Annotated in this window: 185 protein-coding genes, 1 tRNA gene and 5 pseudogenes (1 of these 191 running past the window's edge); 94 read left to right on the top strand and 97 right to left on the bottom strand. The window is 39.3% G+C overall.

The genetic code is table 11. The features are described 5' to 3' along the window. Window positions 1-875, bottom strand: the 5' portion of a protein-coding gene (gene nadB, locus PHO71_RS01175; RefSeq protein ID WP_300197674.1) for an L-aspartate oxidase. 697 nt of this gene lie to the left of the window's left edge; the window shows 875 of its 1,572 coding nt (coding positions 1-875); it begins with the start codon at window positions 873-875; its stop codon lies off the left edge, out of view. Window positions 876-981: 106 nt separating this feature from the next. Here nadB and PHO71_RS01170 point away from each other — a divergent pair, with 106 nt between their 5' ends. Together PHO71_RS01170 and lpdA are read left to right on the top strand one after the other, a co-directional pair. Then, window positions 982-1,377, top strand: coding sequence for a PH domain-containing protein (locus PHO71_RS01170; protein ID WP_300197671.1), 396 nt, complete (start codon window positions 982-984; stop codon window positions 1,375-1,377). A 161-nt stretch (window positions 1,378-1,538) separates the two neighbouring features. Continuing rightward, a complete protein-coding gene (gene lpdA / locus PHO71_RS01165) occupies window positions 1,539-2,882 on the top strand; it encodes a dihydrolipoyl dehydrogenase (protein WP_300197669.1) in 1,344 nt (447 codons plus the stop codon). A gap of 83 nt (window positions 2,883-2,965) precedes the next feature. Here the strand turns inward: lpdA and PHO71_RS01160 are convergent, their stop codons facing one another. Beyond that, window positions 2,966-4,927 (bottom strand): PAS domain-containing hybrid sensor histidine kinase/response regulator, encoded by a 1,962-nt coding sequence (locus PHO71_RS01160; RefSeq protein WP_300197666.1) that lies wholly within the window; start codon window positions 4,925-4,927, stop codon window positions 2,966-2,968. Between the two features lie 163 nt (window positions 4,928-5,090). Between PHO71_RS01160 and dacB the strand changes: the two genes are divergently transcribed. The 5 genes from dacB (at window position 5,091) to PHO71_RS01135 (ending at window position 10,349) form a co-directional block, all read left to right on the top strand. After that, entirely contained in the window at window positions 5,091-6,491 is a 1,401-nt protein-coding gene (gene dacB / locus PHO71_RS01155) for a D-alanyl-D-alanine carboxypeptidase/D-alanyl-D-alanine-endopeptidase (protein WP_300197664.1), read from the top strand. 142 nt (window positions 6,492-6,633) lie between these two features. Beyond that, window positions 6,634-7,881: a hypothetical protein gene (locus PHO71_RS01150; RefSeq protein WP_300197661.1), complete on the top strand. Its 1,248-nt coding sequence runs from the start codon at window positions 6,634-6,636 to the stop codon at window positions 7,879-7,881. Window positions 7,882-7,898: 17 nt separating this feature from the next. Next, window positions 7,899-9,188 (top strand): hypothetical protein, encoded by a 1,290-nt coding sequence (locus PHO71_RS01145; protein WP_300197659.1) that lies wholly within the window; start codon window positions 7,899-7,901, stop codon window positions 9,186-9,188. Continuing rightward, the gene (locus PHO71_RS01140) at window positions 9,185-9,793 is read left to right on the top strand and encodes an RNA polymerase sigma factor (RefSeq protein WP_300197656.1); all 609 of its coding nucleotides are present in this window, start codon (window positions 9,185-9,187) and stop codon (window positions 9,791-9,793) included. Before PHO71_RS01145 ends, PHO71_RS01140 begins: the two co-directional genes overlap by 4 nt. After that, window positions 9,780-10,349: a hypothetical protein gene (locus tag PHO71_RS01135; RefSeq protein ID WP_300197653.1), complete on the top strand. Its 570-nt coding sequence runs from the start codon at window positions 9,780-9,782 to the stop codon at window positions 10,347-10,349. The genes PHO71_RS01140 and PHO71_RS01135 overlap by 14 nt, the downstream gene beginning before the upstream one ends. 464 nt (window positions 10,350-10,813) lie before the next feature. Here the strand turns inward: PHO71_RS01135 and PHO71_RS01130 are convergent, their stop codons facing one another. The 6 genes from PHO71_RS01130 to PHO71_RS01105 form a co-directional block, all read right to left on the bottom strand. Further along, window positions 10,814-12,313 (bottom strand): acetyl-CoA hydrolase/transferase family protein, encoded by a 1,500-nt coding sequence (locus PHO71_RS01130; RefSeq protein WP_300197650.1) that lies wholly within the window; start codon window positions 12,311-12,313, stop codon window positions 10,814-10,816. Window positions 12,314-12,371: 58 nt separating this feature from the next. Continuing rightward, window positions 12,372-12,821 carry a ferrichrome ABC transporter substrate-binding protein gene (locus PHO71_RS01125; protein WP_300197647.1) on the bottom strand — a complete coding sequence of 150 codons (450 nt, stop codon included), beginning with the start codon at window positions 12,819-12,821 and terminating at the stop codon, window positions 12,372-12,374. A 389-nt stretch (window positions 12,822-13,210) separates the two neighbouring features. Next, window positions 13,211-13,678 carry a DUF4252 domain-containing protein gene (locus tag PHO71_RS01120; protein WP_300197644.1) on the bottom strand — a complete coding sequence of 156 codons (468 nt, stop codon included), beginning with the start codon at window positions 13,676-13,678 and terminating at the stop codon, window positions 13,211-13,213. 1 nt (window position 13,679) lies between these two features. Next, the gene (locus PHO71_RS01115) at window positions 13,680-14,102 is read right to left on the bottom strand and encodes a hypothetical protein (RefSeq protein ID WP_300197642.1); all 423 of its coding nucleotides are present in this window, start codon (window positions 14,100-14,102) and stop codon (window positions 13,680-13,682) included. Continuing rightward, a complete protein-coding gene (locus PHO71_RS01110; RefSeq protein WP_300197639.1) occupies window positions 14,095-14,607 on the bottom strand; it encodes an RNA polymerase sigma factor in 513 nt (170 codons plus the stop codon). Before PHO71_RS01110 ends, PHO71_RS01115 begins: the two co-directional genes overlap by 8 nt. Continuing rightward, the gene (locus tag PHO71_RS01105) at window positions 14,597-15,052 is read right to left on the bottom strand and encodes a DUF4252 domain-containing protein (protein WP_300197636.1); all 456 of its coding nucleotides are present in this window, start codon (window positions 15,050-15,052) and stop codon (window positions 14,597-14,599) included. The genes PHO71_RS01110 and PHO71_RS01105 overlap by 11 nt, the downstream gene beginning before the upstream one ends. A gap of 279 nt (window positions 15,053-15,331) precedes the next feature. Here PHO71_RS01105 and miaB point away from each other — a divergent pair, with 279 nt between their 5' ends. The 9 genes from miaB (at window position 15,332) to folK (ending at window position 22,913) form a co-directional block, all read left to right on the top strand. Beyond that, window positions 15,332-16,702: a tRNA (N6-isopentenyl adenosine(37)-C2)-methylthiotransferase MiaB gene (miaB, locus tag PHO71_RS01100; RefSeq protein WP_300197633.1), complete on the top strand. Its 1,371-nt coding sequence runs from the start codon at window positions 15,332-15,334 to the stop codon at window positions 16,700-16,702. A gap of 577 nt (window positions 16,703-17,279) precedes the next feature. Further along, a complete protein-coding gene (locus PHO71_RS01095) occupies window positions 17,280-18,179 on the top strand; it encodes a class I SAM-dependent methyltransferase (protein WP_300197630.1) in 900 nt (299 codons plus the stop codon). Between the two features lie 3 nt (window positions 18,180-18,182). Then, entirely contained in the window at window positions 18,183-19,064 is an 882-nt protein-coding gene (locus PHO71_RS01090) for an ABC transporter permease (RefSeq protein WP_300197627.1), read from the top strand. A 44-nt stretch (window positions 19,065-19,108) separates the two neighbouring features. After that, the gene (locus PHO71_RS01085; protein ID WP_300197624.1) at window positions 19,109-19,381 is read left to right on the top strand and encodes a DUF3098 domain-containing protein; all 273 of its coding nucleotides are present in this window, start codon (window positions 19,109-19,111) and stop codon (window positions 19,379-19,381) included. A 4-nt stretch (window positions 19,382-19,385) separates the two neighbouring features. Continuing rightward, the gene (locus tag PHO71_RS01080) at window positions 19,386-20,240 is read left to right on the top strand and encodes an undecaprenyl-diphosphate phosphatase (protein WP_300197621.1); all 855 of its coding nucleotides are present in this window, start codon (window positions 19,386-19,388) and stop codon (window positions 20,238-20,240) included. A gap of 10 nt (window positions 20,241-20,250) precedes the next feature. After that, window positions 20,251-20,973 (top strand): tRNA pseudouridine(55) synthase TruB, encoded by a 723-nt coding sequence (truB, locus tag PHO71_RS01075; RefSeq protein ID WP_300197618.1) that lies wholly within the window; start codon window positions 20,251-20,253, stop codon window positions 20,971-20,973. A gap of 17 nt (window positions 20,974-20,990) precedes the next feature. Beyond that, window positions 20,991-22,049 carry a tRNA preQ1(34) S-adenosylmethionine ribosyltransferase-isomerase QueA gene (queA, locus tag PHO71_RS01070; protein ID WP_300197616.1) on the top strand — a complete coding sequence of 353 codons (1,059 nt, stop codon included), beginning with the start codon at window positions 20,991-20,993 and terminating at the stop codon, window positions 22,047-22,049. A 17-nt stretch (window positions 22,050-22,066) separates the two neighbouring features. Further along, on the top strand, window positions 22,067-22,429 hold the full coding sequence (locus tag PHO71_RS01065; protein WP_300197613.1) for a hypothetical protein: 363 nt from the start codon (window positions 22,067-22,069) through the stop codon (window positions 22,427-22,429). A 7-nt stretch (window positions 22,430-22,436) separates the two neighbouring features. Beyond that, on the top strand, window positions 22,437-22,913 hold the full coding sequence (folK, locus tag PHO71_RS01060; RefSeq protein ID WP_300197610.1) for a 2-amino-4-hydroxy-6-hydroxymethyldihydropteridine diphosphokinase: 477 nt from the start codon (window positions 22,437-22,439) through the stop codon (window positions 22,911-22,913). A gap of 71 nt (window positions 22,914-22,984) precedes the next feature. Here the strand turns inward: folK and PHO71_RS01055 are convergent, their stop codons facing one another. Next, window positions 22,985-23,194: a hypothetical protein gene (locus PHO71_RS01055; protein ID WP_300197607.1), complete on the bottom strand. Its 210-nt coding sequence runs from the start codon at window positions 23,192-23,194 to the stop codon at window positions 22,985-22,987. A 353-nt stretch (window positions 23,195-23,547) separates the two neighbouring features. Between PHO71_RS01055 and metK the strand changes: the two genes are divergently transcribed. The 10 genes from metK (at window position 23,548) to PHO71_RS01005 (ending at window position 31,390) form a co-directional block, all read left to right on the top strand. Beyond that, window positions 23,548-24,840 carry a methionine adenosyltransferase gene (metK, locus tag PHO71_RS01050; RefSeq protein ID WP_300197604.1) on the top strand — a complete coding sequence of 431 codons (1,293 nt, stop codon included), beginning with the start codon at window positions 23,548-23,550 and terminating at the stop codon, window positions 24,838-24,840. A gap of 126 nt (window positions 24,841-24,966) precedes the next feature. After that, entirely contained in the window at window positions 24,967-25,554 is a 588-nt protein-coding gene (locus PHO71_RS01045) for a TIGR00730 family Rossman fold protein (RefSeq protein ID WP_300197601.1), read from the top strand. 170 nt (window positions 25,555-25,724) lie between these two features. Continuing rightward, window positions 25,725-26,459 carry a DUF4271 domain-containing protein gene (locus tag PHO71_RS01040; protein ID WP_300197961.1) on the top strand — a complete coding sequence of 245 codons (735 nt, stop codon included), beginning with the start codon at window positions 25,725-25,727 and terminating at the stop codon, window positions 26,457-26,459. A gap of 4 nt (window positions 26,460-26,463) precedes the next feature. Continuing rightward, the gene (locus tag PHO71_RS01035) at window positions 26,464-27,210 is read left to right on the top strand and encodes a uroporphyrinogen-III synthase (protein ID WP_300197598.1); all 747 of its coding nucleotides are present in this window, start codon (window positions 26,464-26,466) and stop codon (window positions 27,208-27,210) included. Between the two features lie 6 nt (window positions 27,211-27,216). Then, complete coding sequence (gene rnpA, locus PHO71_RS01030) at window positions 27,217-27,606, top strand: ribonuclease P protein component (protein ID WP_300197595.1); 390 nt, start codon at window positions 27,217-27,219, stop codon at window positions 27,604-27,606. Between the two features lie 44 nt (window positions 27,607-27,650). Further along, window positions 27,651-27,878, top strand: coding sequence for a membrane protein insertion efficiency factor YidD (gene yidD / locus PHO71_RS01025; RefSeq protein ID WP_300197959.1), 228 nt, complete (start codon window positions 27,651-27,653; stop codon window positions 27,876-27,878). Window positions 27,879-27,901: 23 nt separating this feature from the next. Next, on the top strand, window positions 27,902-28,693 hold the full coding sequence (locus PHO71_RS01020) for a TatD family hydrolase (protein ID WP_300197592.1): 792 nt from the start codon (window positions 27,902-27,904) through the stop codon (window positions 28,691-28,693). 84 nt (window positions 28,694-28,777) lie between these two features. Further along, on the top strand, window positions 28,778-30,070 hold the full coding sequence (tyrS, locus tag PHO71_RS01015; RefSeq protein ID WP_300197589.1) for a tyrosine--tRNA ligase: 1,293 nt from the start codon (window positions 28,778-28,780) through the stop codon (window positions 30,068-30,070). A 99-nt stretch (window positions 30,071-30,169) separates the two neighbouring features. Further along, window positions 30,170-30,240: transfer RNA gene (locus PHO71_RS01010), tRNA-Gln, on the top strand. 91 nt (window positions 30,241-30,331) lie between these two features. After that, on the top strand, window positions 30,332-31,390 hold the full coding sequence (locus PHO71_RS01005; protein ID WP_300197586.1) for an endonuclease/exonuclease/phosphatase family protein: 1,059 nt from the start codon (window positions 30,332-30,334) through the stop codon (window positions 31,388-31,390). A gap of 392 nt (window positions 31,391-31,782) precedes the next feature. Here the strand turns inward: PHO71_RS01005 and PHO71_RS01000 are convergent, their stop codons facing one another. Continuing rightward, entirely contained in the window at window positions 31,783-32,850 is a 1,068-nt protein-coding gene (locus PHO71_RS01000) for a leucine-rich repeat domain-containing protein (RefSeq protein WP_300197583.1), read from the bottom strand. A gap of 314 nt (window positions 32,851-33,164) precedes the next feature. On the opposite strand from PHO71_RS01000, the gene kduI reads away from it, so the two are divergent. From kduI to PHO71_RS00985, 3 genes are all read left to right on the top strand, one after another. Continuing rightward, window positions 33,165-34,007 (top strand): 5-dehydro-4-deoxy-D-glucuronate isomerase, encoded by an 843-nt coding sequence (kduI, locus tag PHO71_RS00995; protein ID WP_300197580.1) that lies wholly within the window; start codon window positions 33,165-33,167, stop codon window positions 34,005-34,007. A gap of 38 nt (window positions 34,008-34,045) precedes the next feature. Then, window positions 34,046-34,849, top strand: coding sequence for a gluconate 5-dehydrogenase (locus PHO71_RS00990; RefSeq protein WP_300197577.1), 804 nt, complete (start codon window positions 34,046-34,048; stop codon window positions 34,847-34,849). Between the two features lie 123 nt (window positions 34,850-34,972). After that, window positions 34,973-36,220, top strand: a complete 1,248-nt coding sequence (locus tag PHO71_RS00985; RefSeq protein WP_300197574.1) for a DUF4861 domain-containing protein — start codon at window positions 34,973-34,975, stop codon at window positions 36,218-36,220. A gap of 8 nt (window positions 36,221-36,228) precedes the next feature. Here the strand turns inward: PHO71_RS00985 and queG are convergent, their stop codons facing one another. The 13 genes from queG to polA form a co-directional block, all read right to left on the bottom strand. Next, window positions 36,229-37,224, bottom strand: coding sequence for a tRNA epoxyqueuosine(34) reductase QueG (gene queG / locus PHO71_RS00980; protein WP_300197571.1), 996 nt, complete (start codon window positions 37,222-37,224; stop codon window positions 36,229-36,231). Between the two features lie 61 nt (window positions 37,225-37,285). Further along, window positions 37,286-37,900 (bottom strand): polysaccharide deacetylase family protein, encoded by a 615-nt coding sequence (locus tag PHO71_RS00975; RefSeq protein WP_300197567.1) that lies wholly within the window; start codon window positions 37,898-37,900, stop codon window positions 37,286-37,288. Between the two features lie 98 nt (window positions 37,901-37,998). Then, the gene (locus tag PHO71_RS00970; RefSeq protein ID WP_300197564.1) at window positions 37,999-41,415 is read right to left on the bottom strand and encodes a DUF2723 domain-containing protein; all 3,417 of its coding nucleotides are present in this window, start codon (window positions 41,413-41,415) and stop codon (window positions 37,999-38,001) included. Window positions 41,416-41,707: 292 nt separating this feature from the next. After that, window positions 41,708-42,499 carry a metal ABC transporter ATP-binding protein gene (locus PHO71_RS00965; protein ID WP_300197562.1) on the bottom strand — a complete coding sequence of 264 codons (792 nt, stop codon included), beginning with the start codon at window positions 42,497-42,499 and terminating at the stop codon, window positions 41,708-41,710. A 2-nt stretch (window positions 42,500-42,501) separates the two neighbouring features. Beyond that, a complete protein-coding gene (locus PHO71_RS00960) occupies window positions 42,502-43,419 on the bottom strand; it encodes a zinc ABC transporter substrate-binding protein (protein ID WP_300197560.1) in 918 nt (305 codons plus the stop codon). A 6-nt stretch (window positions 43,420-43,425) separates the two neighbouring features. After that, window positions 43,426-44,148: a tRNA (5-methylaminomethyl-2-thiouridine)(34)-methyltransferase MnmD gene (mnmD, locus tag PHO71_RS00955; RefSeq protein ID WP_300197557.1), complete on the bottom strand. Its 723-nt coding sequence runs from the start codon at window positions 44,146-44,148 to the stop codon at window positions 43,426-43,428. A 57-nt stretch (window positions 44,149-44,205) separates the two neighbouring features. Further along, a complete protein-coding gene (locus tag PHO71_RS00950) occupies window positions 44,206-44,685 on the bottom strand; it encodes a YqaA family protein (RefSeq protein WP_300197554.1) in 480 nt (159 codons plus the stop codon). Further along, entirely contained in the window at window positions 44,670-45,680 is a 1,011-nt protein-coding gene (locus tag PHO71_RS00945) for a hypothetical protein (protein ID WP_300197551.1), read from the bottom strand. The genes PHO71_RS00950 and PHO71_RS00945 overlap by 16 nt, the downstream gene beginning before the upstream one ends. Before the next feature lie 165 nt (window positions 45,681-45,845). After that, window positions 45,846-47,120, bottom strand: coding sequence for a phosphoribosylamine--glycine ligase (purD, locus tag PHO71_RS00940; protein WP_300197548.1), 1,275 nt, complete (start codon window positions 47,118-47,120; stop codon window positions 45,846-45,848). Between the two features lie 12 nt (window positions 47,121-47,132). Continuing rightward, a complete protein-coding gene (locus PHO71_RS00935; RefSeq protein WP_300197545.1) occupies window positions 47,133-49,271 on the bottom strand; it encodes a DPP IV N-terminal domain-containing protein in 2,139 nt (712 codons plus the stop codon). Window positions 49,272-49,705: 434 nt separating this feature from the next. After that, a complete protein-coding gene (locus PHO71_RS00930; protein ID WP_300197542.1) occupies window positions 49,706-51,367 on the bottom strand; it encodes a THUMP domain-containing protein in 1,662 nt (553 codons plus the stop codon). Between the two features lie 15 nt (window positions 51,368-51,382). Then, a complete protein-coding gene (gene epsC / locus PHO71_RS00925; protein ID WP_300197956.1) occupies window positions 51,383-52,285 on the bottom strand; it encodes a serine O-acetyltransferase EpsC in 903 nt (300 codons plus the stop codon). Between the two features lie 605 nt (window positions 52,286-52,890). Beyond that, on the bottom strand, window positions 52,891-55,731 hold the full coding sequence (gene polA / locus PHO71_RS00920; protein WP_300197539.1) for a DNA polymerase I: 2,841 nt from the start codon (window positions 55,729-55,731) through the stop codon (window positions 52,891-52,893). Window positions 55,732-55,818: 87 nt separating this feature from the next. Here polA and PHO71_RS00915 point away from each other — a divergent pair, with 87 nt between their 5' ends. Then, window positions 55,819-56,793, top strand: a complete 975-nt coding sequence (locus tag PHO71_RS00915; protein WP_300197536.1) for a polyprenyl synthetase family protein — start codon at window positions 55,819-55,821, stop codon at window positions 56,791-56,793. Here PHO71_RS00915 and PHO71_RS00910 read toward each other — a convergent pair whose 3' ends face one another. The 7 genes from PHO71_RS00910 to mnmG form a co-directional block, all read right to left on the bottom strand. Further along, on the bottom strand, window positions 56,794-57,474 hold the full coding sequence (locus PHO71_RS00910; RefSeq protein ID WP_300197533.1) for a DUF1266 domain-containing protein: 681 nt from the start codon (window positions 57,472-57,474) through the stop codon (window positions 56,794-56,796). A 402-nt stretch (window positions 57,475-57,876) separates the two neighbouring features. After that, the gene (deoC, locus tag PHO71_RS00905) at window positions 57,877-58,779 is read right to left on the bottom strand and encodes a deoxyribose-phosphate aldolase (protein WP_300197530.1); all 903 of its coding nucleotides are present in this window, start codon (window positions 58,777-58,779) and stop codon (window positions 57,877-57,879) included. Then, complete coding sequence (locus PHO71_RS00900; protein ID WP_300197527.1) at window positions 58,766-59,104, bottom strand: nucleotide pyrophosphohydrolase; 339 nt, start codon at window positions 59,102-59,104, stop codon at window positions 58,766-58,768. The genes deoC and PHO71_RS00900 overlap by 14 nt, the downstream gene beginning before the upstream one ends. A 67-nt stretch (window positions 59,105-59,171) precedes the next feature. Beyond that, window positions 59,172-59,624: a D-aminoacyl-tRNA deacylase gene (dtd, locus tag PHO71_RS00895; RefSeq protein WP_300197525.1), complete on the bottom strand. Its 453-nt coding sequence runs from the start codon at window positions 59,622-59,624 to the stop codon at window positions 59,172-59,174. A 349-nt stretch (window positions 59,625-59,973) separates the two neighbouring features. Beyond that, window positions 59,974-61,806: an excinuclease ABC subunit UvrC gene (uvrC, locus tag PHO71_RS00890; RefSeq protein WP_300197522.1), complete on the bottom strand. Its 1,833-nt coding sequence runs from the start codon at window positions 61,804-61,806 to the stop codon at window positions 59,974-59,976. 371 nt (window positions 61,807-62,177) lie between these two features. Beyond that, window positions 62,178-62,708, bottom strand: coding sequence for an adenine phosphoribosyltransferase (locus tag PHO71_RS00885; protein ID WP_300197520.1), 531 nt, complete (start codon window positions 62,706-62,708; stop codon window positions 62,178-62,180). A 50-nt stretch (window positions 62,709-62,758) separates the two neighbouring features. Beyond that, window positions 62,759-64,645 carry a tRNA uridine-5-carboxymethylaminomethyl(34) synthesis enzyme MnmG gene (gene mnmG, locus PHO71_RS00880; protein ID WP_300197517.1) on the bottom strand — a complete coding sequence of 629 codons (1,887 nt, stop codon included), beginning with the start codon at window positions 64,643-64,645 and terminating at the stop codon, window positions 62,759-62,761. 345 nt (window positions 64,646-64,990) lie between these two features. Here mnmG and PHO71_RS00875 point away from each other — a divergent pair, with 345 nt between their 5' ends. Beyond that, complete coding sequence (locus PHO71_RS00875) at window positions 64,991-65,140, top strand: hypothetical protein (RefSeq protein ID WP_300197515.1); 150 nt, start codon at window positions 64,991-64,993, stop codon at window positions 65,138-65,140. Between the two features lie 988 nt (window positions 65,141-66,128). On the opposite strand, the gene ybeY is transcribed toward PHO71_RS00875, so the two are convergent. Both ybeY and PHO71_RS00865 read right to left on the bottom strand, forming a co-directional pair. Further along, window positions 66,129-66,542 carry an rRNA maturation RNase YbeY gene (ybeY, locus tag PHO71_RS00870; protein ID WP_300197512.1) on the bottom strand — a complete coding sequence of 138 codons (414 nt, stop codon included), beginning with the start codon at window positions 66,540-66,542 and terminating at the stop codon, window positions 66,129-66,131. A 14-nt stretch (window positions 66,543-66,556) separates the two neighbouring features. Further along, window positions 66,557-67,789: a nucleoside recognition domain-containing protein gene (locus PHO71_RS00865; protein WP_300197509.1), complete on the bottom strand. Its 1,233-nt coding sequence runs from the start codon at window positions 67,787-67,789 to the stop codon at window positions 66,557-66,559. 438 nt (window positions 67,790-68,227) lie between these two features. Here PHO71_RS00865 and PHO71_RS00860 point away from each other — a divergent pair, with 438 nt between their 5' ends. Next, entirely contained in the window at window positions 68,228-70,270 is a 2,043-nt protein-coding gene (locus PHO71_RS00860; protein ID WP_300197506.1) for a discoidin domain-containing protein, read from the top strand. Here PHO71_RS00860 and PHO71_RS00855 read toward each other — a convergent pair. Next, a complete protein-coding gene (locus tag PHO71_RS00855) occupies window positions 70,231-70,455 on the bottom strand; it encodes a hypothetical protein (protein WP_300197504.1) in 225 nt (74 codons plus the stop codon). The two genes, PHO71_RS00860 and PHO71_RS00855, sit on opposite strands and share 40 nt — an antisense overlap. A gap of 18 nt (window positions 70,456-70,473) precedes the next feature. Between PHO71_RS00855 and ruvB the strand changes: the two genes are divergently transcribed. The 7 genes from ruvB to PHO71_RS00820 all read left to right on the top strand — a co-directional run bounded on the left by ruvB (window position 70,474) and on the right by PHO71_RS00820 (window position 83,918). Continuing rightward, window positions 70,474-71,505, top strand: coding sequence for a Holliday junction branch migration DNA helicase RuvB (ruvB, locus tag PHO71_RS00850; protein ID WP_300197501.1), 1,032 nt, complete (start codon window positions 70,474-70,476; stop codon window positions 71,503-71,505). Window positions 71,506-71,542: 37 nt separating this feature from the next. Then, window positions 71,543-72,325 carry a dienelactone hydrolase family protein gene (locus tag PHO71_RS00845; RefSeq protein WP_300197498.1) on the top strand — a complete coding sequence of 261 codons (783 nt, stop codon included), beginning with the start codon at window positions 71,543-71,545 and terminating at the stop codon, window positions 72,323-72,325. Between the two features lie 31 nt (window positions 72,326-72,356). Further along, window positions 72,357-73,802: an oligosaccharide flippase family protein gene (locus tag PHO71_RS00840; RefSeq protein WP_300197495.1), complete on the top strand. Its 1,446-nt coding sequence runs from the start codon at window positions 72,357-72,359 to the stop codon at window positions 73,800-73,802. A gap of 2 nt (window positions 73,803-73,804) precedes the next feature. Continuing rightward, a complete protein-coding gene (locus PHO71_RS00835; protein WP_300197492.1) occupies window positions 73,805-75,160 on the top strand; it encodes a TIGR00341 family protein in 1,356 nt (451 codons plus the stop codon). An 18-nt stretch (window positions 75,161-75,178) separates the two neighbouring features. Next, window positions 75,179-77,320 (top strand): S46 family peptidase, encoded by a 2,142-nt coding sequence (locus PHO71_RS00830; RefSeq protein ID WP_300197489.1) that lies wholly within the window; start codon window positions 75,179-75,181, stop codon window positions 77,318-77,320. 179 nt (window positions 77,321-77,499) lie between these two features. Next, window positions 77,500-81,759, top strand: a complete 4,260-nt coding sequence (locus tag PHO71_RS00825) for a glycoside hydrolase family 2 TIM barrel-domain containing protein (protein WP_300197486.1) — start codon at window positions 77,500-77,502, stop codon at window positions 81,757-81,759. A gap of 275 nt (window positions 81,760-82,034) precedes the next feature. Next, window positions 82,035-83,918, top strand: a complete 1,884-nt coding sequence (locus tag PHO71_RS00820; protein ID WP_300197483.1) for a hypothetical protein — start codon at window positions 82,035-82,037, stop codon at window positions 83,916-83,918. 348 nt (window positions 83,919-84,266) lie between these two features. Here the strand turns inward: PHO71_RS00820 and PHO71_RS00815 are convergent, their stop codons facing one another. Further along, window positions 84,267-85,388 carry a glycoside hydrolase family 43 protein gene (locus PHO71_RS00815; protein ID WP_300197954.1) on the bottom strand — a complete coding sequence of 374 codons (1,122 nt, stop codon included), beginning with the start codon at window positions 85,386-85,388 and terminating at the stop codon, window positions 84,267-84,269. Between the two features lie 350 nt (window positions 85,389-85,738). Between PHO71_RS00815 and PHO71_RS00810 the strand changes: the two genes are divergently transcribed. Then, window positions 85,739-87,058: a Gfo/Idh/MocA family oxidoreductase gene (locus PHO71_RS00810; RefSeq protein ID WP_300197480.1), complete on the top strand. Its 1,320-nt coding sequence runs from the start codon at window positions 85,739-85,741 to the stop codon at window positions 87,056-87,058. An 86-nt stretch (window positions 87,059-87,144) separates the two neighbouring features. On the opposite strand, the gene PHO71_RS00805 is transcribed toward PHO71_RS00810, so the two are convergent. The 3 genes from PHO71_RS00805 to PHO71_RS00795 all read right to left on the bottom strand — a co-directional run bounded on the left by PHO71_RS00805 (window position 87,145) and on the right by PHO71_RS00795 (window position 92,733). Continuing rightward, window positions 87,145-89,097, bottom strand: coding sequence for a glycoside hydrolase family 97 protein (locus PHO71_RS00805; protein ID WP_300197478.1), 1,953 nt, complete (start codon window positions 89,095-89,097; stop codon window positions 87,145-87,147). Window positions 89,098-89,460: 363 nt separating this feature from the next. Continuing rightward, window positions 89,461-91,461, bottom strand: coding sequence for a beta-L-arabinofuranosidase domain-containing protein (locus tag PHO71_RS00800; RefSeq protein WP_300197951.1), 2,001 nt, complete (start codon window positions 91,459-91,461; stop codon window positions 89,461-89,463). Window positions 91,462-91,545: 84 nt separating this feature from the next. Further along, window positions 91,546-92,733 (bottom strand): glycoside hydrolase family 76 protein, encoded by a 1,188-nt coding sequence (locus tag PHO71_RS00795; protein ID WP_300197475.1) that lies wholly within the window; start codon window positions 92,731-92,733, stop codon window positions 91,546-91,548. 276 nt (window positions 92,734-93,009) lie between these two features. Between PHO71_RS00795 and PHO71_RS00790 the strand changes: the two genes are divergently transcribed. Next, entirely contained in the window at window positions 93,010-97,101 is a 4,092-nt protein-coding gene (locus tag PHO71_RS00790) for a hybrid sensor histidine kinase/response regulator transcription factor (RefSeq protein ID WP_300197473.1), read from the top strand. A 699-nt stretch (window positions 97,102-97,800) separates the two neighbouring features. Here the strand turns inward: PHO71_RS00790 and PHO71_RS00785 are convergent. The 6 genes and pseudogenes from PHO71_RS00785 to PHO71_RS00760 all read right to left on the bottom strand — a co-directional run. Continuing rightward, window positions 97,801-97,983, bottom strand: a pseudogene (locus PHO71_RS00785) (hypothetical protein); the annotation flags it as partial. Between the two features lie 296 nt (window positions 97,984-98,279). Next, window positions 98,280-100,208 (bottom strand): DEAD/DEAH box helicase, encoded by a 1,929-nt coding sequence (locus tag PHO71_RS00780; RefSeq protein ID WP_300197470.1) that lies wholly within the window; start codon window positions 100,206-100,208, stop codon window positions 98,280-98,282. 109 nt (window positions 100,209-100,317) lie between these two features. Then, a complete protein-coding gene (locus tag PHO71_RS00775) occupies window positions 100,318-101,388 on the bottom strand; it encodes a tyrosine-protein phosphatase (RefSeq protein ID WP_300197467.1) in 1,071 nt (356 codons plus the stop codon). 250 nt (window positions 101,389-101,638) lie between these two features. Next, window positions 101,639-102,559, bottom strand: coding sequence for a carbohydrate kinase (locus tag PHO71_RS00770; protein WP_300197464.1), 921 nt, complete (start codon window positions 102,557-102,559; stop codon window positions 101,639-101,641). Then, window positions 102,547-103,152 (bottom strand): SIS domain-containing protein, encoded by a 606-nt coding sequence (locus tag PHO71_RS00765; protein ID WP_300197461.1) that lies wholly within the window; start codon window positions 103,150-103,152, stop codon window positions 102,547-102,549. The genes PHO71_RS00770 and PHO71_RS00765 overlap by 13 nt, the downstream gene beginning before the upstream one ends. A 53-nt stretch (window positions 103,153-103,205) precedes the next feature. Beyond that, the gene (locus PHO71_RS00760; protein ID WP_300197458.1) at window positions 103,206-103,739 is read right to left on the bottom strand and encodes a TIGR00730 family Rossman fold protein; all 534 of its coding nucleotides are present in this window, start codon (window positions 103,737-103,739) and stop codon (window positions 103,206-103,208) included. A gap of 105 nt (window positions 103,740-103,844) precedes the next feature. Here PHO71_RS00760 and PHO71_RS00755 point away from each other — a divergent pair, with 105 nt between their 5' ends. Then, the gene (locus PHO71_RS00755) at window positions 103,845-105,065 is read left to right on the top strand and encodes a pitrilysin family protein (protein ID WP_300197455.1); all 1,221 of its coding nucleotides are present in this window, start codon (window positions 103,845-103,847) and stop codon (window positions 105,063-105,065) included. 402 nt (window positions 105,066-105,467) lie between these two features. On the opposite strand, the gene PHO71_RS00750 is transcribed toward PHO71_RS00755, so the two are convergent. Genes PHO71_RS00750 through dapB form a run of 5 tightly spaced genes read right to left on the bottom strand, consistent with a single transcriptional unit; the run spans window position 105,468 to window position 111,460 of the window. After that, entirely contained in the window at window positions 105,468-106,091 is a 624-nt protein-coding gene (locus PHO71_RS00750; protein ID WP_300197452.1) for a WbqC family protein, read from the bottom strand. A 1-nt stretch (window position 106,092) separates the two neighbouring features. Then, entirely contained in the window at window positions 106,093-108,201 is a 2,109-nt protein-coding gene (locus tag PHO71_RS00745; protein ID WP_300197450.1) for a C10 family peptidase, read from the bottom strand. Between the two features lie 36 nt (window positions 108,202-108,237). Further along, window positions 108,238-109,179 carry a signal peptidase I gene (lepB, locus tag PHO71_RS00740; protein WP_300197447.1) on the bottom strand — a complete coding sequence of 314 codons (942 nt, stop codon included), beginning with the start codon at window positions 109,177-109,179 and terminating at the stop codon, window positions 108,238-108,240. Continuing rightward, on the bottom strand, window positions 109,167-110,660 hold the full coding sequence (lepB, locus tag PHO71_RS00735) for a signal peptidase I (protein WP_300197444.1): 1,494 nt from the start codon (window positions 110,658-110,660) through the stop codon (window positions 109,167-109,169). The genes lepB (PHO71_RS00740) and lepB (PHO71_RS00735) overlap by 13 nt, the downstream gene beginning before the upstream one ends. Window positions 110,661-110,695: 35 nt before the next feature. Further along, window positions 110,696-111,460 carry a 4-hydroxy-tetrahydrodipicolinate reductase gene (dapB, locus tag PHO71_RS00730; RefSeq protein ID WP_300197441.1) on the bottom strand — a complete coding sequence of 255 codons (765 nt, stop codon included), beginning with the start codon at window positions 111,458-111,460 and terminating at the stop codon, window positions 110,696-110,698. An 83-nt stretch (window positions 111,461-111,543) separates the two neighbouring features. Here dapB and PHO71_RS00725 point away from each other — a divergent pair, with 83 nt between their 5' ends. Both PHO71_RS00725 and PHO71_RS00720 read left to right on the top strand, forming a co-directional pair. Then, window positions 111,544-112,827 carry a DUF2851 family protein gene (locus PHO71_RS00725; protein WP_300197438.1) on the top strand — a complete coding sequence of 428 codons (1,284 nt, stop codon included), beginning with the start codon at window positions 111,544-111,546 and terminating at the stop codon, window positions 112,825-112,827. Window positions 112,828-112,904: 77 nt separating this feature from the next. Then, window positions 112,905-113,468 (top strand): DUF4348 domain-containing protein, encoded by a 564-nt coding sequence (locus PHO71_RS00720; protein WP_300197435.1) that lies wholly within the window; start codon window positions 112,905-112,907, stop codon window positions 113,466-113,468. 385 nt (window positions 113,469-113,853) lie between these two features. Here PHO71_RS00720 and PHO71_RS00715 read toward each other — a convergent pair whose 3' ends face one another. Continuing rightward, window positions 113,854-114,567, bottom strand: coding sequence for a helix-turn-helix domain-containing protein (locus PHO71_RS00715; RefSeq protein WP_300197432.1), 714 nt, complete (start codon window positions 114,565-114,567; stop codon window positions 113,854-113,856). Between the two features lie 534 nt (window positions 114,568-115,101). Between PHO71_RS00715 and PHO71_RS00710 the strand changes: the two genes are divergently transcribed. The 4 genes and pseudogenes from PHO71_RS00710 (at window position 115,102) to PHO71_RS00695 (ending at window position 116,084) form a co-directional block, all read left to right on the top strand. Further along, complete coding sequence (locus PHO71_RS00710; protein WP_300197429.1) at window positions 115,102-115,305, top strand: hypothetical protein; 204 nt, start codon at window positions 115,102-115,104, stop codon at window positions 115,303-115,305. A gap of 123 nt (window positions 115,306-115,428) precedes the next feature. Further along, window positions 115,429-115,674, top strand: a complete 246-nt coding sequence (locus PHO71_RS00705) for a hypothetical protein (RefSeq protein WP_300197973.1) — start codon at window positions 115,429-115,431, stop codon at window positions 115,672-115,674. A gap of 1 nt (window position 115,675) precedes the next feature. Further along, window positions 115,676-115,990, top strand: a pseudogene (locus tag PHO71_RS00700) (N-acetylmuramoyl-L-alanine amidase); the annotation flags it as partial. A gap of 7 nt (window positions 115,991-115,997) precedes the next feature. After that, entirely contained in the window at window positions 115,998-116,084 is an 87-nt protein-coding gene (locus tag PHO71_RS00695; RefSeq protein ID WP_300197949.1) for a smalltalk protein, read from the top strand. A gap of 521 nt (window positions 116,085-116,605) precedes the next feature. On the opposite strand, the gene PHO71_RS00690 is transcribed toward PHO71_RS00695, so the two are convergent. The 9 genes from PHO71_RS00690 to PHO71_RS00650 all read right to left on the bottom strand — a co-directional run bounded on the left by PHO71_RS00690 (window position 116,606) and on the right by PHO71_RS00650 (window position 123,645). Further along, window positions 116,606-118,618 (bottom strand): hypothetical protein, encoded by a 2,013-nt coding sequence (locus PHO71_RS00690; RefSeq protein WP_300197426.1) that lies wholly within the window; start codon window positions 118,616-118,618, stop codon window positions 116,606-116,608. 6 nt (window positions 118,619-118,624) lie between these two features. Further along, entirely contained in the window at window positions 118,625-119,110 is a 486-nt protein-coding gene (locus tag PHO71_RS00685) for a hypothetical protein (protein ID WP_300197423.1), read from the bottom strand. A 44-nt stretch (window positions 119,111-119,154) separates the two neighbouring features. Beyond that, window positions 119,155-119,289 carry a hypothetical protein gene (locus PHO71_RS00680; RefSeq protein WP_300197420.1) on the bottom strand — a complete coding sequence of 45 codons (135 nt, stop codon included), beginning with the start codon at window positions 119,287-119,289 and terminating at the stop codon, window positions 119,155-119,157. A gap of 493 nt (window positions 119,290-119,782) precedes the next feature. Then, window positions 119,783-119,989 carry a RagB/SusD family nutrient uptake outer membrane protein gene (locus PHO71_RS00675; RefSeq protein ID WP_300197417.1) on the bottom strand — a complete coding sequence of 69 codons (207 nt, stop codon included), beginning with the start codon at window positions 119,987-119,989 and terminating at the stop codon, window positions 119,783-119,785. Between the two features lie 134 nt (window positions 119,990-120,123). Beyond that, complete coding sequence (locus PHO71_RS00670) at window positions 120,124-120,381, bottom strand: hypothetical protein (protein ID WP_300197414.1); 258 nt, start codon at window positions 120,379-120,381, stop codon at window positions 120,124-120,126. Window positions 120,382-120,501: 120 nt separating this feature from the next. Then, window positions 120,502-120,654 (bottom strand): hypothetical protein, encoded by a 153-nt coding sequence (locus tag PHO71_RS00665; protein WP_300197411.1) that lies wholly within the window; start codon window positions 120,652-120,654, stop codon window positions 120,502-120,504. A 72-nt stretch (window positions 120,655-120,726) separates the two neighbouring features. Continuing rightward, complete coding sequence (locus PHO71_RS00660; protein WP_300197408.1) at window positions 120,727-121,953, bottom strand: DcaP family trimeric outer membrane transporter; 1,227 nt, start codon at window positions 121,951-121,953, stop codon at window positions 120,727-120,729. 177 nt (window positions 121,954-122,130) lie between these two features. After that, window positions 122,131-122,583 (bottom strand): hypothetical protein, encoded by a 453-nt coding sequence (locus PHO71_RS00655; protein WP_300197405.1) that lies wholly within the window; start codon window positions 122,581-122,583, stop codon window positions 122,131-122,133. A 111-nt stretch (window positions 122,584-122,694) separates the two neighbouring features. Beyond that, a complete protein-coding gene (locus PHO71_RS00650) occupies window positions 122,695-123,645 on the bottom strand; it encodes a tRNA-dihydrouridine synthase family protein (protein WP_300197402.1) in 951 nt (316 codons plus the stop codon). Between the two features lie 179 nt (window positions 123,646-123,824). Between PHO71_RS00650 and PHO71_RS00645 the strand changes: the two genes are divergently transcribed. Beyond that, entirely contained in the window at window positions 123,825-124,466 is a 642-nt protein-coding gene (locus PHO71_RS00645; RefSeq protein ID WP_300197398.1) for a carbohydrate-binding family 9-like protein, read from the top strand. Window positions 124,467-124,575: 109 nt separating this feature from the next. On the opposite strand, the gene lpxA is transcribed toward PHO71_RS00645, so the two are convergent. The 5 genes from lpxA to PHO71_RS00620 all read right to left on the bottom strand — a co-directional run bounded on the left by lpxA (window position 124,576) and on the right by PHO71_RS00620 (window position 134,461). Then, window positions 124,576-125,346 carry an acyl-ACP--UDP-N-acetylglucosamine O-acyltransferase gene (lpxA, locus tag PHO71_RS00640; protein ID WP_300197395.1) on the bottom strand — a complete coding sequence of 257 codons (771 nt, stop codon included), beginning with the start codon at window positions 125,344-125,346 and terminating at the stop codon, window positions 124,576-124,578. 18 nt (window positions 125,347-125,364) lie between these two features. Continuing rightward, window positions 125,365-126,756: a TolC family protein gene (locus PHO71_RS00635; protein ID WP_300197392.1), complete on the bottom strand. Its 1,392-nt coding sequence runs from the start codon at window positions 126,754-126,756 to the stop codon at window positions 125,365-125,367. 11 nt (window positions 126,757-126,767) lie between these two features. After that, a complete protein-coding gene (locus PHO71_RS00630; RefSeq protein WP_300197390.1) occupies window positions 126,768-129,989 on the bottom strand; it encodes an efflux RND transporter permease subunit in 3,222 nt (1,073 codons plus the stop codon). 15 nt (window positions 129,990-130,004) lie between these two features. Then, window positions 130,005-131,171, bottom strand: a complete 1,167-nt coding sequence (locus tag PHO71_RS00625) for an efflux RND transporter periplasmic adaptor subunit (protein WP_300197387.1) — start codon at window positions 131,169-131,171, stop codon at window positions 130,005-130,007. Between the two features lie 182 nt (window positions 131,172-131,353). After that, window positions 131,354-134,461, bottom strand: a complete 3,108-nt coding sequence (locus PHO71_RS00620; RefSeq protein WP_300197385.1) for a glycoside hydrolase family 2 TIM barrel-domain containing protein — start codon at window positions 134,459-134,461, stop codon at window positions 131,354-131,356. 453 nt (window positions 134,462-134,914) lie between these two features. Here PHO71_RS00620 and PHO71_RS00615 point away from each other — a divergent pair, with 453 nt between their 5' ends. Both PHO71_RS00615 and PHO71_RS00610 read left to right on the top strand, forming a co-directional pair. Continuing rightward, entirely contained in the window at window positions 134,915-136,813 is a 1,899-nt protein-coding gene (locus tag PHO71_RS00615; RefSeq protein ID WP_300197382.1) for an Ig-like domain-containing protein, read from the top strand. Further along, window positions 136,767-137,642: a DUF3108 domain-containing protein gene (locus tag PHO71_RS00610; protein ID WP_300197379.1), complete on the top strand. Its 876-nt coding sequence runs from the start codon at window positions 136,767-136,769 to the stop codon at window positions 137,640-137,642. Before PHO71_RS00615 ends, PHO71_RS00610 begins: the two co-directional genes overlap by 47 nt. Window positions 137,643-137,645: 3 nt before the next feature. On the opposite strand, the gene PHO71_RS00605 is transcribed toward PHO71_RS00610, so the two are convergent. Beyond that, on the bottom strand, window positions 137,646-138,050 hold the full coding sequence (locus PHO71_RS00605) for a PaaI family thioesterase (protein ID WP_300197375.1): 405 nt from the start codon (window positions 138,048-138,050) through the stop codon (window positions 137,646-137,648). Window positions 138,051-138,343: 293 nt separating this feature from the next. Here PHO71_RS00605 and PHO71_RS00600 point away from each other — a divergent pair, with 293 nt between their 5' ends. Beyond that, on the top strand, window positions 138,344-139,909 hold the full coding sequence (locus tag PHO71_RS00600; protein WP_300197372.1) for a DUF6377 domain-containing protein: 1,566 nt from the start codon (window positions 138,344-138,346) through the stop codon (window positions 139,907-139,909). 77 nt (window positions 139,910-139,986) lie between these two features. Here PHO71_RS00600 and PHO71_RS00595 read toward each other — a convergent pair whose 3' ends face one another. The 7 genes from PHO71_RS00595 to PHO71_RS00565 form a co-directional block, all read right to left on the bottom strand. After that, window positions 139,987-140,748, bottom strand: coding sequence for a DUF1080 domain-containing protein (locus tag PHO71_RS00595; protein ID WP_367279871.1), 762 nt, complete (start codon window positions 140,746-140,748; stop codon window positions 139,987-139,989). Window positions 140,749-140,778: 30 nt separating this feature from the next. Continuing rightward, window positions 140,779-141,657 carry a DUF1080 domain-containing protein gene (locus PHO71_RS00590; RefSeq protein ID WP_300197369.1) on the bottom strand — a complete coding sequence of 293 codons (879 nt, stop codon included), beginning with the start codon at window positions 141,655-141,657 and terminating at the stop codon, window positions 140,779-140,781. Between the two features lie 112 nt (window positions 141,658-141,769). Next, window positions 141,770-143,248 (bottom strand): Gfo/Idh/MocA family oxidoreductase, encoded by a 1,479-nt coding sequence (locus tag PHO71_RS00585; protein WP_300197366.1) that lies wholly within the window; start codon window positions 143,246-143,248, stop codon window positions 141,770-141,772. A 35-nt stretch (window positions 143,249-143,283) separates the two neighbouring features. Continuing rightward, window positions 143,284-144,363, bottom strand: a complete 1,080-nt coding sequence (locus tag PHO71_RS00580; protein WP_300197363.1) for a Gfo/Idh/MocA family oxidoreductase — start codon at window positions 144,361-144,363, stop codon at window positions 143,284-143,286. A gap of 717 nt (window positions 144,364-145,080) precedes the next feature. After that, the gene (gene cysS / locus PHO71_RS00575) at window positions 145,081-146,562 is read right to left on the bottom strand and encodes a cysteine--tRNA ligase (protein ID WP_300197360.1); all 1,482 of its coding nucleotides are present in this window, start codon (window positions 146,560-146,562) and stop codon (window positions 145,081-145,083) included. A 146-nt stretch (window positions 146,563-146,708) separates the two neighbouring features. Next, the gene (locus PHO71_RS00570) at window positions 146,709-147,515 is read right to left on the bottom strand and encodes a Cof-type HAD-IIB family hydrolase (protein WP_300197357.1); all 807 of its coding nucleotides are present in this window, start codon (window positions 147,513-147,515) and stop codon (window positions 146,709-146,711) included. A 173-nt stretch (window positions 147,516-147,688) separates the two neighbouring features. Beyond that, window positions 147,689-150,721 (bottom strand): DEAD/DEAH box helicase, encoded by a 3,033-nt coding sequence (locus tag PHO71_RS00565; protein WP_300197355.1) that lies wholly within the window; start codon window positions 150,719-150,721, stop codon window positions 147,689-147,691. 52 nt (window positions 150,722-150,773) lie between these two features. Between PHO71_RS00565 and mnmA the strand changes: the two genes are divergently transcribed. Next, window positions 150,774-151,895 carry a tRNA 2-thiouridine(34) synthase MnmA gene (mnmA, locus tag PHO71_RS00560; protein WP_300197352.1) on the top strand — a complete coding sequence of 374 codons (1,122 nt, stop codon included), beginning with the start codon at window positions 150,774-150,776 and terminating at the stop codon, window positions 151,893-151,895. A 615-nt stretch (window positions 151,896-152,510) separates the two neighbouring features. On the opposite strand, the gene PHO71_RS00555 is transcribed toward mnmA, so the two are convergent. After that, window positions 152,511-154,022, bottom strand: a complete 1,512-nt coding sequence (locus PHO71_RS00555; RefSeq protein WP_300197349.1) for a GH3 auxin-responsive promoter family protein — start codon at window positions 154,020-154,022, stop codon at window positions 152,511-152,513. A 135-nt stretch (window positions 154,023-154,157) separates the two neighbouring features. Between PHO71_RS00555 and PHO71_RS00550 the strand changes: the two genes are divergently transcribed. Beyond that, entirely contained in the window at window positions 154,158-155,168 is a 1,011-nt protein-coding gene (locus PHO71_RS00550; RefSeq protein WP_300197346.1) for an ATP-dependent 6-phosphofructokinase, read from the top strand. Here PHO71_RS00550 and rnc read toward each other — a convergent pair. Genes rnc through PHO71_RS00535 form a run of 3 tightly spaced genes read right to left on the bottom strand, consistent with a single transcriptional unit; the run spans window position 155,110 to window position 157,563 of the window. Next, entirely contained in the window at window positions 155,110-156,081 is a 972-nt protein-coding gene (gene rnc / locus PHO71_RS00545) for a ribonuclease III (RefSeq protein ID WP_300197343.1), read from the bottom strand. The two genes, PHO71_RS00550 and rnc, sit on opposite strands and share 59 nt — an antisense overlap. Continuing rightward, on the bottom strand, window positions 156,047-157,309 hold the full coding sequence (gene fabF / locus PHO71_RS00540; RefSeq protein WP_300197340.1) for a beta-ketoacyl-ACP synthase II: 1,263 nt from the start codon (window positions 157,307-157,309) through the stop codon (window positions 156,047-156,049). The genes rnc and fabF overlap by 35 nt, the downstream gene beginning before the upstream one ends. A gap of 17 nt (window positions 157,310-157,326) precedes the next feature. Further along, a complete protein-coding gene (locus tag PHO71_RS00535) occupies window positions 157,327-157,563 on the bottom strand; it encodes an acyl carrier protein (RefSeq protein ID WP_025074670.1) in 237 nt (78 codons plus the stop codon). Between the two features lie 149 nt (window positions 157,564-157,712). Between PHO71_RS00535 and purN the strand changes: the two genes are divergently transcribed. Further along, window positions 157,713-158,285 carry a phosphoribosylglycinamide formyltransferase gene (purN, locus tag PHO71_RS00530; protein ID WP_300197335.1) on the top strand — a complete coding sequence of 191 codons (573 nt, stop codon included), beginning with the start codon at window positions 157,713-157,715 and terminating at the stop codon, window positions 158,283-158,285. A gap of 112 nt (window positions 158,286-158,397) precedes the next feature. On the opposite strand, the gene pdxB is transcribed toward purN, so the two are convergent. Next, window positions 158,398-159,450: a 4-phosphoerythronate dehydrogenase PdxB gene (pdxB, locus tag PHO71_RS00525; RefSeq protein ID WP_300197332.1), complete on the bottom strand. Its 1,053-nt coding sequence runs from the start codon at window positions 159,448-159,450 to the stop codon at window positions 158,398-158,400. A 117-nt stretch (window positions 159,451-159,567) separates the two neighbouring features. Between pdxB and PHO71_RS00520 the strand changes: the two genes are divergently transcribed. From PHO71_RS00520 to PHO71_RS00505, 4 genes are read left to right on the top strand one after another with little or no spacing between them, the layout of a single operon-like run. Continuing rightward, a complete protein-coding gene (locus PHO71_RS00520; RefSeq protein ID WP_300197329.1) occupies window positions 159,568-160,173 on the top strand; it encodes a DUF4254 domain-containing protein in 606 nt (201 codons plus the stop codon). A gap of 3 nt (window positions 160,174-160,176) precedes the next feature. Beyond that, window positions 160,177-161,208, top strand: a complete 1,032-nt coding sequence (locus tag PHO71_RS00515) for a glycosyltransferase family 9 protein (protein WP_300197327.1) — start codon at window positions 160,177-160,179, stop codon at window positions 161,206-161,208. A 35-nt stretch (window positions 161,209-161,243) separates the two neighbouring features. After that, on the top strand, window positions 161,244-162,215 hold the full coding sequence (locus PHO71_RS00510) for a glycosyl transferase family 90 (protein WP_300197325.1): 972 nt from the start codon (window positions 161,244-161,246) through the stop codon (window positions 162,213-162,215). Between the two features lie 50 nt (window positions 162,216-162,265). Then, the gene (locus PHO71_RS00505; protein WP_300197323.1) at window positions 162,266-163,189 is read left to right on the top strand and encodes a lipopolysaccharide kinase InaA family protein; all 924 of its coding nucleotides are present in this window, start codon (window positions 162,266-162,268) and stop codon (window positions 163,187-163,189) included. Here the strand turns inward: PHO71_RS00505 and PHO71_RS00500 are convergent. From PHO71_RS00500 to PHO71_RS00475, 6 genes are read right to left on the bottom strand one after another with little or no spacing between them, the layout of a single operon-like run. Continuing rightward, on the bottom strand, window positions 163,181-163,924 hold the full coding sequence (locus PHO71_RS00500; protein WP_300197320.1) for a glycosyltransferase family 25 protein: 744 nt from the start codon (window positions 163,922-163,924) through the stop codon (window positions 163,181-163,183). The two genes, PHO71_RS00505 and PHO71_RS00500, sit on opposite strands and share 9 nt — an antisense overlap. Then, window positions 163,921-165,057 (bottom strand): glycosyltransferase family 1 protein, encoded by a 1,137-nt coding sequence (locus PHO71_RS00495; protein WP_300197317.1) that lies wholly within the window; start codon window positions 165,055-165,057, stop codon window positions 163,921-163,923. Before PHO71_RS00495 ends, PHO71_RS00500 begins: the two co-directional genes overlap by 4 nt. A 34-nt stretch (window positions 165,058-165,091) precedes the next feature. Continuing rightward, a complete protein-coding gene (locus tag PHO71_RS00490; RefSeq protein WP_300197314.1) occupies window positions 165,092-165,904 on the bottom strand; it encodes a phosphorylcholine transferase LicD in 813 nt (270 codons plus the stop codon). A gap of 20 nt (window positions 165,905-165,924) precedes the next feature. After that, window positions 165,925-166,656 carry a phosphocholine cytidylyltransferase family protein gene (locus tag PHO71_RS00485; RefSeq protein ID WP_300197311.1) on the bottom strand — a complete coding sequence of 244 codons (732 nt, stop codon included), beginning with the start codon at window positions 166,654-166,656 and terminating at the stop codon, window positions 165,925-165,927. Continuing rightward, window positions 166,653-167,702, bottom strand: coding sequence for a histidinol-phosphate transaminase (locus PHO71_RS00480; protein ID WP_300197308.1), 1,050 nt, complete (start codon window positions 167,700-167,702; stop codon window positions 166,653-166,655). The genes PHO71_RS00485 and PHO71_RS00480 overlap by 4 nt, the downstream gene beginning before the upstream one ends. A 2-nt stretch (window positions 167,703-167,704) precedes the next feature. Further along, window positions 167,705-168,514: a glycosyltransferase family 2 protein gene (locus PHO71_RS00475; RefSeq protein ID WP_300197305.1), complete on the bottom strand. Its 810-nt coding sequence runs from the start codon at window positions 168,512-168,514 to the stop codon at window positions 167,705-167,707. Between the two features lie 197 nt (window positions 168,515-168,711). Between PHO71_RS00475 and PHO71_RS00470 the strand changes: the two genes are divergently transcribed. The 3 genes from PHO71_RS00470 (at window position 168,712) to PHO71_RS00460 (ending at window position 172,791) form a co-directional block, all read left to right on the top strand. Further along, the gene (locus tag PHO71_RS00470; RefSeq protein ID WP_300197302.1) at window positions 168,712-169,695 is read left to right on the top strand and encodes a glycosyltransferase; all 984 of its coding nucleotides are present in this window, start codon (window positions 168,712-168,714) and stop codon (window positions 169,693-169,695) included. A 607-nt stretch (window positions 169,696-170,302) separates the two neighbouring features. Further along, window positions 170,303-171,145 (top strand): hypothetical protein, encoded by an 843-nt coding sequence (locus PHO71_RS00465; protein WP_300197299.1) that lies wholly within the window; start codon window positions 170,303-170,305, stop codon window positions 171,143-171,145. 500 nt (window positions 171,146-171,645) lie between these two features. Then, on the top strand, window positions 171,646-172,791 hold the full coding sequence (locus PHO71_RS00460; protein ID WP_367279870.1) for a glycosyltransferase family 4 protein: 1,146 nt from the start codon (window positions 171,646-171,648) through the stop codon (window positions 172,789-172,791). Window positions 172,792-172,897: 106 nt separating this feature from the next. Here PHO71_RS00460 and PHO71_RS00455 read toward each other — a convergent pair whose 3' ends face one another. The 3 genes from PHO71_RS00455 to PHO71_RS00445 form a co-directional block, all read right to left on the bottom strand. Beyond that, window positions 172,898-173,962 carry a hypothetical protein gene (locus tag PHO71_RS00455; protein ID WP_300197296.1) on the bottom strand — a complete coding sequence of 355 codons (1,065 nt, stop codon included), beginning with the start codon at window positions 173,960-173,962 and terminating at the stop codon, window positions 172,898-172,900. Window positions 173,963-173,970: 8 nt separating this feature from the next. Beyond that, window positions 173,971-175,401 (bottom strand): MBOAT family protein, encoded by a 1,431-nt coding sequence (locus PHO71_RS00450; RefSeq protein WP_300197293.1) that lies wholly within the window; start codon window positions 175,399-175,401, stop codon window positions 173,971-173,973. A 147-nt stretch (window positions 175,402-175,548) separates the two neighbouring features. Beyond that, complete coding sequence (locus PHO71_RS00445; protein WP_300197290.1) at window positions 175,549-177,867, bottom strand: glycosyltransferase; 2,319 nt, start codon at window positions 177,865-177,867, stop codon at window positions 175,549-175,551. Between the two features lie 222 nt (window positions 177,868-178,089). Between PHO71_RS00445 and PHO71_RS00440 the strand changes: the two genes are divergently transcribed. Further along, complete coding sequence (locus PHO71_RS00440) at window positions 178,090-179,070, top strand: glycosyltransferase family 2 protein (RefSeq protein WP_300197287.1); 981 nt, start codon at window positions 178,090-178,092, stop codon at window positions 179,068-179,070. A gap of 137 nt (window positions 179,071-179,207) precedes the next feature. Here PHO71_RS00440 and PHO71_RS00435 read toward each other — a convergent pair whose 3' ends face one another. The 5 genes from PHO71_RS00435 to PHO71_RS00415 are packed head-to-tail and all read right to left on the bottom strand — an operon-like array spanning window position 179,208 to window position 183,933. After that, window positions 179,208-180,167, bottom strand: a complete 960-nt coding sequence (locus PHO71_RS00435; RefSeq protein WP_300197284.1) for a glycosyltransferase — start codon at window positions 180,165-180,167, stop codon at window positions 179,208-179,210. Continuing rightward, window positions 180,167-181,162, bottom strand: a complete 996-nt coding sequence (locus tag PHO71_RS00430; protein ID WP_300197281.1) for an NAD(P)-dependent oxidoreductase — start codon at window positions 181,160-181,162, stop codon at window positions 180,167-180,169. Before PHO71_RS00430 ends, PHO71_RS00435 begins: the two co-directional genes overlap by 1 nt. Window positions 181,163-181,175: 13 nt before the next feature. Continuing rightward, entirely contained in the window at window positions 181,176-182,126 is a 951-nt protein-coding gene (locus tag PHO71_RS00425) for a hypothetical protein (protein ID WP_300197278.1), read from the bottom strand. Beyond that, window positions 182,123-182,815, bottom strand: coding sequence for a WbqC family protein (locus PHO71_RS00420; RefSeq protein ID WP_300197275.1), 693 nt, complete (start codon window positions 182,813-182,815; stop codon window positions 182,123-182,125). Before PHO71_RS00420 ends, PHO71_RS00425 begins: the two co-directional genes overlap by 4 nt. A 5-nt stretch (window positions 182,816-182,820) precedes the next feature. Next, window positions 182,821-183,933, bottom strand: a complete 1,113-nt coding sequence (locus PHO71_RS00415) for a DegT/DnrJ/EryC1/StrS aminotransferase family protein (RefSeq protein ID WP_300197272.1) — start codon at window positions 183,931-183,933, stop codon at window positions 182,821-182,823. Window positions 183,934-184,103: 170 nt separating this feature from the next. Between PHO71_RS00415 and PHO71_RS00410 the strand changes: the two genes are divergently transcribed. The 7 genes and pseudogenes from PHO71_RS00410 to PHO71_RS00385 all read left to right on the top strand — a co-directional run bounded on the left by PHO71_RS00410 (window position 184,104) and on the right by PHO71_RS00385 (window position 192,064). Next, window positions 184,104-184,982: a beta-1,6-N-acetylglucosaminyltransferase gene (locus tag PHO71_RS00410; RefSeq protein WP_300197269.1), complete on the top strand. Its 879-nt coding sequence runs from the start codon at window positions 184,104-184,106 to the stop codon at window positions 184,980-184,982. Between the two features lie 62 nt (window positions 184,983-185,044). Further along, window positions 185,045-185,965: an acyltransferase family protein gene (locus tag PHO71_RS26140; protein WP_367279869.1), complete on the top strand. Its 921-nt coding sequence runs from the start codon at window positions 185,045-185,047 to the stop codon at window positions 185,963-185,965. Between the two features lie 305 nt (window positions 185,966-186,270). Beyond that, the gene (locus PHO71_RS00405) at window positions 186,271-186,879 is read left to right on the top strand and encodes an HU family DNA-binding protein (RefSeq protein ID WP_300197266.1); all 609 of its coding nucleotides are present in this window, start codon (window positions 186,271-186,273) and stop codon (window positions 186,877-186,879) included. A gap of 452 nt (window positions 186,880-187,331) precedes the next feature. Next, a pseudogene (locus PHO71_RS00400) lies at window positions 187,332-187,484 on the top strand (IS5/IS1182 family transposase); the annotation flags it as partial. Between the two features lie 3 nt (window positions 187,485-187,487). Next, complete coding sequence (locus PHO71_RS00395; RefSeq protein ID WP_367279873.1) at window positions 187,488-189,167, top strand: VapE domain-containing protein; 1,680 nt, start codon at window positions 187,488-187,490, stop codon at window positions 189,165-189,167. 112 nt (window positions 189,168-189,279) lie between these two features. Beyond that, entirely contained in the window at window positions 189,280-190,119 is an 840-nt protein-coding gene (locus PHO71_RS00390) for a DUF6492 family protein (RefSeq protein ID WP_300197263.1), read from the top strand. 109 nt (window positions 190,120-190,228) lie between these two features. Next, on the top strand, window positions 190,229-192,064 hold the full coding sequence (locus tag PHO71_RS00385; RefSeq protein WP_300197260.1) for an ABC transporter ATP-binding protein: 1,836 nt from the start codon (window positions 190,229-190,231) through the stop codon (window positions 192,062-192,064). Between the two features lie 2 nt (window positions 192,065-192,066). On the opposite strand, the gene PHO71_RS00380 is transcribed toward PHO71_RS00385, so the two are convergent. Further along, window positions 192,067-192,702: a ribonuclease H family protein gene (locus PHO71_RS00380; protein WP_300197257.1), complete on the bottom strand. Its 636-nt coding sequence runs from the start codon at window positions 192,700-192,702 to the stop codon at window positions 192,067-192,069. Window positions 192,703-192,847: 145 nt separating this feature from the next. Between PHO71_RS00380 and PHO71_RS00375 the strand changes: the two genes are divergently transcribed. The 9 genes from PHO71_RS00375 to PHO71_RS00335 all read left to right on the top strand — a co-directional run bounded on the left by PHO71_RS00375 (window position 192,848) and on the right by PHO71_RS00335 (window position 203,507). Continuing rightward, a complete protein-coding gene (locus PHO71_RS00375; protein WP_300197254.1) occupies window positions 192,848-193,450 on the top strand; it encodes a nitroreductase family protein in 603 nt (200 codons plus the stop codon). Between the two features lie 142 nt (window positions 193,451-193,592). Then, complete coding sequence (locus PHO71_RS00370; protein ID WP_300197251.1) at window positions 193,593-194,120, top strand: shikimate kinase; 528 nt, start codon at window positions 193,593-193,595, stop codon at window positions 194,118-194,120. 157 nt (window positions 194,121-194,277) lie between these two features. Then, complete coding sequence (locus tag PHO71_RS00365) at window positions 194,278-196,773, top strand: hypothetical protein (RefSeq protein ID WP_300197248.1); 2,496 nt, start codon at window positions 194,278-194,280, stop codon at window positions 196,771-196,773. An 8-nt stretch (window positions 196,774-196,781) separates the two neighbouring features. Then, entirely contained in the window at window positions 196,782-198,548 is a 1,767-nt protein-coding gene (locus tag PHO71_RS00360; RefSeq protein ID WP_300197245.1) for an HSP90 family protein, read from the top strand. A gap of 11 nt (window positions 198,549-198,559) precedes the next feature. After that, on the top strand, window positions 198,560-199,630 hold the full coding sequence (locus PHO71_RS00355; RefSeq protein WP_300197241.1) for a hypothetical protein: 1,071 nt from the start codon (window positions 198,560-198,562) through the stop codon (window positions 199,628-199,630). A gap of 70 nt (window positions 199,631-199,700) precedes the next feature. Then, window positions 199,701-201,593, top strand: a complete 1,893-nt coding sequence (gene speA / locus PHO71_RS00350; RefSeq protein ID WP_300197239.1) for a biosynthetic arginine decarboxylase — start codon at window positions 199,701-199,703, stop codon at window positions 201,591-201,593. 103 nt (window positions 201,594-201,696) lie between these two features. Next, window positions 201,697-202,470: an acetylglutamate kinase gene (gene argB, locus PHO71_RS00345; RefSeq protein WP_300197236.1), complete on the top strand. Its 774-nt coding sequence runs from the start codon at window positions 201,697-201,699 to the stop codon at window positions 202,468-202,470. A 61-nt stretch (window positions 202,471-202,531) separates the two neighbouring features. Then, window positions 202,532-203,041: a sigma-70 family RNA polymerase sigma factor gene (locus PHO71_RS00340; RefSeq protein WP_300197233.1), complete on the top strand. Its 510-nt coding sequence runs from the start codon at window positions 202,532-202,534 to the stop codon at window positions 203,039-203,041. Beyond that, window positions 203,031-203,507 (top strand): hypothetical protein, encoded by a 477-nt coding sequence (locus tag PHO71_RS00335; RefSeq protein WP_300197230.1) that lies wholly within the window; start codon window positions 203,031-203,033, stop codon window positions 203,505-203,507. Before PHO71_RS00340 ends, PHO71_RS00335 begins: the two co-directional genes overlap by 11 nt. A gap of 375 nt (window positions 203,508-203,882) precedes the next feature. Here PHO71_RS00335 and PHO71_RS00330 read toward each other — a convergent pair whose 3' ends face one another. Then, complete coding sequence (locus PHO71_RS00330; protein WP_300197227.1) at window positions 203,883-204,065, bottom strand: DNA-binding protein; 183 nt, start codon at window positions 204,063-204,065, stop codon at window positions 203,883-203,885. Between the two features lie 234 nt (window positions 204,066-204,299). On the opposite strand from PHO71_RS00330, the gene PHO71_RS00325 reads away from it, so the two are divergent. Both PHO71_RS00325 and PHO71_RS00320 read left to right on the top strand, forming a co-directional pair. Continuing rightward, window positions 204,300-204,998, top strand: coding sequence for a SprT family zinc-dependent metalloprotease (locus PHO71_RS00325; protein WP_300197938.1), 699 nt, complete (start codon window positions 204,300-204,302; stop codon window positions 204,996-204,998). A gap of 150 nt (window positions 204,999-205,148) precedes the next feature. Beyond that, window positions 205,149-206,051, top strand: coding sequence for a HEPN domain-containing protein (locus PHO71_RS00320; protein ID WP_300197224.1), 903 nt, complete (start codon window positions 205,149-205,151; stop codon window positions 206,049-206,051). Between the two features lie 116 nt (window positions 206,052-206,167). On the opposite strand, the gene PHO71_RS00315 is transcribed toward PHO71_RS00320, so the two are convergent. Beyond that, window positions 206,168-206,563 carry a hypothetical protein gene (locus PHO71_RS00315; RefSeq protein ID WP_300197222.1) on the bottom strand — a complete coding sequence of 132 codons (396 nt, stop codon included), beginning with the start codon at window positions 206,561-206,563 and terminating at the stop codon, window positions 206,168-206,170. A 172-nt stretch (window positions 206,564-206,735) separates the two neighbouring features. Between PHO71_RS00315 and rimP the strand changes: the two genes are divergently transcribed. The 10 genes from rimP (at window position 206,736) to PHO71_RS00265 (ending at window position 218,507) form a co-directional block, all read left to right on the top strand. Further along, complete coding sequence (rimP, locus tag PHO71_RS00310; protein WP_300197219.1) at window positions 206,736-207,203, top strand: ribosome assembly cofactor RimP; 468 nt, start codon at window positions 206,736-206,738, stop codon at window positions 207,201-207,203. Window positions 207,204-207,205: 2 nt separating this feature from the next. After that, complete coding sequence (gene nusA, locus PHO71_RS00305; RefSeq protein WP_300197215.1) at window positions 207,206-208,480, top strand: transcription termination factor NusA; 1,275 nt, start codon at window positions 207,206-207,208, stop codon at window positions 208,478-208,480. A gap of 111 nt (window positions 208,481-208,591) precedes the next feature. Continuing rightward, complete coding sequence (gene infB / locus PHO71_RS00300) at window positions 208,592-211,708, top strand: translation initiation factor IF-2 (RefSeq protein WP_300197212.1); 3,117 nt, start codon at window positions 208,592-208,594, stop codon at window positions 211,706-211,708. 112 nt (window positions 211,709-211,820) lie between these two features. Beyond that, window positions 211,821-212,348 carry a CvpA family protein gene (locus tag PHO71_RS00295; protein WP_300197209.1) on the top strand — a complete coding sequence of 176 codons (528 nt, stop codon included), beginning with the start codon at window positions 211,821-211,823 and terminating at the stop codon, window positions 212,346-212,348. After that, window positions 212,329-213,831, top strand: a complete 1,503-nt coding sequence (sufB, locus tag PHO71_RS00290) for a Fe-S cluster assembly protein SufB (protein WP_300197206.1) — start codon at window positions 212,329-212,331, stop codon at window positions 213,829-213,831. The genes PHO71_RS00295 and sufB overlap by 20 nt, the downstream gene beginning before the upstream one ends. A 14-nt stretch (window positions 213,832-213,845) precedes the next feature. After that, window positions 213,846-214,598 carry a Fe-S cluster assembly ATPase SufC gene (sufC, locus tag PHO71_RS00285; protein WP_300197203.1) on the top strand — a complete coding sequence of 251 codons (753 nt, stop codon included), beginning with the start codon at window positions 213,846-213,848 and terminating at the stop codon, window positions 214,596-214,598. A 54-nt stretch (window positions 214,599-214,652) separates the two neighbouring features. Next, complete coding sequence (locus PHO71_RS00280; RefSeq protein WP_367279868.1) at window positions 214,653-215,093, top strand: GxxExxY protein; 441 nt, start codon at window positions 214,653-214,655, stop codon at window positions 215,091-215,093. Between the two features lie 12 nt (window positions 215,094-215,105). Next, window positions 215,106-216,449 carry a Fe-S cluster assembly protein SufD gene (gene sufD, locus PHO71_RS00275; protein ID WP_300197201.1) on the top strand — a complete coding sequence of 448 codons (1,344 nt, stop codon included), beginning with the start codon at window positions 215,106-215,108 and terminating at the stop codon, window positions 216,447-216,449. A gap of 38 nt (window positions 216,450-216,487) precedes the next feature. Continuing rightward, window positions 216,488-217,699, top strand: coding sequence for an aminotransferase class V-fold PLP-dependent enzyme (locus PHO71_RS00270; RefSeq protein WP_300197198.1), 1,212 nt, complete (start codon window positions 216,488-216,490; stop codon window positions 217,697-217,699). A gap of 484 nt (window positions 217,700-218,183) precedes the next feature. Continuing rightward, window positions 218,184-218,507, top strand: coding sequence for a heavy metal-binding domain-containing protein (locus tag PHO71_RS00265; RefSeq protein WP_300197195.1), 324 nt, complete (start codon window positions 218,184-218,186; stop codon window positions 218,505-218,507). A gap of 172 nt (window positions 218,508-218,679) precedes the next feature. Here PHO71_RS00265 and PHO71_RS00260 read toward each other — a convergent pair whose 3' ends face one another. Then, window positions 218,680-220,869, bottom strand: a complete 2,190-nt coding sequence (locus PHO71_RS00260; protein ID WP_300197192.1) for an alpha-galactosidase — start codon at window positions 220,867-220,869, stop codon at window positions 218,680-218,682. A gap of 117 nt (window positions 220,870-220,986) precedes the next feature. After that, window positions 220,987-221,243 (bottom strand): annotated as a pseudogene (locus tag PHO71_RS26135) (hypothetical protein); the annotation flags it as partial. A 555-nt stretch (window positions 221,244-221,798) separates the two neighbouring features. Here PHO71_RS26135 and PHO71_RS00255 point away from each other — a divergent pair. The 3 genes and pseudogenes from PHO71_RS00255 (at window position 221,799) to PHO71_RS00245 (ending at window position 226,764) form a co-directional block, all read left to right on the top strand. After that, on the top strand, window positions 221,799-224,003 hold the full coding sequence (locus PHO71_RS00255; RefSeq protein WP_300197190.1) for a sodium-translocating pyrophosphatase: 2,205 nt from the start codon (window positions 221,799-221,801) through the stop codon (window positions 224,001-224,003). Between the two features lie 446 nt (window positions 224,004-224,449). Then, window positions 224,450-225,052 (top strand): ribonuclease HII, encoded by a 603-nt coding sequence (locus PHO71_RS00250; protein ID WP_300197187.1) that lies wholly within the window; start codon window positions 224,450-224,452, stop codon window positions 225,050-225,052. Window positions 225,053-225,225: 173 nt separating this feature from the next. Further along, window positions 225,226-226,764 (top strand): annotated as a pseudogene (locus tag PHO71_RS00245) (DUF5723 family protein). 180 nt (window positions 226,765-226,944) lie between these two features. On the opposite strand, the gene PHO71_RS00240 reads toward PHO71_RS00245, so the two are convergent. Both PHO71_RS00240 and PHO71_RS00235 read right to left on the bottom strand, forming a co-directional pair. Then, complete coding sequence (locus PHO71_RS00240) at window positions 226,945-227,874, bottom strand: magnesium transporter CorA family protein (RefSeq protein ID WP_300197184.1); 930 nt, start codon at window positions 227,872-227,874, stop codon at window positions 226,945-226,947. A gap of 213 nt (window positions 227,875-228,087) precedes the next feature. After that, the gene (locus PHO71_RS00235) at window positions 228,088-230,544 is read right to left on the bottom strand and encodes a thioredoxin-like domain-containing protein (RefSeq protein WP_300197182.1); all 2,457 of its coding nucleotides are present in this window, start codon (window positions 230,542-230,544) and stop codon (window positions 228,088-228,090) included. Between the last annotated feature and the right edge of the window lie 142 nt (window positions 230,545-230,686).

Raw genomic sequence — 230,686 nt, 5'->3', positions numbered from 1 at the left:
ACGATATCACGCGGAGCCAATGACAAGCGCGAATCATATTTTTGCATAAATTCCTTGCCATCTTGTGTACGAAGTACGGCGCCGTATCCGCGCATTGCTTCTGTGATCAGGAAGCTCGGACGGTCTCCCGGATGGAAAAGAGCTGTGGGGTGGAATTGAATAAATTCCATGTCATTTACCGCACCTTTAGCACGGTATACCATAGCAATTCCGTCACCTGTTGCCACCAGCGGATTAGTCGTATTACGGTAAACAGCTTCACATCCACCGGTTGCCATCACTGTTATTTTAGATAGGAATGTATCTACCTCTCCGGTAGCTTCGTCCAGCACATAAGCACCGTAGCATTTGATGCCGGGAGTATAACGGGTTACAATAATTCCTAAATGGTGTTGAGTGATGATTTCTACAGCATAGAAGTTCTCGAATACAGTGATATTCGGGTGGTTCTTTACCGTTTCTATCAGACTATCTTGTATTTCTGCACCTGTATTGTCTTTATGGTGGAGGATACGGAATTCTGAATGACCTCCTTCTTTGTGTAAGTCGAACTCCCCATTGTCTTTTTTATCAAAATTTACTCCCCATTTGATTAGCTCATTGATTTGTTCGGGAGCGTTACGTACTACCTTTTCTACTGCCGTACGGTCACTGATCCAGTCGCCAGCGATCATCGTGTCTTCAATGTGCTTTTCGAAATTATCCACTGTAAGGTCTGTTACAGATGCAATGCCGCCTTGAGCAAAAAACGTATTGGCTTCTTCCAATCCGGCTTTACAGATAAGAGCGACTTTACCTTTGTGAGCAACTTTCAGCGCATAACTCATACCGGCAATTCCAGAGCCGATGACGAGGATATCGAATTTTCTTACCATAATTTTGTTATTTATCACCGCAAAGCTACAAAATAACTCACTTCGTTGTACTTTTCGTTGTCACTAATTCATAAAATTGCTACCTTGCACGCAAAAATCTGACAAAATGAATCGAATTTTTCATGCCCGTATTGCTTGGTATCAGTATTTCTTGTTGGCCGTACTCACTGTCAATGCCGTAGGTGCTTTGTGGTGTAAGTATATCTTGCCGGCAGTGTTATTTATGCTTATGTTGATTATCGTTATTGAGCAAATTATTCATACTCTTTATACTGTGACTTCGGATGGTACACTAGAAATATCCCGTGGTCGTTTTATCCGCAAGAAAGTAATACCTATAGCTGAAATTACAATAATTAAGAAGTGTCATTCTATGAAAGTCGGTTGTTTTTCAGTGACTAATTATATATTGATAGAATATGGAAAAGAAAAGTTTGCATCCGTGATGCCTATTAAAGAATGTGAATTTATTCAATTGATTGAGAAAAGAAGGAATAAATGAATGAGCTGATTCAAACGAAGTGATTCTATGATTATTATCCCTTAAAGTATGTTCTGAAACTATATATTCATCATGCTGAACATATATATCCAATATGCAGAGTAAATATAGGGAGCAAATGCAATGTAGGCTACTAACTGAATTTATATAAATTATTTACTATGAAATACCAAGTAATCATTATCGGAGGCGGTCCTGCAGGATATACAGCTGCCGAAGTTGCCGGAAAAGCCGGTTTGAGCGTATTGCTTATCGAGAAAAATAGTTTGGGCGGTGTTTGCTTGAATGAAGGTTGTATTCCTACTAAAACATTGCTTTATTCTGCTAAAATATATGATAATGCCCGTCATGCTTCTAAGTATGCTGTGAACGTGGCAGAGGCGTCTTTTGACTTATCCAAGATTATTTGCAGAAAGAGCAAAGTCGTTCGCAAATTGGTATTGGGAGTGAAGGCAAAGCTGGCTACAAATAATGTCACTATCCTTTCAGGAGAAGCGAGAATCATTGATAAAAATACTGTCCGCTGTGGAGATGAAACGTATGAGGGAGAGAATCTGATACTTTGTACAGGTTCTGAAACATTCATTCCTCCTATTAAGGGGATAGAGACAGTGAATTACTGGACACATCGGGACGCATTGGATAATAAAGAAATACTTTCTTCTTTGGTCATAGTTGGCGGTGGAGTCATCGGAATGGAATTCGCTTCTTTCTTTAATAGTTTAGGTGTACAAGTCACTGTAGTTGAAATGATGGACGAGATTCTGGGGGGCATGGATAAAGAGTTGTCCGCTTTATTGCGTACAGAATATGCAAAACGGGGCGTAAAGTTTTTGCTTAGTACGAAAGTCGTTTCTTTATCACAGGATGGAGATTTAGCCGTTGTATGTTATGAGAATGCTGAAGGAAGTGAAAGTGTTGTTGCTGATAAAATTCTGATGAGTGTTGGTCGCCGTCCTGTGACAAAAGGCTTTGGATTGGAGAATTTAGAAATAGAGAGAACAGAGCGGGGTAATATAAAAGTAAATGCTCAAATGCAGACATCCATACCGAGTGTTTATGCCTGTGGTGATTTGACCGGTTTTTCTTTGTTAGCTCATACTGCCGTTCGTGAAGCGGAAGTTGCTGTACATACTATTTTAGGGAAAGCCGATGTTATGAGTTATCGTGCTATTCCTGGTGTGGTTTATACGAATCCGGAGATTGCAGGAGTTGGCGAAACAGAAGAATCAGCTTCAACAAAAGCAATCAATTACCGCATAGTAAAGCTACCTATGGCTTATTCGGGTCGTTTCGTAGCAGAGAATGAGGGTGTGAATGGAGTTTGCAAAATACTACTAGATGAATGTGACCGGATCATAGGAGCACACGTATTGGGAAATCCGGCTTCTGAGATTATTGCACTTGCCGGAACTACGATTGAACTCGGGCTCACTGCAGAGCAATGGAAAAAGATTGTCTTTCCTCATCCTACAGTATGTGAGATATTTAGAGAAGCATTGTAGTATAAAAAGGTGTGTCAGAATCATTTTGACACACCTCCGCATATTCTGTATATAAGTTATGCCATTAAATAAGTATTTAATACTTATGACATTTTATTATTCTTTGATTTGCTTTTTTTATCAAGACTTGAAAGTAATTCAAACAATGCGTGTCGTTTGACCGGTTTTGTCATAAAGAAATTGCAACCGGCATTCAATGCAGCGTCTTTATCCGAATCGAAAGCATTTGCTGTAAGAGCTATTATCGGTGTCTGGCAGTCAAATTTACGAATGTGTGAGGCGGCTTCCAGTCCATTCATTATGGGCATTCTCAGGTCCATCAAGATAACATCGAAGGTTTGACTCCCGGCGTATTCTACAGCTTCTGCTCCATTCAAAGCCCGAGTTAATAGATTCTTTTTTAGTATATTTTTTATTAGAAGATAGTTACTGTCATTATCTTCGGCTATAAGGATACGCAACTCTTTCATCTGGGTAGGAAGAATATTAGACGGAGTTCGTCTTACAATTTTCCGAATTGTTTTTTCCTCTGTTTGCTGTGACTTCTCAACAAATTCCACATCCGTATATCCTAGATACCAAAATTCTGATCCTACATTTTCGGTAGATTCGAAACCTACTTCTCCTTTTGTAGCTTCTGCGATAGCTTTACAAATAGACAGTCCCAACCCTGTACCTTGAGCAAAATTGTCCAACTTTTCAAATCGACCGAAAATATGATGTTTCTTTTGTTCCGGGATACCTATGCCGGTATCTTTTACATATAGTCTGACTTGTCCCGGCTTACATTCATATCCCATCACAATCTCTCCATGTGGAGTATATTTAATGGCATTTGACATAAAGTTCGTAAATATCTGTATGAAGCGATGTTTATCGAAATAAGCGGTGCATTTAGCGTAAGGATCAATGAGTTTAAGTGTGACATTGGTGTCTTTTAACCGTTGTTTGAAAGACTGAAACAGTTCTTCGCAGAGTTGGCTTAAGTCTAACTCTTGCCGATGGATGTCAATAGACCCTGCTTCAATTTTAGATAGATCGAGAATATCTCCGATTAGTTTCAGGAGAATATCACTGTTAGTTTCAATCAGTTGTTTATATTCATCCTTCTCTTCTTGGTCATTAGTTTCTGAAAGGAGCTGTGAGAATCCAACAATTGCATTAAGCGGAGTTCTAATCTCATGGCTCATGTTCGCAAGAAAAGTAGACTTCAGTTTATCCGCTTCCTCTGCTTTATTCTTTGCCAAGATTAGATTTTGCTGATATTTGATTTCTTCTGTTCTATCTTGTTGTATAAAAGTAATTACCGTGATACTGCCGTTCTCATCTTCTCTGGCACTAAAAGTAAAGTTATAATAGCAATAATCATGATTTTCGTCATTTAAGACTTTCAAAACAATGTTGTTATTCGGCAGCTTTCGTTTGTGAATGATATTATCTAATAAAGCTAAAAACTTCTCACGGTCGTCAGGGTAAACTCGTTCGTAGATAGAATTGAGTGACTGCTTTTCAATATTTTCAATATTCTCAATCTGATGATTGAATTTATAAAATATTTCTTCTTTTACCTGATAGTTCCATGATACCAGCTTACCTGTATGGAGAGCTAATGATAAATCTTCCTGCGCAGATTTAATTTTTTTATAACTGTTAATGATTTCCCGTTCCTGTGCCTTCTTTTCGGTGACATCTTCACAGGTCAAAATATATCCTTTCCGTTGCCCTTCCGGGTCTTTCATGATGGTCACTTTGGTGACAAAGTATTTCCTGATTCCTCTTATTGGAGTATCGAAAAATTGTTCTCCGCAAAGATCGAAGTCATAATCTGTTTCAAAAGAAACATTCAGCCCCTTTTTTAGCAGCTCTTTGTCATTATCCATGATATTGGGATCATTGAAAATGTTGATGTCATAAACTTCTTTCATGGATACACCAAACATCTTTAATGCAATGCTATTGGCATATTTAAGAAATCCATCTTTATCATACACTACTACTCCCAGGGGGATATATTCGGGAATAAACGACAGAAGTTCCTGTTGCATATTTATTACTAATAATGTTTTTAAATAACGTATCAAATAGGTATTAAAAACATCAGCATTTAAGTATTTTTGGATTCGCTCTGATGTTGTTATTGCTTGCTTAGGGGCAAATATACAACTTTTTTTTATATTTGTAGATTCAAAGTCCATAAATCAGTTTTGTATGAAGAGTATTCTTTTATCAGTTTTCCTTTCTGTATGTTTACTTCCATTGTGGGGACAAAGAGATTTTTCTCAGATTGATTCAATCATTAAGAAAATGCTTCCGGAAGCTTCCGAAGTTGGGATATCAGTTTATGACCTGACAGCCGGGACACCATTGTATAATTACCGTGCCAACAAACTCTCCCGTCCTGCTTCTACTATGAAGTTGCTGACAGCTATAACTGCTCTCTCCCGTCCCGAAGCTGACAATCCTTTTTGCACAGAAGTGTGGTATGATGGCGTGATAGAGCATGATACTTTGCAAGGAAATCTATATGTTGTAGGGGGCTTTGATCCTGAATTTGATGAACAAGCAATGGATTCGTTAATAGAAGAAATTATCACCTACCCTTTTTCTGTCATTAACGGACGGGTATATGGAGATGTCTCGATGAAAGATTCTCTTTATTGGGGAAATGGATGGGCTTGGGATGATAATCCGGAAGCTTATCAACCCTATCTCTCACCTTTGATGTTTTGCAAAGGGATTGTTGAAGTGACAGCTGCTCCCGGTGCTCAGCAGGGAGATTCGGCAAAAGTTTCTTGTACTCCGCTTTCTTCTTATTATAAAGTGTTGAATGAGGCAAAAACGCGGACACCATCTGCCGGAAAATTTTCTGTATCAAGAGATTGGTTCACTAATGGGAATAATGTTATTATAAAAGGAAATGTAAGTGCAGTTGGTAAGCAATGGATAAATATCTATGATTCAAAATGTTATTTCATGCATACTTTTCTTGAACGGCTTCAGGAACGTGGAATTATAGCTCCTCAATCTTATGATTTTACGGAACTTCCTCTGGGTGAGGTGCAACAGATGGCATGTTGGGAGACTCCTGTGCAAGATGTATTGAATCAATTAATGAAGGAGAGTGATAATCTGAATGCGGAAGCACTACTTTGCCGGTTGGGTATGCAGGCTGCCAAAAAGAAGTATGTGGCAGCCAATGATGGTATTGAAGAGATAAGACTGTTGATTCAGCAATTGGGGTACGAACCGGAAGATTATAAGATTGTGGATGGATGCGGTTTATCAAATTATAACTACCTCTCTCCTGCCCTACTTGTCGATTTTTTGAAATTTGCCTATTCTCAGACCGATGTTTTCCGGAAGTTATATAAAGCACTTCCTGTAGCCGGGATTGACGGAACATTGCAAAACCGGATGAAAGGGAGCGTTGCTTATAAGAATGTACACGCAAAAACCGGGTCTTTTACAGCGATCAATGCATTGGCCGGATATTTAAAGATGAAGAACGGACATGAAGTTGCTTTTGCCATTATGAATCAGAATGTGCTTTCTGCCGCTACAGCAAGAGCATTTCAAGATAAGGTATGCGAAATTATAATCGGTCGCTGATGATTGAAATTGGTGTGATTTTTCTTTTTTACACTTTTTTTTAAGAAAATCAAGTATTGTTTGAACGTTTATCTTTCTTGCGTGTATGCATTGTCAGAACGGTTCTATTTTTAAAACAATGTTGAATAAAGAAAAAGAGTAAATGATGAAAACTATCAAATATCTGTTGTTTATCTTATTTTGTTGTTGTGGCACATTATCATATTCCCAAGTAACATCTGCCTGTAACAACTCCATTTTATCTCCTGATTCAATCGTTTCAATGATACGTGCTACACGTGATTTGGTGGATCAATATAAGCAGAAAGTAAAAGAAAACCCTAAAGATGAAAGAGCATGGATACAATATTCGGGAGGACTTCAGATTCTTAAAGGAGCTTCATTGCTCCAATCCATGAAACCGTCAGTAAAGTATCCCACCCCCAGTATAGATATACAGAAGGAAGTGGATGAAATGCTGGAGGGTATGAAGCAAAATATACCTAATACTGCTACTTATGAAATAACACGAAACTCCTATATGAAACCGGGGGAAAAGAGAATGCCACTTAATGAAATAATGAAAAAATGGCCTGATGCTGTTTTACACTATCCTACTTATTTTGCAGCATCATTATCGAATAAAGAACGATTGAAAGATATTTGTGTGCGTTGGTATCAGTCCGGTAAGTTTCCTTCCCAGCAATTGAACTTTGCCTACAATGAATTGGCTTCGGCTGAGAAAGATGCCATTATCTTCATGGGTGGTTGTTTTGATTTGTTTGGAATGAGAATGCTTCAAAATGCAAAAGATATGTTTAAGGATAAGAAGATTATTATGTATCCTTTCTTGACCGATTCGATGTCTATAGATAAAGTAACTGAAGAATTGAAGATACCTAAATATAGAAAGGAGAAAAATGATACGATTTCATTCTCTTCTCCTGAAGATTTTGTGAAAAGCTATTCCAGTGACCTTAAAGGCGTGGTTGGGCATATTGCTAAATACACCAAGCGACCTGTATATTTTACTATCACAATGGACGAACTTGCAAAAAGTGCGATTAAAGATAGCTTGCACCCTGAAGGTCTATTGATGAGATATAGATCTAAATCCTATGATAATCTGGCAGTCATGCGACGCAACTTTGAGACTGTATATTTAATGGATTATTTACGTCAGTCTTTTTATCCTGATACATTGGCTGCTACTGCTTTTGATCCGAAAGCGAATGAGGTGCTTGCTCTTTATTATATACCCGCTTTTAAAGCTTTGCTGCAATTCTACAAAGAGTCGGAAGATCAGAATCATTACGACAAGCTGTATTCACTATTACGAACGATCATCGACAATGCCAAGTCTTGTAGCAAAGAGGTTCGTGAGCAGTATCTCAAAAGTATTAATATCTGATTAAGCTGACAGGAAGTATGAAACGATTTATATACTTATTATTCTTTTTCATCACTCCGGCACAAGAGGCGACTGCTCAAGATAAGGAGCCTTTGGAAATATCGTTGATCGGAAGATATCCCGTTCCTTTGGGATTGTCTTGGTATCAGGCTCAGAAAGATGCTTGGGAGGTGGAGTTGAAGAAAGATAAAAGGAATGAAAAGGCATGGGATAACTATGTATATGCTTGTTTTGCGATGTGGCAAACCGGAGAATACATTATACCATTTTTACAGGCGGATGGAGATACTCTGCAAAAAACGAACTATCAGAAGGAATTCCGTTCAGTCGTTAAAAAAATGAAGAAGTATATTCCTGATACTCGTATATACTATCGTTATTTGTTGGTGCAGACAACCGATTTTCAGGAACAGGAACGCATTTATCGGCAGATAATTTCTTTAAAGCGGACTTGTGAACGGGATTATCTGGATGATATGCGGCATTTTTATGATACTCATCAGTTCGAAAAGCTTAAAGAGATAGCTTGTGAATGGTATGAAAGTGGTTTGTATTCTTCCGATCTCCTTTCTTATTGCTACAATGAGTTGGCTGGTTTGGGTAAGAACGCAGTGCTCGTTGTTCAGCCAACTGCGAATTTATTTTATTATTATTTGCTTCAATATAGTTTAGGATTGTTCAAGGATATAGAAATCATATCCTCTGTCGATCTAAGTAATCCCGTGCAAGGAAGGTGGTTCTGGGAGAAGGTGGGAGTAGACCCGAAAATCTTCTCAGAGAGTAAAAAGGAGGCGCCCGGAGCGGAATATTTTCTGGAAAGAGAAAAGCGTCCCGTTTATTTTAGCCAGTTTATGTATGATAAGTATTTGTTAGAAGCATTGAAGGACAAACTGTACCCGGAAGGACTGGTCTTAAAGTATTCATTAAAACCGTATAATAATATGGCGGTTGCAAGAAAGAATTATGAGCAGGTATATTTATTGGACTATTTGCGCCGTCCCTGGTCGGACTATCATCCGGGCATTACGTATTCTATGACTCCCAATTGGAATTACATTATCTCTTTTGCTCCGTTGCTGCAATTCTATCGTACGAGTGGAGACAAAAACCAATATATGAAATTGAAGAGTCTGTTGCAGGGTATTTTGGACCGTACTCACTCCTTTAAGCCAATAACTGCTGATGAGAAGTTGTCAGAAGCTATCATGGCTCGTCAATTGGAGATGAAAGAGAAAGGAGAAGCTGTTGTTAAAATAGTTGATAGAAAGGATGAATTTCAGAAACTAATAGATGGGATTGAACCATGACGTTATTCAGAACTTTCAAACGCAACGAGACAGATGAACAACTCATGGAGCGATTTGCCACCCAAAAGAGTGAAAAAGCTTTTGAGGAGCTTTATGGGCGATATGCTCCCCGGTTGAAGGGATTTTTCATGCGTATGTTCTCCGGCAATGCATCCTTGGCAGATGACTTCCTTCAGGAGTTGTTTCTTCGTATTTATGAAGCAAGAGGCAGTTATCAACAAGGAAAATGTTTTTCTACATGGGTATTTTCTATGGGATACAACCTTTGTAAGAATGAGTACCGTCATCGTGAGATAGTAGAAGAATATATGTCTCAACAGTCTCTTGTGGAAGAAAAAGATTATTGCGTTTCTCCTGAGTTTGAGGCTGTTTATGACCGGCAGGTGTTTAATGAACAATTGAAAAAAATCCTCATAAGTCTGACGGACGAACAGCGGGCGGCATATACTCTTCGATACGAAGAAGAACTTTCAGTGCAGCAGATAGCACAGATTCTGCATTGTCCTGAAGGAACAGTGAAATCCCGCTTATTCTATACATTAAAAATATTACAGCATTCATTATCTAACTATAACCCCCAAACAACTGATTATGAAAAAGGATGATTTAGAAAGATTAGAAGAGTTGCAGGAGATACAGCAGCTAATCCGTTGTATGAAAAAGCAATACGAGCAGGAAAAGGTGGAGCATACTCCTCCACCTTTTTCTTTCGTCATGCAGACTGTCCGAAAGGAGCAATGTTATAAAAAGAGGTTGCGCATTTCTCCTTGGTGGCTGACTGCTGCCTGTCTGTTAGGTTGGATACTCGGTTATGGCTTTTCCGGTGGAAGTGAACCACAACCGGATAGCAAACTGGCTGTCACCGATACAGTAATTGTCGTACACGAGCGGGTAGATACCATCTATCGGGAAGTGAAAACGCAGTCTCCGGAATTTCTGATTGCTAGTCAAAATGCATTAAAACCCGTATCTTCGAAGAAGCCTGTTACTCAGAGTGACAAAGCAACGAAGCAAACAATGCCTGCTATAGTGATACCTGATTTTTTGCAGCAAGAAATGAGTATGCCAGACCCGGAAAGCGATTGTTATGCAGCCAATGGAATGACTGTTGCTGAGGATAATTATCCGATTCATTTGCTGATGACTGCGCAGTCTGAATAAAGTAAATGTAGTCTGATAAATCCAGAGGATTAAGAACAAAATATTTGATATATGGTACAACCATCGGTTTTGTAGGGTGAAACTAATAGTTTGACAGGTGTTTTTTTGACTATCTTTGATGTTTAAACCTAAATTGTAGATTATAAATTCCTCCTCAACTAACCTGATGATACATTTCGTATTCTGAGAGAACTCATGCAAAAGCTAGTTATTATTATAAATTTGCGATGATGGGTGATAGAACCGGTGAATATTAAAAAGTTTATAGATCATCACTCAAATGTCAATGAAAAAAGAGTTTTAGAAGATCGGTAATAGGTTGGTAAATAAAATGAATTTATTTCTCTGGCAAGCACTCTTTTTGTGTTCAATCCGTCCGGCTATAAAAAAAGAAGGCGCTACAAGTCAGTTTCTACTGCTCCTAGCCACCTTCAAGTAATTATGTATATTGATTATACTTCTTATTATTTGCTATAGACTGCCCAATCTGTATTCTTCATATCGCCACTTTTTACAAGTTCGGCGTGCATACCCAACGCAGCTTGAATAGCGTGCGGAGTCTGTGCTTTGGCACCGGCTAGTTTGAGGTAATCCCAAAGCAATTGTTTGTAGTCAGGATGCGCACAGTTTTCAATGATAGCTTGTGCACGTTCTTTTGGACTTTTTCCACGTAGATCGGCAACTCCTTGCTCAGTGATAATGATATTTACAGAGTGTTCACTGTGGTCCATGTGAGAAACCATTGGAACAATTGCACTAATTTTTCCTTCTTTAGCTACTGACGGACAGGTGAAGATAGAAATATAAGCGTTGCGGGTAAAGTCTCCCGAGCCACCAATACCATTCATCATCTTCGTTCCTCCGATATGAGTAGAATTCACGTTACCGTAGAGGTCTACTTCGATAGCCGTATTGATGGAAACAATACCGAGGCGACGAACTACTTCGGGGCTGTTTGAAATTTCCGACGGGCGAAGAACCAGCTTGTCACGGAAGAAATCCATATCGTTGTAAATACCCTCCAGACAGTCATTGGTAACAGTTAGTGAGCAAGCGCTACCAAACTTGATGCGTCCTTCACGGATCAAACCAATTACAGAGTTCTGTATTACTTCAGTGTACATTTCGAAGGGTGGAATCGTTTTGTCACGTCCCAATGCGCCAAGTACAGCATTGGCAATATTTCCCACACCTGACTGTAAAGGCAGGAAGTTTGCAGGAATAATACCGCGTTTCATATCGGCTGCAAGGAAATCGGCAACATTCTGGCCGATCTTGTCAGTCAATGGATCAGCGTCAGCAAAGGAGCGAGCTTCATCCGGCTTATTTGTTTCTACTACACCTACAATCTTTTTAGGATCTACCTGAATATAAGGCAGTCCGATACGGTCACTCGGTTTGTAGATAGGAATTTCACGACGGTAAGGTGGATCAAGTGGCTCATATACGTCATGCAGACCCATACCTGTTTTGCTATGTGTACTGTTTAGCTCTACAATAATCTGGTCTGCCAGGCGGCAAATAGTAGGAGAAATACCACCGGCAGCCGTAAGATAAATCTTTCCATCCGGAGTTAGTTCACAGGCTTCGATGATGGCAACATTTAATTTGCCCATGAAACCGTAACGTACCTCTTGTGCCATTTGTGACAAATGGATATCGTTGTAAGCAATCTCTCCGTTATTCACAGCTTTGCGGAAGTCGGCATTCGTAGTGTAAGGAGCACGGTAACGAATTGCTTTAGCACGTGCCATTACTCCGTCGCAAGATTCTCCCGTAGAGGCTCCGGTGAAGATACCTACTTGAAAAGGATTTCCCTTTGCATGTTCTGCTTCCGCAATTTTAGCAAGTTCGGCTGTAACAGCCTTGGCGGTTCCTGCGGGAGTAAATCCACTTAAACCGATGTTGTAGCCATGTTTGATCAGGCTCGCAGCTTCTGCTGCTGAAATACGATTGAATGACATAATATAGTATAAATTCGTGTTAGATTACAATTAACTTTTATTGGTTTTCACTTTCTCATTAATACTTACGTTGTAATATTTCTCCCCAGATGATAGCACGGCGTGCTTCTTCTGCGGAATGGATGGTAAAATCCTCTTTGCTGTCCGAAAGTTCCTGAGAAACGGGAGATGAAGAAGTATGCGGGATATCCGATTGAGATTCGGCATTTTGTTTTACGACGTTATTTCCAGAGCCGGATTGCAACATATGCTTTTTCTGATTCTTTTGTTTTTGTGAAGAAGAAGTTGATTCTTTCATTTCTGTTGCTGATTGGAAAATGTCTTTTGGCGAAAATATTTTGCCCCACACCTCAGGGATGGGAACAGCATCGGGAACTGTTTCGACAGTAGGTTGCTTGGGAGTACTGGGACGTTGGTCTTCTGTACTTGCAGCTGCTTTTTTCAACGATCTGACTATCGATATAATAATAACACCTCCTAACAAGAGAAATTTAAAAATATCTTCCATAATGTTGCTATTCTAAATAGTTGTTCGCCAAAGGTAAATATAAAATCTGATTCAGGCTAACACTTTGGTATGAAAAAAGGGCAGCTTCACAGCTCCCCTTAATTTTTTTAACCTAAACCTTAACTATGAAAAAATCTAATGTTTCTTTCATTGCACAAATGTGAAAATTAAAATTAAAATTACCAAGTAATAACGCGGAAAATGTTTATTCTATTAACGTTAATTAATCTTTCATTTGCTGAATAACAAGTTTTTGTGCTATTTAAAACAGAAAACAAGAATAAACAGATAATTCTTTGTACGATGCTTATGAGCTTATTACATTTAAGCCATAATCATATTTTTAGATATGATATTTTGCGGATTCGTGTAATTTGCATCTAAAATTCCTACTTTTGGGGCATGGTATTGGTAATTTCCTGTATTTCTTTTAGAGTGAAATTACCCAAGAGCTGCATGACTGTGAAATCATTTTCGGCTGAGTCTACTATCATCACCATTTCGCTTATAAAGTTCCCTTTCTGTTTGACGTAAAAGTTTACTTTAGTCATTCCATCTTTTATTCTCATTAACTCATCATAGTCTTTCTTCATCAATGCGGAAAATTCATTTTTCATGTTTTCTTGTATCTTTTTGTCTTCTGCAGTGATAATGTGCAAAGATTCTATTTTATTTTTCATATTCTTCAGGTTCAACTTTGGAGTATCGACAGAAGGCATCATTTGGAACATTTTCTTTGAGATAAAGACTGATGTTACATTATCCTTATCAGCATACTTGTCGAACAACGTATTTTGGGCGAAACAGAAGTTTACGCAAAACAGAAAAAGGATGGTATATAAATATCTCTTGGTCATATTATTCATTGTTTAATTGTTTATTAAATATTTTATTCATTTTATAAATCTCTCCACTGGTTTTATTGACTTTTGTAATTCCCTTGTTCAGATTTGCCGACATAAGTGCTAATGCATTCTGAGCAGCCATAGCCGCTTCTTGTGGGTCGGTGTATGTATCAACAGGGTGTACGGCAAAAGCGTCTGTCTCTGTGAAAACAAATAGTACGGCACCGAGTATGGCAGCAGCTATTCCTCCCATCCAATAGAACATTTTCCGTCTGGGTAATAATTGTCTATTAGTGCTACTTCTATTGCCTGTCCTCATTTCCTCTTTAGCCAAGAGGTCAATCTTCTGTTCCAGTCTTTCCGATAAGCCGCTTGGTAGTGATGATTCTTCCCGAAGCGCTTTATTTATTAGTTCTTCTATTCTTTTCTCATCCATAACTGTTTGATTTATCAAATTTTTCTCGTATAAATTTTCGTGCCCGAAAGAGCAACGTGCGTATATTTGAAGGGCTCAATCCCGTTATCTGTTCAATTTCCTCGTAAGAGTGATCTTCTATGCTAAATAACCGCAACACTTGTCGCTGGTTAGTTGGCAACAATTCAATTAGTCTTTGGATATGCCGTATGTCATCTCTTTCCTCTTGTTCCTTTTCCGGTGAGGAATCAGATGCTATTATAATTCTTTCCAGCGTCTCCGCTCCTTCGTTATGCCGTGCCTTTGGCGAGCGAAGAAAGTCCAGGCTAAGATTTTTGACTAAAGTAACAGAAAATGCTTCCGGGTTCAATATATTATCCAATTCATTTCGCATATTCCACAGTTTACAGTACGTTTCCTGAAGGATATCTTCCGCATCCGCTTGGTTCTCTACTAAAGCATAGGCAATTCGGAAAAGCTTGTCATGAAACGGAAGAAACCGCTGTTTGAACACCTCAACGTTCATTACTTTTATGCTCACTGATTACTTGCTCCATATTTTTCGGGTCAATATTGCCCTTGATGCGTATGAGCGCATAGTCGTCTCCGGTGGTAAGAACCACCAGTTCCCGAATCTTATTTTTCTTTATTTTAACGAGTATTTTCGTATGAGTGTCATTCTTGTTGGATTTGACCATTGTTTCGTAATCCGCATCTTTCAGGTTCTTGATGGCGGTTTTCAGACGCTCTTTCACATTCTGTCCGCAATCATTGAATTTTAGAATTTCTATCCCGTCTACTCCCATCGTTTCGGTGAATAAACCGGCAAGTTTCATTGTCATTTTATTGATATTTAAAGAGGTGATGTCACTCTCGCTACGGAAGTTGTTGAATAACTGATCCATCTTTTGCTGTCCATAGCTCAGTTGAGTGATAAGGGTAATGGTAACTATCAAAAGTATTTTTCTCATTTTACTTAGTATTTTATGTTAATATCCTAAATTTCTTGATAGCCCTCCTTTGAGCGCCTTATTTGAAGGGCTTTCAGTAAGGAGACGAGATGGGGAGAAGGTTTGTTACAAAATAAATGAAAAAATATGAGTTATCTCCATTATGAGGAAGATAAATAGGAGTTCCTTGCTTCGATTTACTATGAATTTTGGTGTATAAGTCTTGAATTTCAGTTCATTTTTACTATGAATTGAAAGCGAAGCCCTATCTTTGCAGCTAAATTTAAATAAGAATAGCATATGAATGAACTGACGGGAGCGGACTTTAAATCCGCAACTGCTGATGACAACAAGAAGTTGTTTATCGAAACTTACGGCTGCCAGATGAATGTAGCTGACAGTGAGGTGATAGCCTCCGTAATGCAAATGGCGGGTTATTCTGTAGCCCAAGCGCTCGAAGAAGCTGATGCTGTGTTTATGAACACTTGCTCCATTCGTGACAATGCGGAACAGAAGATACTCAATCGTTTGGAATTTTTCCACTCGTTGAAAAAAAAGAAGAAACACCTCATTGTGGGTGTGTTAGGCTGTATGGCGGAGCGAGTGAAAGATGATCTGATAACAAATCACCATGTAGATCTGGTAGTCGGTCCCGATGCCTATCTTACTCTCCCTGATTTGATAGCTGCTGTTGAAGCGGGTGAAAAGGCTATTAATGTTGAGTTATCTACTACTGAAACTTATCGGGATGTGATTCCTTCCCGTATTTGTGGAAATCATATCTCAGGATTTGTTTCTATTATGCGTGGGTGTAATAACTTCTGTACTTATTGCATTGTGCCTTATACACGTGGGCGTGAGCGTAGTCGTGATGTGGAAAGTATCTTAAATGAAGTAACTGATCTGGTGGCGAAAGGTTATAAGGAAGTTACCTTGCTTGGACAAAATGTAAACTCTTACCAATTTGAAAAATCTTCGGGCGAAATTGTGACGTTTCCTATGTTGCTCCGTACTGTAGCCGAAGCAGCTCCGGGAGTTCGCGTTCGTTTCACTACTTCTCATCCGAAGGATATGAGTGACGAAACATTGGAAATAATCGCCCAAATGCCGAATGTCTGCAAACATATCCATTTGCCGGTACAGAGCGGAAGTTCACGTATCTTGAATTTGATGAACCGTAAATATACCCGCGAGTGGTATTTGGAACGGGTGGCGGCTATCAAACGTATCATTCCTGAATGTGGGCTGACCACAGATATTTTTTCCGGTTTTCATTCCGAAACAGAAGAGGATCATCAATTATCTCTTTCTCTAATGGAAGAGTGTGGATATGATGCTGCTTTTATGTTTAAGTATTCCGAACGTCCCGGTACGTATGCTTCCAAGCATCTCGAAGATAATGTCCCCGAAGATGTGAAGGTTCGCCGGTTGAACGAAATTATTGCTCTGCAAAACCGTTTGTCGGCAGAGGCCAACCAGCGGTGTGTAGGAAAGACTTTTGAAGTGTTGGTAGAAGGTGTATCCAAACGTTCGCGAGATCAACTTTTTGGTCGTACTGAGCAGAATCGTGTGGTCGTATTTGACAGAGGTACACATCGTGTCGGTGATTTTGTGAAAGTACGGATCATGGAGGCGAGTTCGGCTACGCTAAAAGGCGAAGAGATATTGTAGAACTTTTCAGGCTTGCTTTCGCAAGTGCCTTTCAAGGGTTCCGGTAGGCTATTATAACCTCTGTTGTCAGGTATTAATAGTCTACTTCTCAGCTATTAATACTTTACTTCTCAACTATTAATAGTCTACATCTTAACTATTAATACCTATGAAATGTGTTTCTATACACTCAATAATCATCTGCAAAAGTTAAGTAATTCAGCAAGTAGTATGTCGAAATTAGTTGTCGATCTGCTTTCTGTTGTGTAGAGTCTGACCAAACACTTTTTCTTCGTTTTAATATCAATAGAAAGTAGATTCTGAACATAGTGAAGGATGACAGGGACTCTTGTATATTATCAATATAATTAGGGTGCATTACTTAAAGAGTAATTGAGAATTAGTGTTTTTTTGATTTGTTTCTTCCGGGTCAATCTTAAATTCGGTATAGGGCTTCTTTTCATTCCACTTACTCTCTGTTCTATTAAAAGTCCTTAAAGAAAGGTTATTACATCACTTTTTATTTGTTTCTTTGCACCAAATTAGGGTATAGTGTTGTCTTACGATTCGGGGCGGCACTTAATTTTGTGCAAAATTAATGGAGAAACTCACTATAAATGCTTGTCCGCTGTGTGGCAGTACGCACTTGAAACGCGTGATGACTTGTACAGATTTTTATGCTTCGGGCGAACAGTTTGAACTGCATTCGTGTGAAGATTGCGGGTTCACTTTCACGCAAGACGCTCCGGTAGAAGCCGAAATTGGCAAGTATTATGAAACTCCCGATTATATCTCTCATACTGATACGCGTAAAGGCGCAATGAATACCGTTTACCATTATGTACGTTCTTATATGCTAGGTCGCAAAGCGCGTCTGGTGGCTAAGGAAGCGCATCGAAAGACGGGGCGTTTGCTTGATATTGGTACGGGAACCGGTTATTTTGCAGATACGATGTCCCGGCGTGGATGGCAAGTGGAAGCGGTGGAAAAAAGTTCTCAGGCACGAGCTTTTGCATTAGAACATTTTGGATTGGAAGTAAAACCTGAGTCCGCTTTGAAAGAATTTGAACCGGGTAGTTTTGATGTGGTTACCCTTTGGCATGTCATGGAGCACTTGGAGGCACTTAATGAAACATGGGAGTTGCTCCATGAGTTGCTGACGGAAAAAGGTCTGCTGATTGTAGCAGTACCCAATTGTTCTTCTTACGATGCCGAGCATTATGGTGAATATTGGGCAGCTTATGATGTTCCACGCCACCTTTGGCACTTTACTCCTGCTACCATCCAACAGTTGGCTTCGCGGCATGGTTTTATCATGGCGGCACGTCATCCGATGCCGTTTGATGCGTTCTATGTATCTATGCTGAGTGAAAAACACCGTGGCAGCTCCTCCGGTTTCCTGAAGGGGATGTATGTGGGAAGCCTGGCTTGGTTAAATTCAATGGCGCGAAAAGAAAGAAGCAGTTCCATGATTTATGTATTTCGGAAAAAAAGATAACGAATGGGAAATAAAAACAGACATAAATCGACATCGCTTTTTGATATGCAGTTTATTACGTCGAGTATCAGTACGACGCTGGTATTGCTGCTGTTGGGATTAGTTGTGTTTTTTGTGCTGACAGCGCATAATCTTTCTGTGTATGTACGCGAGAATATAAGTTTCTCAATTCTTATCAGTGACGATATGAAGGAAAAGGATATTCTGAAACTTCAGAAGAAGCTGAACAAGGAAGATTTTGTGAAGGAGTCCGAATATATTTCAAAGAAACAGGCATTGAAGGAGCAGACCGAAGCAATGGGAACTGACCCTGAAGAGTTTCTAGGTTATAATCCTTTTACGGCTTCTATCGAGATAAAGCTTCACTCCGAATATGCAAACTCGGATAGCATTGCGAAGATCGAAAAGATAATTAAAAAGAATTCCAATATACAAGATGTGCTTTACCGGAAAGAGCTGATTGACTCCGTTAATGAGAATATCCGGAACATCAGTCTCGTGTTGTTGGCATTGGCTGTTGTACTTACGTTCATTTCATTTGCATTGATAAACAATACAATCAGGCTTGCGATTTATTCCAAGCGTTTCCTCATACATACGATGAAGTTGGTTGGGGCCAGTTGGGGATTTATCCGGCGGCCATTCCTGCGAAAAAATGTATGGAGCGGTGTATTTGCAGCTATCATTGCCGATGCCATGCTCATGGGTACTGCCTGTTGGGCGGTGATGTACGAGCCTGAACTGATTCAGATCATTACACCCGAAGTAATGCTGATTGTTTGCGGAAGTGTACTTGCATTTGGAATTATAATAACTTGGTTGTGTGCTTGCATCTCTATCAATAAATATTTGAGGATGAAAGCGAATACGTTGTATTATATTTAACAAGTATCGATTCTTGGATTTTTAATTTATAATGAAATAAGACTATGGCTGACAAGCAAAAATTTGCTTTTGATAAGGTAAACTTTATCTTACTGGCAATAGGGATGGCGGTTGTTATTATCGGATTTCTATTGATGACAGGACCTTCGTCGTCCGAAACGGTTTTTGAACCGGATATTTTTAGTGTACGTAGAATTAAAGTGGCTCCTGTAGTTTGCTTGTTTGGTTTTTTATGGATGATTTACGCCGTGTTGCGCAAGCCAAAAACAAAAGAAGAAATAGAACACAAGGAGGAAATAAAAGACGAAGTAGAATAGTAGAATGGGAGATCTGACAACATTAGAGGCAATTATTATTGCCATTGTAGAGGGATTGACGGAGTTTTTACCTGTCTCTTCTACAGGACACATGATTATTACGCAAAACATACTGGGAGTAGAAAGTACTGAGTTTGTTAAAGCATTTACTGTTATTATTCAATTTGGAGCGATTCTTTCCGTAGTATGTTTATACTGGAAACGTTTTTTCCGTTTGAATCATACTCCTGCACCCGAAGGAGCTTCGGTTTTGAAACGCTTTCTTCATAAATTTGATTTCTATTGGAAGTTGTTCGTTGCCTTTATTCCGGCTGCCATACTTGGATTCCTTTTTAGTGACCAAATTGATGCAATGCTGGAAAGTGTAACAGTAGTAGCTGTAATGCTTGTTGTAGGAGGCATATTTATGCTTTTCTGTGATAAGATATTCTCTCATGGAAGCGAAGACACAGTATTAACTGATAAAAAAGCCTTTAATATCGGTTTGTTTCAGTGTATTGCCATGATACCCGGAGTATCCCGTTCTATGGCTACAATCGTAGGTGGTATGGCACAAAAAATGACACGGAAAGCAGCTGCTGAGTTTTCTTTCTTTCTGGCTGTCCCTACTATGCTTGCTGCTACAGGATATAAGATGCTCAAACTCTTCCTTGATGGAGGTAAGGAGATTCTCTTGGACAATATGGGTTCGTTGATTATTGGAAATGTTGTAGCATTTCTTGTGGCATTACTTGCTATTAAGTTCTTCATACGCTTTGTAACAAAGTACGGCTTCCGGGCTTTTGGCTGGTATCGTATTATCGTCGGAGGAATAATTCTGATAATGTTACTGACTGGGCATGAACTGAAGATAATGTAATGCGTTTATTATGAGATTTAAAAAAGGAGAAGTATTATTTTTCAATAAACCTCTCGGCTGGACTTCATTTAAAGTTGTCGGTCATATCCGATACCATATCTGTCGCCGGATGGGAGTAAAGAAACTGAAAGTCGGTCATGCCGGAACACTCGATCCTCTTGCAACGGGAGTGATGATTGTTTGTACCGGAAAGGCTACGAAACGGATAGAAGAGTTTCAATATCATACAAAAGAGTATATTGCTACGCTCCGGTTGGGAGCTACTACTCCGTCGTATGACTTGGAGCATGAGATAGATGCCACTTACCCTACGGCGCATATCACACGGGAGAAAGTGGAGGAAGTATTGACGCATTTTATCGGTGCTATTGAGCAGATACCCCCTGCCTTTTCCGCCTGTATGGTAGATGGTAAACGTGCTTATGAGTTGGCACGTAAAGGAGAAGAAGTGGAGTTGAAGCCAAAACAATTGGTGATTGACGAGATAGAACTGCTGGAATGCCGTTTAGATGATTCTGAACCAATGATTCAGATTCGAGTGGTATGTAGTAAAGGTACTTATATCCGTGCTTTGGCACGTGATATCGGTGAGGCGCTCCAAAGCGGAGCCCATTTGACAGGATTGATCCGTACTCGTGTCGGTGATGTCCGGTTGGAAGACTGTCTGGACCCGGAACACTTTAAAGAGTGGATTGACCAGCAGGAAATAGAAAATGAAGAAGAAAATAATTAACGTAATAAAGAATAGATATGAAACTATCACAATTCAAATTTAAGTTACCCGAGGATAAAATCGCTTTGCATCCTATGAAGTATAGAGATGAGTCGCGCTTGATGGTGTTACACCGTCGTACTGGTGAGATTGAACACAAAATGTTCAAGGATGTTCTGAACTATTTCGATGATAAAGACGTATTTATATTCAACGACACAAAGGTATTTCCTGCCCGTTTGTATGGTAACAAGGAGAAGACAGGTGCTCGTATCGAAGTATTCTTGTTACGTGAGCTGAATGAAGATCTTCGCTTGTGGGATGTATTGGTAGATCCTGCACGTAAAATCCGTATTGGTAACAAACTGTATTTCGGCGAAGATGATTCTATGGTAGCCGAAGTAATTGATAATACAACTTCACGCGGTCGTACGCTCCGCTTCCTTTATGACGGACCTCACGATGAGTTCAAAAAAGCATTGTATGCATTGGGTGAAACTCCTCTGCCCCACTCCATTATCAACCGTCCGGTAGAACCGGAAGATGCGGAACGGTTCCAGTCTATTTTTGCCAAAAATGAAGGTGCGGTAACTGCTCCAACAGCCAGCTTGCACTTTAGCCGTGAGTTGTTAAAGCGATTGGAAATAAAAGGTGTTGATTTTGCTTACATTACCTTGCATGCAGGGTTGGGCAATTTCCGTGATATTGACGTGGAAGACCTGACAAAGCATAAGATGGACTCTGAACAAATGCTTGTTGATGAAAAGGCAGTAAATGCAGTGAATTGCGCCAAAGATAACGGTAAGAATGTATGTGCCGTAGGTACAACAGTGATGCGTGCCATTGAAAGTGCAGTGAGCACAGACGGGCATCTGAAAGAATTTGAAGGCTGGACAAATAAGTTTATCTTCCCTCCATATGATTTCACTGTAGCTAACTCGATGATTTCTAATTTCCATATGCCGCTTTCTACTTTGCTGATGATTGTAGCTGCTTTTGGAGGCTATGATCAGGTAATGGACGCTTATCATCTGGCATTGAAGGAAGGATACCGTTTTGGTACATATGGTGATGCCATGTTGATTTTGGATAAATAAAGAACAAGAATTATACGATGAAAATTTGTCCTGAATGTCGCGAAGAAGTAGAAGATAACTTCGATATCTGCTGGAATTGCAATTATAGCTTTCCGGATGGGATGGTTTTGGATATGGCCGGCGATAATGAAGAAAGACAGTTTGTTGATAATGGCGAACGTTCAATTGATTGTTTGCGTTGTCATGTCAAAATGCGTTATTCAGGTGAGTATAAATTTCATGAAGGTATGAACTCCGGTTTGTTTGGAAACTTTTTCGAACTATTTCAGAATCGTGAAGCATTTCACTTGTACGTCTGTCCTCAGTGTGGTAAAGTAGAATTTTTCATGCCTATGGATAAGGAGTACTTTGTAGAGCCATTTCGTACTGAAAAAAGGTAAGTACGCGATGTCGATGGTTTATCTGGGACTTGGCACAAACTTGGGAGATAAAGAACAAAATCTCAGGGCTGCCGTACAAAAAATAGAAGAGCGGATAGGGAAGGTGATTTCCCTGTCTGCTTTTTATATTACTGCTCCTTGGGGATTTGCTTCTGATAATAGTTTCCTGAATGCAGCCGCCTGTGTGAATACAGATTTATCTCCCTTGGATGTATTACAAGAGACGCAAAGAATAGAATCTGAATTGGGGCGTACACATAAATCCGTTCATGGTGCTTACAGTGACAGAGTAATTGATATAGACCTGTTGCTTTATAATGATCTGATTCTTTCTGTTACCTCTTCTTCAGGTGCGGAATTGAATCTCCCCCACCCTTTAATGGCGAAACGTGATTTCGTAATCCGTCCTTTAGCAGAAATTGCACCTGAACTGATACATCCGGTTTTGGGAAAGACTATAAAAGAACTTTTACAAGAGCTTTAAAAGTATATTAAGTATATGCTATAAATAGTGACTGTATTCAATTGGTAACTTATATTAACCGGATGCCGTCACTATTTATCTTTATAGCTTTTATTCTTTTTCATTTTGCCTGCAATGAATCGTGGCAAGTATGCGATGCACCCAATCAGCACTGCGTACAACAAGTGAATGTCTTGAAATTCAATGTGCCTAAAATGGCAGACAATCGCATAGATGGCGATAGTAAATCCGATATAGAGTGCCAGAACAAATATCGTTTTTAATTTTTCATTGATGATCATGTAGAGTCTTAACTTTTTTGTTTTCTATAAAACAGATAATAATTGCTCCAATCAATTCTCCTGTAAAACTACGGATGAATATTGTGATAAAATTCAAGTGTATATTTCATATTCATTCTTGAATTTTATGTTAAACAATGCCCAAAGGTAAGAATAATATTCGAATAATACTTATCTTTGTACCCGATAATGAAAGTGTGGATAGATTTGAGCAGCTTGCAACCACGGAAAAAAATGCTAAAACACATTTTGTTGATGCCTATCTCTTTCCGGCACAACTTTGCAGCAGGCTCCTTTCTCTCCTTCCCTTTCTAATTTTTAATTCTCAATTTTTAATTCTTAATTTAAGAAAGATGGGATATTTATTTACATCCGAATCGGTGTCAGAAGGACACCCCGACAAGGTAGCCGATCAAATATCGGATGCCGTACTTGACAAACTGTTGGCTTACGACCCCAGTTCGAAAGTAGCTTGCGAAACACTGGTAACTACCGGACAAGTGGTACTAGCGGGTGAGGTGAAAACAAAGGCGTACGTTGATCTTCAACTCATCGCACGTGAAGTAATTAAGAAAATCGGTTATACCAAAGGAGAGTACATGTTCGAAAGTAATTCCTGCGGTGTACTTTCCGCTATTCATGAGCAAAGCCCCGATATCAATCGTGGTGTAGAACGTCAAGACCCTATGGAACAGGGGGCAGGCGACCAGGGAATGATGTTTGGCTATGCAACGAATGAAACGGAAAATTATATGCCGCTTTCTCTTGATTTGGCACACCGTATTCTACAAGTACTAGCTGATATCCGTCGTGAAGGCAACGTAATGACTTACCTTCGTCCCGATGCTAAAAGCCAGGTGACCATTGAATATGATGATAATGGAACACCTGTACGCATCGATACAATTGTAGTTTCTACACAGCACGATGACTTTATTCAGCCCGCTGATGATTCCGATGCCGCTCAACTGAAGGCTGACGAAGAAATGCTGGAGATTATTCGTAAAGACGTGATCGAAATCCTGATGCCGCGTGTCATTGCTTCGATTCATCATGATAAAGTGTTGGCACTGTTTAATGACCGTATTATCTATCATGTAAATCCGACAGGTAAGTTCGTGATCGGCGGACCGCACGGAGATACAGGTCTGACAGGACGTAAGATTATTGTAGATACATACGGTGGTAAAGGTGCTCATGGCGGTGGAGCTTTCTCCGGGAAAGATCCTAGCAAGGTAGACCGCAGCGCTGCTTATGCAGCCCGTCACATTGCAAAAAACATGGTTGCCGCAGGTGTAGCAGACGAAATGTTGGTGCAGGTTTCCTATGCTATCGGTGTAGCACGCCCGATCAATATTTATGTGAATACTTACGGACGTGGTCACGTGAGCATGACCGACGGTGAAATAGCACGCGTTATCGACCAACTGTTCGATCTTCGTCCGAAAGCAATTGAGGAACGTTTGAAACTTCGTAATCCGATTTATCAGGAGACTGCCGCTTATGGTCACATGGGACGTGAACCTCAAGTGGTATCAAAGACTTTCTTCTCTCGTTACGAAGGTGACAAGACCATAGAAGTAGAACTGTTTACGTGGGAAAAACTCGATTACGTAGATAAGATTAAGGCAGCTTTCGGTCTGTAAGCCGGATAAAACCCAATAGGAAGGTCGCCCATTTTCGGTCTGCGCATGATTTTTGCAGTCACGAGAGGGCGACCTTTATTATTTTTTCCTAATTTTGCACTCACAACCGTAAACCCGTAAATAGTAATGAATCAGATACATTCCGTATGCGTGTACAGCGCTTCCAGTACAAAGATAGATCCTGTATATTTTGAAGCAGCCGAACAACTTGGGCGTTTGTTTGCCGAACGTCATATTCGTTTAGTCAATGGTGCGGGGAGTATCGGATTGATGCGTTCTGTAGCAGATGCAGTACTTAGTAATGGCGGAGAGGTGACTGGTGTCATTCCTCATTTCATGGTAGAACAAAACTGGCAACATACGGGACTTACGGAATTGATAGAAGTTGCTTCTATGCACGAGCGTAAGCAGAAGATGGCAGATCTGAGTGATGCAGTCATTGCCATGCCCGGAGGTTGCGGGACGTTGGAAGAACTGCTCGAAGTAATTACCTGGAAACAGCTTGGACTGTATTTGAATCCGATTGTGATTCTAAATGTCAATGGATTCTTCGATCCTTTGCTTGGTATGCTTGGTAGAGCGATTGACGAGAACTTCATGCGTCGCCGGCATGGTGATATTTGGAAAGTAGCCAATACCCCCGCAGAAGCGATAGAACTTCTTTATACCACTCCTGTCTGGGATACCTCTATTCGTAAATTTGCAGCGATATGAGGCCCGGAACATTAATACATTCTACAGATACAATCATACATTTGCCAAACGATTCGCTACAAGCGGATACGACGGCTACTATGTTGCTGAGAGATACTACATCTGTCGCGCAGGCAGATACACTGCCTCTTTTCTATCAGGAGCAATTTGTGTCCGCAGATAGCTTACAACTGACAGAATACCATTCTGCGCAAGAATATGCTCCCGGTTTTGAAGGAGAGCCCCTATCCTATTCTCCTCGTACGGACGATGCAATCGCTTTGACGTTGCTGGCGTGTTTCTTTCTCTCTTCCATAGCATTGGCTAGAGGAAAGAAATTCCTCACGCAGCAGGTAAAGGACTTTATGCTAAATCGTGAACGGACCAGTATTTTTGACAGCTCTACGGCAGCTGATGTGCGTTATCTCATTGTACTTACTGTTCAAACCTGCGTACTTTCAGGTATTATATTTTTCAATTATTTTCATGATGTTCGCCCTGTATTGATGGAGCGGATTCCCCCACTGTTTCTCTTAGGAATTTATACTGGTTTTTGTCTGGTTTACTTTTTCCTTAAATGGATTATTTATATGTTTTTGGGATGGGTGTTTTTTGATAAAAATAAAACAAATATATGGCTTGAATCGTACTCAACACTCATCTATTATGTGGGATTTGCGCTTTTCCCTTTTGTTCTTTTTCTTATTTATTTCGATTTAAATCAGGCTAATCTGGTTATAATCGGGCTAGCTATTCTAATTTTTACTAAAATATTGATGTTTTATAAATGGGTAAAGCTTTTTTTTCATCAATTAGATACTCTTTTCTTATTAATTTTGTACTTTTGCGCTCTTGAATTAGTACCTTGTCTGCTACTCTATCAGGGACTAGTTCAAATTAACAACATATTGCTAATAAAATTTTAGGACGTTGAAAATTAAAAAAGTACTAGTGTCGCAGCCTAAGCCTGCGTCAGAGAAGTCTCCCTATTACGACATTGCTGAAAAGTATGGCGTAAAAATAGATTTCCGACCTTTTATCAAGGTGGAAAGCCTTTCGGCGAAGGAATTCCGGCAACAGAAGATTTCGATTCTTGACTATACTGCCGTAATATTTTCTTCCCGTCATGCAATTGATCACTTTTTCCATTTGTGCACGGAACTTCGTGTCACAATTCCGGAAACTATGAAATATTTTTGTGTGACTGAAGCCGTTGCACTGTATATCCAGAAATATGTTCAGTATCGTAAGCGTAAGATTTTCTTTGGTGCTACCGGAAAGATTGAGGACCTTCTTCCTTCTATCCTGAAACATAAGACCGAAAAATATCTCGTACCTATGTCTGATGTACACAATGATGATGTGAAGAATCTGTTGGATAAGAACAATATTCAGCATGCAGAAGTTGTGATGTATCGCACAGTCAGCAATGACTTTACACAAGAGGAGGAATTCGACTATGATATGTTAGTATTCTTTAGTCCTGCCGGAGTAACTTCATTAAAAAAGAACTTTCCGGATTTTGACCAGAAAGAGATTAAAATCGGTACTTTCGGTTCCACTACTGCACAAGCAGTACGCGATGCCGGACTTCGCTTGGACCTTGAAGCTCCTACGGTGAAAGCTCCGTCAATGACTGCTGCACTTGATATGTTTATCAAGGAAAATAATAAATAATTCAGAGTGAGTATATATACTTTGCGTAAAGCCGAAAGGCTGAATAGTAAAATTTTGGTCGGAAAGATGTTTGAAGGCGGGGTTTCAAAGTCTTTTTCCATCTTTCCGATACGCATTGTATATATGCCTGTCGAAAAGGGGGAAGCTTCGGCTTCCATTCTTATCAGCGTCTCAAAGCGGAGGTTCAAGCGGGCGGTGAAACGTAACCGTGTGAAACGTCAGATTCGTGAGGCTTACCGAAAAAACAAACATCTGTTGCTGGACGAACTACAAAGTCGTGGACAGCAACTTGCCATTGCTTTTATCTATTTGTCAGATGAGATTATTGCTACTTCCGAGCTGGAAGAGAAAATGAGAACTGGGCTTTTGCGTCTGTCAGAAAAGCTGTCTTTATGAAATCTCTTGTTCACCGGATATCGGTCGTCTGGGAGATTATAAAAATGCTTCTTGGAAAAGTATTTTCATTTTTATTATTACTTCCCATCTACTTCTATCGAGTTTGCATTTCGCCTTTAACTCCTCCTTCTTGTCGGTTTACCCCCACGTGCTCAGCTTATGCAGTCGAAGCGATTAAGAAATATGGTCCCGTCAAAGGACTCTATCTGGCTGTCCGTCGTATTTTGCGATGTCATCCCTGGGGTGGTTCCGGCTATGATCCGGTGCCTTGATTGATTTTAAAAAGAATTGGAATATGGAAAAGACAGCCAAAGAGAATACCCATAACATTCTGGATATTCATACACATAATCCAGAGAGTGATGAACGTTCGATTTATAATTATCCTTTATTATCGATTTCTCCGTTATATATGCCACCTACTCCTAATGCAAAGGCCGAAATAACAAAAAACTTCACTTTGCACGGACTAATATCGGCAAAGCCTTCGGACGAAGGACTATTGCACGGGCCGACTCTCATTAATGAAGGTTCGCTGAAGAAAAATCGTTTTTATTCTATGGGTATTCATCCGTGGGAGTTAAGCTATGAGAATATAGAAAAACAGTGGGAGCGTATGAGTCAATTGCACACTTCTAAGCAAATAATCGCTATCGGTGAGACTGGATTGGATAAGCTGACACAGGCTCCGATGGATTTGCAACTTGTTGCTTTTAGAGCACACGTAGAGGCTGCTGAAAAATTCAAATTACCATTGATTATTCATTGTGTAAAAGCAATGGAGGAATTGCTTGCCGTAAAAAAAGAGTTTCGCACAAACCAACCTTGGATTTGGCATGGATTTCGGGGAAAACCGGAACAGGCGAAGCAGTTGCTGAAGTTGGGCTTTTATCTCTCTTTCGGGGAATACTATCCGGATGAAAGTATGGTCGCAGTACCCCTTGAGCGTTTGTTTCTGGAAACAGATAATAGTAGGCTTGATATTGAGATACTTCTCCAACGGGCAGCGAAGATACGTGGGGTAGAAGTAGAAGCTTTACGGGAGACGATTCAGGAAAATGTACAAAATGTCTTTTTTAAGGTGTAAGAGTTGTATCTTCGGAGAAAGAGTCGTACTTTTGCCGTGCATGGAAAAGAAAAACAATAAAAACCTAATAAAAAGAGTAATACGATGAATTTTGTAGAAGAATTAAGATGGCGCGGTATGTTGAATGACATGATGCCGGGAACAGAAGAGTTGTTGAACAAAGAGCAAGTTACGGCTTATTTGGGAATCGATCCGACTGCTGATTCGTTGCATATCGGACACCTTTGTGGTGTGATGATGCTCCGTCATCTTCAACGTTGCGGTCACAAGCCATTGGCGCTTGTGGGTGGTGCTACAGGTATGATTGGTGACCCTTCCGGTAAATCGGCAGAGCGTAACTTGCTGGACGAAGCAACGCTGTATCATAACCAGGAGTGCATCAAGAAGCAACTTGATAAATTTCTTGATTTTGAATCGGATGTTCCGAATCGTGCCGAGTTGGTGAACAACTACGAGTGGATGAAGAACTTTACTTTTTTGGATTTTGCCCGTGAGGTAGGTAAGCATATTACCGTGAACTATATGATGGCAAAAGATTCAGTAAAAAGACGTTTGAATGGCGAGGCACGTGATGGTTTGTCATTTACGGAATTTACTTACCAGTTGTTGCAGGGCTATGATTTCCTTCATCTGTATGAAACAAAAGGGTGTAAACTTCAGATGGGTGGTTCTGATCAATGGGGTAACATTACTACCGGGGCCGAGTTGATTCGTCGTACCAATGGAGGAGAGGTGTTTGCATTGACTTGTCCGTTGATCACAAAAGCTGATGGTGGTAAGTTCGGTAAGACGGAATCCGGTAATATCTGGTTGGATGCCCGCTATACTTCACCTTATAAGTTCTATCAGTTCTGGTTGAATGTAAGTGATTCTGATGCAGAACGTTATATTAAGATCTTTACTTCTATCGGCAAGGAGGAAATAGATGCGTTGATTGCAGAGCATCGTGAGAATCCACATTTGCGTGTACTTCAGAAGCGTTTGGCAAAAGAAGTAACAATCATGGTTCATTCTGAGGGTGACTATAATGCGGCAGTAGATGCATCTAATATATTGTTTGGTAATGCTACTTCCGATGCTTTGCGCAAACTGGATGAAGATACTTTGCTGGCAGTGTTCGAGGGAGTTCCTCAATTTGAAATTTCTCGTGATGCGCTGGTAGAAGGAGTGAAGGCTGTTGATCTATTTGTGGATAATGCGCCTGTATTTGCTTCAAAAGGTGAAATGCGTAAGTTGGTTCAGGGTGGAGGCGTTTCGTTGAATAAAGAGAAGCTGGCAGCTTTTGATCAGACTATTACGACGGCTGACCTGCTGGATGAGAAATATTTGCTTGTTCAACGTGGCAAAAAGAACTATTATTTGCTGATCGCAAAATAAGAAAAAGAGGGTTTCTGATAAAAAAAATATCGAAATATTTGGAGATTTAGTTGGATAACCCTATCTTTGCACCGCTTTTTAACAGAAAGCACCCGAGTTTGTCCTATGGTGTAATGGTAGCACAACAGTTTTTGGTTCTGTTTGTCTAAGTTCGAATCTTGGTAGGACAACTGCTAATTAAAGAGAAGCCCTGGAAGGTAATACTTTCGGGGCTTTTTCATTTCAGTATGTAGCTTAGTGTATAAAAAAGGAAAACATGGCATGAAAAAGAGTTTACTATTATTATTCTGTTTGTTAGGTTTGACTAGTGTTTGTATTGCAAAAGCGAAAAAGACATTTACTGTTTTGCAGTTGAACTTGTGGCATGAAGGGTCTAAAGTGCCTAATGGTTATCAGGGAATTGTTGATGTGTTAGATCAGGTGGATGCTGACGTGGTTTTCTTGTGCGAAATCAGAGACTTTAACGGAAATAAGTTTATGCCCCGTGTATTAAAGGATCTGGAAGCAAGAGGAAAGCATTATTATGGTGAAACGTTGGGAATGGTAGTGGGTGTTCTGAGTAAGTTTAAACCGGATAGTATAATGAGATGCTGCATTGTGCCTGGCGATGAGGTTCGTGCGATGCTGAAAATGGTGACTACTATAGATGGGCAACCTATATCTTTCTACTCATGTCATTTAGATTACTTGCATTATGAATGTTATATGCCTCGTGGTTATGATGGCAATACCTGGAAAAAAATGGATAAGCCAATAACAGACGAGAATGAAGTTCTCAAAGCAAACCGAATGGCTTATAGAGATGAAACGATTCATTCTTTTGTTCAAGAAGTTATGAGTGATATCACTCAAGGCCGTCCGGTTATTATGGGAGGTGACTTTAATGAACCTTCTCATTTGGACTGGCAAGCAGATACAAAGGATTTGTGGGATCATAATGGAGCAATTATCCATTGGGATTGTTCTATGATGCTTCATAAAGTGGGATTTAAGGATACTTACCGTGAGAAATATCCCAATCCTGTTCAATATCCCGGCTTTACATTCCCCGCGGGAAATAAACTGGCTGAACAGGCTAAATTGGAAATACTGGCATGGGCTCCGGATGCCGATGAAAGAGATCGCATTGATTTTATTTATTATTATCCCTTTGGTTCAAAGCTTTCTATGAAAGATTGTGTGTTGGTAGGTCCTTCGGAAACTGTGATTCATGGAAAGATAGCAGAGAACGATTCTAAAGATAAGTTTTTGACCCCTTCTTGTATTTGGCCGACTGACCATAAAGGGAATCTTGCTACGTTTAAAATCCGAGGGAAATAATTATTATAAAATGTGTTTTGTCCGGATTGTTGATTGATTTTCTTTCTTTTTATATTCTTAATTATGCTTCTTTTTATTTTGTAAGATCATCTATAGTCTACATTAAATTTTGTTTTATAAGTAACTCATCAACTATTTATAATAAACAGTTGATGAGTTTATGCATAAACGGTATCAGTGTTTATTAATAAACTATTTTAGCTGAGTTTCTAAGGAATATTGATTATATAAACAAAGTGAGGAAAAATCAATTCTGATTTTTCCTCACTGGTTTTCGTTACATATATATTACTATGTGGTATTATGTCCTTATTTTTATATCTATCATACTGTATTTTTTCTATTTTTCCCTTCAAAGATACAAAATAAAAAGGCAAATGTCAATAGCTGAACTACTGTATCTTATTTATAAATTCTTTCCATCCGGGGGCAGTTTTATAATTTTCTACTGTGCCATTGGGTACTTGGATGCTTTTTACGTTATCCGGGAAACCATACCAAGCTATGTCACTAGCAAGTTCTGCAACAGGGGGAGAGGCGGGTTCAACTATTACATTCTCAATCGCGGTATTATTGAAAGCGGAAAAAGCGATGCGGTTTACACGAGCGGGGATAGTGATAGACTTAACTTTGCGGTTTCCTCCTAATAGGCCTTGTCCAAGACTGCGGATATTTTGGGGAATAGTGAAGGTAGAGAGTTCGGGACATCCTTCAAAGCAGTAAGCTTGAATATAAGAATAAGGATTTTCCTGAGTCACAGTGCCATGGGTTTTCACTTCTTGCAGGTTGGGACAATAATAAAATACACGAGAAGCTATGAATGATATATTATTTGGCAGACTTAAAATGGTGGCACTACATTCACGGAAAGCTTCTATCTCAATACTTTTAACGCTAGTAGGAATTTCGATCGTTTCCAATTTAGAAGTATTAAGGAAAGCTTGCACTCCTATTGTCTCCAAAGTCGTGGGAAAGGTAATGGTTTGAATGCCAGAGTATCCAAATGTGCCTTCGGGAAGTTCCTTGACTTTTGTTTTACTTAAATCTGCAGAAGCTAATTTCTCGCATTTGTAGAAAGCATATTTCCCGATTTCTTTTAAACTTGAAGGAAAATTGATTTCTTCTAATGTAGAGAAAATAAAAGCATTTTCTTCGATTGTCTGCAAGCCTTCATTAAGAGTAACTTTACGAATGTTTTTTCCGTAAAATACTCCCTTACTAATCCGTTTTACGTTTGTTGGTAGAACTATCTCTTCATATGCCTCAGTAATACCGGTCAATACGCCATCGGTGATCTGCAAACGAGGATCTGGCTCAACTGTAGGTTCGGACGGTGAGTCGGTGGGAGGTTCCGGATTGGGCAATAGACTATTGTCTTCGTGTGAAGAACATGAAAAAAGAGTGAGGGTAATCACCGCTATTGCGAAAACGATTTTTGTGTATAAGTAGGTTGTCTTCATTGAAAAAGGATTTTAAAGTGGGTCGTTAATTTCCCTTTATTAAACGTGAATAAAACAACTAATGTTCAATGCTTATGCTTATTTATGGAATATAATCTAAGAATTGATTTAATGGTTTTAGCCGGGGAACGTGTTGCGATCGTATTATAGTTCGTTAAAAAGATCTATGGTGCATCAATTCTGAACATTTTTGATGGATAATTAGAACAAAATTGTAATGCAAAGACGTTTTCTTTTGCTATTTTTGCATCGTGCACGTAAACGAAGTGCGTCTCAGACAGAGAATTTATTCAATAACTATAAATAAACAAGGTATGAAAACGAACTATGAAATTCGCTATGCTGCGCATCCGGAGGATGCAAAAAGTTATGATACTACAAGAATCCGTCGCGATTTCTTAATCGAAAAGATATTTACCCCCAATGAAGTGAATATGGTGTATTCTATGTACGACCGTATGGTAGTGGGAGGTGCACTGCCGGTAGGAGAGGTGCTGACTCTTGAAGCAATTGACCCTTTGAAAGCTCCGTTTTTTCTGACTCGTCGTGAAATGGGCATTTTTAATGTTGGGGGACCAGGTGTTGTAAAAGTTGGCGATGCTATTTTTGAGCTTGATTATAAAGAAGCCCTTTACCTGGGTTCAGGTGACCGTGGGGTGACTTTTGAAAGTAAGGATGCTTCCCGTCCTGCTAAGTTCTACTTTAACTCTCTGACGGCACACCGTAATTATCCGGATCGCAAAGTGACAAAAGCTGATGCGGTAGTAGCCGAAATGGGTTCATTGGAAAGCTCTAATCATCGTAATATTAATAAGATGCTGGTGAATCAGGTACTTCCTACTTGCCAGTTACAGATGGGTATGACGGAATTGGCACCGGGTAGTGTTTGGAATACAATGCCGGCTCATGTACATAGCCGTCGGATGGAAGCTTATTTCTACTTTGAGATTCCGGAAGATCATGCTATTTGTCATTTCATGGGTGAGGTAGGCGAAACACGCCACGTATGGATGAAAGGTGATCAGGCTGTTCTTTCTCCCGAATGGTCTATTCACTCGGCGGCTGCTACCCATAATTATACTTTTATCTGGGGAATGGGTGGAGAGAATCTTGATTATGGAGATCAGGACTTCTCATTGATTACGGATTTAAAATAATAATTTAAATAATTCTCTTAATTTAATAACAAAAGATTATGAATCAGTATTTGAATTTTTCTTTGGAAGGTAAAGTAGCTCTTGTTACAGGTGCTTCATATGGTATTGGTTTTGCTATTGCTTCAGCTTATGCAGAACAAGGTGCTACTATCTGTTTCAATGATATCAACCAGGAATTAGTAGATAAAGGAATGGCTGCTTATGCCGAAAAGGGAATTAAGGCTCACGGTTATGTATGCGATGTAACAGACGAACCGGCTGTTCAAGCTATGGTTGCCTCGATTGAAAAAGAAGTTGGCAGCGTTGATATCCTTGTAAATAATGCAGGTATTATCCGCCGTGTTCCTATGCACGAGATGGAAGCTGCTGATTTCCGCCGTGTGATTGATATTGACTTGAATGCTCCTTTCATTCTGTCTAAGGCTGTACTGCCTGCAATGATGAAAAAGGGTCATGGTAAGATTATCAATATTTGCTCTATGATGTCAGAGTTGGGTCGTGAAACAGTATCTGCTTATGCCGCTGCCAAAGGTGGCTTGAAGATGCTGACTCGTAACATTTGTTCTGAATATGGTGAATATAATATTCAGTGTAATGGTATCGGTCCGGGTTATATTGCTACTCCGCAGACTGCTCCTTTGCGCGAAAAACAACCGGATGGTAGCTGTCATCCGTTTGATTCATTTATTTGTGCCAAGACTCCTGCCGGTCGCTGGTTAGATCCTCAGGAGCTTACAGGTCCTGCGGTATTCCTGGCTTCAGAAGCCTCTAATGCCGTCAATGGACACATCCTCTATGTAGACGGAGGTATCCTGGCTTATATCGGCAAACAACCAAAATAGTTTTTTAATAGATGATTGATGATGGATAATTGTGGCTGTGCAGCTATGAATATCCATTATCAATTTCTTTATTTTTTAGTCTAATCTTCATTATCTATTGATTCATTATAAATCTAAATGAAAGTGAGAAAAATATTTGTTCTGATAACTGTTGCCATGATGTGTCTTGTTTCCTCTTGCGTAGATGGTAAGCAGATAATGACAGTCACAGTGACGAATTCTTTGGCGCTCGAACGTACCGGAGAGATGGTTGAGGTTCCAATGAGTGATGTAGTTGCCAAGTTGAAATTGGCAGATACAGCGCAGATTGTAGTACTTGACATAGATGGGCAGCAAGTTCCTTACCAAGTAACTTATGATGAGAAGGTTGTTTTTCCTGCTACGGTGAAAGGGAATGGGACGGCTACTTATACCATTCAGGAAGGTATGCCGGAACCTTATAATGTGATAGCTTGTGGCAAATATTATCCGGAACGCTTGGATGATGTAGCTTGGGAGAATGATCTGGTTGCTTTCCGTGCTTATGGTCCGGCTTTGCAGAAACGTGGCGAACGTGGATTCGGTTTTGATGTATTTACTAAGTATAATACAACGCAACCGGTTGTGGAAGCTCGTTACGCTGAGGAAGTAAACAAGGAGAAACGGGCGAAAATAGCTGAACTGAAGAAGACTGATCCTGAGGCTGCCGGCGAATTGGAACGTGCTATTTCATATCATATCGATCATGGTAATGGAATGGATTGTTATAATGTCGGTCCTACATTGGGAGGTGGTACGTCTGCATTGATGGTGGGTGATACCATTATTTATCCTTATTGCTATCGTACACAGGAAATTCTGGATAATGGTCCCTTACGTTTTACTGTAAAATTAGAGTATAATCCGTTGGTGGTGGGTGGTGATTCAAATGTAGTGGAGACCCGCGTTATTGCATTGGATGCCGGTTCTTATCTGAATAAAACTGTGGTATCTTATACCAATCTTAAAGAGTCAGTACCTGTGGTGACGGGAATTGTTCTTCATGAGCCGGACGGGACAATAAAGACTGATGTTGCTAATGGTTATATGACTTATGTAGACCCAACAGGAAATCCGGAGGCCGGAAATGGTAAAATGTTTATGGGGGCTGCTTTCCCGACTCAGATAAATGAAGCTAAAGCTGTGCTTTTCTCTGAAAAGGAGAAAAAGGAGGAACGTATGGGTGCTGACGGTCATTTATTGGCGGTGACTGATTATCAACCGGGTTCTGCATATACTTATTACTGGGGTTCTGCGTGGGATAAGGCAGCTATTAAAACGGTTGATGCCTGGAATGAATATATGTTTCAGTATGTGCAGAAATTACGGACTCCACTTACTGTAGCATATTAAGCGGTTGTTTATTCAGACTCAGCCGATTCGTTAATCGAACGAATATTTCTCATTAGTCCCTGATATTTCACCCTCTTCACGGCACTTCCCTTGAAGAGGGTTTTATATTGCTCTTCTGTCAGACTGTGCCAATTGCTTTTTTTCATTTCCAGTAATGAGTCAGAAGGGCGGAATTCTTCTGTTTTGCAAGGGGTGGAATAGCGATTCCACGGACAGACACGCTGGCATTCATCGCATCCGTATATCTTTTTGCCCATTTTTTGCCCTATATCGAGCGTAAGGTTCCCACGGTGCTCAATGGTAAGGTAAGAGAGACATCTTTCGGAATTGAGCCGGTAAGGGGCTTCTAATGCTTTCGTCGGACAGGTGTTGATGCAACGTGTACATATACCGCAACGGTTTTTTTGTGGAATATCGTAATTATCGGCTGCTATATTGATGATTATCTCTCCTAAAAAGAAGCAGGAGCCGGCATGAGGAATGATTAGTTGCGTGTTTTTTCCTATCCATCCGAGTCCGGTGCGCCAAGCCCAGTATCGTTCAAGTATAGGAGCGGTGTCGCAAAAGATGCGACCGCTGACGGGTAGGGGGGGACTAGGGGTGGTTGTTAGGTTTATTTCCGGTGAAGTGGTGAAGCTAATATATTTCTCCTTGATAAATTCCAATAGAGCATTTAGCTTTGCTTTAATGACATCATGATAATCTTTTCCGTAGGCATACCAGGCTATCTGATATTCTTCTTCCGGAAGTTTGGTCTCCGGATAATAGTTTAGTGCAACACTGATCACTGTACGTGCTCCTTCTACCAATAAACGTGGGTCAAGGCGTTTATCTTCATAATTCTGCATATAAGTCATTTCTGCCTGACAGCCGTCTGACAGCCATTGCTGAAAGGAAGCAGTTGTTGTGTCATTGACAGCCTCGGCAGGTGCCAGCCCACAAGCGGAAAAGCCGAGGCGGGTGGCTTCGGCTTTTATTTGTTCGGAGGAGAGGGTTGTATCCATATAAAAATACTGGTCTCGTTAAACATTTCTTGTAGCAAATCTGACTTCGGCATTTTGCAGGTTATAATACTTTAAACTCATATCCTTCTGCTTTCAGAAACTCGATTGATCGGGGAAGAGCGTATTGTAGATTTCCGTTATTCCAGGATTTCAGGGAGTCGTGAAAAGTAATGATAGAGCCGTTTCGTACATAACGTTTTACGTTGTTCAGGACTTGTTCGGGACGCATTCTTTTACTGTAATCACGTGTTACAAGGTCCCACATAATAATTCGATAATGATGTCGCAGTGTGTAATACTGTCGGAATCCCATATGACCGTGTGGGGGCCGAAATAGTTCGGAATGAATCATTTCGTCTACTAGTTTCGTGTTTGCGAGGTATTCCGGGTTGGAATATTCGAATCCGCGGATGTGGTTGAAAGTGTGGTTGCCAATGCAATGTCCTTTTTCTACCACCATGCGGTATTCATCCGGGTGTTTGCGGATGTTGTCGCCTACCATGAAGAAAGTGGCTTTAATATCATGTTTTTCCAGTAGCTCCAGCACCCAGGGAGTTACTTCCGGGATAGGTCCGTCATCGAAGGTCAGATAAACTGCCCGTTCGTTTGGGTTCATACGGAAGATGGCTTGTGGATACAACGCTCGGAAAAGCCAAGGTGGTTGTTCTATAAACATAAAAAGAATGAAGAATTAAGAATGAATGAAGAGTGAAGAATAAGGAATTATCTGTGGATAAGTACACAGCCAATTCTTCATTCTTCACTCTTTATTAATTATTGTTTTCCTTTCATTAGGGTTACATACTCGTTGTAAAGCTTTTCGAGTTGTTCCGAATAATGTTTTGCGAGTTTTTCTGATTTGTATTTTTCCAACAGGCGAACTTCAGCGTCAAGTAAGCTTGCATTATACATAAAGTTTTCGCTTGCGATAGCCAGTTGGCTGTCAGTCAGGCTTAGATACCAGATCATATATTCGAGTGACTTGTTGGCAAGAGCATCCATTATTTTATCTGCTTTTTCATTCTGTCCCAATTGGTAGTATGATTCAGCCATTTGGAAAGCTCCGTTTCTCCAGTCATATGGTACGTTGTATGCAGGTATCATCTTTTCAGCATAGTCCAGTGCGGCAAGAGCCTTGTCTTTTTTGCCTTCTTTGATGAGTTGGCCTACAAGCTGGGTGAAGATACGACGGTGTGTGTCACACATACGCATTACATTTTCGTCAATGTAAATACCCGGTTTGTCGATGCCTCCGAACTTGAATTTGTTCATCAGGTTGTCATACATCTTATCACTGTCTATTTTACTCTCCAGATTTTCCGTATCGAATGGAGTAAAGCGGTAGGCAAGTCCTTCCTGTACAAAATGGTTGGCCATGTTCAGATGGTTTTCACTACCTACGGTGATTGCCATATAAATAGGGCGTTCCCAATTAGCGTTAGCCAACATTTCGAGCATCATCAGTTCACTCTTGTAGAGCGCGCGTTTGGGGCTACCGTTAGCGTCTCTCAGCAGAATGGTCATGTATTCGGGGATAGAGTCGCCCAGAGCTTCCGGTATCTTCATGCCGGAGCGGCGGACAGCTTCTTTGTCGATTTTCATGACAATACTGTCTGTAGGTACAAGAGGTAGTTCAATTCCTTCTCCCGTCTTTTTAAGCAATTCCCTAAGTTGGTCGTTCTTGCCGAGCATCCAGCGGTTGATGATTTCTTTCAGTTCATAAGGATTTTCACCAAAGATGGAGTGAACGAGTGACAAAACGGTGGTGTCTCCTTTGGCAGCCAATTCATTTGCTTGTTTGAAGTAGTTGTCAATAAGCGTTTTTACTTCCGGACGGATGGAGATATATTCATTCTGACCTTCTACATATTCCAGACGGTCCCAGGTAATAGGGAGTGAGGGTGAATTGTAAGCCGGGCGTTTCATCTGGTCGATGTACCAATCAGTCTGCAAATAGCTTAGGTTACAAGTCCGGGTGTCGGTGCGGAATTCTTCTGTCTCCTGATTGTACCACAGAGGGAAGGTATCATTATCACCATTGGTAAAGATGATTGGATTTCCTTCTTCTTGAAGGGTCATCAGGTAGTTTTGACCGAAATCACGGGCAACGAAACGTCCGCTGCGATCGTGGTCATCCCAAGTTTGTCCTGCCATTTGAATGGGAACGATTAAGCAAACTACGGAAGCCAAAATGGCTGCCGGAAGTTCTTGCATTTTGCAGTATTCCCGAAGCATACGGATGATGCCTGCTACTCCCATGCCTATCCAAATGGCAAAGGCATAGAAAGAACCTGCATATGCATAGTCACGTTCACGAGGCTGTGCAGGTGTCTGGTTAAGGTAGAGCACGATGGCGATGCCTGTCATAAAGAACAGGAAGAAGACTACCCAGAATTGCTGGATACCGCGTTCGCTATGGTAGGCCTGCCAGAAGAGTCCGATTAAACCGAGTATCAATGGTAGACAGTAAAAGACATTATGTCCTTTGTTATCTTTCAAATCTTGTGGAAGCAATTCTTGATCGCCTACTAGCAGGTTGTCAATGAACGGTATACCTGTAATCCAGTTTCCATGTTCGATTTCTCCACTGCTTTGAATATCGTTCTGACGTCCGGCGAAGTTCCACATGAAATAACGCCAGTACATGAAGTTCAATTGGTAAGAGAAGAAGAATTTGATGTTATCCCATTGTGTAGGCATATTTACCATCACCATTTCACCACATTGGTCGTAAGGGACGTCATAGCCTTTTATATCTACCCATTGTTTGTAGAGTCCGGTATGTGAGGCACTGTACATACGGGGGAAAAGCATATTCTGTGCATATTCGTATTCGATTCGTCCGGGAAGTTCGATATAAGAATCTTTTTCATCCGGTGAAGTTTTTTCTTTACGAATATATTTTGTTCCGGTTTCTGATTGGCGTGGTACGCAATAGTTGTCTTTTATGTCAAGCGCCACTTTTGATGAATAGGCGGGACCATAGAATAGGGGACGTGTTCCATATTGTTCACGGCCGAGATATTCACCTAGCGTAAAGATGTCTTCCGGTGAGTTCTGGTCCATCGGAGTATTGGCGGTAGAACGGATTACAATGAGTGCATATGACGAATATCCGATGACAATCATCATGGTGCATAGCAGAGCTGTATTCATGGTGCGTGCGGAAATGCGCCATTTTTCTTTTATCTTTTCCTGTACTTGCGGGGCAAGGTAAAGAGCTAATACGGCGATAACTAAAATACCGATGAGTATGCTGCTGGCTCCGTGTCCGTAGAACGGAATACCCAATAGGGCAATAGTCAGGATGAAGGAGATAGCCATACGTAGCTTGCTCTTTTCGGTATAGCTTTCGTATATACCCCAGATGAGAGAAGCTGCAAGGATAATGATGTAAACAACTACACCTGTGTTGAAAGGCATTCCCAGTCCATTGACAAACATTAGTTCAAACCAACCGCCTACTTTCACGATACCCGGTACGATACCGTACAATACGGCTGCTACCAATACGCCTGATCCGATGAGGGCAAGCAGTGAACCTTTGGCAGTAGCATTCGGGGTTTTCTTGTAGTAGTATACCAATATGATGGCTGGCAGGCAGAGTAAGTTCAACAGGTGAACACCGATACTTAATCCGGTCAGATAGGCGATCAGGATAAGCCAACGGTCGCTGTGAGGTTGGTTAGCTACATCTTCCCACTTTAAAATAAGCCAGAATACGACGGCGGTGAACAGAGAGGAGAAAGCATATACTTCGCCTTCTACTGCTGAGAACCAGAAGGTATCGCTGAACGTATAGACCAATGCGCCTACCAGTCCGCTACCCATAACTGTTATGAGTTGTCCTTTGGTAATGTTGTTTTCGTCGGTGATGACTAACTTGCGAACTAGATGGGTGATACTCCAGAAAAGGAATAGAATACAGGCACCACTCATCAGGGCACTCATATAGTTTACCATTTTCGCTACTGTGGTTACGTCGGAAGCAAATTGAGTAAACAAATTTGCCATCAACATGAAGAAAGGTGCGCCGGGCGGGTGTCCGACTTCAAGTTTGTAGCCGGTAGTTATAAACTCGGGGCAATCCCAGAAACTGGCAGTCGGCTCTATTGTCAGGCAATAGACCGTTGCTGCAATGATGAATGTAAGCCAACCCATTAGGTTGTTTACGGTTCTGTACTGTTTCATTAGCACTTATCGTAGTTTATTCGTTAAAAACAGATTAGACGGGCGCAAAGATAATGATTTACGGGCACAAAGTAGAAGAAAGTAAGAAATATTAAGTAACAGAGGGATGATTTCATAGTTTGTAGGCTATTAATAGTCTACTTGTCAAGTATTAATAGCTGGGATGATAGGTATTAATAGTCTGGAAATTGGGTATTAATACCTGAGAAACAGATTGCAGAAAGCTTGCTGTGAGGGGCTTATGACTTTTATTTCTTTTTGGTAATCTTATGTTTCTTAGTGATGAAATATCTTAGTGGTGATGGTGTTCACCAAGAATACGGTGTGGCAAGGTTCCGTGTCCAAGTAATTCAATTGGACAGTTAAAGTTCTTTTCCAGCCATTCGGTGGTGACACCTGTATCCGGGTGGTAATCTAACGTTTCATTGACGCAGGCGATAGACTTTACTTGTTGTAATACGGTTCCTATATCATGGCTGACGAGAATTATGGCACAATCTTTATTGATTTCAGCTAACAGTTCATAAAGGCGAGCTTCGAAGCGCTTGTCAATGTAAGTGCTGGGCTCGTCGAGGATCAGGGCAGAAGGATCGGAAATGATAGCACGCCCGAGTAAAGCGCGTTGTAACTGTCCACCGCTTAATTGTCCTATAGAACGATGTTCGAGTCCTTCAAGTCCCATGCGGGTGATCACTTGCTTCCCCTTTTCTCTTTGTTCTGCTGTGAAACGTGATGTTAGCGATTTCTGTATGCTCAGTCCGGACAGGATAACTTCTTCTACCGAGATCGGAAATTTCCGGTCGATAGTGTTATACTGAGGGAGATAACCTAGAGAAAGAGTGGAGTTATTGGAACTTGAAGATTGTGATTCTCGAAAGGTTTCCTCCGGAGAATGAAAGATAATTTCTCCTTTAGTCGGTTTCAACAAACCGAGGATGCATTTGATAAGCGTTGTCTTGCCACCTCCATTTGGACCGATCATACCCAGAAAGTCCCGTTGGTAGATGTTGAGATTGATGTCACGGAGGACAGTACGGCCTTCATATCCGGCGGAGAGGTTCTTTATTTCGATAATCGGTTTCATACTCATTTTTCTTCAACTGGCATAAGTGCATTGGCTACATTCAACATTTCTGCTTCCCAATCATAGCTCAATGGATTGATAGGGACTACACGTGTTCCGGTTTGCTGGGCTATTGTCTCTGCATTTCTTTTGTCAAACTCGGGTTGTACGAAGATGACTTGTACGTTTTCCTCTTTGCACAGGTCAATCAGTTCTTTCAAATGAGCGGGAGAAGGTTCTTTGCCTCCTTCTTCAATCGAGATCTGATGGAGTCCGTAGTCGCGTGCGAAATAGGAGAGTGCCGGGTGGTAAATCATAAATGCTTTAGAGGCTTCGGGGTTGGATAGTTGTTCGCATATCACGCTGTCTACATACTGTATACGCTGACAGAGTGAGTCGTAGCGTGCCATATAGTAGGGCTCATTTGCTTTGTCGAGTGCACTGAGCGCTTTATAAGTATTTCCCGCAATGATTAAAGCATTGGTGGCGGAATTCCAGATATGAGGCTCTACGGAATGGATATGCCCATCGTGCAGACTGTGTCCATGCTCAGGTAATTCGTTATTCAGAATCAGGTCTACTCCTTGCGAAGTGTCGAACATTTGAATATGAGGAGTATTGTTCATCAAACGGTCCATCCATGTCTGTTCGAAGCCAATGTAGCCGATACGGAAATATGCTTTGCTGTCTCCTAGTGATACGAGCTGTTGGGGAACCGGATCGTAAGTTTCGGGGCTGGAACCTTTGGGTACCATGCTGACTACTTTGAATTTATCACCGGCTATTGCTTCTGTAAAATAGCGTTGTGGTTCTAAGGTAACGGTGATAACGGGCTTTTCTGTTTCTTTGTTTGTTTTGGATGAACATCCTGTACAGCCTGCCAAAAAAAGGCAGGAACTGAGTAGCAGGAGAGTGCATTTATCTTTTAGTTGTTTCTTCATAATTGTCTATCTTTTCTTTGTTTCTTTTAATTGTTGTACTTGTTTCCAGGCACGTAATATTTCCCGTTTACCTCCCGGAGGGCCGGGCAGGCGTTCTACGATAAATCCTGCGGTTTGTAACATTCGCCGGATGACGCCTTTGGCACAGTATGTGGTCAGAATTCCTTCTTTGTTTAATAAAACATACAATCGGTTGAATAGTTCTTGTGACCACATTTCCGGTTGTTTTTCGGGGGCGAAGGCATCGAAATAGATGACATCGGGCTTTAGTGAGGAATGGAGAATCCATTCATTCAAGTCTGTCTGTACTTTTCGAAGGGTGAAATGTGAGGTGAGAGGTACATCTTCTTCCCAAGGGGATGTATGGAGCTGTTCAAATAGTTGGACGGATGATTGTTGCCTTTCGTTTATGGTTAGTTGTTCGTCTGCTCCGATATAACCAAGCTGTTTTATCATGGACCATTCTAAAGGGTAAAGCTCTAATCCTGTATAATGTATGTTCCGATAGCTTTTTTCTGCTTCTTGGAGTGTTAGCCAGGCGTTGAGACCAGTACCAAAGCCAATTTCCAGGATCCTTGGGGAAGGAGTGCCGGATGCTTTGAGTCCCATATTGATGAAAATGTGTTCCGATTCAGTACGTGCTCCCTTAGTTGAATGATAGTGTTCATTCAATTCTGGTACAAACAGGGTGGCGCTTCCGTCATCAGTCTTTTCAATCACTCTTTTCATCTAGTTGGTATATACTGTTTTATAATTACTGTTATTTCTCTTTCAACTTTATTCAATTTATCCTGCCACTGCATCCCATGCACTTTCAAGTACATATAGAAGCAGGATGTAACGGAGTAATTTTCCGACAAACATGGAGGTTATAGTGAGCCATATATTGCTTCGCATAAATCCCAGCGCAATGGCTATTACTTCGCCAATAGCAGGGAGAAAAGCAAAGAATGCCATCAGTGCTCCCTTTCCTTGGAGGAAGACTGTCATCTTATCTATTTTTTCTTTTTTTACTTTAAAATATTTCTCTATCCAGCTTATCTTACCCAAACGTCCCATATAATAACAGGTCATTCCTCCAACTGTATTGCCCAAGGTCGCGGCGATTATGCAGGCAGTAGGGTTTAGTCCCAGCTTTACTAATGTGACAAGTACAAGCTCGGAACTGAAAGGTATAATGCTTCCTGCCAGCATAGCCGAAATAAATAATCCCGGCAATCCCCAATCAATGAGAAGCTGTGTGACTGAATTTATAAAAGTGTCCATATATTAAAACCGAATAAGAGGATGAGGCTGATCATGGTTATTATGAAAAACACATTCGATGTTTTGCTGTTGGTCAGTGCAAATAGGTGGCCGATCAAGATACTGCTAGTTATCATCAGGAGTGGTAGTAGATTGTTGCATTGTATTGGCTGCAAAGCTATCAGCAAGAAGAGGAAAGCAGTTAGCTCAATGAGAAACTGTAGATAGGCGCGTGTACGTATCTTGTCCTCGAAACCTGCAACAATGCAGTGAGCAGTGCTCACGATGAACAACACTAGTAAAAAGCCGAGTGTCGTGAATTCCCAAGGTTGCAAGACTTCTAAATTGAAGATGTTGCCAAACGTAGCCAATTCGTAAAAAGGTAGATAGAACATCTCCATTTGATCGTAGAAGAAGGCGTGTCCGAATAGTATCCAATAGGGGAGTATCCAGCCTAATATCGCACCACAGAAACTACGTGGGGTGAGCGATTGGAAACGATGAGCCCCGAGTAGCCACAGTACAGATAGGACGGTGAGTTGTGGGAAAAAGATGCTTCCTACTCCTATAAAGAAGAAGGAATAGAACAGATTGTCTGATGCTTGGGATTGTTGATAACTCTTGAATAAAAAGTAGATCGAGATCAGGAAAGCAAGGGCAGCGATGTCTCCTGCATATAGCAGATGCATTTCGGGGCAGACGGTGATTAACAAAAAGTAAATTACAGTCTGTACGGAGGCCCGCATACGGATGATGGTGAAACGGTTGTTTAGTTCGATCAGGAAATAACCGATAACTGCGTATACCAAATAACTGATGATGCGATTAACCCATGCAGGGAGCAAAAGAGAATGGACAGACTGCCAGATTGTGGAGCCTCCTTCTTTATCTAATGATGGGGTGAGGTCGGGCAATAGAAACAAAGTCAGCACCCAGCAAAGAGTGCAGATTAAGACGACCAATGGTAAAGTCCAACGTCCTGCTGTTACCTGACTTTGTAATCTTTTATTTCTCATTCATTAAAGTTTAGCAAGCGATTTATGGCCTGTTCAATCTCTGTTCTTTATTCGTTTGGCGTGCCTATATGAACACCGTGTCGGGCATATAAATCCACCGTACTGGAGCCTATATACCCACCTTTATGGGTATATAGGCTATCAAGCAGTTCCTTATACTCTGTTTTAGAGGTCAAATCCGATATCACGGCGGAAATACTTCTTATCGAAGTTGATCATGTCTGCTACCTTATAGCTCTGAGCCAGTGCTTCCTCTTTAGTTGCACCATAAGAGCAAACGGCAATGACACGTCCACCGTTCGTTACTACCTGGCCGTCTTTCATTGCTGTTCCGGCATGGAAAATGATACTGTTTGTTGCAGCAGCTTCTTGCAGTCCGCTGATAGTGAAACCTTTCTCGTAAGCTTCGGGATATCCTCCGCTGACAAGGATTACACAGCCGGCAGAACGTGGGTCCATTACCAATTGCTTTTGGTTTAGATTGCCTGCAGCTGTGCCTTCCAACAATTCTACGAAGTCGCTTTGTATACGGAGCATTACACTTTCTGTTTCCGGATCGCCCATACGGACGTTATATTCTATCACCATGGGTTCTCCTTTGACTCTGATTAATCCGAGGAAGATGAAGCCTTTGTAAGTGATATTCTCTTCTTTTAGTCCGTTGATAGTAGGTTCGATGATGCGTGTACGCACTTTTTCCATATATACTTCGTCTGCAAACGGAACAGGAGTTACACTACCCATACCGCCGGTGTTCAGACCTTTGTCGCCTTCGCCAATACGTTTGTAGTCTTTGGCAACGGGAAGCACTTTATAGTTTTCTCCATCAGTCAGAACGAATACGGAGCATTCGATACCGCTCAGGAACTCTTCGATAACAACCGTTGCCGAAGCAGAGCCGAACATACCACCAAGCATTTCTTTCAGTTCTTTCTTGGCTTCGTCCAATGTTGGCAGTATGAGTACACCTTTTCCGGCACAGAGACCGTCTGCTTTCAGTACATAAGGAGCTTCCAACGTTTCGAGAAAGGATAATCCTTCTTCGAGATTATCTGCTGTGATACTTTTATAGCGTGCTGTCGGGATCTGATGGCGCATCATGAAGCCTTTGGCAAATTCTTTGCTTCCTTCCAGTTGTGCTCCCTTGGCAGAAGGACCGATAACAGCAATATGTTTCAGTTGAGGATGATTTTGGAAATGATCGTAGATTCCTTCTACCAATGGATCTTCCGGGCCTACTACTATCATATCGATGTTTTCTTTCAGTGCGAAAGTGCTGATTGCATCAAAATCTGTAGCTTTGATGTTTACGTTTTCGCCTACAGCAGTGGTTCCTGCATTTCCGGGTGCGATATACAACTTTTCGACTTTCGGACTTTGGGCAATTTTCCATGCTAGTGCATGTTCACGGCCACCCGAGCCTAATAATAATATCTTCATAATCAGTAGGTATTATAAATGTTCTTCAAAATATCTGGTAATTTTCTCGTGTAAATGTATGCGGTCGCGACCTGAAACATTGTGCTTGTGGCACGGATAGATGAACAAATCGGGATAGGTGCGGGCATCTACACAGGCTTTCATAAACGAAAGTGTATGCTGTGGCACACAAGTATCATCGTGATCGTCATGAATGATAAGAAGGTGTCCTTTCAGTTGTTCTGCAAGGTTTTTAAGATTACACTCTTTGTATCCTTCCGGATTGCTTTGAGGTGTGTCCATATAGCGTTCACCATACATTATTTCGTAATATCCCCAATCGATAACGGGGCCTCCGGCTACGCCTACTTTGAATATCTCCGGATAGCGAAGTAGGAGAGCGGTCGTCATATGTCCTCCGAAGCTCCATCCATGTACGCCGATGCGGTTATCGTCTACATAGGGAAGAGATTTCAGGTACTCGATTCCTTTTACCTGGTCTTTGCCTTCTTCAATTCCCAGATGACGGAAAGTCGCATTTTCGAATTCCAGTCCCCGGTTTGAACTTCCCCGGTTGTCGATAGTAAACATGATGTAACCTTTGTTTGCCATGTAGATATCCCATCCACGGGCACCATTCAACCATCCACCGGTGACGCATTGTGCGTGAGGACCGCCATAGACGTAAACGATGACGGGATATTTCTTGTTCGGATCGAAATCCGCAGGCTTCATTAATCGATAGTGAAGATCGGTAGTACCATCGGCTGCTTTGATTGTTCCGGTTTCGAGGGTAGGCATCTGATAACCTTCGTACGGATTTTTGGATCGAAGCAGGTTAGTGCTTTTGAAATTTTTGGTATCGACTATATCGATATTGCGCGCTTCATCTTTGGCAGAAGATATATCGATGAGGTAAGTGCCTGAAGCATTGAGCAGTCCGTTACGCTGACTTTCTTTGCAAGTATCGAATGGTTGATTTATTTTTCCATTGCTGACATTAACAGTGAAATGTCCGCTTTTCAATCCTTCTATGGCTGTGAATATCACTTCTTTCTTTTTTGTATTGAAGCCCGCCAGATCACTTACTAGCCAGTTTCCTTTAGTGAGTTGTTTCAGTAGTTTGCCCTCAGTATTGTACAGATAAAGATGATTAAAACCATCTCTTTGGCTTTGATAAATGAATTTGCTATCGTCCCAGGGTAGAAAAGTGATTGGATGTTGTGGCTCTACATATTTCGGGTGAGTTTCTTCAAACAGAACCTTTACCAAATCTCCCGTTTCTGCATTGTATTGACAAAGTTTGGCGTGATTCTGGTCACGGTTCAATTCGATAAGATAAATACTTTTTTCATCGGGCGACCAACTGATATTCGTGAAATACCGGTCGGTAGGATCACCTGCGTTCAAATAGATACTTTTCTTGGTTTCCGGATTATAGATACCTATTTTTACCTGGTGACTTGTCATTCCTGCCATCGGATAACGGATATTATTTACTTCTGCCACACGTGCTGTGATGTCTACAAGGGGATATTGTGTGACCATGCTTTCATCCATATGGTAGAAAGCAAGCAGGTTTCCTTTCGGACTCCAGAATGTACCTTTTTCGATACCGAACTCATTGCGGTGTACTGATTGCCCACAAACGATTCCTTCGGGTTCATTGGTTACTGCCTGGTCGTTCACGTATAAATTGTTTCCGATGGTGTAAGCCACTTTTTCGCCGGCTATACAATAATCTAGATTGCTTGCTTTTTCTTTCAGCTTGAGCGTATTTACAATCTGGTTAGTTTTAAAATTGTATACGATATATTTCCCCGGTAAAGTCAGAAGTATATGTGACTTGCCTGCCCACGGGAAACTGACAGAATATAAGTGAGATAGCTTTCCTAAATTATTCTCTTCGAGGCTCTTGTTGATTTGCTCACGAGTGACAAGCATTACTTCTTTTCCCGTCTGGGGCTGAATTGTATAAATCGTATCAATGCCGGGTTTGATACATTCATCTCCCCACCATTGCAGACCGTATAAGTTGTCCGCATATCGATACGTTTCGCCGCCCGGAATTAAATCTTCCAGCGTCAGCATCTTCATTTCTTGTGCCATAACATTGATTACCATTGGCAGTGCCATCAAAAATAAGATGGTTCTTTTCCCAATTTTATTCATTGTCTTTTTCTTTCTTTTTTTAAATCCTTTTATTTCTACTCTTCTGCCAGAGAAGCTGTCTTTTAATTGAGCAGCTGCACTTTATTTGGCAAAAGCAGAGAATAATTCATCATATTATTTTTTGTAACTATCTCTGTAGGATGATATGTCTCCTTCGGAATATTCAATTTGTAGTTTCGATTCTTCCGGCTCCAGTTTAACCGTTATCTGTTAAGATGATTGTTATTTGAGCATGAAGTCACAATTTGTGATCTTATATTATTTATCACTTCTGGCTGTCCGTAAAGTGATTGTATACTATCATTTTACTCTGTTATTCTGAACTTGTGGAAGAATCTGCTCTTGACTGTTTCAAAGAAAAGATTCTTCACTACGTTATAAATAACAGAATGATAGGGTTTACAGACTTATCGGATCGCCTTATTTTATTTCTACTAATCTTCTTCCTTCTTCTCAATCCTAGGCTCTCTGTTTCCTCTAAACTCCCTTGGCGCTCTCGGATCTCTATCCCTTCTTTCACGAAACTCTCCCCGTGGTTTTCTATCTTTGTCGTCCTGTTGTCTGAAACCACCTTCTCGCCTTGGCCTGGATTCACCCTCACTACGTGGTTTGAAATCTCCTTCACGTCTTGGTCTGGATTCACCCTCTCTACGTGGTTTGAAATCTCCTTCGCGTCTTGGCCTGGATTCACCCTCTCTGCGTGGTTTGAAATCTCCTTCACGTCTTGGCCTGGATTCACCCTCACTACGTGGTTTAAAATCCCCTTCGCGTCTTGGCCTGGATTCACCCTCACGCGATTTGAATTCTCCTTCACGTCTCGGCCTCGAATCCCCTTCTCTACGTGGCTTATATTCCCTTTCTCTAGGTTTGAATTCTTTGAATCTTGGAGTATAACTGTCTTCACCTTCTTTCTTTTCTTCTCCTTCTACCCCTTCTTGGGTTTCCTGGCTCTTAAACTCTTTATATTTACCGTCAAAGATTTCATATTTCCGAAATTCGCATTCCAATGCACCATTGAATAAGGGCACTTTCTGACTTGCTTTCAGACCTATCTGGTCGAAGCATTCTTCACGGTAGGAGAGTACCCATGCCTCATTCCCAACAAAAGCATGTTTCAGTCGTTCACCAATCATCTGATACAATCCAAGCAAGTCATTGGTAGAAATACGCTCTCCATAAGGAGGATTTGTGATGATGATTGACTTCTCTTTTGGTTGCTCAAATTGTTGGAACGGCTGTAACTTCAGCACTACATCTTTGGATACACCCGCAGCTTTTATATTGTGAGTTGCAATCTCATTAGCCTTCGGACTATTGTCATAACCGTAGATCTTATAATCGAATTCACGTTCCTGACTGTCATCGTTGTAAATTTCATCGAACATATCTGCATCAAAGTCTACCCATTTCTCGAAAGCGAATCCTTTACGGAAGACTCCCGGAGCAATGTTTCTTGCAATCAGTGCTGCTTCGATTGGAATAGTACCCGAACCACACATCGGATCGATTAGGTCGCATTCACCACGCCATCCGGTCATCAGAACCATACCTGCTGCCAATACTTCGTTCAATGGAGCTTCTACAGCTTCCTGACGGTATCCGCGTCGGTGAAGTGATTCACCTGATGAGTCTAATGACAACGTACAAGTAGTCTGTGCAATATGAATATTCAAAAGTACATCCGGATTGTTGATACGCACCGAAGGACGTTTTCCCGTTTTCTCACGGAAATAATCCACAATGGCATCTTTTACTTTGTATGAAACGAACTTTGAATGGCGAAACTCTTCACTGAACACTACTGAATCTATAGCAAAAGTCTTGTCGGGATCCAGATATTCCTCCCAAGGAATCTCTTGTATCTGACTGTATACCTCATCGGCGTCCTTAGCAGCGAAATGCTTGATTGGTTTCAGGATTCGGATGGCAGTACGAAGGCAGAAATTTGCCTTATACATCATACGTTTGTCTCCTGTGAATGCAACCATCCGGCGTCCTATCTGAATGTCGTTGGCTCCTAATGTTGTCAGTTCTTCTGCAAGTATTTCTTCCAATCCCTGGAAAGTCTTTGCAATGATCTCGAATTGTTCGCTCATATATTGTAATTTGATTTATTTCTTTGCTTTAGTCTGTACTATTTTTGCACCTGCCGGAACATTCTCTGTAACCCAGATATTACCTCCTACAGTGGCATCTTTTCCTATGGTGATTCTTCCCAAGATAGTGGCATTGGAATAAACAATGACATTATCCTCCAATATTGGGTGACGGGGAATTCCTTTGATCGGTTTTCCGTCCGCATCCAATGGAAAACTTTTGGCTCCTAAGGTTACACCTTGATACAGTTTGACATTATTTCCGATAATACTTGTGGCACCAATTACGACACCTGTTCCGTGGTCAATTGTGAAATGACTGCCTATCTTGGCGCCCGGATGGATGTCTATACCTGTTTCGCTATGAGCCATTTCTGTGATGATGCGGGGAATCAACGGAACGCCCAGCTCCAATAATTCATGTGCAATGCGGTAATTACTGATTGCTTTAATGGCAGGATAGCAACAGATTACTTCACCATAGCTTTCAGCCGCAGGGTCACCATTGTAAGCAGCTTCCACATCCGTTGCCAAAATCTTTCTCATGACGGGTAATTTACTGATAAACTTAGCAGCCAAACGGGCAGCTTCCTCTCTCTTTGAGTCGGAACACGTATTGCACTTACCTTCGGCCGTTCCAAAACACAGTCCCGCCAAGATTTGCTCTGAAAGCAGATCGAATAACTTTTCAATATTCACACCGATGTGATAATTGACTGTACGACTGTTGATTGTGGAATTACCGTAATATCCTGGAAAAAGGATGGAGCGTGAAAGTTCGATAATCTCATACAAGACTTTAGCAGAGGGGAGAGGCTCGCCATCTTTATGTTGATGAAACAGTCCTTTGTAAGATTCGCTTTCCGATAGCTCATCGACTGCCTGTGTCAAAATGTGGGTAAAGTTCAGTGGACTCATTAGGTCAGTGCTCATTTTTTATATGATAAGGGTACAAAGGTATTAAAAAAATGATTAATATCATTGATATTCAGAATAAATTAAATCCATTTCATCAGTCATTTAATTTCCTGTTACTTAGTACTTAACTCTCTTAAAATGTGAAAACGCCATTTCTTCAGCAGAAACGGCGTCCTCTATTTGTTAGAATATTAGAATGAGAGAGTTTTGTTATATATAGATTTGTTTAGGTCTATCTTACTCTTATTCAGAGGAAAAAATACAAAGTGTATATTGTAGCTCCAGATTAGATATTTAGTGGTACAATCCTTTCTTTTGTTTACTAATCTATCTGTTTTACTGCTGCAAAGGTATATATAAATTTGATATAGCAGTATTTGTGGAATAAAATATTGTCAAATTGTAATGAAAGGTCGATTGTGATAACTTGCTTTTTGCTAAAATAGATAGTAAAAAAATATCCGGCAGTAACTTGCCGGATATAGAATATAGCATTAAGTTGCATAAATATTCATTTCTCTTGCTTTCTGAGTATCGAGTTAAATAATGTTATTGCTTGTTCTAGCCTTACTTTTACTTCTTGGATCTGCTTTCAATACGGGGTTTTAATGAGCTTCGAGCCAATTTTTTCCCCATCCGCAGTCTGCTTTTAAAGGTACATGCATGCGATAAGCATTTTCCATTTCTTCGATAACGATTTCTTCTACCCGTTCCTTTTCATTCATGGGGACGCTGAAGTTCAATTCATCATGTACTTGTAGAATCATCTTTGCCTGTAATGCTTCTGCCCGGAATCGTTCGTAAATACGCGCCATAGCTACTTTTATAATATCGGCAGCACTACCCTGAATAGGTGCGTTGATAGCATTGCGTTCTGCATAACCGCGGACGACAGCATTACGTGAATTGATCTCCGGCAAGAAACGTTTTCGATGGAAGATTGTTTCCACATAACCTTTTTCACGAGCTACTTGTATGCTTTTATCCATGTAAGTCTTCACTCCCGAATATGTCTCGAAATAGCCATCGATTAGTTCTTTAGCTTCTTTGCGGTCTACATTCATTCGTTCGGCAAGGCCAAATACGGATATGCCATAAATAATACCGAAATTGGCAGTCTTAGCTTTGCGGCGCATATCGGAATCTACATCTTTCAAGTCAATTTTATAAATCTTGGCGGCTGTAGCAGCATGAATATCATAATTACTAAGAAAAGCATCAATCATGTTCTTGTCTTCACTCAGGTGTGCCATGATACGTAACTCAATTTGTGAGTAGTCAGCAGAAAAGAAGAGACTTCCTTCGTCAGGAATGAATGCTTTACGGATTTCTTTTCCATTTTCATCGCGGATCGGGATGTTTTGTAGATTCGGATTACTTGAACTGAGGCGTCCGGTAGAAGTGACAGTTTGGTTGAAAGATGTATGTACTCGTCCCGTGCGAGGATTGATAAGCTGGGGGAGAGCATCTATATATGTTCCCAATAACTTCTTCAACCCACGGTGTTCAAGAATCTTTTCTACTATCGGATGTTTGTGGCGCAGACTTTCTAATACTTCTTCCGAAGTTATGTATTGACCCGTCTTGGTTTTCTTGGCTTTCTCTATAATCTTTAATTTGTCAAACAATACTTCTCCGACTTGCTTTGGAGAAGCAATGTTGAATGATTCTTCTGCCAGTTGATAAATTTCTTGCTCAATCTTTTGCATTTGAACTGTGAAATGGGCGGACGACTGTTTCAGTGCTTCTGTATCCAGCAGTACTCCATTGCGTTCAATATTGACTAGTACAGGTACGAGAGGCATTTCAATATCATAGAATAAACGTTCGGCATCATTTGCTTTCAATTCTTTTTCCAAAATGTTCTTTAGCTTCAATGTCACATCTGCATCTTCGCAGGCATAACGGTAAACTTCCTTAGGATCCAGATCGCGCATATTTTTCTGATTCTTTCCTCTGGGACCAATGAGCTCATCAATATGGATAGTCTGATAATGGAGATAAATTTCTGCCAGGTAATCCATCCCGTGTCGCAGTTCCGGTTGAAGAACATAATGGGCGATCATTGTATCGAAGAGTGGGCCTTTTACTTCTACTCCATAATTTTGAAGAACGATCATGTCATACTTAATATTCTGTCCAATTTTCAATGAATTTTCATTTTCGTAAACCGAGCGAAACTCATTGACTATTTTTAACGCTTCTTCACGTTCTGAAGGAACCGGTACATAAAATGCTTGATTTTCTTCGATGGAGAAACTTATTCCAACCAATTCGGCATCCATCGGTTCGGTTCCTGTGGTTTCTGTATCTAACGAGAGAATTTTGGATGTAAGTAACTTTTGAATGATTTTGCCTCTTTTCTCTTCTGTATCAATGAGTTGATATTCGCAATCTAGTGTTTCTAACGTGTCTAGATTTGTTTTTTTTGAGTCGTCTGTCCCTTTGCCCGCAAAATTTGCAAACAAATCGCCTTGTACAAGTCCTTCTTCATCCGGAAAAAGAGGGAGAGGAGAGAGGGCTCTTTTGCTTGCCGTTTTATTTCCATTGGAAGATTCATTTCCAAAGTTCTCTTTTTTTAGAACACGGTCGATGAGTGTTCTAAATTCCAGTTCTTCAAAAATCTGACGAAGCGAACTCTCATCTGCATTTTCGCGAATAAGAGAATCCATCTCAAGTTGGATAGGAACATCAATTTTGATAGTCGCCAAAAACTTTGAGAAAGTAATTAGTTCCCGATTGGTTTCTACTTTTGTTTTTACTGCTCCTTTCAGTTGGTCAGTATTCTCCAATAGATTTTCGATACTACCAAATTCGGCAATTAGTTTTTGAGCAGTTTTTTCTCCGACTCCTGGGCATCCCGGAATATTATCCGATGAGTCACCCATCAAACCGAGCATATCAATTACCTGGGCGGGAGATTGAATGTCGAACTTAGCTTTTACTTCTTCGCTGCCCATAACCTCGAAACCACCAGTGTGTTTAGGACGATACATGAATACGTGGTCGGTCACTAACTGACCATAATCCTTATCTGGAGTCATCATATAGGTGGTGATACCTTGTTTCCCGGCTTCGGTGGCAAGGGTTCCGATCACGTCGTCGGCTTCATAACCTGCAACTTCGAGGATAGGTATGTGATAAGCACGAATAATATCTTTTATAATAGGTACGGAGAGTCTTATGGCTTCCGGGGTCTCCTCGCGTTGTGCCTTGTATTGCTCGAAGGCTTCGTGACGGAAAGTGGGGCCGGAAGGATCAAAGGCTACTCCTATATGACTAGGATTCTCTTTTTTCAGTACTTCCTCAAGGGTATTGACAAATCCGAGGATAGCTGAAGTATTGAATCCTTTGGAATTGATCCTAGGGTTTTTAATAAAGGCATAATATGCTCGATATATCAGTGCATAAGCGTCTAAAAGAAATAATTTATTGTCTGACTCCATAGATTTAATTAATTTTTCATGGTAAAAGTACAAAAAAATACCGTATTAAGCGTTTTATTATTACATTTGTGCTCAAATTGTGTGTGAATGGATAGTATCACTAACATCAAAAAACCAATTACGAATGAACTTGAGGATTTCAGAAACCTTTTTAATGGTTCTCTCTCAAGTTCAAATGCATTGCTCGATAGTGTAATAGCTTATATACGTCAGAGGAATGGTAAGATGATGCGTCCAATTCTAGTCCTTTTAGTTGCACGTCTTTATGGTGAAATACGTCCCGGTACTCTTCATGCAGCTGTGTCTTTAGAACTTCTTCATACAGCTAGTCTGGTGCACGATGATGTAGTAGATGAAAGTACTGAGCGCCGGGGGCAGCTTTCGGTAAATGCTGTATTTAATAATAAAGTGTCGGTATTGACAGGAGACTATCTGTTGGCTACCAGTCTGGTTCATGCCGGACTTACGAAAAGTCATGATATCATTCAAGTTGTATCTTCACTGGGGCAGGACCTTGCTGAAGGAGAATTGCTTCAGTTGTCTAATGTCAGTAATCTCAGCTTCTCTGAAAAGGTTTATTTTGATGTAATCCGTAAGAAGACGGCAGCTCTTTTCGCTGCTTGTACAAAAGCGGCGGCTTATTCGGTAGAAGTAGGGGAGAAGGAGACTGAATTCGCTCGTTTATTAGGCGAATATATCGGTATATGTTTCCAGATTAAAGACGATATTTTTGATTACTTTGATAGTAAAGAGATAGGTAAACCGACGGGGAATGATATGCTTGAAGGGAAACTTACTTTGCCTGCTCTGTATGTGTTAAATGAAACTCAAGATACACGGATACGTGAGATAGCATTCAAAGTGAAAGAAGGAACGGCCAGCATGGAAGAAATTGCTTCTTTAATTGCATTTACCAAGGAAAACGGGGGAATTGAATATGCCGTTGAGACAATGAACAATTATAAGCAGAAAGCTCTTAAATTGTTGTCCTCATTGCCCGATTCCGGAGTGCGGACTGCTTTGGCAGCTTATCTGGATTATGTGGTTGATCGTGAGAAATGATTATTTCCTGTATTTTTTCAATAGTGAATAACACAAAATTAATTGTTCCCAGTCCTCTATTCTATCAGATTTTATAGCTCTTCCTATAAGGCAGCTTTTATCTACCTCTTCTGGTGTGTGAAGAATATCATTGCACAATGTATTTGCTTGTTCGATGTATTCCCATGCCTCTTCTCTGGAGATATATCCGCTCTCGTGTGCTGCACGGGCGATGGTGACTAATAAGCCCATGTCGCATCCGATAATTCCTCTTTCCAGGTCATTTAACCATATGATCGGATCTCTTCTTTCCTCTGCATATTTTACGAAGTTATATAGGTTTTTTCCCTGTTGAACGAATCGTTCTACTCCAAAAAAGCGATCGCGAATAATCTTTTCGAACTCATTCAGATTGTCTGTTGATAGTAGAAAGGGGGTTTGTATTGCATAAGATATTCTATCACCTTCATTAATTAGAAATTCAAGTAGGCTGTAAGTGGAGTTTGAGTCGATACAATTGAATTTATTGGCGAGTAGCTTGATGACTTCTTGTTGGGGAACTCCTGTTTCTATGCTGTTAAGGCAAAAGTTTTCGAGTATGGCTTGCATATAGCCGATACGTAATCCTTGTTTTCTCTTTGCATTGAGAATCAGATTTAAGGGATTATAGTTAAATCGTAAGGTTTTTAAATGCATTTTCATCAATATACTTCTTATTATAATAGGGTATAGATTTTACTGAAAAGCGTGAGAACTGTCACTTGATATCTTTCCTGGGGCTTCGGCAAGCCGTTATGACGATACAAGCAACAGTCCCACGCTCCGTTCGATATATAACAAAAATGTATACGTGAAGGTGCGTGAGACCCGTTTGCTTATTACCGTTCATAACTTAGGATTTTGCCGAATTCCAGGAGTAGGTAATAAATAAAACGTTCTCTAATTCAAATAGTTATCTATTTATGCAGTAACTAAATGTATTACAAAGATAGTAAAAAAAACAAATAAGTTTATTAGTAACTTTATTTTTTATTAATAAAAAATACCGCACAGCTTTCGTCATGAATACGAAAGAGTGCGGTAGTTCTATTTTTAATGTAGTTTTTAGAAGAATTTAATCTCTTCTCCTTTAATGTCCGAAAGCAGAAGATTGGCTAATCGGCTTGTTCCTAAACGGAAAAGATGGTTATTCAACCATTCTTCGCCAAGTATTTCTTTGACGATAGTGTAATAAATGAGTGCATCGTTTACAGTATTGATACCTCCAGCAGGTTTAAATCCGATCTTATTACCCGTTTTCTGATAGTATTCTTTAATAGCTTCGCACATCACATAAGCAGCTTCCGGGGTAGCAGCAGGTTGTTGTTTCCCAGTTGATGTCTTGATGAAATCTGCACCTGAATACATGGATAGGATAGAAGCTTTTTTGATATTAGATGCGTTTTTCAATGCACCTGTTTCGAGAATTACTTTAAGGTGATGCTCTTTGCAAGTCTCTTTTAGTTCTTGGATTTCTTCGCACATTGTTTCGTAGTCGCCACTTAGGAATTCGCCTATAGAAATTACGATGTCAATTTCATCTGCACCGTCGGCAATAGCTAATGCAGTTTCTGCAATTTTCACTTCAATAAAAGTCTGAGAGGAAGGGAATCCCCCTGATACACAGGCTATACTGACACTATCTACTTCCAATGTGTTTTTGACGATACCCGCAAAATTGGGATATACACAGATTGCTGCCACATTCTTTAGATCAGGAAACTCATTATCAAACTGATTGACTTTTTCAGTAAAGTGCATGACGCTTTCGTCGCTGTCTGTACTGTTTAGTGTGGTCAGATCAATACAGTTGAACAGAAGTTTTTTGACCTCTTCAGTGTTGTTTTCCGGCACTTTTTTTTCAATCAAATTAGCTACACGAGCTTGTATATCTGCATCGTTCAGGTTTGTATTGTATTTCGCCAGAGCGGTTTCATACTTGCTAGGTTGTGAGTTATTCTCTTCCATGATCATTCAGTTTTGGATTATTAATATGTCTTTTATTGTCTCTCTTTGTTTTCTTTTCAAGGCTTTTCCGAAAGGCATCTGTGATATCGACGCCAGTTTGATTGGCAATACACAATAGCACCCATAAAACATCGGCTATTTCCTCATCAATGTTGTCTTTTTCGCCTTTTTTGAAGGATTGATCACCATATTTTCGAGCCATGACGCGTGCCAGTTCTCCTACCTCTTCGGTCAGAACTGCCATATTGGTTAATTCGCTAAAGTAGCGGACGCCATATGTTTTTATCCATTGGTCTACTTGTTTTTGAGCTTCTTCAAGGGTCATAATGTAGTGGTTTATATAGTTGAATCATTGATAGAGAGAAATGAGCTCTTTCTATTAATAGTTGATTCTATTCTTTATTTTTGGTATCCATACATATAGTAACAGGACCATTATTTAAAAGTTCAACTTTCATATCAGCCCCAAAAGTACCTGTGCCAATCTCTTTTCCTAAAGCATTGCTCAGATCTTTGCAGAACTGTTCGTAGAGTGGGATAGAGATCTCAGGTTTGGCAGCTTTGATATACGAAGGACGGTTTCCTTTTTTGGTAGAAGCGTGTAAAGTAAACTGGCTGATAACTAAAATTTCACCTCTATCTTCGAGAATAGATCTGTTCATGATGCCATTTTCATCGTCAAAGATACGCAGATTGACTATCTTTTTGCAGAGCCAGTCAATGTCTTCCTGGCCGTCAGCTTCTTCAATCCCAACTAAAATCAGCATTCCTTTGCCGATAGATGACTTGCAATCTCCATCAATGGTTACTGAGGCATGACTGACACGTTGAATTACTATTCTCATTGATACTTTTTGTTAGGTTTACGAAAGGCAAATTTACAAATTTCGAAAGATAAAATGATGGAATTAGAAAAATAATATTTTCAAGCTACCAGTTTGATATAAGAATTTGATAGACGAAATCGAATTGAAATTGGTATATATATGGATAAGAGATATTATAAACTAATTTTAAGGTGTAAGTGTGTTGTCATAATTAGTGTATGCAATAAATTTGGGAATAATGAATTTTGGGCGCAGATTGCACGATTTAAGGGCTTTTTGATGAACTAAAACATTCTGTTTCGTGTAATCCACGTCTAATGATGTAAAGTTATATGATCAACTAGCGCTTTCTGATCAAGAGTTGAAGCTACAACTCTTGGTTTAATCCCTCTTTTACAATTCTGGCTTTTGCTTCGCCAATGATGTCGGAAATATCCTCAAAAGATGCTTCTTTTATTCGTTTTACGCTCTTGAACTCTTTCAATAAAATTGTTTTTGTTTTATCACCAATGCCTTTGATGGTGTCTAAAACTGATGCTACCTGGCGTTTGCTCCGTTTATCCCGGTGGAAAGTAATTGCAAAGCGGTGTACTTCATCCTGTATCTGAGTGAGCAGGCGGAATAGGGGACTCTGCTGCTTAATTCCAATGGTCTGTGGTGGAAAACCAAACAGCAATTCTGAAGTGCGGTGGCGATTGTCTTTGGCTAATCCTGCAATAGGTATATCGAGTTTTAATTCCTCCTCTATAACCTCTCTGACTACTTCCATTTGCCCTTTACCACCATCGGTGATAATCAGGTCGGGAAGTGGAGACTGTTCATCGATAGCGCGTTGATAACGTCTTCTGACCACTTCCTTCATTGAAGCATAATCATCCGGTCCTACAACTGTTTTTATATTATATTTCCGGTAATCCTTCTTTGACGGTTTGGCTTTCTTAAATACAACACACGCTGCAACAGCATCTGAGCCTTGAATATTGGAGTTATCGAAGCATTCAATCTGCAACGGCAATCTGTCTAAGTGGAGTTCTTGCTGTATTTCTTTCATCAAACGCATACTTCGCTGTTCCGGATTCAACTTCTCTGCCTGCTTCATGCGGTCGGCTTTGTATTGTTTTACGTTCAAAATAGAAAGTTCCAATAACTTTTTCTTGTCTCCACGCTGAGGAATGGTGAAAACGACATTATTGAGCTCTATATCCAGTTCAAACGGAATAATAATTTCCCGTGATTGGCTCTTATAACGTTCCCGCATTTCAACGATTCCAAGGGTTAATAACTCCTCTTTTGTTTCATTCAGTTTCTTCTTATATTCGAAGGTGAAAGCTTGATTGATGGCACCATTGGTGATATGCAGATAGTTGATAAAAGCAGAGCTGGATCCGTCTTCTTCAATAGAAAAGACATCTATATTATGTAAAACAGAACTTACTACCTCCGATTTCGACCGGTAGTTTTCTATCAATAAATATTTCTCTTTCATCTTTTGTGCCTCTTCAAACTTCATTTCTCCTGCCAATTCTTGCATTTTTTCCAGGAGTATACGGCTAATATCTTGGGTGTTTCCTTTCAATATTTCTTTTATTTCATCGATGTTTTTTAAATAATCTTCTTGTGATTGTAATCCGACGCAGGGTCCTGCACAGTTCTTGATATGATATTCCAAACAGACATTAAATTTTCCCGCCCTGATGTTTTCTGGAGTAAGATTTAAATTGCAGGTTCTCAATGGGTATAAGTGCTTTATCAGATCGAGTAAAGCATACATGGAAGGTATATGGCTATATGGACCATAATAAGAAGATCCATTTCTGATAATCTTTCTTGTTCTGAAAATCCGAGGGAAATATTCATTTTGCACGCAGATAGAAGGATAGGTCTTATCATCCTTCAAAAGTACATTGTAACGAGGCTTGTATTTCTTTATCAGATTATTTTCCAGTAGTAACGCATCTTCCTCCGAATTGACCACGATATAGCGAATATCAGCAATTTTGCTGACCAACACCCGCGTCTTTCCCGGCTCATGCTCTTTACTAAAGTAAGAATATACCCTTTTCTTTAAGTTTTTAGCTTTTCCAACGTATATAATTGTACCTTCAGTATTTAGATATTGATAAATACCTGGCTTTTCAGGGAGATTTGCTACAATACCTTTTAGGTACTCGTTGGTTGAATTTGCTGTATCTGTACTCATAATCGTTAGGAATGAAACATATGAAATAAGAAGAAGAGTAAATGTGCTGAAAGTTTTTTTATGCTAATATTAAGATGCGGATAACGTAGATGACGCGGATCTTTGTTATTAACTTTATTATTCAATATCCTGTCATTCGCGTTATCTGTGTCTGAGCATACTCTGATTGCCTATATTTACTGTGGCTCATTTTCTGAAGATAAGTAGTACATTAAATTATTTATGCTTATACTTTCTCTCATACAAAAGGTAGCTAAGTAACTCTTCTTTGTTTAATAACAACAGTGAGAAGATACTTCACTGCGTTTTGGATGACAAATACTCTTCCATATTATAAACTAATTATGATGTACTACTTCTAAATAATCAGTTTATAAAGACAATACCGATTCAATTTCTACATCATCTCCAAATATCGATTTCCCGTTTAAATCTTTCAACTCAATGATGAAGTTTACGTATACTTTTTTAGGCTTTAGCCGTTTTACGAGTGCACAAGCTGCTTTCATGGTTCCTCCTGTTGCCAGTAGGTCGTCATGTAGGAGTATTACATCGTTTTCGTTAATCGCATCTTTATGAATTTGTACAGTGTCTTTGCCATATTCTTTATCATAGCTTTCTTCAAGCGTTTCTGCAGGAAGTTTTCCCGGCTTACGAATGGGGACAAATCCTGCATTTAAACGAGTGGCCAGTATGGGCCCCATAATGAAACCTCTTGATTCTATACCTACTACTTTAGTGATGCCTTTATCCTTATACATATCAAACATGATATTGGATAATTCTTGCAAACACCAAGGATCTTTAAACAGGGTTGTTACATCGTAGAATAAGATTCCCGGTATAGGAAAATTCGGTATTTCACGAATGCTTTTGATTAATGTTTCTCTGCTCATAATCATTATTTTATATTGTTTCTTTAAATTTTTTGTTTCACGTGAAACGTCATTCCTTATCGTCCTGAAAGTACTAGTAATACGTTGATGTCGCTTGGTGATACTCCCGGAATTCTGGTTGCTTGGGCAATTGTTTCCGGATCAATTTTAGCTAGCTTTTGGCGGGCTTCTGTTGAAAGGGACTGAATGGAAGCATAATCAAACTTTCCTTTAATCTTAATACTTTCCAGACGAGCAAGTTTTTCGGCAATCATACGTTCTCTATCAATATAACCTTGATATTTAATTCGTATTTCTGCTGCTTCTATAATCTCTTCTTTACAATCTAATTGTCGAGCGGTTGCTTTATCTATCTCTCTTTGAAATGCAGGGATAGATTCCATAATATTTCCAATGGTAACCTGAGGACGATTCAGTATTTCGATTAATTTGCATCCTTGGCGTAAGGGGGTAGTTCCTATTTTATCCAATGATTCATTGATTAATGCTGGTTTCATCGAATAATTTTGTGCAAAAGAAACGATTTGTTCAACTGCTTCTTTTTTACTTTTGAGTAGTTGATAACGGTCTTCCTTTGCCAATCCAAGTTTGTATGCCCGTTCGGTAAGTCTCATATCCGCATCATCCATACGAAGAAGAATTCGATATTCAGCCCGTGAAGTGAACATTCGGTACGGTTCGTCTACACCTTTGGTTACAAGATCGTCGATCAATACCCCAATATATGCTTCGTCGCGTGCTAGTGTGAAAGATTCTCCACTATGGCAGTTGATATGTGCATTGATTCCAGCAATCGTTCCCTGTCCTCCTGCTTCTTCATATCCGGTAGTTCCGTTCACTTGCCCGGCAAAGAACAAATTTTTAATTATTTTCGATTCCAACGTATGTTTTAGTTGAGTGGGGTCGAAATAATCGTATTCGATAGCATATCCCGGACGGTAGATAACCAAATCTTTGAATGCCGGGATTTTCTTTAAAGCTGCTATTTGAATCTCCATTGGGAGCGAAGAAGAAAATCCGTTGAGATATAACTCTTGAGTTGTTTCTCCTTCTGGCTCTAAAAATAACTGGTGTTGATTTTTGTCGGGGAAAGTAACGATCTTGGTCTCTATACTCGGACAATAACGTGGACCGATACTTTGAATTTGTCCATTGAATAGGGGAGAATCCGGTAATCCTTCATGCAGAATCCGGTGTACTTCTTCATTAGTATAGCACGTCCAGCATTGCAATTGCTTTAAATGGTGAACACTAGTATTCATGAAAGAAAACTTATGAAAGTCGCATTCACCATCTTGTGTTTCCATCTGATCGAAATGAACACTGCGTGCATCGATACGTACTGGGGTTCCCGTTTTCATTCTGTCATAAGTGATACCATGACGAGCGATAGATTCCGTCAGTCGGTAGGAAGCTGGTTCTGCCATTCTTCCGCCAGGAAGTTGATGGCGACCTACGTGCATGAGTCCGTTAAGGAAAGTTCCCGCTGTCAGTACTATACATTTTGCTTTAAATGTCACGCCCCAAGCTGTAACTAATCCAACGGCTTCTCCGTTTTCAACGAGAAGTTCGCAAACTGTATCTTGCCAAATATGAAGGTTTGGAGTGTTCTCGAGTTTCTCTCGCCAGGACCAAATGAATTTGGCCCGGTCACACTGTGCACGCGGACTCCACATAGCTGGTCCTTTCGAACGATTCAAGATTCGAAACTGAATAGCTGTTTCGTCAGTAACCAGTCCCATTTGCCCGCCAAGTGCATCTATTTCACGTACTATTTGCCCTTTGGCTATTCCACCTACTGCCGGGTTGCAACTCATCTGGGCTATTTTATTCATGTCCATTGTGATGAGACAAGTCTTAGAACCAAGATTTGCTGCGGCTGCAGCTGCTTCACAACCCGCATGGCCGGCACCAATTACAATAACGTCGTACTTAAAATCCATTCTATCTTATTTTTTCTAACGATGCAAAGTTACGGAAAAGTTGCGAGAGTTGTATCTGCTGCCTCTTTTTGCTTCCTAAAATTACAGGTAAGAATCCTAAAGAATAAAAAAACGTTGTAATTTTATGTATTTAGGATGATTGGAATAGTTACAAACAAGAAAGTCAGCAGGGGGGTGATATAAAAACAAGCTCAAAGGTGTTTATATAATGCTCACCTCTATTACTTTTTTGTTAGAAGTAAAGTTAGAAAATGCTTTATGTAATTTATTATCATTATACGAGCCCATGAGCGAAAGTTTGAATTTGTTGCTCTGGGTGGTTCCTATGTAGTATTGGCGACGGTAATGTACGTTATACTTATCTCTCGTGATGGTGTGAATCTTTATTTTTATCAGTGGGTATGCGAACATGAAGTTACATTGTCGGATGATGTAAAACCAAGCTTTTACGAACAATTCTGGTTGATGTGTGAAAACTTTCTGGAGGATTGGTGACTGAAGAAGACATAAATTTCGTATTCTTCTTCAAGGATGAAAAATCCTTTTACTTCTCTTGATATACATCAAAAAAACAGATGGAAAAGAGTTTTTTTGTATATAAACTCTTGCACTTTTCTAAATCCATTATAACTTTGCAGCGTAGTTGTGAAACTACTTAAGTTTTGTTTTAAATAATAAATAATTTTGGTATTAGAATGAGATTATAAATATTAGAATATAAGGTATAAGTTTTAGAATAAGGTAAAAAACGTATTAGATATTAGTTTAAATTAAGGATTGGATTAAGATTAGTTTTTAGGAAGTAAGTTAGTTTTTATTAGGTAGTAGAGTAAAAGAGTCGTTTTTCAGGTAACAAGAAAACAAAGATGAAAAATAAAGAATCCCATTTATGGGGGATTCTTTAAAAGTGGGGCGGAGTTATTCGCTCTTTTTTTGTAGCTTTCCTTTTGCGATGAAATGTTATCTCATAGTTAATGCCCCATCCTTTTGTAATCTTTTCTTTTATAGTGTGTGTTTCTTACTAACTGTATATGGATCGAAAAACTGTACTATTTTATAGTCTGACTATGTTTTGGTGTCTTATATGATTACTATTAACTGGTTTGTTCAATAAGATAGCATTTTTACGAGATTTGCTTTTGCATTAAAATATATGTAGAATGTTGGTTTCATGTGGTGAAACTAATGTTTTTTTATGCTTGACATAAAGGGGAGAGATAATACTACCAGAGTCTATTATCAGAGTCTGTCACTTAAAATAAGACTCTGGCTGATAATAATCAATGTCAATAAGTTTTTTGAAATATATGCAGGCTTGTCCCAAAGTGTTTATTTTCTTATTTGGGCGTTCTAAAATAAGAAGATACGTATTCCGCAAGTTTACAGGACTTTATAATAACTAGACTTCTGTAATATTGTGGAATCTGTGTCTAAATGATATAAATACTTGTTTGATTATGTTAGAATCGATGACTGGCTTAGTCTATCTCATAGCTAATGCCTTATTCTCTGCTTCCTCCATAATTTCTCTTTCTCCCGGACCTTTGTCGTTGATTCCACAAAGGTGGAGAATGCCGTGAATGATTACTCGATGTAACTCGTCGTCATAAGAAGTTTTGAACTGTTCTGCATTGGTTCTTATAGTATCCAGACTAATGAATAGATCACCGGATAAGCGGTTGCCTTCACAATAGTCGAAAGTAATAATATCTGTGAAATAGTCATGTTGCAGATATTGCCGATTTACCTCTAGAATCTTTTCATCCGAACAGAAGATATAAGCTATCTCACCTAGCCGTTTTTCATAAGAAGCAGCTACCTTTTTGATCCATTCTGTTGTTTCCCGTTTTTTGATATCAGGCATTTTAATGCCTTCTGATTGATAAGTTACAGCCATCGTAAAAATCTGATTTAAAAAAAGAATAAATAACTGATTAATATAGCGGCTATAATCCCGGAAAAGTCTGCAATTAAGCCGCAAGTAACTGCATTTCGGGTTTTGCTAATTCCTACGCTGCCGAAGTAGACTGCGAGGATATAAAATGTTGTATCCGAAGCTCCTCGTACTACACAGCTCATTCTACCGACAAATGAATCAGGACCGGTTTCTTTCATGGTGTCGATCATTAATCCATTTGCACCACTACCACTGAGTGATTTCATTAATGCAGTAGGAAGAGCTCCAACAAAACTTGTATCAATTCCGCATAAGGCAACCAAGGATCCGATACCTCCTACCAGATAGTCCATCGCCCCTGAAGTACGGAATATTGCAATGCCAACGAGAAACGCAACCAAGTAAGGAATGATACGTACAGCTGTAGTGAATCCCTCTTTGGCACCTTCAACAAAAGAATCATATACATTGATTTTTTTTCTGATTCCTGTCAGGATGAATACAATGATAACGCTGAATAAGATGATATTGGCGATCAATGTGGAATAAGTTCCCATTTCTTCACGTGAGATGTTAAGAAACAGATAAATCAGTCCTGAGAAAAAAAGACAGATAATTCCCATTAATATCAAAATCGGTTTATTGATTAGATTTATCTTTTGAGCGATGCTGACTGCAATAACTCCTACTAGAGTAGAAATGAATGTACTCAACAAAATAGGAATAAATACATCTGTTGGTTGTGCAGCTCCCATCTGCGCGCGGTAGACCATAATACTGATCGGGATAATGATGAGTCCGGATGTGTTGATAACCAGAAACATAATCATTGGATTAGAAGCTGTGTCTTTTCGCGGGTTCAGTTCTTGTAGCTCTTTCATGGCTTTCAGTCCCATCGGCGTGGCAGCGTTGTCCAGTCCCAGCATATTGGCGGACATATTCATAAAGATAGATCCCAGAACAGGATGTCCCTTGGGAATCTCCGGGAATAGCCGGCAGAGCACCGGACTTAGGAAACGTGCCAGCGAATTTATCAGGCCACTGTTCTCTCCGATCTTCATAATGCCGAGCCAAAGAGCCAATACTCCGGTCAGCCCTAATGAAATCTCGAAGGCCGTTTTCGAGGAGTCGAACGTGGAGTTCATGATGGCGGTGAATATTTCCGTATCTCCCAAGAAAATGACTTTTACGAGGGCGATTACAAAGGCTATGACAAAAAAGGCTATCCAAATATAATTTAGAACCATAATCTTTACTTGTATGTGATAGACGGATGCAAAAGTAGTTATAAGGTTTCAAATAAACTAGAAAGGAAGATGCTTTAGTAGGCGATTTATGATTAGCTTACCGAAGGGGCATTGGGAAATGGCATTTAGTTCTTATACCTGTAATGCGTTTACAATAGCATGCATAAGTCAAGAGAATTGTTAATTTTGTATGACGTTAAAAATTAGCTTTGATTTTATGCATAAGCAAAGTAACGTCTTAAATTTTAGATTATAAATGTGTATACAGGAATCGATATCCATTTGAAAAACGGCCGGTCTCCAGTTGATTCTCTGTTTTTTAGTTCTGGCGTTTGAAATAGCCTTTATTTTTTGGATGTTCTTAATCTTTTCTTTATGTTTGCAAAAACATACTTTAAAATACGGATAAAACCAATTGTTAACTATTAAAAAAAGAACATGAAAATTACTATGAAGAGAGATGGCTTTCCGAAAGCCATTCTAGAGCGATCGTTGAAAGCTATAGAGATTGGAGCGATATGCTTTGTGTTAGTTATGTCATCGGGAGGTTGCTCCAAAGAAGATGATGGTAAAAACGAAGGGGAGCCTCCAATAAATGGAGCGAGTATACGCATAGGAAATACGAATCGTAATATGCCTGCTTCGGGTACCATTTATGCTCAGTACGGTGACTCTCCTGTAGGATCGGACATTGGCAAACTGGTAGACAATAAGGTGAATACATATTATCAGACAGAACATAGCAATTTCTATGTGATGTATGAAGCCGACAAGAGTTTACTCATCAACTGCTACACGGTGTGTGCAGGCAGCGGTTCGTCTGCCAATGATCCGAAAGCGTGGGCGCTCAAAGGCTCTAACGACAATGCCACATGGATTGCACTTGACGAACAAACCGGACAGATATTTGGTAATAGACAAGAAGTGAAAGAATTCTTGTTTGAGAACGAGGCGAAATATCGCTATTATAAACTGGAGATAACTGGAAATAATGGTGGCGGTGCAACGCAAATAGCCGAATGGACCTTAAAATACAAAAATGTCTCCTTGCATCCGGAGGAACCGCATTCGGTGAAAATTGATGAATTTTTCACCAATATGCCTACTGTAGGTACGCTTACTGCACAATACTCAGATTATCCGGAAGGTCAGTGGGTGCGTAATATAGCCGATGGAGACAACCGAACCCACTATACAACTAAGCATACTCATTTCTATCTGTTGTGGGAAGGTGAGAGAAGCACGGTTGTCAAATACTATTCAATGACATCTTCGGAAGATGATCCTAAGAATACACCTTCTGCATGGAAACTATACGGTTCGAACGACAAAACTAGTTGGAACATGATTGACCAACGGATGGACCAGAACTTCGGTGACAGGCTTAAGGATAAAATTTACGTATTCAACAACAACGAGGCTTACCAATACTACAAATTAGAAATAGAAGCAAACAATGGAGGAGATTGTACTCAAATAGCTGAATGGACATTAAAAGACGTGCCCGACATTACCGACCTGATGGGATTGGCAGGTGGATACTCGGGAAGCAATCTGACCCCGATGGGTGGACACTATGCTAACCGACATGTTACTACTGAGGAAGACCGTCGATGGTTACTCAATCCGGAGAACGAGTCAGATGAAGTTTATGCATGGGACGGACATTGGAAAGAATTCCCTGTTACTCTTTACCCTTACGGAAAGCCTCTCCCGGCTGATGCCAACCAACATGGCATTGGTAATTGTTCGCTTATAGCTGCACTTGCTTCGATGGCTTATATCTATCCCGACTTCGTACAAAGTCTGATTCAGGACAATGGTAACAATACCTACACCGTATCTATGTTTGATCCGCAAGGTAAGCCAATCAATGTTTGTTTATCTTCAAAGTTCCTGGCAGGTCAAAACGGAGAGATGTTCTGCTGTACCGGTAAGGATAACAAAGCCACATGGGCTACCGTACTTGAAAAAGCGATTATGAAGTGGAACTATATCTTTGAAGTAAATAAGAATACGGGAGGTATAGGAAGCGAGCACGTACCACCGTTGTTTACGGGAGACGGTGACAGCTTTGGTTTTGCTCCTGGAAAACTAACTCCGTGGCAGTTGCAACGCGCTGTGATGACTTCTCTTATGGAAGGAAAAATCGTGGTAGGCGGATTCAATAAGGGAGATCTGGTGGCTCCCGATGGAAGTGGAAAGACCGTCACCGGACACGCATGGACACTGATGTTCTCTGCTGATCCTACTGCGCTGTTCGGTATGCGTAACCCTTGGGGGTTCTGCTACGATGCCAACGGCAAACGTGACGGTGTGCTGAATGTCTTTGAAGGCCAGATGCCTTCCACTATTGACCTGCGTATCATCAACCCGGGTATTGCCGCAAACTCTAAGGAAGGTGGAATATTTGAGCCTTATTACCCGCCCAATTATGCCCCTCAGGAGCAGAGAATCACTCCGGTTTCTCCGATAAAGTAATCTCCTTTTTCGAGATAGGCTTTGTCTGCATGATAGCAAGGCTTTCCTCTGTATGCCGGCGAGACTTCGTCGGCAAAGGTTACCTGACAAAACGGTTTGGAATATCCACCGGACCGTTTTGTCAGGTAACCTCTTTTTTCTTCTCTCTTGTGCGATATGTAAACACAAATTTCTATCTTTGTCATCTATATTGAGACATAGGAATGGAACAGGAAAATTTTGATATACGCGATCATAAACTCAACGCGCGTGAACGTGACTTTGAAAATGCGCTTCGTCCGCTGAGTTTCGAGGACTTCAGCGGACAGGATAAAGTGGTGGACAACCTGCGCATTTTCGTGAAAGCGGCACGCTTGCGCGCGGAAGCCTTAGATCACGTCCTATTGCATGGACCTCCCGGACTGGGAAAAACAACCCTCTCCAATATCATTGCTAACGAGCTGGGAGTAGGCTTTAAAGTCACTTCCGGACCGGTGCTCGACAAACCGGGAGATTTGGCGGGAGTGCTCACCAGCCTTGAACCCAACGACGTGTTGTTCATTGACGAAATTCACCGGCTTTCGCCTGTGGTCGAGGAGTATCTGTACTCTGCCATGGAAGATTACCGTATCGATATCATGATCGACAAAGGTCCTTCGGCACGTAGCATTCAGATTGATCTGAATCCTTTTACCTTGGTTGGGGCAACTACTCGCAGCGGACTATTAACCGCACCGCTCCGTGCCCGTTTCGGTATCAATCTTCATTTGGAATATTATGACGATGATGTTTTGAGAAATATTATACGTCGCTCTGCTTCTATCCTGAATGTACCTTGTTCGGTACCTGCTGCATCCGAGATTGCTTCCCGGAGTCGTGGAACACCTCGTATTGCCAATGCTTTACTTCGTCGGGTACGTGACTTTGCCCAGGTTAAAGGTTCCGGATCTATCGATACTGAGATTGCCCAGTATGCGTTGGAAGCACTGAATATTGATAAGTATGGATTGGACGAGGTCGATAATAAGATACTTTGTACAATTATCGATAAGTTTAAAGGAGGTCCGGTCGGTCTAACTACCATTGCTACGGCTTTAGGTGAAGATGCAGGCACCATTGAAGAAGTATATGAACCATTTCTGATAAAAGAAGGTTTTATGAAACGGACTCCCCGTGGGCGTGAAGTAACGGAACTGGCTTATAAACATTTGGGAAGAAGTCTTTATAACAGCCAGAAAGCGCTGTTTAATGATTGATATTGACTATTTGAGAACATTTTAAATTGTATGTATTATGAAACAATGGAGTGCTTTCATCGTTTTCCTTTTTTCGAGTATCTTTTTATCAGCTCAACAGAGCTATGGAAAAGAAGTCTATGCGAAAGAAGTATTTGTCTCCACCCAAGGAGATTCCTTACCTTATCGTTTACTTCGTCCCGAACCGGTGAAACCCGGCAAAAAATATCCGTTAGTGCTGTTTCTTCATGGAGCAGGCGAAAGAGGACATGATAATGAAAGACAATTGATTCATGGAGGACAGATGTTTTTAAATCCGGTGAATAGGGACAAATATCCAGCTTTCGTACTAATTCCACAATGTCCGGAGGGTAAGTATTGGGGGTATATTGAGCGTCCTAAATCTTTTATTCCTTCCAATATGCCCGTTGAACAACAGATGAATCCCATATTTCGGGCGGTTAAAGAATTACTCGATTCTTATCTTTCCATGCCGGAAATTGATAAAAAGAGAATTTATATCGTAGGTCTTTCGATGGGGGCAATGGGAACATTTGATATGGTTTCCCGCTATCCGGAGATATTTACTGCCGCTATTCCTATTTGTGGCACTGTAAATCCCGACCGTTTATCGGCAGCAAAGGATATCAAGTTCCGCATTTTCCATGGAGATGCAGATGACGTGGTGACTGTGGAAGGTTCTCGCGGTGCATATAAGGCATTGAAAGCTGTTGGAGCCGATGTCGAATATATTGAGTTTCCCGGTTGCGGTCATAACAGTTGGGATTCGGCATTCAATTATCCCGGATTTATGGAGTGGCTGTTTAAACAAAAGAAATAACATTGATTCTTGATACTAATCACAAGTAAACATGGCTGGACTTAAATCATTGGTAAAAGATACTGCACTTTATGGAGTCAGTAGTATCATTGGCCGATTTCTAAATTATTTATTAGTTCCTATCTATGCGACGGCAATGTCCGCTGCTTCGGGTGGATATGGAATCATCACGGTGGTATATGCTTGGACAGCCCTCTTGATGGTCATTCTTACCTACGGTATGGAGACAACTTTCTTCCGCTTTGTAAATAAAGAGACGGAGGTACCTGAGAAAGTGTATTCTACTGTACTGATTATGGTGGGAAGTACCTCTTTGCTTTTTGTCGTATGTTGTATGTTGTTTCTTCACCCCATAGCAGTGATGATGGGATTTGGCGATCATCCCTGGTATGTTGGCATGATGTTGCTGGTAGTGGCAATGGATGCTTTTCAGTGTATACCTTTTGCCTACCTTCGATATAAAAAACGCCCGATTAAGTTTGTAACCTTAAAGATGTTTTTTATCGTCCTCAACATCTTATTAAATCTGACGTATTATGTCATTATGGGAGGTAGCGATGTGTTTTATGCTTTCCTCTTCAATTTGATATGTACTACCATAGTAATGGTGCTGCTTATTCCTGATTTGAGATTCAGGGGAGGATTCGATAAAGCTTTGGCTAAGAAAATGCTGAACTATTCATATCCGATTTTGATATTAGGGGTAGCAGGCATACTGAACCAGGTAGCTGATAAAATCATGTTTGGGTACATCTATCCTGATCATGATAAGGCAGAGTCACAATTGGCCGTATATAGTGCATGTAGTAAAATTGCAATGATTATGGCGATGCTTACTCAAGCTTTCCGTTATGCTTATGAACCTTTTGTGTTTGGTGCGAGTCGGGATAAAGATAATAAAGAGGTCTATGCTAAAGCCATGAAATATTTTATTATTTTTACGTTACTTGCATTTCTGACTGTTATGTTCTATCTCGATATATTGAAGTTTATCTTGGAACCTGATTATTGGGGAGGTTTAAGAGTTGTACCTATTGTGATGGTTGCTGAGATTTTTATGGGTATTTACTTTAACCTCTCTTTCTGGTATAAGTTAATTGACCAAACAAAATGGGGAGCTTATTTCTCATTTACAGGATGTGCAGTGCTAGTACTTATCAATATTCTATTTATACCGGAATATGGCTATATGGCTTGCGCATGGGGTGGTTTTGCCGGTTATGCGGTTGCCATGCTTCTCTCTTATTTTGTAGGACAGAAGAAATATCCGATTAATTATGACCTGCGTGCAATAGGCTTGTATGTGGGTTTGGCGATGATATTGTATGCTATTGGTGAATGGGTATCTATCTCTAATTTAGTACTTCGTCTGACTTTCCGTACTCTACTTTTGTTATTGTTTATAGCATATATCATCAAAACAGATTTGCCATTGAGCCAGATTCCTGTTATTAATCGATTTATAAAGAAAAAATAGTCATGAAAACGGACGGACGGAATAAGTTTGCTGTTAAGTCGTTCTTAAAAAATTATCTCGACTTAAAAAAGGATAAAGATAACGAGTTAGCAACTGTGGATTCAATTCGTAAAGGAGTAGAATTCAAAGGAGCTAATCTATGGATTCTTATTTTTGCCATATTCATGGCATCATTGGGGTTGAATGTCAATTCTACTGCGGTGATTATTGGAGCCATGTTGATATCTCCTTTGATGGGACCTATTATGGGAGTGGGGTTATCTGTCGGTTTGAATGATTTTGAATTGATGAAACGCTCTCTGAAGAGCTTCCTGATTACAACTACATTCAGTGTAACAACAGCTACGGTTTTTTTCTTACTGGCTCCTATTGCCGGTTCGCAATCGGAATTACTAGCACGTACCTCACCTACGATATATGACGTATTTATCGCTCTTTTCGGTGGACTGGCGGGCGTAGTGGCTCTTTCCACTAAAGAAAAAGGAAATGTGATTCCGGGAGTTGCTATTGCTACAGCATTGATGCCGCCTCTTTGTACGGCTGGTTATGGGCTGGCTACGGGAAATCTGATTTATTTTCTGGGTGCTTTTTATCTTTATTTTATCAATTCGGTATTTATCAGTCTTGCCACATTCATTGGAGTACGTTTAATGCATTTTCAACGGAAAGAGTTTGTAGACAAGACCCGCGAAAAAACAGTCCGTAAGTATATCGTACTCATTGTTATTCTGACCATGTGTCCGGCAGTATACCTGACGTTTGGTATTATCAAGAGTACTCTTTACGAAGCTGCTGCCAATCGTTTTATCAACGAGCAGTTGAATTTTGATAATACTCAGGTACTTGACAAGAAAATTAGTTATGAACATAAAGAGATTCGTGTTGTTTTAATTGGCCCTGAAATACCGGATGCTTCCATTTCTATTGCCCGTAGTAAGCTGGAAGCGTATCAGTTGAAAAACTCGAAACTGATCGTATTGCAAGGTATGAATAATGAAGCGATAGATGTTTCTTCTATTCGTGCCATGGTGATGGAGGATTTTTATAAGAATAGCGAGCAACGCCTTCAGGAACAGCAGAAAAAGATTGCTCAATTGGAAACAAGCCTCGAACAGTATAAAGAGTACGATGCGATGAGTCGTACCTTGGTTCCGGAATTGAAGGTGCTTTACCCTTCTGTAACTACGCTTTCTATCGCTCATTCACTTGAAACGCGTGTGGATTCAATGAAGACGGATACGGTGACGTTAGCTATCTTGAAGTTCTCCAAACATCCGTCGGAAGCAGAAAAAGATAAGATCAGTGCATGGCTGAAAGCTAGGGTAAAAGCGAAAAAGCTGAGGCTAATAACAGAATAATGAATAAAAGATAATAGCATGAAACTTAAATTATTCGCAATTGTCATTCTTTCTGTATGTTTGCAGCAGGTGTCTGCTGACGAAGGAATGTGGTTATTGGGAAATCTTAATAAAAACAAGTCGGTAAGACGAGTGATGAAAGAACTTGGATTGAAAATGCCTGTGAATAAGTTATACGATCCCAAAAAGCCTTGTCTGACGGATGCGGTTGTTAGTTTTGGAGGTTTTTGTTCGGGAGTGGTAGTCTCCGAAGACGGACTTGTTTTCACCAATCACCATTGTGGATTTAGTAGTATTCAGCAACATTCTTCTGTAGAACACGATTATCTGAAAGATGGCTTTGTGGCGCATAATTTTCAGGAAGAACTGCCTAATCCGGAACTTTATGTACGTTTTTTGCTTCGTACGGAGGATGTTACGAAACGGGTGCTTTCCGCTGCTAAGTATGCGCAGACAGAGAGTGAACGCAAGACAGTTGTCGATTCTGTAATGAATGTAATCGGGGAAGAAGTATCGAAGAAAGACTCTACTCTGACGGGTACTGTAGATGCTTATTATGCAGGAAATGAGTTCTGGCTTTCTGTTTACCGCGATTTCAACGATGTTCGTCTGGTTTTTGCTCCTCCTTCGTCTGTGGGTAAGTTTGGATGGGACACCGACAATTGGATGTGGCCACGTCATACGGGTGATTTCAGTGTTTTCCGCATCTATGCAAATGAAAATAATGGTCCGGCAGATTATTCCCCGGAAAATGTTCCATATCGTCCGGAATATGTTGCTCCGATTTCTTTGGATGGATATAAAGAAGGTTCTTTCTGTATGACGCTCGGTTATCCGGGAAGTACGGAACGCTATCTTTCTTCCTATGGCATTGAAGAGATGATGAATGGCATCAATCAGGCAATGATTGATGTGCGTGGAATAAAACAGGCTGTCTGGAAACGGGAGATGGACCGTCGGCCTGATATCCGTATCAAATATGCTTCAAAATATGACGAAAGTTCTAATTATTGGAAGAATAGTATCGGAACTAATAAAGCTATACGCCATTTGAAAGTTTTAGAGAAGAAGCGGGAAGCGGAAGCGGCCCTCCGTGATTGGATTCAGGTACATCCGAAAGAAAGGGAACAATTGCTTCGTTTGTTTTCTAATCTGGAACTGAATTACAATCAGCGTCGTGAAACGAACCGTGCTTTGGCTTATTTCGGTGAATCATTTATTAATGGTCCTGAGCTAGTTCAGTTGGCATTGGAAATATTGAATTTTGATTTTGAGGCGGAAGAGAAGCAAGTAGCCACGCGACTTAAGAAATTATTAGAGAAATATGAAAATTTAGACCTTTCTATCGATAAAGAAGTTTTTGCGACTATGCTTGAGGAATATAAAACGAAAGTCGATAAGAAATATTTGCCGGCTATGTATGAACAGATAGATACTTTGTATCATGGAAATGTCCAGGCTTATGTAGACTCTCTGTATGCAACCTCTCAGATCACCTCTCCTAAAGGCTTGGAACGTTTTTTGCAACGGGATTCTACGTATAATCTGATTGATGATCCTGCTATTGTTATGAGCCTTGATCTAATTGTGAAGTATTATGATATGAATCAGAGTATTTCGGAAGCATCCGAGCAGATAGAGCAAAGCGAACGACTGTTTAATGCCGCCATGCGTCGTATGTATGCTGACCGTAATTTCTATCCGGATGCGAATTCTACGATGAGACTTAGTTTTGGTACTGTGGGTGGTTATTCTCCTTTTGATGGTGCTGTCTATGATTATTATACCACAGTGAAAGGTATCTTTGAAAAGGTGAGAGAACATTCCGGAGATATTGATTTTGCCATTCAGCCGGAGTTGCTGACCCTGTTTTCTTCCGGTGATTTCGGACGTTATGCCAATGACAAAGGAAATATGAGTGTCTGTTTTATTTCGAATAATGATATTACAGGTGGAAATTCAGGTAGTGCCATGTTCAATGATAAAGGTGAATTGCTGGGGCTTGCTTTTGATGGTAACTGGGAGGCTATGAGCAGCGATATTGTATTTGAGCCGGAATTACAACGTTGCATAGGCGTTGATATACGTTATGTACTCTTTATTATTGAGAAATACGGCAAAGCAGCTAATCTGATTCAAGAACTGAAAATAGGGCGTTGAAAAGGCGGCTATTGCTAATGAAAGTGATGTAAGGACGGATTTGTCGGGTAAGTGTACAATATTGTCGTGGATTTATTCTGAATTATTTATAAATGTATGCTATCTTTGTGAACGATACAATAGTTTTTGATGCTATTTATCAATGAAGAACATTGAATAATTTATTAGTAATCCGATTTATGAGAAACCAATTACTTCTCCGTGCAATCCCTGCACTTATGTTGATGCCTGTGATTGCCACAGCACAAACGACAGAACGACCGGAATGGAACGACGAAACTGTTTCCGGGGTAAATAAAGAGTTAGCTTGTCAGATAGCCATTCCTTTTGCGAATGAACAACAGGCTATGGATTTAGTTATTGAAGATTCTCCTTATTACAAAACTCTGAACGGTACATGGAAGTTTCATTGGGTAGCTGACCCTAAAGACAGGCCCCAGGATTTTTGTATGCCGGAGTATGATGTCACTCAATGGGATGATATTAAAGTTCCTGCAACCTGGCAGATTGAAGCGGTACGCCACAATAAAAACTGGGATAAGCCGTTATACTGTAATGTCATTTATCCTTTCTGCGAATGGGGTAAGGTGGAATGGCCTAATGTGATTCAGCCTCGTCCGGCTGATTATACTTTTGCTACAATGCCTAATCCGGTAGGTAGTTATCGTCGTGAATTTACGATACCTGATTCTTGGAAAGGACGTGATGTCTTTATCCGTTTTAATGGAGTGGAAGCAGGGTTTTATATTTGGGTAAATGGAAAAAAAGTAGGATATTCTGAAGATAGCTATTTGCCTGCGGAGTTTAATCTGACTCCCTATCTGAAAGCAGGAAAGAATGTACTGGCTGTTGAAGTCTATCGCTTTACGGATGGTAGTTTCTTGGAGTGTCAGGACTTCTGGCGTTTCAGTGGTATCTTTAGAGATGTCTTCTTGTGGTCAGCTCCAGATACGCAAATCAGGGATTTCTTTTTCACTACGGATCTGGATAAAGAATATAAAAATGCCTCTGTCTCTTTGGACGTAGAAGTTACGGGTAAAAAGAGTAATGGCGATATTCTTGTTAAACTAACAGACTTAGATGGTAAAGAGATTGCAAAACAAGTTGCGTCTGCTCAAATTGGGAAAAATCATATTGAGTTTGATGTGATGAATCCTCTTAAATGGACTGCGGAGACTCCTAATCTGTATAATTTGACGATTTCATTGAATCAAAAGGGTAAGACAACGGACATCCGTAATGTGAAAGTCGGTTTCCGTAAAATAGAATTTGCTGGTGATGGTCAGATGCTGATCAATGGAAAATCAACGTTATTTAAGGGTGTTAATAGGCATGACCATAGTCTTGAAAACGGTCGTACTGTTTCTAAAGAAGAAATGGAAAAAGATGTGAAGTTGATGAAATCATTTAATGTCAATGCGGTGCGTACTTCCCATTATCCAAACAATCCTTATTTTTATGATTTGTGCGATAAATATGGTCTTTATGTTCTTGCGGAAGCGAATGTGGAATGTCATGGTTTGGGGGCCTTGTCTAATGAACCTTCATGGGAAAAGTCCTTTACGGAACGTAGTGAAAATATGGTGCGACGTTACAGAAATCATGCTTCTATTGTAATGTGGTCATTGGGAAATGAGTCTGGAAATGGAATCAACTTTAAACCGGCAGAGGCTGCTGTAAAGGCATTGGATAAAACACGTCCGACTCATTATGAAGGAAATAGCTCCTACTGTGATGTAACCAGCTGTATGTATCCTAGTGTAGAGTGGTTGGAAAATGTAGGAAAAGAGCGTTTAGAGAAGTCACAGAAAGGCGAGACGGTGAAACCTCATGTTGTTTGTGAATATGCTCATGCAATGGGTAACTCAATCGGTAATTTTAAAGAGTATTGGGAGACCTATGAACGTTATTCGGCTTTGATCGGAGGCTTTATCTGGGACTGGGTAGATCAGAGTATTAAAGTTCCTACTCCTGATGGTACTGGCTATTATATGGCTGTTGGAGGTGACTTTGGAGATAAACCGAATGATGGTAATTTCTGTACGAACGGTGTCATATTCTCTGACCGTACTTATTCACCCAAAGCTTTGGAAGTGAAAAAGATACATCAACCGATTGCTGTTGAGGCTTTAGGAGATGGAAAATATAAAGTGACCAATAAGAGATTTCATGCAGGTCTGGAAGATTTGTACGGTAGATACGAAATTAAAGAAGACGGCAAAGTTATCGCTTCCGGAAATTTGGATGAGTTACAGTTGAATGCGCAAGATAGTAAAGTTATTACTATTACCGAACCTTCTATTAAGAAAGTTCCCGGAGCCGAATACTTCATTAAGTTCAGTTTCCGGTTGAAGAATGACACTGATTGGGAAAAAGCCGGTTATGAAGTAGCCTCCGATCAATTTAAAATTTCAGAAAGCGAAAAACCTGTATTTAAGGCGAAAGATGGCACTATTCTTTGTACACAGACAGAGAAAGGTTATCTGGTAAAAGGTGAGCGTTTTGAGGCTATATTTTCAAAAGAAGACGGAACAATTTCTGCTTATGTATTGGATGGAGTTCCTTTGATAAGCAAAGGTTTGGAACTGAATGTGTTCCGTGCACCTACCGATAATGATAAGCAAGTGGATGGAGACTGGCAGCGTAAAGGACTGTATAACATGGCTCTGGAACCAGGTCAATGGGAGATGCGTCAGGAAGATGGTAAAGTGATTCTGGCAATAAAGAATACCTATAAAGGAAAGTCTGGTTTTGACTTCCAGACAACGATTGAATATACGGTGGCTCCTGATGGATCTATTCTGGTAAATAGTACGATTATTCCTACTATGAGTGGAGAAGTCATTCCTCGTGTAGGCTATCGTTTGGAATTGCCGGAAGGCTTTGAGCGGATGCGTTGGTTCGGTTGTGGACCATTTGAAAATTATGTAGACCGTAAAGATGCTGCTCACGTAGGTATATATGATGATGAAGTTTCCAATCAGTGGTTGAACTATATCAGATCACAGGAGATGGGTAACCACGAAGATGTTCGTTGGATATCTGTCACTAATCCGGATGGAATAGGCTTTGTGTTTGTTGCCGGAGATAAGATGGCTGCTTCTGCATTGCATGCAAGATCACAGGATATGGTTGATCCTAACGATCTTAGAAAACTGCATCATAGATATGAGGTGCCTGTAAGCAAAGAAACCATTCTATGTCTGGATGCAGAAAATCGTCCGTTGGGAAATGCAAGCTGTGGTCCTGGTCCGATGAGAAAATATGAACTCTTTTCACAACCTACTGTATTTAGCTTTATGATGTTACCTTTGGAAAGGAGCTATTTACAGGACGAATTGGCTCAAAAAGCACGTGTCCGGATGCCGGTATGTATGCCTGTTTTGATTGACCGGGATGGTGACGGCTATCTCAATTTGAAGACAAGCACTCCGGGGGCTAAGATATATTATAGTCTCAACGGTGAAAAGTATAAAGAGTATGCAGGTGCTATCGAATTTATTTCCGGTGGTAAAGTACAGGCATATGCTGTTTCTGAGAATCTGGGTAAAGGTATGGTGACGTCTGCTGAGTTGCCTATCTATGTAGATCGTTCAAACTGGAAGATTGTTTCTGTAAGCAGTGAGAATAAGGGAGAAGAAGCAAAGAATGCCATTGATGGAGATCCGAATACAATCTGGCATACCCGTTGGAGTGAAAATGTTGCCAAACATCCCCACGAGATCGTTATAGATATGGCTTCTTTGCTCGAAATAGATCAATTTATCTATCAGCCGCGTAATTCTGAGAATGGACGTATTAAGGATTATGAGCTATGTTTCAGTAAGGATGGTAAGACTTGGGAGAATAACGTTAAAGGTACTTTCGAGAATTCTTCTTCCTCTCAAATCGTACATTTGAAAAAACCGGTTACTGCGCGTTACTTCAAATTAGTTGCTTTGTCCGAACTGTATGGTAGAGAATGGGCTTCGGCTGCCGAACTGAACGTTAATGTTACTAAGAACCTGTCCGGAGTGTCCGGTAGTAAGCAAAGAGTAGTATATGTAGACAGTGATGGCGACGAAAGTATGAAGTTGGCTGCTGACGGTAATATCAATACTTATTGGCACACGGTATACAACCAATTCTATCTGGCTCCTTATCCTCATGAAATACAAATGAGTCTGTCTAAGGAAATGAAGGTGAAAGGTATTAAATATACACCTCGTCAGGATTCGTCAGAGGGACGGATAGGTAAATATGAGGTGTATGTCAGTCGTGATGGAAAAGAGTGGGGGAAAGCGGTTGCTTCTGGTACTTTTGCCGATTCCAAGGATGCTCAGACAGTTGAGTTTACTCCCTGTTCAGCACGTTACGTAAAACTTCAGGCTTTGTCAGCTTGTGCTAAAGACGATAAACGGGCTACCGTAGCGGAATTAGAGATTCTGATAGAGAAATAGAAGCTGGTTTATTTAGCTCTTTTCTGTTGATATATGCCCAGTGTGGTGAGTATATAGCTCCATCACGCTGGGCATATATATTCACCACACTGTATATGTATATTCACTAGTCGATCTATATTACTGCTCAATAATTAATTCCTTAATTATAAAAAAACGTATTTCTCACTTTACTTTTTTTATTAATCTGTATTTTGAAATATCATTATTAATTTTATTATCTTTGCTCGATTGTTAAATAAAACCCTAATGTATTTATAAAATTGAAGAAAGACATGAAACAAACATTCTATTGGTTAATACTACTCTCCATTATTTTTGCAGGGTGTGGTAAAGATGATGACAATACAACGACATCCCAAAAGGAAATTGTCGGTTATGTTCAGAAAGGTCCCTTTGTCATAGGTACATCTATTACTGTGCAAGAATTGACAAATAAACTTGTTCCTACCGGAAAATCCTTCGAAACTCAAATTAAAGAAGATAATGGGAGCTTTCAATTGAGTGGAGAATTCTCACAAGAATATGCCGAAATTATAGCTAATGGGTATTACTACAATGAAATAACCGGAAAGCTTTCTGATTCTCCTATTACTTTACGTACATTATCCAAAGTAGATAATAAAGCTAGTATTAATATTAACGTTCTTACCACTCTGCGGACTCCCAGAGTTAAAAAGTTAATATCAAGCGGAATGACCTTCGAAAAGGCAGTAACTCAATCTCAAAAAGAAGTACTAAAAGCGTTTAATATTGAGAATACAAGTAATAATAACTCCTTTGATCAGTGGAATATCGCTCAAAAGGGTGAGGATAATGCCATTCTATTGGCAATCTCTTCGATTATGCAATATGGAAAAAACGAGGCTGCCTTGAGTGAGTTTATTGCAAAAGTGGGAAACGATATTGAGAATGATGGAACTTTGAATGCACAGAACCTGAAAGAAAATATTACGAATAGTGCATCTTCTATTGATAATAATCAGGTACAAGAAAATCTGCGCAAAAGGTTTGAAGAACTCAATATGACTGATGTGTCAATTCCTGATTTTTATGGATATTTGGATAGTGATGGCGACGGGGTGTTAAACGGTATGAAGCCTTATGTCAATAGTCCGACCGATTATATTTATTTACGGAAGGGTGAATTGACTTATACCTTAAAATGGGCGGCTAATTGTACTCCTAAAGTAGTTCTTCCGGCTGGATGTGATTGGATTCAGATTAAGGAATGTACGAGTGAGAAGATGGTAATTACTCTTACGAAAGCCAGTCAAAATCGGAATGTTGTGTTAGGAGTCTATTCTTCTGACGATGTACTGCAAAAGGAAATTACAGTGGAACAGCAAGGCGAGGAAATGTTTTTCCAGATAACTATGCGTACGGATGTTGCCCCTAGAGCCAATTCATACAACTTCTTTGATGATATAGTTTCTGATATCAGTATCATTGCGTTTGACAAGGATGGTAAAATGTTGTTTATGAAAAATGAGAAGAACCCTCAAATTTCATATAATACATATAAATGTTACGTTAAGCTTGACAACAAAGCGAATGAGAATTGTACGATTTATACGATTATCAATTCTCCTTATGATTTCTCTGGTTTTCAGGGTACTCTATCCGAGTTCCGTAGCACACAATCAAATGTGGATTTGAGTAAAGCTACTAATCTGGAAAACTTCTATATGGGGCAAACTGATAATTGGACGATAGATAATTCGTTGGATCAGAATCCAAATATAGAGAAACCGGCTCCTTCAGTAATTATGCAACATCCTATAGTAAAGGTGGAATGTGCTGTCTCTTTTGAACATGGTAACGTTCCATTTGAGAAGGTTCGTTCGATTAAAGTAAAAGGAGGGGTATATTATACTCAGGGAAGTTTCTTTAATAACATGACGGAAAAAAGCGCTGATATGACGCTGAATACTTTTGTAAATAATGAATGTGTCTTTTATTTATATAATGATTCTTTCATAGAAAGTTTTGACCTTGTGCTGGATGAGACTGGCCATTCGTATGATGATATAGTTATGCCCAAAATAGAACTGAAAGCGAATAAGAAGTATCGATTTATATTGAATGTATATAAGGATGAAGTAACAGTTTCGGTTATGACTACTAGTCATGATGGAGATATTGCCCCGGAATTATAATCTTTCAGTATATTAATTTTGATGTGTTTGTGGAGAAGTAATATTGTAATTCGCACTATATCACGAGAGTGAAATGGTGAAGCTATCTAAAAAGCTTTGAATTAATAAAAGAAGTTGTCTAACAACTATAAAAGCATCTCTGCGAATTGAATATTTGAAAGTAACCGCATATAGAAGTACGGATTAAAACATATGAAAATGGACTGTCATAAGATATTGTTAGACAGTCCATTTTTTATTTTAGCTATTTATCGGATAGTCTTTTTTACAATAGTTTTATCCTCAATACTTATCCACATACGTTTTCTATGAGAATTTTAAGTGTAATTATAGACAAAGATATATATTTTATTCTGGTGCAGTTGTAGGACCTTCTACATACAATCGTCCGTTTTCATCTATACCCATTTTATCGATAAAGACTACTCGCTCGTCTCCTGTTTTTGCTGTACGGCCATGATAAACACAATACATCTGTTTACCGTCTTTCGACCAAGTAGCACTGTTGTGTCCGGTCCCCGTCACAATACCACCTTTTTCTATATTTTTTTCCAGCACAGGATTGTCAGGCGATTTAATAAATGGTCCTAGTGGGTTTTTAGCTGTAGCATAGCCTACTGCATAATTCTTTCCTCCGAAGTAATTAGCCGAATACATCATATAGTAAGTATCCCCTTTCTTAAAGGTATAAGGACCTTCTGACCAGCGACGATTAACCTCACCTGTAGTTACAGAACGGCTTTCCCATTCAGATTGTTTATCGTCTAACTTTACCGGAGGACGAAGCAGCAAAACCGGTTCACCGATTACCTCTGTTAAATCCGGTTTGACCTCAATACCATAAATCCAGCTTTCTTCTATTTCATCAAATTTTCCTTCTTTTTTGGCTTGTTCTGCAATTTCACTTTCTACTGGATTTTTATAGCAGCAGCGGGAATAATACAAGAAGGTACGTCCGTCTTCAGTATCTATCAAATTACCGTCGATTGCAGGGTAGCCCGGGTCGAACAGAGGAGCCGAAGATAGTTCTTTAAAAGGACCAGTCGGTTTGTCCGCTACAGCTACGCCAATACGGAAGTTTTCTAATTCCTTTGTCGGGTTTACTTTCCAGTCTGCACTGAACAACATATAGAACTTACCATTCCGTTCATATACTTCGGGCGCCCAAAAATTGGCAACTGCCCATGAACCCTCGATGTTTCCGCGGTAGACTTGCCCTTCGTCCTTCCAATTCACTAAATCAGGTGAAGAATAGACACTAAATCCATCTATAGCTCCTCCACCGGTTCCATACATGTAATAAATACTGTCTGAAGCCAGCAGTACATAAGGATCCCCAAACTTAACTGGTAACGGATTTATGGATACTGTCGGTTCGGATGAATTTTCCTTCACCTTTGTCACACAAGAAAAAAGCAGTAGGCTTACCAGAGCAAATGCCCAGATTGCGAGTTTATTAACCTTTCTCATCTTCATTTCTTTAATTTATGTTGTTTATACTTGTTGTCCACTTAGGAAAGGGCTTTATCACTTTATAGTTTAAAATCGTTCAAAAATAATAATTTAATCCCTTTCATGCTAGTAATTCAAAGAATTCTATCATCCGAATGACAGTTTGATGTATGTTTAGATTATTAAGCAGATGTACTGACTCTCAATTTGAAAGAATACTATGCAGAATGGAATGATAGAAAAATAATAAATTCGCTTTAGTTACTTCACAAAAAGAGTCATATTCATATGTATTCTAAAAAAAACATCTAACTTTATAGCAATTTCTAATTACACTTATTTTTAACCTTAAAAAACGAGTAGACAACATGAGCTCTAAAATGACTCGAAAAGACTTCTTGCGTTTATCTGCAATTGGCCTTTCTTCTTTATTTGCACCTTGGTCAGCATCTGCTGCTCCGGTTCCAGCTTCGGGAAAATCTAAAAAAACTGAGGCAAACGATAAAATTAATGTTGGTTTCATCGGTCTGGGACAGCAGGCAATTCATCTTATGGCGGGTTTCATTACCATCCCTGATGTACGTATTGTAGCTGGATGTGACGTTTATGACATCAAACGTGACCGTTTCAAAAACCGTGTGAACAAGTATTATGCTGATCAAGGTATTAAGAACAAGTTGGACATGTATATCCATTATGAGGAATTACTTGCCCGTAAAGACATTGATGCCGTGGTTATTGCGAGTCCTGACCATCAACATGCATTAATGGCAATTGCCGCTTGCCGTGCGGGTAAAGATATATATATCGAAAAACCACTTACATTCACCATTTACGAAGGACAGCAGTTGGTTAAAGCCGTTCGTGAGAATGCCCGAATTTTGCAGGTGGGTAGTATGCAACGTTCCATGAACGAATTCATCCATGCTGCCAATGTTGCCCGCGAAGGTATGTTGGGTAAAATATCACTTATGAAAGCTCATGTGGGAAATGGTCCGAAACCATACGACCTGCCGAAGCAAGAAGTTCCTCAAGGACTTGACTGGGATTTGTGGCTGGGTCCTTTAGATACAAAATGGCATTATAATCATGAATTAAACCCATTGATTAATGAAAATGGTGGTGATGAATGTTGGGGAGCATGGCGTTGGTATCAAGGAATGGGTGGTGGTTATACTACTGATTGGGGAGCACATATGTTCGATATCGGTCAATGGGCTATTGGAAAAGATGGTTCTGGCCCGGTAGAGATTCTTCCACCGTCAGCAAGTCCTTATGACTGTCTTACTTTCCGTTATGACAACGGCATCGAAATGACTCAACAGAAATTTGATGGTGGTAAGCAAGGAATTAAGATTATTGGTGAAAATGGTTGGATTCAAGTTTGTCGCGGTGAGTTTCTTGCTTCTTCCCCTGAATTTATGCCTAAGAAGGTCGATGAAAAGGCTGTTTATGAAACGAACGTGCCACATTATCAAATCTTCATCGATTGCATTCGTTCACGTCGTGATCCAAATGTTCCTGTCGAAGTAGGGCATAGTTCTTGTACAGTATGCACATTGGGTAATATCGCCTACGAACTCAATAGACCTCTGCAATGGAATCCTATCGTACAGAAGTTTGTAAACGATCCGGAGGCAACAAAGAAGCTTCATTACGACTATCGTAAACCTTATACTTTGGGATAATATTTCCGAAGAAAGACAAAAAAACGACGGAAACACTTATGTTTCCGTCGTTTTTTATAATCAATAGTAATCAGATATCAAAGGACTTATTCCAGAACGGCTGCAAATCCTCCGTTTCTAGCCATTCTAACAGAGATTTTCTGCCCTTTCTTAACGTCTGAAGAATTAATCCGGTAATCCATTGCCTGATGTCCTGCATTAACACCATCTTCAAAGGAAGTAACACGATAAGTTTTATTATCTTTCAAGAAGTCAAGACTAATTTCAAACTGTCTTTCATTTTCTTGATTATTGGTCATTCCTCCGATGTACCATTTCTCTCCTTTACGTTTGGCTACAATCACGTATTCGCCTACCTTAGCATCCAGGGCAACTGTCTCGTCCCAAGTAACAGGAACCTGAGTAATGAAACGTGTGCAGTCTTCATTGCGATAATATAGGGTCGGATTATCTGCCAACATCTGTAGCCCGCTTTCGAAAATAACAAATAGAGCCATCTGATAAGCACGTGTGCCTATACTAGCTGAGTTTGGACGTTCTGAACGGTAGAGATTAGGTTGCATACTGATCATAGCTCCGGGAGTATAGTCCATTGGACCTACGGCATTTCTCATGAAAGGAAGATAAACACTATTGTCTGGCACACAACCACCCATTTGCTCCATACCTCTCACTCCTTCGTAGGATAACACATTCGGATATTTATATTCCAGACCTGCCGGTTTGAATGAGCCGTGGAAATCGACGAATAGATGGTGCTTTGCTGCTTCCTGAGCCACTCGCTCGTAATAATTAACCATCCACTGATCGCTACGATCCATAAAGTCTATTTTAACTCCTTTTACTCCCCATTCATTGAAAGTCTTAAAGAGCTCAAAGTTGTTTTCCACTGCTAACCAAGTCAGCCATAGAACGATGCCTACATTCTTTTCTTTTCCATAACGGATCAATTCATGGAGGTCTACATCCGGATTAGGAGTATAAGGGTCACGGGTACTTTTTGCCCAACCTTCATCCATTATGATATAAGGTATACCGAATTTAGATGCAAAGTCGATGAAGTATTTGTATGTTTCCAGATTACAACCTGCCTTAAATGTCACATCCTGTCCATAAGGAGTAGCTCCGTTCCACCATTCCCAGCTTACTTGTCCGGGTTTGATCCATGATACGTCCTGTAATTGGTTTTTGGTAGCCAATTTGTAGGTCATTGTGTTTTCTAATATCTGTTTATCTTCTTTCGTAATCACGAAATAACGCCATGGAAACTCCCTCTGTCCTTTAGTTTTCGCGATATAGTCTGCTTCTTTCAGGATTTTGAGACTACGGTCACCATCGTCACCAAATTCGAGTGGTACTTTAGGGAATGCAGAAGTAACACCGTTATTTCCTGTACCTTGCAAAAACATACAAGGATAGTCTGACAAGTCAGATTCACTGATCAGGATTTTGTATGATTTTCGTGTATCAATAAGCATAGGAAGGACTGTTCTTTTGTCTGAAGGTTTCCATGATGTACTGGTAACGTGTGAATATGGTTCTTCATAAGCAGTTTTGAATCCACCCGGCTGTTGTAAATGTAACAGATACTCTGCAGGAAATTGCAAAGAGAAATCTTCTCCAAATACTTCGATATCTCCCTTCTGGCGAGTGATAAAACGATAAGCTATTCCATCGTTGAAAGCGCGGAATTCAACAGAATAGTTGCCTTTAAAATTAAGTAATAGCTGATTATATTCATTGCTTACCGATGAATATTTTAATGGCACTATAGGAGTTAATGTTTCTTTGACACTTGTTCGTTTCTGCCCTGATAGTTTAGGTTGCTCTCCTAAAGTTTGATTTTTCAGTTGGAGTTGGAGAGAGTTGTCTTTCAATAAAACATCATTATTACAAGATAAGTCATAATAGATTTTATCGGCAAGACGAACAGATACTTTTATATCTCCATTGGGAGAGAGTAGTTCAACACTCTTTTGTGCCTGTACGTTCACTGTTAGATAACAGGCGAATAGGGATAAAAGAAAATACTTTTTCATTTTTGTTAGATTGTTATGGTGTTATATTCAATGTTTGATGTCTAGTCTTGTAACATCTGCAAATATAAGTATTTTATTATTGCAGATAATTCTTGATTCTGCAAAAAATGACTATTTGAGTAATAAAACTGTCTCAGTGCAAAAATTAGTTCGTTGAATTATAGTTTAACGAAAGTATAAGTATAGTTCAATGAATTAAACTGAATAAAGGGAGAACTCATTTATTCCATAAATACAGTTTAACAATAGTATGAGAATATGTATCGGTCTTAATACACAAGTATTTTTATCTCTAAAGCAATGGCGCCCTCCAGTACAGCTGGTATATACTGAAGAGCGCCATTAGAATAAAAGAACTATTTTTTATTTTCCTACAATAGGAAATTCTGATATTCGGAGAGTTGTGCAACCGTAAGGAATTAATGTAATCTCCTTTTCATCCCCTTCGGCGCCACTACAAAATGAGAAAGGCTGAGGACCTGCCATTTCATTGTAAAGTTGCCAGGAAGGTATTAATCTCGCTTTCATTTTAATTTCAATAGGCGCGTTCTCTGTATTCCACGGGAATACCGATTTTTGTTTGGCTGAATCTATATTAATCTTGGCAACTTCATTCACTTTGTTGCGGTCAAAGCTAATAAGTCCATAATTCCATGAATCAGGTGAAGTGACTTGATAATAATAAGGACCGTACCATGGTTCGTTAAATTCTTTTTTCTCCCATTTTTCATCCATCTTTAATGCATAAACTAACGGACCTCTTTCTATTGCTACTGAGTTCTCATACCAAGTACTAGTTGATATTTCCATTTGGAAATGTAAATCAATCCGGTCATTCTTTGACCATGTGCGATTGATTGCAACCATCTTTCCTCCTTCGGCAGATTGATCTGGTTTTCCATTGATACATATCTCTGCCTGTTTGCACCATTTGGGAATACGCAAATAGAGTGGAAAAGTAGTTTCTTTCTTTTTATTTTTTATATCCTGAATAGTAAAACATACCTTTTCATCCATTGGGTAATAAGTATCTTCACTCATAGTTACCATACAATCATCGCCGACTTTAGCAGTCACTTCCGAAGGAGAATAAGCCATCACTGCAAGTCCGTTATCCGGAGTAGCATACCATAAGTTTTGTGTGAACTTAGGCCATCCCTGATGCATATTTGAAGCACAACATGGATATCCGGTCAATATTCCGTAAGTCAGGTCTGTGCCTCCGTGTTCTTGGTCGAAGTTTCTACGGTGGCGGCTTACCATTACCTGATTAGCTTGTTGGAAGTATTGTTTGGTCATGAAGTCATCTGATATCTGTGTCGGCAGAGCGTTAAAAGCAATCCGTTCCAAATGGTCGGCAAAGTCAATATCACCGGTTATTTCCATCATTTTCTCCAATGAATACATCAACTCGACTGCCGAACATAATTCGGAGCCCTGAGTAGGACAGTTTCCGTGTAATGCTTCGTCTCCACCATACATACCTTGTGGTTGTCCATGGAATTGGCGGATATCTTTAAATGCTTCTTTTACGGCATTTATGTATTTTTTGTCGGCCTCCTGTTGATAATATATCACCGGTTCTTTAACTCCTTGAGCCAGATTCACGCAGTGAATCGTGTTTATTCTCTTTAAATCACCCCGTTGTACCATATCCACAAAGCTGAAGCTTTGGTTATGAATCAATTTACCTAAATCGAGTAAGAATGATTCTCCTGTGAGATTATATAACCAATATACAGCTTGAAGATTGTCACAAGCGCGGAACTCTGCCCAAAAACTCCAATGTCCCAGTGGCTTATCGGGTAATGTATTTAATTGATATTTGAAATAACGAGTCATGAATGATATAATCCGTTCATCACCGGTAGCCGAATAATATTGCTGTAAGATTTTCAGGACTACCATTCTGGGCCACCAATCGTGTGAATTGTCACGTTGAAGTCCCGCTTCTCCGGGATAATCTTTTTCCGGTCCGAAAAATCCATCTTCGCGTTGGCTTTTCAGAGCCCATTCAATCCAAGGCTGTACTTTCTCTTTTAATTCCTGGTCATTCAAAATGTAAGCCAGGGGGAGAAGTCCGTCAATCCAATAGGGCCCCCTTTCCCATTGGTCTCCGTCTCCCCCTAGCCACCCATTGCGGCTCCCCATTACTTGTGGATAAAGTTCATCCATATGCCCTGTTGCACCGTTCTTTTGGCGCATTAGCATTTCGTGTAACCATCCTTTCGCTTTAATGCTTCCTAACGGAAGTTCAATAAAAACTTTACGTTGTAAAGGGTAGCGATTATTTATATAGTGGTTGTGTTGTTGTCGAGGTTGCTGCTCGCTACTCCATAATGAAGAGTAGCAAACAACACTCATAAAAAGTAAAAACAATCTTAATACCTTATTATTAATCATATTATATTGTTATCCTTGGTACTAAATTCTACTTGATCTCTTTATCTATTTAATAGCGGCAAGACGTCCGTACATTTCTACAATCGCAGCTTGTGTTAATAGCCATTTTTTGTCATCTTTGTTATTTCCGCTTAAGTCTACGTTGAATAAGCCTTTCTCGTCACGTGCATTCTCCCAGGCATAAGATAAACTTCTGTCAAAGTCGTTGATATAAGTTTTATTATTATCTAGATGATATAATTCGATAAACCCTCTGAGCATAACGGCAGTGAACCATATATCGCCTTTCTTTATCATTTTGAAAGGTTCCCCTGTTGTAGGTATAAAGTCGGTAAAGAAATAGTTGTGACATGCTTTAGCTATATCTTGAGCATCTTTCAGGTAAACAGGATTTTTTGTCAATTGGAATAGAATAGCAGCAGATTGCATCATCTGACCGCTATTGTAAGCAAATTTGGCTTTACCTATTTTTCCGTCAAGACGTACATTATCAAAATAAAGATAGTCGGTGGAATCTTGCAGATTCTTTTGTGTCCACTCATATAGCTCTTTGCCTTTCTTAAAATAGGTACTGTCGTTAGTTGCCTTGAATAGTTTTAAAGCAAAAACAGATCCCGGAGCGTTGGAGCAGGTGTTTTTAGATTCCTTTTTTTGTTCACACCAATAGATACCGCCTCCCAGTAAACTATCTGTTCCGCTTTCAATAAATTCCCATATTAATTGAGCTTTATCCAGGTATTTCTTTTCTTTTGTGGCTTGATAAGTGTCAGTATAATCAATACCCAACCAGACATTGTCATCATAAAAGCGATCTGAAGCAGGAGCAGTGCGGATATATGATGAATATGCATTAGGAGTCCGTTTGGTATCAAAGTATTCCTCTAATCCCGGCAGTACCTGATTGTCTAACAGTTTTCGGTATTTCTTATCATGGGTTGTTTCCAACAAAACATTGACTGCTGAAAATGTACCGGAATAAGGCCATAAATAAGAATATTGATTAGGTATATTGGCTTGGTCTTCTGATGCTAAATAGGTAACTTTCTGATTTTCATCAAATGGATAGCTTTCCCGGAGTAAACAAGTATTAGCTGCACTATAATTTTGATAAAGTGAATCCAGTGTTTGCTGAGCTCTTTCCAGATTTATATTAGGTTTTGCTTCTTTTGTGGATACACAGCCGGCTAGTGATGCAACACATAAAATGTTTAATAAAAAACGCAGTGATTTCATATTGTATTCTATATATTATATTTAATTCAAGTTTAATCCAGGATTATGCCGCAAAGTTATCGCCAGTGAATAAAAAACGGATACGAACTTGTGACATTTATGTCTATTATTGTTTGAATGACGTTAAGTTGTATATATATGTCTTAAATACGTACTCTTGTTCAGCTAAAAAAAAGGGGAAAGTCGTTTTTCCTGCATAGACTTTGGACATTTTCCTTATTTTCTATATCTTGCCGACAAATTGACTGGCATATCTTAAAAGAACAAAACCACTACATGAAGGCAAACAATTATAGTATAAAGAAGAGTTTTTCTTTAAATGGCATTTTGTTACTAATTATCGCTCTCCTTTTCGTTGTTTCGGAGGCGGATGCTTCATATACATTACGGCAATTTTCCAGTAAAAACGGATTGTCTAACAGTGCTATCCTTTCTATGTGTCAAGATAGGCATGGTGTGATATGGATTGGTTCTTGTGATGGATTGAACGTTTATGATGGTAGTTATCTGGGATTATATAAATCCGCTAACTTAAATAATCGGCTCTCCGGTAATTTAATAGACAGAGTGATGGAAGGAGAGGAAGATGTACTATGGGTTCAAACCAATTATGGTTTGGACCGTTTTGATACCCGCCGCCAAACGATACAGAGCTTCAAACAGTTTAAAGATATTAACTTTATGGATAAAAGTCCCGATGGTGACTATTTTATTGTTAAAGATGATGGCTATATCTACTATTATTATCCGGGAGCCAATGACTTTCAAAAACTTAATGTCGAGAAAATAGATTTTGAGAAGGTTCAACTGTTGAAAATTGATAGCTCCGGTATTCTTTGGGTAATCTCTTCTGGTTACGATAACCGAAGTTATATGATTGAAAAGAATGGGGATCAGGTTTCATTGATACCTTGTAACTATTTCAATCATCCTGAATCTATATTATGGGCCTTTGTGGAAGAAGAAATGCTTTATTTCGTTGATAGTACTTATTCGCTTTACGAGTGTGAATTACGTAACCGACAGATATATTATGTGGCAGATTTGGAAGAGGAAATACATCATCGTGGTGAAGTATCTTCTATTATTAAACAGAAGAACGATTTTTTCATTGGCTTTAAAAATAGTGGGTTGATTCGATTGGAGTATTTATCGAATTCGAAGGTAAAGTATGCAGTACATCCAATTAATATTCAATCGGGTATTTTCTGTCTGATGAAGGATCGTTTTCAGGATGTTATCTGGGTAGGAACTGATGGACAAGGGATATATATGTGTTTTACAGATGAGTTCTCCATTCATAATGTACTTCTGGATACTCCTGAGTATAAGGTAAATAATCCTGTACGCTCTTTGTTCATAGATCAGGAGAAGGCTTTATGGGTAGGTACGAAAGGTGATGGGATTCTTAGAATAATGGATTTTTATAAAGATGGAAAGGCGGTATCTCAAGTAGAGAGGTTTTCAACTGCTAATAGCACTTTGACACATAATTCGGTTTATAGTTTTGCTTCAAGCCGGTGGAACCGTTTGTGGATTGGAACAGAGGGTGGTCTTAATTATTATTCGTATCCGGAAAAAGCACTCAAGGAATTTTCTGTACTGGCGGATGATAAAACAGTTAAATATGTCCATTCCATCGTGGAATCGAATGACAGTACTTTGTGGGTTGCTACCGTAGGAGAAGGAATTGTTAGAATAATAATGGATACTTCCGGCTATTCACCTAAAGTGAAGTCAGCAAAACGTTTTGTTTTGGATGGTGGGAAAAGAGCTTCGAACTACTTCTTTGTCTCTTTTCAGGAGAATGATTCGACTATATGGTTTGGTAATCGGGGATATGGTGCCTACAAAATGGATACAAATACATGCGAATTGACACCTTGTCGTATTGACGGTGTGGTGAAGAATCAGATGGTGAATGATATTTTCGCTATTTATAAGAATAACGAAGGATATTGGTTTGGTACAAGTTTCGGATTGGCACGTTTGTATCAGGATGAATATCGCGTTTACAATGAGATGGACGGATTTCCTAATAATACTGTTCATAGTATTTTGGAGGGTAAGGATAATCATCTTTGGCTGAGTACTAATCAAGGAATGGTCAGATTCAATGTGAGGGATAATACTGTGCAAACTTATCGTCAGCAGAGCGGTTTGGAAGTAACAGAGTTTAGCGATGGGGCTTTCTTTAAAGACCAGCATACAGGTACTTTGTTTTTTGGTGGAACGAATGGATTTATAACAATTAGTGAGAATGAACATAACTCTGAAGAATATATACCCGCGCTACATTTTAACCGCTTGTCTATTTTTGGTAAAGAATATAATATATACGACTTCTTGAAGGGAGATAAAAAGGAAAAGTTAGTGTTGGATTATAGCCAGAATTTCTTTAATCTTTCATTTTTAGCTATCGATCATATCAATGGAAACAACTATACGTACTTTTATAAAATAGATGAATTAAGTGACAGTTGGATTGAAAATGGTCTTTCCACAACAGCAGCTTTTTCCAATTTATCTCCCGGAGAGTATACTTTGTTGGTGAAATATCGGAGTAATATTACGGGAAAAGAGAGTGAACCATACTCATTGATTATTCGGATTACTCCCCCCTGGTATATGACTATTTATGCTTACATCGTTTATTTCTTATTGTTTGCTGCATTTGCGGTCGGTTGTATTTGGTTGTTGCTGAATCGTTATCGCATGAAGCGTAATGCGATGATTGAGCAGATGAATCAGCAACAACGCGAAGAATTATACGAGTCGAAATTACGTTTCTTTACTAACATAACTCACGAGTTCTGTACGCCGCTGACGCTGATTAGTGGACCTTGTGAAAAGATTCTTACTTATAATAAAATAGACGAATATATTCATAAATATGCTTCAATGATTCAGCAGAATGCATTGAAGTTGAATGCGCTGATATTGGAACTGATTGAATTCAGGCGGTTGGAGACAGGTAATAAGTTACTTAATATTAAACATATCTCTGTCACCGAGCAAGTACGTACCATTGCCGAGTCATTCGGGGAGTTGGTTGAAAGTCGGGGTATAGATTATCGTTTACAGCTTGAAGAGAATGTTAATTGGAATACTGATACTAGTTGTCTGAGTAAGATTGTGAGTAATCTGATCTCTAATGCGTTTAAATATACTCCGGAGAATGGTTCAATAGTAGTCGAACTATTTGTAGAGGGAGGACAACTGTATTTTCGTATTTCCAATACAGGAAAAGGAATTAAGAAAGCTGATCTTACTAAGATTTTCGACCGTTATAAGATCTTGGATAATTTCGAGGTGCAGAATAAGAATGGTATCTCTCCGAGAAATGGTCTTGGATTGGCAATCTGCCACAGTATGGTGAATTTGCTTAACGGGCAGATTCATGTATCCAGCAAACCGGATGAAATCACGACTTTTGAGGTTTTATTGCCTATGATGGAAGTTTCTGCGGATGTTGAAGATGAAAAATTTACAGAAGAACCGATTCTTTCTAGGGAGGAGCAGATAATCAAGCTCCAGAATACTTCATCTGAATTTGATAAGAACAAACAAACCATAATGATTATAGATGATGATCCTTCAATGTTGTGGTTTGTAACAGAAATTTTTGTCGGGAAATACAATGTTATTCCTTTGTACAATGCGGAAGATGCTTTGAAACAATTGACACTCCAATTGCCTGACTTAATTATTTCCGATGTGATGATGCCCGGAATGGATGGAATGTCGTTTGCCAAAAGGATAAAATCTGATAAACTTCTGAGCCGTATTCCGTTGATTCTGTTGTCTGCTCTTAATAATATCGATGAGCAGACCCGAGGTATCGAATCGGGTGCTGAGGCTTATATCACAAAACCTTTCAATGTGGAATATCTTGAAAAAGTGGTGAAAAGACTGATGCAGCGTGAGGAGGACTTAAAAGAGTATTATAGTTCTGTATTGAGTGCTTTTGAATTGGATGACGGTCACTTCATGCATAAAGAAGATAAGTCTTTCTTCGAGAAGATGATGCAGATCATTGACAGTCACATTCAAGACTCAGATCTGTCAGTAGATCTTCTTAGCAACTCTTTGGGATTTAGTACACGGCAATTTTATAGAAGGTTGAAGAATGTCACTGATAAGACCCCTGCTGATATTATCCGTGAGTATCGTCTGAGTATTGTAGAGCGTTTATTACTTACTACACAGCTCTCTATCGAAGAAATTATGGATAAAACCGGATTTAATAATAGAGGAACATTCTATAAAGCATTTGCTCAAAAGTTTGAAATGACTCCGAAGCAGTTTAGAAATCAAAAGAAGAAAGATGCTCAAAGTACTCAGGAAGATGAATCTTCATCTGATTGATTATTAATTATCTGCACATCTCAATTTATATCTATGAATGTTTTCAACGGAAAAAGAAGCTTTTTAAGTTGCATAAACCTCTTTGAATAAAGAGAATAAACTAAAAAAACAGTTATACAGCAGGCTTTATTAGTATATTTTTGTTACGGTAATAAACCGTTTCACGTACATGATCCCATTGGTTCACGTACGCGATCTTTTGGATTCACGTACATGAATCGAACGGATCATGTACGTGAAGCCAAAAGATATACTTTACAAGAAAATTAATCGGGCTTATCTCTATGTTAAGATTACGGTATTTGTACTATTACATACGGTATAAATTGAACGACAATTCTATTAATCAACAAAAAATAAGAGTTTTTACTACCTGTGCAAATGGTAGCCGAATTATATGTTAATAACTAATTGTCAGTTAATTATGTAATAAAATGGATGAATAAAAGTGATAATAGAAATACTATAAATCTGTATTATCACCTTATTATCACTAGTTATTATCACCATTTTACCGTTGATTATAAGTAGCTTATGGCTTAAAAGTGATAAATGATAATAAAAAGACACTTTTGATCTTCAAGATGAGAAAATATAGCGTGTTTGATCGTGAGCCAGACGACTATCCTCAAAATGGCTCGAGTTGTATATGAGGTTGGTTAATTGGCATTTTATTATAAATGCCACATTTTAGTTTCCCTACCGTATAGTAATTAACCTGAGTTCGATATAATTATAGAATGGAATAAAGTATTGTGTTATTGGTTCAAACTCTACATTGATTGCGGGTTTCTTTGGCAGAAACGTATAGGCTATTAGTCCTCCAATCAAATTAGCAATGAAGTTCGCCACTGATCTGTGTCGTGTGTGCTCTATCTGACTATCTTTGATTCTGAATACATAGAATGCATTTCGTTTCCGAAAATGGATACAAAGGCGATAGAAATCCACATAGCCTTTGTTTAAAATATATTAAAAACCTAGCTATTATGAATTAAAATAAATTTTCTGATAAACTTTTCAGAAGTTTATCAGAAATAAAAATAAGGTGCATATTTTCTCGGTAGGACATAAAAAAAACTTTCTGTAACTTTACTTAGTTATATTCATTGATAAACTATAAAGACAGAAAGTTTCTATTTCTCTAATACGATATTATTCAATTGGTCATCAGAAGCTTATTTTTTAGCTTTTCTACGTGCCCATCCTTCTTCATTGAAATCTGGTTCTTCATCTTTGAAGAACTGTTTCCAGTCATCTTTCTTTTGAGGTCCGTGTGCATCGGAATAACCACGTTCTTCCCGATTTGTTTTTTCTTTTTTTATGCCACTTCTAACCGGTGAGGAGTCTTTTGATTTTTTTTCTCTGTTATCGTTGCGTGAAGGAGTGCGTTCCTCAACTTTACCGAATCGTTTGCCTCCCTTATAATCGCTCGAACGGCCATTATTATCACGACCTTTCGAATTTTCTTCACCTGCTATTTCTACAGCCACTTTGCGCCCATTCCGTTTCACGCCATTTAATGCTTTCAAAACGTTGTTTGCCTCTTTTTCCGGAACTTCGAAGAAAGAAAAATTCTGCATCAAGTCAATACGTCCGAGTTCGATACGTCCGCGTGTGTTGCTATTTAATAGACTGATAAGTTCATTTGGGAAAAAATTATCTGTTTTACCCATGTTAATGAATAAACGAGTAAAACCGGGAGCTCCTTTTCGGTTTCTCTTGTCAGCACTACTATCTCTATCTCTGCCATCCCTATCCCTGCGTTCACGGCTGTCGGAAGGTTGTTCAATTTCTGCACGTCCGCGATAATACTCAGAGAAGCGGTTAAACTCGTGTGAAACCATTCGCTTGATCAAGTCCTCTTTGCTCAACCATTCTAATTTACGACAGATTTCTGGCATAAAGTCAGCGATCTCTTCTTCGTTTACTTTCACTTTTTCCAGATCATCAATCACTTTTATCAGTTGCTTCTGGCAAATATCTGAAGCTGTTGGCATTTCGCCGGCAATAAACTTTTTACTGATAATACGTTCAATTTCTCGTAATTTACCCTTTTCACGTAAGTTGATAATAGCGATAGAAGTACCTGTTTTACCGGCACGTCCTGTACGTCCGCTACGATGCGTGTAGCTTTCCGTATCATCGGGTAAACCGTAGTTAATAACATGAGTCAGATCGTCTACGTCCAATCCACGGGCAGCTACATCGGTAGCAACCAATAGCTGCAGATTGCGAATACGGAACTTCTGCATAACGGTATCTCGTTGTGCCTGTGATAATTCTCCGTGGAGTGAATCGGCATTATAGCCTTCCTGCATTAATTTATCTGCAATCTCCTGTGTTTCCTTGCGGGTACGGCAAAAGATGATTCCATAAACCTGCGGATAATAATCAACAATGCGTTTTAGCGCTTCGTATTTATCTTTGGCATGTACAGTGTAAACTACATGTTTTACATTACTGGTACTCTCGTTCTTGCGTCCAATAGTGATCTCTTTTGCATTGCGTAGATAATTCTTGGAAATGCGTGCGATCTCCGGACTCATGGTAGCCGAGAATAATAGAGTATTACGTTCCTGAGGAACGCCTGCAAGAATTGCGTTAATGCTGTCTGTGAATCCCATGTTCAGCATTTCGTCTGCTTCGTCCATAACTACGTTGCGGATGGTAGACAGTGAAACTGTCTTTCGCTCCATCAAGTCAAGTAACCGTCCGGGAGTGGCTACAATAATATGTACACCCCGTTTCAAACTGCGTATTTGGCTGTCGATAGAAGAACCACCGTATACAGGCAGCACTTTCAAACCGTCAATGTATTTGGAATAATCGTTCAGGTCGCCTGCTATCTGTAAGCAAAGCTCACGGGTAGGGCAAAGGATAAGCGATTGTGGAATTCTTTTATTTACGTCAATCTGTTGGAGCAAGGGCAAACCGAATGCGGCTGTTTTACCTGTCCCCGTTTGTGCGAGAGCTACTACGTCGTTATTATCTCCTAAAAGGTACGGAATCACTTCCTCTTGTACCGGCATGGGATTCTCGTATCCCATTTCTTCAATTGCTCTACGTATCTCCGGAGAAACGCCAAGCTCTTCAAATGTCTTCATTAAATCTCTGTATATCTTTTATTTCGGTTGCAAAGATAGTCAATTTACTGGATATTATATACTGGATAATAATAATTATGCGCAGTGGTTTCGTATTATTAATTTTCTATTATCTGTTGCTCGTTAATAGAATGCTGCGTAATTGTTTAATTTCTTCGGCAGAGAGTCCTATTCCTTTCTTAAGGTAGGCTTGTATGTCACCATATTCCATTTCTATTTGTTCTTTGGCAGCATTCAAAAAATCTTCTTTGGCCGAATAAATTGTAGTAATGGCTTCTTGTGAATTAGCCGGTAGATTGTAAGCGTACTTAGAGGCTTTGGGGATATTGAAATAGTCATTACTGAGGCGATAATCTTTCATGATGATATCTTCATTGACTCCTAGAGCAGCTAATAACAGAGCGGAAACAATTCCCGTACGTCCATTGCCTGATGTACAATGAATGACTATCGGGTAACGTGCAGGATCAAGCAAACAGGTGAATATCTGCTTAAACTCAGGTTGGTAATTGGTTACTAAATCACGGTTTATTTGCTCTATTAATCGGTAAACCGTATCTGTTTCTATTTTTCTTTTTTGAATTTCTTGGAGTATGCTTTCTATGTTTTTTGTATAAATAGGAATGTGTAACATTTTAAATCTTTTATCATTGAGTTGTGGAGAATTGTGGTATTCCTGCTCCGACCGAAGGTCGATGATAGTACGAATCCCTATGTTTGCCAATTCTTGGCGAGAACAAGGCGGGATGCTGTCAATCTGTGCTGATCGGTAGATCATTCCCCAACGTACTTTTCCTCCTGTTTCGGATGATTTATATCCTCCTAAGTCACGGAAATTTTGAATGTCATGTATATTGATATTGCGGGTTGCTACTTCAATCCGGTATTTATTGTTGAATACTATCAAAAAATAATAGCGTTGTGAAGGATCTTCCGTAATAATGGTCATTTTACCATCGGAAATATTAGCCATTCCTACAGCGGAGTTTTCAGGAATCAGGTCGGGAGAGGTGGAAGCATATACTTTTACCTGTCCGTTGATTGCTGGATTTATTTCCCATTTGATGATACAATTTCCTATATTGTTTTCTTCGCATACTACTGATATATTGGGATGGGTATTAGTGCAGGAAGGAAGCACTAACAAAATTGTGAGCCAGCTTAACAGGTTTTTGTACATAGTATTTAGTCTTATATCTATTATGCAAAGATAGAAATTACACACAGATTTGATAATTCCTTTGCGATAATTAGCCAAAGTTAATAGTAATTTAAGAGAAGTTTATAAGATTACCACTTCAATAGGAAATTATAACTTGGTGGTAATAATAAAAACAGTCCATACCAAATTGAATATTATATAGTAATTTGATATGGACTTTTATACTGTTCTGATCTGTAGGAACGCCTGAGAAAATTAATTTTCAGCCTTATTTATAATTTATTGCGAACTCCTTTGATATTGAATTGTTGAAACTGCAGCAAACTTCTGCCGAAAAGTCTTTTCCGCATTGAATCACTTTGTCCCACGTTTCCTCATTCAGATTGTTCAGGTCACGATATCGCACGTCATATTTAAGTAATCCGTATATGATTCCTGCATTGAAATTATCTCCGGCTCCGATGGTGCTCACAGCTTTCAATGGTTCTACTGTATATTCTTTGCTGATGGTTCCTGTACGTAGCACTACCTTTTCGGCTCCTGCGGTACAAATGAACCGTGGACAATAGAATTTGATTTTATCTTTGTATATCTTGTCTGCATCTTGCATGCCGTACATATACAAGAAATCTTCTGTCGAACCACGTACAATGTCTGCATATTCCAAATTCTCGATGATAGTTGAGGCCAGTTTCATCGCTTCATTCTTATGCGAAGAACGGAAGTTGGGATCATAATAAATAATTGCCTTCTTTTCACGTGCTTGGTCGAGTAATTCCAAAATCTTATCCCGCAGTACCGGATTTAATGCATAATAAGACCCGACTACTACAATGTCATCTTCTTGCAGCTTAGGAAATAATACATCTAGACGTTGCTTGGGATAATCCTTGTAAAAGATATATTCAGCATCGCTTTGTTCGTTGAGGAAGGCAAGAGAAACTGGTGATTTTCCATCCGGAAATACGCTGACATGATCTGTCGGTATATGGTTGTCGCGCATAAATTGCAGGATAATATTACCTACATGGTCGTTGCCTGTCTCACTGATAAAAGAAACATTGACGCCCATCCGTCCTAAAGATACGATGCCGTTGAATACAGAGCCTCCCGGTACGGCAGCAGAAGGCTGTTCACCCCGAAAGATGATATCGAGGATTGTTTCTCCGATACCTACTACTTTTCGCATAATGACCTTGATTTTTCTCCTAAATAGCCGCCATGATGACGTTTGGAATATTCTTCAATAGTGAATTTAGTCTTCTTCATGGTTTGTACTACCAATATATCGCCAATAACAGTCATTGCAGTAGTCGATGTAGTAGGAGTCATGCCAAGTGTACAAACTTCTGCAGGATGTCCGGTGCTCAGGCAAACATCAGATTCATCTGCAAGCGGGCTTTCAGGATTTCCTGTGATGACGATAAACTTCAATTTGGGATTCAGATTGTGAGCCAATCGAGTCAGTTCGACAATTTCTCTTGTCTTGCCTGAATTAGATATTAACAGAAGCAAATCGTTCTCCTGCAAAATACCCAGATCACCGTGTTGTGCTTCGCTGGGATGCAGAAATACCGAAGGGACTCCTGTAGAACAGAATGTTGTAGCGATATTCATTGCAATCTGACCGGCTTTTCCCATACCGGAAGTAACTAGTTTCCCTTTCTTTTGGTAGATTTGTTCAACTATCAGGTCTACAGCTTTTTCGTAAGCGTCCGTAACCGGGATATTTAGCACGGCTTGTGCTTCCTGCTGCAAAAGTTGTTTTATAGAATCAATCATAATTTTTTGGGTGCTTGAGTGTGTCCGTATATTGTCTACCGACTGTGGACACGTTATTTTGTTTTTTCTTTTAATTCATCCAGTGTGTTGGCAACTTCATAATAAGTTGAAAAAGGCAGGCGGGCAAATCCTTTTTCTTCTAATGTTTGAAGTGTTTTCAGTAGCTCATCGTAAAATCCGTATTTATTGTAGAAGATTACTTTTTTATGGTGGTATCCGATAGAAGCTGAGGCTATTACATGAAAAACCTCATCGAGTGTTCCTACTCCTCCGGGTAAAGCGATCAATATGTCCGATTCTTCTGTCATGATGTCCTTACGGTCACTCAGATTCTGTGTGCGAATAATCTTATCAAGGTATTTGCTCACTTTTCCATTCTCTTCAAGTTTGGAGGGTACGACGCCAGTCACAGTTCCTCCGTATTCTTTGACTGTATGTGCAATACATTCCATTAGTCCAAGATTTGCACCTCCGTAAATCAACGTTTTGTTAGTTTCTCCTATCCATTTCCCTATTTGACGGGCACTGTCGAAATACATTTTGTCAATGTTTTCAGAGGCGGAGCAGAAAATTCCTATCTTTTTCATACACGTTGTTACTGTTATAGTCCACAAATATCTGCAATTTTCTATAAACGACAATAAGTTTTATTGTATTTTTGCGGTATTAATTCAATAAGGAAGAAGAAAACAATGCAATATAACGAATATACATTGCAAAATGGTCTGCGCATCATTCATGAACCGACCCTTTCAAAAGTCTCTTATTGTGGTTTCGCTATTGATGCAGGAACACGTGATGAGGCTGAGAATGAGCAAGGAATGGCGCATTTTGTGGAACATCTCATTTTTAAGGGAACCGGGAAACGGAAAGCATGGCACATCTTGAACCGGATGGAGAATGTGGGAGGCGATTTAAATGCTTACACCAATAAGGAAGAAACGATGGTTTACGCCGCTTTCCTGACCGAACATTTGGAACGTGCACTTGAACTGTTGGGAGATATTGTATTCCACTCCACTTTTCCCCAACATGAGATAGAAAAAGAGACGGAGGTGATTATTGACGAGATACAGTCGTATGAAGACAATCCGTCTGAGCTCATTTTCGATGATTTCGAGGATATGATTTTCCGCGATCATCCTTTGGGAAGGAATATTTTGGGTAAACCGGACTTGCTTCGTAGTTTCCGTACAGAAGATGTTTTTTCATTTACCCGCCGATTTTACCAACCCGGTAATATGGTCTTTTTTGTTCAGGGACAATATGACTTTAAAAAAATCATTCGACTGGTAGAGAAGTATGTATCTGATATTCCTGCGGTGACAGTGGATAACCGGCGGATTGTTCCTCCTTTTTATGTTTCGGAGCGTTTGGTTGTGTCTAAGGATACGCATCAGGCTCATGTGATGATCGGAAGTCGTGGATATAATGCCTATGATGATAGGCGGACAGCTCTTTATCTGCTGAATAATATTCTGGGAGGTCCCGGAATGAATAGTCGGTTGAATGTATCGCTCCGCGAACGTCGCGGATTGGTGTATAATGTAGAATCGAATCTGACGTCCTACACCGATACAGGTGCTTTTTGTATTTACTTCGGAACGGATATCGAGGATATGGATACTTGCATGAGGCTCACTTATAAAGAATTGAAACGAATGCGGGACGTTAAGATGACTTCCTCTCAGCTCGTGGCTGCCAAGAAACAACTGATCGGACAAATCGGAGTAGCTTCGGACAATTTTGAAAACAATGCACTGGGTATGGCGAAAACATTCCTGCATTATCATAAATATGAATCTTCCGAGCTTGTCTTTAAACGTATTGAAGAACTGACTTCGGAACAACTGCTAGAAGTGGCCAATGAAATGTTTGCAGAAGAATATTTGTCTACACTGATTTATCGGTAACTTTGTACTGTTATCAATGAATGACAAACTTTCTAAACTGCTAAAATGATCTTGATAACTATTTAATTTTATATACCCCCCCCCTGAAAAACTTAACATGAAATTTCTTTCTTTATTTCTGATGCTTCCTTTTATGTTATTTGGACAGCAACAAAAGGGTGAATTTACATATACGCCCGCACAAGACCTTTTATTAGTTGGTAAAGCAATGCCTGGGAGTGAGTATTTACTGAGAATTGAGCAATTGGGGTCATATTATCATCCGACTGACTTTATAAAATCGGTAATTTATAGTTTCAATGGATCAAACTATTGGTTTTAAAAATAATAGATCCTAATTATGAATAAGTATTTAATGTTTTCTAGGTATATAGAAGTGTTTTTGAGTTAGTATGTTAGAATTTATTTTAGTACTAACAGACTCTCGGGACCCATATTAAAAAGCAAGTCTATGATGCTTAAATTAGGTAGAAAACCCAGTTTGGATTCGAAAATCTGATAATAAGGCTCTGGAATAAATTCTGGATCAGCTGTACGGAAGTCCTTCTTTGGATGAATAAGTTCTCGGAAATCTGTTTCTTTGGGGCTGAATTCCATTTTATAGTCCCAGGTACGTTCAATTACCGGGTGGATATCTATCAGTTCACAAACTAAGTTGCATAATTCTTCGTTGAAATCGGTTAAGAACTCATATTTCTTTTCGTAGAAAGGGCGGAAATCATCCTTGTAATATTCAAAAAAAGGAGTACTGTTGTAAGCAGATTCGATTGCATTCCAATGAAGATGTCTCCAGTTGCCATGATCGGAGATACGAATGTCCTTCATAGGACATTTCAAGGTATCCGGTTTCACAGTAGGGATGGAGAGTGCCAACTCACCGTCAGGTCCGGCAATGGTGCACCGGTTTCGATAAGTCTGTTTCATGTAATGGTCATACTGCTCTACATAGATTTTATCGTATGTTGCTAATTTAGTGTAATATTCTACAGGAGCCAGATAGGCGGAAGATAAATAAGCTGTTTTCATTCTATTTTAACTGGTTACATTGCACAAAAATGGATCCTTTATTATTTTGAAACTTTACTGGGAGATTGACTTCTGATAATTCTCCACAGTTGCAAAAGGCGTTCGGTTCAATCTGCTCTAATCCATTCGGAAGTTCAACAGAACGAAGAGATGGGCAGAAGGAAAAAGTAAATGGAAGAATCTTTTTGACGTCTTTCGACAAGGAGATTTTCTTCAGAAACAAGCTGCCATTGAAGGCGTAAGGATATAATTTTTGTGTACTTTGCGGTAAGATATATATGGAATCCGTTTTATAAGGCGGATAATATAATAATGTCATAAAGTCCTTACAATATAAAACCCCGTTTTTATCAGCAAAATAAGGGTTCGAAGGGGATACTGTGACAGCTTTCATAGAAATACAATCCAGCCATACCTTCGAATTGATATCTTTGGTTTGAGATGGAATTTGCATCGATTGCAGAGACCTGCAATTCATGAACGCATATACTCCGATGCTGGAAGTTTTTTCAGGCAATAAAATCTTTTTCAGGTTTACACAATTTATGAACAGATTCTCGCTGATAGTGTTTGAAGCGGTATGATACTGCAAAAAGTAATCGTTCTTTTCTTTTACATATTTCCATACCCCCCATCGGTCGATATTACCTCCAAGCTGGCAAAAAAGTTCCCATTCTTTATCATCCATTGATGCAAACTTAAATACTTTGGGTTGTCCGTCAGGAGTCTCTTTGCCATTGAATGGTCTAATCCAGTTTTCTTTCCGTAGATCTCTCCTATAATAATAGTTCTCATAGTCGGCAACAATTTCTGCCTTCGACAGGTCTAAAACGCGCAACTCTCCACTGTTTTCCCAAATAGTTTCGGTTGCCCCTGCCATCTTTCGGAGCAGACGGAAATCTTTCGCATTTAGTTTTCCTGTTATAGTCAGTGAGGTTAAAGTCAGTGCTTCATTTTCAGAGATGAATTGTTGTAGTGTACCCGGTTCAGTTAGATTAACTGTTTTGGGGTGTTCTTCGGAGTTTTTCGGACGTATATTTACGGTAAGATGAGTCATCATTTGGAAATTCCCATTGTCCGGATTTAAAGCGGAAAGCTTAAAATAACCATTCATTGATCCTTTCCATCCCCAGTCGAAGTGGAAAAAGTCATCAATAAATCCGTCGCAGACGAAGAAATGTTGGTGTCCACAGCACATCACTGGGCGTCCGGCTTCTATTTCCCGATAAAGAAGTTGTTGAAGTTGCCTATCGGTGAGTCTGTGTTTGGCTAAATGACGTATTCCGGGGTGATAGTCAAAATACTTGAAAAAAGCATTGGAAGCAGGTATGGTGAAACCTGTCGAAGTATCTGATCCGAAAATCATTTCTGCCCCAACGGCGCAATGGTAAAGTAGGGGACAAATGGTAGTTAAGGCAGCTACAGAATCCTCAGGTTCATAACGATCTGCTATCGCTTTCCAATTGATGAACAATGAATCATAATTGACTGTTGCTGTGAATGCTTTTCCTTTCTTTGTAGGTTTTGTATAAGTGGCATTCCCTGTTCCCTGAGTGGGATACTGGTAATATCCCATTATTTGTGCCATTGTAATAGCAGTGCATCCTACGAGTGACCTTTTTCCATCTGCATCTTTTGGTACCGACTGATTGTAAGGAAAGTACTGATGCCAAAGAACCTTCTTCAGCAATGGTGGGCAGGAAGATTTTTTCTTCTGATAATAAACTCTCTCTTCTGCTGCAGACTGAGTTTTACCTCTTCTCCATTCCGTTATTTCCTTGCTATATTGTTTTAGAATAGACTGCATCGTACCATTATTAAGGTCCATCTTACCTTCTTTAGAAAATGCCAGCACAGGCGAAGGCATACTATCTTCATTGGCTATAACGATGAATCCTTTTGACTGACCTTTCAGTGAGTAGTTGATTACAAAAAGCTGGCTGGAGGTGAGTAACTGATGCTCGTACTCACGAAAAATCTTTTTATTATCATCAAACAAAAATTTGTTTGCTATTTCGAAAGCTGTCTTATCATCTATCGGAGCAGCGAAAAGTGACTGTGAGAACAGCAGCATCTGTATGAATAACAGAATCGTCATTATCTTTTTCATATCCTTTATGTGTTTTTGTATTAGAAGCGATTTGTATTATTTTACCGTCCTAAAAAAGCGATTCCACCGGTATCCGTTAAATATACCTGTTTCTTTTTCTTTAGAGAACCAGATAAGTGATGCTTTTCCAATTATATGATCTTGCGGGACGAATCCGAACAGGCGTGAGTCGGAGAGATTGACAGAGTTGTTGGACCCCATCCAGTAATAATCTTTGGTAAAATAACAATGCTGTGTAGGCTTTCCGTCTACAAATAGGGTATCATTTTTGATTTCTGCCTGTTTGCCTTCATGCAATATAAGAGTGTTCCGTAATAAAGTGATATTCCAGGGATATACTCGCAGAACTTTTCCTTTGCCGGGAATGATCAGTGGTTTCGGATCATTGTCGTTTTTTTCTGTCAAAAGTTGAAGCCAGTCTTGATTGTTCATCGCTTGTCCGAGTAAATAAAACTCGTAACGGCTGAAACTGCGTACATGAGTGCTGTCATTATCCCCCATTAGTCCGTCATCGTCTATAGAAAGGGTATTCATGAGTGAAGTTATTAAATTCTCTTTATCGGCAGGATATGAATAGAGTCTTTTCTTGTCCGGATTGATTTGAGCTTCAGTAGAAACGACGGAAAAAAGAGAATCTATCAGTAAAGTATCTCCGGGAGTGCCTATACAACGGCTGATAAAGATTTCTCGTTGGTCAATGGTTGGTTGCTTAATAGCGGCAGGATTATTGAAGACCACAATATCCTGCTTTTCTACAGGATGTTCACACCAACGGTGATAAGAGAAAATAGACATGAAAGGAACTCGTAAACCATAACTCCATTGATTGACAATGATACGTTCCCCTTCAAAAAGGGAATTCTCCATGCCGGTGGAAGGGATAAGACAGGATGTAAAGGCAAATCCCCGGAGCAAAAGCACGATAGCTATTGCTCCGGTGAATGCCAATATCCATTTGAAATGTTTTAGTCTACCCATTTAAAAATACGATTCCAACGAATCTTACCATCAAACCATCCACGGTCTTTGTCGAGTGATAACCAGACAACAATCGGTTTACCTACTACATGGTCTTCGGGTACGAAGCCCCAGTAGCGTGAATCGGCAGAATTATGACGGTTGTCACCCATCATCCAGTAGTAGTCCATTTTGAAGGTATATTGGTTGGTTTTTTCACCATTGATATAGATACCATCAGGTTTCTGCTCCAGTTTATTGCCTTCGTAAGCTACGATACAACGTTCGTAAATAGGCAGGTTATCTTCTGTTAATGTGATAGTGGCTCCTTTGGCAGGAATCCAGATCGGCCCGTAATTATTACGGTCCCATTTGGTATAGAGGTTCAAGGGGTACATCTGACCGGCAAGGGTTTCTCCTTCCGGCTCCATGATAATTTTGCTTATTAGCTTTTTATTGCCGGACAGAGTGTCATACATCTTCTTGGTTAAAGGAAGGTGATAGACAGGATTTAATTCTCCTTGTTCATTACGTCCATCCAATCCCATTTCCAATAATGTACCTTCATAATTATTACGATCTTCTAGCAGCCATTTGTCGTCATTGCTGATACCAAGTTCACGGAACATTTCGTCGGGAATGACGGGGCCGGTAGTCTGGACAAAATAATTGAATTGGAGATTCTCCGGATTTTCAATCGCTTTCCCGTCAATCATAACTTGTCCTTCTACAATCTGAAGCGTATCTCCCGGTAAGCCTACACAACGTTTTACGTAATTCTCGCGGCGGTCTACCGGACGCACTACTACATCTCCATACACACGGGGATTCGTTAGAATCTGCTTGCGTCCCCCTTCGTAGTATAAATCATAGATAGAACGTTGTTGCTCACGAGTCAGGCTATCCATATTTATAGGCTTGGAGTAGATACCTTTTCCTACTCTGTATGCCAGCGAGTAAAAGTCTTCCGTTTGCTGAAAGTTAGTAGCCACCGTGTCACCTGCAGGGAAGTTGAACACTACGATGTCATTCAGTTTAACTTTTCCGAAACCGGGTACACGTTTATACTTCCATTGTGGCCATTCGATGTAGGACTTTGTATTTAATATCGGTAACGTATGCTGTGCCAATGGCATGGAGAGTGGAGTATTGGGTACACGTGGTCCGTAACTCATCTTGCTCACATATAGGAAGTCACCTACCAATAAAGACTTCTCCAGTGAAGAAGAAGGAATCTGATAATTTTGGAAGATATAGATATTGACAAAGTAAACTGCAACCAAAGCGAACACAATGGCATCTACCCAACTCATGATACCACGTATAGTTGGGTTCTTTGACTTCTTCCAAAATGACCAAGGTATTTTCTTAGTGATATAAATATCGAAAATGAAAGGAATAACAATCAGTCCCCACCAGCTTCGTACCCAGATGAGGAAAACAATATAAAGAATAATAGCAATAGCACATTTGATCCATTGTGCGCGTGTGGCTTGTTTCATAACTTACTAGTTTATTTAGAACTTGAACGGGAAGCTTAATCGTTTAAAAATGGAAATAAGTCACCCATACCCAGATAACCTTCGTGTTGGGCTGTATATTCTGCTGCAAGTATTGCCCCCAAAACAAAACCGCCCCGGTTTTTTGCATCATGGGTGATCGTGATGCTGTCTATATCCGATTCGTAACGGATTGTGTGGATACCAAACACTTCTCCTTCACGGATAGAACTCACGGATAGTTCGTTAGAAGCACAAGCAGTAGTACCGCTTATCGTACCATCCGGTGCTAATAATGTTCCTTCTACCCATTTATTTTTCCGGTCTAAGTTTTCCAGTATACCTTCAGCCAAGGTAATAGCAGTCCCGCTAGGAGCATCCAGTTTATGGATGTGATGAGTCTCGCTCATCGTGACATTATAATCCGGAAACTGATTCATGATTTTAGCTAAATACTTGTTTACAGCAGAGAAAATAGTAACACCCAGGCTGAAATTGGAGGACCAAAAAAGTGTTTTTCCTTCTTCCGTGCAGAGCTTCTTAATCTCTTCACCGTGTTCAGCCATCCATCCGGTACTGCCTGATACCAATTTTACTCCGGCTTTAAAAGTACATATATAATTGTTGTAAGCAACCATTGGATTGGTGAATTCAATGGCTACATCAGCCGATTTGAATGCTTCCGATTCAAAGTCTTCCTGGTTGTTAATATCGATAATGCAAACAATTTCATGTCCGCGACTAAGGGCAACTTTCTCGATCTCTTTGCCCATTTTTCCGTAACCGATTAATGCTATTTTCATCGTTTTCTGACTTATATTCAAAATAATACTTGCAAAGATAAGGTTTTTATTACATTTGTACTCTATATTAACGTCTTCTTAACATGGAACATCTTCTTCACTATGTGTGGAAACATAAATTATATCCTCTGAGAATACTGCGAACCACCGCTGGTTTATTAATAGAGATCATTGACCCCGGGCTACATAATTCAGATTCGGGACCTGATTTTTTTAACGCTAAATTAAGGATAAACGGCACTTTATGGGTAGGTAATGTTGAGATTCATACTCGCTCCTCCGACTGGTATCGTCATGGACATGACCGGGATAAAGCGTATGATTCTGTAATTCTGCATATTGCCTCTTATATTGATACGGAAGTTACCCGTTCGAATGGTGAAACGGTTCCTCAAATACAGTTAGAATGCCCCGAATATGTACGTGCTCATTATCAGGAACTTCATGATGCTGAACAATATCCTGCTTGTTATTCAATTATTGGTTCGCTGCCGAAGTTCACCATACATTCCTGGCTGACTGCTTTGCAAACAGAACGTCTGGAACAAAAAGCAAAATTGATAGCCCGGCGTTTGGAACATTGTAACAATCATTGGGAAGATGCCTTTTTCATTACCCTCGCCCGTAACTATGGTTTTGGATTGAATGGTGATGCTTTTGAAACATGGGCAAATATGCTTCCATTTCGTGCGGTAGATAAACATCGGAATGACTTGTTTCAGATAGAGGCTTTTTTCTTCGGGCAGGCGGGACTATTGGAAGAGAATTTTTCAGATAAAGTACAGGAAGATGAATACAGTCTTGGGCTAAGAAAGGAGTTTCGCTATTTACAGCACAAGTTTGAGATTACAAAAGTGATGGATGCTACATTGTGGCGTTTTTTGCGGCTTCATCCGGAAAACTTTCCAACTATTCGTTTGGCCCAGTTGGCTTACCTTTATCAAAAAGCGGATAAATTATTTTCACAACTGCTGGAGGCGGAGACATTAAGTGATGTTCGTGCCTTGCTGTGTACCCGTACTTCGGCATATTGGGAAACTCATTTTATGTTCGGACGTAAGTCTTCGCAGAAAGAAAGACCGATGGGGGAGAAGTCGTTGGATTTGATTATTATTAATACGGTAATCCCTTTTTTGTACACTTATGGTTTGCATAAAGCCGAAGAAAAGATGTGTAGTCGTTCGGAACGGTTTCTTGAAGAACTGAAAGCCGAAAATAATCATATTATCCGTGCGTGGAGAGAAGCGAGGTTTTTGGTTGTTACTGCCGCGGACAGTCAGGCGTTGATACAACTCCAAAAAGAATATTGTGATAAAAAGAAATGCTTGTATTGTCGGTTCGGGTATGAGTATTTACGAAAGAAATGATTGAGATATTGAACTTGTTACTATCTTTGTGCCGTGAATTGGAATACTAATGATATTATTCATTTATATATTATTATATGGGCACTAAAAGGTTTGTATATTGTCTGTTAATCACAGTGTTGCTATCAGGCGTGTCATTGTTTTCTTATGGCATTTGTTCCAATTCTAAGGTGGACGGTATAACCGTCATAGCACAGACAGGAGAGGATTTCAACTCATTTCTGGATAAGTTTACTTCCAGTGCTGCTTTTCAGTACACGCGTGTCAAATTTCCATTGAAAACTCCGATTACTTTGTTGGCGGATGATGGGGAAACGGAGAAAACTTTTCCTTTCACCAAGGAAAAATGGCCGTTGTTGGATAGTGAAACATTGAAAGAAGAGCGCATTACACAGGATGAAGGTGGAGTATATGTTTCAAAATTCACGCTAAACGAACCTAAACATAAAGTTTTCGAAGCTGGTTATGAGGAGTCGGAGGTAGACTTGCGTGTTGAGTTTGAACTGAAAACTGACGGAAAGTGGTATGTAGTAGATTGCTATACAGGTTGGTATGGTTATGATTTGCCTATCGATGAATTGAAGCAGACTATTCAGCACGTTCAGGAAGAGAATGCTGCTTTCAAGGAATTACATCCTTAAAAGGAGTTGTAATATTAATATGAGTCTTCTTCTTAAAAACTAATCTGTAATTAAGAAGCTATCAGACTTTTTGAGTGGAAAATAGGTTTTCTCTTTCCTCTATCTACTATTTTGATAATTCGATTCTGATATCAACTTGACAGGTACTTGCCAATAGTATGTTATCACTATTTTTTTAGATGTGGATGACGCAGATAACGCGGATTTTAAGAATTTAGATGATAAATATAATCTTAAAGATCCGTGTTATCTGCGTCATCGTCTAAAAAATACAGATTGATAGTTTGATTAACCTCTAACGCATTTCTCTTTCAGTCAAAAAAGTCTCAACTAAATATATTTAGTTTCAAAATACTTAAATTAATCCACCTATCAATTTAGTTTCTTACATCATCATGTGTTTCCTGATGGAGAATTTCACAATCGCCATTGCATTGATAGAAGCAAACGGAATATCCATTGGCTCATGATGAGTATTATAACTAACTAATTTTAGGCATCCTTCCTTATCCGAACGGTTTACGTACTTCACCGATAGATATTCATCTCCCTCAATAGTAAATGAAACCAAGTACATCTCTCCATAAATCAGATTACTAAAACTATTTATTTCCTTGAATCCGACAATATCACCCGATTTAAGAATCGGATACATACTGTCTCCACTTACATAAATCGCTCCATTGCAAAAAGGAATACTCGGAATCTGAATTTTCCCCATTGCATACTGATCTTTATTCGTAAATAAAGTCTTCAGATTGGCTGCCGCTGTAATATCGTACAGTGTCACGCTACGATCGTTCATAGCTTCTCTTGTTTTTGGGTTGTGAATCATCTCCACCTCTCCCTGTACCAAATTGCTATTGCAGTATAGTGGTTGATGTTTAGGGTTTCCCTTTCCAACCAACAGCCAGTTGTAATCCATCTCACTTCCCATCTTGTCTAGTAGTAAAGGAAAGTCAATTCGGTTACGCGCACACCAATTTGATACTGTAGCTCTGGAAACTCCCAGATATTCAGCTAATTCACTGTCTCTTTTGAGATTTAGAATTTGCTTGGCACGTTTCACGATAGCTGTAACGTCTAAAAATGTATCCATTTCCTAAGGTTTAAAACGATGTAAATAATTAAAAATTTATTAGTCTCTCATTAATAGCCATTTATGAAATAATTGAGAGTTGATATCTAAAACAGTCGGTTCCTTAAATGAAAATTATTCTGTCTTCGTAATGCGAGAGTTACTAATATGTTTCAAAAGTATAAATTAAAAATGGAATAACCATGAGAAAACAAGAAAAGTTCACGGTCGGTTGCAAAAGACCTTGTTTGAGGTCTCCTTAATCCATATATTTATTTCCTGTGGTGGCTATATATGACCACTATGCCGGATATATATCTTTACCGTACTGGATATATATGCTTACCAACTTAGATGTATATGAACATCGCTTTTTAAATAACACAAACTGTTTATTAAATTAATAATATGGAAACTAAATTGGGATTTTCAACACAAAACTTGTCTGTTTCTTCTGTTTGCAAGCAATGTGGACCCAAACTTCCATAGGAATTTATCTACATGAACAGATAAACACATCGTTCGGATATTTATTGCAAAGAATATCGGAAGGAAATGAGCCGTCGCCGATGCAACAGCGGAGGTTGGATCAGGAAAAAACAACAGAACAGATACTCTTGTCTCATCATTACACAGGTAGAAGATCCATTAGTGCGAATGGAATTCATCTTACACGCATTGAAAGTAGTGCGTCGGAGTGTTGAGCACAAAAGAATGAAAATTTTCGAAGAGGAAGCCAGTTGGGTGCGCTACGTTTAGACAATAACGTTTTTATGCTTAAACAAACAATAGCGCTATTGTCTTTAACGAATGACATCATTATACAAAACCAATAACGATATAACATCGAAACAAATTAATCATTATGTTAAAAAAATAATCATGTCAAGAATAAAAGAACGGGGATTAGATTATTTCCCCATCAGCGTGGACTTTATTAACGACCATGTTGTCCGCCGACTGATGAAGCGCGAAGGCGACTCGGTGCTGGGCATTCTGGAAGAAACGGAACCATCTTACCCTCATGATGAAACTAAGGATAAGCTAACTTATGAGTCTAAAGGAGATACCGATGAAAAGGTACGTTTAATAAGCGTAAATGTGACATTAATACCCCAAAATGTATAACGGGTACAATGCCAACAGTATCAGAATTTGCTATGAAGGTGGTCTGAACTGCTGGGGACACCCGACAAATACCCAGACGTCGGAACTGAAGACTTCGCTCCGGCTGTTGGTTCACCGGTTGCGTGAACAGTTTCCCGGTTGCCAGGGGTGCCGATATCAGGATCTGAGTCCCGACTTGAACTGAAACGGTGAGATAGAGGCGGAAGAATGTATCAAAACGTGTCCGTACTTCGAAGTAAAAGAATTACTTTCACAAACATATGATTTAGAGTTATTTGAGTTAAAACGACTATTTAAAGAATCAAGAAGGAGGTAAGAAAACGATGGAAATCGGAAAATCAACATGGGACATAATTCTGAAAGTGATTATTGCAGTGGCTTCGACAGTACTGTGGGCGGTAATACGATGAACTTATAGGATTTGTCAATAGATTCAATTTGCAGACTCCGTATATGAATTTTGTGAACTAATGGAAAACATTGACATTGGTACAATTCTTCTGGGAATAAGAACTCTGTTTGATCAAAGGAATTGCTTATCTATATTGTATTAAAAACTAAATCATTCAAATTAAACTAATTCAATTATGAAGAATGTGCATGTAAAATATAACAAAATATGAAATAGGGCATTGATCAGTTAGTCAATGCCCTGTTTTGTTTATATTTTATTGTGAATGGTTTGATTTTTTGTCAATAAGCTTGCAAAATAGTTTTTATATAACTCAAATGCCGTTTATAATAAACGTGCACAGAGTTCTTAATAAACTCGAATTAGATTTACTAAGAATAAAAGCTTTAGTGTAAAGCATGAGGAATGGGCGTTTTGCATGATTCTAAAGCATCATATCTTACTAATGATTCTTGGTAAGATGAAACTACATAACGCCCATTCGGCAGATCGGTGATTTACAAGTTTTTTACCGGATATCTATTTTGGCAGACGAATTTGAATAGCTTTTCCGTTTTTGATCGTCTGTTTGAATATCGGTTTTCCGGCTACCAGGACGGAAACTTCATTCTTTCCGTTTCTCATTCGTTTCACTTCAACATCGAACTTCGTCTCGAAGGCGCGAATGTTTCTCAGGCTCATGTGATCCCAACTTTCCGGCAGATGAGGCGTTAGGGTAAATGAGCGAAGCCCCGTTGGACGAATGCCGAACATTCCTTCCGTGACGATACGTCCATACAATCCACTTTCGGCTGATAAGTGACGCTGATTGCCTTCTGGCCACGCTTCGATGGCATAGGGGACATGATCTCCGAGTAAACGCTGGTTGGAATAAGACTTTAGATATTCGGTTGCTTTCTCTGCTTCTCCGCAAGCGTAAACTCCTCGTAAAGCATATAAAGTAGAACGGTCCCAAAACGTTTTACTTCCTGATTCGGTCAGTAAACCGTCTTTGCTCCATAGGTGAGGGGAGAACAGTGCCTTGATCGTTTCTTCTTTACGGTCATAGAGGCCCACTGTGAGAGGAATACAGATCCAGGAACGGAGTTTATCATTCCCTTTGTAGTAACGGTAAGTATCGAAGCCTTCCACTTCACCTCCGAAATAACGGTTGATATTTTCTTTCAGTTGTCCGGCTTCCTTCTTGTATTGTGATAGGAGTGGAGAGCTAATACCGATTTCTTTGCCTAAGTAGTATGCAGACAGGAGAGCGTCATAGTACAAAGATGAAGTACATAGATTTGCTTTTCCTGCCGGGAAACGACCTTCCAACTCATCTGCATCGGAAGCTACCACTCCTTCCGGATTCAGTTGCCTCCGGTTATACTCAAGACACCATTCGATCAAAGGCCAAAGTGTTTTCACTTCCTCCTTATTTCCCCTAGCCAAAGCATATCGTGCAGCGCCATATGCTACCATTGCAGCGTCGCCACGATCACCCGCTCCGCCCCAAGTATTTAGCCCTTCGGCAATGATTGAACTCGGAATCTTTTTATATTCCGGATTCATGAAACGTGCGAAATGCTTGAAAGAACATAATGCCGACTGATTTCCTGTCTCGTAACCCAAGTAAGGGAAGAATGGATTGATGTATTCAGCCTGATCATTCGCCCAGATAGCTGCATAGTAAGACTCGCCGCCCGGACCGTGCATCAAACCGCCTTTGGTATCATAGATACTTTCTGCACCACGTATCTTGGCAAAGGCGAACATGGTATTAATAACAGGATCAGGTGTGTCTAATATCAGATTGTTCCATAAAGTAGCAACCAACGCTTCGCGTGCTTTCAATTCTTTCTCCACGTTCATCACCAATTCATTCTCATTCGGCTTATATCCGCTGAAAAAAACGCTGAAGGTGATCTCTTCGTTTGGCTTCAATACTACTGTCTTACCCCCTTTTATTTCTGCGACCAAGCGGTAACTGCCGTCTACTCCTTGCTCCGGTTCAGTCTGAATGACAGAACGTGCCTGAGGTATTTCTACTTTGATGTCCTGCTTATTCGAATTGCGTAACACGTATTTTTCGCAGAAAGCAGGTTTATCTGTAGATGGAAATAAGATCCGAGTCATTGAAACAGTCTCTCTGTTGGCTTTGAACACACTGTTTACGGTGATAAGTCCGTTCAGCATAACGGTTTCCACCTTTTCATCTTGGAGGTTCTGCCCGTTTACGGAGATCATTTCAGGAATGTTCCAGGCGAATCTACGGATGAGAGAAGCGTGTGTGTCATTAGGAATAGTACGTAGCATAGGCCAAACGATACTTCTATTCACTGTGAACGTTCCTTTCTCATCGACTCCATACCGGACGACAGTGGAAACTTTTAAACCACTCATCTCAATATGATCCTGATGAGTTTCCCCTTCTTTGGGATTCCATGTGATACTCCCATCGTGGTTGATTTTCCAACGGTCTTGGGTTTGAGCCGTCAAAGTGCACAGGCAGGAAAGGCATAGCAAAAGAAGGCAGGTAATGTCTCTGTTTTTCATTGTTTTTTAATGTTTAGAAGTGGATATGATTAGTTTGTATTCTTTTTCGCTGATGCGTATCATCGCTTCATGGCGTGAATCGGGAATAGTGAGATTTGTACATTCCCATTGACCGGCATCTATACCGCCTCCCTGGAAACGGACGTATTCATGAGGATACTTTTCTGAGAAAATCATCCAGCCATTATTATTCGGCTTGGGTATTGGGATAGGAGCTTCAAAATAGGTATAAGGAGTTGTTACAGATTGCTCGGGAATGTTATAAGGTCCTGTCGGGTTTGTGGGATGAGAGATCCGTACTGATTTTCCTGTCGGAACTCCGTGCTCAGACCATCTTTCGTCTTTGATGATAGCATAATATGTTCCGTCTATCTTCCGGATGATAGCGTCGATTGTAGCCATTTCCCGGTCGGCTTCCTTCGGGAAATTGAATAGCCGTTCAGGTTCTGTGAAATGTTCAAAATCTTGCGTCAGTATATAAAATGTTCTCATACTTTTTCATTCTTCGTCTCCGATAATTCCTGTCTTGCAAGCTGCTAGGTAATCAGATATTTACCGGAATCTTTATCATAAAATAGTTTTGGCACACCAAACCAATTACGTTTTGTGAAATAGCCGTTGATGTGGATAAATGGTTCGGCAGATAATTCTTTTTCCTGTTTCCATTTCACCAGATCTTTGGAGGTCTAGAGAACTGGGTTCTTTGTTTCTTCCGAGACTCCGATCATATAATAATGTCCGTCTTTTCCTTTTACATTATAATATCAGGATGTCCATGATATTCGGGAAATACCCGTTGGTTGTTGTTCAATTTGGTTCATGATTTAGCATCTCTGCTAATGTAATAATATAAACGTCCATAGCCCTCATGCCTCATATGTACAAAAAATAGTCTCTTCCTTCTGCTTTGACAGAATCACTCAAGAATACAAAAATAGCGATTAAAAGTTTCAAAAGTAATTTTATTCTCATAATAATAAAATATTGATTAGTTAGTAGCTGTTGATAAGTCTTCCTCCTATCCCGGACGTGAATAATTTTGTTTCAACTCTTTTCCATAAGATTTTGCTTGTTCCACAATGTAATTAGGTAGAGGTATATATTGATGAGTTGGTAACATATCTTTTACTTTATAACATACCTGAGCATATTTTTTAAATCAGATCAGATCAGATCAATTTTTCTTTGTCCTTTGTATAAAAATTCTTTGGATCTTTCCTGCCGGTATAACGTTGAGGAAAGCTTCTTTTGATTCAGTCTGTTGGACAGATAGATCACATCCAGCCTTGCTCTATTTCTTACTTTATTCACGGCATTGGTGGCATTTGTGGAAGGCTTTGCATTTGATTGCCGGACTTCAATCTCTGCCATTATAAGTAGAACGTCTGTTCAGCGTGCCAACGGAAAACCATTTCCCTGAAAAACAGTATTTGTTTCAATAGGAAATTTGTTGCTAATATAACGATCCCATTTCACTCCAAGGTCTTCTTTTGTTCTTTTCGTGATCACTTCTCCATTGCCATTATCCACCCAGTACTCGTTTGATATGACATCTTTTCGTTTATCTCTATTTTCATAGGCGTCATATAGCTTTGAGAAACATTGAAATATTGTGCCCATCCTTTACCCTGATAGTAGAAAGGAGTAGGATTGTTATCTTTATCTACTTTCAAAGCATCGTTTGGAGTAGCCAGTATAGATAATGTGAAAAAAATGCCACTACTGTCGCCACCGTCTGCCGAAGGATCGCAACTTACAGCCATGCTAATTTCACAGTTAAAATTATTCTTGGCTTTGTACATATCTATATACGGATTATTTCATTCAGTAAATAGCGTATACCGGCCAGCTGCTTTTAGTTCTTCATACATTTCCTTTGCTTTTTAATAATACTTATCCATGTAATCTCCTTCGGTCAAAAAGTGTTTCATCATACAGAGCCTGGCATAACCTACTGTATATCGTCCTCTTTCATTGACTTTTTCCGGGAGATTCTTGATAGCTGCATCAAAATCATTATAAACCCAGATGCACATTTCACCCAGTGACGGTCTGACAAGGTTATTTAAAGCAGTGACACATCTCCATTTCTACTTTCATAATTATGTTTAGAACATAAACATGGCAACTGCTACAATACGATTGTTGCAAACAGCATGTGTGTCTATAACTTTGCCATTTGTGCGTTCTACAGAACCATACCAAGCACTACTAAGCGTGTATTCCAATCCGAACTTCCAGTGAGGTACATTATAAGTTAATTCTGCTCCGGCAGTAACCAGTTTATCGAGGTTGGTTCCTGTGCCATAAAGTTTACTACCAGCTTCCAGCTCATCACTTGTTCCCAGATTCTTGGCGTAGCCGACAAAGATTCCAGGTTTCCATTTCTTACCATAAACGGCATTGATCCAAGTACTTGATACCCGTATTGGTGTATATTTCTGTTCTCCTGTACGTTTGTCGGTAGACTTGATTCCAAATCCTCCTAAACCAGAAGCTTGTGTCAGGTTAGAGCCTAAGACAGTTTTTGCACCCAAGAACCAGTCATTATTAGTGTATTTTACGTGAGCCTCATAAGAAAGAGTGGTAATTCGTTCGCTTACTTTATAAGTATGGCCGTTCTCTCCGGTAGCTTGTGTACGTGGCTTTAGTGACAGCAGTTCAATGCCCACACCCGCTAGCAAACCTTCTGACTTGTAATCTGCACCTACATAGATTTCGGGCAGACAACTATTTTTGATATAATCCTGGCTTTTACCCACCGGTCCTTGTGAAAGATATTGAGACTGCCAAACGAGAGCACCTGTCAGTTGGTAATTTTTATCTGAATAGCGATAGCGAATCTGTGGAGAACGACTAAAAGGTTGGAACGGAGCTCCTGTGGCAAGATTCAGGATTTGTGGAGAGACATCGCCAAAAAGAGGATGCCAGGTTTGTCCAAGCAGTAGAGCTGAAGTACCCCAATCTAAATTTAGATAAGCGTGGCGAATACGAACAGTAGAGTACGAAGTGCCTGATCCCCGGAAGTCAGCTTCTATTTTGGCAGAGGTTTTTGCTGTACCTAGTTTGGGACCGGCAACATCCACTCCTAAGCGGGAATAAAGAATATAGAAACTACCATTTGCAGTACCGTTCAGGTCATTTCCATCATCATCAAGTACTTTGTCTTTGGGATACATATAGAATAGTCCGTCTACAGTTTCTTCATTGGCGCGACTGTTGTAGAAGATGTCAGTACGGACTTGTCCGTAGAATTTGTAACTAAAATCTTTCAGTTGAGCAAAACTGTTAGTTACAAACAATATACTCAAAGCAATAATAATGTATTTCTTCATAATGCGTTTGTATATAAACGGGTGCAAAAGTACAAAAATCTATTTGCTTTTGAGATTTTGATGTGGAGATATTCTTAAATAACTGCAAATACAATGTTCCTATTGTAAATAATAAGGTCGTCTATAATGAGATTTTAATCCCTTATAGACGACCTTATTATTCTATCGAACTAGTGATTACATACGTTTATAAATCTTCTTGTTATAAATATCGCCATATTCATCTTTTCCTTTAACTTCAATAATCAATTGTTTGGAATTAGCCGACAGTAATCTAGCGGTAATATTTTCGTCAAAATAATCTTCTGATGCCAATTTATTCCCTTCCAAAGTGAACTCATCTGTTCCATCAAGATTCCATTTATTATAATAATAATAACTAGTTACTGAATAAGTGTTATCAGATATTTTTGATATAACTATTTTCTCACAGTCTGTTGTAGGATTAGAGGCATCATAGTCGAAATTCCAAGGATGTTTTCCCTCTTCGTCATATGAGTAACCTTCGTCGTGAGTTGTTATCCATGTTCCTTCTAATTGTTTTACGTCAATTTCGTCGTCATCATCTGAGCAAGCAGAGAAACTAAATACACTTGCCATTAAGGCAATCATAAATAAATACTTCTTCATAATTTTTCTTTTTAATTAAATATGCACAAATGTAGATAGTATTTTATATATTATTGTCTCTTTTAATGTTAAAAATATTAGCTCGTGATTTTTATTCTACAGTTTTTCTTTTTAGAATAAAGCCTTGTTTAAAAGGTTGTTTACTGCAAGCCGGTATTTATCGATACGATTGCTTTTGTGTATAGCTTTTAATGATTTCTTATCTGCTTCAGGAAGAAGATATTCCCAGAATGCTTTCAACTTATTTAACACTTGTACTTCACCTCCGTTGAGTTGTTGCTCATAATATTGAAAAAGCATGGTGTGCATTTCTCGTATTTTTTCTGCCATTTCATCAGAAGACAGTTTCCTCCCTTCCCGATATTCTAAAGCCAGGGCCGGGTTAGCGAGTAATCCGCGTCCTATCATAATACCCTTTAATGTGGGGTACTGATTATGAATGGATTGAATGTCTTCTATCCTTTTGATGTCTCCATTATAAATTAGTGGATGATTACAAAGACTTTGGAAGTTAGCAAAACTTTTCAAGTCTACATCTCCCTTGTATTGTTGTTTGCCTATTCTTGGATGTATTGTTATCTGACGTAATGGAGTATTATTCAATAAGTCAATTAGTTGCATACATTCATTGGGATTCTCCCATCCTAATCTCATCTTTACGGAAAAACTGATTTGAGGATATTTTGCAACGATACTTAGTAGTGCTTTGACTTCACTGGGGTAAGGAAGTATTCCGGAACCATTATGCCGTTTAGCTAATAATGGAAAAGGGCAACCTAAATTGATATCTGCATCTTTATAACCTTTCTCGATGAAAAGGGCTAAAATTGTTTCTGCCTTTTCGGGCGAGGAGGCAATAAGTTGAGGAACCAAGTGCGGTAAATGATTATTGTCTGGCTCGATATCACGTATGTCTTTTTTGCGGAAATTACCTTTTTCTAGACGTACAAATGGAGTATAATAAGTATCTACACCTCCAAAGCAGGTGGCATGCGCATTACGGTAAATGGCTTCTGTATAGCCTTGTAATGGAGCGAAGTGAATGGGAAGAGTCTCTTGCATCGGGTTCTTTTTCCTGCAAAGATACGTAAAGTAAAAGATAGGAACGACACGATCTCTCTTTCTTTTGGTGTTAAATTGATTAAACTCTGATTATGGTAAATAAATTGTTTTTATTTCAATTTCGGTAGGCTTATTAATAGAAAGTAACTACATTTGTCTACATTTCAAATGAAAGAAATATGAAAGTAAAGAAAATTAGTGCTGCTAACATAGAGGCTTCTGCACTTCCCGGTTTATTTGATGAAGAAAAAATCGATTTTCAACCGATTCAATATGTTAATTGGGCTGCATATCCATATAAACCTAAAGTAAGTTTTCGAGTGGCTCATACGAAGGATGCTATTTTATTGCATTTCAAAGTGAAAGAAGCAAGTGTGCGTGCTAAATATGGCGAGGATGACGGCTCTGTATGGACCGATTCCTGTGTTGAATTTTTTTTAATACCGGCAAATGACGGAGAGTATTATAATATAGAATGTAATTGTGCGGGAACAATCTTGATCGGTGCCGGTGCTACCCGTAATGGGCGCGAACGTGCTCCGAAAGAGATTACGTCACTTGTACAGCGTTGGGCTAGTTTGGGAAGAGAACCTTTTGAAGAACGTGTGGAAGATACATCTTGGGAGGTTGCTTTAATTATTCCTTATGCTGTGTTCTTTAAACATCAAATTGATTCGCTGGATGGAAAGCTTATTAAAGCTAACTTTTATAAATGCGGAGATGAACTACAGACTCCTCATTTTCTATCATGGAGCCCAATCGATATAGAGAATCCGGATTTCCATCGTCCTGACTTCTTTGATACATTGGAATTTGAATAACTCATTTCATTGATAATAAAGAGCACTACAAACAGATAAAACTATATCTTTAAAAAAGGTGGCTATCTTATAAGAAAATGCCACCTTTTTTATGAATAGTAACTATGTGTTATTTTACAATTCCTCTTTCCGAACTCTTGACAAAGTTTAGGATGTTTTCTATTTCTTCGCTCATAGGTACCTGATCTGCAATTTTTTGGATTGCATCCTGTACGCTGAAGTTTCCTTGATAAATCAGACGATAGGCATTGGCAATATGACGGAGGATTCTCTCTGTCGTATTATGGTGCTGTGACAGAACTACCGCATTAACTCCATGATAAGCAACAGGATTTCCTGACATAATCACATATGGCGGCACATCTTTGGAGATACGACAACCACTTTGTACAAGCGTCCAACTACCTATGTGACAGTATTGATGAAGTGTAACGTTTCCGCTCAGGATAGCACAATCATCCAATATACATTCTCCTGCAATGGTGGTTCCGATACCAACTACACAATTGTTGCCAATTTGCACATCGTGACAGAGGTGTACTTTGTCCATCAGGTAATTCCCATCTCCTATTTTTGTAGCATTCCCGGCGAAAGTTGCACGGCTGATTACTACATTCTCACGGATATCGTTCTTATCTCCAATAATTAAGTTACTTTCTTCTCCTGTATAGTGAAAGTCTTGGGGTTCCGCCCCCAGAACTGCATTCTGATGTATCTTGTTTCCTTTCCCTATTTTTGTTCCTTTTAGGATACTGACAAAAGACATGATAACACAGTCATCTCCTATTTCCACGCCCTTTTCGATGTAAGCAAAAGGTTGAATCGTTACATTATTACCTACTTTTGCTTCAGGGTCTACATAAGCTAACGGACTAATCATAATAGTATATGTTTAAAGTTAATCTTCTCTTCCACCGCCTAATGCCTGATAGAGGTTTACTACTGCTTGCATCTGGTCGAATGTGTCGGATACCTGAGAAATCTGTGCACTCAAGTGAGATTGTTGAGCTGATAGAACTTCCAGATAAGTTGAAGTCCCTAAGTTAAACAATTCTTTCGTATCATTAGCAGCTTTTTCTGCAGATTCTACCTGTATTTTTCTGGCTTCTGCCTTTTCACTGGTTGTTTGATATAAACTCAATGCGTTGCTGACTTCACTTCCGGCATTCAATAATGCTTGCTGGAATGCCAGTTTAGCTTCTTCTTCCTGTGCTTTGGCTATTTTTAGTTTGGCTATGTTGGAACCATTATAAAACAATGGTTGGGTTAAAGAACCGATGGCAGTTGCCAGGAATTTGCCCGGATTGATAATTGCCGAACCTGCACTATTAGTCCATCCTGCCGAACCGCTCAACGTAATCTTTGGGTAAAAATTGGAACGTGCAGTATTGGTATTGTAATAAGAAGCCGCTAAAGCCATTTCTGCAACTTTGATGTCCGGACGGTTCGAAAGCAACTGTAAAGGAACACCTACTGAGAATTCACTTGGCAGCGATTGTGATTCTAATGTACTACGTTTGATACCTTGTGGAGCTTGGCCAAGTAAAACAGATAAAGAGTTTTCGACTTCACGTATACTCTGTTGGATGTCCGGCAAAGAGGCAAGTACCTGAGCATATGCAGCTCTGCTTTGTTCTACACCAGCTCTGTTGATATTATACATTGCACCTTCTTTCATGGCTTCCATCGCTTCTGTATTACGTTTCAGAATATCTGCTGTTGCACGGCTGATCTCCAGCTGTTTGTCTAACATCATCAACGTATAATACATATTGGCAACATTGGCTATGATTTGTGTTTGAACAGCTTGGCGGTAGGCTTGCATCTGCTTAACAGTTACTTCTGCACCTCTTTTAGCATTTAATATCCCACCAAACAAACTTATTTCCCAACTGGCTGCTACCGGAAGAGAGTAAGTCTTGGAAGCAGCTTTATGATTGAAGCTGCTGATTGTACCTTGCGGTGATAAAGCCAGTGAAGGGGCGTAGGCCAATTTGGCTGCAAGTAGAGGAGCTTGCGCTTCTTTTACTCTTAAAATAGCGGATTGTAAGTCTGTATTCTGCTTCAATCCCAATTCAATGAGTGATTGAAGTTGCGGGTCGGTAAATACAGTCTTCCATGGTAGATTACCGAAATTAGTCGTATCCGAAACTAATGTATCGTTCACCGCTACCGGGTCACGATACAGTCCGGAAGTAGTGATGTCTTCGGGTCTGTCATATGACTTATAGATGTGGCAGCTACTCAGGAGAGCAGTTGCACACAACATATATATAATCTGTTTCTTCATATCGAATTTCATTATTTAGCGTATTGTTCAATCTCAGTCTTGGCATCTGTATTGTCGATATCTTCCCATTCCATCGGTTTAACCTTCTCTTGCAGATATTGGAAGACAACAAACAAAGCAGGAACAATAAAGATCTGGCAAATCATACCGATTAACATACCGCCGATGGAAGCTGTACCCAATGTGCGGTTGCCGTGAGCACCTACACCGAATGCGAACATCAACGGAAGCAAACCTACAACCATAGCGAGTGATGTCATTAAAATAGGACGGAGACGAGCACCCGCACCCAGAACGGCTGCCCAAGTAATACTCATACCCATCTTACGACGGTCGAGAGCGAACTCTACAATCAGGATCGCATTTTTCGCCAACAGACCCATCAACATGATCAATGCAATCTGCATATAAATGTTGTTGGACATCGTTCCCAGAATCATCTTCAATGACGATATATTACCGATGGCACTCATTCCATTAACGAATAAGAAGCTACCTAGCAAACCGAATGGAATGGAGAGTAATACAGCCAACGGGAGAATATAACTTTCGTATTGTGCACTTAGCAATAGATAAACGAATACGAAACAGAGAATAAAGATTAAACCTGTCGTACTGCTGCTACTTTGTGCTTCCTCACGTGCCATACCTCCTAACTCATAAGTATAACCTGTCGGAAGATTCTGTTGTCCTACTTCGGAAAGTGCCTGTAAAGCCTGGCCGGAAGTATAACCGGGAGCAGGAGCAACCATAACTTTCATTGAGGTGTACATATTGAAACGGCTGATGATATCAGGTCCGTATACTTTCTCCACAGATATAAACTGGCTGATAGGTGCCATTTCTCCACTGTTGTTACGAACCTTGATGTTTTTCAAAGATTCAAGATTCTTACGTGACAATGGATCCGACTGGATCATTACACGGTACATTTTACCAAAACGGTTAAAGTTGGATGCATACAAACCTCCATAATATCCTTGCATGGTAGTAAGGATGTCATTTGGGCTGATGCCTGACTTCTTACAAACAGCTGCGTCAATATCGATCATATATTGGGGGAAGTTTGGGTTAAAAGAGGTCTTTGCCGAGTTGATTTCCGGACGTTTTTCCAATGCTGCCGTATAATCATTAACTACATCAAAGAATTTATTCAATTCACCACCCGTTTTATCCTGCATATTTACTTCAATATCTGTAGATGCTGAATAACCAGGGATCATCGGAGGTGCAAAGAATAATACCTGTGCTTCTTTAATAATTTTCTGTGCACGCATATATAAGGTAGCAACAATGAGATCGGAGTTTTGCATAACAGAACGATCGTCCCAATCTTTCAATTTAATAATGAAAGAACCATAGGAAGGTCCCTGGCCACCGATAAAACTGAATCCGGAAATCAATGTGCGCGATGCTACGGCAGGGTCGGAAGCGATCAAACTATCAACGCGTGCCAATATTTGTTCAGAACGGTCTTGTGATGTACCCGGAGGCAATGTTACTGCTCCCATCAATGTACCGGTATCTTCATTAGGTACCATACCTGTTGGCGTAGTTCCCATAAAGAATATAAGCAATACGATAGAAATAGCTACCAATCCCAAAGACAGCCACTTTTTCTGAATGAAGAACAATACGCGTTTCTTATATCGTTTCAGGATAGAATCATATGCTGCATTGAAAGAGGTATGGAAACGATCTACAAATGTTTTTTTCTTATTTTCATGTTCACCTCCGGTATGTGGTTTCAGGAATATGGCACAAAGAGCCGGGCTCAAAGTCAAAGCATTCAATGCAGACAAACCAATAGCGATTGCCATGGTCAGACCGAACTGACGGTAAAATGTACCTGCTGTACCACCCATGAAACTTACAGGGACGAACACTGCCATCATGACTAATGTGATAGAAACGATAGCGCCTCCCAGTTCACGCATTGCGTCGATTGATGCCTGGCGGGCGGATGTGTAACCTTGATCTAACTTGGCATGCACACCCTCGACGACCACAATCGCATCATCCACCACTATGGCAATTGAGAGGACCAGAGCACATAAAGTCAGCAAGTTCAAACTAAATCCAATCAATGACAGGATAAAGAAGGTACCGATCAAGGCTACCGGAATGGCAATAGTCGGGATTAATGTAGAACGTAAATCCTGTAAGAAGATATAAACGACGATGAACACCAATATAAATGCTTCGATCAAAGTCTTCAATACTTCATGGATAGAAGCGAATAAGAAGTCGTTTGCATTCATTGAGACATTTAGCTTCAATCCTGCAGGCAGGGTTTTAGATGCGTCATCCAAAAGATTTTCTATATCGGTAATAGTCTGGGTTGCATTAGTACCTGCCATCTGATAAACGATACATGTTACAGCCTTATGTCCGTTTACACGGTTGGTAAAGTTATACCCCAAACGGTCTAATTGTATCTCTGCAATATCTTTCAGACGAAGGACTTCGCCACTCGGCTGCGACTTGATAACGATATTTTCAAACTCTTCCGGTTGTTGCAAACGTCCTTTGTAACGGATTGTATATTGGAAAGTCTGATTACTGCGTTCACCAAACTGACCCGGAGCTGCTTCGATGTTCTGTTCTGCCAATGCAGCAGCTACGTCATTTGGAATCAGTTTATATTGAGCCATTACGTCCGGACGTAACCAAATACGCATAGAGTAGTCCTGTCCCATTACGTTGGCATCACCTACACCTTGCACACGTTGAACCTGCGGAATCAAATTAATCTTGGCATAGTTCTCGATAAATGAGTTGGAATAAGTGTCGCTTTCATCGTAAAGTGAGAATACGACCAACATGGAAGTCTGGCGTTTTTGAGTGGTTACACCGACTTTGGTAACTTCGGCCGGTAATAATCCCTGTGCCATGGAAACACGGTTTTGCACATTGACAGCTGCCATATCCGGATCAGTTCCTTGTTTGAAATATATAGATATCTCACCGGAACCGGTGTTGGATGCACTGGAAGTCATGTACATCATATTTTCTACACCATTAATCTGTTCTTCCAGTGGAGCAATCACGGAGTTCAATACAGTCGATGCACTTGCACCCGTATAAGTAGCTCTTACCGATACGGTAGGAGGTGCGATGTCCGGATATTGGGTGATAGGTAGTGTTACCAATCCAATAGCACCCAGAATAACTATCAAAATTGAAATAACAGTTGATAGTACCGGACGGTTAATAAAATTATCTAATTTCATACGATTGTCTGATTATTAGTTGAAAGCAGTGGCTATGTTGCCGTCGTGTTGATCTTTCAAAGCCTGTTGATAGTTCGCTTCTTTCTGTGCCTGAGTGATAGGCTGTATTTTCATTCCGTCTTTCAGGGTTTGTACGCCTTCTATAACGATCTTGTCTCCAGAATTCAAACCGGAAGTAACTAAGTAATCTTTTCCGTTATCCAGGTTGAAAATGGTAATTTCTGTATATTTAACAGTGTTGTCCGGTTGTAAAATATAAACGAATTTCTTGTCTTGGATTTCAATCGTTGCTGACTGCGGAATGTTAATGGCATTTTCCATATTATAAGGAATCTGAATATTAGCACTACCACCACTATGTAGAATATGATTATCATTAGGGAACTTGGCACGCATAAGCACAGAACCGTTTTCGATGACTCCGGTTACTATTTCAATTTTTCCTTCTGCATTAAACATTGACCCATCTATCAGTTGCAGTTTTACAGCCGGCAGTTTGTTAAGTTCTTCTTTAATGTTACCGCTTTTAGCCATGGTCAAAAGTTCTTTCTCTGTCATGTTGAAATATACATTAACTTCTCCCAATTCAGATACTGTAGTCATTGGAGTTGCCGTAGAAGGACTTACCAATGCTCCTAAACGAAAAGGAATTTTGTTTATGATGCCCTCTGTCGGACTTTTTACTTGAGTGAAAGATAAATTTTGCTGAGCAGTAGTTAGTTGTGCTTGTGCTTGTGCTAATTGTGCTTGTGCTTGTGCTAATGTGTTTTCTGCCATTGACAAATCATAGTCACTGATAATCTGCTTCTTGTTCAAATCACGTTTGTTATCAACCGTTATTTGCTGTGTTTTTACCGCTGCTTCTGCTGTTTTGATAGCAGCTTTTGCAGTACGTACTGCAGCTTCATATTGAACGGGATCAATGATGAACAGTACTTGTCCTTTGCGGACAGTAGCTCCTTCGTCTACGCACAGTTTAGTGATAAATCCCGATACTTGCGGGCGGATTTCAACATCTTGTTTTCCTTCGATTGTAGCAGGATGAGAAGATATTAAAGATGCGGTGCTCTTTTGTACTTCCTGTACTGCAAATTCAGGGACTTTTCCCGTATCGTTTCCCTTATTGCCACAACTAGACAAAAGGGCTACGCAAAATGCAAATAAAACAATTCTACTTTTCATACTTAATTATTTATCTGTTTTTTTAATGATTATGCGTTTGTTGCCGGCGTGTAATTCAATGAGTAAGATAGGTGATTAAAGGAAACAGCCGAAAACTGATTGGGGGAAATCAGTTTCCGACTGCAAAAGTACTTCAAATTCAGTATTCTTGTACTCTGATATGGTGTTTTTTAACTATGTTTTTACTTCAGTTTATGAAATACCGGAGTCATAATAAAACTAAACTCATAATCTTGATATGGAAGGCGGTATTTTTCTAATGGTATTGCCCCCCAACTATTAACACATGCCAAACCCGTTTGCACCTTATCAATGCAGAAGTTTGTAAAGTTCGCTTTCTCTGCCTCCGGTGAATGTCGTTGGTCTTTGTTACTGCCATCATCCAATGACTCAATAGTGTAGTTTAATGCGGATGCAGAGAATGGAGCATCTGACACAAACTGCAATCCATTACCACCTATATTCAGTAACCTCCACCACCGGATATCTGTTTTTGTACCTGTTTCCTGTGGTCGGATATAGGGATAGAATTGCTCTTCTACCGTTTGACGGTATTTACCAATTGTTGCAGCATGGTTACGGTCAGAATAATTTTCTATTGGCCCTCTACCATAATATTCTACCATATCAAAGGAAATAGGCATACGAAGTTGCATACCAAAACGGAACATTTCAGATACTTTCTGATTTTGATCTGCGGTCATTTTCTGTGTCACTTTCACCGCTCCTTCATTATTAATATTATAAGTAAGGAACAACTTACCTCCCATTGGCTTCATGTCATATTCTGCGCGAACAACTGCTTGGTCATTTTCGATAGTAGGTTTCAATGACGTTAGTTTCAGTTCCGGATTCTTCCAAATGGCATATTTATGTTGCAAGTTAGCCCCAAAATCATTATCTGTTGGAGCCCGCCAAAAGTTAGGGATCAGGTTACTACCTTTTTCCATTAACTGCATCCCGTCTACATCATAGCGACAAAGATATCCATCGTGTTTGTTGAATTCCAAAGTAAAGTCTTGACCGGTAACGATCAGATAGTTTTGATCATTATCCCGGATAGTCGGTATAGTAACAGCAACATTAGAAGCTTGCTTATTCTCTAATTTGAGTTCGGGAATTTTATAATCACGGATACTTAATTGATCATAAGCAACCACTTCTCCTGCCGGAAGTAAAGTTTCTGCTGTTTTAAGCTTATAATTTACATTAAGAAGTAACTCTTTGGAAGAACAGATTTTCTTAGTATCGAATGGGATTTGTAACTTAACAGTTTGTTGAGGAGCAACTTTTAAATCGGAAACAATACCTGTTTGCATGACTTCCCCATTTGCTAACAGCGTCCATTCCATGTAGAAATCAGACAGGTCGCGAAAGAAGTTCTCATTATAGATGTTGATTTCGCCTTTAGTAAGATCACCCGGAGTTGTCCAGATATTCTGATAAAAATAACTAACTTCGTATGCGTGTGGATTCGGAACACGGTCAGGACTGATCAGACCATTGTCGCAGAAGTTGAAGTCGGAAGCATCGTATTTATTGAAGTCACCTCCATAGCCATATATGTTCACACCATCTTTGTTCTTCCAGTGACAGGATTGATCAACGAAATCCCATATAAATCCACCTTGATATTTCGGATATTTACGGATGATATCCCAATATTCTTTGAATCCGCCTTGAGAATTACCCATAGCATGTGCGTATTCACATTGAATCAATGGTTTCTGAATGTCTCCTTCGGAATATTTGATACAATGGTCATAATCTAAATACATCGGGCAATAAATATCCGTAAACTCACTGGTTCCGGCCTGTTCATATTGTACAGCGCGTGTCTTGTCTTCGTTCTTAATCCAGGTATAACATACTTCGAAGTTTGGTCCCATACCGGCTTCATTGCCTAATGACCAGAAAATGATAGAAGGATGATTGTAACTACGTTGAACATTACGTTGGTTACGTTCCATATGAGCCTTGGCATAAGCCGGATTTTTAGCAAGAGTATTGTCACCGTAACCCATTCCGTGAGATTCGATATTGGCTTCGGCCACTACATATATTCCATACTGGTCGCAAAGATCATACCAACGATTATCATCCGGATAATGGCAAGTGCGTACAGCATTGATGTTTAGTTTCTTCATTACCTGAATATCTTGTAGCATACGTTCAAGAGAAACCACATAACCATCATCCGGGTCCATTTCATGACGATCCGCTCCTTTAAAAAGTACCGGCTGACCATTTACAAGAATCTGACCACCTTTCAATTCTATTTTGCGGAAACCTATTTTGATGGGGATTACTTCAATCACTTTGTCGGCATCTTTTAAAGTGGCTGTTAATGTGTAAAGATTTGGAGTTTCAGCAGTCCATTTGGCCGGGTTTGAGATGGAAAGGTTAGTGTTCAGTTTACCGGAACCTTTCAGGTTGGCAGTGGCTACACTGTTTCCTTGTGTATCTGACAAATTAATAGCTACAGTTCCGTTCCCTTTTAAGTCGATAGCAATATCTAAAGTTCCATCTTTGTACTGGCTATCTAAATCAGGAGTGATACGAATATCCTGAATGTGCTTATTGTCACGCACATAAAGGTAACAGTCTCGTCCTACACCGGAATAACGGAAGAAGTCCTGATCTTCTAAGTAACTACCGTCACACCAACGGAATACCTGAAAGGCAATCAGGTTTTTGCCGGGCTTCAGATAATTGGTCAGGTTAAATTCTGCTTCTAGTTTACTATCTTCACTATAACCCACATAACGTCCGTTTACCCAAAGGTACATATTGGAAGTCACAGAACCAAAATGGGCAATTATTTCTTTTCCTTTCCAATCGTCAGGAAGGATAATTTCTTTTCGGTAAGAGCCTACATGATTATTTGCAATAGGGACTTCAGGGGGATTGTTTTTAAACTGGTTTCTCCAAGCGTATCCGATATTTAGGTAAATCGGATCACCATATCCGTTTAACTCCCATACACCCGGCACTTTAAGGTTGTTCCAGCCTTTATCATTAAAATTTGTCTGATAAAAGTCTATTGGGCGTGCATCTGCATCTTTTACCCAGTTGAATTTCCACAGACCGTTGAGTGTCATGAAATTCTTAGAATTTTCCTTTGTGCCGGCTTGTGCTTCATCAACTGATGCATAGGCAAAATAATTAGAGTGCATGGGGGAGCGGTTTACGGCATTTATTTCCGGATCTTTCCACTCGTTGAAGGTTTGTGCTTGAATGGCTGTCAGTCCCAGTGCAGCTAAACAGCAAGAAAGTAGTTGTTTCTTCATGGGTTTTTGTATTAGGTTTGAATTTCCGGAGTCAAAGATAGGCAATTATTGAAAAGTAAAAGACAAATAATTACTCAATTAAAGCTACAATTGAATAAAATCGTTAGAAAATATAATAAGTAAACCATTGAGAATCGATTATTGCCCATTTTAAGTGGGAAGAGAAGGAAACATACTTTCTCTCTCTTTTGTTATTTATCAGAGTATATTTAATTCATTTGGTAGGAATATAAATACAGGAAGGTCAGTATATTTGTCCACCATGCTAGCCGTATATCCCCGGAACGATGTATATATATTGCCACCAAACAGGTACTGAATATACTTTAAACCGGCTTTGAAATGAAGGAAATAGCTTGTAATATTGGCAATGAATTCTTACAGAACCTGAGATTTTTAATAAATTAGCTAGAAAGTTAGTGTTTATTGATGAAGAACCTTTATTTTTGCAACATGTTACAAATTGAGAATCAAAAGATAAAGCATATAGTTCGCAGAGTTTTACCGGTATTAATGCTGGTAGCTGTGATATACTCCTGTGCAAGCATAGGACAACCGATGGGTGGAGATGAAGATCACACTCCTCCGCGTTTTGTCAGTAGCACCCCCGCAGCTGGTGCTGTGAATGCTAAAAAAAATAAGATAAATCTTGTTTTTGATGAATTCATCAAGATTGAGAAAGCAACAGAAAAAGTGGTAGTTTCCCCTCCTCAGATTCAACAACCTGAGATTAAGGCTGCAGGGAAGAAAATACAAGTGAACCTGCTTGATTCTCTGAAAGAAAATACGACTTATACAATTGACTTTTCCGACGCTATTGTAGATAACAATGAAGGCAACCCATTGGGAAATTTTGCATTCACTTTTTCCACGGGAACACACATTGACACAATGGAAGTTTCCGGAACCGTAGTTGATGCCTCTAATCTCGAACCTATAAAAGGGATGTTGGTCGGATTACATTCCAATCTCAATGATTCGGCTTTTACCAAACTACCTTTCGACCGTGTAGCCCGTACTGATAGTCGCGGGCGTTTCTCTATTCGCGGAATAGCTCCTGGTAAATATCGTATCTATGGATTGATGGACGCTGACCAGAATTTTACTTTTAATCAAAAGAGTGAAATGATTGCTTTCAACGATTCTCTTGTCATCCCCACGATGGAAGAGCGAATGCATATGGATACAACATGGGTAGATTCATTGACTTATGATACAATCATTGAAAAGAGGTATACTCATTATCTGCCGGATAATCTTATTCTCCGTGCTTTCAAAGAACATAATAACTCTCAGTACCTGATAAAATCCGAACGGCTTGTCCCCCAGAAATTTACTCTTTACTTTGCAAACAAGGCAGATTCTTTGCCTGTGATGAAAGGATTAAATTTCGATGAAAAGGAAGCTTTTGTTATAGAGAAGACTCAGCGTAATGATACTATTCATTATTGGGTGAAAGATTCCATATTGTTTAAGCAAGATACACTTGCTCTCAGTCTGACCTATCTTTATACAGATACATTGAATCAGTTAGTTCCCCGTAAAGATACACTACGGCTTGTATCGAAGCAGAAATTGGCTAAAGATGAACCTGAGAAGAAGAAAAAGAAGAAAAAGAAAGACGACGAGGAAGAAGTAGAGCCAACAAAGTTCTTGCCTGTAAAGATAAATGCTCCTTCTTCAATGGACGTGTATGGAACCATATCTCTGACTTTTGATGAACCGATTGCTTACTTTGATAGTGCAGCAATACATTTGCGACAAAAGGTGGATACTCTTTGGAAAGATGTGACTTTCGAGTTTGAACAAGATTCTATTGACCTTAAAAAGTTCAATTTATATTATGATTGGATACCTACTACTGAATATGAGTTTGCGGTGGATTCTACTGCTTTCCACGGTATTTATGGCTTGTTTACAGATAAGATAAAACAAGGATTTAAAGTTCGTAGTGAGGATGAATATTGTACTATTCATTTCAATATAACCGGCGCAGGTCCGCAGGCATTTGTAGAGTTGCTTGACAGTCAGGATAAAGTGGTACGGCGCAGAAAAGTGGTGGATGGTTTTGCTGATTTTTACTTCTTGAACCCGGGTAAATATTGTGCCCGCTTGATAAATGACCGGAATGGAAATGGGGAATGGGATGCCGGAAATTACGAGGAAGGTTTGCAACCGGAAGAAGTTTACTATTATCCTAATATATCTGACTATAAAGCTTTGTGGGAACTAACACAAAACTGGGATATTCATGATACTCCAGTTGAAAAACAAAAACTCGACGAACTTAAAAAACAAAAACCAGATGAAGACAAGAAGAAAAATAGAACTAATCAAAATCGTCGCCGATAATTTGCAGCGGAATTTTGTTGTTGGATTTTTTATACTATTGTTCGGAAGTTTAGCGCTTCCTGTCAAGGCCCAGTGTGAGGCAAAGAATCATGCTTTCCAATCTGGGGAACATGTGATGTATGATCTGTACTTCAATTGGAAATTTGTTTGGGTGAAGGCTGGACTTGCCAGTCTGACAACGAATGCAACCACTTATCATTCAAAGCCTGCATATCGTGTTAATTTACTTGCTTTAGGTAGTAAACGTGCCGACTTCTTTTTTAAAATGCGTGACACCTTGACTTGTATTATGGGTGAGAAACTAGAACCACGTTATTTCCGTAAAGGGGCGGAAGAGGGAAAGCGTTATACCGTTGATGAGGCTTGGTTTACCTATAAGGATGGGCTTTGTTTTGCAAATCAGAAACGTTTTTTTCCGCATACAGGACAAGTCTATGAAGATGAGGCGAGTGACAGTCGGTGTATTTATGATATGCTGACTATTTTGGCTCAAGCCCGTTCTTACGACCCTGCTGATTATAAAGTAGGTGATAAGATTAAATTCCCCATGGCTACGGGACGGAAGGTGGAGGAACAGACTCTTATCTATCGTGGAAAAGAAAATGTGAAAGCAGAAAACGGGGTAACTTATCGTTGTCTGATTTTCTCATTGGTGGAGTATGACAAGAAGGGAAAAGAGAAGGAGGTGATTACTTTCTTCGTATCAGATGATAAGAATCACCTTCCTGTACGTTTGGATTTGTTTCTTAATTTCGGATCGGCAAAAGCATTCCTGAATGATGTTAAAGGCAACCGTTATCCGATGACTTCTATCGTTAAAGATAAATAGGTTTTAGACTTCAAAAGGAACCTTTTGATCTTTTCGGAATACACTTGATTCAAAAGTTGCAATCAATTCTCCATCCTGATTGGTAACGTCTACTTGATAGCATCCCGTACTCCGTCCGATATAGCGTTCTCGAGCTTCTGCATAAAGAGTATCATCCGGACCACTGGCGCGCAGAAATGTAATGTTGGACGAGAGGGAAAAAGCAAGTGTTCCGTGTGAGTTGGCCGCTGCTGCAAGTGCCAAATCTGCTAAAGTAAAGATAGCACCTCCCTGTGTTCGGGCACCCGCATTGAGGTGTTCGGGCTTTATCTGTAACATTGCTTTGCTATATCCTTCGCGTACTTCGAGCAGTACTACGCCTGCATTCTTTGCAAATAAATCGTTCTTGAAGAATTCTTGTGGTGTCATGATTAATTTAAAATTATGTTGTATCAATTTTGAGTTATGAATATTAAATTTATCCCGATTTTATTAGTTCTGAAAAATAACAAAGATAACCTATCCTTCAATAAATACCTAATAAAATGACGCAAATAAAAGAATTTTTGAGTATATTCGGCAGATTATTTACTACTATGGCGCTATTTGTCCGTGAAAACTAAATAGATATGAATACAAATATAAACATTCTGAGAGGTTTCTTACTATTATTTTTTTGCAGTTTTAGTTTATTGAGCTATAGCCAAAACGAGCTAAAAATATTGTCTGACTCACTAAATAATCTTATTGATCATGAGCAGGAATTTATAAACCGGAAAGAAGAAAAGATAAAAAAAATCAAACGAAAACTGAAAGATGTCAGTCTGCTGGAGGAATATAAAGTCAATCTGCAATTGCACGATGAATATAGAAAGTTTAATATTGATTCTGCTGTTTATTATATTAAACGTAATATCAGTATTGCTATCACTTTGGGAGAAAAAGAGTGGGGAATTGACTCCAGTTTGAAATTATCTTTGTTGTATTCTATGGGGGGGATGTATCGGGAGGCGGAGCTTCTTTTGAAAGAAATAGATCCTTCTCAGCTTTCTCAAGAGTTATTATCTGCATATTATGATGCTTATTACCGTTTTTGGGAATATTATGCTATTTCAACTACCCGTAGTAATCAATACCGTTATCAGAAAGAAATGTATCGTAATCTGTTTTTGGCAAATGCAGATCCGACTTCTGTAAATTATAAGGTTGCGGTTATCAATCGTTCGGTAAAAGACCCGAAAGAAGCGGAAAAACAATTGTTGGAATTGTTGGCAGCAGAAGAAGAAGGAAGCCCTGATTATGCTATCATCACTTGTGCACTTGCTACTTTAAACAGTAATAATAATCGTCCGAATCTCGCAAGGAAATATTTTATGCAGTCTGCCATAGCCGACATTATGAATGTTACCCGTGAGAATTTCTCATTACAGCATTTGGCTGTTATTTACTATAATGACAACGATTTGGCAAAAGCTTTCAAGTACACACAAGCAGCAATTGATCAGGCAAGGGCATCTGGCATACAGTTTCGTGCTACACAAATAAATGAATTTTATTCTGTTATCAGTGCTGCTTATCAGGAGAAAGAAGCTAAAGCTAAATCAAGCCTCATTATATTTCTCACACTCATTACTGCTCTCTTTATCTTTTTAGTGGTATTAGTCATTTATACCTATCACCAGATCAAAAAGATAAAGCATATAAAGGAAGCACTCTCTATAAGTAATACGAAATTGCAGGAGCTTAATCATACATTAAATAAAGTCAATGACCAGCTTTATTGTAAGAACCATGAATTACTGGAAACCAATAATGTGAAAGAACAATTTATCGCACAATTCTTTGATTTATGTTCTAATTACATCACTAGAATGGAAGGATACCAGAATTCACTATATAAACTGGCTATTAACCGGAATTATGAGATACTGATTAAAAGACTTAAATCAACAACAAATATTGATGAGGAATTGAATGCTTTATATAGCCATTTTGATAGTATTTTCTTGAATCTATATCCAACATTTGTTGCAGATTTCAATGCATTGTTGAAGGAAGATGAACGAGTGATACCGAAAGCAGGAACATTATTGAATAAAGAACTCCGTATTTATGCTTTGATTCGTATTGGTATTAATGACGGAGCAAAGATATCTAACTTTTTACGCTGTTCGACAAGTACTGTCTATAACTACCGTACTAAAATGCGTAATAAAGCAATTGGGGATAAAGAAAACTTTGAGAATGAAATCTTGCAGATAGGATCAGCGGCTTATTTGCCATCCTGATTTTTAATATCTTAATCTGGTCCTTAAGGAAAGTTCTCACTTAAGAACCAGATTTATAGATCTTTTATTGTAACATCTTACATCTTACGAATCCAAATGTTGCGGAAACTGATAGGCTCGCTAGGATCACCATGGCTTTGCAGCAGAATCGGACCTTCTCCATGTTTTACAACCTTTGGGAATCCAACGTATTCTGTTGTACCTAATATGGTAGTATTGTTCTGCAATACTACACCATTCTGTATAATGGTTACCTGAGGGCGTGTTCTGTACGATCCGTCTTCTTTAAATACAGGAGCTGTATAAATGATATCATACACATTCCATTCACCCGGTTTACGCATAGCATTTGCTAACGGAGCTGTCTGCTTGTAAATACTTCCAGCCTGACCGTTTACGTATGTCGGGTTATTGTAGTTGTCCAATATCTGTATCTCATACATTCCCTGAAGATAAACACCGCTATTTCCACGTCCTTGACCTTCTCCTTTTATTGTTTCAGGAACTCTCCATTCCAAGTGCAATTGGAAACTTTCAAACTTATCTTTAGTCCGAATATCTCCTTTACTCTTGTCTACTGTAAAGATTCCGTCCTTCACTTTCCATTCCGCAGGTCCGCCATTAGAGCTTTCCCATGCAGAAAGGTTTTTACCATCAAATAATATAATAGCATCTGACGGTGCAGTGAAGCCTCCTCCGCGAATTTCTCCGCCCGGAGTAATAACCGGAGGAACCGGTTTGTAAAACTCAGACATTGCAGGCTGCATACCTTCTTGGGCAGAAGCATAGCTACATCCCAAGACTGCCAAACCAATTAATGCAACGATTTTATTTTTCATAACGAATTCTTGTTTTTGAAATGTCGCTTTTTAGTCCAGAACTTTAACGCGGATGTTGCGATACCATACATCGTCACCATGGTCTTGAAGAGCAATGAAGCCTTCTCTGTTCTGACCACCGCAGTTGTTCAGCAGGTCGAAAGCCAAAGGCCATTTCTCTTTGCTAAATTTGCTTTTCTGAAGCATTTCTGTCCATTGTGGAGTCCACAAGTGGTATTCAACAACATTCTCACCATTTTGTCCATGAATAACGGTGCCTTTATAAACCATGATCTTAGTTGTGTTCCATTCGCCGAAAGGCTTAGAGTTTTGAGGAACTGCAGGAATCATGTCATACAAAGAAGCTGACTGACGATTGTTGTCTTTACCTAATTTAGCGTCAGGATGGTTGGCATTATCCAATACCTGATATTCAGGAGCTGAGATGTAAATCGGTTCAAGTCTGTCATTTCCATTTTCGTCTTTAGAAGTAACTTCCTGTGCTAAATAGAAAATACCAGAATTACCTCCCTTAGAAACTTTCCATTCAAGTTCCAATTCAAAGTTTTTAAACTTGTGAGCAAACATCAAATCGCCGCCGTCAGCATCTTGAGCCTCGCCGCCACCGGTACCATTGAATTTGATACATCCATCTTCAATCACCCATTTTCCCGGAACTTTATCTTTACCATATCCACGCCATCCGTTGAATGTCTTACCGTCGAAGATAGTAATATAGCCATCCTTATCAATAGGAAGAGTCAATGAATCAGATTCAGCAGCCTGCAAAGCTTTTGAATAAGAAACAGGTACGGTTGTTGCAGATTCTACACTTTCAGTAACTTCTGCTGTTTTTTTATTACCACCTCCACATGCTGCGAATGTTCCTGCAAGTGCCAGGCAAGCTACTGTATAAAAATACTTTTTCATAATATAATTATATCTTGAATGTGAAATTATTTTATAACTACTCAGATAAACAGAATGACAATCGTTTACCTGAGTAGTTACATTGTTTCGTTATACTCTAATAGTTTATCTATTAAATTTTAGGCATATCAGGCAATTTCCAGCCATCGCGATATGTATGCTTAATCAATTCGGCTGCAAGCTGTTGAGCGTTCATTGGCTCAGTCCAAGACTTGTTGAAAGAAGGATGACCATCATGGATAGTGAAGCCGTCTTTGATACAAGTTTTAACTGTTTCATTGTCTCCGATATTAGTGAATTTCATATTCACACCGTCCCATGCCAATTGTTTGTTCAGAGCCTGTAAACGGATTGCCAATACACCCATTGCAATCATTTCATTGAACGGACCTGCTTCTGAGAAGTCAGATTTAGTCATAACACGGTTTGAAGGGCTTTCTTTACAAGCGCGAACCCAGTCCATTTCGTGAGATGTAGTTACGCGACGGCAAACCTTAGGAGCATTAGGAACACGACCTGACAACAAGAATGGTTCTTCGCCGTAGCAACCGCAAATTAATGTATCTTTTGTTCCGTGGAAAATGGTAAGACCACCACCAGGGCCCATTAATTGTTTTCCTTGAGGGAAACCTTTCGGACGATCAGGCATCATACCGCCATCATACCAATGTATTTCTACTTCCGGCATGGCTACTTTCGCCATATTGTCACGTGCAGGGAAAATCATTTTAACATGTTGCGCTTGCGGAGCACATGCATTCAATAATAGCGTAGATGAACCTTCAACTAATGTTGGGTATTTCAGTTTCAAAGCTTTGAATGGTTGGTGTAAAATGTGACAAGCCATATCGCCCAATGCGCCTGTTCCATAATCCCACCATCCGCGCCAGTTCCAAGGATGATAAATAGAGTTGTACGGATTCAGTTTTGCAGGACCGGTAAACAAATCCCAATTCAATGTGCTAGGAATCTTATCTTCTTTTTCCGGAGCATTCAATCCTTGAGGCCATATAGGACGGTCAGTAGCACATTCTACTTTAGTAATATCACCAATTTCTCCATTCCATATCCATTCGCAAACAAGGTCGGTACCTTGACCTGATGAACCTTGGTTACCCATCTGAGTTACTACTCCTGTAGAAGCAGCCAGATTAGTAAGCAAACGAGATTCGTAAACTGAGTGTGTCAATGGTTTCTGGCAATATACGTGTTTGCCCATTGTCATAGCATCAGCTGTAATGATAGCGTGAGTATGGTCAGCAGTAGCGATGATAACACCATCGATAGATTTGCCCATTTCATCGTACATTTTACGATAGTCATAGTATTTTTTAGCTTTTGGGAATTCATCAAATACACCCTTAGCATATTTCCAGTCTACGTCACAGAGTCCGATAATATTTTCTGTGCCTTTTACTGCGTTAATGTTTGCGTGTCCCATACCGCCGATACCAACGGCAACAAGGTTCATTTTGTCTGATGGAGCAGCGTGTCCATGACTCTTACCCAAAATAGTACTTGGAGCAATTGTTATACCTGCAAGTGCAGCAGCTCCTGTCTTCAGAAAGTCTCTTCTTGAAATGTTTGACATGATTTTCTACATTTAAAGTTGTTTATAAATATAAATTAACGATTGTTTCTTAGTAGTCCATAGCCGTTTTTCATTGTACGTCTTCTTTCGCGAATCTGTTCAAGGGTGTCCAGAGTACCGATAGCTGGTAACTCATGTGATTTTGCATCCCGTAAGAACTTCCATGCATATTCAGATGCGATTGCAGAGTCGCGTAATGTCGGGAGTTGAGGTGATAATTTACCTTGCTCGATACTGTCGGCGAACAAGTCACACATCACATCAATATTCTTTCCGCCGAATGGCTTTTCTATCCGGAGTGTTTTATTGACTCCATGCAAATCGACCACGGCCGTTTTAAAATCGTGTGTCATTCGAACGATACCTTTCGTTCCAATTAAATCGACATATGAGTTGTGTGTCTGATCCTTTGAGAGCTGGCCGTATACAAATCCTTGTGTGATATCAAAAACGATTCCATTCTCGAAGGTTCCGTGACACTGTACCCACCATGGCTCTTTGTAGCTCCACATATCGATAGCTTGTGCGTGCCAGGTTTTGTAGTTACTTCCGGCATACCAATGTGCTATATCCACATAGTGCATACCACAGTCGTGGAATGAAGGACCTTCATATTCATGTCCTTCTCCCGGTGCAAGACCCGGAGTCATGTGGCAAATTCGGATAATAGCCAATTCGCCTAGTTCACCTTCCTCGATGAATTGTTTCATCTGGTGGTGGTACCATGAATTATGAAGATATAAATTAACGGTAGAAAGTACATTTGACCGTTCTGTCATATTAACGACGTCCCATTCTCTTTCTACTGTATCAGCAATCGGCTTTTCAGATATGATATGTTTTCCATATTGAATAGCCTTTTCTATCTGTTCTTTTCGGAAATTCGCTAACGTGCAAAGTGCTACAACTTGTACACTTTCATCTTTAAATACTAATAGCTCGTCAGCTACCACCTGAGATTCAGGAGAAAGCTTTTCTGCAAGTTTTCTTGCTTCTGGATCTACGTCACAGATGTAAGCTACATCCCATCTTCCACTTTTCTGCATTTCTTGCAAGTAGAAGCCTCCCATTCTGCCAAAGCCTATAAGCCCAACTCTAATCCGTGTAGTTCCCATGATTTTGATATTTTTCTATGATATATGATTATAAGTATCTTATTATATATTTCTCAAAAGCCTTGATCGCTTTTAAAAGATTGCATCACAAAAATAATGGAATCATAGCTACTTTATTTACTGTATATGGGTTTGTGTAGATGGGTGCATTTATTAAAATATTTATAATCAATGTGTTGAGTGGAAATAATATCGAAAAAATGTAGATTGGTTATAATCAAAAAATCGCCATTTCATCTACTTTTTTAGACCTGTTTTTGTCTTTTTCCTAAAATAATGTTTTTAAATCTTTCTTTTCATGAAGAACAGGGGGTAGCTATAATGCGTATTCGTTAATCAATTAAGATTGGTACCTCACTTAGCTATACTGATTTTTACTTCCTTGAAGTGTTAATGCGTAAAAGAGATTTGGAGAACCTTTTGTTGCAAATGGCAAACCGTGAGAGTGGAATTCAAGTGAATCCGCACATCCCCATCTATTTCATGATTTGGACGGACTTATCCCTTTTATTAAGGTAGCAATGATAATGATAAAACATGGTATATTACCAATGATGAAGTATTATGGAAAAAATAGCAAATCCTATTAAAAGAGGTAGTTTCTTTGTTTTATATCTGGTTCGCAGTATCTGTTATAAATAAGATTCCCTTCATTCCTATTCTGATATCAGAAGTGAAATGAAGGGAATTTTTATGTTTTTAGTAGTGGTATGCTTCTTATTTATTCAGTCTCCATTCAAAACCGTCTTTTGTGTCTTTTATCTCAAAACCAAGTGCGGTTAAAGTATTACGGATTTCATCAGAAGTAGTCCAATCCTTATTAGCTTTCGCTTTCATACGTTGTGCCAGCAGCATATCTACTACTTTGCCGTAAGCGGCTTCACGACCATCAGAAGAACCTTTTTCTTCTTTTAATCCCATGATATCGAAGCAGAATAAGTGGAAAGTATCTTTCAGTTCTTTCAAATCTTCGGCAGAGATAGTTGCATTGCCGGCGATAACATTGTTGATGATACGTGCTCCTTCAAAGAGTTGTGCAATAACAATCGGAGTGTTCAGGTCATCATTCATCGCCTCATAACATTTCTCACGAATCTCTTTTATGTTGATTCCTTCTGAAGTAGCCGTGGCAGGTGTGATTTTTCTTAGTCCTTCTACAGCTTCCATCAAACGCAATAATCCTTTTTCCGAAGCTTGTAGTGCCTCGTTACTGAAATCGACTGTGCTACGGTAGTGAGCTTGCAGAATGAAGAAACGAATGGTCATCGGAGTATAAGCTTGTGCCAATAACTTATGAGTACCTGTGAAGAATTCATCCAGTGTAATGAAGTTTCCAAGTGATTTGCCCATTTTCGTTCCATTGATGGTGATCATATTGTTATGCATCCAGTAGTGAACCATATCGTCACCTTGCGAAGCTACTGACTGTGCAATCTCGCATTCATGGTGTGGGAAGATCAGGTCCATACCTCCACCATGTATGTCGAAATGCTCACCCAGGTACTTACGTCCCATAGCTGTACATTCGGCGTGCCATCCGGGGAAACCATCACTCCAGGGAGAAGGCCAGCGCATGATATGTTCCGGTTGTGCTTTCTTCCACAGAGCGAAGTCGGCAGGATTACGCTTTTCACTTTGACCGTCAAGATCGCGGGTAGTATTCAATACGTCATCCAGGTTACGACCGGATAATTTGCCGTAATGGTAGTCTTTATTGTATTTGGCAACGTCGAAGTATACGGAACCTTCGCTTTCATAGGCATAACCTGCATCCAGAATCTTCTGTACGAGCTGAATCTGCTCGATAATATGACCCGAAGCGTGCGGTTCGATGCTTGGAGAGAGTACGTTGAGTTCTTCCATTGCTTTATGATAACGGTTCAGATAATACTGAACTACTTCCATCGGTTCCAATTCTTCCAGACGCGCTTTCTTGGCGATTTTATCTTCCCCTTCGTCAGCATCATGCTCCAGATGGCCTACATCTGTAATGTTGCGTACATAACGAACTTTATATCCTATATGTGTCAGGTAACGGAAGAGTACATCGAATGTAATAGCAGGACGAGCGTGTCCGAGATGGGCATCACCGTAAACGGTCGGTCCGCAGACATACATTCCAACGTGTGGAGCGTGAAGCGGTACAAACTGTTCTTTCTTTCTATCTAACGTGTTGTAAATGGTAAATTGATGTTCCATAACATTTTGATATTTATTCAATTGGATTTGCAAAGTTAGAATAAAATCTGGATATGTAACGTATCCTAAAGACGATTGTTTATTGTTCTTTTATGGTTTATTAATCGGAAGTAGCTTTTTCTTTTATTGGAACAAACTATTTTTTCTTATTGAAAAAAGTGTTCAATGGCTTCGGCTACTCCGTCTTCCTCATTGGTCAAGGTAATGTAATTGGCTGCTTTTTTTACGGGTTCCTGTGCATTGCCCATTGCGATGCCTAGTCCTGCAAACTTTATCATGGATAGGTCATTATATCCGTCACCTATTGCTATTACTTCTTGGCGCTCAATGCCGGTTTGTTTCAATAAGATGGCAAGAGATAAGGCTTTGTCGATGCCTTGCGGAACTAATTCGAGAAAATAGGGTTCTGAACGGAAAACGTTGATTTTGCCTTGTAAGCGAATGCACAATTCTGATTCTAGTGGAATCAACTTGTCTGCATCTCCCACAATCAGGCATTTGGCGACTGGTAAAGTGATGTCCGTAAGAAAATCATTTGTTTCCCTAATATTCATTTTATTGAGAAAAGCTTCTTTTTGTACGTAAGGGTCCCGGGAATTTTCGGTTACAATATCTGCGCCGTCATAAGTTAGTATGCTGAGATGATAAGTACGTGCACATTCGTAAAGTACCGGAATGACTTCATTCGGTAATACATTCTCGTATATCATTTCTTTAGTTTCCCAGTTAATAATTTCTCCTCCGTTGTAGGATAAGATAAATCCTCCGAATTCATCCATACGTAGTTCATTTGCCAAAGGGACAATACCATAAGTAGGTCGTCCGGAAGCTAAAACCAGCCGGATACCTTGTTGTTGCATACGTATTAATGTTTCCCGGTTGCGAGGAGTAATTTCTTTTTTAGAGTTAGTGAGTGTGCCGTCAAGGTCGAGTACGATAAGTTTATATCTCATGCTGTGTTATTTTGGGTACAAAGATAAAGTAAAAAAGTGTTGCTGCAAGACTGTGTATGGAAAGTTGCCTCTTTTTTTGAAACGGTTGAATGATTTCTTACTTAGATAGTGTAATACGAGAATCGACTGATATATTCCATAGGCTTTGATTGGATGGTTAATTTCAGTCATTCTTACAGTAAGTCTGCCCATTCTTTGCTGGTTAATACAGGTAGATCGTCACTGTCTGTAATAAATGTTTCCGCTAATTTTCGTTTCTCGGCTTGCAGGTGGAGAATTTTCTCTTCGATACTGTTTTGAGTGATGAAACGGTATGCAATTACTTGTTTGTCCTGACCGATGCGGTGGGCACGTGCAATGGCTTGTGCTTCGGCAGCCGGATTCCACCATGGATCGATGATAAATACATAATCGGCTTCTGTAAGATTGAGTCCTACGCCACCTGCTTTTAAGGATATGAGAAATGCTTGTACGTCCTTTTGATCGGTGAAATGGGCAATTTCGGATGGACGATTATTGGTGGAACCTGTCAGTAAGGCATATTTCCAGTTCCGTTGCTGGAAAACTTCGGCTATAAGTTCCAGGTGTTGTACAAAGGAAGAGAATATGAGAACTTTATGCCCTTCACTTTGTAGAGTGTCGAATGTTTCGATAATCTGTTCCATTTTCCCGGATATGCCGTTGAAATCGGGGAAAACGAGGTGGGGATGACAAGAAAGCTGGCGGAGACGCAAGATGCCGTTTAATATACTGAAAGAGTGCAGTCTGTCAGTATGGTGAGATTGTCGCAGGAGTATATTGCGCAGGCTGTTCTTTTCTAGTTCATAGCAACTATGCTGTTCTTCGGTCATTTCGCAGTAAATCGTTTCTTCCGTTAGTGGCGGAAGTTCCGGAGCTACTTCTTTTTTGTTTCTTCTTAATATAAAAGGAGAAATCAATTGTTGTAATCGTCCTTCCAGACGTGTATTACCTTGACGGATAGGCACAATAAACTGTTTATGGAAAATATTCTCTTCACCTAATAAGTCTGGTTGCAGAAAACGGAATTGTGCCCATAAATCTTTAAGTGAATTTTCGATGGGAGTGCCAGTCAGTACTAACCGGTGTTTACCTTGTAGCTGAATGGTGGAGCGAAATGTAAGTGAATCACTGTTTTTTATATTTTGGCTTTCGTCAAGTACTATGTATTCGAAGCAGTAGGAACGGAGTATGTCTATGTTGTTTCGCATCATGCCATACGTAGTAAATATCAGATGGAAATGTCCGAAAAATCTTTCGGGATGTTCTTTTGAAATAACTGTCGTGCTATTGTATTCTGCCATTGAAAGCGTTGTGAAACGTTTGGCTTCTCTGTGCCAGTTGTGGAGCAAGGAGGTAGGTACGACAATAAGTGTTGCCGGTTTTCGGGGTGTTTCTTTCTTTCTCGGACGGGGATCTGTTATGGTTATCTTTTTTTTTCTGATTTCACAAGCATCCGGTAATAATTCGTCTTCAGTATTGAAGGCGAATAAAGAGAATTGTCCTGTTGAATCACTTATTGGTTCTTCCTTCTCAACGGGTAGTGTTGGAATGCTTACTGTTTCGGGTATATTTGTATCCGAAATAAGCGGCTTATAAATATGTTGTAGCAAGGTTAAAGTCTGGAGTGTCTTTCCAAGTCCCATATCGTCAGCCAGACATCCACCAAATCCTTGTTCGTAAAGCTGTAGCATCCATGAGAATCCTTTCTGTTGATAGGGGCGTAGTTGAGCTTTGAGTCCGTCCGGAACGGGAATGTTAATAACCTGGCTTTTATTAGGAAACTTCTTTAATCCATTTTCGTCTAAGGCAGATTGTACAGCACCAATGAATGTGTGTTTCAAACGTATCCCTTTTTCCGTTTGAATTCCCATTTCCATAAGGTTGCCATATTTGCTAAACCATTCGTCCGGTATAAGGAATATTTGTCCGTTGGGTAATAAAAACTCTTTTCGTTCTTCAAGAATATGTTTGCGGAAACGTGCAAAAGGAATTTTCATCGTACCAATGATTACATTGATATGCAGTTCAAACCAATCCGGTTCATCGTCACAACTCTGCTCGATACGGAGTTCATTCAGGCAATAAGATGTGTTTTTCCTATTGCTGGTGAGGAGGAAAGAGTGTTGCAGCATTTCTCTGTTTTGATAAATCCATTCGGTTATTGTTTTCTCAACACTATTTGGTGACAACTTGAAGTGTACATCGCTGATTTGTTGTAAACCGGACCTGGTCAGCAATTGGAGTGCTCTCTTTTCAGAAGCAGTATGGCGTTGGAAAAACACGATTTCACCGGATTTTTTCCGATAAACGATCTTTTTTATTTCATTGTTAAAATCCGGTGCAAACGATTGATCACCATAATGAAAGTTAAGTTTTAGCAATTGTTCGTCATAGACTGTATCTTCGAGGATAAGTGCTGCCTGGCAATGATATTTCTCTTCAATAATATCCAGACCGTGTGTGGTAATATCATGATAACGTGCAATCGGTATCACGATATTGTCAATATACTTCTCTACCTGGGAAATATCTACACTAATTGATCTCTTTTTTGTAAAAGGCAAAATTCGTGTGCTTTCAATGTGAGGAAAAAAGTATAGTTCCATACCTAACAATAAAGTCGAGGGGGAAGAAGTCAGTACAATAACAGGCTTTTGTTCACTTAAAGAAAATGGCTGCCCTTTGTAAAAACACTGTAGTTGATATCTAAAAATCTTCTCGTCCATATGAAATGTGAAACGAATTTCTACATCGTCCGGATGAATATGATAGGCGTGGTGAGCATATAATATTTTACTTCCGGCCGGCTTTTGATAAAAAGGAAGATTGTTTTTTCTAATCACTTCCAGCATTTCAAGAAGCTTTTTCTCGATGAATGGGCGGATATTGTTTTTCAATCGATCTGGATCTTCGGATAACTTACGAAGGAAATGAGATACCGTTTTCTCTCGTGAGTAAACACCCATTAGGTACTTTTCTGTATAATGGGAGGCGATCTCAATAGCTTGGCGTTCGGCATCATACATAGATGCCATAGCTTCATTAGAGGCATGAAAAGCTTGTTCTATCAAATGTACTGTTGCATCGTCTCGTTTCTCAGCAATGTATGGGATTAGTAGCGCACCGAGTACGGGATGCTCAGTAAAGACGATGATAACTTGTCCGATAGTCGTTTTCTCTTTCATTCTCTTTAGGCTTGAATGAACAAAGATACGCGAAAATACTTAATTTTGCAGCATGATGGAGGAAAACAAACGTGTGTTGTTGGGTATGAGTGGTGGAACAGATAGCTCTGTCGCTGCAATACGACTGCTGGAGGCCGGATATGAGGTGACTGGTGTGACCTTTCGTTTTTATGAATTAAATGATTCTACCGAATATCTGGAGGATGCCCGTAATTTAGCGGAATGTTTGGGAATACAACATATTACTTATGACGCGAGGGAGGTATTCCGCATACAAATTATTGAATATTTTGTGCAGGAATATATGTCAGGACATACGCCTGTTCCTTGTACATTATGTAATAATCAGTTAAAGTGGCCATTACTTGCTGGAATTGCCGATGAAATGGGGATTTTTTATATTGCTACCGGACATTATGTACGTAAGATCAAGAAGGAAAACACCTATTATATAACTTATGCCGCCGATTCGGACAAAGATCAAACTTTCTTTTTATGGGGATTGAAACAAGATATCCTTCAAAGAATGTTGCTGCCTATGGGAGATATAACTAAGGTTGAAGCAAGGGCTTTTGCTGCTGAACATGGATTTCGAAAAGTAGCCGTGAAAAAAGATAGTCTAGGCGTTTGTTTTTGCCCGATGGACTACAGGAGCTTCTTAAAAGAATGGTTAATAAGAGATGATAGTCAATCGCGGGTAACGAATGATTGGGGTCAGGATAGAAATGATCTTTCTTGGTCTGGAAGATTGAAACGTGGTAGATTTGTCGATGAAAAAGGAAATTTTATCGGATGGCACGAAGGTTATCCTTTTTATACTATTGGACAACGAAGGGGATTGGGAGTTCATTTAAATTGTCCTGTCTTTGTGAAAGAAATTTTCCCTGAAACCAATGAAGTCGTTCTTTCTTCTCTTCAGGCTTTGGAAAAAAACGAGATGTTTTTGAAGGATTGGAATATTGTAAATGAAGAACGTTTGTTGAATAACCCTGATGTTATTGTGAAAATACGATATCGTAAACAAGAAAACCGTTGTACGGTTTCTATAACTTCTGATAATTTATTGCATATACATCTCCACGAGCCACTGGCTGCTGTCGTGCCCGGACAAGCTGCCGCATTTTATGATGATGGATTGTTATTAGGAGGAGGGATAATTGTATCCTCTCGCTGACAGCTAAAATGATTTTGCATCACTATTTGCTCTCACACTCTCATTTACTGCTTCAATCCCTTTATTCATAGTAGTTTCAATCATTAGAGCAACTATGGTGGCGGAGTGGGAGCAACCATTTGCCCTCACTGTCATTTCTGACAGTGTTCTTAGCTTTAATATTCTGATTATCAACTATTAAATTTCTATTTGATAGCTATTAATACTCTACATGATAACTATTAATACCCTACATGATAACTATTAATACTTTACGGAACAGTTATTAATACTCTATGTTTGACTGAAAATGGCCTGTCCTTTTTAGTCGAATATTGTGTAATTTGATCATCTTGCCGATATAAAATATAGTTTTGATTTACTTTGTTAGTGATTAATCCTTATTTCAAAGCGTTTCAACGCTTGAACATACTTTTTTTCATGGTCTTGTAACAATGTGTTTCATAGTGTGAAACACATTGTTACAAGACCATGAAAAAAGTAGTTCCAATAGACGAAACTTTTAATTTCAAAGCCTGAAACTAAAAATACCATCTATTGGAACTTACTTTAACTGTGAATATTATTAGTGATTTGTCTTTATAGCATAATAGCTTTTTCGATATATCTTAATTACTATTTGTTGTTGAGAAGTAACATTTGCTCAATATATTCTCGTGTGTTACTTAATCTGGGCACTTTATGTTGTCCGCCCAATTTTCCTTTCTGTGCCAGCCAATCATGAAACAATTCCGGTCGGGCAATAATTACTTCCAAAGGCTGTAAAGCAATATCTTTCCAACGTTTTGCTTCATAGTCAGAGTTCAATTCTTTCAGTGTAGCATCTAGTATAGCTGCAAATTTTTCGACCGAATCCGGCATCTTGGCAAATTCAATCAACCATTGATGGCGGCATTTGGCGTGCTCGTCCATAAAAACCGGTGCTGCTGTATATTCGCTTACTTGAGCTCCCGTAGCTGCACAAGCTTTCGCTAATCCCTTTTCAGCGTTATCAACGATCAATTCTTCACCAAAAGCATTGATAAAATGCTTAGTTCGTCCCGTGATGACAAACTTATATGGATTTTTGCTGGTGAACTTCACTGTGTCGCCGATCATATATCGCCATAAACCACAGGAGGTAGAAATAACCAGAGCATAATTTTTGTTGAGTTCTACTTCTTCCAGACAGTATACACGTGGGTTTTCCTTACCAACCTCTTCCAGTGGAATAAACTCATAGAAGATTCCGTAATCGATCATCAATAGCATAGCCGGATCAGAAAGATCGTTTTGTGTACCGAAATACCCTTCGGAAGCATTATAAGTCTCTACATAATGCATTTTGGGAGAATGAATTACCTGCTTATATTGTTCACGGTAAGGAGTAAAGGCAACTCCACCATGGAAAAATACCTCAAGGTTGGGCCATACTTCTTCCAATGTCTTTTTTCCTGTCTTTTCGAGAATACGTTTAATGAGTACTAGCATCCATGAAGGTACACCTGATAAATTGGTTACATTCATAGGGATGGTGCTATTGGCTATTGCTTCAATTTTTGTCTCCCATTCACTCATCAACGCAATCTTTTTGCTTGGGACACGGATAAAATTAATCAGTGGATTGACATTTTGAATAAGAATAGCCGACAGATCGCCTACTAAACTATGATTGGAATTCAAATTTGGGCTGTGACTGCCACCCAAAATCAATCCTTTTCCAGAGAAGAAATGACTATCTGGGTTAATACGGAAATAAAGTGCGGCAGCATCTTTGCCGCCTCTGTAGTGAATATCCTCTAATGCCTCTTTGCTGACGGGAAGATATTTACTTTTATCATTGGTTGTTCCAGATGATTTGGCAAACCAACGGATTTCTGATGACCAAAGCAAATTTTGTTCTCCCGCACGTAAACGTTCTACATACGGTTTAATCTCTTCGTATGTCTGTATTGGGACACGTTTTCTGAAATCTTCATAACTGCGGATAGAGGAATAATCATATTCTCTGCCCCATTCTGTTTGAGCAGCTTGGGTGGTCAGACGGTTCAGCACCCGGTGCTGTATATCGCTAGCTTGAGTAGCGTAAAGATCTATTTGTTTTAAACGGGAATCGAAAGTCTTACTTATGATTTTTGTAATATTCATTTCTGTTTTAACATATATGTTTAGTCGTGCAAAAGTAACCTTATTTATCTTTTTTTTCTATCTTTACGTCGGAAATAATCGTTAAAATTAACGAGTTTCATATAATCCCCGAGTTTCTGACTAAAAAAAACGACAATGAGAATTGGAATCCTTACTTCTGGAGGAGACTGTCCAGGTATAAATGCCACAATTCGTGGTGTTTGCAAAACAGCTATTAATTATTATGGAATGGAAGTGATAGGTATTCATAGCGGCTTTCAGGGCTTATTAACAAAAGATGTGGAGTCTTTTACAGATAAATCGTTATCAGGATTGCTCAATCTCGGTGGGACAATGTTGGGTACTTCCCGCGAAAAGCCTTTTAAGAAAGGAGGAGTCGTTTCGGATGTTGATAAACCGAGTCTTATTCTACATAATATCCAAGAGATGGGATTGGATTGTGTGGTTTGTATCGGAGGAAATGGAACTCAGAAAACAGCGGCTAAGTTTGCCGCTATGGGAGTAAATATTGTATCTGTGCCCAAAACGATTGACAATGATATTTGGGGAACGGATATTTCCTTCGGGTTCGACTCTGCAGTAAGTATTGCTACGGATGCAATCGACCGGCTGCATTCTACTGCAAGTTCTCATAAAAGAGTGATGGTAATTGAGGTGATGGGGCATAAAGCAGGATGGATTGCTTTGTATTCAGGTATGGCAGGTGGGGGTGATGTGATTCTTGTGCCTGAGATTCCATATAATATAAAGGCTATCGGAAATACGATTCTGGAGAGACTGAAAAAGGGAAAGCCTTACTCTATTGTGGTTGTGGCCGAAGGCATTCAGACCGACGGAGGTAAGCGTGCAGCTGAATATATTGCTCAGGAAATAGAATATGAAACTGCTATTGAAACTCGTGAAACTGTACTAGGGTATATTCAACGGGGCGGTTCGCCTACTCCTTTCGATCGTAATCTTTCTACGCGGATGGGTGGTCATGCTACAGAACTTATTGCAAATGGCCAATTCGGACGTATGGTGTCTTTACAGGGAAATGATATTTCGTCTATTCCTCTTGAAGAAGTCGCGGGTAAACTGAAATTAGTTACTGAAGATCACGATCTGGTGATTCAAGGTCGTCGTATGGGGATTTGTTTTGGTTAGGATCTGCTATAACTTCACTGGGATTGAATGATATTTCGTCTTGTGGCAATTCATTTTTTAGCTCAGCTGTTTCTTGCTCTGTTATCACTTCTGTCTGAGGTGAAGTACGGAAGGTTTTAGCCTCATTGACGGCCTCTATAAATGCGGACTCTTTTACTTTCTTGATGGCCATTTGAGCGGCATTCTGCTGAGACTCTTTTTTTGAATACCCGCTACCTGTGCCCGCCGGAAGTCCTTCAATATGTATCTCAGTTTGGAAAACAGGGTTGCTGTCGCGGTCGAGAAATTGTTCTATCAATTCGAAAGAAACCTCCATTTTGTTTTTCTGACTCCATTCAATGAGCTTCGATTTGAAGTTTACTTCTTTGCGTGATATTATGTCCAAATCGATATATCGGTTTATAATCTGTTGCTCCATAAACTGTTTGCAGCGTTCATATCCCTGATCCAGATAAATGGCACCGATAAATGCTTCGAAGGCGTTGCCATACATATAACTATTGTGAGAGGACGAACGTGTGGAATACTTGATAAGTTTATCCAAGCCGATTTCTACGGCAAGTTTATTTAAAGTCTCCCGCTGTACGATTTTAGAACGTGTGTTTGTCAGAAAGCCTTCTCGTTTCCCATCAAAGCGCTTATAAACAATATCTCCTACGATGGCATCGAGAATGGCATCGCCCAGAAACTCCAATCGTTCATTGTTCAAAGGTCGTCCTTTATCCGAACGGAGAGAAGTTGATTTGTGCAAAAGTGCTTGTTCGTAGATATTAATATTACGTGGATAGAATCCGAGTATCCGATAAAAACAAAGATAAGACTCTTTGTCCCTATGGAACAAGAGCCTTATCTTATCTATTTTGTTACGTAACACGATTTTACTCAGCGTATTTCTTGAAGATAACACATGCATTATGACCGCCGAATCCAAATGTATTGGATAAAGCAACATTAACTTCGCGTTTCTGAGCTTTATTGAACGTGAAATTAAGGTCATAATCGATGTTTTCGTCGTTGTCACCTTCTTCGTGGTTGATAGTCGGAGGAACAATACCGTTCTTGATGGCAAGAATACTTGCAATAGATTCTACTGCACCAGCAGCACCCAGCAAGTGACCTGTCATAGATTTAGTCGAACTGATATTCAGCTCATAAGCATGGTCACCGAATACTTCTTTAATCGCTTTTGCTTCGGAAATATCACCTACCGGAGTAGAGGTTCCGTGTACATTAATGTAATCTACTTCTTTCGGATCTATTTCTGCATCTTCCAGTGCATTTATCATCACTAGTTTAGCTCCAAGACCTTCCGGGTGGGAAGCAGTCAGGTGATGAGCATCAGCAGACATTCCTACACCGGCAACTTCCGCATAGATTTTAGCACCGCGAGCTTTAGCGTGTTCCAGTTCTTCCAGAATCAAGCAACCACCACCTTCGCCCATAACAAAGCCATCACGGCTTGCACTGAACGGGCGCGAAGCTCTCGTTGGATCGTCATTACGGGTTGATAGAGCGTGCATAGCATTGAAGCCACCTACACCCGCAGGGAAGATAGCTGCCTCAGAACCACCGGATACTATAATGTTTGCTTTGCCCAGACGAATCAGGTTGAAAGCATCTGCAATAGCATTGGTAGAAGTAGCACATGCTGAACAAGTCGCATAATTAGGACCGTGGAAGCCATACATAATAGAAATTTGTCCGGCTGCAATATCCGAAATCATCTTTGGGATGAAGAACGGATTAAATTTCGGACCCATTTCCTTACGGGTATAGTAGTTACCTACTTCTTCTTCAAATGTATGTATACCACCGATACCGGCACCGAAAATAACGCCGATTCTGTTTAGGTCTTCTTTTTCAGTGTCAAGACCGGCGTCATCTACCGCTTCTTTAGCTACAGCGATGGCATAGTGTGTATACAAGTCCATCTTTCTTGCTTCTTTTCGGTCGATATATTTCGTCACGTCGAAGTTTTTCACTTCACATGCGAATTGAGTCTTGAACAGCGACGCATCAAAATGAGTAATAGGCTCTGCTCCACTAACCCCGTTCACTAAGTTTTCCCAAAATTCGGGTACACTATTGCCAACGGGAGTAATGGCGCCGAGGCCTGTTACTACCACTCTTTTTAATTCCATATTGGTGAATAGAATGATTACTTAGCGTGTTCTTCGATATAAGATACAGCATCACCTACAGTACCAATTTTTTCAGCTTGGTCATCTGGAATAGAGATACCGAATTCTTTTTCGAATTCCATGATAAGTTCTACAGTGTCAAGAGAATCTGCTCCCAGGTCGTTAGTAAAGCTTGCTTCGTTAGTAACCTCGGACTCTTCTACGCCTAATTTATCAACGATAATCCCTTTTACTCTTGATGCAATTTCAGACATAACTTTAAGTTTTTAATTAATAATTAGTTTTATTTCTTTAAATTTGCGGTGCAAAGGAATGAATATTTATCGTTTTGCGCAAATATTTGACTAATTAAATGCAAGGTTTTGCACAATTTTCACTGTTTTGTGCATAGAATTCATGAGTAATGAGGAAAAGTATCGCTATTTTCGCTTCCGGTTCCGGCACAAATGCCGAGAATATAATCCGGCATTTTCAAAAAAATGACTTTATTCAGGTATCACTTGTACTTTCCAATAAGAGTGATGCTTATGTTTTGGAGCGTGCACATCGTTTGGGTGTGCCTTGTAATGTGTTTCCAAAAGAAGACTGGATAGCCGGAGACGAAATTCTGGCTGTATTGCAGGAATATAATATTGATTTTGTAGTGCTGGCAGGTTTTCTGATTCGAGTACCAGATTTGCTTTTGCATGCTTATCCCAATAAGATAATAAATATTCACCCGGCTCTTCTACCTAAGTTTGGAGGAAAAGGAATGTATGGTGATCGTATTCACGAAGCGGTGATAGCTGCCGGTGAGAAAGAAACCGGAATTACCATACATTATATTAATGAACATTACGACGAGGGAAATATCATTTTTCAGGCTACTTGTCCGGTGCTCCCGGAAGATTCTCCCGCGAGTGTGGCAAAGAAAGTGCACGCTTTGGAGTATGAGTGTTTTCCTCTTGCAATAGAAAAACTGTTGTCGGAATCTTGAGCATTTGACAAGTCTTTCGTCTATGCAAAGAGTGGTTTGAGAGTAGGACATAGTACTATTCTCTGTTATATGAGTTAGACCTTCAGAGGGTGTTTCTTATATCAGGCTTACATTAGATTTTGGGAGTAAGGTGAATGCTATAAGCTTTTTCTTCTCTTCTTAAAGGATAATCTCCCCGTAAAACTTCAAATAACTCTGGTTGCTTTTTCAATCGGTTGCTGTCTTCAATCGGATTGTATATTTGAAGCAAAGCTTCTTCATGGCTTTTTGCGTATATATTTGTAGTGGTTGGTGTTGGTGCACTGATCTCATAATCAGCTTTGAGATGGAAGAATTTACATATTGAATCCAAAGACATACGAGTCGCATTCGCTTTTCCATCTGCCGAATAACCTGCAATATGCGGGGTGCCAATTATTACTTTTTCTAATAACTCTCTGTTAATCTCCGGTTCCTGTTCCCATACGTCAATGGCAGCATTCGAAATAAAGTGCTCTTTCAATGCCTTCAACAAAGCATTGGTCTCAATTACTTCGCCCCGAGATGTATTGATGATGAAAGGTTTCCGTTTAAGCGAACGAAAGAACATTTCATTAGCCAGATGAAATGTTTTGTAATTACCTTCTTTATATAAAGGTACGTGAAAAGTAATAATATCACATTCTTGTGCTATTTTTAATAAGGAAGTAAAAGATGTATTTCCTTCTTTTTCTTCTCGTGGTAGGTCGTTAAGCAAGACACGCATGCCAAAATCTTCTGCCATTTTTGCAACTTTACGTCCTACATTACCTACTCCGATAACTCCAATGGTCAGATCACTTAACTTTTTTTGTAGGCAAGATTGTGTGATAAGAAGAACTGATTGTATGTATTGTGCTACTGAAGAGGAATTGCATCCCGGTGCATTTGTCCATTCAATTCCGGCCTGTTTGCAATAGGTTGTGTCGATATGATCAAAGCCAATGGTTGCCGTTGCGATAAATTTAACTTTGCTACCTTCCAGTAACTCCCGATCGCAATGCGTGCGAGTACGAATAATGAGAGCATCAGCATCTCTTACCAGCTCTGGAGTGAAGTCTTTACCTGCTGTATAAACGACTTCATCTGCTATTCTTTCAACAGCTTCTTTTATGTAAGGAATCTTGTTGTCTATAATAATTTTCATATACAATCCCGCTTTTAGTCAAGCAAAGATAGGAAATAAAAAAGTAAGAAACGGTTGCTTGTCTAAAAAATATTGTATAGCTTTGTCCTATTATATACCTATTAATCTCTTAAGATTATGACATTTAGTAACCTTTGCAATGATATTTTTTGGAAATCGACTAACGATTATCATGTGACGGATTGTGTGGATGCTCCGATGAACAATCCTTACGAGTTAAAATCAATCGAATATTATTTGTATTTGAAAAACTGGATTGATGCGGTGCAATGGCACTTTGAAGATATTATCCGTGATCCTCAGATTGATCCGGTGGCAGCCGTGGCGTTGAAACGGAGAATTGATAAATCTAATCAGGATCGTACGGATTTGGTGGAGCTGATCGATAGCTATTTTTTGGATAAATATAAGGAGGTAAAGCCATTGTCAGATGCTGTAATTAATACGGAAAGTCCTGCATGGGCAATTGATCGTCTTTCTATTCTTGCATTGAAAATTTACCACATGCAGCAGGAAGTGGAGCGTACGGATACGGCTGAAGAACATCGTTCTCAGTGCCAAATTAAATTGAATATTCTTTTGGAGCAAAAAAAAGATCTTTCTTCCGCTATCGACCAGTTACTGGGAGATATTGAAGTTGGAAGAAAATATATGAAAGTATACAAACAGATGAAGATGTATAATGACCCGACATTGAACCCGGTGCTTTATGCTAAGAAATAACAAATGGCGCGAATTCTGATTATCCGTTTTTCTGCTCTCGGTGATGTTGCAATGACCATTCCAGTAATTCATTCACTAGCCACGCAATACCCTCAGCACGAAATAACCGTGTTGAGCCGTACAGTATGGCAGCCTCTTTTTGAAGGATTACCGTCGAATGTCAGTTTTGTCGGTGCCGATCTGACTGGTAAACATAAGGGACTATTGGGACTTAACTCTCTATATTCCCAACTGAAAGCATTGCATTTTGATTATATAGCGGATTTTCATCATGTATTACGTTCTAAATATTTGTGTTTGAGATTCCGACTAGCTAATATTCCTGTTGCTTCTATTTGCAAAGGAAGAGTGGGGAAGAAAAAGCTGGTTCGTCGTCGTCATAAAGTTTTAGAAAATCAAAAGAGTTCTTTCCTTCGTTATGCCGATGTGTTAGAAACATTAGGCTTTCCGGTATTGTTGAACTTTTCTTCTATTTATGGAGAAGGAAAGGGAGATTTCTCGGAAATTGAGTCGGTTACAAGGGCGAAAGAGAGTAAAAAGTGGATCGGTATTGCCCCTTTTGCCAAACATATGGGGAAAATTTATCCGGTGGAGTTGCAAGAACAAGTTATCGCACATTTTGCAGCCGATCCGAACGTTAAAGTTTTCTTATTTGGAGGTGGTAGGAGTGAACAAGAAGTTTTTGATTCTTGGACCGCCAAATATCCTTCTGTTGTTTCTATGATAGGGCAACTGAATATGCGCACGGAGTTGAATCTTATGAGTCATCTGGACGTAATGCTTTCAATGGATTCGGCTAATATGCACTTAGCTTCGTTGGTGAATATCCCGGTTATTTCTGTTTGGGGAGCAACCCATCCATATGCCGGATTTATGGGCTGGAAACAGTTACCTGTCAATACGGTACAGCTTGATTTGCCATGCCGTCCCTGTTCTGTATATGGACAGAAACCTTGTTGGCGAGGTGACTATGCTTGTTTGAGGGAGATAAAACCAGCACAAGTGATTGCAAAGATTGAGGGAATTATTCATTAAAATATGATTAATGCTTATTATTATGATGAACAGGAATGAAGAATAAGTTTTTATATAAGTTACGGAGTGGAAAGAACTCCAAACTCATTTATTATACAGTAAATGTGTGGAGGTTTTTGATGCCGAAATTTCTTTTCCGGACACGTTTACATGGTAAACTTGCTTCTTTATCCCGTAGAGTGGACAGAGAATATATTGAGAAACGCGTAGACTATTATAACAAATTATCGGGCTTCGTTCAATTGCCCTCTTCAGCTCCTCGTCTTGCAGAACATAAAATGGGTGGTCAGAAAGTGTATTTCTTTGACACTTATCAATATACCCGTTGGTTTCCTGATAGCTTTCAATGGGGATTTTGTCCAGGTGATGTGACTCACATTCCTGAGTACCCTTCCATCGTAAAAAGTCGTCCATTGGCGGAGAATAATGAGAACTCTATTGTGATGAAACTGGATAAGGTTCGTCATTTTATGTACGTGAAGGACAAAAAACCTTTCATCGCTAAGAAAGATAAACTCATTTTTCGGGGAAAAGTGAAAGGAAAAAATTCTCGTAGAGTTTTTATGGAGATGTATTTCCATCATCCGATGTGCGATTTGGGTGATGTGAGTAAAAATACAACAGATCCTCAGGAATGGCAGACTGAGAAAAAAACAATTAAGGAGCATTTGGATTATAAATTTATTTTAGCAATCGAAGGTAATGATGTGGCTAGTAATTTGAAGTGGATTATGTCTTCTAACTCAGTTGCTGTCATGCCGCGACCTACCTGTGAGACATGGTTTATGGAAGGAACGTTAATCCCGAATTATCATTATATTGAAATAAAACCGGATTTCTCCGATTTAGAATCTCGTTTGTATTATTATATTGAGCATATTGATGAAGCACAACAAATAATAAAGCATGCTAATGAATATGTTGCGCAATTTAGGGATAAAAGTCGGGAAGATTTAATATCTTTGTTGGTGTTAAATAAATATTTTGAGATAACAGGCAAAAAGTGATGTCCTGATAAGAAGATTGAAAAAGACAATGTTTGAGTTAAAAGAGAAGTATGAGAACAACTATTAATCCAAAATACGAATGCCTTCATGAACAAATCAGACGTATTCCCGAACTTTTCGAGAAGAAGGGTGAGATGATCTATGAGGCTCGTAATGTCTTGAAAAGAACGCTTATCGGTGATGTTGATGTGGTTGTTAAGAGTTTTAAGCAGCCACATATCGTTAATCGTGTTGTTTACTCTTTCTTTCGTAAATCAAAGGCGACCCGTTCTTATATTTATTCTACTGAAATTATTAATCACGGATTTTGTAGTCCTGAACCTGTCGCTGTGATAGAACAATTTCGTTTCAAACTTTTGACTAATAGTTATTATATTTGCTGTTATGATAATGGTGAAACGGTGCGTGGCTTGATGAGTGGCACTGTGGCTGGCAACGAAGAGAAATTGAGGGCTTTTGCTCGTTATACAGTCGATTTACACCGTACAGGGATACTTCATTTAGATTATTCTCCCGGAAATATATTGATTCATTCGACTGAAAATGGATATTCTTTTTCATTGGTGGATGTGAACAGAATGTCTCTAGTGGCGGATGTGGATTGTGAAACTGTTGCCGAGAACCTTCGTCGCTTATGTAACTCTCGTGAAGTACTGAATTATATTGTGGGCGAGTACGCTTCCATACGTGGTTGGGATATTAAGAAAATGCAAGAACGTGCTACATGGTATAGTGACAAATTTTTTGCCGACTTTATTTTTCGTCGTACAGCAAAGAAAATTCACGGACAGCATATACCGAGTATCATCCTATGTTTTAAAACCTTTCGCAGGTTGCGCAAACTATTAGCAAAATCATCTCCTTTCTCTCGTTGGTTATATAAAAAAGAGAAGCAAATGTATGACACTTACTTCTCTCAATATGACTATCGTCATGTTTTTTCTTCCGAATATACCACTGAGGTTCTATCTTAAGAAATAAAGCAACTTTTTGTATGCTAGCTTGAATTTCCAGGATGCCCATATACAAAAATCCTTTTTGGAAGATATAGAGGAATTAAACTTTCCAGTGAAACTCCCTTGAGCAGCTATGGTAGGTTGGCACCAATAATAGGGGAAATTATCTTCCTTTAGCAATAATGAATGTAACAGGTCTATCGGTCTTTCACATTTGTTCTTCGCTATATAATTCATTACTTGTTCTGCTGCTCCGCGGGTGATATAGTATGCTCCGGTCATTCTGTCTTTGTCGCCTTTATATAGATATTTTCCTTTGACTCTCTGACTCCGGGGAACGAATCGCAGTCTACTGTTTTCGAAGGAAATGAAAATGTTATTGATTGGCATATTTTCGAATTCTTTCATGCATCGATTGAATATTTTTGTGAAATTCTTATCCAAAATACAATCGTCTTCTAATATCAGAGCGCCCTTCAAGTTATTCTTCAGGATATATTCGTATGCGAGGAAATGTTTGTAACAACATGAAGTTTTGGCTGTGTAACCGTACATATTTTCTTTACCCTCATTTCTAAAATATTTCACCAAGACTTCCGGTGTTATGTCGCTGATGTCTCCATCCAAGATATATTCGAATGGAATATTCAGTTCCGCCAACATCTTTTCAATATGTTTGGCCCTTTCCTCGTAACCTTGTTTTACGTGTAAAACAAGAACTTTTTCAGTAATAACGGAAGGTTTATTTGTCATAGCTTACACGTTTTTTCGTATATGTTCATAATTAATTTCGCTTGTTCGCAGTCGGAGAATCGTTTCACAAATTGCTTGCCGTTCTCCACCATCTTCTGCTTCAGATTGTTGTCATTTAATATTTTATTAAATGCATCTCCGATTTCTTTTACACTTTCCGGGTTTACATAAAGAGAATCCGGTCCTCCCGCCTCTTCCAGACATGATCCTGCAGCGGCCACTACTGGGATACCCGAATGTAACGCTTCGATAATCGGTATGCCGAAGCCTTCGAAGTAAGAAGGGTAGGTGAATATTTCGGCACATTGGTAGAAAACAGGTAAGTCTTTGAACGGCACATTACTGAATATATGTACTCTTTCCGTTAAATGATGTTCATTCACAAACTGCTCTATTTTACCTGTGTATGGAGTACGTCTGCCTATTATTACAAGATGGATATTCTGAGCTAATTGTGGTAATGATTGTACTGCTAATAAAGCATTCTTACGCTCTTCAATACTACCGACATTCAGTATGAAGTGTTCCGGTAATTGATACTTGCGGCGTACCTCTTTTTTTGTTTCCTCACTGGCAGTTTGTTCAAATATGGGGTCACATCCTTGATATACGACTTCTATTTTAGAAGCAGGTATTTGGAAATAGTCTATAATATCCTTTTTTGTACATTCGCTGATAGCGATAATCCGATCAGAGTTCTCGCAAGCTTTGCGAAACTTATAGGTATATATCTTTCTGTCGATGAGGTGATAATATTGGGGAAATCTCAGAAAAATCAGGTCGTGTATGGTAACAATACTTTTTACCCGGCTTTTATGGATATTTAGAGGAAGTTCGTTGCTGAGACCGTGAAATAAATCGATTTCCTCCTTTTCCAATTGCTTCGTGATTCCTCCGATACGCCAAATAGAACTCAATTTCTTCCAGAAAGCATTTTTGGGGTAGATGATGCTTAGTTGGCGGAATTGTTCAGTCAGTTTTTCCAATCTCTTATTATCCCGCTTCTTCGGAGCATATAGGAGATAACTATTTTCCGGATAGAAACGGCATAAGATTTCCGTAATATAACGGCTGTAATTACCCAGTCCGGTATAATTCTGCACTGCCCGTTTTCCGTCAAAACCGATTCTCATCTTGTTACTTATCTTTATTATGTTATTCGTCTATTTAGACTTGAAATTCACGATAAGGTTTATTCAGGTCCAGATAATGGAAGTTATGTTGTCTCTGTCCACTTTGTTTAGGAATAGTCATGTAGTCCCCATATTTTTGTGTCAGATAAGTGTCATATTCTTGCACTCCCCACACTTCTTCTCCCTCAAAGGAGATAGGAGTAGGAGCTCCTAGAATCTCTTTAGGCATGATGCCTTTCATGCCATCGTCATAATCGCAGACAAGAGTACTTTGGTCAAAGTCATATCGGATCATCACCATTTTGATGGCTTTCTGTACATCGGTTGGGGTAAACAACTTTCTGCACAATAGGGGCACCCACGAACTCGGACCTTTACCATGCTTGTAAGGGTCACGGTGGATGAGATACAATACACGTTTGTAAAACTCATACTTCGCAAAATGTATCCGTTGTTTGAAATGATCTTCCGGTACTCCGTCCAGTGGGAAAACATCTAGATAGATACCTCCCAAATATTTAAGGTGCATACGCTCTATCAATGTAGTGTCAGCATCCTGAATCTTCGCAAATGGCAAAGGATATTCCTTATCGTTTTCTGCACAAATAGCTTCATAAGATTCAGGCAACCATTCACGGGCATTAGCCATTAGCAGATCATAATCCTTACGAGGCATTCCGATGTCCAAGTCATCATCCCAGGGGATGAAACCTTTGTGGCGGACAGCTCCCAGCATCGTACCTGCCATAATATAGTAGCGCAGATGATGTTCTTTGCATACCTTGTCAATAGTAAATAATATCTTTAGGATGCGGAGTTGTAAAGGACGTATGTCATAAGTGGCCATGAATGTATTTCGTTTTTAAGTTAGTAAAGTTCGGCGGGAATTAATTTCTTCGCTTGCTCAAAATCTTCTACCGTGTCCAGTTCCGCCGAGAAAAACTGGGTGGTGTCGAGCACATAAAAACTGTATCCTTGCGGAATCAACCTCTCAAAGGCACGTTCGTAAAAGATATTATTAAGTCCCTCTTTCTCAATCATAATTTCAAGTTCGCAGAATAAAGCTTCGGTATATGATGCTGACATTTTTTCTATGCCGATAGATTCGCCAATTGCCTCCGTAATGGAACATACCTTGCTTATCTCTCTCACTTTCTGTTTATTATCTACAATGACTTTGATTTCTTCCATGCCCAAGTCGTGACGGTTGAGGGCTAATATGTCCTCTTTGTCCGATTCAAGCAGATTGGCCACAATCTGTGGGTCAAAAATAATGTCACTGTCTAGCAGAAGTACATTTTTTTTATCCACATAAGGACGGGTGAGCCATAGCGAATAAATATTATTGGTTGATTCATATTGTTCATTATAGATAAAGGTTATTTTTTGTTGCGGATAATACGCCTCCAGAAAGTCTACAATTTGTTGTTGTCTATATCCTGTGACGATTACGAACTCATTAAACCCATTCTGAATCAATGCGTTAAAGGCCCGTTCCAACAAACACCGTTCTCCTATTTTTAGAAGACATTTGGGAGTGGTATTGGTCAGCGGACGTAGACGTGAAGCTATTCCTGCGGCTAGTATAACTGCTTTCATCTAGAGGCGATTTTTTTAATCGTATCAATAACTATCCGGTTTTGCTCCGGGCGACCGAATGTGATTCTTAAGTGAGTATTAATATCCGGTTCATTCATGAATTTCACTTTATAACTCTGTTCGTTAAACGCTTCTTGTAGAGCCCCTTTCAGTTCTATCGGATATTTGATCAGAATGAAATTGGCGACAGACTTATACACCTTGAATCCTGGGAGCGCACCTATTTCATTCTCATATCTGATGCGGTCTTCATTCATTAATTTGGCGATGTCCCGGTAGTGGGCGTCAGATTTTAATGCTGCGATAGCGATGTCTTCAGATATTCGGTTATATCCCAGATATTTGTTACTGTATTTGCTGAATCGGCTCAATTCCTTGCTCATAAATCCGAATCCCATCCGTAATCCCGGCAATCCATAGAACTTCGACAAAGTTCTTGAAGTTATCATATTCGGATATTTATCAATCAAAGTCTTTATATATGAAGTGTCGGTTGAAACGAACGAGGCGTATGCTTCGTCAATCAAGACCGTTGTTGTAGATGGAACATATGACAACAATTCATCCAGTTCGTCGGGAGTAAGTCCGTTACCGGTAGGGTTGTTAGGAGAGGCAAGGAGTAATATCTTCGGATTCTCTTTTTGTATCATCTCTCTCAATGCTGTAAAATCGTACTTGAAAGTATTTCCTTCTTCATAAAGTGGATATTGTAGTGTGCGTCCGTTCACTTCATCAGCGATAGACTTGTAGTACCACCAGGAAAATTTAGGAATGAGCATGGTTTTATTGCCATCCTCTTCCGTGAGGAAATAATGGACCGCCTGTTTTAATATATCTTCACCGCCGTATCCTAGCAAAACTTGCGTTTCATCGATATCGTATAGTTCAGATAAGAAAACTGAAAGTATACTCTTTTTCCCCTCATCATAGATTCGGGTATAAAAACACAACTTATTTATATCGAAATTCCTTAATGCTTCGACTACTTCTTTAGATGGCTCGTAATTAAATTCATTTCGATCCAGAAAATTCAAATCCTTTTTCATATTTAGTTTTGTATGATTCCTTTGTCACACCAAGTTGATTTCTTGGCTTTCGTTTCATTCATGATATTACGGTTATTGTTGAGATTGTCCGTATCATGTAGTTCATGGTGAAGGTGAAACACGATACCCGCGAACTTGATAGTACGTTTACGTACTCCACTATTGATAAGTCGGCATACCAGTTCATGATCTTCACTTCCCCAACCGGTAATCTCTTCGTTATATCCGTTTATTTTTAGCAAATCTTCTTTCCAAAAAGCCATATTACAGCCTCTGGAATAGGATATATCCCGTTGTCTATAGCGTTGCAATAGAGAACTTAGCCAAGGTAAATGTATTCCGTTGATTGTGTTTTTCGTTCCTTTATCATTAATGGAAATAATGTCATTCCTTTCTGCTAACATTTTTTTAGTCAAAGCTTCTCGGATAAGTACTCGACTACCGGTTACAAAACTACCTTTTCTGGCAAAGCGGACGTGGTCTTTCACAAAGTCTCTGTGTAAGATAATGTCTCCGTCTATTTGTATAATATATTTTTTGGATGCTTTCGCTATTGCTTTATTGCGAATAGATGCTAACCTGAATCCCAAATCTTCATGCCAGACATGTATAATAGGGACTACGGAAGTAGCAGCCAATTGATGAATTAGTTCTATTGTATCCTCTTTAGAGCCATCATCGGCAATGATGATTTCATTGGGAAGAAGAGATTGACGTAGCACGCTTTTAACGCATAATTCTAATGCGTCGCTTCTATTATATGTTGATATAATTAGCGATGTCGTTATGTTGCTCACCGTCTGTTTATTCATAAATTAATTACTATGTTAGTTAAAGAGTTAAGGGGGTTATCTTAAAATCCTACAAATGTAGGTATTTTATTTGGTTGTAACAAGTGCTATGTGCTTTTTTGCTAAATAATAGAGAGCTAGAATTTTTTCTAAAGATAATATCTTTATCTTTGTCTGTAAATATACTATAATAGCCAAGATTAATTGTGTGTTTTGTAATGGAAAATCATTCGATAGAAGTCAGTGTAATTATTCCTAATTATAACTATGCCCGCTTTTTGCAACGACGTATAGAATCCGTACTGTCTCAGACATATACGAATTTTGAACTTATATTGTTGGATGACGCTTCAACGGACGATAGCATCTCTGTTCTAAATAATTATCGTGACGATTCTCGCGTCAGGCATTTAGAGGTAAATTCAAAGAATACAGGAAGTCCTTTTGCTCAGTGGCAAAAAGGTATTGCTTTGTCTCGTGGGAAATATATTTGGATTGCAGAGAGTGATGATGCGGCTGAAACTTTGTTTCTGGAGAAAGCTATTGCGGCATTAAATCAATACCCGGAAGCTTCTTTTTGTTTTTTGGGTTCTCATTGTATCGATGAAAGCGGAGATATATTGCCTACGGACTTTGACCGTTGGGGTTCGAAGCAACTGAAAAATGCTCATCATCTGGGTGTGTTTGATGGAGAAGAGTACATATTGCATAATCTATACTGGCGTAATTATATTTACAATGCAAGTGGCGTTGTCTTTCGGAAGCAATGTTTTGAGCAAATAAAAGACTTGTCTTGTTTTTCTATGCGTTATAGTGGAGACTGGCTCTTTTGGATAGAGATGGCTCGGCATGGAAAAGTTATCGAAGTATATGAAAAACTGAATCGGTTTCGTGTGCATGGAGTCAGTACAACTAAGAAAGCTCAAAGAACAGGCGAAGGGATTAGGGAGGATATGTGTATAGTAAAGAAAATTGAATGTATAGCTCCATGCATAGGATGGCAAAAGAAGTCTGTACGGCACGGTAGCTTTTATAAAGAAATAAAGAGGTTGAGTGTTGCTATAGACGTAAAACAAAAGTTGTATCAAGAGTTGAATCTTTTGTTTAAAGGGGTTATTAGTAGTTATTATGTGGAACGTTTTACTAAAAGTTTTAGTTGGCTAATTCCTTGTTTGATTACTCGTGATAAAGATCGTTTATGATTAATGAATAGATATGACATTGTTTTACCAATTTGATTTGAATGTTTTTTATAAAAGGTGATAATTCCGACTTTGTATTCTGGACAAAACGATCATCATCTGGTTGGGTGGGCTACAATTCCAATTCGATTCTTGGTGCATTTGATACATCACTGTACTTGCCGTGATTTTGACATGTATTATATAGTTTCCTATTTTATCCTATGAAAGGAGAACGCTCAATTGAATTCAACGGGTGAAATTATTTAAACTCGTCAATATCCATCTGTTTTTTTTTCTTGTAAACTAAAATCTATAATACTATCATTAAATATACAAATGGAGCTGTTTTAGACTGATTTATCGATAAAATAAAAACAACTCAACTGGGCAATAAGTTGGTGTTAATCAGTGGACTCTATTTAATAATATATTTTCAGGTTTTTTTCTGTTAAATGATTTGGAAATCTCATGTGATTTCTTTAATTTTGTTCACATAGCATTATTCTTGTTTTTTTGTATAGCAATGTTTAGGGGGTGAAATAATGGACTTTAGAATATGTTATTTTTTAAGTGTTTTATTAGATAGGGTAAATGTGTTTATAAAATTCTTACAAACTATATTGGTATGAAAAAAATATTTTATGTATTTTTTATTACACTATTCTTTTCTTGTTCGGATAAAGATAATGGTGTGTTGCCAAGTGTGGATCCTGAAGAGGGTAATTTAGAAAATATAATTCCACTTAAGTTAGGAGTAAAGGAGGCACGAAGTGATATTTTTGAAGGGGTGGAATTTAACTTATTTCCTGATAAGTATTTTGGCGTATTAAGTTTAATGGATATATATGATTCAATTACATGGAATGTTTTGAATATAGATGGTAGTATGAAGATTCTTGAACAAGGGACTCGCTATGCTACTTCTTATCGTTATTGGTCGCATCATTTTTATCTACCTGGTAAATATAAGACTTATTTATTAGGTTATAAAGATAATAAAATGATTTATTGTAGTGATACGGTAAAAGTCGAAATAACAAACGATAAAGATTTTCTTTGTTACAATTGGAAGGATATAAAAGGTTCTATCGGTCACGCTACATCTTATCTTGATTTTTTGAAAGAATATGAGTTTGTTACATGTGAAGGTATGTTTCAAAATGTTCCATTCGTTAATGTGCTTCTTTATGATAAAGAGAAAAAAGACAAATTGGATTTTCTTGAAAAGAGTAAGAATATTTTTATTGATTATATAAATACTTTGTATTCAACTTCTCCTGTTTATACTGATAAAGATGGCATTTTTTTGGAGAAGTATAATGAGTTATTTACATATAAAGCAAAGAATACGGTTCCTTGTTGTGTTTGGATAACTTCAAAATCGAAAATAGTATTAGTAAAAGATGAATATTATAAAGAATACCAACTTTACGCAGAGCCAAATGTAATTAGTGATAATATTCAATAAAAGGCTGTTATAGGCTAGGTTTGTTCTTTTTCCTAAGCTAACAACTAAGAGTGTGGTGTTAGTAATATATAACCTTTTCTATAGTAATTCTAGTCTGCCGATTAACTGGATATGGATATTGTTCATGAAGTACCAACTCATATTATGGCTGTTCTTATTTGTGTTCAGAGAAAATACTTTTGTAATAATTCAATTATTTGCTTAGGTCTGTTTTCGCAATTTCATATATACTTTTGATAATTATGAATCTTATATTTTGGGATTGCGCTGAATACGTGAAATGTTTTAATATACGAAAATACAGTTGGCAAAAAGATTGGAAATGCAAAAGAATCAAATATTATAAGTTTTATTTTTGTTGTAAAACAGTGTGAAAAATGAATCGTTTTTATTTATAAATATGATGGTAGAAAATATTATCACTATACAATACAGCTCAGACTCTTTTATTAGTAATAAATTCTCAGGTTGGGAAATACAAAATATATCTGGATATAAAAATGAATAATCAAAGTAAAAAAATAGTTATTATGTCCCATGATGCTAGTATGCAGGGAGGGGCGCAGGGGTGTTTGTTCGACTTAGTGAGCGGGATAAGAACTATGTGTCCACAATATGAAATATATCTTATAGCCCCAAAACAGAAAGATCTTGTAGAATCTTTTAAGCCTTATCTTAATGGGTATGCCATAATTAAGCAACCTTGGTGGATGATTATTTCTACGAAGAAGCCCTTAATAAAACCCATTTTCCGTTTTTTTAAAATTCTCAGGTATGCATATAAGACTCTGAAATATTTAAAAACTATTGAGCCGGATATTGTAATGACAAATACTATAGCTTCACCTGTAACAGCTTTGGCTTGTAGATGGGGTGGATATACACACTTTTGGTTTATTCATGAAGTACCTCCTCATGTTGGGATTTATTCTTATTTGTATTCAGAGAAACGAATTTTGCGATGGCTTGATCATTTATCCAAATCTGTTTTCGTTGTTTCAGATTATACTTTGAATTATTATAAGTCTTATATTTCAGGGATGAACCGGATCTGCAAAATTCATGTAGCTGTGGGAACAGACTTAGTAAAGGGAGCGGGAGGGGAGCATCCTTATTATACTCTTTTATTAATAGGACATTTTGATGACAATAAGGGACAAGAAGATGCTGTAAAAGCGGCTAAACTATTAGTCACTAAATTTAATCTGAACTTTCGACTTTTGCTAGTAGGTGCGACAGCGGGGGCTTATACAAATTATATATCCGAGTTTATTCAGAAAAATAACTTGGGAGAATATGTTTCTATTTTAGAATATACAACTCATATTTCAACCTATTATGAACAATCGGATGTACTACTGGTTTGTTCAAGGTCAGAAACATTATCAAAGGTTGATATAGAAGCCCAGAAGATGGGACTACCCGTAGTTGCAACTGACATTGAGGCTAATAGAGAACAAATTCGGAATAATTATAACGGCATATTATATAGAAGAGGTGATATTGACGAACTGGCTTTGGCAATTACTAAATTGAGTGATCCTATATTGAGAAAGGAAATGGGCAGAAATGCTAAAGAGTTTATGTCTGGAAAATATACTATGGGAAATTATATCTCGGATTTCCTGCAAGCTACTGATTTGTAGATACCATCATTTAGCTTATATGTCGTGTTGTAGGCATTCTTTTAGTTTTGATATTTTCCTTTTATTTAGTTTTGAGGAGCTTATTTTATTCTAAAACTGAATCGTGTTATTTCGTTTGAATTTTGTTTGCAATCACATTGCCGACAGCTTCGCTGGCTTTAATTGTCCAGTGAGTGTCATCTATATGATATACATCTTTTACTCCGTTAGATATCATTTCTCTAAGTGTGTCTCTAGGGTTAATAAACCATTCTAGTTCATTAATTCCATCCTCTTCCAGTTGATCCAGTACTATCTTAGGTTGATATGGATTATTTACTATGTGGGGTAGATATGTATCGTATTTGTCTGGTGCTATCATATAATAGAGTTGGATTCCTCGTTTTTGAAAGGTTTGATGGATATGGTTTAGTCTTTCCAAAACTTCACTTCTCTCTTCAGGGGAAAGTGAAAGTTTTAGTAGGTCATCTTTATAAAAGTAAAGAGTATTGTAAGGTGGAGCTGAGAAACAATCCGCATCTAACATTGCTTCTCTGACAGGTCTTTTTGATTTATATAATTGATATTTAAAGTATTTGAAAGTCTCAATTAAATAGTCTTTATTTTTCTGGACGGGCTTTTCTTTCTTAGGCTTATCCTCTTGAGAGGATATCTTGTTTTGTTTGTTTATTTGTTCAACAGGAGAGTCAGTCTGCTCTAAAGCTCTATAATTAAGTATGCGCTGTACAAATTCTCTTTCAACAGCTTCAATAATGACAATTTTACATCCTAATTTATTATAGATGTCATTGTTAAGTAAATGCATAGCCATTTCTTCCGGATAAAATCCTTGGTCTAACGGACTAGGGTAGTTGAGGATTCTTTCTCCCAAATTAGTGGCTAAATAGTTTTGGTAACCAGTTATTCCTTGTTGGCTAAAAGAGTCTCCGATAGTCATTATCCTATATTTGTCCTGTATAGTATCATTATATTCATCTACTCTGTTCTCTGATAATTGAGGGGATAAATCGTCTTGATTACTTTTATCAATATAAATATATCCTAGTTTTCCTAAGTCGCCAGAATTTATTAGCTTGTCCGTCAAGTAAAAATTTAAATAGAATCCACAAGCATAGATTACTAGCATGACAGGGAATATAGTGAATAGGCATTTTACAATAAACTTTTTCATCTTTTATACTAAAATTGAAAGTAAATAAATGTTTGTATGCTATTGGAATAATAGAATATATAGTAGAAAATGGCACAATATAATCCCCATCTGATTATGGGATACTTGACTCTTGATATTTCCAGCCCATGCATCTGTCTTCTTTGTATCCATTCAATTACTATCATAATCAGGATATATTGGACACATCTACCTCCGTATCCAAGTGAACTTGGCTCCCATTTTGTGAACATATAAAAGATGTACTGACAGGCATCTTTTATATTCTCTGCGCGGAAAATAACCCAACCGATCATTACTAAGAGAAATGTAATAATGATTTGTCCGATTTCTTTAAAAGATGGTAAGGGTTTATTTTTGGCAACTATATCTTTGTATTTTCTGTTTTTCTCCATAAGTAATAATGGTAGAAATAATAAAGCATGGAACGCTCCCCAGCAGATAAAAGTCCAATTCGCTCCATGCCAGAGTCCACTAACCAGAAAAATGATCATAGTATTTCGGAAAGATTTCCACTTGCTGCAGCGGCTTCCTCCTAGTGGAATATAGATATAATCTCTGAACCAAGTTGTTAGTGAAATATGCCAGCGTCTCCAAAATTCAGCAATATCGCGCGAGAAATATGGATAATTGAAGTTCCTTTGGAGGCTGACACCAAACAATTTGGCAGTACCAATGGCTATATCCGAATAACCGGAGAAGTCTCCATAAATCTGGAAAGTAAATAAGAACGCTCCCCAAGTCAAATTTAAACTATCCAGTGTTTGATAATTTGCAAAGATCTGATTGGCAGCGGCAGCGCAAGTGTCTGCTACCACGATTTTCTTGAATAGTCCCCATAGTATTTGTCTCATACCATCGACTGCGGCGGTATAATCGAAAGTTCGAGGTTTCTCAAACTGAGGCAGTAAATTAGTGGCTCTCTCAATAGGACCGGCAACTAATTGAGGGAAAAAACTAATAAAAGCAAAGAAGGCTACAATATCATGTGTCGGTTTTATCTTATTCCGATAGACATCGATGGTATAACTAAGTGCCTGGAAAGTGTAGAAACTAATTCCTACAGGGAGTAGTATATTCAGGGTGACCCAATCTAATTCAAAGCCTAACCATCGAAATATATATGCCAGATTCTCAGAAAAGAAATTGAAATACTTGAATAAACACAGTATTATCAAGTTTAACACAATGTTGGCTGCACTTATCCAGCGTTGAATATGGCGATGCCCCTCCTGGCGTTCGAGCAATATTCCACTGGCATAGCTGCATAGTGTAGTAAATGCTATCAGAATTAGAAAACGCCAATCCCACCAACCATAAAATAGATAACTGGCTACTACAACTAAGATGTTTTGTGTTTTCAGCTTTTTAAAAACAAACCAGTACAGTAAAAATACAATTGGTAAAAAAACTAGAAATTCAAAAGAATTAAATAGCATAAATTATCTTTTTGGGTGCAAAAATAACTATAAAATTGCTATTTTGGTTAAATGATGCTTATAAATTATAGTAGGATGTTGTATAAACAAGTCTTGCTAAGAGGATTAGTTGGCTTTTTTCTTATTAGATCTCCTGGCATGAATGGTTTAAATGTGAAGACACAAAATCCGATACCATATAAATTTAAAAATAATTTTGTTTCTCCATTTTTTGTTAGTGTGAGTCTTGTAATAATCTTGTGCTTCCTTAAGGGCATACTTAAAAGGGGCGGAGCTTTTAATAATATCCTTTACGCGTTTGTACTCTTTCTTTTCCTCCATCAGTTTAATATTTAATGAAGGAAGTATTTTATTTTTCTGGTAGAATTCAACCTTTGCCTGTATGCAATCTGCATCCTGGTTTAAAACGGGAAATCTGCTAATGATTCTATTATATATTTCAGTATATTCATCTGTCATCTCTTTTACAGACTTCATTTCCTCTGAATAATGTCGTATGTTCTCTACTTTCCTTCTATATTCTTCTCCCGAAAGAGTTGATTTAATGGTCAAGATGAGCTTAAAAACATCTTTCGTTGTACTGTTTATGGGCAAAACCCATCCGGCATCAATGGCTTTCACTCTTTCAGCAATGGCTCCCAAATCAAATGTGATTACAGGAAGCTCAGAAATTAAACTTTCTGTCAGAGTATAAGAATATGTTTCTGGCCACATAGACATTAAACAAATTAATTTGATGTTATTCTCAAATAACAGATTAGGTAAATCTTTCTGTAGATATTCGCCATGGTAGATGTAATTTCGTGTATTCGTGTTGTGTTTTTTGCTCTCTGTTATTCCGAAGAGGTGAATTGTGACATCCGAACCTTTTGCTTCCGATATCAGTTCCTTTAAATATCTCAGTCCTTTCTCTTCTGAGATGCCTCCAATAAAGGCGATATTGAAATTCTTACAGTTTCTTTTATTCCGATAGGGACCACTTTGTGCGTTGTCTATTCTGTCGTATCCATGTTCTACTACATCAATTACTAAGTCTTTGTATACATCCAAGAATATCTTTTTAGTACTAAACGAGGGAACGATAATCTTCTTCACTATTTTAAGATTCTTGTAAAACTCCTTTCTCCATAGCGGGATAATATTGACATTCTGTTTGAATTTCTTTGATAAGCATGAATTACACCCCTCCGGATCGGAGTAATTACAAAGGAATGTCTTCTCATCAAAAAGTTTCACAGAAGGACACATCGAGTAAAAGTCATGTAGCGTATATATAACAGGGATCTTTTTCTCTTCCGCTATTTTGAAAATATCCAGATACATATCTCTTAAATGATGAATATGAATTAAATCTATCCTTAAGGCATCTGTAAGTCTCTCGATTTCTTTTTTGAATTCATCATTGTAAAGTTTCAATGTGGTATATGAAAAATAGGAACCTAACGGAGTCGTAATCTGATCAGATGAAAGGTATGAAGTTAAATAATATCTGAAATCATCGATGGAGTAATAAACAATATGGAAGTTGAATTCTTTTCGCATATTTTTTATCAAATCATATACATGTAAAATCGTTCCACCGATATTCTTCTCCTTGATCGCTTTGAATTCGTGTATTATGATCAATACATTTTTTTTAGAATACAAATCTATGCCATAACGGATATTTAGTTGTATCTCTGAAATAGGATTTTGCTGTATAAAAAGTTCAGTGTTCGCAAAACATGAAGGATATCTTTCTTTCAATATTTGTAGGTGAGAATTTATCAATTCAGTTTTTTCTTGGGAGAAAGATTGCGTTCCTTTGTGGTAGATATATGTATTATCACATAGCAAATGCCTGTATCCGGCTTGTAAGCATCTATATGAAAAGTCGTTTTCTTCACCGTATCCTTTGCCGAATGTTTTTTCGTCGAAAAGACCAAGGTTATCTATGGCTTCTCGCTTGATGTACATGCAGAACCCATGTGCCGTGGGTATTTCCGGAAACAAATTCATGCTACATTTTTCAACAATCTCAGCATATTCATCTACGGTCATGCTTGAAGGCAATCTGTTTTCCGATAGAAATTCGGGAACAGATGCCAGTGTCGCATTATTGGATAGTGGCGTTACGGTTGCTACCGCCGGTTTGCTATATGCACAATTCTGTATTTTAAGGAGCCAGTTTTTTGTAACCTCTGTGTCGCTATTTAATAAAACAACGTCATGCAGCGAATTTTGCATACCAATGTTCACCGTGCCGATAAAGCCTTGATTCTCTTTGTTATCTATCAATTTGATATTTAGAGCTTGATTGTTCTCTATAAAAGAATTCAATAAAGGCAAGATCCTTTCATCCGTGCTTTTGTCATTGATAAGCAATAAAGTATGTCTGGTAAGATCTGTATGCTCTATCACAGTTTCAATACATTTATTTACAAAATCAAAAGCGTTATAAATAGGTATTACAATATCGACATCCATAGCTAAGATATATTAAAGTAAAGTTTTACTTCATTAAAGTGTGCATTATTTGATTATGCACTTTGGTTAAAGTTCTTAATGAGACAAAGGTATGAAGAAAAAATAGAAGTGCCAAAAATTGATATAAATCTAATGGATTTTCTTATCTTTGTCATTAACTTTTAAATATCTTTTGAATTATAAATGTCTTTTTGTTAAGTTTTATATAACTTATTGTTGAAAATGGAAGATACTAAATGTCAATATGTTGTAAGTATAATTATCCCAGTCCATAATACGGCTCCGTACTTGAAGCGTTGTGTAGAGTCAGTGCGTCACCAACTCTTGAAGGATATTGAGATTATTCTGGTTGATAATAAGTCGGAAGATATGTCACCTGCTATGTGCGATGAATATGCTAAGATAGATTCTCGCATAAAGGTGCTTCACCTTTCAGAAGCCGGGCTTTCTATCGCCAGAAATGCAGGCATTAAAGTTGCAACGGCTCCCTATGTGGGCTTTGTGGATAGTGATGACTATATTGACGAAAGAATGTATCTGGATTTACTGTGTGGCATTGAAACTTATCATGCAGATGTGGCATATTGTACTTTTTGTTACGAATACACTGATGGACGGATAGAGCATCTTTATACAAATTCTGGAAATATAATTGAGCGTACATCCAAAGAAGTAGTGGAAGATATTATATCTGAGAAGATTAGCAGTTCTTCATGCACGAAACTGTTTAAAAAGGAACTATTTGATTTTTTATTATTTCCCGAAGGGGTATTTTGGGAGGATCATGCTATGATCTATCAATTGATAGCACAGTGTAATAAAGTGGTATGGGTTGATCGGGATTATTATTTTTATCTCCAAAGGGAAGGAAGTATTTGTCATACTGTTGATAAGGTTAAGCAATATCATTTCTTTTTAGCTGAATATCCAAGATTGGAATTCATAAAGAAAAACGGTTTGTTTGCAGGAGAAGAAAGAGCAAAGGTTGTTCATCAGATAGTGCAAACTTGTTTTTGTCGTTTTACTGATTTTATGAAAGATGCCAAATTGATTGGGGATAGGAAAGCGATTAAAGATATGCGGACTAAAATGAAACGATGGCTTGATCTTTCTTCTGATGAAATAGACCGGTGGGTCTATAGGCGTGTAAGGAAGATTACATATATGTGGTTGGTTTGCTACTGGAAGCACTATCGCAAATAATATATATTTGTAAAGTCGTTTTTGAATGCAAATATTTTGATAAACTAAAAAATGCGATAGCCTTCCAATTAGGAATTGCCATCGCATTTTTTAGTTTTATATCTCTTCTCAAGGCTTTAACTTAGGGGGAGCTTGTGTTAATGTATTTTGAATAAAGCTCGTACTTTAAATTTAATATATCGAAAGTGAAATAGGCGTATCTTTTTTCGTATACGGTCTGTCGTATAATTAAGATTTATGTTATTGGCATAGCGTTTCGCTTTCTTATAATCCCCTTTACGTATGTAGATATCGTAGTAATGATAATATGTTGCATTTACAGCTTCCCAATATTCTTTTGTAGGAACTATTTCAAATTTTTTAATGTAGAATGTGGTTATATCAATTACAGACAAAGCAAATTTTTCTTGTTTTTGTAAGTCTTGTGAATGACTGGCAGATTCCAATTGATCCCGATATACAGAGGTTACTTCCGGAAAAAACTTTATTTTATAATGGTATGCTATCCATAGCCATATGGGGTAATCTCCCATTAACCAATTTTGCTTCTCTGGTTTAATGTCGTTTGTATACTCTATCAGGATGTTTGTACGTATACAAGTTATTAAGGTAGGGATACGATTAATGATTAGTAAGTCGTTGAAATCATTAAACTCACGCCCAATTAAGTAATCCTCAATTCTGCATTTACGCTGGTCATATACATTACTGCGGGTATAGACCATGGCGTAGTCGGGATTATTTTCTAAGAAGTCTACCTGCTTTTGAAGTTTGAGAGGATCAATCCAATAATCGTCTCCTTCACATATAGCGATATATTTTCCTTTGGCTTGCGGATAGCAGAAGGTGGCGAGTATTGCTCTAATTCCTTTTGAATATTGATTCTCTTTTTGTAATACAGGTTTAATTATGTCAGGATAATTGGTTGCATATTCGCGAATTATTTCTTGTGTTTTATCTGTGGATGCATCATCATGAATTAACACTTCAAAATGAAAGTTCGTTTTCTGCATAATGAAACCATCTAAACACTGCTTGACAAACTTCTCATGGTTGTATGTCAGGCAACAAATAGTGACTGTAATTGAGTTCTCCATTAAGTTAATCTTAATTCTGTAAAACGATTCATCTCCATTTCTTTTTTGTAGTCTTCGAATAATCTACGGCAATCGTACAGAGGTGTGTAGCCCAATTCCTCTTTAGCATTACTGATATCCATTAAAAAACCACCTCCGCATATTTTGTCGGGACGATAAATAACCGGGGAAGGATGAGCACTGGGAGAAAAGACATCAATAATAGTGAGGATTTGCTCTTCTATCGTGACAGGTATTCCTGTACCTACATTGTAAAGTCCGGTTTCACGTTTGGCTTCAACTGCTTTGCATAGCATTTGGCTGAAATCATAAACATGCACCATGTCTTTAGCGTAATGTGGGTCTCCCCATATCTCCAAAGGCTCTCCGTTTTGAGCTTTTTCTATCATTTGATATATCGGTCGTTTTGTCTTTATTCCGTTAGGATAATAGTATGGATAAGGACTGTAATTATAGATGGTTGGAAGTCTGAATATGAATTTCTTCAAACCATATTCCTGATAATAATGTTTTAATAATTCTAACATGGTATTTTTAGCTATAACATAGATGGCATGGTCACCTGTATAGCTAAAATTTGGAGTAATATCTGGTTTCAGAACAATGTCATGTGGGTATAAAGAGACATCAAAAACAGTTTGTGTATAAAGAATGCGGTCCACATGATTTTTACAGCAATATTCCAATACATTAAATCCACCTGTTATGATAGAATCTATGTACTTTTTAGGTTCATAAGTGTCCATATAAGAGGGTATTTGAGCAGACAAAAGCATCACGGCAAATACATTTTCGGTGGGTAATTGCTCAAAATCGGAGGCTTTTGTCAAATCAATGGAATAATATTCGATACCACGTTTGGCGAAGAAGTCCGTTTTGCGGCGACCGGAAGCAATCACTTCATACTCGTCTTTGTTAAAATATTCTAGTGCATATTCTAATAAATAAGAACCTACATTCCCAGTAGCACCGAAGATAATTATTTTCTTTTTCATAACAGTCAATTTATTATTCCAATATATGGTCAATTATATAATTCATTTCTTTTTCTTTGTATCGTTGATCGATGGGGATAGGGTATAATCTTTCAGCGAGTTCGGTTTCAATACCTTGTCCGGTACTAGTCCATTCTAAGACATCTTGCCAGTATTTAGGAATAAAAATCTTCTGAGATATCAGGTGTTGTCTAAGATTTTTCTGATCGCTCCAAAAAGGGTATACCATAGGGACATCATCTGTAGAAGAGATATCGAATTTTATTTTATTTCGGTTGTTCAATTGACGAGATAATAACATATAGTTATCCCGTCTTCTTTGAATTATTTGCTGATAATCTAAAGCTTTTAATACGTGTTCGCTAAGGACAGACATACTATGTATTTCCATATTAGAGAAAGCGTATTCGCTTTCTTGATAATCATTATAATACATTTCGGGGGTCTGACTTAGTCTTCCCACTAAGTGCCTTGCGTGTGAATCAGGGATATACGGTGGAAATTTCTGGTTTAAAGGGCAATCCGTGTATAGATACGCCCCGTCTGGTACTCCAAAGAACTTACGTGCGGAGTAAAATGTGTCGGTATGCTTTACAGGTGGGGCAAAGAAGGCCTGGGCGTTATCCACGATCAAATTTTTGTATTGTTTGGATAATGATAGAATCGTGCCTTGCTTCAACCCGAAATAATTTGTATATAATAGTGCTTCGTCATTATCTAACGTTTTATCGAATATAGGTTCCAACGTTTCATTGATAGGATAGAAATTATATTCTATACCTAATTTTTTTATGGGTTCTAACAATGCACTGCAAGTATAATAAGGTACATTGATTTTCTTGTATCCTCTTGCAAGGAGTATGTACTCCAGACATTGGCGAGCTGTACTTAGCCTTATCGCATTTTTATGGTAATGCTCTCCCTCCCGAAACTCCAGTTCAAAATATCCTCCTATAGGTTTCATCTCAGAATAAATGAATTAAGTAATAGATTCGTGTTTTGTTTTGAATTATTCATCAAAACATCAATGATTGACAGATCCGGAATAAAATCAGTATGATGTACCTGGCAATACGGTTGTATCACAGTTTCAACAAAGCTTAATGTGATGTTATGTTCCTTGAATTCTTTTTTACTATATAATTCCTGCCCTCCAATAGCATTATAATACCTGTCAGCTCCTAATATATTGCAAATATGAAGTACCTTGTCTTTTCCCTTTAATGTATTATCTTTTTGTATATTTGATGATATAATAATTTCGGTATCTATGGATAAATAACTAAGTATTTCACGGAAGCTATTAGCTATAAATAGTGCTAGTTGCTTGTTGGGAAATGATACTATTTTTTCCATTAATGCCATCGTTTCTTCAAAATTAACCGACTTGGAATAGTTCATATAGAGCGTCTTCATTAACTTTTTAAAATCATCTCCAATCTCTATTTCATTAAACAACTTATTAGGACTCGCACCTTTTAATGTGATAGTGAATAAATTCTTTTCACCATTTATTAATAGGTTGTTTCGGCTGACCCATCCCCCTTTTATGTAACTGACGTCATCATATACTACATACTTATCAACGGCTTTAATTAATTGAAAATAACCGATATAAGGCATAAAATAGGGCTGCATGATTCCTATGGTCATATCTTCTACTTTTTAATAATTAAAGATATAATCTTTTCTATATTTTCTTGAGTTAAAGTATGGTGTATTGGGAGACATATTACACTGTCGGCTATTTTTGTTGCAACGGGTAAATTCTCCGGTTGTGCCGATTCCAGCCCCCGATAAGTAGAGAATGTGCTGATGAGAGGGTAGAAGTATCGCCTTCCCCATACATTTTGCTCTTTCATCTTAAAATAGAGTTCGTCTCGCGTCATCCCATATTTTTCTTCATCTACGAAAATAGGAAAGTAAGAATAATTGTGGCGAACACCGGGCATATCATCGAAGAACGTTATGCCGGTTGTGTCTTGTAATGCTTCACGATAGTTGATGGCGACGTGGTGACGGGCTTCAATAGCTTGATCTACTAATTTTAGGTTGAGTAAACCGAATGCGGCACGTACCTCGTCCATCTTACTGTTAATTCCGGGAGCAACAACTTCTGTTTCACTGGCAAAACCAAAATTTTTCAAATAATCAATTCGTTTCTTTGTTTGCTCGTCATGTACAACTAACGCTCCTCCTTCCAGCGTGTTATAGACTTTGGTAGCGTGGAAACTTAAAGTAGACATATCTCCTACCTTTAATATGCTATCCCCGTTTGCCTCAACGCCAAAAGCATGGGCTGCGTCATAAATAACTTTTAAGCCATATTTATCGGCTATTTCCTGGATCTTTGCTGTATCACATGGCTTTCCATATACATGCACAGGCATAATGGCTGTTGTTCGTGAGGTAATAGCCGCCTCTATTTTTTCCGGATTAAGGTTGCAGGTGTCAGGGTCTATATCTACAAAAACGGGCTTGATGCCATTCCACCAAAGAGAGTGGGTCGTTGCTACGAAACTAAAAGGAGTGGTTATCACTTCACCGGTAATGCGCATCGCTTGTAAAGCTGTGATTAGAGGTAAAGTCCCGTTGGTAAATAAACAAAGATAGGGCACCTTTAGATAGGCAGCCAATTCCTTTTCAAGTTTTTTATGGAAGCTGCCGTTATTTGTTAGTATTTTACTTTCCCATATTTCTGCTAAGGATGATGTAAAATCATCTAAAGATGGTAATAAAGGAGAAGTTACATATATCGGTTCATCATTCATCTTTTATAGTTATTTGTTTCCTTCTTTAAGATGTAACGGGCAAAGATAAATAGATTATGAGAGCTATCAAAACATATTACGCAACTTTAGTAACTGTTTTTTTTCTTATGATAGGATAATTATATACCTTTGTACAGTTTAATTGTGCCATTTAATTCAATTGTAAGCCCATGAGACATGCTTTTTTACTAATTGCTCACAATGAATTTCAGTTGTTGAAGATCCTTCTTTCCATGCTTGATGATGAAAGAAATGATATTTTTCTGCATATTGATAAAAAGGTGGATATGGAGTCGTTGAATAAAGATATGTTTATTCTCAAACATGCCCGTCTTTATATATTAGAGCAACGTATTGATGTCAGATGGGGAGATATTAGTGTGGTAAAGGTCGAATTATTACTGCTTGAGACCGCCAGAATGAAAGGTCCCTATGATTATTATCATTTATTGTCCGGGGTGGATCTGCCCATAAAATCCCAGGATTATATTCATGAGTTTTTTGAAAAGAATAAAGGGTATGAGTTTGTCGCTTATTCTCAAGGGGAGGCTAATCTGAAGGATCTTGAATGGAAAATGTCTAAATATCACTTGTTTACCAGGTATTATAAAATACCTCCTCGCTTCTTTCGGAAAAAGATAGAACGTTTTCGACGAAAGTTTTTGAAATTTCAGGAGAAGTATCATTACTCTCGCCCTAATGAAATAGATTTTAAAAAAGGTTCGAATTGGGTTAGTATATCTGACGATTTAGTGACGGTTCTACTAGATAAGAAGAATTTTATTTTTAAGCGTTTTAAATATGTTTGTTGCAGTGATGAAATTTTTATTCATTCCATTTTGTGGAATTCTCCCCTAAAAGATAAAATTTACAAAGTGAATCGAGAAGCTGGTAATGGGATTCGTGCAATAGACTGGAATAGGGGAGACCCTTATGTGTGGAGAATGGAAGATTTATCATTGTTGCTGGAATCGGACGATCTATTTGCTCGGAAATTTAGTTCTGATGATATGGAGATTGTGATGAAAGTAAAAGAACTGTTTTCTTGAATGTTAATTATGAATTTTTACAGAATGAGAGCCGTCAATAAATAGATGAACTTAGAAATAAAATGAAGACAGAACAATTTCAAGGGCTTAAATTGCTATTTGTATTATCTATCGTTTTTATGCATGACGGAACGCCAATTTTGGGTGAAGGGGCGGATTTGTGTTCTTTCTTTTTTGTAATTTCTGGCTTCTTCTTTAAAGGGGAAACTCGTGTGAGATATCGAGATTATATGTGGAACAAGCTTTCTTCCATGTTGCCTTTGCAATGGCTGTCCGTCATACTTGCTGTCATCGTTCTTCATTTGTCTGTAAACTGGAATATAATACCTCATTTGTTATTATTGCAATCGTATATACCGGAAAAAGGCTTTGGCTTTTTTGACTATAATGGCGTTGCTTGGTTTTTATCCTCTTTGATGTTTTGTTACATTCTGGGTCCGGTTGTTTACAAAGTTGTATTGAAAATAAGAAATAAAAAACTCTTTTTAATATTGCTGTTTCTTATTATTTGGGCTTTGTGTGAATTTGTTAGTGGAAAATATACTACTTGGTTTATATATATATCGCCTATTTTTAGATTATTGGAGTATAGCATAGGTGTCACATTGAGGCAGATCGCAACTAATAGTAGTAGGATTTTTGTGAAGAATATATATGCTAATATTATTATAATTTGTGTTTATCTTTTATTCTTAAGGTGTCGTGTGTTTGGAAATACTTCCGCCATTTTACATTCGCTTTTTATTTTTTATTTCTATCTGAATGTTGAAACTAGTTTAACCAGACTTTTCTCGTTGAAAGCCATTGTTTTTTTAGCCAAGTACTGTATTTATATTTATATGCTTCATTGTATCTTTTTGTCTTTATATTCTCATTGTGGGGTATTTAAAATACCTTTGGCTATACTCAGTGCTTTGTGTGTTGGAATGGTTTATGAGTATTTTTATAATAAGGTGCGTTGTCGGTCAAAGACTTTTTCGTAAGTCTGTTTTGTCGTTTGGTTGAACCTTACGAACCATTTGGACTATTGTTCTTTTTCATGAAATCTATTATATGATCATTTGTTATTCAATAGTTATTGTTGTATCTTTGAAGTAGCATAACATTCGTTCCACCCTAGTGAACGATACTCGGTACCTCAGTGCTGGGAATTGTGTACCTTAGTGCTGAGTATCGTTCACCAAAGTGACACGAATGTTATGTCGGTAAGAAGACCGCCTGATGAAGGCTAGATAAAGTGAGAAGGTAGGTTATATAATCTGTAAACAACCATTCAACCAAAGCAAAAATGGCAATACAATTTGAGTTTTATAAGAATCCCCAACAGGATGAGGAGAAAGAGATAAATTATCATCCCAGAGTCGTTAATTTCCAGCATGTCACTACACAGAGGCTCGCTGCTGAAATCCATTCGGCAACTACTTTTGGCAGAGCTGAAGTGGAAGCTATGCTGATGGAACTTAGCAGGTGTATGGGAAATCATTTGCAGGAAGGAGAAAGAGTACATCTGGACGGAATAGGCTATTTTCAAGTGACGTTGCAAGCTACCGAACCTATACATTCTATCTCTACCCGTTCCAATAAGGTGAAAATCAAAACGGTTAGTTTTCAACCCGACAAAGATTTGAAAGGTACATTTGTTCATGCGCATGTACATCGTTCGAAGTTGAAACCTCATTCCGAATCTCTTTCGGAGGAGGAGATAGACCGGAGACTGACAACGTATTTCGCGACGCATCTTGTATTGAGGCGTACTGATATGCAGTCGCTTTGCGGCTTTACTGAAAGTATGGCTTCCCGTCAAATACGACGGTTGAAAGCTCTGAAAAAGCTGGAGAATATAGGAAGATCGACACAGCCTATTTATGTGCCGGGAAAGGGATATTATGAGAGATAGCTTTTTGGATGTATCTCTCATGAAGTGTCTCTCATAGTTTATCTTGTTGTATTACTGTTGTTTATATGCGTATTATGAGAGTATGAGAGATGAAACATAAGAAAATTTTTTCTAAGGAAGGGCTGAGATACAGGACATGCGCATTAAAATGATTCCTAACTTTTCATATTCCGGCAAAAGTCTTATCTTTATTTCCAAAACAAAAAGAACGATGGATTTATTAACATTCTCTATTGGGATCTCTGATCATCGTGTTGATCATCTGAAGATACATCATTTTGAAACGATTATTTATGTTAGTCTAGTTGGCATTCTTTGCGGAGCTGAAACTTGGGAGAAAATCTCCCGGCTGTTTTGCCAACTACGTAACTGAAGAAAATGTGCATGGAAGAATTGAGAAAAGAGAATGTATCGTTTATCAAACTAGTTGTCGGTCACCAAAAGAACTTCTAATGTTAGCACCCCAAGAACGTTTAGTCTTTAGTGATTATTCAAGTCTTTATGACTTGATTATACCGCAGGATAATCTCCTTCGGCGTATCAATTCATTGATAGATTTCTCGTTTGTTTACGATGAACTGGTTTCAAAATATTGCCCGGATAATGAATTGCCTACGACCCATGAACAAGCGGAATTGTTTCATGCTTCCGCCTATCGTCTGGCGGTGAAATTCTATCAGCCTCAATTACCTTTCGATATTGAACTGAAGGAACCTTCGTTGGAACAATACTGCCGTTTGACTTTTGACCCGGGACTGTATTTTAATTCTGAGGCAATGCCTATTTACCTGAAGCAGCCCGTCGATTTGCCGGGGGAGACTACTTACCGTGAACAGGTGCGGACAGAGGTTTCACCTTTGCAGCGATTGGCGCCGGGATACGAGAGCTATAAGGCGCTTTCTTTGCTTTTCGAGGCGGCTTTCGCTCAGGCACTGGAGGAACAGAGGGAATATTGTCGGGGTGACGATATACAATCTCTGCTGATTTGCCTTGCCGGACATAGTTTCCGTGCCGGTATTCCTGGAGAGGATACGGTACGATGGGCACGTGCGCATTACCGGTTGCCCGATGAGGGGGCGTTGATACGGGAGACGGTAAAGAATGTATATCGTACCAGCAGAGGATTCGGAGATAAAAGCAGCCTGTTGCCGGAACAGTTGTTTGTGATGCAGTTGGACGAATTCATGAAACGTCGGTATGAATTCCGTTTCAATCAGCTGACAAATGTGGTGGAATATCGGGAGAGGAACAGTTTTAACTTCTATTTCCGTCCGGTGGATAAACGGGGCATGGCAAGCATTGCCATGAATGGGCTGTATGAAGGAATCAAACTTTGGGACAAAGATGTGGTCCGTTATTTAAGTTCGGATCATGTTCCGGTTTACCAGCCTGTTGAGGAGTTTCTTTACGACCTTCCGCATTGGGATGGTAAGGATCACATTCGGAGTTTGGCGGAGCGGGTTCCCTGCAATAATCTGTATTGGACACAATTGTTTCGCCGTTGGTTTTTGGGTATGGTAGCCCACTGGCGTGGAATAAATGAAAGATATGCAAATAGCACTTCACCTCTTTTGATCGGTCCACAAGCTTTCCGGAAATCGACATTCTGCCGTCTGATATTGCCGCCTTGCTTGCAGGCGTATTATACAGACAGCATTGATTTTAGCCGGAAGCGGGATGCCGAGCTGTATCTGAACCGTTTTTTGTTGATTAATATGGATGAGTTCGACCAGATAGGTGCGAACCAACAAGCTTTTCTCAAACATATTTTGCAGAAGCCGGTGGTCAATACGCGTCGTCCGAATGCTTCGGCGGTGGAGTCACTTCGCCGTTATGCCTCTTTCATTGGGACGAGCAACCATAAAGACCTGCTGACGGATACTTCCGGTAGCCGTCGTTTTATTGGTGTGGAGGTGACAGGGGTGATTGACGTGGTCCGCCCGATTGACTATGAACAACTGTATGCGCAGGCAATGGCAGCCCTTTACAATAACGAACGATATTGGTTCGATGAAACGGACGAGGCCCTGATGACGGAAGCCAATCGTGAATTTGAACAGTCACCCGCTATCGAGCAATTATTCCTGATTTATTTCCGGGCTGCCGAAGACGATGAGGAAGGAGAATGGCTACTTGCCCCGGATCTTCTGCAACGGATACAGAAAGAAAGCCGGATGAAGTTCTCTCCCGGATTAGTGGCATACTTCGGGCGTATCCTGCAAAGGCTGGGAGTAAAGTCGTATCGGAAAACCCGTGGAGTGTATTATCATGTAATGAGTCTTAGATGAATATAGAGGCTATTTCCTGCTGTTTGTTTTACACGCAAAACGATTGATACCTGAATTTGTTTTGCGCGTGAAACAGGAATTTTATTTATTTTATCCTTATCTTTGCGCTCTTATGAATAAATACAAGATACTTAGAAAGACAAGCTATCTTCTTTCTACCTGGTTGGAAAGAGATAAAGTGCTTCCACCTTCCGATGAGCCGATTGATGTTGTGATTCCGGTTATCGAGAAGGACTTGCGTATTCTGCCGCTTTGTTTGGAGGCAATGAAGAGATTTGTCACCAACCGGATTCAGGCTATCTATCTGGTGTCTCCCGATAATGAGGTAGTAAAAGCGTTCTGCCGGGAGCACGGACTGGTGTTTGTTGATGAGGCGACGGTGCTTGGATATGGGGTCCGTGATATTCATTATATCCTCTCCGATGGGAGCGATCGTAGCGGATGGATTTTTCAGCAATTACTGAAATTGTCGGGAAAAATAGGGATTAGTCCTTATTTCCTGGTAATAGATGCCGATCATATCTTACTCCGCCCACATACGTTCCTGACGAAAGAAGGCAAAACAGTATTCTATCGTAGCCGTGAGTATCATGCTCCTTATTATGAGGCTATCTGGAAATTGCTGGGCTGGAACAAATATCCTCTGTTGTCATATGTGGCGCATAAGATGCTGTTTTCACGCGAAATGCTGGAAACCATGAAACAGGAAATCCATATACATACGGGAAAGACATGGGACCAGGCTGTACTAAGCATTTTGGATGTGAATCAACTTTCCTGTTTCTCAGAATACGAAACTTATGGTAACTATTATCCGACATCGGATGCCGTAACCCGTTTGTTTCGTAATAAATCGCTTCGCTATCGGCAACTATCCTCGCTGGACGAGTTGGTGAAGACTTATTCTGCTCGTTATCGCGCAGTTACATTCCCCGATTACAAGAATAAATAGTGGCGCGGATTTCTTTTTTCGATAATTGATATTAATAATTGTGGGAAACTTTCATCAGTTAAGTGGTTTTGTTGTATCTTTGCGCCCTTAACTTATTTAATTATCAATAATGAAGGAATTTCTACAATTAATGCGCCGCTTCTTGTGGCCCTATAGGAGGTTCATTGGATGGGCTGTCGTGCTGAATATTTTATCTGCGGTTTTTAATGTATTTTCATTCTCTTTGTTGATTCCAATATTGAATATTCTTTTCAAAACCGGAGGGACCCAGGAGATTTATCACTATATGGAGTGGGGCGCAGATAAGTTTGAAGTGGTGTTGAAAAATAACTTCTATTATTATGCGACCGATATGATCCAGGCAGGAGGTGCCGGGAAAGTGCTGTTGCTGTTGGGAATAGGGCTGACTGTGATGACCTTGCTGAAAACGGCCTGTTATTTTGCTTCATCGGCGGTAATGATTCCGTTGCGTACGGGAGTGGTTCGTGATATCCGTATCATGGTTTATGCCAAAGTGATGCGCCTTCCCCTGAGCTTCTTCTCTGAAGAAAGAAAGGGAGATATCATTGCCCGTATGAGTGGTGACGTAGGTGAGGTGGAAAACTCCATTACCAGTTCGCTGGATATGTTGCTGAAGAATCCTATCATGCTTATCATCTACTTTACCACGCTAATTATATTAAGTTGGCAACTGACTCTTTTCACGGTATTGGTTTTGCCGGGGATGGGATGGTTCATGGGCAAAGTCGGTAGAAAGTTGAAACGTCAGTCATTGGAGGCGCAATCAAAGTGGAGTGATACGATGTCACAATTAGAAGAAACTTTGGGTGGTCTGCGCATTATCAAGGCGTTTATTGCGGAAGACCGTATGATTAATCGTTTTACAAAATGTAGCAACGAACTTCGCGACGCGGGGTGTAAGGTGGCTATGCGGCAGGTACTGGCGCATCCGCTGAGCGAATTCTTGGGTACTATCCTTATTGTGGGCGTCTTGTGGTTCGGCGGGTCTTTAATTTTGGCCGAAGGCTCTACATTAACCGCTTCGATATTTATTTATTATATGGTGATTCTGTATAGTGCTATTAATCCTTTGAAAGATTTTGCCAAAGCCGGGTATAATATTCCAAAGGGGTTGGCTTCTATGGAGCGTGTGGATAAAATCCTGAAAGCGGTAAACAATATTAAGGAAATACCCAATCCGAAGCCTTTGAAGGGATTGCATGATAAAATTGAGTTTAAAGATATTTCATTCAGTTACGATGGTAAAAGAGAAGTATTGAAACACGTCAATATAACAGTACCTAAAGGAAAGACAATTGCACTGGTCGGACAATCTGGTTCGGGAAAATCTACATTGGTTGATTTATTGCCCCGTTATCATGATGTGCAGGAAGGAACGATAACCATTGACGGTACAAATATTAAAGATGTTCGCATTGCAGATCTGCGTAGTTTGATTGGTAATGTGAATCAGGAAGCTATTCTGTTTAACGATACATTTTTTAATAATATTGCTTTCGGTGTAGAGAAGGCAACAATGGAACAGGTAGTAGAAGCTGCTAAGATTGCAAACGCCCATGACTTCATTATGGAGAAACCGGAAGGATATAATGCCAATATTGGCGATCGTGGTGGAAAACTATCAGGTGGTCAGCGTCAGCGAATTAGTATTGCTCGTGCTATATTGAAGAATCCTCCTATTTTGATTCTGGATGAAGCTACTTCGGCTCTTGATACAGAATCCGAGCGTCTGGTACAAGAAGCATTAGAACGTTTGATGAAAACACGTACTACGATTGCGATCGCTCACCGTTTATCTACTATCAAGAATGCAGATGAGATTTGTGTGCTCTATGAAGGAGAGATTGTAGAGCGTGGCAAACATGAAGAACTGATTGAGTTAGATGGTTATTATAAGAGACTGCACGATATGCAGCAACTTTAATTTTATTTTCGACCAAAGTCTGCGGGAATTTCTCCCCATTCCTTGGTCTCCCATTTTAAAATACGGGTAGAGTAAGTGTTCTTTTTGAGCCACTTCTCTGCCCGTTCTATCAATAAGAACAACTGTTCAGTTTCTGCTGTTCGGGGAAGCTTAGTTTTACATTTCTTCTGTCTTACCCAACTGATAGCATTCACGCTGTCACTATAAATTGGCATATCAAATCCTTTTTGCTTCAATAAGGCTAGACCGTGCACAATTGCTAAGAATTCACCAATATTGTTTGTACCCTTCATTGGACCAAAGTGAAAAACTTCTTGGCAGCTTGCTATGTGTACTCCACGATATTCCATTGGACCGGGATTACCACTACAGGCTGCATCAACCGCCAAACTATTATCAATTACTGCGGCAGGTAAAACGCCGGAATTCAGTTTTCCGTTTTCCGTTTTCTTTTTTGCATTCTTCCCAATATAAGCGTATGGAGATGTTGCTAAGGCATGCTCTGCTTCCTCTCGGGTATGGAATGATTTGTATTTAGCACCTTCATATCCCTTTATCTGGAGCTGACACTCCGTCCAGGATGTATAAATTCCCGGCGTTACTCCTTCCCATACTACATAGAATTTCTGTTTCCCCATAGATAATAATTTATCAATTTCGCATATTATTTCTGCGAAGGTACAAATATATTCTAAAATCGAACAAGTTGAAGGGGATACTTGTTTTAAAAAGATATGAGTTTAATATTACCACAATGAACCATATATAAAGAAAGGAGTTATTATGGAAAGAACTTTTAGTGAAGCCCTGAAACATCGTCGGACTTACTATTCAATCACTAATCAGTCACCTATTTTGGATGAAGAAATAGAGTGTATCATTAATACCACAGTAAGAAATGTACCTTCTGCTTTTAATTCCCAAACGACTCGAATAGTACTGTTACTGGGTGATTCGCATAAGAAATTATGGCAAATTGTGAAGGATACATTGGAGAAGATTATGCCCCAAGAAGCTTTTGTGAAGACAGAAGAGAAGATAGATAATTCATTTGCTTGCGGGTATGGGACAGTGCTTTTCTTTGAAGATCAGCTTATCGTAAAAGAATTGCAGAATACTTTTCCGGCTTATCAGGATAAATTTCCTGAATGGTCGTTACAGACTTCCGGGATGCATCAATTTGTTATTTGGACCATGTTGGAAGATGCCGGTCTGGGAGCATCTTTACAACATTATAATCCGTTAATTGATGATGAAGTACGTCGTACCTGGCATTTGCCCGAAAATTGGCATTTGATTGCAGAGATGCCATTTGGAACTCCAACTCAGCGACCGGGTGAAAAAGAATACCTTCCGTTAGAAGAAAGGGTAAAAATATTTAGATAATTGATATTGTTAGTGGAGTGTGGATAATGGTAAAAAGAATTGCTTGGTAAAGTAATTTTTTACATTCGGGGAGAGAATTATTCATTATCCACTATCCAAATATCCTTTAAATGATTAATTTTGCTCACAAAATTAATCATTTATGGTCCGTATATTCCTGACCGGCTATATGGGTGCCGGTAAAACGACTTTGGGTAAGGCATTTGCCCGTGAACTAAATATATCATTCATTGATTTGGACTGGTATATCGAAGAGCGTTTTCATAAAACCGTAGGAGAATTATTCATAGAACGCGGTGAAGCCGGATTCCGGGAGTTGGAAAGAAATATGCTTCATGAAGTGGCTGAATTTGAGAACGTGGTTATTTCGACAGGTGGAGGTGCTCCCTGCTTTTACGATAACATGGAGTTTATGAATCGATCAGGAAAGACTGTCTTCCTTAATGTTCATCCGGATGTCCTTTTTCGACGTTTGCGTGTTGCTAAGCAGCAACGTCCTATTCTTCAAGGAAAACAAGATGATGAATTGAAAACATTTATTGTTCAGGCACTTGAGAAGAGAGCTCCATTTTATACACAAGCTCAGTATATATTTAATGCCGAAAAGTTGGAAGACCTTGACCAGATTGAATCTTCTGTGAAACATTTGCAGGAATTGTTGGAATTATAGACTGTTAAGCAATAGTTGAGATAATTTTTTAATTATCCACTCTCTTTTTTTGTTCTCTTTTTTGTCCATTCATTCAATATTAGTAACTTGCACTCGTTACGCGGCTTCTTTGTCCGTGGTATGTTATTACTAATAAAGTAAGATAAAACGAATAATCATGAGAACTGTACAAGAGAGATTCGAAGAACTATCCAATCGGATAAAGACATCAGGAAGACCTGCTGCGGAGTGGTTTCCTAACTATACAACTACCTCTTTGCTCAATGCTGAAAATTGGTGGGAAGCACTTGCTGTGTGCGAGTATGCCCTCGATACAAGGGAGGATGAAAAACTGACCGAAAGTTTTTTTGTATTGATATTCAGCGCATACGACTGTAATGTGGAAGTAGACCTGAATAATGAGGAATATGCATTTTGGTGGGGAAGAGTAATGCACGTATGTGATAGAGTTGCAGAGTTCAGTGGGGCTGGTTGGTCACAAAAAGGTGCTCAGTATTCCGAGGCACGTTATGGATGGCGCGATATGCAATTTTTGTTTCCTTATTATGAGAAAGCAGCAGCTATGGGTTGGGCGGAAGCGGAAGCTACTGTTGCCTATTGGCTTTATATGGGGTTTTATTGCGAACAAGATCGCAAAGAAGGAGAACGTCGTTTTGCTGCCCTTTCATCGCCTGAAGCAATCTATTGGGGGAAATATTACCGAGCTTTTGTAGAAGAATTTACAGGAAATAAGGAGAAAGCTTTGAATATGCGTCAGGAATTGCTAGACGAACTTCCTGAAGGACATCGTTTGTGTGCGCATATATATGCTGCTTTAGGTGATATGCTCGACCGCGAGGAAGGGAGTGTTGCACAAGAAGCCATTTACTTCGAAAAGTCTTTAGAAATTGTTCCTAATCTATATTCTCTTAAAAATCTGGGAACACTTTATTTCCGCTATCCCGAATTGGGTAAACCGAAGGAACTGTCTTTCCAACTTTGGGAAAAAGCCTGGCGCGCAGGAGTATGGTCTGCCGCTAATTTTTTAGGATTTAATTATCAGGAAGAAGAGTGGCTGGATATGCCCAAAGCTATTGAGTGGTTGGAAAAAGGAATGCTTTATTGCGAGTCCTACAGTACCTATGAATTAGCGTTGATTTATCTCTATAATGATGAATATAAAAATGTAGAGCGCGGATTGATGTGCATGGAGCGATGTGTGGACGACAGTTATATTCAAGGTATTGAGGGACTTTCAAATGTTTATTTCAATGGTGAATTAGTAGAGCAGGATGTTTTCCGTGCCGGTAAATTGTTGGAAAAAGCAGTTGAATTAGGTTCCGGAAATGCTGCTTATCGTCTTGGATGGATGTATGAACATGGCTTTTTATCCGAACAACCGGATTATGTAAAAGCGATGGAGTATTATGAAAAGGCAGCCTCATTGGAGAGTGCCGATGGATATTGTCGTGCGGCACTTTATTTGGCTAATGGTTATGCCGGTGTGAAAGATGCAGAGAAATCAAAACGGTATTATGAGAAAGCTGCTGAGATGGGTGTGTGTTTTGCGTTGGTAGAACTTGCATTTTTATATGAGATCGGTGATGGTGTAGAGAAGAGTTATGAAAAAGCCTTTGAACTATTTCATAAAGCTGCTCGCGAAGAATATCCTTATGCAATGTATCGTATCGGTCTTTATCATGAAAAAGGAGTTATCGGTGAACCGCAGTCGGAAGAGGCTTTCGGCTGGTATCTAAAAGCTGCCGAGGCTGGTGACCCTGATGCTGTTTTTGCTTTGGGGCGTTGTTACAAGAATGGCTTTGGCACCAAAGAAGATATGGATAAAGCACTTGAATGGTTTACCAAAGGTGCAGAAAATGAAGAGTTCCGTTGCCTCACAGAATTAGGAATTGCTTATGAGAGCGGGAGTGGTGTGGAAGAAAATCCTAATAAGGCAGTAGAATATATGAAACGGGCGGCCGATTTGAACTACGGTTATGCCCAGTTCAAGATGGGAGATTACTGTCTATTTAGTTATGGACCTTGTCTGGAAGACAACAAACAAGCAGTAGAGTGGTATGAAAAGGCTATTGAAAATGAAGTGCCTTTAGCGATGATACGAATGGGTGAATATTATTTGTATGACTACGATAAATTAAATGAATCGGAAAAAGCTTTTGGCTATTTCAAAAAGGCTGCAGAATGCGAGTGGTATAGTGAAGGCATAGGCATTTGCTATGAGATGGGGATCGGTGTGGAAGATAATGAGACGGAAGCATTTAAATACTATACATTGGCTGCAAACAGTGGAAATGTAACGAGTATGTATCGTACGGGACTTTGCTATTATAACGGAGTAGGAGTAAAGGAGAATTATGCGGAAGCTTACCGCTGGTTCAATGATGCGGCCGGAAATGAAAATATACCTGCGGCTTACTATCTGGGTAAAATGATGATGTATGGTGAAGGATGTACTCCTGATCCCGAAGCAGCTATACAATGGCTACAGAAAGCGGCCGAAAATGATATTGATAAAGCACAGTTTGAATTAGGAAATGCTTATCTGACAGGAAATGGTGTAGAGGAAAATGATGAGATTGCCATGGAGTGGTTTGAAAAGGCTGCTGAAAATGGAAACGAAAATGCACTTAAAATCACCGGAAGAAGAAAATAACAGAATGTATGGACAAAGAAGGAAATAATCTGTTTCAGGTCAATCTTAAAGGAATGATTGCTCTGTTGTCAGAACATATTTACAGCAATCCGAATACTTTTGTCCGTGAACTGCTGCAAAATTGTGTCGATGCTATTACAGCTTTACGCAATATTGACGAGAATTATGACGGACGTATTGATGTTTTTCTTCAAGAAGATGGAACAGCAGTGTTTCAGGATAATGGTATCGGACTGAAAGAAGAAGAAGTATACCGTTTCCTCACTGTGATTGGTGAGAGTTCGAAACGTGATACACCTGATGCGGATGATTATATCGGAAGATTTGGCATTGGCCTGCTATCTTGTTTTGTTGTAACAAACGAAATCAAGGTAGAGAGCCATTCTGCAATGGGAGGTAAACCTGTTTGCTGGTGTGGTAAAGTCGATGGTACGTATCAAATGACTCTTCCGGATGAAGGTATTGCAATGGGTTCACGCGTTATTTTGCACCCTAAAAATGAGTGGACACATCTTTTTGAATACGAAACCTTTAAAAAGATATTAATCAATTATGGTGAAGTATTGCCTTATCCTATTTATTTGCATCGTCAGGCAGAAGAAGAGTTGATAAATACACCTTATCCCATATGGCTAGATTCCAAAGCGACCTGTAAGGAACTGCTTGATCATGGTGCAAAAGTCTTTCAGTCATCTGCTTTAGATGTGTTTCGTGTCCATACTGAAAGCGGAAAAGTAGATGGAGTACTGTATGTCTTACCTTTCCGGACTCAGTTTTCCGTGCGTAATTCTCACAAGGTATATCTCAAACGGATGTTATTGAGCGAAGACGATTGTAATCTTCTCCCATCATGGGCATTCTTCATCCGTTGTTTGATCAATGCGGACGGATTACTGTCTACAGCCTCACGAGAATCTTTTGTAAGTAACGACGTCTTAAAAGATGCCCGGAAAGAAATAGGAATAACCATCAAAAATTATCTGCGTGGATTGATTCAGAATGACCGTCCTATGTTTAATAAAATGTTGGAAGTCCATCATTTCCATATTAAAGCCATTGCTTCAGAAGATAATGAACTGCTCCGTCTCTTTATGGAGTATCTTCCTTTTGAGACGAATAAGGGAATGCGTAGCTTTGGGAATATCTGTTCGGCTAGTAACGTAATATACTATACACGAAATCTGGAGGACTTCCGACAAGTGCGGCGGATAGCAGGGGCGCAGGGCTGGTTAGTTGTGAATGCAGCTTATACCTTTGATGAAACATTGCTAAAAAAATATGTTCGCTTATATCCGGAGCTGACGTTGGACGAGATTTCTCCTTCGCGATTGTTGGAACAGTTCGGTGAGGTGGAAGCGAATAAGGAATACCGGACATTTGAGGCTAAAACAAATGAATTGCTGAAACGTTTTGGGTGTATCTGTTGTCTCAGACATTTCACTCCGGTAGACACTCCGGTGATATTTGTTACTGAAGAGAAAGATAGTACCGCCAAATCTGCCAATAACCCTTTGACTGCGGTCTTGGGTGCAGTTAATGCAGGAAAACAACTTCCACCCACTCTGACCTTTAATGCTGATAATGAGATGGTACAGACACTATTGAAGATACAGGATGATAATAAGCTGTTCCGGCAGATAGTGCATATATTATATGTACAATCTCTTTTTCAAGGCAAGTATACTGTAAACAGTGAGGAAATGGAGCTTTTTAACCATTCGCTTTGTGAATTGATGACTGCGAAAATGAATGATTTTATAAACTTTCTAAATTGAAGAATGGATTGATGAGGTACACTCTTGAAATACAGAAATTGCTTTTGAAAGCACAAAACCAGAATTTGCATCCACGTGAAAAAGCAAACTTGTTGAAAGAAGCTATCCGGATTGCAGATGATAACGAAGATGTAGCATGGGCAGTAGAAATGAGGTTGGACTTAATTTATGAATTGAATCTACTTTCTGCTGATGTGGAAGAAATCTCTGTCTTTTCAAAAATTCTGGATGATTATGAGAATCATAAAGATATTATAAATGAAGATGATTTGCTGTGGAAATATAAATGGATATGGGCTTGTACATTTGATTTGCCGGATATCCCTATGGAACAGATTAAAGCTGTAGGAGAAGACTATAAGACTCGCATTTTAAGGAATGGGTATTCGTTGCGGAGCTATTATCACCGTTGGTCAGTAGAATACACCAGAATGCGACAGTACGGTCCGGCCAAGCAATATATCGATAAAATGTTGGCGGAAAAGATAGACGACCAGTCCTGTGAAGCTTGTGAATTGAATTTTATGTTGGACTATTATCTTGAAAAAGGTGAGTTTGAAGAGGCTTACAATCGTGCACAGCCCTTGATAAGCAAACAGATTTCCTGTTATGAAGCCAATCTGCGTACTTATCTTAAACTCGCTTATTATGCCCAGAAAGCAGGGAAACCGGAGATTGCTGCCGATATGTGTGCACGCGCGGAAGAAGGGCTGACAGGCAGGGAGAAGAATGAATATATGTTGCTCTATTTGGGATTATTTATTGCCTATTACTTCATGACAAATCCTGAAAGAGGATGGGAATATGCCGAACGCTGTATCGGTTGGAGTCTGCATACCAATCATTTAAAAAAATATCGCTTCTCATGCGATATGGTGGAAGCTTTGAAATACGAGACTCGCCCGGAAGTCAATTTGACTTTGCCTGAGGAGTTTCCGCTGTATTCTCCGCAAGGAGTATATAATGTCAATGAATTAAGGGATTGTTTTTATGGTCAGGCACAAGAATTAGCGTCACAGTATGATGCTCGTAATGCAAATAGTGGATATATGGACCGATTGAAAGAAATAATATCCAATTAATTGGCAGCCTGTAGATAAATCTGTATTTTTGCCATCCAATTATTTACTAAAAACACTGAATAACAGAAAAATGAGAAAGTGGCGTATTGAAGATTCTGAGGAACTCTACAACATTACAGGTTGGGGTACTTCGTACTTTAGTATTAATGACAATGGTCATGTTGTTGTTACACCGCGTAAAGACGGAGTAGCTGTCGATCTGAAAGAGTTGGTCGATGAACTGCAACTACGTGATGTGACCGCCCCTATGCTGGTGCGTTTTCCGGATATTCTTGACAACCGTATTGAGAAAATGTCTTCCTGCTTTAAGCAAGCGGCGGAAGAATACGATTATAAAGCCGAAAACTTTATCATCTATCCGATTAAGGTAAACCAGATGCGTCCTGTGGTAGAAGAAATTATCAGCCACGGAAAGAAATTCAATCTCGGACTGGAGGCCGGTTCCAAACCGGAATTACATGCTGTGATTGCCGTCAATACGGACTCTGACTCATTGATCGTCTGCAACGGTTATAAAGACGAAAGCTATATTGAGTTAGCCCTGCTTGCTCAGAAGATGGGAAAGCGTATTTTCTTGGTAGTAGAGAAAATGAATGAACTGAAATTGATTGCCAAGATGGCGAAGCAATTGAATGTGCTGCCAAATATTGGCATTCGTATTAAGCTGGCTTCTTCAGGCAGTGGAAAATGGGAAGAGTCCGGAGGCGATGCCAGTAAGTTCGGCTTAACTTCCAGTGAGCTTCTTGAAGCACTTGATTATATGGAGAACAAAGGTTTGAAGGATTGTCTCAAATTGATTCATTTCCATATCGGTAGCCAGATTACTAAGATACGTCGCATTAAAACTGCCTTGCGTGAAGCCTCTCAATTCTATGTGCAACTTCACGCAATGGGGTTTAAAGTAGAATTTGTAGATATCGGTGGTGGACTTGGGGTAGATTATGACGGAACCCGTTCGTCTGACAACGGCGGTAGTGTGAATTATTCTATTCAGGAGTATGTGAATGACTCTATTTCTACCATAGTAGATGTCAGCGATAAAAATAACATTCCGCATCCGAATATTATAACAGAAAGTGGACGGGCATTGACTGCACATCACTCTGTGCTTATCTTTGAGGTGTTGGAAACGGCTACTTTACCCGAATGGGATGATGAGGAAGTGATCGCAGAAGATGCTCATGAGTTGGTGCAAGAACTATATAACATTTGGGATACATTAAATCAAAATAAAATGCTGGAAGCATGGCATGATGCTCAGCAGATTCGTGAGGAAGCACTTGATCTGTTCAGTCATGGAATTGTAGATTTAAAGACCCGTGCACAAATTGAACGTTTATATTGGTCGATAACACGGGAGATCAATCAGATTGCTGAGGGCTTGAAACATGCACCGGATGAATTCCGGGGATTGTCTAAGCTGTTGGCTGATAAATATTTCTGTAATTTCTCGTTGTTTCAATCTCTTCCGGACTCTTGGGCAATTGATCAGATATTCCCGATCATGCCAATTCAGCGGTTGGATGAAAAACCCGAACGTTCCGCTACATTGCAGGACATAACCTGTGACTCTGATGGTAAAATTGCTAATTTTGTTTCTACCCGTAATGTGGCACATTATATGCCGGTTCATTCTCTGAAAAAATCAGAACCTTATTATCTCGCTGTCTTTTTGGTGGGTGCTTATCAGGAGATTCTGGGAGATATGCACAATTTGTTCGGTGATACGAATGCAGTGCATGTTTCGGTCAATGAAAAAGGGTACAACATCGAACAGATCATTGATGGTGAAACGGTAGCAGAAGTATTGGACTATGTGCAATATAATCCGAAGAAGTTGGTACGTACTCTTGAAACATGGGTAACAAAGTCTGTCAAAGAAGGCAAGATCTCTCTGGAAGAAGGAAAAGAATTCCTTTCTAATTATCGTTCGGGACTTTACGGATATACTTATTTGGAATAATAATTAGGCACGGATTTCGCAGATTTCACGGTTTTAGTATATTGCATTATGCCGACGACACCGTGAAATCCGTGTAATTCGTGCCTAAAATTAAGAATTGAATATGAGAGAGAAACTAACAGTCATTAAAGTAGGTGGTAAAATCGTAGAAGAAGAATCTACCCTTTGTCAGTTGTTGGACAATTTTGCTGGCATTGCTGGGCATAAAGTATTAGTTCATGGTGGTGGTCGTTCGGCTACGAAGATTGCTGCCCAATTGGGCATCGAAAGTAAAATGCTTAATGGCCGCCGGATCACAGACGAGGAAACGCTCAAAGTTGTGACAATGGTATACGGCGGATTGGTAAACAAGAATATTGTAGCCCGTTTGCAAGCACTTGGAATGAATGCTCTCGGACTGACCGGAGCAGATATGAACGTAATCCGGTCGGTAAAACGCCCGGTGAAAGATGTGGATTACGGTTTTGTAGGTGACGTTGAGAAAGTAGACGCTTCGTTATTATCAGATTTGATCCATAAGGGTGTAGTGCCGGTAATGGCACCATTGACGCATGATGGTCATGGCAATATGTTGAATACCAATGCAGATACTATTGCCGGAGAAACTGCTAAAGCATTATCAGCCCTGTTTGATGTGACGTTGGTTTATTGTTTTGAGAAACAAGGAGTACTGCGTGATGAGAATGATGATGATAGTGTGATTCCTCAGATTACTCGTTCAGAATTTGAACAATACGTTGCCGATGGCGTTATCCAAGGCGGTATGATTCCAAAGTTAGAAAATTCTTTTGAGGCTATTAATGCAGGTGTATCGGAAGTGGTAATTACCTTATCATCAGCAATTAACGAGAACAAAGGAACTAGAATTAAAAAATAATTCAAAAAAAAGTAGTGGGCACCTGTAACTTTTCATATTCTAGCCCGTCATTATTATAGAGATGCAAGAAATCAGCTTCCGAAATGATATTTTGCCGCTGAAAGATAAACTCTTTAGATTGGCTCTCAGAATAACTCTGGATAGGGCAGAAGCCGAGGATATCGTTCAGGACACCATGATAAGAGTGTGGGGCAAGCGTGATGAGTGGTCTCAGTTTGATTCGGTTGAAGCCTATTGCCTGATAGTGGCAAAGAATCTGGCGATAGATCGTAGTCAAAAAAGAGAAGCTCAAAATGTAGCACTCACCCCGGAGATGGAGGAAGAACCTGATGCAAACGGTCCGTATGATCAGTTGATTCATGAAGAGAAAATGAACATTATTAATCGACTGGTAAACGAACTTCCCGAGAAACAGAGGCTTATCATGCAACTGAGGGACATTGAAGGTGAAAGCTATAACAAAATTGCAACCCTTCTGAATCTGACAGAGGAACAAGTGAAAGTGAATCTTTTCAGAGCCAGGCAAAAAGTAAAACAAAGGTATTTAGAAATTGACGAATATGGACTATAAAAATATAGAACAGCTTTTAGAGCGATACTGGCAATGTGAAACTTCCGTAGAAGAGGAATTCCAGTTACGCGACTTCTTTTCAAAAGAGGAAGTACCTGCTCATTTGCTTCCCTATAAGAACTTGTTTGTTTATCAGCAGGTTCAGCAGGAAGTAGGGTTGGGCGACGACTTTGATATCCGTATTCTGTCACAGGTTGAAACTCCGGTAGTAAAAGCTAAACGCTTGACTTTAGTCGGCCGTTTCGTCCCTTTGTTCAAAGCTGCTGCTGTGATAGCCATTATCCTTTCCTTAGGAAATGTAGCACAGCATTCATTCTCCGGTGATGACGGTAGAGTGTTGGCAGCAGATACCATTGGTAAACAAGTAACTACACCTTCAGTCGCTTTCTCAAATGACGCGAAAGCAGATCAAGTATTGGCTGATAGCCTTGCGAAGATCAATAAGGTGAAAGTTATGAAAGAATAGAAATTTTCATTTGCTTTAAATATAATATAGTTAGTGTGCTTAATTAAAACAACAACGAAAGCGAAACTGTGAAGTTTTCAATTCTCTCAAATTTTTATAATAAAACTAACTAAATAAATGGGCTACCGCGTGATGCAGTAGCCCTTTTGTATTGTCTGTTTCCAGTCCTGCTTATGTAGCTTTTTGGTTAATAATGTTGCTAATGTACTTACTTTCATAATAATGATTTTGATGTTATATTATTAAGACGATTCATATTTCAACAAGTTCATTCATTCACTCTTCACCTTCTTCACCGGAATATAAACTGCAATATATCTACTAGTTCCGTTGAAAAAAGAAGATAAAATGTTCCTTCTTACTCATTCATATCCCTCACCATTTGGGATGTTCTTCGTCTTTCGATACTCCATAATAACCCGGTACCGGCATATATATCAATTGATTGCGCAATCCTACGTTGATCAGTTTCCTATCTTTACGCAGCCGGACAAGGTGTACTTTGGCAGTGGTAGATGCCAAATTGCAAATTTCCTGGAAGTCATGACGAGTCATCATTGTATGTTCGGCAAAATACTCTTTTAGGAATTCACTTTGGGTAAAGAGTTTCCATATTTGGATGCTTGGTCTTGCTGCTCAGTAAATGGGATTGGATTTGGAACTTTTTGGTGAAAAGAATGAATGAAAGATATGTTTATGGTATTCTTTCTAAAGAATGGCGACTTTAGAGAGCTTTTTTATTAATCCCCTTCTTTTATTTGCTATTTTTGCATCGTTGTTCAGAGGTGTATGATGGAGACGATAATAGAAGATGATGAATTGGGTGTCTTGGTGGTACGTGTTAATCCACGTGCCAGAAGTCTGGTATTCCGTGCAAAAAGTGATGCTGTTTATGTTTCAGTTCCTCCCGGTACGACAATAAAGGAAGTTGAACGTGCCATTGAAAATTTACGTAGCAAACTGCGGGTTTCTCGCCAGAAGTTGATGCGTCCGTTAATAGATTTAAATTATCGTATCGATGCCGAGTTTTTCAAACTCTCTTTAGTTACCGGTGAGAAGGAGCAGTTTATGGCTAATTCTAAATTAGGATATATGCAGATTGTTTGTCCTCCGCAAGCTGTCTTTGCAGATGAAGGGTTGCAGAATTGGCTGCATAAAGTGATTGAAGAATCGTTGAGAAAAAATGCAAAAATTATTCTTCCTCCCCGTCTGGAACATTTATCTAAAAAATACGGTTTTCCTTATGGCAGTGTGAAAATAAATTCAAGCCAGGGGCGATGGGGAAGTTGCTCGGTGCGAAAGGATATAAATCTGTCATACTATCTGGTTTTATTGCCTTCTCATTTGATCGATTATGTACTTTTGCATGAATTATGTCATACCCGTGAAATGAATCATAGCGAACGTTTCTGGGGATTGCTGAATCAATTCACTAATGGTAATGCAACGGCTTTGCGGAATGAACTTAGGGGATATCGGACGTATATATAAACATTGAAACACAAGTGCCATACAGACCATTCATCGGAGTGAAACTACGGGAGGAACAAAACCACGGGATAAAGAAGATAGAAATGAAGTATATCTCAATAAATACCAAATATTTGTATTAACTTTGTGATCAAATAGATATAAGAGCGTATGAAGTGGTCAATAAAGCATTTACCAAAACGAACTCAGGAGGAGTTAAATACCTTACGGGAGCTTATCAAGCGCCATGTGTCGTGGTGCGATATGATTATACTATATGGTAGTTATGCCCGTGGCGGTTATGTTTTATGGGATGAGAGAGTTGAGTTTGGTGTACATACCTCATACCAGAGCGATTTAGATATTATGGTGGTCATTTCAAAGCCAAACGTAAAGCATGTAGAAGATAGGCTGAGAGATAAAGTTACGTCCAAATATCATAATACTTTTGCTCATCGTCGCCATGCTTCTCCCCAATTCATTGTAGAGTATGCTGATACACTTAATAAAGCCCTCGAACGCAGTCAGTATTTCTTTACGGATATAGTGAAAGAGGGTATTAAGATATATGACAACGGAGAGTTTAAATTGGCTAAACCTTGCGAACTGTCGTTTAAAGAGATTGAAAAGTTTGCCGTTGATGAGTTTGAAACACACTACCCTCATGCAAATCAGTATCTAAAATATGGTTATAATGCTTATGATGACGGGAATTATGTAACAGGTTCTTTTTTACTTCATCAAGCATGTGAACGCTTTTACAACTCTATCAGCCTTGTTTTTACAAACTACCGCTCTAAGAGTCATAAGTTGAATGAATTGGGTAGCCTAATCAAAGAGTATTCAAGAGAATTGGCAGTAGTATTTCCTTTGAATACCGATTTTGAAAAGCGATGTTTTAATTTACTTTGTCGTGCATATATTGAAGCTCGTTACAATAAAGATTTTATTGTAAATAAAGAAGAATATGCCTATATGCTTGAACGAATCGAAATACTCAAAGAGATAACATTCCGTATTTGTACCGAAAAAATAGCTTCTTATGATGAGTTAATCGCACAGGAAGAAGCCTAGCTAAAACAAAATAAGGAGTGGAACTCTTCGTTATGAACTCTTCTGGATGACAAAATAATATACTTTTCCGAGTTTTGATACACGTATGTATTGATCGTGCGAATCCATTCTTATCTTTATTTAGCTAATTGTTTAACTCCATCTTTTTCTTTTTCAAATCGGTAGGAACCGCCATTTTCGCTAAGATCGAATACTGAAACAAGTTCTGTTTGATTGTCTACAATCATCAAAGCACTCTGTTCGGCAAAACGCCCTACTTCAATTGTATATGGTTCGTCTGTTATTGCTTTGGAGGAAATCAGGCTGTCATTGATAAGCAAAGAGATAGAATCACCAACGAATCCTTTCACCAGGGTAATTGAATAAGTTTCGATGAAGTGACGTTCACTTTCTTTCTTTTGTTGGAGTCTCATACTCATATAAACGAAAATAACAACGACAAAGATGACTCCAAAAGCCAAAATTCCGTTGCCAACCATAAACTGTTTATTAGTGTTTAAATGATGTGCCATAACTGCTGTTTTTTTTAATTGCGGTGTAAAGATACGAAGTTCGTATAGTTAATTCATACTTTTTTTCTTTAATGTTTTGTAGTCGAACATATTATTTATATCTTTGCAACCGGAAACGGATGAAAGGTGGAGGGGCAATTAAGCTCCTTTTTTTGTTCTTAATAGCGAATAAATGATAGAAAAGAAAACTGTTTGTCAGATTGTTGAAGAGTGGTTAGAAGAAAAAGACTACTTTTTGGTAGAGGTGACTGTGAGCCCAGATGACAAAATCGTGGTCGAAATAGACCATGCAGAAGGCGTTTGGATTGAAGATTGTGTGGAGCTTAGCCGCTTTATAGAATCGAAACTGAACCGTGAAGAGGAAGATTATGAACTGGAAGTAGGTTCGGCCGGTATCGGACAACCTTTTAAAGTTCTGCAACAGTATTATATCCATATCGGACAAGAGGTGGAAGTAATGACTAAAGACGGACGTAAACTGAGCGGCGTACTGAAAGGAGCCGATGAGGAGAAATTTACGGTAGGCATTCAGAAGAAAATAAAATCCGAAGGAGTAAAACGTCCGAAACTGGTAGAAGAGGACGAAACCTTCACTTATGAGCAAATAAAATATACTAAATACTTAATTAGCTTTAAATAGTTATGGCCAAAAAAGAAGAAACAATCAGTTTGATTGATACATTTTCGGAATTTAAAGAATTAAAGAATATCGATAGAACCACTATGGTCAGCGTCCTTGAAGAGTCGTTCCGTAGTGTGATCGCGAAAATGTTTGGCACCGATGAAAATTATGACGTGATCGTGAATCCCGATAAAGGTGATTTCGAGATATGGCGTAACCGTGAAGTTGTGGCCGATGAAGACTTGACAAACCCTAATATGCAGATTTCGCTGACAGAAGCACAAAAAATTGATGCCTCATATGAAGCGGGTGAAGAAGTAACTGACGAAGTTATTTTTGCTAAGTTTGGTCGTCGTGCTATCCTAAATCTTCGCCAGACATTGGCTTCTAAGATTCTGGAATTAGAGAAAGACAGTATTTATAACAAATATATTGATAAGATAGGTACAATCATCAATGCAGAAGTATATCAGATCTGGAAAAAAGAGATGCTGCTTCTTGACGATGAAGGAAATGAACTGCTATTGCCCAAGGTTGAACAGATTCCGAGCGATTTCTATCGTAAAGGAGAAACGGCCCGTGCAGTTGTTGCTCGCGTAGACAATAAGAATAATAATCCGAAGATTATCTTGTCACGTACTTCTCCCGTTTTCTTGCAGCGTTTGTTTGAAATGGAAGTACCCGAAATCAATGATGGTTTGATTACTATTAAGAAGATTGCCCGCATCCCAGGTGAACGTGCCAAGATTGCGGTAGAATCTTACGATGACAGAATTGACCCCGTAGGAGCCTGCGTAGGTGTAAAGGGTAGTCGTATTCATGGCATTGTTCGTGAGCTTCGCAATGAAAATATCGACGTAATTAATTATACATCGAATATTTCATTGTTTATTCAGCGTTCTTTAAGCCCGGCAAAGATTTCTTCTATCCGTCTGAATGAGGAAGAGAAGAAAGCAGAGGTGTTTCTTAAGCCGGAAGAAGTATCGTTGGCTATTGGTAAAGGCGGTTTGAATATCAAACTGGCCAGTATGTTAACTGAGTACACCATCGATGTATTCCGTGAGTTGGATCAGAGTGTGCAGGATGAAGATATCTATCTGGATGAGTTTAGAGATGAAATTGACGGATGGGTGATTGATGCAATCAAAGCGATTGGCATTGATACGGCAAAGGCTGTGTTGAGTGCACCTCGTGAGATGTTGATTGAAAAAACGGATTTGGAAGAAGAGACAGTGGACGAGGTAATACGCATTTTGAAATCGGAGTTTGAAGAAGATAGTGTAGTTGAAAGTTGATAGTTGATAGATGATAGTTAGCTGCAGCGTTATATGCTGCATAGTAACTGTCATCTATCATCTATCACTATTCAACTTCTTAAAGCTCCATTTATTCATTAAATTTAAAATATGACGATAAGGTTAAACAAAGTTACAAGAGATTTGAATGTGGGAATCGCGACGGTAGTTGAGTTCCTGCAGAAGAAAGGGTTCACCGTTGAGGCTAATCCTAATACAAAAATTAGTGAGGAGCAGTACGCTATACTCGTAAAAGAGTTTAGTACAGATAAGAACCTTAGAATTGAATCGGAGCGTTTCATTCAGGAACGTCAGAATAAGGATCGTAATAAGGCATCGGTATCTATTGATGGCTTCGAGAAGCAGCCGGAGAAACCGAAGTCGGAAGATGTGATCAAGACAGTCGTACCTGAGGATGCACGTCCGAAGTTTAAACCTGTCGGAAAAATAGATTTGAATAATTTAAGCGGTCGGAAGGTAGAAAAAGAACCGGAAAAGAAAGCGGAACCGGAAAAGAAAGCGGAACCGAAGAAAGTGGAACCGAAGAAAGTAGTGGTAGAACAACCTGTAGTTCAGCCTGAAGTGAAAAAGGAAGAACCCAAGGTGGAAGTTACACCTGCTCCCGCTCCTGTTACGCCTGCTCCCGCTCCTGTTACGCCTGCTCCTGCTCCCGTTAAACCGGTGGTAGCACCGGAACCTGTAGTAGCACCAAAACCGGTAGAAGTTGAAGAAAAGAAAGCAGTGGAAGAAGTGAAAAAAGAAGAGCCGAAGGTTGAAGTTACACCTGTGAAGGCAGAAGAGCGTAAAGAAGAAAAGACAGTGGATGTAACTCCGGTAAAAGAAGAGCAGATTGAAGAAAATGCTCCGAAAGAAGACGAAGTCTATAAGATTCGGCAACCGGAACTGGGTGCTAAGATCAACGTAATCGGTCAGATAGACTTGGCTGCTTTGAATCAATCGACTCGTCCTAAGAAGAAATCGAAGGAAGAGAAACGTCGTGAACGTGAAGAAAAAGAGAAGATCCGCCAGGACCAGAAGAAGTTGATGAAAGAAGCTATCATCAAGGAAATCCGTAAAGATGATAGTAAGGTACAGCCTAAAGTGGGTCCGAAAGATAATGCTGAGAACTCCGCGAATAACAAGAAGAAACGGAATCGTATTAATAAGGAGAAAGTAGACGTCAATAACTTAGCTACTTCCAACTTTGCAAGTCCGAAGCTGAATACTCCGGGTAGCAAAGGAGGCAACGGAAATGCTCAAGGCAATAACAATAAGAAGAACAATAATAATAAAGAACGCTTCAAAAAGCCGGTTATCAAGCAAGAGGTTAGTGAAGAGGATGTAGCAAAGCAGGTAAAAGAAACGCTGGCTCGTCTGACAACCAAAGGCAAGAACAAGACGTCCAAATACCGTAAGGAAAAACGTGAAATAGCTTCCAACCGTATGCAAGAGTTGGAAGATCAAGAAATGGCAGAAAGCAAGGTATTGAAACTGACTGAGTTCGTTACGGCTAATGAGTTGGCAACGATGATGGATGTTTCTGTGAACCAGATTATTGCTACTTGTATGAGTATTGGTATGATGGTATCTATTAACCAGCGTCTGGATGCTGAAACTATTAACCTTGTGGCAGAAGAATTCGGGTTCAAGACCGAATACGTAAGTGCAGAAGTTGCACAGGCTATTGTAGAAGAAGAAGATGCTCTGGAAGATTTATTACCGCGTGCACCGATTGTAACGGTAATGGGACACGTAGACCACGGTAAGACTTCATTGCTTGACTATATTCGTAAAGCGAATGTAATTGCCGGTGAAGCCGGAGGTATTACACAGCATATCGGTGCTTATAATGTGAAGTTGGAAGACGGACGTCGTATTACATTCCTGGATACTCCGGGTCACGAAGCATTTACGGCAATGCGTGCTCGTGGTGCAAAAGTAACGGATATTGCGATCATCATTGTAGCTGCCGATGATAATGTGATGCCACAAACTAAGGAGGCTATCAATCATGCAATGGCTGCAGGTGTACCTATTGTATTTGCAATCAATAAGGTTGATAAACCTGCTGCAAATCCGGATAAGATTAAAGAAGAACTGGCTGCTATGAACTTCCTTGTGGAAGAGTGGGGAGGAAAATACCAGTCACAAGATATTTCGGCCAAGAAAGGTACTGGAGTGGAGAACTTGATGGAGAAGGTATTGCTGGAAGCAGAAATGCTTGATCTGAAGGCAAATCCTAACCGTAATGCAACAGGTTCTATTGTTGAGTCTTCATTGGATAAGGGTCGTGGTTATGTAGCTACAGTATTGGTATCTAACGGTACTTTGAAAGTCGGTGATATTGTATTGGCAGGAACCAGCTATGGTCGTGTGAAGGCAATGTTCAATGAGCGTAATCAACGCATCAAGGAAGCAAAACCTTCTGAACCGGCATTGGTTCTGGGATTGAATGGTGCCCCGGCAGCAGGTGATACCTTCCATGTGGTGGCAAGTGACCAAGAGGCTCGTGAGATTACCAACAAGCGTGAACAGTTGGCGCGTGAACAAGGCTTGCGTACACAGAAGATTCTTACACTGGATGAGTTGGGTCGTCGTATTGCTTTGGGTAACTTCCAGGAATTGAATATTATCGTTAAGGGTGATGTGGATGGTTCAGTAGAAGCATTGAGCGACTCATTGATCAAATTGTCTACTGAACAGATTCAAGTAAATGTGATCCATAAGGGCGTGGGAGCAATCTCCGAATCGGATGTGTCGTTGGCTGCTGCTTCGGATGCAATTATGGTCGGATTCCAGGTACGTCCTTCAACTGCGGCTGCTAAGTTGGCAGAGCAGGAAGGTGTTGATATCCGTAAGTATTCTGTCATCTACGATGCAATCGAAGAAGTGAAGGCTGCTATGGAAGGTATGTTGGCTCCGGAAGTGAAGGAACAAATCACTGCTACGATCGAAATCCGCGAGGTGTTCAATATCACCAAGGTGGGATTGGTTGCCGGCGCAGTTGTAAAGACCGGAAAGGTGAAGAGAAGCGACAAGGCTCGCTTGATTCGCGATGGTATCGTAATCTTTACCGGAAATATCAATGCACTGAAACGTTTCAAAGACGATGTGAAGGACGTTGGTACAAACTTCGAGTGCGGTATCAGCCTGGTGAACTGCAATGATATGAAAGTGGGCGATATGATTGAAACATTTGAAGAAATAGAAGTGAAACAGACTTTATAATAATAAGTGCTGAATCCATATTTAGGCACGGATTACGCGGATCTCACGGTTCTTTTACAAATCCGTGTAATCTGTGAAATCCGTGCCTAAGTGATTTTAATAAGGTAGGAATGTGACAACAATTGATATTATTATCCTGATTATAATAGGTGCCGGTGTGGTGGTCGGCTTTATGAAAGGTTTTATCCGGCAGTTGGCTTCTATTCTGGGATTGATAGCCGGTTTGCTGGCTGCAAAAGCTTTGTATGCAACATTGGCGGAGAAGCTTTGTCCTGCACTGACAGAGTCCATGACTGTAGCACAGGTATTGGCTTTTGTAATGATTTGGATTGCTGTCCCATTGATTTTTACACTGGTGGCATCTTTGCTGACCAAAGCAATGGAAGCCATCTCGTTAGGTTGGTTGAACCGTTGGTTAGGAAGTGGCTTGGGAGCAGTAAAATTCCTCCTCATAACAAGTCTTGTGATCTGTGTGATAGAGTTTATTGATAGCGATAATAAGTTAATTAGTGCAACAAAAAAGAGAGAATCGTTGTTATATTATCCTATGGAAACGTTTGCAGGAATATTTTTTCCTGCTGCTAAGAATATGACGCAACAATATATATTAGAGAATAAAGATGCAACAAGAACCCAATAAGAAGAATCCCAACGAAAAGGACGAGCTCGAAAAGAATAAGACTGATAATGAGTTTGTCCGTAAGTTTGCGGAAGAAAAGTACAAATATGGTTTTACCACGGAGGTACATACCGAAATTATTGAGCGTGGACTCAATGAGGACGTTATTCGTCTCATTTCATCGAAGAAGAACGAACCGGAGTGGTTGTTGGAATACCGGCTGAAAGCCTATCAGCATTGGCTGACACTGGAGATGCCTACATGGGCACATCTCCGTATTCCTGAAATTGATTATCAGGCTATTTCGTATTATGCTGATCCGACAAAGAAAAAAGAAGGACCGAAAAGTATGGATGAGGTAGATCCTGAACTGATAAAGACATTCAATAAACTGGGCATTCCTTTGGAAGAGCAGATGGCGTTGAGTGGAATGGCAGTGGATGCTGTTATGGATTCTGTTTCCGTAAAGACTACATTCAAGGAGACTTTGATGGAGAAAGGAATTATTTTTTGCTCCTTCAGCGAGGCTGTACGTGAGCATCCGGACTTGGTAAAGAAATACCTTGGCTCGGTAGTTGGTTACCGGGATAATTTCTTTGCTGCACTAAATTCGGCTGTATTCTCCGACGGCTCCTTCGTTTATATTCCGAAAGGAGTTCGATGCCCGATGGAACTTTCCACTTATTTCCGTATCAATGCTGCTAATACCGGACAGTTTGAACGTACATTGATTGTAGCGGATGACGATTCATATGTTTCTTATCTGGAAGGTTGTACGGCTCCGATGCGTGACGAGAACCAATTGCACGCTGCTATTGTAGAGATTGTGGTACACGATCGTGCCGAAGTAAAATACAGTACTGTACAGAACTGGTATCCGGGTGATACGGAAGGCAAAGGCGGTGTCTATAACTTTGTGACGAAGCGTGGCAACTGTAAAGGAGTGGACAGTAAATTATCCTGGACTCAGGTTGAAACCGGTTCGGCAATTACCTGGAAATATCCTTCTTGTATCCTGACAGGTGATAATTCGACAGCAGAGTTTTATTCCGTGGCTGTGACAAACAATTATCAACAAGCGGATACAGGTACGAAAATGATCCATTTGGGTAAGAATACCCGTAGTACAATCGTAAGCAAAGGAATCTCAGCAGGACGGAGTGAAAACTCTTACCGCGGATTAGTCCGTGTGGCAGAGAAAGCGGATAATGCCCGTAATTATAGCCAATGTGACTCCTTATTGCTGGGAGATAAGTGCGGTGCACATACATTCCCCTATATGGACATTCATAATGAGACAGCAGTGGTAGAGCATGAAGCCACGACTAGTAAGATTAGTGAAGACCAGATTTTCTATTGCAATCAGCGTGGTATCCCTACAGAAGATGCGATAGGTCTGATTGTGAACGGATATGCGAAAGAAGTATTGAATAAGCTTCCAATGGAGTTTGCAGTAGAAGCACAGAAGTTGCTCACTATCTCGTTGGAAGGAAGTGTAGGATAAAAATAAAAGTGATTATGTTAGAAATAAAAGATCTGCATGCCAGCATTAATGGCAAAGAGATATTGAAAGGTATCAACCTGACAGTAGGACCGGGCGAGATACATGCAATTATGGGACCGAATGGTTCAGGTAAGAGTACTCTTTCTTCCGTTCTGGTAGGCAATCCTGCTTTTGAAGTGACGAAAGGTTCTATTACTTTTGATGGCAAGAATTTGCTGGAGTTAAGTCCTGAAGACCGTAGTCACGAAGGTATTTTTCTTAGTTTCCAATATCCGGTAGAGATTCCGGGAGTAAGTATGGTGAACTTTATGCGTGCGGCTGTGAATGAACAGCGTAAGTATAAGGGGCTGCCGGCATTGACTGCCAGCGAGTTTCTGAAGCTGATGCGCGAAAAGCGTGCTGTGGTAGAACTGGACAATAAATTGGCTAACCGTTCGGTGAATGAAGGTTTCTCCGGTGGAGAGAAGAAACGGAATGAAATATTCCAAATGGCAATGTTGGAACCACGGTTGAGTATTCTTGATGAAACGGACTCTGGTCTTGATATTGATGCTCTTCGTATTGTGGCAGAGGGAGTCAATAAATTGAAGACTCCTGAAACAAGCACGATTGTTATCACACACTATCAACGTTTGTTGGATTACATTAAGCCTGATATCGTCCATGTGCTTTATAAAGGTCGTATCGTAAAAACTGCCGGACCGGAGCTTGCGCTGGAACTGGAGGAAAAGGGGTATGATTGGATTAAGAAAGAATTAGGAGAATAATTTTTAGACGCGGATGACACGGATGACGCGGATCTTTTTATTAAATAAAATATAATGGGTTTAACGCAGGTTGATAAGACGAATGTAATTATAAAGGCTTTTTATGATGTGTATAATGAATTAGGATATGGGTTTCTTGAGAATGTATATCAGAATGCACTTTATAAAGAATTGATGTTACGAGAGATACCTTGTGTGGCTCATCCTAAAATAAATGTCTATTATAAAAAAGAGGTTGTAGGCTATTATGAAGCTGACATTATTGCATTTGATTCTGTGATTTTGGAATTAAAAGCAGTCAGTCAATTGACGGAAGCACATGAAATACAACTTGTTAATTATCTGAAGGCTACAACTCTTGAAGTAGGACTATTATTGAATTTTGGTCCTAAGCCTGAGTTTCAAAGAAAAGTATTTTCTCACTATTATAGAGAACATATAAAAGAAGAATATGAAAAATCCGCGTTATCCGCATTATCTGCGTCTAAAAAGTAAAAACAATAAGTTATGACTGTAGAACAACAATACATAGATCTATTCTCTCAGACGGAAGCGATGATCTGCAAACATAGTGCTGAAGTGCTGAATGTACCTCGTACTGATGCTTTTGCTGATTTTGAGCGTCTGGGGTTTCCGAACCGTAAGGTGGAGAAATATAAATATACCGATGTCAGCAAGTATTTTGAACCGGACTTTGGCTTGAACTTGAATCGGTTGGCTATTCCGGTGAACCCGTATGAAGTATTCAAGTGCGATGTGCCGAATATGAGTACTGCCTTATATTTCGTGGTGAATGATGCGTTTTATAATCAAGCCCTTCCTAAAGGAAATTTACCTGAAGGTGTGATATTCGGTAGCTTAAAAGAAGTGGCGGAACAGCAGCCTGAACTCGTGAAGAAGTACTATGGAAAATTGGCGGATACTTCCAAAGATGGTGTGACTGCTTTCAATACAACTTTTGCACAAGATGGTGTTATTTTCTACGTACCGAAGAATGTGGTAGTTGAGAAACCTATCCAACTCGTAAATATCCTTCGTGGGGATGTGAACTTCATGGTCAATCGCCGGGTACTCGTTATTCTGGAAGAAGGGGCACAAGCCCGTTTATTGATCTGTGATCATGCGATGGATAGTGTAAAATTCCTGGCAACTCAGGTCATCGAGGTATTTGCCGGAGAGAACTCAGTGTTTGATATGTACGAACTGGAAGAGACTCATACAAGTACAGTGCGTATCAGCAATCTATACGTGAAACAAGATGCAAATAGTAATGTCTTGTTGAATGGAATGACCCTTCATAACGGTACGACCCGTAATACAACCGAAGTTGTATTGGCTGGTGAAGGAGCCGAAGTCAATCTTTGCGGTATGGCAATTGCTGATAAGAATCAACATATAGACAACAATACGTCAATTGACCATGCAGTGCCCAATTGCACCAGCAATGAATTATTCAAGTATGTACTTGATGATCAGTCCGTCGGTGCTTTTGCCGGATTGATACTGGTTCGTCCGGATGCTCAGCATACAAATTCACAGCAGACAAACCGTAACTTATGTGCTACGCGTGATGCGCGTATGTACACCCAACCGCAACTTGAAATCTATGCAGATGATGTGAAATGCTCGCATGGGGCAACGGTAGGACAGTTGGATGAAAATGCCCTATTCTATATGCGTACTCGTGGAATTGCAGAAAAAGAAGCCCGTTTGTTGCTGATGTTTGCATTTGTCAATGAAGTTATCGATACAATTCGGTTGGATGCGCTTAAAGATCGTTTGCACTTATTGGTAGAGAAACGATTCAGGGGCGAATTGAACAAGTGCCAAGGTTGTGCCATCTGTAAATAAGGATTGCACGTAACACTAATCTTTAATAATAAAAACTCATGGATATTCAAAAGATACGCGAAGACTTTCCGATATTGAGCCGTACCGTTTATGGTAAACCGTTGGTTTACTTAGATAATGCTGCGACCACTCAGAAACCTCGCTTGGTGATTGACTCGTTGGTGGATGAATATTATTCGGTTAATGCCAATGTACATCGCGGTGTGCACTATCTATCTCAACAGGCAACGGAATTGCATGAGGCTTCCCGTGAAACCGTACGCCAGTTTATCAATGCCCGCAGTACGAATGAGGTCATCTTTACACGGGGAACGACGGAAAGCATTAATTTGCTAGTCTCCAGTTTTGGCGATGAGTTTATGCAGGAAGGTGACGAGGTCATTATTTCGGTAATGGAACATCATAGCAATATTGTTCCCTGGCAATTGTTGGCGGCCCGTAAAGGAATTGCCATCAAAGTCATTCCGATGAATGATAGAGGTGAATTACTGCTGGATGAATATGAAAAGTTGTTCTCTGACCGCACTAAGATTGTCAGTGTGATGCAAGTATCAAATGTATTAGGCACTGTAAATCCCGTGAAGGAGATGATTAAAATCGCTCATGAACATGGAGTGCCTTTTCTGGTAGATGCAGCTCAGTCTATCCCTCACATGAAGGTAGATGTGCAGGAACTGGATGCTGATTTCCTTGTATTCTCCGGTCATAAAATATATGGACCGACAGGGGTGGGAGTACTTTATGGAAAAGAAGAGTGGCTGGACCGTTTGCCTCCTTATCAGGGAGGAGGGGAGATGATTCAATATGTCTCCTTTGAAAAAACAACCTTCAATGAATTGCCTTTCAAGTTCGAAGCCGGTACACCGGATTATATCGGTACTACCGGATTGGCAAAAGCAATTGATTATGTGAATGGTATTGGTTTGGATCAGATAGCAGCTTATGAACATGACCTCACAGCATATGCCTTAAAGCAATTGAAAGAGATTCCCGATATGCGTATTTTCGGTGAGGCGGTTGAAAGGGGAGCTGTTATTTCATTCCTTGTGGGTGATATTCATCATTTCGATCTGGGAACTTTGCTGGACCGTTTGGGAATTGCCGTTCGTACGGGACATCACTGCGCACAACCGTTGATGCAACGTCTTGGCATTGAAGGTACTGTTCGTGCTTCTTTTGCTTTTTACAATACGAAAAAAGAAATAGATACATTGGTGGCAGGGATTGACCGGGTCCGTCAAATGTTCTAAAGATAACTGAGAGTTAGACGCGGATGATGCAAATAAACGCGGATTCTTAAGCTGTCAAATGTTCTAAAAGCCATTGAGAGGCTGTCCGAAAAGTGATTGTATACTACCATTTTGCTCTGTCATCTTGAGCTTGTCGAAGAAGCTCCTTTGGAATATATCAAAGAAGAGATTCTTTATTTGGTTTAAAATGACAGATTGGTAGGGCTTACAGACTTTTCGGGCAGCTCTTTTTTATTCTTTAACTAAAAAAGATTCTTTTGGATGCAGCAATTTGAAGTTTCCTTCGTCTAATAGAAGTACAATTATTCTTAGGCATATTAAGTTGGTCGTGAGATCACGCTTATTATAAAACTCTCTCTCAACTTTATTGCAGCTATATCGCAAAAAAAAATGCGGTATGGCTGCAACCTTTTTAAGTAGTGGTACGTCTAATAATAAAGCAACAGTTGATAGTTGAAATAATAATTTTAAAAAAAGAGTAAGTATGTTAGTAACAACAACTCCCATTATCGAGGGAAAAAGAATAGTTCAGTATTATGGCATTGTATCCGGAGAAACGATTATCGGTGCTAATGTATTCCGCGACTTGCTTGCAAGCATTCGTGATATTGTAGGCGGACGTTCCGGTGCATATGAAGAAGTATTACGTGAAGCAAAAGAAACAGCCTTGCGGGAGATGCAGGCACAAGCGGCACAATTAGGAGCTAATGCTGTAATTGGTGTCGATTTGGATTATGAAACAATAGGTGGTAGTGGCAGTATGCTAATGGTAACTGCAAACGGCACAGCCGTAAGGATTGAAGATTAATTATTTTATTGTATGACTGCGATGAAGGGTTGTGCCGGCGAGGTACAATCCTTTATTTTTTGCAGAAAAACGATTAGACTTTTAAAGTAAATGTTGCAAAAGTAAAGATGACCATCTAGGTAGAATCTTTACTTTTGCAACATTTCTCTTTTAACAGGAGAGTTTTTATTACTTACTCTGCCGTCAATTCAATTACGCGGCTATTAGTCTGTTGAGTAGTAAAGGCATTAATACCTACTTTCATCAGATAATCTCCGGAGTAAGTCTTTTCATTGACGTCCAGATTAGATTTCCTGTTTGGCATTAAATTAATCTCTTTCACTTTGTACATCTTCCGGGCATCGAGTCCTTGGAGTTTTACAGGCAATAGTTTCTCGCCAAAACGTGGATGAATGTCGAATGAATATAGTACAGCCTTTGAAGCATCGGGAGTGACATACATTAAAGACATATGATTTCCGTCGTATGGAGAAACAAGTCTGTATTGATCGCCATCCAGAATCACAGATTTCAGGCGCTTCCAGTTGGCTACTGCGCCTTGGCAGTAAGTTAGTTCGTCGGCATTCAACTCTTTCAGGCCGAGGTCGAAACCAAGTTTACACATACTGGCTACATCGGTACGGAATTTTACACTTGTGTTTTTATTCCAGCTAGTCACGTGTGCACACATCGCTTTGGAAGGGAAGATTTGTGAGAAACCCCATTGGATGAAGAGACGTTCTACCGGGTCGGTGTTATCACTACACCAGAATTCGGTGAAGTATTTCAGTGCCTCATAGTCGCAGCGTGCCCCACCACCAGAGCAGAGCATCATCGGTACATTAGGATACTTCTCTTTGATACGTTGCAGCACATTGTAAATACCGCGTACGTGATTGATATAAAGCTGTCCTTGTTTGTCTTTCAGGTATGGAGAGTAAATATTGGTAATAGGGGAGTTGCAGTCCCATTTGAAAAAGGCAACTTCAGGGTTTTCTGTTAGAATCTTGTCTACTACTCCGAATACAAAGTCTTGTACCTTTGGGTTGCTAAGGTCAAGCACCAATTGATTCCGATAATAATATGTTTCACGATTTGGCAGATGTATTGCCCAGTCGGGGTGTGCTTCGAATAGATCACTTTTGGGATTCACCATTTCCGGTTCAATCCAGATTCCGAATTTCACTCCGGCTTCTTGGGCCGATTTTACAAGGGCAGGAATACCACCGGGAAGTTTGGATTTCATGACTTCCCAATCTCCAAGTCCCGCATGGTCGTCATTACGCGGATGTTTGTTACCGAACCATCCGTCATCAAGTAAGAACATATCTACACCGAGGTGCTTGGCTTCTTTCATCAGCTCGGCAAGCAATTCCTCGTTGAAATTGAAGTAAGTGTTTTCCCAGTTGTTCAGTAAGCTGAGGCGGTCTCCGTTCCCATCTTTCAATTGATAGTTGCGTGCCCATGCATGGAGATTTCGGCTGGCTTCACCCGTACCGTTATTACTGAAAGTGAATATGAATTCCGGGGTGGTGAATATTTCGTTGGCTTTCAATTCATAAGTAGAGGCGTATGGATTGATAGCGGGGATAACACGTAAATTACCTACATTATCTACTTCAAAAGTGAATTGGAAGTTTCCGGTCCATCCAAGCGTTCCCAGCATTACACGTCCTTGAGCTTCTTGAACCGGCTGGTCCAGACCAAGTTCGAAGAAAGGATGGGTGTGCATGGCAGCACGACTACCTAATTTGGTGTCGATCACCTTTTTGCCGAACAACAGAGGCTGTGTACTCATTCTTGCTTCTTTGGCCCAATCACTGGAGAATTCGGTCAGGTAATAATTAGTATTGGAGAAATAAAGCATGGTAGAAGCATAACGCCATAAATTGACCGGCTTCTTTTCGTTATGCTTGATTTCACTCCAAGTCTTGATCACATTCTCTTTTGGATAAGCGATATAATGTAATGTCACTTCTACCGGATATTGATCATCTTTTAAATTAATGATAGTTTCTGTTCCGCCATTAACCTCTTTCTGTTCGGAAGAGATATAACGGAATATCGTGCTTGGATTTCCGTCGTGGTGCGTAATTGCTAAAGCCGGTTCGAAATAATCTTCTGCACCGGAACCCGGATATACTTCCCAACCGCGGGTAGAGACGCTACCATCTGTACCGCCTCTTACGGCATATGAAAAGTTATTGAGATCTTGTTCGTTCAATAACTTATCACCTAGATAGGATTGATAAAGACGTCCGTTAGGTGCAACTTGCAAAACTAAGTCTGTGTTGTCCGTAGAAATACGGAAGATTTTCTTTTCTTGAGCATTTATCTGCGCTAACATAGATAATGCCATTAATAATACAAATAATTTCTTCATCTGTTTTTAATAATAAATGGGGCTAGTTTACAAACTATATAAGCTCATCGCAAAGATAATGAATATATTGTTTATGTATGAATAACTTGAAGATTTAATGTTTAACAAATTATGGGGCTACCACCAAACTTGTTTCTCGCTTTCATATGTGAATATATGTTCCTCTTCTCTTTTTGTCAATTCTCTCAACCAATATAAGGCTCCGGCAGGAACATTTATATCGGAATATCTGTTAATAGAACTGTCTGCTAATGAATAATGCCCGGCATATTACGGATTAAAAACTTGGCGGCTTCCAGTTTTAGAGAATCGTTTTGATAATATTCTAACACCTTTTCCAGTTCCGGCCAATTACTTTTGGCAAGTCCCAAAGCCTTTTCTATTCAAGCATTGTGATTGTGGTATCCACATAAAAAGATAGTGACAGCGATCATATAAAGACTGATTTTTATTTCATTGTTTATTGACATAATTAGTATACTTATAAAGTTTTGCCTTTTATAGTTTTTGTACCTACAATATTAAGAACTATTTTAGTCCAATACAAGCGTTTGCAAATAGTAGTTTTCTTTGTTTCCTTATCTTTTAATATGAGGGTTAAATTGCATCGAAAGAGTCTTAATAGGGATATAATGCTGCCCCAACTCATAAACGGGGGCAGGTTGTGGAAAATCTTTTAGAAGACAAAAAGTGTGAGTATAAACATTCACTTCGTTTCATAGTGTTGATAACTATGTGGGTTTAGTATGTACTTTATTCTTATGACTGGCAGAAGATATATCAGATGGTTATTTGTAACTAAAGAATGCAGAAATATTGTTATCGGATTTCTCACTGATTATCCTTGTTATATTAGTTTTAATTAATTTGTTTATTTCATCAGAAATCTATATTTTTAGGGCTTGTAAACCCTTTAAAAAATTAATTCTATGGATAGCATTCTATTTTGGCTGGTTCCGGCCGCTTCTGTGTTAGCCCTCTGTTTTGCTTATTACTTCCATAAGCAGATGATGAAAGAGAGTGAAGGTACTCCTCAAATGATAAGGATAGCCGCTGCTGTGCGTAAAGGCGCGATGTCTTATCTGAAGCAACAGTATAAGATTGTGGGCTGTGTCTTTTTGGGATTGGTTGTTTTGTTCTCTATTATGGCATATGGGTTTGATGTTCAGAATGGCTGGGTTCCTATAGCTTTCCTGACAGGTGGTTTCTTTTCGGGTCTTTCCGGTTTTCTGGGAATGAAAACTGCAACATATGCTTCGGCACGTACTGCTAATGCTGCACGCAACTCGCTGAATGCAGGATTGAGAATTGCTTTTCGGAGCGGTGCGGTAATGGGATTGGTAGTTGTAGGGCTTGGATTACTCGATATTTCTTTCTGGTATCTGTTATTGAATGAGGTCATTCCCGCCGATGCTTTGACTCCGACTCATAAACTTTGTGTAATTACTACCACTATGCTAACTTTCGGAATGGGAGCTTCTACACAGGCGCTCTTTGCCCGCGTAGGTGGGGGGATCTATACGAAGGCTGCCGATGTAGGTGCCGATCTGGTTGGCAAAGTAGAAGCAGGTATTCCCGAAGATGATCCGCGTAATCCTGCAACTATTGCCGATAATGTAGGTGATAATGTAGGTGATGTTGCAGGTATGGGTGCTGACTTGTATGAGTCTTATTGCGGTTCTATTCTGGCAACGGCTGCATTGGGTGCTGCGGCTTTTATTCATTCTGATGATACAGTCATGCAGTTTAAAGCAGTTATTGCTCCGATGTTAATAGCAGCTGTCGGTATTATTCTGTCAATTATTGGTATTTTCTCTGTCCGTACGAAAGAGAATGCAACGATGAAAGACTTGCTTGGCTCTCTGGCGTGGGGAACGAATCTTAGTTCCGCACTCATTGTGATTGCCACTTTCTTAATCCTCTGGCTTTTGCAGTTGGATAACTGGATGTGGATTTCGGGTGCAGTAGTAGTTGGCTTGGTAGTTGGAATTATTATAGGCCGTTCTACGGAATATTATACCTCTCAATCTTATCGTCCTACTCAACGGTTGAGTGAGAGTGGCAAGACAGGACCTGCTACCGTAATTATTTCCGGCATTGGTTTGGGTATGATTTCTACGGCTATTCCTGTTGTTGCTGTGGTTATTGGTATTATTGCTTCCTATCTGTTGGCTGCCAATGGAGATTTTGCAAATGTTGGAATGGGGTTGTATGGAATCGGTATTGCTGCGGTGGGTATGCTTTCTACACTAGGTATCACATTGGCAACAGATGCTTACGGACCGATTGCCGATAATGCAGGAGGTAATGCTGAGATGTCTGGCTTGGGTGCTGAAGTCCGTAAACGTACGGATGCGCTTGATTCTTTGGGAAATACAACAGCTGCAACCGGAAAAGGATTTGCTATCGGTTCAGCCGCTCTTACAGGTTTGGCACTCTTAGCATCTTATATTGAAGAAATTCGTATCGGTCTGACCCGACTTGGGAGTACTAATCTGATCTTTTCGAATGGAGATTCTGTTAGTATTTCAGATGCAACTTTTATAGATTTCATGAATTATTATGAAGTGAATCTGATGAATCCAAAAGTTCTTTCGGGTATGTTTATCGGTTCAATGATGGCTTTCTTATTCTGCGGATTGACAATGAATGCAGTAGGTAGGGCGGCTGGACATATGGTGGATGAAGTTCGACGCCAGTTCCGTGAAATAAAAGGAATTCTTACCGGAGAAGCAGAACCTGACTATGAACGTTGTGTGGCTATTTCAACCAAAGGTGCACAGCGTGAAATGGTAGTACCTTCGCTGATTGCTATTGTTGCTCCAGTCCTGACAGGGTTCATTTTTGGTGTACCGGGTGTTCTTGGGCTGTTGATCGGTGGTTTAAGTAGCGGATTTGTACTCGCAATCTTTATGGCGAATGCCGGTGGTGCATGGGATAATGCGAAGAAATATGTTGAAGAAGGAAACTTAGGAGGAAAAGGTGGTGAAGTGCATAAAGCAACAGTGGTTGGCGATACTGTAGGCGACCCGTTTAAAGATACTTCCGGTCCGAGTTTGAATATCTTGATCAAGCTTATGAGTATGGTAGCCATTGTGATGGCTGGGCTGACTGTAACATGGAGCTTGTTCTGATAGCTCTAATGTGTTTTAATTCTATAAAAACAATTCAGTGAGTATAGGATGAAGGAATTGCTTCTTTTATGTGCAGGACGATCTGATAGCTAATATAGAGAAAATATGAGTTATCATGAGATGTCAGTATTTGAATTAATATAAAATGCTGTTACTTTAAGGAGAAAACTTCTTCTTTACTAATGGAAAACCTCTTTTTATTAGGAGAAAACTATATCCGCAAGCTGTGATTATATAATCATAGCTTGCGGATATGTAATCAAAGCTTCTGACTATATATTCAGAGCTTGCGATTATAGTTTTCTTTTAATCAAAAACAAGTTCTCTATTAAAGAAAATGTAGTTTGCAACCGGGAAAGAACTTTTTCTCTATTAAATTATTATTCTCATAGACAACGCTATTTGTACTTTTTTTAATACCTTTGGTACGAATAAATTATATCTGAATGCTATTACCTTACTTAAATAAAGACTTGACAGAGGTCGGCTGTGATGAAGCTGGCAGAGGTTGTCTGGCAGGGGCTGTTTATGCTGCTGCCGTAATTCTTCCCAAGGATTTTAAGAACGAATTATTGAATGACTCGAAGCAACTTAGCGAGAAACAACGATATGCTCTTCGCGAAGTGATTGAGAAAGATGCAATTGCTTGGGCAGTTGGAATTGTCTCTCCCGAAGAAATTGATGAAATAAACATTTTGCGTGCTTCTTTCTTAGCCATGCATCGTGCTGTGGACCAACTGTCCATACGTCCTCAACATTTGTTGATTGATGGTAACCGCTTCAATAAATATCCCGATATTCCCCACACGACTGTTATAAAAGGTGATGGAAAATATCTCTCGATAGCTGCTGCTTCCATTCTGGCAAAAACATATCGGGATGATTATATGAATCGTCTTCATGAAGAGTACCCTTATTATGACTGGGACCATAATAAAGGATACCCAACAAAGAAGCATCGTGCTGCTATTGCCGAACGGGGAACAACTCCTTATCATCGGATGACTTTCAATCTTCTTGGTGACGGTCAATTAAGTTTAAGTTTTTAGCAGGAATGTGTAGATAATATTTCTACATATTTTTGCATATATGGTCTGATATTACCTCTTGTAGGCTTCTTTTTGTTCTTTATGTATTAAAAATATGTTTCCTAGTGCTTTTAATTGTTATTTAAATACGTTATATTTGCACCCATCAACAAGAATTAAAAAGAATGAAAATCATGACAACAAACAAACTACTTTCCTCAATGATGAGGACAATGGGGGTATTTTTTCTAATGGTGATTTGCACTTTGCCTACAAATGCACAGTTTTTACGTACTTCTTATTTTATGGAAGGTACACACTATCGCTAACAACTAAATCCGGCTTTGGCTCCAACCCGGGGTTATTTCAATCTTCCGGTTATCGGTTCTTTCAATGCTTCTGTAAATTCTTCTTCATTAGGTTATCAGGATATTATTGATATCATTGATAATAGTGGTAACTTTTATTCAAATCCTGATTTTCTGGGACGTCTGAAAGATAAGAATAAGTTGAATGTGAACATTAATACAGACATTCTTTCTGCAGGATGGTATAGTGGCAAGAACTTCTGGTCATTCAATGTCGGAATTCGTGCAGATATAGGTGCGAACTTGAGAAAATCAATGTTTACCTTCTTGAACGAAATGGATGTTATTGAGGATAACTGGAGAAATAGTGCTTATGATATTAGCAATCAGCAAGTAAATGTTCAGTCTTATACTGAAGTAGGGTTGGGACTGTCTCGCCAGATTAACAGCCGTTTGACTGTTGGTGCCAGAGTGAAAGTTTTGTTAGGTATTGGTAATATGGAACTGAAACTGAACCGGGTGTCAATGAGTGCCAATTTGCCAAGTGAAATGGAAATTAGCAATTGGTCAAGTGAGGACTATTGGAATAACATGAACCCTTCTGAAGCAATGGCTGAAGCTCAGAAATTAAAAGATAAGTTTGGTAATTATCATGCTAATCTAGCTATAGGTGCTAGTTTGGAAAGCTCTTTTAAAGGATTGGAACTACCTGAAAAAGATGGTTATATTGATGATATTGATTTTGATAGTGACAAACTGGGTATTGCCGGTTATGGTTTTGGAATTGACCTGGGTGCTTCGTATAAGATCATGGATAATTTTACAGTTTCGGCCTCCATTCTTGATTTGGGTTTTATTTCCTGGTCAAAGGAAAGTACGAAAATAGCCTCTGCTAATCCGGATCCTTTTAATATAGAAGGAAGCACCTATACAGGAATGATTGATCCGAATAATCCGCAAACTGTTATGAATGCTGTAGGTCAGTTAGAGTCTGATGCCGATAATTATATGAATCGTGTAACAAGTGGCGATGTGCTTGACTACGATATGTTGCAACTCAAAGTAGCGGATGCGAAAAAGTCTCGTAAATCTCGTTTAGCATCTACTCTTGTATTGGGAGGTGAATATGGATTCTTTAATAATAAATTGGCTCTGGGTGTATTATCTACTACCCGTTTTGTGCAGCCTGACGCACTTACAGAAGTGACTTTTTCTGCAAACTATCGTCCGAAAAACTGGTTTAATGTAGCATTGAGTTACTCTGCTATTCAATCGGCCGGTAAGTCTTTCGGTCTTGGCTTGAAACTAGGTGCTTTATTCCTTGGAACTGACTATATGTTCTTGGGAAAGAATTCTAATTCAGTGAATGCATATATTGGAGTTTCTATTCCGTTGGGTGGAAAGAAGCCTAATAAGGAAGGATAAATAGATTTTCTCTCTTAACATTCTCTTTTTATATTCTCTATAGAAGAAAAAACGTATAAAAATTGCAGCCTGTCATCATATCTCCCTTAGAAGAGATGTAAAAGACAGGCTGCTTTATTTTAAGTAATTTGCTATTCGTAATTTAATCTTGATAACTCATTTGAGAGAGTTGGTCTTATTTTAAAACCATTTTATTTTTCGGAAGATTATAAATGCTAATGCTGTAAGTACGACAGAGCAAAAAATAATAAGCGCAAATGCGTGTGGAGTATTTTCCAGATGAATGTCTACATTCATGCCATAAAAGCTTGCGATTAAAGTTGGAATCATTAACCCGATAGAGATGCTCGTCATACGTTTCATGATGGCATTTACATTGTTGGAGATAATAGAGGCAAATGCATCCATTGTTCCGGTAAGAATGTCGCTGTAAATGTTCACTGTATTGAGAGCCTGTTTCAATTCAATAATAACGTCTTCCACTAAGTCTTTATCCAGATAATTGGTATCTTGGAAAATGGTTTGTAGCTTTCCGATCATTACCTCATTGCCGCGGATAGAGGTATTGAAGTAAACCAATGTTTTTTGCAATTTCATTAGTCGGAGAAGGTCTTCATTACGGATACTCCTTTCCAAAGCTTTTTCCGCAGCACTGATATCCAGGTTGATCTGTTTCAGATACTTCAAAAACCATACAGCAGAGGAATAGATAAGCCGGAGGCTTAAATCGAGTTTGTTCCGTACTTCAATGCCTTTTCTACGAGTGTGTCCAATAAAATCCGGCAGTAAGTCGGTGTCGTAATAACAGACGGTCACAATAATTTCGTCATTGGTAATAATGCCAATGGGCACAGTAGTGAAGGGAAGATTTCCATTCTGTTTGTTTTGCACCGGAATACGAAGGATGGTCAATAACCAATTGCCTTCTGTTTCGGTACGCGGACGTTCGTCCGTATCAGCGATGTCTGTAAGAAATGATTCGGGAACTTTCAGAGTCTGGGTCAGAAACTCAAAGTCGTCATTGTCCGGGCATACTACATTCACCCAGCTGTTGGGCAGCCATTGTGCTTTTTCCACAAAGCCGGCTTCACAATAAAGATACTTTCTCATCTTATTGCCTCCTTTCGTTTGTTTACACGAGCAGAGGCATTAGCGTTCAATGACTCTGTTCGCTTTAATTAATACTAATTGTGCACGTTCGTGGGTTTGAATCGTCCATATTCTATCATTTTATTTTAAAGCAACGCAAAAGTACGGAAAACATTTAAGAGTTCCGACTTTGCATTGCTTTTTTAGGATTTGTTTTATTTGCCGTTATTCTGTTTATGGCTCTTTGGTTTCAGACTGTGGAGAGTTGAAACGGTGTTCCAGATAGTTGCTAAGGTTATAGGCATCAACGTTTTCTCTGGAAATGCTACCGTCCTTTTCTACTAGTTCATAGTGGGGGATTCCATTGAAGTGGAATAACTCACGCAGATAATTAAATTCCGTTTCGGTAACATAATAACTGGCTTCTCCTTTCAAATGTTTTTCCACATATTCGTTATAAGCTCCTTTCGGAGATTCTTTTTCCCCGGTGATGTAAATGAACTGGAATTCCGGATGATCTTTGTATTTCTTGCGTAAGTCCGCAGTTGTTTCTATTCCGTGCCTGCAAGGTCCGCACGAAGTAGCCCAAAAATCAACAAAAAGTATCTTGCCCGGATGGTTCTTGATAATATTGCGGAAAATGTCCGCAGCTTTTCCTTTGGGGAGTTGATAGGATGTTTCTTTGTTCTCGGGATGGGTAAGGTTCAACATTCTGTCGGCTTCTTGGCTTAAATACGGAATTGTGAAAGATTGCTTCATATGATCAATATATTCACTGGCAATTTCTCTGGTTTTAATGTTTTTCAAACGGTAGTTGAGTGCACGGGCTTTAGCAATTTGCCACATGACGGGGTTTTTCCTGCCACATAGCGCAGTAATAATCGAATCTTTGCGGGCATCTTCTGCATATTCTCTAGATAATTCATCTCTGCTTCTTTCTTCGTCAGATATAATTTCTTTATATAAATTTCCATATTCTTGCACAAGTTTTTCCTCTTTTTTATATAGTTCAGCCAATTTATCATTCTCTTTCTTATGTTCATCAAAAGACATACTCACGCTTTTGCCTGCTAGTTTTTCATGCTTTAACCGGATAGCTTCCTGTTCGGCATTCAGTTTCACTCCTTTTTCTTTAAGGAAAGTGAGAAGTGGCTTCTTTGGATAAGTCAATATAATAGTCATTGATTCTCCCGTTCCGGAAGCAGATCTTTGATCGAATGGATCCATATATTCAAATCGGTTAATGAAAACTCCAGTTTGGTTGTCTGCCAGAAGTACTTCGTCGTCGAGTGGCATCTTTTTCAGGAAATCATAGTAAGAAGCATCTTCTTTAATTTTCAGAACCTGATTAGTGGTGTCTTCGCGGGCATAGTAATCTCTGCCCATGAGGAACTCGAAACAAGGGACAGCCATCTGCACGGCTAGTTTATTCTTTATCAGATGAACGGCTTTGGATGATGTTTCATTGGCACGGATGACAGAATCGGCGATTGATTCCCACTGCGCAAAGGTGGGTTTCATGTGTTCTTGATACTGACTTGGAGACAATGTCTTTTGCTGTTTGGCTAGATCTCCGTAATCGAAAGAATACAGTTCATCGTAATCTCTTAGAAGATAGGAGAGATCGGCTGAAGGTCCCATATAATCTGTTTTGAAACTGGGTTCATTGTAACTACGTGCACGACTGCGTGCCAGTACTGATTCCCAGTCAATATACATGGTTAAAGTCTGCCCGGGCTCAATGAAGAATGAAATCCAGCTATGCCCTAGAGTTATAGCACTCTCAATGGGGTGGCTGATTAAAAATTTGCAAGTGAAACTACCATCAGGAGCTATTGGGACAACGGTTGGGTAACTTTCTCCGGTAACTACATTTTCAAGATAAATAAGTCCGGTCTCAAACTTCAGACGGGGGTCGTAGCCATCAATATATCCTTGAATATATGTAGTATCACTATGGAAGAACTGTTGAAAATCTTTTTTGGATGCAGCTGCTTTTGCCGGTATACTCTGCTGGGTATACTCATATTCGTTTACTCCGTTAATCTGTATCTTATAGTTTCCATTTTTTTGTTTGGTAAATACTACAGAAGCAGTCTCACCGGTCTTTTTGTCTTTGGCTGTCAGCTCAATCCGTTTCCCTTTTTTACGGATACTTTCGTTGGTGAAAATTTGGTTTTCCATAATGCTCACCGAATCATATACACCATACTCCCATCTATTTGAAATATCTGCGCGATACCAGTTTCCTTTGATCTCTTGCAACGGGGAGATTTTTTTCCCTTTTTGTGGAGTTAATGAGATATCAAAAGTATTCCAATCATCTCCGCTAGGGCTGATGTAATGAATGGTTTTAGTTTCTTTCGGAAGAGGCTCGAAAACCAGCACGTAATCCATAGTACCCGAAGCGGGCATATAAACTTCTTTTTTTATTTCGATGCCTTCTGCACTTTTGAGCATATATTTTTTTCCGGTATCTGCGTCTTCCAAATATTCGTCACCGTCCATGCTGATCCACCAATGAGGGCGGAAAATGGCATGTATGTAAAGACGTGTATTTTCAGAGGTTCGTTCAATGCGCGTAATATTGGATATACTTCCTGAACGGGCTTTGAAAGAGGGATTGTCGATTGTCTGTGCAGAGAGTACTCCTGAGAATAGTAGCACGAAGAATAGTAGAGCTGTTTTCATAACATTGATTTATTGATTATACTTTTACAAAGAAAAGAAAATATCCATAAGTTGATACTTTCAGGTCTTGCAACTTAACATAGATTAAACGTTTACGTAATTAACTTTTTTGTACCTTTGCACCCAAAATCAGAGTGATAAT

Origin of the sequence: Bacteroides sp., from assembly GCF_028690125.1 — a bacterium.
Taxonomy (GTDB): Bacteria; Bacteroidota; Bacteroidia; order Bacteroidales; family Bacteroidaceae; genus Bacteroides.
The sequence above is the reverse complement of the archived record's forward strand: the minus strand, read 5'-3'. Positions and strand labels throughout refer to the sequence as shown.

Bases quoted from the DNA above. Each gene is read 5' to 3' on its own strand.
- PHO71_RS01105 (WP_300197636.1), bottom strand. From the start codon at position 15,052: ATGAGAAAAATACTTTTGATAGTTACCATTACCCTTATCACTCAACTG.
- PHO71_RS01045 (WP_300197601.1), top strand. From the start codon at position 24,967: ATGAATCAGATACATTCCGTATGCGTGTACAGCGCTTCCAGTACAAAG.
- PHO71_RS00450 (WP_300197293.1), bottom strand. From the start codon at position 175,401: ATGCTATTTAATTCTTTTGAATTTCTAGTTTTTTTACCAATTGTATTT.
- PHO71_RS00570 (WP_300197357.1), bottom strand. From the start codon at position 147,515: ATGAGATATAAACTTATCGTACTCGACCTTGACGGCACACTCACTAAC.
- PHO71_RS00550 (WP_300197346.1), top strand. From the start codon at position 154,158: ATGAGAATTGGAATCCTTACTTCTGGAGGAGACTGTCCAGGTATAAAT.
- PHO71_RS00935 (WP_300197545.1), bottom strand. From the start codon at position 49,271: ATGAATAAAATTGGGAAAAGAACCATCTTATTTTTGATGGCACTGCCA.
- lpxA (WP_300197395.1), bottom strand. From the start codon at position 125,346: ATGATTAGTCCGTTAGCTTATGTAGACCCTGAAGCAAAAGTAGGTAAT.
- PHO71_RS00355 (WP_300197241.1), top strand. From the start codon at position 198,560: ATGAGGTACACTCTTGAAATACAGAAATTGCTTTTGAAAGCACAAAAC.
- speA (WP_300197239.1), top strand. From the start codon at position 199,701: ATGAGAAAGTGGCGTATTGAAGATTCTGAGGAACTCTACAACATTACA.
- nusA (WP_300197215.1), top strand. From the start codon at position 207,206: ATGGCCAAAAAAGAAGAAACAATCAGTTTGATTGATACATTTTCGGAA.
- PHO71_RS01150 (WP_300197661.1), top strand. From the start codon at position 6,634: ATGATGAAAACTATCAAATATCTGTTGTTTATCTTATTTTGTTGTTGT.
- PHO71_RS00775 (WP_300197467.1), bottom strand. From the start codon at position 101,388: ATGTACAAAAACCTGTTAAGCTGGCTCACAATTTTGTTAGTGCTTCCT.
- PHO71_RS00790 (WP_300197473.1), top strand. From the start codon at position 93,010: ATGAAGGCAAACAATTATAGTATAAAGAAGAGTTTTTCTTTAAATGGC.
- PHO71_RS00365 (WP_300197248.1), top strand. From the start codon at position 194,278: ATGAGAACTGTACAAGAGAGATTCGAAGAACTATCCAATCGGATAAAG.
- sufD (WP_300197201.1), top strand. From the start codon at position 215,106: ATGACTGTAGAACAACAATACATAGATCTATTCTCTCAGACGGAAGCG.
- PHO71_RS01005 (WP_300197586.1), top strand. From the start codon at position 30,332: ATGAAAAAGAGTTTACTATTATTATTCTGTTTGTTAGGTTTGACTAGT.
- PHO71_RS00265 (WP_300197195.1), top strand. From the start codon at position 218,184: ATGTTAGTAACAACAACTCCCATTATCGAGGGAAAAAGAATAGTTCAG.
- PHO71_RS00430 (WP_300197281.1), bottom strand. From the start codon at position 181,162: ATGAAAAAGAAAATAATTATCTTCGGTGCTACTGGGAATGTAGGTTCT.
- PHO71_RS00235 (WP_300197182.1), bottom strand. From the start codon at position 230,544: ATGAAAACAGCTCTACTATTCTTCGTGCTACTATTCTCAGGAGTACTC.
- PHO71_RS00630 (WP_300197390.1), bottom strand. From the start codon at position 129,989: ATGAAATTAGATAATTTTATTAACCGTCCGGTACTATCAACTGTTATT.
- PHO71_RS00380 (WP_300197257.1), bottom strand. From the start codon at position 192,702: ATGGGGAAACAGAAATTCTATGTAGTATGGGAAGGAGTAACGCCGGGA.
- PHO71_RS00270 (WP_300197198.1), top strand. From the start codon at position 216,488: ATGGATATTCAAAAGATACGCGAAGACTTTCCGATATTGAGCCGTACC.
- PHO71_RS00555 (WP_300197349.1), bottom strand. From the start codon at position 154,022: ATGAATATTACAAAAATCATAAGTAAGACTTTCGATTCCCGTTTAAAA.
- PHO71_RS01160 (WP_300197666.1), bottom strand. From the start codon at position 4,927: ATGCAACAGGAACTTCTGTCGTTTATTCCCGAATATATCCCCCTGGGA.
- PHO71_RS00820 (WP_300197483.1), top strand. From the start codon at position 82,035: ATGAAACAAACATTCTATTGGTTAATACTACTCTCCATTATTTTTGCA.
- mnmA (WP_300197352.1), top strand. From the start codon at position 150,774: ATGATGGAGGAAAACAAACGTGTGTTGTTGGGTATGAGTGGTGGAACA.
- PHO71_RS00520 (WP_300197329.1), top strand. From the start codon at position 159,568: ATGACATTTAGTAACCTTTGCAATGATATTTTTTGGAAATCGACTAAC.
- PHO71_RS00770 (WP_300197464.1), bottom strand. From the start codon at position 102,559: ATGCGAAAAGTAGTAGGTATCGGAGAAACAATCCTCGATATCATCTTT.
- PHO71_RS01000 (WP_300197583.1), bottom strand. From the start codon at position 32,850: ATGAAGACAACCTACTTATACACAAAAATCGTTTTCGCAATAGCGGTG.
- PHO71_RS00255 (WP_300197190.1), top strand. From the start codon at position 221,799: ATGGATAGCATTCTATTTTGGCTGGTTCCGGCCGCTTCTGTGTTAGCC.
- PHO71_RS00490 (WP_300197314.1), bottom strand. From the start codon at position 165,904: ATGGCCACTTATGACATACGTCCTTTACAACTCCGCATCCTAAAGATA.
- PHO71_RS00360 (WP_300197245.1), top strand. From the start codon at position 196,782: ATGGACAAAGAAGGAAATAATCTGTTTCAGGTCAATCTTAAAGGAATG.
- PHO71_RS00665 (WP_300197411.1), bottom strand. From the start codon at position 120,654: ATGTGCATCTGGGTTTATAATGATTTTGATGCAGCTATCAAGAATCTC.
- metK (WP_300197604.1), top strand. From the start codon at position 23,548: ATGGGATATTTATTTACATCCGAATCGGTGTCAGAAGGACACCCCGAC.
- sufC (WP_300197203.1), top strand. From the start codon at position 213,846: ATGTTAGAAATAAAAGATCTGCATGCCAGCATTAATGGCAAAGAGATA.
- PHO71_RS00635 (WP_300197392.1), bottom strand. From the start codon at position 126,756: ATGAAGAAACAGATTATATATATGTTGTGTGCAACTGCTCTCCTGAGT.
- PHO71_RS01055 (WP_300197607.1), bottom strand. From the start codon at position 23,194: ATGATCATCAATGAAAAATTAAAAACGATATTTGTTCTGGCACTCTAT.
- PHO71_RS00535 (WP_025074670.1), bottom strand. From the start codon at position 157,563: ATGTCTGAAATTGCATCAAGAGTAAAAGGGATTATCGTTGATAAATTA.
- PHO71_RS00335 (WP_300197230.1), top strand. From the start codon at position 203,031: ATGGACTATAAAAATATAGAACAGCTTTTAGAGCGATACTGGCAATGT.
- PHO71_RS00260 (WP_300197192.1), bottom strand. From the start codon at position 220,869: ATGAAGAAATTATTTGTATTATTAATGGCATTATCTATGTTAGCGCAG.
- PHO71_RS00855 (WP_300197504.1), bottom strand. From the start codon at position 70,455: ATGACAAAGATAGAAATTTGTGTTTACATATCGCACAAGAGAGAAGAA.
- fabF (WP_300197340.1), bottom strand. From the start codon at position 157,309: ATGGAATTAAAAAGAGTGGTAGTAACAGGCCTCGGCGCCATTACTCCC.
- PHO71_RS00830 (WP_300197489.1), top strand. From the start codon at position 75,179: ATGAAACTTAAATTATTCGCAATTGTCATTCTTTCTGTATGTTTGCAG.
- PHO71_RS26140 (WP_367279869.1), top strand. From the start codon at position 185,045: ATGAAGACAGAACAATTTCAAGGGCTTAAATTGCTATTTGTATTATCT.
- PHO71_RS00655 (WP_300197405.1), bottom strand. From the start codon at position 122,583: ATGAAGAAGTATTTATTTATGATTGCCTTAATGGCAAGTGTATTTAGT.
- PHO71_RS00455 (WP_300197296.1), bottom strand. From the start codon at position 173,962: ATGAAAAAGTTTATTGTAAAATGCCTATTCACTATATTCCCTGTCATG.
- rnc (WP_300197343.1), bottom strand. From the start codon at position 156,081: ATGCATGTGTTATCTTCAAGAAATACGCTGAGTAAAATCGTGTTACGT.
- PHO71_RS00685 (WP_300197423.1), bottom strand. From the start codon at position 119,110: ATGAGAACATTTTATATACTGACGCAAGATTTTGAACATTTCACAGAA.
- PHO71_RS01170 (WP_300197671.1), top strand. From the start codon at position 982: ATGAATCGAATTTTTCATGCCCGTATTGCTTGGTATCAGTATTTCTTG.
- PHO71_RS00975 (WP_300197567.1), bottom strand. From the start codon at position 37,900: ATGTTTATAGAACAACCACCTTGGCTTTTCCGAGCGTTGTATCCACAA.
- PHO71_RS00620 (WP_300197385.1), bottom strand. From the start codon at position 134,461: ATGAAGAAACAACTACTTTCTTGCTGTTTAGCTGCACTGGGACTGACA.
- PHO71_RS00910 (WP_300197533.1), bottom strand. From the start codon at position 57,474: ATGAAAATGCATTTAAAAACCTTACGATTTAACTATAATCCCTTAAAT.
- PHO71_RS01115 (WP_300197642.1), bottom strand. From the start codon at position 14,102: ATGGATGAGAAAAGAATAGAAGAACTAATAAATAAAGCGCTTCGGGAA.
- PHO71_RS00945 (WP_300197551.1), bottom strand. From the start codon at position 45,680: ATGAGAAATAAAAGATTACAAAGTCAGGTAACAGCAGGACGTTGGACT.
- PHO71_RS00595 (WP_367279871.1), bottom strand. From the start codon at position 140,748: ATGAAAAATAAAATCGTTGCATTAATTGGTTTGGCAGTCTTGGGATGT.
- PHO71_RS00495 (WP_300197317.1), bottom strand. From the start codon at position 165,057: ATGAGAATCGGTTTTGACGGAAAACGGGCAGTGCAGAATTATACCGGA.
- PHO71_RS01120 (WP_300197644.1), bottom strand. From the start codon at position 13,678: ATGACCAAGAGATATTTATATACCATCCTTTTTCTGTTTTGCGTAAAC.
- PHO71_RS00325 (WP_300197938.1), top strand. From the start codon at position 204,300: ATGGAGACGATAATAGAAGATGATGAATTGGGTGTCTTGGTGGTACGT.
- sufB (WP_300197206.1), top strand. From the start codon at position 212,329: ATGCAACAAGAACCCAATAAGAAGAATCCCAACGAAAAGGACGAGCTC.
- PHO71_RS00745 (WP_300197450.1), bottom strand. From the start codon at position 108,201: ATGAAAAAGATAATGACGATTCTGTTATTCATACAGATGCTGCTGTTC.
- PHO71_RS00965 (WP_300197562.1), bottom strand. From the start codon at position 42,499: ATGAAACCGATTATCGAAATAAAGAACCTCTCCGCCGGATATGAAGGC.
- PHO71_RS01140 (WP_300197656.1), top strand. From the start codon at position 9,185: ATGACGTTATTCAGAACTTTCAAACGCAACGAGACAGATGAACAACTC.
- PHO71_RS00825 (WP_300197486.1), top strand. From the start codon at position 77,500: ATGAGAAACCAATTACTTCTCCGTGCAATCCCTGCACTTATGTTGATG.
- PHO71_RS00445 (WP_300197290.1), bottom strand. From the start codon at position 177,867: ATGGATGTCGATATTGTAATACCTATTTATAACGCTTTTGATTTTGTA.
- PHO71_RS00660 (WP_300197408.1), bottom strand. From the start codon at position 121,953: ATGAAGAAATACATTATTATTGCTTTGAGTATATTGTTTGTAACTAAC.
- PHO71_RS00315 (WP_300197222.1), bottom strand. From the start codon at position 206,563: ATGGCACATCATTTAAACACTAATAAACAGTTTATGGTTGGCAACGGA.
- PHO71_RS01095 (WP_300197630.1), top strand. From the start codon at position 17,280: ATGGAGAAACTCACTATAAATGCTTGTCCGCTGTGTGGCAGTACGCAC.
- PHO71_RS00815 (WP_300197954.1), bottom strand. From the start codon at position 85,388: ATGAGAAAGGTTAATAAACTCGCAATCTGGGCATTTGCTCTGGTAAGC.
- purN (WP_300197335.1), top strand. From the start codon at position 157,713: ATGAGGAAAAGTATCGCTATTTTCGCTTCCGGTTCCGGCACAAATGCC.
- truB (WP_300197618.1), top strand. From the start codon at position 20,251: ATGAGATTTAAAAAAGGAGAAGTATTATTTTTCAATAAACCTCTCGGC.
- PHO71_RS00420 (WP_300197275.1), bottom strand. From the start codon at position 182,815: ATGACCATAGGAATCATGCAGCCCTATTTTATGCCTTATATCGGTTAT.
- PHO71_RS00670 (WP_300197414.1), bottom strand. From the start codon at position 120,381: ATGGCTGTAAGTTGCGATCCTTCGGCAGACGGTGGCGACAGTAGTGGC.
- PHO71_RS00650 (WP_300197402.1), bottom strand. From the start codon at position 123,645: ATGCAAGAGACTCTTCCCATTCACTTCGCTCCATTACAAGGCTATACA.
- PHO71_RS00845 (WP_300197498.1), top strand. From the start codon at position 71,543: ATGAAACAATGGAGTGCTTTCATCGTTTTCCTTTTTTCGAGTATCTTT.
- PHO71_RS00990 (WP_300197577.1), top strand. From the start codon at position 34,046: ATGAATCAGTATTTGAATTTTTCTTTGGAAGGTAAAGTAGCTCTTGTT.
- PHO71_RS00755 (WP_300197455.1), top strand. From the start codon at position 103,845: ATGCAATATAACGAATATACATTGCAAAATGGTCTGCGCATCATTCAT.
- PHO71_RS00675 (WP_300197417.1), bottom strand. From the start codon at position 119,989: ATGGCAGAGATTGAAGTCCGGCAATCAAATGCAAAGCCTTCCACAAAT.
- argB (WP_300197236.1), top strand. From the start codon at position 201,697: ATGAGAGAGAAACTAACAGTCATTAAAGTAGGTGGTAAAATCGTAGAA.
- dtd (WP_300197525.1), bottom strand. From the start codon at position 59,624: ATGAGAATAGTAATTCAACGTGTCAGTCATGCCTCAGTAACCATTGAT.
- PHO71_RS00840 (WP_300197495.1), top strand. From the start codon at position 72,357: ATGGCTGGACTTAAATCATTGGTAAAAGATACTGCACTTTATGGAGTC.
- uvrC (WP_300197522.1), bottom strand. From the start codon at position 61,806: ATGAGTACAGATACAGCAAATTCAACCAACGAGTACCTAAAAGGTATT.
- epsC (WP_300197956.1), bottom strand. From the start codon at position 52,285: ATGAGTCCACTGAACTTTACCCACATTTTGACACAGGCAGTCGATGAG.
- PHO71_RS00860 (WP_300197506.1), top strand. From the start codon at position 68,228: ATGAAAATTACTATGAAGAGAGATGGCTTTCCGAAAGCCATTCTAGAG.
- PHO71_RS00505 (WP_300197323.1), top strand. From the start codon at position 162,266: ATGAGAACAACTATTAATCCAAAATACGAATGCCTTCATGAACAAATC.
- PHO71_RS00480 (WP_300197308.1), bottom strand. From the start codon at position 167,702: ATGAAAAAGGATTTGAATTTTCTGGATCGAAATGAATTTAATTACGAG.
- PHO71_RS00410 (WP_300197269.1), top strand. From the start codon at position 184,104: ATGAGACATGCTTTTTTACTAATTGCTCACAATGAATTTCAGTTGTTG.
- PHO71_RS00390 (WP_300197263.1), top strand. From the start codon at position 189,280: ATGAATAAATACAAGATACTTAGAAAGACAAGCTATCTTCTTTCTACC.
- PHO71_RS00800 (WP_300197951.1), bottom strand. From the start codon at position 91,461: ATGAGTGTTGTTTGCTACTCTTCATTATGGAGTAGCGAGCAGCAACCT.
- PHO71_RS01130 (WP_300197650.1), bottom strand. From the start codon at position 12,313: ATGTCATTCAATCGTATTTCAGCAGCAGAAGCTGCGAGCCTGATCAAA.
- PHO71_RS00835 (WP_300197492.1), top strand. From the start codon at position 73,805: ATGAAAACGGACGGACGGAATAAGTTTGCTGTTAAGTCGTTCTTAAAA.
- lpdA (WP_300197669.1), top strand. From the start codon at position 1,539: ATGAAATACCAAGTAATCATTATCGGAGGCGGTCCTGCAGGATATACA.
- ruvB (WP_300197501.1), top strand. From the start codon at position 70,474: ATGGAACAGGAAAATTTTGATATACGCGATCATAAACTCAACGCGCGT.
- PHO71_RS00610 (WP_300197379.1), top strand. From the start codon at position 136,767: ATGAAGACAAGAAGAAAAATAGAACTAATCAAAATCGTCGCCGATAAT.
- PHO71_RS00585 (WP_300197366.1), bottom strand. From the start codon at position 143,248: ATGTCAAACATTTCAAGAAGAGACTTTCTGAAGACAGGAGCTGCTGCA.
- cysS (WP_300197360.1), bottom strand. From the start codon at position 146,562: ATGGAACATCAATTTACCATTTACAACACGTTAGATAGAAAGAAAGAA.
- pdxB (WP_300197332.1), bottom strand. From the start codon at position 159,450: ATGAAAATTATTATAGACAACAAGATTCCTTACATAAAAGAAGCTGTT.
- PHO71_RS01090 (WP_300197627.1), top strand. From the start codon at position 18,183: ATGGGAAATAAAAACAGACATAAATCGACATCGCTTTTTGATATGCAG.
- PHO71_RS00645 (WP_300197398.1), top strand. From the start codon at position 123,825: ATGAAAGTAAAGAAAATTAGTGCTGCTAACATAGAGGCTTCTGCACTT.
- PHO71_RS00465 (WP_300197299.1), top strand. From the start codon at position 170,303: ATGAAAAAAATATTTTATGTATTTTTTATTACACTATTCTTTTCTTGT.
- PHO71_RS00580 (WP_300197363.1), bottom strand. From the start codon at position 144,363: ATGGGAACTACACGGATTAGAGTTGGGCTTATAGGCTTTGGCAGAATG.
- mnmD (WP_300197557.1), bottom strand. From the start codon at position 44,148: ATGAAAAGAGTGATTGAAAAGACTGATGACGGAAGCGCCACCCTGTTT.
- PHO71_RS00900 (WP_300197527.1), bottom strand. From the start codon at position 59,104: ATGACCCTTGAAGAAGCTCAAAAACAAGTAGACCAATGGATAAAAACA.
- dapB (WP_300197441.1), bottom strand. From the start codon at position 111,460: ATGAAAATAGCATTAATCGGTTACGGAAAAATGGGCAAAGAGATCGAG.
- PHO71_RS00930 (WP_300197542.1), bottom strand. From the start codon at position 51,367: ATGAGCGAACAATTCGAGATCATTGCAAAGACTTTCCAGGGATTGGAA.
- yidD (WP_300197959.1), top strand. From the start codon at position 27,651: ATGCTTCTTGGAAAAGTATTTTCATTTTTATTATTACTTCCCATCTAC.
- miaB (WP_300197633.1), top strand. From the start codon at position 15,332: ATGAATGAACTGACGGGAGCGGACTTTAAATCCGCAACTGCTGATGAC.
- PHO71_RS00615 (WP_300197382.1), top strand. From the start codon at position 134,915: ATGTTACAAATTGAGAATCAAAAGATAAAGCATATAGTTCGCAGAGTT.
- PHO71_RS00250 (WP_300197187.1), top strand. From the start codon at position 224,450: ATGCTATTACCTTACTTAAATAAAGACTTGACAGAGGTCGGCTGTGAT.
- PHO71_RS00440 (WP_300197287.1), top strand. From the start codon at position 178,090: ATGGAAGATACTAAATGTCAATATGTTGTAAGTATAATTATCCCAGTC.
- PHO71_RS00460 (WP_367279870.1), top strand. From the start codon at position 171,646: ATGAATAATCAAAGTAAAAAAATAGTTATTATGTCCCATGATGCTAGT.
- PHO71_RS00605 (WP_300197375.1), bottom strand. From the start codon at position 138,050: ATGACACCACAAGAATTCTTCAAGAACGATTTATTTGCAAAGAATGCA.
- PHO71_RS01125 (WP_300197647.1), bottom strand. From the start codon at position 12,821: ATGGAAGATATTTTTAAATTTCTCTTGTTAGGAGGTGTTATTATTATA.
- PHO71_RS00240 (WP_300197184.1), bottom strand. From the start codon at position 227,874: ATGAGAAAGTATCTTTATTGTGAAGCCGGCTTTGTGGAAAAAGCACAA.
- dacB (WP_300197664.1), top strand. From the start codon at position 5,091: ATGAAGAGTATTCTTTTATCAGTTTTCCTTTCTGTATGTTTACTTCCA.
- lepB (WP_300197447.1), bottom strand. From the start codon at position 109,179: ATGGGTAGACTAAAACATTTCAAATGGATATTGGCATTCACCGGAGCA.
- rimP (WP_300197219.1), top strand. From the start codon at position 206,736: ATGATAGAAAAGAAAACTGTTTGTCAGATTGTTGAAGAGTGGTTAGAA.
- PHO71_RS00865 (WP_300197509.1), bottom strand. From the start codon at position 67,789: ATGGTTCTAAATTATATTTGGATAGCCTTTTTTGTCATAGCCTTTGTA.
- PHO71_RS00915 (WP_300197536.1), top strand. From the start codon at position 55,819: ATGGATAGTATCACTAACATCAAAAAACCAATTACGAATGAACTTGAG.
- polA (WP_300197539.1), bottom strand. From the start codon at position 55,731: ATGGAGTCAGACAATAAATTATTTCTTTTAGACGCTTATGCACTGATA.
- PHO71_RS00405 (WP_300197266.1), top strand. From the start codon at position 186,271: ATGGCAATACAATTTGAGTTTTATAAGAATCCCCAACAGGATGAGGAG.
- PHO71_RS00565 (WP_300197355.1), bottom strand. From the start codon at position 150,721: ATGAAAGAGAAAACGACTATCGGACAAGTTATCATCGTCTTTACTGAG.
- PHO71_RS00330 (WP_300197227.1), bottom strand. From the start codon at position 204,065: ATGATGACTCGTCATGACTTCCAGGAAATTTGCAATTTGGCATCTACC.
- PHO71_RS00370 (WP_300197251.1), top strand. From the start codon at position 193,593: ATGGTCCGTATATTCCTGACCGGCTATATGGGTGCCGGTAAAACGACT.
- PHO71_RS00725 (WP_300197438.1), top strand. From the start codon at position 111,544: ATGGAACATCTTCTTCACTATGTGTGGAAACATAAATTATATCCTCTG.
- infB (WP_300197212.1), top strand. From the start codon at position 208,592: ATGACGATAAGGTTAAACAAAGTTACAAGAGATTTGAATGTGGGAATC.
- PHO71_RS00805 (WP_300197478.1), bottom strand. From the start codon at position 89,097: ATGAAAAAGTATTTTCTTTTATCCCTATTCGCCTGTTATCTAACAGTG.
- folK (WP_300197610.1), top strand. From the start codon at position 22,437: ATGTCGATGGTTTATCTGGGACTTGGCACAAACTTGGGAGATAAAGAA.
- PHO71_RS00340 (WP_300197233.1), top strand. From the start codon at position 202,532: ATGCAAGAAATCAGCTTCCGAAATGATATTTTGCCGCTGAAAGATAAA.
- PHO71_RS00690 (WP_300197426.1), bottom strand. From the start codon at position 118,618: ATGAAAAACAGAGACATTACCTGCCTTCTTTTGCTATGCCTTTCCTGC.
- PHO71_RS00750 (WP_300197452.1), bottom strand. From the start codon at position 106,091: ATGAAAACAGCTTATTTATCTTCCGCCTATCTGGCTCCTGTAGAATAT.
- PHO71_RS00950 (WP_300197554.1), bottom strand. From the start codon at position 44,685: ATGGACACTTTTATAAATTCAGTCACACAGCTTCTCATTGATTGGGGA.
- deoC (WP_300197530.1), bottom strand. From the start codon at position 58,779: ATGGAAGAGAATAACTCACAACCTAGCAAGTATGAAACCGCTCTGGCG.
- PHO71_RS00280 (WP_367279868.1), top strand. From the start codon at position 214,653: ATGGGTTTAACGCAGGTTGATAAGACGAATGTAATTATAAAGGCTTTT.
- purD (WP_300197548.1), bottom strand. From the start codon at position 47,120: ATGAAGATATTATTATTAGGCTCGGGTGGCCGTGAACATGCACTAGCA.
- PHO71_RS01065 (WP_300197613.1), top strand. From the start codon at position 22,067: ATGAAAATTTGTCCTGAATGTCGCGAAGAAGTAGAAGATAACTTCGAT.
- PHO71_RS00415 (WP_300197272.1), bottom strand. From the start codon at position 183,933: ATGAATGATGAACCGATATATGTAACTTCTCCTTTATTACCATCTTTA.
- PHO71_RS00795 (WP_300197475.1), bottom strand. From the start codon at position 92,733: ATGAAATCACTGCGTTTTTTATTAAACATTTTATGTGTTGCATCACTA.
- PHO71_RS00760 (WP_300197458.1), bottom strand. From the start codon at position 103,739: ATGAAAAAGATAGGAATTTTCTGCTCCGCCTCTGAAAACATTGACAAA.
- PHO71_RS00885 (WP_300197520.1), bottom strand. From the start codon at position 62,708: ATGATTATGAGCAGAGAAACATTAATCAAAAGCATTCGTGAAATACCG.
- PHO71_RS00510 (WP_300197325.1), top strand. From the start codon at position 161,244: ATGAAGAATAAGTTTTTATATAAGTTACGGAGTGGAAAGAACTCCAAA.
- PHO71_RS00780 (WP_300197470.1), bottom strand. From the start codon at position 100,208: ATGAAGACATTTGAAGAGCTTGGCGTTTCTCCGGAGATACGTAGAGCA.
- PHO71_RS00875 (WP_300197515.1), top strand. From the start codon at position 64,991: ATGTACGTTATACTTATCTCTCGTGATGGTGTGAATCTTTATTTTTAT.
- PHO71_RS00320 (WP_300197224.1), top strand. From the start codon at position 205,149: ATGAAGTGGTCAATAAAGCATTTACCAAAACGAACTCAGGAGGAGTTA.
- PHO71_RS00385 (WP_300197260.1), top strand. From the start codon at position 190,229: ATGAAGGAATTTCTACAATTAATGCGCCGCTTCTTGTGGCCCTATAGG.
- kduI (WP_300197580.1), top strand. From the start codon at position 33,165: ATGAAAACGAACTATGAAATTCGCTATGCTGCGCATCCGGAGGATGCA.
- ybeY (WP_300197512.1), bottom strand. From the start codon at position 66,542: ATGGCTGTAACTTATCAATCAGAAGGCATTAAAATGCCTGATATCAAA.
- lepB (WP_300197444.1), bottom strand. From the start codon at position 110,660: ATGAAACAAGCCACACGCGCACAATGGATCAAATGTGCTATTGCTATT.
- PHO71_RS00425 (WP_300197278.1), bottom strand. From the start codon at position 182,126: ATGAAACCTATAGGAGGATATTTTGAACTGGAGTTTCGGGAGGGAGAG.
- PHO71_RS01145 (WP_300197659.1), top strand. From the start codon at position 7,899: ATGAAACGATTTATATACTTATTATTCTTTTTCATCACTCCGGCACAA.
- PHO71_RS00695 (WP_300197949.1), top strand. From the start codon at position 115,998: ATGGAAATCGGAAAATCAACATGGGACATAATTCTGAAAGTGATTATT.
- queG (WP_300197571.1), bottom strand. From the start codon at position 37,224: ATGGATACAACCCTCTCCTCCGAACAAATAAAAGCCGAAGCCACCCGC.
- mnmG (WP_300197517.1), bottom strand. From the start codon at position 64,645: ATGGATTTTAAGTACGACGTTATTGTAATTGGTGCCGGCCATGCGGGT.
- PHO71_RS00960 (WP_300197560.1), bottom strand. From the start codon at position 43,419: ATGAAGAAACAACTAAAAGATAAATGCACTCTCCTGCTACTCAGTTCC.
- PHO71_RS01020 (WP_300197592.1), top strand. From the start codon at position 27,902: ATGGAAAAGACAGCCAAAGAGAATACCCATAACATTCTGGATATTCAT.
- PHO71_RS00810 (WP_300197480.1), top strand. From the start codon at position 85,739: ATGAGCTCTAAAATGACTCGAAAAGACTTCTTGCGTTTATCTGCAATT.
- tyrS (WP_300197589.1), top strand. From the start codon at position 28,778: ATGAATTTTGTAGAAGAATTAAGATGGCGCGGTATGTTGAATGACATG.
- PHO71_RS00500 (WP_300197320.1), bottom strand. From the start codon at position 163,924: ATGACAAATAAACCTTCCGTTATTACTGAAAAAGTTCTTGTTTTACAC.
- PHO71_RS00470 (WP_300197302.1), top strand. From the start codon at position 168,712: ATGGAAAATCATTCGATAGAAGTCAGTGTAATTATTCCTAATTATAAC.
- PHO71_RS00705 (WP_300197973.1), top strand. From the start codon at position 115,429: ATGTCAAGAATAAAAGAACGGGGATTAGATTATTTCCCCATCAGCGTG.
- PHO71_RS00765 (WP_300197461.1), bottom strand. From the start codon at position 103,152: ATGATTGATTCTATAAAACAACTTTTGCAGCAGGAAGCACAAGCCGTG.
- PHO71_RS00485 (WP_300197311.1), bottom strand. From the start codon at position 166,656: ATGAAAGCAGTTATACTAGCCGCAGGAATAGCTTCACGTCTACGTCCG.
- PHO71_RS00970 (WP_300197564.1), bottom strand. From the start codon at position 41,415: ATGAAACAGTACAGAACCGTAAACAACCTAATGGGTTGGCTTACATTC.
- PHO71_RS00625 (WP_300197387.1), bottom strand. From the start codon at position 131,171: ATGAAAAGTAGAATTGTTTTATTTGCATTTTGCGTAGCCCTTTTGTCT.
- PHO71_RS00720 (WP_300197435.1), top strand. From the start codon at position 112,905: ATGGGCACTAAAAGGTTTGTATATTGTCTGTTAATCACAGTGTTGCTA.
- PHO71_RS00515 (WP_300197327.1), top strand. From the start codon at position 160,177: ATGGCGCGAATTCTGATTATCCGTTTTTCTGCTCTCGGTGATGTTGCA.
- PHO71_RS00435 (WP_300197284.1), bottom strand. From the start codon at position 180,167: ATGGAGAACTCAATTACAGTCACTATTTGTTGCCTGACATACAACCAT.
- PHO71_RS01085 (WP_300197624.1), top strand. From the start codon at position 19,109: ATGGCTGACAAGCAAAAATTTGCTTTTGATAAGGTAAACTTTATCTTA.
- PHO71_RS00590 (WP_300197369.1), bottom strand. From the start codon at position 141,657: ATGAAAAAGTATTTTTATACAGTAGCTTGCCTGGCACTTGCAGGAACA.
- PHO71_RS00475 (WP_300197305.1), bottom strand. From the start codon at position 168,514: ATGAATAAACAGACGGTGAGCAACATAACGACATCGCTAATTATATCA.
- PHO71_RS00710 (WP_300197429.1), top strand. From the start codon at position 115,102: ATGAGCCGTCGCCGATGCAACAGCGGAGGTTGGATCAGGAAAAAACAA.
- PHO71_RS00715 (WP_300197432.1), bottom strand. From the start codon at position 114,567: ATGGATACATTTTTAGACGTTACAGCTATCGTGAAACGTGCCAAGCAA.
- PHO71_RS01135 (WP_300197653.1), top strand. From the start codon at position 9,780: ATGAAAAAGGATGATTTAGAAAGATTAGAAGAGTTGCAGGAGATACAG.
- PHO71_RS01080 (WP_300197621.1), top strand. From the start codon at position 19,386: ATGGGAGATCTGACAACATTAGAGGCAATTATTATTGCCATTGTAGAG.
- PHO71_RS01110 (WP_300197639.1), bottom strand. From the start codon at position 14,607: ATGAACGTTGAGGTGTTCAAACAGCGGTTTCTTCCGTTTCATGACAAG.
- queA (WP_300197616.1), top strand. From the start codon at position 20,991: ATGAAACTATCACAATTCAAATTTAAGTTACCCGAGGATAAAATCGCT.
- PHO71_RS00375 (WP_300197254.1), top strand. From the start codon at position 192,848: ATGGAAAGAACTTTTAGTGAAGCCCTGAAACATCGTCGGACTTACTAT.